The sequence below is a fragment of the Streptomyces sp. NPDC088252 genome (assembly GCF_044740965.1).
In the GTDB taxonomy this organism is placed as follows: Bacteria; Actinomycetota; Actinomycetes; order Streptomycetales; family Streptomycetaceae; genus Streptomyces.
Genome location: NZ_JBIURS010000017.1, coordinates 1 through 176,582, shown reverse-complemented (window position 1 = coordinate 176,582; position 176,582 = coordinate 1). Strand labels below are relative to the sequence as shown.

Below are 176,582 nucleotides of genomic sequence, written 5' to 3'. Positions count from 1 at the left end.
CCACCCCCCAGGCCATCCGTTCGACAGGGGGACACAGTCATACCGGGCCCGGAGGCCGGCGGTCCCGTTGCAGGACCGCGAAAAAGATAACGGGGGGCACGGCGGTCCTCCCGGTAGGCGCCGTGACGGCCTCGTCAGGAGCAGCCGAGCTGGTCTCCCTCGTGGTCGCGCGAAGAGCCCGACCGCGTCGCGCCATTCGCCGTGGCCGTAGTGAACGGCAGCACGAGACGGGAGGGGTGCACGGCGTCGCGGTAGATCTTGTGGGTGACGGGACGGCCCACCGGCAGGTGGAAGGCATCCGGCGGCAGCAGCGCGTTGTGCGCGTCGACCAGCGGCTCGTTGTTCGACAACTCCGCCACCAGACGGTGCCCCGGCTCGAAGGTGGCTGCGAACGGATGGAGTCGCAACACGTACTCCTGCGTCCTCCCGGGCTCCACCGGCACCGCGCGGGTGTGCGGGTGGTGGGGGTTGCCCTCGGCGGTGCGTTCCTCGTCGAGCTCGCGGTGGGAGGCCTTGAGGTATCCGGTGGTGATCAGCTGTCGGCCACCGCCGGGAGCCTCGTCCCACAGGCGCAGGATGAAGTTGGTGTCGTCCTGGTCGATCTCCGCGAACAGGTGCGCCGCGCCGGTGCCGATCAGCTCGGCGGGCTCCTCGAACGGCTCGGTGCTCCAATTCAGCACCTCCACCTTGTCGGTGACGGTGAGCGGCGCCTGGTAGAAGCCGTCGGGGGCCGCGTATTCGGCGCCCATGAACTCGGGCTCGAAGGAGAGCTTGTGCCGCGGGCGCAGATAGAGCGACTTGTACTCGATCTCCTTCGGTGGCCACTGCGTCGCGGTGACCACCTCGCGCGAGCCCTCCACGAAGACGCTCACGGCCGGCTCGTCCATGATGCCGTTGTCGATGCCCTTGAGCCAGTACTCGTACCAGCGGAACATCTTGTCGTGCTCTTCGATCCAGGGGCGCGACTGCATCGGCGGGTAGGAGCCGATGTCCAGCTTCTTGGGTCCCTTCAGGACGTTGAACAGCTCGATGTGGCCGTCCAGGGTCCAACCACGCCCCTGGTCGATCTGCAGGTAGACCGGGATGTCGATGTTCTCGGCCAGCGTGATCGGGTTGCGTTCCTCGTACCAGTCGCCGTCGAGGGGGTTCATCACGATGTCGAACCAGAACTCGCGGTTCTTCGGGTACTTGAGCACGTGCACGAGGTTCGGCCAGGCCGCCACGTCCGGGTCCTTCAGCCGCTCCTCGACGAGCTTCTTCAGCTGCTCGGGGGAATGGACCTCCCGCATGCGGGACTTGACGTCGGTGTGCGCGATGCCGGAGTCGCCGCCGCGTCCCTCGCGGGCGGCACGCGGCATGAACCACATGATGCCGCCGTGGTAGGTGGTCTCGTAGAAGTCGTAGTGACCACCGCTGACGAAGGTCGCCTTGAGGTGCGGCGGCTCCGCGATCTCGGCTTCGCGCTCGGCCCGGTCGTCGTCGGCGCGGTCGCCCTGAGCAAGGCGGGAACGGCGTTCTCGTCGAACCTGGGCGGTGCGGACCTGCCCGCGGACCATCTGGGGGCCGCGCGCGGGATCGCCGCCGAGGGAGGACCGATCGCCGTGAACAGCCTGCCGCCAGGCGCTCCGGGATCGGCAGCGCACGGCCTCGCCCTCGACGCGCTGGGCAGCGGCTTCAGCAACGCCTTCCTCATCTGCGGCATCGCCGCCGCCCTGGCCGCGGTCCTTACCGCCGTCGGCATGGTCGGCGTCCGCCCTCACCGCTCCCCCGCCCGGTCCCCGGCCGAGCCCTCCGCCACCGAGCGGGGCGGCGCGCCGGAGCCCGCCGCGAAGTAACGAGCCAGGCGAGGAGGAGGACAACGCCGTCCACCACTTCGGAGCGGCGTCTGCCAGGGCCCTGCGCACCCCCGGCAGCGCCGCTCTCACGGGTGCGCCGCTGTTCAGTGGCAGCGACGATCACCGCGTGCTCCTTTCCGCGGCACGTTCGCCCCGGTTCCTGGCCCGTGGATGCGGGGCAGGCTGCGTCGCGCACCGTGCCCCTTGCTTCGCACCGGGCATGCCGCCCAACCTGTCTCGTCCGCCACAAGCTCCGTGGGAACATGTCCCTGACCAGGCAATCCAACCCGAGGAGGCAGACCCACACATGTTCGACGCCCTGAAGAACCTCAAGGACAAGGCCGAGGATCTCGCCGAAGCTCACAGCGACAAGATCTCCGAAGGGCTTGAGAAAGTCGGCGACTTCATCGACGACAAGACCGACGGCAAGCACAGCGACAAGATCGACACTGCTGTCGACAAGGCGCAGGACTTCGTCGAGAAGCTGGGCGAGAAGGAGAAGAAGGACTGAGCCGCCCCGCGGGCCGGCAACCGGGGTTTCGACCACATCGCTGACGACTGATCACGATCAGGACCGTCCCGGGTGAGGTGCTCCGGTGAGTGGTTACAGGTGGGTCCCGATCCACCGAGATGCCAGGCCGACGAGAGCACGGGCTCCGCGCAGGCCACTGCTTGACGGGGATCGAGCGCGATCCACTGGCGCACGCGTTGCGCCTGGGTATCGCGCCTGTCCGAAGTGCGCGACTGGCCGCGGGCGCGCCGGGCACGGCGCTCCGTCGCCCAGGCGGTGCGGGCGTCAGTGCCGGGGTCGGACTCGGTCGCCGCGCGACGGGCCTGCCATGTTGTGCGCGGGGTACGCACCCCAGCGCGTAACACGTCGAGCCCGGCCGGACGCTCGTTCAAGCCCTCACCCGCGAGGTCCAGGAGGAAACCGGCCGGCGTCTTCGCCGGATGCTGAGGTCCCTCGCTGACGACGCGTACCTCCCCGCCCGTGGCACCCGATGCGCTCCCACTGCGGAGAGCCCGTACACAAGGCCACGACGGTTCCTGACGAAACACCCCCGAACCTGCAGATCGCCCCGGGCGCGTGATGGCCGAACAGGCCAGGGCCGATCCTGTCACTGATCCCGGAAGGGCCCAGTCAGCGGCCGCGTGCCACAGTCGGCCTTGCGCGGGCGGTCAGATGCGGTGAACCGGCGCAGAGTCCTGTGTCCAGTGCCAGCCGACCGGTCCCCGCCGCTTCTTCCGGGCGGTGCGTTGCCGGGTGTACGTGCGCAGCGCGTCCTCGACCGTGACCGCTGGGCCGGTGAGGTCGTCGAGGGCGGGAACACACGGTGCTGCTTCGTGTGGACCAGTAGCGGTCACCGTCGGGCAATCAGGCTCCGAGGGTGAAGCGGGTCAGCGGCTTCAAGGCCTTGGTCTCGGTGTCCGGTTCGGTGCGGAGCGCCCCTGCCGGTCCGTGTGTCGGCCCACGCGGGTGACGTCCGCCCCGCCGCCGGTAAGCAGCCGCGCCGCCGCAGCGCGCCTGCCACGGCCGGCACCGGTCACGAGTGCGGCCTTGCCCGCGGACTGTTCATTGCGGTCCCCCGGCCTCCTGCGCGAGGGCGACCAGGTCGACCGGGTAGTCCTGGTCGAAGTCGGCCGACCGGCTCACCGGCTCCCACGTGGCCGCCTCTTCCAGCTGGCCGCGCGAGTAGCTCTGCGCCATCTGGACGGCACCGGCCCCGAGGATGAGGTGGGAGGGCAGGCTCGGGTGCTTGACGAGTCGGACCAGGATCTCACCGGCCCGCTCGGGGTCGCCCGGGGCGGACATGCCGCCGAACCTGCGTACCATCTCGCCGACCGTCGGTTCGTACTCCGGTGTGACGTCAGGGATCCGCATCGAGGCTCCGGCCCAGTCCGTGGCGAACCCGCCAGGCTCCACGACCAGGCACTTGATGCCGAATGGCGCGGTCTCGGCCGCGAGCACCCGGGTGAAGCCGTCCACGGCGAACTTGGCCGCCTGATAGGACCCGAGCCCCGGCGTACCGCCGACGCGACCGCCGATGGAGGAGAACTGCACCATCGTGCCGCCTCCCTGCGCCCGCAGGACCGGCAGCGCCGCCGTCGAGACGTTGTAGACGCCCCAGAAATTGGTTTCGAACTGACGACGGAAGTCGTCCTCGGGCGTGGTCTCGATCGCCGAGGCGTTGGCGTATCCGGCATTGTTGACCACCACGTCGACCCTGCCGAACCGGTCGACCGCCGCCTGCAGAGCAGCCACGGCGGCCGACCGGTCGGTGACGTCGAGCGCAACGACGAGAACGCGGTCTCCGTACCGCTGCACGAGATCGTCCAGTTGTTCCGGCTTGCGTGCTGTGGCGACGACGTTGTCGCCGCCTTCGAGAGCGGCGATCGCGAGGTTGCGACCGAAGCCGCGGGACGTTCCGGTGATGAACCAGGTGTGGGTGTGTGCACTCATACTTCTAGCGCAACACAGTTGCATTATTACCGCAACCCCGTTGCGGTAATGCGCTGCCACATCACTACCGCAACACGGTTCCACTATTACCGAAACGCGGTTTCGTTATACTGGCGAGGTGACCAAGGCTGACTTCATGCGCGCCCGCAGCCCCGAGGCCAAGCGCGCCCGCGAAGAGGCAATCCTCGCGGCGGCGGAACGCCTCGCGACCATGGACGGAGTCCGGGAGGTAACCGTGACCGCCATCGCCGACGAGGTCGGCATGCACAAGTCAGCGGTGCTGCGCTATTTCGAGACGCGCGAGGACATCTTCCTACGCCTGGCGGCGAACGGCTGGAAGGACTGGTCAGCCGAGGTGCGCAGCAGCCTTGAGGCCGACACGCCCCGCCCCGCCGTCGACGGGCAGGAGTGGGGTCGGACCGCCCAATCGATCGCCGACACGCTGGCCCACTCGCTGGTGGCCCGCCCACTGTTCTGCGACCTGCTGGCGCACACCCCGCTGAATCTGGAACGCAACGTCTCCACCGACACGGTCAGGGCGTTCAAGCGAGTCGCCGTCGCGGAGGTCGCGGACATCAGCGCCACGCTTCGCGCGGTCGCGCCGCTGGACCTCGAACAGGCACACGGCGTGGTGGTGACCGCCACGTCGATGGCCGGAGCCCTGTGGCAAATGGCCGCACCCGGCACACAGTTGCGCGCCTTCTACGAGACCGATCCCGAGCTGTCCCATTCCATCGTCGACGTCGAACCCAGGCTGGCCGACATCCTGAGCGCTCTGCTCACCGGCTACGCTGCCGGCTTGCCCCGACCGGACCGCAATCGGGGAGTACCGGATGCCGCAGCGTGACCCGCACATCGACCGCCGAGGAGCCTGCCAGGCCCGCGGTCCGCAGGCGATGTCCCGCATGCTGCAGCCCCTGCTCTCCGGGGCTGAGCAGTTCCAGTAGCTGTGCAGTTCCAGTACAGGAGTTGGTTTTCCTGCCACATCGACCCTTCAGAGCGGAACGTGGATCGGTACGCGGACGCGGTGCTTCAGAGTGGCGGCGGTCACGCGGACGCCAGGCCGGATGCTCTCCTGAAGACGCGGGGTATCCGCGGTGATGCTCCGGTCCGAGCGGTGACTCGACCAGCGATCCCACGGTTCACGAGCTCGGGAACAGGGGCCCGCCCGCCATGAGGCCGCCGTCGGCAAGGAGGACGTGCCCGGTGACGTAGCTCGCCTTGTCCGAACCCAGGAACTGGACGGCCTCGGCGATCTCCTCCGGCGTACCCGCCCGGTGCATGGGCAGCACCGAATCGACCGCCGCACGAGCCGTGTCGTCGCCGGTGAACCGCTCGTACATGGCGGTCCGGGTGTAGCCGGGCGCGACCGCGTTGACCCGGATACCGTGAGCGGCACCTTCGAGCGCAGCCGCCTTGGTGATGCCGACGACGGCATGCTTGCTCCCGACGTACAAGGCTGCCCCGGGATAGCCCATCAGGCCGAAGTTGGAGCTGACGTTGACGATGCTGCCGCCGCCCTGTTCCCTCATGACCCGGAACTCATGCTTCAGGCACAGCAGCGTTCCCTTGACGTTGGTATCGAAGGTGGCCTGGTAGGCCTCGTCGGTCACCTCGGTGACAGGGCTGGGCGTTCCCTCGGTGCCGGCGTTGTTGAAAGCGACATCGATCCGCCCGAACCGCACGACCGCACGGTCGACGAGGTCCTTCACGTCGGCGTCGAAGCGGACATCGGCACGCACGAACTCGGCCGGGGCGCCGAGTTCGGCCAGTTCCCTGGCAAGCTGCCCACCCGCGTCCTCGTGGCGGCCGGAGACCACGAGGTTTGCGCCTTGACGGGCGTAGGCGAAGGCGGTGGCGCGGCCGATACCGGTGAGCGCGCCCGTGATGAGGACGACGGAGTCAGGCACGTCGAGAGTCCTTCCTTCAGCCCCCGGGCGAACGACGGACAAGCGGTTCGGAACCCGCACGACACCGGGTTCCTCTTCACACCGGGGCGTATCCCCCGGCACGCCCGCAAGGAAGGTGTCCCAGCCGGACGACAACCGCATCGGACCCGACCGCTGCATCCGTCGAACGGCGGCACTCGACGACCCGTACGGCCCACGGACGCCCACCGGGACAGACGATTCGCAGGCGCTCGCGCGGGCGGGAGGCGAACCACGGTTTCTGACGGAAGCCGCCATGGGTCGCAGATCGGGGACGGTCCGCATGCTGGAGCCCACTTGCGGGGCAATCCTCCGTCTCTCTCGCTCCTCGACACCGCGCGATCCGCTGACGTCTTGCGGAGCGCCGGCCCTCGGCCCGGCCTCGCGATCCGCACGATCACCCCTTCAGACAAGGTTCAGCGCGTCCAGGAAGAAGCTCGCCACCTGGCGGTCGCCGGTCACGTTCACGTGGTCGCGCCAAGGCACTCTGGTCGTGGCCCAGGCTGTGAAGTCGTGCGCCGTCGACTCCACGATGGCAGTCGGCCTCAACCCGTTGCTTGCAGGCGTCACGGTGATCTGCCCCTGACGCGGATCGAGCATCCACGCGCCACCGCCCGGCCCGGTCAGCGTCAGCTGGATGGGCTCGGTGAGGCTGTCGGCGAGGCCCGGCTGCATGTACGGCAGGCCGGTCAGCAGCCACCCCACGGCGGGCCGCAACCGGGTCTCGTCCGGTGATGGCGGCTGGCGCCGCAGAGGGCCTCGGGGAGCCAGAATGTCCCATCGCAGATGGTCATAGAAGTCGAACGCGCACACATCGGCCATGGTGTGCAGGGGATACGTTCCCAAGTCGAGGTACGGCGCCCGCGTGGAGGCATACGGCTCGTTCTGCAACGTGTCGAAAACCGGCAGGGCTTCAGCGGACTGACGTGTGAAGTCAGCGAGCACGTCGTCGGGGGCCCAATCGGCCCTCTCGGTGACGTGCACGTCGTTGAGCCGCTCAATGCCGAGGCCGGTGTCCGGTGCACCCCTGACCGCGGACGTCAGGATGCTCAGCAGATCAGCCATATGAGTGGCGACGTCCTTGACCGACCAGCCGGTGGCGGCGCTCGGGGCAACCCATTCGTCGACGCCCAGAGACAGGAGAACCATCCGGACATCGTCGATGGTCGCCCGCAGGCCGGCCATGCCTTCCGGACTCATCTCATCCACTCCTCGGGCCCGAGCGACACATGCACGCGAACAGCTGCATCCATGCTCCTGCCGAAGCGGTAGGGCTGTGGCATTTGGACAGCCACTGGCCGGACACGCCTGGGGCACGTCGACGGGCCCGCCGACTGCCGGGCGCGGGCAGTGGCGTCGCCGTCGCGCCGCAACCGTCGGCCGGGGCCGACGGGCCGGCCGGTGGTGTCGGACGGCAAGTCATGCCTGCGGTGACAGGCCGTCGTCCACGGGCACGTTCTGGGGGTTCAGTGTGATGCCGGAGTTCCTGGCCTGTTCGAGGATCAGGGCAGCGAAGTCCTCCTCGACGTGCCCTGCCCCGATGGCGCCGGCGACGAGCTGAGCGGTGGTGGCGGCGAGCGGCATCGGGACCCCCAGCTCTCGGGAAGCCGACAATCCCAGGTCGAGGTCCTTGCTCAGCAGCGGCATCGTGAACGTCGGTGTGAAGTCCAGGTTGACCAGCGCGGGCGACTTGTAGCGGGTGTAGACCGAGCCCATCACGGAGTCGTTGAGGAATTGCAGGAAGGCGGCACGGCTGACACCGCCCTTCTCCGCGAGGACCGTGATCTCGGCGAGCGACTGGGTGACGACACCCAGGAAGACGTTGTGCGCGATCTTGACGAGACGGGCGACCTCGTCCTTGCCGACGTAGGTCACCCCGCGCCCGAAGACTGCCAGCAACGGCTCGACCTGGTCGAACACCTCGCGCGAGCCCGAGGCCGCGACCGTCAGCTTTCCTGCGGCGATCACCTTCGGGTTCCCACTCACCGGGGCGGCCAGGAAGTCGGTCCCACGCTTGGCGCATTCGCTCCGGATCAGCGCGGACCCCCGAGTGGACACCGTCGAACTGTCGATCAGCACCCCTGGCGCGGCATCCGGCGAGGTCAGCACGCCGCCGGGGCCCGTGGTCACCGCCTCCAGGTCGGGCGAGGCGGAGACCATGGTGAAGACGACATCCCGGTCCGCCAGGTCGGCCGGCCGGTCGACGATCGTCGCTCCCTGCTCCGCCAGGGGTTCGGCCTTGGTGCGGGTCCTGTTGTGGACGGCTACGTCGTGCCCCGCTTCCAGCAGCCGGGCGGCGAGTTGAAACCCCATGCGGCCGGTACCGATCCATCCGAGGCGCGGACGGTCCTGGGCGACATACGTCATTCCTCTACCTCAATCCTGGAAACGAGTGATGCGGCGCTTCTCGGTCAGAACCAGCCGCCGTCGGCCTGGATGGTCCGACCGGTGATGAACGAGGCATCGTCCGACACCAAGAATGAGACGACCGCGGCGATTTCGGATGGCTGGGCCATGCGCCCGAGCGAACTGGCCGTGCGAATGAGGGTGTGGAATTCTGTGTCGACGTCGGGATGGACGTAGTGCGAAGCCGCGTGAGCGGACATGTCGGTGACGGTTCCACCAGGCGCGATCACGTTGATGGTGATGCCGCGCCGGCCGAGTTCGGGGCTGAGGTTGAGCGCGATGCACTCGACGGCGGCCTTGCTCGACGCATAGAGGGCATGGTAGAAGACCGCCTTGTGGGCACTCTGCGATGACGTCAGTACGACCCGCCCTCCTTCGCCCATGTGGCGCACTGCGTGCTGTACGGCGAAGAACTGGGCTCGTGTATTGATCGCGAAGACACGGTCGAAGTCGGCGGGTGCGACGTCGTCCAGCTTGCCGAAGTGCTCGATTCCGGCGTTGCTGACGAGAATATCGAGCCCACCAAGAGCTTCGGCGGCCTGATCGGCCAGTCGGCGGATCTCCTCCGGATCGCTGACGTCCGCCTTGATCGCGACAGCGCGGCGGCCGTCGGCGGCGATCTCGGCGGCGAGCGCTTCGGCCGCGTCTGCGCCGCTCCGGTAGTTGATGGCCACGTCGGCTCCGTCGGCGGCGAGCCTGCGGACCACAGCCGCACCGATTCCTCGTGCGCCGCCAGTGACCAGGGCCTTCCTGCCTGTCAGCCTTCCGCTCATCGGTCTTCTCCAGTCCACGGGAATCCGGTGGTCATGCCGCATGCGGGCATCGCGAGGACGGAACACCGCCGCGTCAACACCCGCAGGCTCCGAAGCAGGCGCTCTGTAGAGGCGGACCTCCCGCCCGCACGGGCCTCAGAAGCCATATTCATGTACCGGCGGACAGGCCGCAGAACGGCGAGACCACGCCCCACCGCCCATGGCCGCCTCCGCAGGAACCCGCCGGGCCTGACGGCAGCCGCCGAAGTTCAACGCTGCGTAGTCGGCACCAAGTCGGCACGGGACAGGTGATCAGGGGTGCTGACATGCGGTTCCAGGGCAGCACCCAACCAGCACGCAAGACAGTGCCAGGGCGCTGAAGCATGCAGAACGACGCAGATCGGACAGGCGCCCGCCGGCCTGCAACGCGGACCTCGGAGCACTCTCGACGCGCCTTTCACGGTGGCCCCGCGCACACCCGGCCCAAGAACTATGGTGTTCCGCCACATGTACCTCTGACCTGCCCATTCCTACGGTGCGGCGACACGAAACCGTCCCCGCCAACCACCCGGAAGCGGTGCTCATGGCTGCCTCGGCATCCGCCCCTCCGACCACCCGCTCGCTCAAGCGCATCGTCGCCGCACGTCTCATCGGGACCACCGACGTGTGCCTCCCGCGCTCGCCGTCGCAGAGGCGCGGCCCGCAACACCCGACCTCCCCGTCTCTCCGTCTCCCCGGACATCAGCTGTCGATCGCACCGCAGATCGCCAAAATTGCACCTACCCTTGCCCGTTCGGTGATGGCAAGCTCTCGCCCAGGCAGCTCCCACCACTCATCAGGCCGTGTCAGACGCATGACGACCACATGCGGCCAGGCACGGGACGTTACATATCGGGGGAACGAGTGAGAGACGAACTGTTGGAGCCGGAGGGCTTCACCGAGGTGGCGGCGTTCATGGCGGGTCTCCGTCGGTTACGCGCGCTTTCGGGGCTGACGATGCGGGAACTGGCCCACCGGGCCGAAAAGGAGGGTCGTGCCCTGCCCGCCAGTACACTCTCCACCGCCCTGAGCCGGGAGAAGCTGCCGAGGGCCGAACTCGTGGAAGCGCTCGTGCGCGCCTGCGGCTGCCCGCCGGACGTCGTCGCCGCCTGGTTGGCGGCGCGCAGCAGGCTCGCTCATCCCGCAGATCCTGAAGTCACATCGAGCGGTGCGCCGGCAGCGGCCCCTGACCAGGAGGACTCGGCTGATGCGGCGGCGGCAGCACGGCGCGGGCGCCCGGGTCTGCGTCGGCAGGCGGGTGCGTACATCGCTGTGGCGGTCGTCGCCGCCGCTGCCACCTTGGGGCTGGTCCTGTACGAGCAGACCGGTTCCAGGGCCACCGACACCAATCAGGGACCGGCCAATGAGGGACTGGTCGCCGTTCCGGGTGATGCCACCGCACCATCGGCCCGGTCCGGGTCCGTCCCGGAGGGCAGGTACCGTATTCGTGCCGTGCATTCGGGCCTCTGCCTCGCCGAGCGCGTCGGTGAGGGGTCGGGCCAGGTCCACCAGGCGCGATGCACCGATGCCATACCGGACTACGCCCTCGAACGGCTTGCCGACGGTACGTATCAGATCCTCTCCAACCACCCCGAGTTCGGGCCGGGGTGCATGGGTGTGACGGACCGGCGTACCGCCGATCTCGCCCAGGTCGCCGATGACGTGTGCGGACGACGGGGTCCTGCCGAGCGTTTCGCGCTGGAGTCCGCGGACACCGCCGTCGTCAGCCGGCCCGCCACGACCGGCCCCGGCAACTCACCGGATCAGGGTTCGTACAGGCTGCGTCCACGCCATTCCCAGAAGTGTCTGGGTTTCACCTCGTCGGCGAGGTCCGGTGAGCGGGAATGGCAGCCACTGCTTCAGTTGTCGTGCGACCCGGTGGCCGAAGAACAGCTGTTCGCCTTCGATCCGGTGAAGTGACGACGCCGAGGGCGGTGCTGACCGCGACTGTGGTCCCGGCGGGAACGGTGGGCGGCCCGGCCGAGCGGCCGTACGACGACACCCAGCACCTCCTCGGCCGAGTAGTAGCCGAATCGGCGTGAGTCGAAGCTCTGTGCCCGATTGTCCCCGAGCAGCACGAGCCTCCCCGACGGCACAGTGGTCTCGGGTACGTCCGCCAGGGACGGAACGCTGTCACGCGGTATCGGGTCACCCGGCACGGCGGCGACCCGCTTGACGATCCACTCGAAGTACGCAGGTTCCTCGGGGCCCATCACAGCGCGCCCGAGCACCGCGAGTTCCCCGACCGCTCGGACGGGGCCGCGTCGGACGAGGAGGCGGTCCCCGCCGCGGAGCGTGGGCTGCATGCTCGCTCCCCGGACCGTCACGACCACCCATCGGCTGCGCAGCAGGGCACGGCCGACGGCCAGCATCAACCAGGGAACGGGCGCCAGGACGGACAGCCACACCAGTGGTGGCGCGGGCCGGTGCAGCATCGCCAGCGGTACGGCCGTGATCAGCAGGGTCAGCCCGAAAAGCAGCGGGCCGCGCACGGGGCGGGCGGAGTGTTCGCCCCGGCGGGAGGCAGGAAGGGTCATGGTGGAGTTTCCTCAGTCGCGCGCGGCGGCCCGGTAGCCGGATGCCTGGAGTGTGAACAACTGTGCGTAGGTCCCGTCCAGTTCGAGCAGTTCCGCGTGGCTGCCCTCCTCGGCCACGCGGCCGTCTTCCAGTACGACGATCCGGTCGGCGCCCCGTAGTGCGCCGAGGCGGTGCGAGATGAGCAGACTGGTCCGGCCGGTGCGTGTGTGCTGGAGCGAGGCGTGGATCTCGGCCTCGGCCTCGGCGTCGAGACCGGCCGAGGGCTCGTCGAGGATCAGGAGTTCGCTGCCTTCTCGCAACAACGCCCGTGCCAGCGCGAGCCGTTGGAACTGGCCCCCGGACAGCACCACGCCCGTCTCCGGGTCATCCTTGTCCCCTTCCATCATGAACGTCCGGGAGAGCAGGGTCTCGTAGCCGTACGGAAGGCGGCTGAGGACGTCGTGGATGCCTGCCTCGCGTGCGGCGCGGGTGAGGCGCTCGCCATCCCCCAGCGCACTCAGGTCACCCAGGGCGATACTCTCGGCGGCGGTGAGGTCGTAGTTCATGTAGTCCTGGAAGACGACCCCGATCCTGCGGCGCAGTTCTGCGGGATCCACCTCGCGCAGGTCCACGCCGTCCCATCGAATCGCGCCTCTCACCGGGTCGTAGAGTCGGCAGAGGAGTTTCACCAGGGTGGTCTTGCCGGCCCCGTTGAGGCCGACCAGTGCGAGGGAACTCCCGTACGGAACACGGAGGCTGACGCCCCGCAGGATCCACGGATGGTCGGCCGAGTAGCGGAACCACACGTCGTCGAACTCGATCGCCCCGCCCAGGGGCGGCAGGTCGCGCGGCGCCTCGGCGACGGGCAGGTCCTGCGCGGCGGTGGTGACGGCGACGAAGTGGCCGAACATCAGCAGCGACTGGTGGGTTCCGGCGATCGCACCCGCCAGACCCCCAAGCGCGGACTGCACGGCGACGACGGCGGTGAGGAACATCGCCACGTCCCCCAGGGACAACCCGCCCCGGCTCGCCGACGCCACCGCCCAGACCAGGCCGCCGCCCGAGACGAAGGCTCCCAGCATTCCCAGCCCTGCCTGCCAGGTGACCTCCCTGCGGTCCACGGTCCGCCGCGCGGCGTTGGCCGCCCGCCGCTCCGCCAGCATCCGGCCCCGCAGATGGGGGGCGGTTCCGAACAGCCGGATCTCCTTGGCGGCGGCCACGCTCGACAGCAGGTGGCTGTAGAACATCTCCCGGCGTTCGATGGGACCGACCGTGACCGAGACCGCTGCCCGCTGGCGGGACAGCGCCACCTCCGCAAGCAGTGTCGGGATGCCGGCGCAGAGCACCAGGACCGTCATGCCCGGACTCAGGGTCCACAACGACAGCAGAAACCCCATGAGCACGAGCGCCGACTGGCCCAGGCGCAGCAGGCCGTCCACCGCCTGGAGGGGCATCGTCCCACCCGCCTGTTCGGCGAGGCGCAGCCGGTCGAGGAAGGCGGGGTCCTCGAACCGGGCGAGGCCCACGAACCGCTCGACCGCGCGGAACAGGTGGTCCTGTGCCCGCAGGCCGACCGAGCGGTCGAGTTCGGAACGCAGGTACTCGGCACCCTGGGGGCCGATCGCCAGCGCGACCCCCGCCAGGGAGAATCCCACGGCCGACCACACCGGATCCCAGGCGGGGGTGCGGCCCGACAGTCCGTCGAGGATCAGCTTGGTCAGCCAGGCGGCCGCGACCGGCAGGACGCCGCCCACCAGAGTCGTCATCACGTAGAGGCAGAAGGTTCCGGGCGCCGCGGCGAAGGCCAGGCGACAGGCCGTTCGCAGGGTCTGCCGGCCTCCGTTCCCCGGCGGGGCCGGCGGATCTCCGACCTCCCGCCGCAGGGCCGGCGGGCCTCCGTCCCGCGGCGGGCAGGGCGCGTCGGCCATCAGATCAGAGCGCCCATCGGCTGGTCCAGGTCGATGCTGTTGGCACTGACCCGTACCTGACCGAGCTCGTCCCGTGCGACGCGCAACATCGTCGGGAAGGCGGACACCTTGAATGCCCCGGCGACGGGGCCCATGCCATTGGTCACCACGACACGCGCGACCGGAGCCAGCGCCTCAGCGAACTCCCGCTCCTTGCCGTCGTCCTCGGCGACCACCACGAGGGTCTGGTCCCGGCCGCCGGGCAGCTTCCTGGCGTACTCGACGAAGCGCGGCATCTTCTCCCGGCACGGCGAGCAGTCGTGCATGAAGAAGGCCACGACGCAGTCCTCGGCGAGGTCGTCGCGTCCGACTTCCGCACCGTCGAGCGTGACGGCGGCGAACTCGCCGACCTCCAGGCCGACGGGGACGTCCGACTCGTTCAGACCGCCGCGCTCGGCCAGCAGTTCGCTGTGCTCGCGCAACCGCCTGACCACGCCGATGGTCAACAGCAAGTTCAGGCAGCACAGCAACCCCACCACCGGAACGAGAACGAGGAACAGGGCATTCATGGTCCGACTCCGTTTCAGGTACGTGAAAACTTCTGATGCTTCAGGGATGACGAGGGGGCCGCCCCTGGGGCCGACGGCCCCCGGCGAACACGGTCACGGGCAGGGGACTTCGCGGCGGCGCCCGGCCCGAACAGCGAGACGATGTCGTCGAGCACCGTGACCAGACCACCCAGCACGGCTCCGGCACAGACGGCGCCCACCGCCCCGGACCACACCAGCGGCCCGTGCGGCGCGGACGATGCGAAGACACCGGTGGCCGCGGCGGCGACGAGCAGCGCATTGCGCAGCAGGTGGCGCGGCGCGAGCACCGCCGACGAGGCCCCGAAACAGCGGCACGGCCTGTCGCCACCGCGTCGCAGCAGGACCGCGATGGCGCCGGAGAAGACGAGCAGAAGCAGGCCCGCCGTAGCGAAACCCGCGGCGGCGACGAGGTGCGAGGGGGCGGCAAGGCAGGCGACCAGGGCGAGTTCACCCGCCACGACACAGCCGGCGGCCGACGCGGTCAGCCGGTCCGGCAACAGCCTCATGGCACGCAGAGACGCACGGAATTCCCGATGGGACGACGGCCCCAGCTTGCTCAGGGACGAGATCAGGAACACGACGCCGACGAAGCAGCGCAGGCCGAGAGCCAGGTAGTGCATGAAGACATCCACCTCTACTGGAAAGAGCGGCGCCGCGTGGGCGCCGCCCCCGCTTCGGACCCGATCAACAGGACGTCGCACCGCACCAGGTGCTCTTGACGACACAGCCCTGTCCGTCGCAGCAGTACGCCTTGCACTGCTGGTTGCTCGGGCACTGCCAGCACGCCTTGAACCACTTGCAGCCACACTGCGCCGCAGAAGCCTCGATGCCGGGCACGAACCGCTCCAGCAGACCGGCGCCCATGGCCTCCAGTTTCTTCAACAAGGGATTCCCTCTCTTCCAGGTCACCCAGCCCTTCCGTGGGCCGAGCCGGAACCAGATTCATCAACCCCTGAGGTGCTGTGCAATCCACCCGGCGCACCGGCACAGTACGGATCGGTTCCGCACCTGTCCCGCAGTGAACGTGCAGGTCGGAGCAGGTTTCTGAGCCTGTCCTGAACAGGCCGGTACAACCCGGAACGAGGAACCGCGCGGGCCCCGAGCCCAGGAGCGCCCTCTACACGACCACCTTGAACCTGCTGTCCCTGAAGAACGCTGCCCTCTCGGGCCGAGACAATGTTGCCGTCGCCGCCGTTGACGGTGAGGATGTCGCCCTTCGGGGTGATCGCCAACCCGAGCGGGCCGTTGAGGTGCTGGCCGGCGGTGACCACTCGGCCGATACCGGCGCTGGTGCGTCCGAAAGGCCGATCCGCTCGCCGTCCTGCCTCATCGAGCACGTCGTATCGGGTGCGCGCGGCGAAGCCCATTCGGCGCTGTCGCTTGACTTCGGGCATGGTCTCCTCCATAACGTCATCCCATGTCGGACGAGAAGGGCTCGGGCGAGCCCGCAAAGCTGCCGCGCTCGCTGTACGAGCGGGAGCTGTATCGGCTCCAGACCGAGCTCGTGAAGCTCCAGGAGTGGGTACGCGTCGAAGGCGCACGGCTCGTCGTGGTGTTCGAGGGACGTGACGCGGCGGGCAAGGGGAGCACGATCAAACGCGTCACCGAACACCTCAATCCCCGAGTGGCGCGCATCGTCGCCCTGCCGCGACCCACCGAGCGCGAGCGCGGCCAGTGGTATTTCCAGCGCTACGCCGAGCATCTTCCGGCCGCGGGGGAAATGGTTCTGCTGGACCGGAGCTGGTACAACCGCGCGGGCGTCGAGCGCGTCATGGGTTTTTGCACCATGGAGGAATACCAGCGGTTCCTTCGACAGTGCCCGATCTTCGAGCGGATGCTGGTGGAGGACGGCATTCTGTTGCGCAAGTACTGGTTCTCGGTCAGTGACGCGGTGCAGGAGGAGCGGTTCCGGCGTCGGCTGCGGGATCCCACCCGCCGGTGGAAACTCTCGCCGATGGACCTGGAATCGATCACCCGCTGGGAAGCCTATTCGCGGGCGAAGGACGAGATGTTCGTCCATACCGACATCTCGGAGGCTCCGTGGTACGTCGTCGAGAGCGACGACAAACGCCGGGCCCGGCTGAACATGATCGCCCATCTCCTGTCGAGCGTGCCGTACGAGGCAGTCTCTCCGCCGGTGATCGAACTGCCTCGGCGACCTCCGGCCACCGGGTACCAACGGCCGCCGAGGAACCTTCAGACGTACGTCCCCGACCACGCGTCACAACTCAGGAAGTGAGGCGAGAGGTTTCGCACGACCGGGCCGCCGGAGGTACGACGGCCACCGGACAGTCGGAGTGGCGGAGCAGGGCATGAGCGACTCGGCCGAGTTGGAGTCCGACGTGGCTGCGGCGGCGATGCGCCCCGACAACGATCAGGTCCGCAGCGGCCGAGCGCTGGACCAGCACCTTCGCAGCCGTTCCCTCGACCGCCGCCGAGTGCAGCCGGACCGTCGGGTGATCGCGTACGGACTCGGCCACCGCTTCGTCGATCAGCGTCGCCGCACGTGCCTTGCAGGAGAGGTACGGCTCACCGGCAGCACGCGAATGATCGGCGCGATCGTGCGAGGGACGACGCCAGGCATGTACGGCATCCAGGTCACAGCCCCTTGCCCCCGCCTCGTGGAAGGCGAACCGGATCGCCGCCCCTCCCCTCTCCGGTTCCCCGACACACACGAGGATCCGCCCGTGCGCGCCCTCGATTCCGGCCCTGTCACCACGCACGACGATGACGGGGCAAGGGGCCCGGGCGGCCACGACCATGCTGACCGAACCGAGCAGAAGTCCGGTGAGCCCGCCACGCCCTCGCTCCCCGGTGATCAGCGCCCGGGCATTGCGTCCCTCGTCCAGAAGGGCGGTCACCGCGTCCTCGGGCATCACCTCGACCGAGACGTCGACGTCCGGACGGCGGCGGCGGGCACGCTCAGCGGCGCTTTCGGCGATGCTGTCGGCGAGCGCCTGGTCCGAAGGGCGACCCAGGCCGAGTGTCGGCGCGGCGCCCTCGTACTGCTCCCACCCGGACGCGTACACCAGCCGCAGCGGCAGCCCATGAAGAGCCGCCTCGTCGACGGCCCAGTCGACTGCCCGCAGGCTGGTCTCCGATCCGTCCACACCCGAGACCAGGGGCAGCTCCATCATTCCCACCGCCTTCCACTCGACCGAGTGAGAAGCACCTGCCCTCAGAGTTGCACTGGAGCGGGCCCTTCGTGAGGACCGGTTCGGCCCGGACAAGGAACGTTCGACCCCCTTCGCGGTCCGGCCGGTCGGCACGCACGACGTGCTCTTCGGCTGCGGCAGAAGTCACTCGGCGGTGCTGGTTGCCGCCCCGGCGTCCAGCTGGCCCACGAGTCGCGGGCGGCCGATAGTGGAGGGAGGAGTGCAGGGTGGTGCGGCGCGAGCGCGCATGGGACGGGCGGCAGTCCCGGAAGGGATGACGCGACGGGGAGGAAGGTGCCGTCGATGTCGAATGCCACGAGCACCGACCTCTACGAGGTCACGATGGCTCAGTCGTATCTGAGCGAGGGCATGACACGTTCGGCGACGTTCAGTCTGTTCGTGCGCAATCTGCCGCCGGACCGGGGCTTCCTTGTCTGTGCCGGGCTGGAACCGGTCCTCGACTTCCTCTCCGCCTATCGTGTGGACGTGGATGACGTGGACGTCTTCGCCTCGGTGCTGGGACGACAGCCCGAGGATCTGGCACCGCTGCTCGGCCTGGAATTCAGCGGCGACGTCCGAGCAATCCCCGAAGGGCACGTCGTGCTGGCCGGAGAACCCCTCCTGGAAATCACGGCACCCCTCCCGCAGGCCCAGATCGTCGAAACCTACGTACTCAACCAGCTCAACCACCAGACCTCCGTCGCCTCCAAGTGCGCCCGGTGCGTCCTGGCCGCCGACGGACACCCCGTCGTGGACTTCTCCCTGCGTCGCACCCACGGCATCGAAGCCGGACACCAGGCCGCCCGGCTGGGTGCCATGGTCGGCTTCGCCGGAACCAGCAATGTGGCGGCGGCCCACTCCGAGGGCCTGACCGCGGTCGGCACGATGGCCCACTCATATGTCGAGGCCTTCGGTGCCGAGGAGGACGCGTTCCGGGCCTTCGCCCGCTCCCATCCGGGCCCGGTGACATTTCTCGTGGACACCTACGACACCGTGACAGGCGTGGCGACAGCAGCGCGTGTACTACGCGATCTGGGGCTCGGTCCGGGCTGTGCCGTCCGGCTGGACAGCGGTGACCTCGGGGCCCTGGCCGTACAGGCACGGACCATCCTCGATGCCGCCGGCCTCCGGAGGACACGGATCGTGGCGAGCGGTGGTCTCGACGAGTTCGCCGTGGACGGACTGGTCCGCTCCGAAGCGCCCATCGATACGTACGCGGTCGGCACCCGGATCGGCGTCTGTGCAGATGCCCCCTACCTGGATTCCGCATACAAGCTGGTCGAATACGACAGCCGGCCCGTGATGAAGCTGTCCTCGGCCAAAGTGACCGCGCCGGGGCGCAAGCAGGTGTTCCGAAGACCGGGATACGCTGATCTCATAGCTCTCGTCGACGAGCAGCCGCCGCCGGACGGCGTCCCGCTGCTGGAGTCGGTCATGCGAAAGGGGCGACGGGTTTCAGAACGTGCCGAGTTGGACACGGCACGGCAAAGGTTCATGGCCGACCTCGCTGCACTGCCATCCGGGGCCCGCACCACAAGGACGCCCATCGCGCCGGAAGCGAAACTCTCACGACGGCTCAGCTTGCTCACCGCGGATACCCGCCGATACATCGAAAGGAATCTGCTGGGGGGCACTCACGAAGCCGTCTGATCCGAACTCGCGACCGGACGCAAGGAGTGACTCGGCAGGCGGAGCCGCCCGGTGCGCTGTGATCGAAAGGCTTGCCCACCCGGGGCCGGACGGGACCGCGGCAGGGGCCGGTCGGCCCATGTCCGTGAACCGACTGCCCCGTGATGCTGAAACCGGAGGCTACAGAGGAGGCCACCGATGAGCGCTTCTCCCACTCGCATCACCTCAGCCCTGCCTGCCCAGTGCCGGGCCCGCCTGATGGGGATCGGGCACGAGGTCAATTTCGCCCAGGGAACCCGTCTCTTCCAAGAAGGAGATCACGCGGACCGCTTCTGGATCCTGCGCTCGGGCACCGTCACGCTGGACATCCACGTACCGGGCAGCCCCCCGGCAGCGATCGACAGTCTCGGCCCCGGCGAACTGGTCGGCTGGGCCTGGCTTTTCGAGCCCTACGTCTGGCACCTCGGAGCAGAGGCGATGACGCCTGTCCGCACCCATGAGTTCGACGCGGCGACCGTACGGATGATGATGGACGCGGATCCCGTCTTCGGCTCGGCCATCAGCCACTGGGTCGGGCAGGTACTCGCCCACCGGTTGCAGGCCACTCGAATCCGTCTGCTCGATCTCTACGCCCCTCACGGCAGCGGCGGGTTCGTGTGAGCACGCCGCCCTGCCACCAGCCAGGAGTCACGCCCGAGGAGCACCCCATGGCTGCATCCCGGTACACCGTCAGCGACGTCATGACCCGTACAGCCGTGGCCATCGGCCGCGAGGCCTCGTACAAGGAGATCGTCGAGCTGATGCACCAGTGGAAGGTCAGCGCCGTGCCGGTCCTCGAAGGCGAGGGCCGCGTCGTCGGGGTCGTCTCCGAGGCGGACCTGCTGCCGAAGGAGGAGTTCCGGCAGGACGACCCGAAGCTGCCCGGTCAACTGGAGGAGGCTTCCAAAGCCGACGCGGTGCTGGCCGAGGGGCTGATGTCGAGTCCGGCCGTCACCGTCCACCCCGATGCCACGCTCGCCGAGGCCGCCCGCATCATGGCACGCAAGCGAGTGAAACGACTGCCCGTCGTGAACGGTCTCGGCATGCTGGAGGGCGTCGTGAGCCGCAGCGACCTGCTGAAAATGTTCCTGCGCTCGGACGAGGAGATCGACGAGGAGGTCCGATCCGCCGTGGTCGCCGAACTCTCTCCCTCGGACCGGGTGGAATTCTCTGTGCTGGACGGTGTCGTCACCCTGCGGGGCCCTCTCCGGAACCGTTCCGCGGTGCCACTTCTGGCTCGGGCCATTCGCGCGGTGGAAGGCGTCGTGGACGTACGCATGGAACTCGGCTGAGGTTCCCTCCAGGCACTTGCGTCCCACAGCAGCCTGTCCGGCTCCACCGTGCGGGCAGCAGGGACCCACCAGGGATGTCGATGGGGTGAACGGCCTCGCGAATCGTCTCCACCAGGGCCCGCGACCTCGTCGACGAAGCCCGCACACTCACGGTGTTCGGCGAATACGTACCCGTACGCGCCCGCGGTGACCGGCCTCCCACACTGCTCGGCACACGCCGACGCCGACCAGATCATGGACTGACTGCGCGGCGCCCCCGCACCACGCACGACCTATGGGGTCCACGGCGAGGAATCGTCGTGCGATGCCCCGCGGGACCGGATCGACCACGAGCCGGGCCGGACGGTGGTCGTACCCGGACCCGGTGAGGCCGTCCTGGTGCGCCGACCGGCGCCGGGCGGCCGGCGCGCTCTGATGCCACGAGGCTCACTCGCAGTTCGTTCCCCCGTTGCGAGGCTGCGTGTGAGGGACGGGAGGCACACCATGAACTCCATGGAGCCTCCGCTCGTCGCGGATTCGACTCCGTGGCCGCATCGGACCTTCTCACTCCCGCGGCATTAGTAGGCCGCTCGCCCGCACCCATCGAGGAGCCTGCCATGGCCTCTGCCCGGTACACCGTCGACGACGTCATGACGAAGACCGTCGTCACCGTCACCCCCGACGCCGAATTCAAAGAGATCGCTGCCGTCATGGAGCGGTGGAAAGTCACCGCTGTGCCTGTCGTCGAAGGCGGCGGCCACGTCGTCGGCATCGTTTCCGAAGCCGACCTGCTCCCGAAGGAGGAGTTTCACGAGCACGGGCCCGGCATGATCGACCCCGTGCACCGCCTGGCCGACACCGCCAAGGCCGGCTCGGTCCGGGCCGAGGAAATGATGACGAGCCCCACCGTCACGATCGAGCCCGGCGCCTCCCTCCCGCAGGCCGCCCGACTCATGGCCGACGGTCGCATCAAGCGCCTCCCGGTCGTCGACGCCGACGGCAATCTCAAGGGCATCGTCAGTCGCGCCGATCTGCTCAAGATCTTCCTGCGTTCCGACGACGATCTCGCCGCAGAAATTCGCCACGAGGTCGTCGACCGGCTGTTCCCCGCCTCGCACGGCCACGTGAAGGTCAGCGTCACCCGCGGTGTCGCCACACTCACCGGTCGCGTCCGCGACGCCACCCTCATTCCCGTCGCCGCCCGCCTCGCTCAATCCGTGGAAGGCGTCGTCGGCGTGGACTGCCGACTCGAAAGCCAAGCATCCACCCAGTGACCCGAGTCGGAGATGTGTCGTCGGTTCGGTACGAGTCGTCCGGGTCCGAAGCTTTCGCCGTCATCACTTACCGACGCCCGGCGGGCTGTGTCGGAGAGTTGAGCGCGTCGTCGTTCGACGTCCCGATGACGAGCTGGTGATTCATGGAGTACCGGTACTTTTTCGCCTGCTCGGCCACCGTGTGGTCCCGGGTGAAGTCGTCCGACGGGATCATCACTCCGTCCCCATTGCGCCTGGACGATGCGAAGGCGCACCTCACAGGGGAGGATGAGCTGCTCGTTCGCCGGCTCAACGGCGGTCCCGGCACGCGCGAGGGCGTCGAAGCCCACATCCGGCACTGCCGGGAACAGTGGGACACTGCCGGGTCGCTCCGCGCTTTCGGTATCCGGGTAGGTGCCGACGAGACTCTCGCGGGGACGGTCGACTTGCGGTTCGCAGGAGAGGGCCTGGCTCCCGGCCAGGTGAATGTCGCCTATGGTCTCTATCCGCCCTGGAGGGGGCGTGGCCCGGCTACCCGCGCGGTCCTCCTGGCGTCCCAGTACGCGGCCGGTGCGCGCGGGGAAGAGGCGGTGATCCAGGTGGAGCCAGAGAATCCCGCATCCGCCGCCGTCGCGCGGCGGGCAGGGTCCACCCCCGACAAGCGGACCCACGGCAAGAACGGCACCCGGTTCGACAGGTACGTCCGGGACCTACGCACCGCTCCCCAGTGACGATCAGCAGTCAGCGGGACAACCTTCAGCCCGGCCTCGATGGTCCGGCGTCCGCCTGGACAGGAAACGCATGCGGCCCTGCCGAGGGGCCATCCGGATCCGAGCGAGGGACGAACGGCCCATACGGGCAGGGCTGCGATCCGCTTCATGCTGAAGCCATCGACCATTCCCGACTCCCCGGGAGACCTGCGATGCCCACGAGAGCGCTCGACGACACCACACTGACCGACCTCGTCGCCGATGCCACCGCTGCCCCGTCCATGCACAACGCCCAGCCCTGGCAGTTCCGCTACACACGCCACAACCGCACCTTCGCTCTCCGGGCGGACTTCGAGCGCGCGATGCCGGAGGCCGACCCCACCACCCGTGCACTGCACGTGGGCTGCGGCGCGGCCCTGCTGAACCTGCGGGTGTCCGCCGCCCACCACGGCCTGGACGCACTCACCACGCTGCTGCCCGAACCGTCGGACCCGGCCGTACTGGCCACCGTCGGTCTCAACGTCCGCCCCGATGCCCGACGGGAGCCCGCGGATGAAGCCCTCGCCGCTCTCCACCCTGCGATCCGGGACCGGCACACCAGTCGCTGTCCGTTTGACGAACAGGTGATCCCTGAAGACGTCCGTGCGCAGCTCGCCGACGCGGCCCGCATCGACGGCGCGGACTTCGCGTTCCTGGCACCGATCCATCTGGAGACGGTGCTCGAACTGATCCGGGACGCTGAGGGGTACGACCGCGGGGACCCGGCACGGGAGGCGGAGCAGGAACGCTGGACCCGGAACACGAAGGCCGAGGCGCCCGTGGACGGAATCCCCGACTACGCCTTCGGCCCCCGCGACGCCTCCGAACGAGCCACCACTCGCGACTTCGCGGGAACCGGGGTCGTCCCGGGCCGAGCCCGTGTCCTGTTCGAGAACCGACCCCAACTGGCCCTGCTGAGCACCCGGGGAGATCGGCCCACGGACTGGCTGCGCGCCGGTCAGGCCTTGGAACGCGTACTGCTCACCGCCACGCTCCACCAGGTGTCCACCTCGTTCGCGACCCAGCCCCTCGAATGGCCGGACCTGCGATGGCTCCTGCGCGACCCGGTCTACGGCACGGGACACCCACAGATGATCATCCGCCTGGGATACGGGCCGAGCGGGCCACGTACACCGCGACGCCCCCTCGACGAAGTACTGATCATCGAACCGTAGAAGCCCGCACTGTATGCATCGACCTGGGGTCCGTAAGCCTCGCCCTCGCGGGCCGGTCCCACTGCCCGGTTGTCGTGATCCCGGCGGCCACCCCGAGCGCTCAGCCGAAGCCGGGCCGCGTCGTCGTCGGGATCGGCGACGATGCAGGCCCGTCGGCAGCCGCCCACTTCACACTCGCGCAGGCGACATCGCGCCACGGCGAGCTGATCGCCGTACGCGCCTGGCGCTGCTCAGCCCACGAAGCAGCGTGCGGTCTTGCACTATGCGCCCTGCCCCGTCGCCGTCGTCCCCGACAACGCGCGAAGCCTGCGGGCAGGAGCGCGTGCCACCGTCCCGTAAGTCCCGCGCAGCCTGCGGCATGGGCTGAGCGGGTCGCGGGACCGGGCCGGTCGGCCCAAGCGCCATGCGTCCCCTCCGGCACACGATGAAGTGGAAGAAGAGCACGGAAGGAGTGACTGGCCCGGCTGCCGGACCGGACCCCATCAAGGATGTGCGGAACATGGTGCACGGAGAAAGCCACTCATCGGACAGCAAGCCGGACAGAGCCCCGTCGGGAGACCTGGGCCGACGGGTGATGACGCGCCGCGAGCAGCTCGGGCTCAGCCGTGAGGGAGTGGCCGAACGGGCCGGATCGGCGCCCGGTTACATCCAGTACGTCGAAAAGCATCAGGCGACGCCCGGCATCGGGTTCCTGCTGCGACTGGCCCAGGCGCTGGAAACCAGCCTGGCCGAGCTGACCGGCAGCACAACGGAGCTGCCTCCGGGCATCGGCCAGGCCGGTTATCACACCCAGTTGCTCGAACTGGGCCCCCAGGAGTGCCACCGTCTGCTGTCCACCCACGGAGTGGGCCGGATCGGTGTGACGACGGCCGACGGGCCGGCGATCCTGCCGGTCAACTACGTCGTGGATGGTGACCGGATTTCCTATCGCAGTGCTCACCACACGCTGCCCGCCACCGCAGCGGACCACCTCGTGGCCTTCGAAGTGGATCACATCGATGAAGCGCTGAGCCAAGGGTGGAGCGTACTTCTCGTCGGTACGGCAGCAACCGTCACCGATCCCGGAGCCTCGCGAAGGCTGGACGAACTCGCTCACACCACTCCGTGGGCCGGCGGCCCACGGAATGTATGGCTGACCATCACCCCCACCCGTGTGACCGGTCGCCGTATTCGCGTGCTCAAGAGCCACGCCGCGCCGACCGGCGGTGAACCCCGAGATCCCTCGCCATGACGCCGCCGTGGATCTACGGCAAGGCCCAAGCGCACGATGTCGCAGGTTCGGGCCAACGGCATGCGGCGTATGGGCACGGCGTGGATTCCGTTTTGCACCACGCAGCACGACCGAGCGCTCCTCCGAAAGCGCGCATATCGTTCAGAGCGGGCGGGCACACATCGCCGGCCAGGAACGGAGGGTCCATGTCCACGGCCAGGAGTCTGCTCGACGTGATCCCGTCCGAGAGCCGGGCCCGCCTGCTCGACGAAGCGGCCTGTGAAGTGCCTCTGGTCCTCGACACACGGCTCTTCGATGAAGGCAGAAGGGCAGACCGCTTCTGGGTCATCCGCTCCGGACAGGTCGAGGTCGACCTTCATGTGCCCGGCCGTCGTGCGGCGGTCATCGAGACGCTGGGGCGGGACGATCTGCTGGGCTGGTCCTGGCTGTTCCCGCCACACGTGTGGCACCTGGGTGCGCACGTGATCCAGGCGGGACAGGCCGTGGAATTCGACGCCGCAGCCGTCCGCTCGCTGTGCGAGGCCGATGCGCTGTTGGGCCGGGCGGTCTACAAGTACGTCGCCGAGACGGTGGCGGAGCGGCTGTACGGAACGCGGAAGAGGCTGCTGCAGCTGTACGGTCCCCGGGCCGAGGCTCCTGAGGCCTGAACGGTCCGGGGCGGGGGCCTTCCGGCCCTGGTACGTCTCTCCTGTGCGGACCCACGATGGGTAGAAGGTGGGACTGCGCAGCCCGTCGACTAAGAGGAGGGCCACCATGAGCGAAGAGACGGGGTTCTCGGCGCAGAAACCGATCCGCGTGTTCCTGCTGGACGACCACGAGGTCGTCAGGCGCGGCGTGCAGGATCTGCTGGACGCGGAACCCGACATCAGGGTCGTCGGCGATGCGGGCACGGCCGATCACGCACTCTCCCGCGGCCCGGCGCTCCGCCCCGACGTCGCGATTCTCGATGTGCGACTGCCGGACGGCGACGGGATCACGGTCTGCCGTGAGCTGCGCTCACGGATGCCGGAACTGGCCTGTCTCATGCTCACCTCGTTCGACGACGACGAAGCACTGCTCGACGCCATCATGGCGGGCGCGGCCGGCTACGTACTCAAGGAGATCAAGGGGGCAGACCTCGTCACCGCCGTCCGCACACTGGCTTCCGGACGCTCGACCCTCGACCCGTCGACCACGGCACGGCTGATGAACAGCTTGCGCGAGGAGGAACGCGGCACTGCAGCGACGGAAGTCGACGCGCTGTCGGAGCTGTCCCCGAGGGAGAAGGACGTCCTCGCGCTGATCGGTGAAGGACTGACCAACAGCCAGATCGGCAAACGCCTCTACCTGTCCGAGAAAACGGTCAAGAACCACATCTCCCGTCTGCTGGCCAAGCTCGGTGTCGAGCGCCGCATCCAGGCGGCAGTGATCGCCGCTCACGCCTCGGAATCCGCCCCGCCCGGTGCCAGGCACCATCAGAGGTGAGCGTCGGCCCCAGAACCTCAGGACAGTCGCAGTGGCACACGCCAGCACAGCCGGGTCCCGCCCTGCCCCGCCGCCCCCACATTCAGCTCGCCGCCGAGTTTCTCGGCGCGCCGCGCGAGGTTGTCGAGCCCGCTTCGGGAACCACCGTGCTCGGGCATGCCCACACCGTTGTCGGACACGACCAGGTTCAGCGCCCCGTCGCCCACCATCAGCGAAATGTCCACGGCCGTCGCCCTTGCGTGGCGAGCGACGTTGCTCAGTGCCTCGCCGAGGACAGCGATCACCTGGTCGGCGATCTCGGTCGGCACATCCGTATCGATCAGACCGCCCATCCGCAGGGAGGGCTGGAAGCCCAGGGTCCGTGCGGCCTGCTCGGCCGTGGCCGCCGTCCGGGCGCGCAGCCCCTGGCCGGCCCGGCCCGAGTCACGCGCGCGGAGTCCGAAGATGGTGGATCGGATGATCTTGATGGTCTCGTCCAGGTCGTCCACCGCGCGCAGCAACCGCTCGCTCGCCTGTGGCTGTTCCACGAGCCGCACCACGCTCTGCAGCGTCATCCCTGTGGCGAACAGCCGTTGAATGGCCAGGTCGTGCAGATCCCGGGCGATGCGGTCACGTTCCTCCAGCAGGGCGATCTGCTCGGCGGACTCGCGGCGTTCGGTGAGTTCCATCGCCAGGGCGGCCTGTCCGGCGAACATCAGCAGGGGCTTGGTCTCCGCATCGGTGAAGGCGGGACGGTTCCGTACCCGGGCCAGCAGCAGTACTCCACGGGTCCGCTCCCCCGTCACCATCGGAACCGCGACAGCCGGGCCGAGTCCGGGCCACCTCGGGGGGCCTTCGGTGATCCTGGGGTCGTGTGCGACATCCAGGCTGGTAATCGGTTCGCCCGCGTCGAGAGCCGCGCCGACGAACGATCCCTCACGTGGCAGGATCAGACCGCGATGCATCTCGGCGTCCACGCCCGATGCCAGTACCACACGGAGGGACTTTCCCTCGGCGCCGTCGGGAAGTGCCAGGACACCGAGATCCGCGCCGAGAATACGCGAGGAGTGATCGATGATCATGTCCAGGATGTACACTTCGTCCTCTCCGCTCAGGAGGCCCGCGACGATCTCACTGTTGGCTTCCTGCCAGCGTTGACGGTCACGCGTCCGCGCATACAGGCGGGCGTTCTCGATGGCCACCCCCGCCGCCACCGCAAGTGTCGAGAGCACGGTCTCGTCCTCGGCGTCGAATTCGCGGCCGCCCCGTTTCTCGGTGAGATACAGATTGCCGAACACCTCGTCGCGGACCCGGACGGGAACCCCCAGGAACGAGTGCATCGGAGGATGGTTCGGCGGAAACCCGTGGGACGACGGATGCTCGGAGATTTCCGCGAGCCGCAACGGCTCGGGGTGGCGAATCACCCCGCCAAGGATGCCGTGCCCTTCGGGCAGTGGGCCGATGGCCTCACGCCGCTTCCCCGTGATGCCCACCGGCAGGAACTGCGTGAGCCGGGTTCCCTCACCCACGACTCCCAGGGCTCCGTACTCGGCATCGACCACAATGACCGCGGCCTCGACGATACGGTGCAGCACCTGGGACAGGTCGAGCCCTCTGCCCACCGACATCACGGCGTCCAACAGGGCGGCAGTCTCGGCAGGACCGCGCTTCACGGTGTCGAGGCGCCCCTGGAGGTCCTCCGGCAACATGCTCAGCCGACGGCGCTCCTCGCCGCAGTGTTCGGTTCCGTTGTCGCCCACGGCGCCTCCGTCTCGCCCCGCACGTCCCGGGGCCGGCCACACCTCCACGTTAGTGTCCGCGCGCAAGTGGCCGCGCGCCGGGAAGCACCTGGAAGTGACCCGGGCAGGTGCCGTACGCCACCCTGCGCGCCGGGCGGCGAGGCCCGGAACGATGACGCGGACCGCGTGCCTGCCGACGGAGTCGGGACTCCTGCGTCACCCTGTGACAGCATTGAGGTGATCGATCACTTCGGTCACAGTCGTCGATGTTCTTGATCTCCGCGAGGAGCCGCGGGACAGCGGCTTCCACCGTCCGGCCACTGACGTCCACCACGCCGTTGCGTACGGTGATCTCGACGGTGTGCCGCGCGGCCGGAAGGTCTTCGGCGAGGATCCTCGACCGAATCTCCTCGCGAATCCTGCCGTCATCGCGTATCAGCGCGTTGAGCAGTGCGTTCCTGTGCACAACACCGATCAGGCGGCCCTCATGGTCCGTCACCGACAGGCGCTTGAGACGCGACAGGGACGCAAGCCAGGTGGCTTCGGCGACGGTTGAACCCGGGAACACGGTGACGGCCGGAGTGGTCATCAGCGCCTCGGCGGTCTCAGCACGGGCCAGGCGCCGTTCCACCTGCTCCTACGGTAGGCGACGCGCGAGGTCAGCCTCGCTGATCATGCCGACCAGGCGATGGGGCCCGCCCGGATACGGCTGGCCGGACCCGCCCCGGCCCTGGCGTGACCGGCGAGGGACCGAACAGCCCGCGTGGACACCGGAGGGCCCGAAGCACCCGAGAGGCGAGACCAATGGGCACTGGCGCGCTACCGGTACGCGTGCACAGTGGCAAACCCCGACCACGATGCCGGCTCCGGCAGCCCCGACCGCGCGGCACCGGACCACGACCGAGCTTCGAGCTTGTGGCATGTCCTGCCGCCTTGAGACCGGCCGAACCCAACAGCAGTCCCGCGATGCCACCGGGCCCAGGTACCGACGACCACAGGCATCCTCGGCCGCACCGAGGATGCCTCGGCGGACTTACCGCGGATCGGAGCGCCGTCGGGCCTCTGTCGCTGGCCACCTGCCGGTCCGGCGACGGATCGTTGCCGCCGACCACCGCGAAGCCGAGGGCCAGCAGCTATCAAGTTCAGGCGTGATCCACGAGTTGCGCAAAGCCCTTCTGGCGCGCGCAGTGTGCGCAGCAGAAGAACTGTCCGCCCGATTGAAGGCCATGACCGAGGATGCGGCATTGGCAGTTCTCGCAGTTCGGTGCCATCTTCTGGGCGGCACACTCAATGCTGTCGAATGTATGGACGACTCCTGCCGCATGCACCTCGAACGCCATCTCGTAGTCGTTGTTGCAGACCTCACACACGGCCATGAATGACCAGCTCCTCACTGGTACACGGATTCGACCGGCCATTTCGCCGGCCCCTGGGAACGTAGCGAGAAACCCCATCGAACCTGGGGCGGCACGTTCATCCGCATATGGCCGGGCCGGAGGAAATCATTCATATGGGCGCGTGAGGCTCCCGGTGATGCTCGTTCGAGAGGCCAGTCGGCTCTGACGAACTCCAGTAGCTGCGACTGTTGCGCAACCTCAGCCCAACAGGGATGGACACTTCGGCCGGTCAGCGCCGGTCAGCAAGGCGTCGCCCCTTCCAGTAGGGCTCGTCCCGGCCGCCGGGCTCTGGACCACTCGGGCCGCCCGCAACATGACTGCCACCCTCGAACGGCTCCGCGTCTCACCTGCAGCCAGAGTCCGTGAGCCGTACCCGCCGCACATCAACGCCTCCCACGATCCGCCTGCAGACCGCGAGGGCCGACGGAGAGCAGCTGGAGCGGACACGGTCCGGGCCTCCAGCCCTCTCACAGCGGATCTGTCAGATGACGCCAGGACAGCCGTACCGGGTGTCACCTCGGCAGCTCAGAGGTGGCCACTCAGGGCACCGCCGTTCCACGGTAGCCCCGCCTGGGCGGGAGCCCAGGCAACACCGTGGACGAGGCCCGTGCCCGCGTGTCAGCGGGTTCCTTCTGTACCGGACGACCGGCGAGGGCCGCGACGATGCCGGATGCGGTCAGCACCCCGGCGAGACGCCCGTCCTCCTCCAGCACCGGCAGGGCGTCGGCGTCGGCATAGCTCATGATGTCGGCTGCGCGGCGTACGGTCTGCTCGACATGGACGAGCGCCGACCTGTGGGCGGGCAGGAGGTCACCCACGCGCAGACCTGACAGCGAGGCGGCCGGTGCCGCACAGACGACCGCCACGTCAGCCCTGTCCAGCAGGCCGGCACAGCGACCGTCCGGATGCACGGCCGGAAGGTGGCGGGAGCCGGATCGCTCCAGCAACTCCCAGGCCACGAGCACGGTTTCGTCGACATCGATCGTGACGACAGCGGCGTGCATCACAACGGCGACCGTCCGCGCCAGGACCTCCTGCTCACCGTGGACCGCCCCCTGCTCCTGCTCCTGCTCCTGCTCCTGCTCCTGCTCCTGCTCCTGCATGATCGTCTCCTCTTGTTTGCGAGCGCCGCCGCGGCGCAACGGGGAGGGCGTCGGCTTCCCGTTCGCCGCGGTCTGGTGGTCGTCCGACCGCTGTGGCCGCCATGAGCGCGTGCCTTCCGACCCTCCTGGGCTTCATGCTCGTACCCTTCTCCGGATCTCGTGCCCTCTTCCGGGCCCGCGCGGCTCACGTCAGCCTGCGCAGACAGGGATCCCAGGCCCGCCGCGGCAGCAGACGTATCCGTGCGTCGACGACGGTGATGCCTTCGGGCCGGGCGACGACCGGGTTGCATTCCGCTTCGGCGGGTTCGGGAAGGTCGTCCGTCATGGGACACCGGGTTTCATCGCAGCACCTCTCTCACGGATCCGGAGGGCAGCAATCCCACAATGGGACGGCCGAGCGGCCTGGCCACAGGGGCCTTCCGGGGCCACCCCGGGGACCGACCGGTCCCGGGATGACTCAAGTCAAGTCGGTGCTCCGGGAGACTTCCGCCGCTTGTCGCGCGCTTCCGGGATCAGGCGGCAGCGTCGTCGGCACCTACTGGTCGGCGTTCGGGCCGCCTATGTCCGCGCGCCCATGACTGGGAGCACAGGTCCGGTTCGGCTGCGCCCGCAAGATCGACTCTGCCCAGCGGTCTCGGACATGGAGCACGGGCCAGGTGGCCCGGAGGCTGTGGTCGCCTGTGACGGGGCCGGGACGGCGACTACTGGCAGACCGCGGCCTGTCGGCGGCCGCCTTGCGGGTCGAGCCGTCATTCCGAGGACAGCGGTGGGCGAGGGCCGGCGGTGATACGCACGCCCCGTCGGCCAGGGGTGGCGAACTGCTGCTGGTCAAGGGAGGGCGGAAACGGAACCGCTCGGAAGCAGCAGGTGGGCGAATGCGTGACAACGCAACGCCCGCTCCACGGATCGTGGCAGTGCTGTTCTCGACGGCTCCGAGCCGTCGAGAACAGCACTGCGGCGGCCGACCGGGCTGAGCTGATCGATGGTGTGGTCGACGCCATCATCGCCTGGGAGTTCCCGACGAGCTGGTACGGCCTGGTGCCGCCCGCGGACACGAAGCCGGCCGACCACCAGGAGCAGGCGCGCAAGCTCCTCGACCGGGTGATCGACGAGGCACTCGGCCCGGAACAACCGGTCGAGATCCGTCCCCGTTCTGCCCAAGGGCACCCAGCCGCCGTCTTGCTGGATGCCGCCGCCGGGGCACGGCTGCTCGTCGTGGGCAACCGAGGCCACGGTGGATTCACCGAGGCCCTGCTCGGCTCGATCGGCCGGCACTGCGTCCAGCACGCCCCGTGTCCCGTCGTCGTACGCGGTCCCCGCCACCAGGAGAAATGAACTCACCCACCGGCAAACGTCGTTGACGCCGCAGCCCGTGGGCCGGAGCCGACGGCGAGATGGGTGGCCCACTGGTTCCGACCCGAGTTCGTTCCGTCGTTGCCGGTCCGAAGCAGGACGGACGCGCCACGACGGCCGGGTATCTCGCCGCCCGCCTCGCCCCTGCCTCCCGCCACTGCCCCGCTGTCCTGAAGCGCCGGATCACACCCTCGAACTGCTGCCGCAGTCGCCCGGGGTACGGGCCGTACCCACCGACCGGAAGACGACGCTCGATGAACTCCCACTCCGCGTCAGCCAGTTGCACTCGCGTCAGGCATGACGATCTACCTGATCAGACTCCGCCACCAAGCCGAATCCGGCAGATCGATCACAACCCGACACCCGCCCTGGAACGCGGGTGCCGTCATCCGCCGGCGCCGGGCGGCGTCGGCTCCCGGGGATCACGGCGATCGTGACGGGTCCGCCAGGAGCACCGACCGGCTTCGACGGCAGCGCGCCGTTGCAAGCGAAGGGCCAGGAGAAGAAAGCACCTGGCTCTGGGCCGACGTGTCGCCCGGCAATACCCGCCCCGGGCGTCGCGCCGTGGCGGCGCTCGCCGCGGTGGCGAGCAGATCAGTGCTCCTCGCGCATCCCCCACGGAGCCCCGTACGCGCCGAGCAGGTCGAGGAACGGCCGGGGCGGCAGCGCCTCGGGGCCGAGGACGCCGCTTGCCTTCCACGTACCGTTCGCGATCAGTTCGAGGGCGATCACCGGGTTGAGGGCAGTCTGCCAGACCACGGCCTGGGAGCCGTACTCGCGCATCGTCCACTCGTTGTCCACGACGTGGTACAGGTACACCTCACGCGCGACGCCGTCCTTCGTCCCCTTGACCCAGGTGCCCGCGCAGGTCTTTCCCTTCATACGGTCGCCCAGCGTGGCCGGGTCGGGCAGACACGCGGCCACCACGTCCCGCGGGGAGACCTGGACCGGACCGTCCGCGCCCGGGACGGTGACCTTCACCGTGGAGTCGAGCCCAAGGTCGCGGAGGGTCTTCAACTTGGCGATGAAGTCGTCGCCGAGGCCGTACTTGAACGTCACACGGCGCACGTCCAGCCAGCGGGGCATGAGAAGGACCTCCTCGTGCTCGACGTTCACGCACTCCACCGGGCCGATGCCCTCGGGGAACTCGAAGACCTCAGGTTGGCTGAAGGGCGCCGTGGTGAACCAGCCGCGGCCCTTCTCGTAGACGACGGGCGGGTTGAGACACTCCTCGATGGTGGTCCAGATACTGAAGGAGGGCGCAAAGTCGTAGCCCTCGACGGTGAGGTTCGCGCCGTCACGGACGCCGATCTCCTCGATCTCGTCGAAGAGTTCATCGGCCGCGTACCGGGCGAACACGTCCGACAGGCCCGGCTCCACGCCCATGCCGACCAGAGCCAGCCGGTCGGCGCTCCCCCAGGCCTCGGCCAGGGCGAACTGCTCGTCGCCGAGCTTCACCCCGCACTGTTCGCAGGGGGCGGTCGGGTGCGGCACGGACAGCGACATTGCCATGTCGACGTAGTGCGCGCCCGCGGCGAGTGCCGCGTTGAACAGCGGCATCACGAACCGCGGATCGGTCGCGTTCAGCAGCACGTCGCAGCCTTCCTCGACGAGGAGACGACGGACCGCCGCCTCGTCGGAGGCATCCAGCCGGCGCGTGCGGAACCGGCTCTCCTGGTCGTCGAGCGCGGCCACGGCCGCCTCGGCACGGGCCAGGTCGTAATCGACGACGACCATGTGGGTCAGGAAGTCACGCCGGGCCGCGATACGGGTGACGGCGGTTCCGACGCCGCCCGCACCCACGAGAAGTACACGCATGTCACACACCATTTCGTCGAGGCAGTCCCGGCGAACGCCCCGGGACGCCTCGATGCAACACGACCTCGACAGCTAAGGTCTACGGCGTTGGCATAATGGGACTCCAAGGGAGGGCACGATGCCCAAGAAGGTGGTTCCGGAGGCGGAACGACGCAGGCGACGGCCGACCCGCCAGGGCACCGTACTGTCGGAGAAGCTGATCGTGCGCACGGCGCTGCGGATGCTGCGCGAGCACGGGAGTGCCGGACTGACCGCCCGCCGCCTGGGCAGCGCTCTCGGCGCCGATCCGAGCACCCTCTACCGGTACTTCGCCGGCCTGGACGACCTGACGCGGGCCATCGGCGAGGAACTGATAGGGCGCGCCCTGGACAGTTGGACGGCCACCGGGAAATGGCGCGCCGACCTGCGCGCCCTGGGCCTGGCCATCCACGCCTCCTATCTCGCCCACCCCCAGGCCGCCCTGCTGACCGCCAGCCGGGTCACCGGCCGCCCCCGGGAGATCGAAGTGGACGAGACGATCCTCGGCATCCTTCGTGGCGCGGGTTTCGAGGACGCGGACACCGTCGGCATATACCACGCGTTCATCGACCTGACCTTGGCTTTCGCCGCCCTGGACGCAGGTGCACTGGCCATCAAAGATGACGCCAGAGAGGCGGACGAGGAAATGTGGACCTCCACCTATGCCCGGCTGCCCTCCGAAACCCATCCGCACATCGCCGCCACCGCACACCTGCTGGCGGACCGGATGAATCTCAGCGCCTATCCGATCGTGCTGGACACGCTCCTGAGCAGGGCGGAGACACGGCTGGTCGCCACGCGAAACCAGGCCACCGGAACTGAGTGAGACCCGAGGCCCCAGCCACCGGATCGGTGGGCCACCCTCCCGCGAGACGCGCGCGGCACCGGCCTGCCAGGGAAACCGTGGCCGGTCGCGCCTGTCCAGACGGGTCCTGCGGTCGTTGATGGCTGCGTCGAGTCCGGCGGATCTCATCCTCAACGTCCCGCATACCGCCGCCCTGTGGGCCTCGGCCCACATCCGCATGAATCACGGTACGAAGGCCAGCCGCTCGGGGTTCGCCGCTCTGTGCGGGAGTCAGCCGGAGTGGCCGAGTTGAGTGAGGGCACGGTCCAGCATGTCGGCGAAGAAGTCGACCGCGGTGACGTCGATGCACAACGGCGGTTTGATCTTCAGGATGTTGAGGTGATCGCCGGTCGGCTGTACGACCACGCCGAGGTCGAGCATGCGGTCGCAGAGTTCGGCGGTCTCTTCCGTGGCGGGTTCCAACGTACCGCGGTCGCGGACGAGTTCGAGGCCGAGATAGAGGCCCGAGCCGTGGACGGCACCGATGATGCCGTAGCGATCCGTCAGTGATTCGAGTCGCTTCTTGAGGCGATCTCCGACCCGCACCGCGTTGCCCTGCAGGTCCTCGTCACTCAGGGTGTCCAGGACGGTGAGACCCACGACGCTGGAGACCGGACTGCCACCGGTGGAGGAGAAGAAGTAGCCCTGGTCTCGGTACCGTTCGGCCACCGCCTTGGACGTGATGACTGCGCCGAGGGGGTGACCGTTGCCCATGGCCTTGGCCACACAGACGACGTCGGGGACGACCTGCTGCTGCTCGAAGCCCCAGAACCAGTGGCCCAGACGGCCGTAGCCGACCTGCACCTCGTCGGCGACGGCCAGGCCGCCGTGGCGGCGGACCGCCGCGTACACCTCGGCGAGGTAGCCGTCGGGCAGGGCCACTCCCCCGGCGTTGCCGTAGTAGGTCTCGCTGACGAACGCCCCTGCCGGGCGGCCCGAAGCGGCGAGCTCGTCGATCGACGCGACGGCCTCCGGCGCGTAGCGCACCGCGTCAGCCCCGCGGTGTCGGCCGCGGTACGAGTTGGGCGAGTCCACTGTGTGCACCCAGCTCGGGCGGGTGGCGAGGGCGTTCGGGTTGTCCTGGAGCGAGGTGGAGACGGCGTCGGACGCATAGGTCCAGCCGTGGTATGCCTCGCGCAATGCGACGACGTCGTGCTGTCCGGTGGCACCGGTGGCAAGCCGGAGGCCGAGATCCACCGCCTCGGAACCGGAGTTGACCAGGAACACCGTGTCCAGCGGCTCAGGCACAAGGGCGGCGAGGCGTTCGGTGAGCTCCACCACCGAGGCGTAGTGGAAGCGCGAGTTGGTGTTGAGCCGTCGCAGCTGCCGGGAGACGGCCTGCTCGACGCGAGGGTGGGCGTGCCCCAGTGGCGTGACGTTGTTGACGACGTCGAGGTAGGAGCGGCCGTCGGTGGAGAGCAAATGGTGGCGCCAACCACGCTCGATGCGGGGAGGGTTGGCGTAGTAGTGCTCCTGCACTGTCGCAAACACGGCATCACGACGGTCGAGCAGGTCCAGGTGCTCCGCACGGTCGGCGGCTGGGAGACCGAGGAGCGGGGTGGGGTCGGCCGTGAGCGCGAGCCAGCCGGCGGCGTACTCGGGGCGTACCAGGTGCGGGATGACGGGGCTGTCGGCGTGGCGCAGCGCGACGTGGATCGATGTTCCGGAGGGGACATCGGCGAGGTCATCGCCCGTCCGGACCGTCGAGCCGGTGGAGACGACCGGCTCGACCGCGCTGGGGAAGGTCAGCGTCAGCACCTGCGTGCCGAAGTTGATCTCCACACGACCCGGTGACGCGGCAAGGACCTCTCCTGCGGCAGGGGCCTGCGCTACGGCGGCCCGGCCGAGCCACAGATCGACACCGGTGGGCACCGTGGCGGGAGAATCGGCTGACAGTGCCGGAGCCCGAGTGAGTCGTGCGCGCGCGTACCTGGTGGCCACCGCAGCCGCTCCGTCCGCGAGCGCGGCGGCCGCCAGTCGACCCTCGGCGTCGGCTTCAAGCCACGCTCCGTGGTCGGTGGAGTCGGCGCCTGTGGACAGGTCGAGGAGGGTGATGTCGTCGGCGGCGAGATCGCGCAGCAGGGAGCGTCCGGGTGCGTCGGCTCCAGCAGGCGCGTCGGTCATGCCGAGCGCGTCCTTGACGAGGTGGGTCATCACCGGAAGCGGTAGGCGGGTGGCCTGCTCGAATATGCGCCACTCGCGGTCGAGTGCAGCCTTGGCGTAGTCGTTGTCCTCGTCGACGGATGCCTGGTGACGCCCGCTGACAACCAGGGCAGCGGCGCGCAGCACCACGAGCGGCCACAACGCTTCCGCCTCCTCCGCGGAGAGCGGTCGTACGGCGTGGAAGGCCTGGACGGCGGTCAGCACATGGTGGGGTTCGACACCGCTGTGGTGAAGCATCGAGGAGAGTGACACGGCCAGTTCGCCGACGGCCCAACTCGTGGTCAGATCACCGAAGTCGATGACTCCGTCGGGCATCGGCAGGCGACCCTCGGAGGAACGGATCAGGTTGTCGTCCGTGAGGTCGAGGTGAACGGCCTGCGATGGCAGCACGGCAGCGAGATCCTGGACCCGCGCCCAGGCATCGGCGGCCGCGGCGTGAATGGCGGTGCGCCGGTCGGGCTCGTCAATGTGCTCGGCGAGCTTGACGACGACACGGTCGGCGTGGCGCGGGTCCCACTGGAGAACACGCTCCAGGCCCGGGTGCCGGAAGTCGCGCAGGGCGGTGCTGACCCTTGCGACGATCGTCCCCATGGCCGCCATCGTGCTCGGGGACAGGTGTCGTGGGCCCGAGAGCGGGCCTCCGGGCAGATACCGCAACAACCGCACGACGGTCGGCCCGCTCTCGGTGTCCACCATGGTGCACCGCGGGGAGCCGTCGGGTCGGCGCAGCACGGTGGCGATGCGCAGTTCCCGGTGCGCCGCGGCTATCAGGTCGGCGGCGGCGTCCTGGGCTTCGATCTCCACGGGACCGAAGGCGGGGTTGGCGATCTTCAGGACCGCGAGGGCCGTCCCGTCGTCGGCGCGCAGCAGGAAGTTGGCGTCCTGCTGGCTTCCCAGTGGCTCCGCACGAGCGGAGAGCCCAAGGTGCCCGGCGGCTATGCGCTCTGCCTGAATGCATGTCACCTGTGGTGCTGGCAGGGAAACTTGAGCGAAGAAGTCGATGGTGCGGTGCGCGTCGTGCGGCATGCGCGGGTCCCTCCTCTTGGCGGGTGGAGCGTGGGGTGGGCGGACAAGGCGGATGTTCGGGTGCCTCTAGTCGACTTCCCACATGAAGCGGTGGGTGTGAATCGCGAAATAGGGGAAGCTCTCCACGGATGCGACTCCCTCGACGGCCCGTACGACGTCGTTGATGAAGTCCAGAAGGTCACGGGGGCTGCTGCACACAACTTCGGCGAACAGGTCGTAGCGGCCAGAGGTCAGGACGGTGTAGACGACTTCGTCGTGCCGGGACAGTTCATCGGCGACCGCTCTGGAATCTCCTCCGATGCGCAGGCCCAGGAGCGCCACCGTCTGCTGGCCCATGGTCATCGGGTCGGTCACCCCCACGACCTGGACCACCTTGGTGTCGATCAGTCGCTGCAGCCGGAGCCTTGCGGCCGAGGGCGACAGGCCCACCTTCGGTCCCAACTCGGCGTAGGGAATGCGACCGTCGATCTGCAGCTCCCGCAGGATGGCCCGGTCGATGTCGTCCATGAAGCACCTCTCTCCTCTGCGTGAACGGCATGCCGCACATTCGTTTCAAGCACAATGAAGGATCTACACGCTCGAATCAAGTGTTGCGACGATGGAATCGAGCGTCGCCGAAGGCACTTGCCGGTCTGCCACCGGCTCGATCTGCTGCTGGGCGTCCACCGGAGGGGCTGCGGCTGTTCGGCCCACTCGCGGCATGGGGGCCGGACAACAGGGACGAGTCGGCCAGCCAGCTGCGGCTGGACACCAACACGGCGACGCAACTCCGACAGGCACCCGTAGCCCGCTCAGCGAGCGGCAACGGAGCCCAGGCCGCCGTCTCATGGTGCCCGTGCGCAGCAGCCTCACGAACGGGCTGTGTCGCCCAGACGCGGGACGGCTCCGCCTGGTAGGCCGTGATGGCTTGCTGGAGGCTGGCGGCCTTGAAGCCGAGCATGCGCGGTTGGCAGGCTTGGTCCGGACCAGGACCTTGTCGGGCCGGGTGACGCCGACGCGGGTCAGGAGCCTGATCGGCCATGTCGGAGCCGTCGCGGAAGACCGGCCTCTGCCGCTGCAGGGCGGCGAACAGCGCCCGGCTGGAGACTACTTCCGTCGTAGGCCGCCATCGCGCTGCCCCAGGACGGGGCAGCCGACATCGGCAACCCCGGGCCGCACGGCCTCACCGAGCTGATCTACACCTACACCAGCAACACCCACGCCAATGGCAGCTCGATGGCCGGCCCGGCCCTGAGCCGCACATTCCCCTCGTCCCGGCTGAGCACCCGCCTGTGACCTGAGCACGCGTTCAGGCTCAGGCCGCCCCATGAGAAACCGGGGCCATGTGGTCGGCGAACCAGTCACGGGCCAGATCGGTGACCTGCTCCAGGGCACCGGGTTCCTCGAAGAGGTGAGTGGCGCCGGGGACGACCGCGAGCCGATTCTCGCAGCGCAACCGGGCTTGTGCCTCGCAATTGAGGTCGAGCACCAGCTGGTCGTGGCCCCCGACGATCAGCAGCGTGGGCGCCGTCACCGCCGGCAGTCGTGGCCCCGCCAGGTCGGGCCTGCCGCCCCGCGAGACGACCGCGGCGATCCGCGCACCTGGCTCGGCGGCTGCCCACAACGCGGCTGCCGCGCCGGTGCTGGCGCCGAAGTACCCGACAGCGAGCCCTTCGGTCTCCGGCTGTCCTGGCAACCAGCCGGTGGCGTCCGCCAGTCGCCGGGCCAGCAGGCCGGTGTCGAACACGTTGGCCCGATCGATCTCTTCCTCCTCGGTGAGCAGGTCGAACAGCAGGGTGCCCAGCCCGGCCCGATTCAGTCCGGCGGCCACGAACCGGTTGCGCGGGCTGTGCCGACTGCTGCCACTGCCGTGCGCGAACACCACGATCCCGCTCGCGCTCTCGGGCACCGTCAACTGTCCGCGCAGCACCACCGCGCCAGCCCGCACGTCCACTTCCCGATCCTCGAGCACGGCGTGACGCGACTCAGTCCGGGTGCCCACCGGGCGGGCGGCCGCCTCTTCCAGACAGGCGACAACCTCGTCGTCGTCGACCTGGGAGAAGTCGATTGTGTAGAACTGTCCGACCGCAAAGAAGTTCCGCGGGGTGTGCAGGCATATCAGTTCGTCGGCTTCCTCGCCGAGCCGTGCGGTCCAGTCGTGAGGTGCCACGGGGACGGCGAGCATGATCCGTGCAGCCCCGCGGGCGCGTGCGATCCGGCAGGCCGCGCGCGCTGTGGACCCCGTGGCCACCCCGTCATCGACCATCAGCACCGTACGGCCTTCCAGCCCGATCGGTTCCCGCCCGCCCCGGTACCGCTGAGCACGGCTCTCCAGCACCTCCCGCTCACGGGCCTCGACCTCAGCCAGCTCGTCCCGGGTGATGTGCGCCGTGCGGACCACGTCATCGTTGATCACGCGTACCCCGCCCTCGCCGATCGCTCCCATTCCCAGCTCCGGCTGGAAGGGCACGCCCAGCTTCCGCACCAGGCAGACATCCAGCGGCGCGCCCAGCGCCTCGGCCACCTCCGCAGCGACCGGAACCCCTCCACGGGGCAGGCCGAGCACCACCACCTCGGCCCCCTTGAGGTGCGCCAGCCGGGCGGCCAGTTGCCGGCCGGCATCACGACGATCCATGAAGAACACGATCCGACCTCCTCGTCCCTGGGAAACCCATGGGCGACGTGTGCGCCCCGTACCTCCATCCTCGCCCCTTCGCTGGTGCCTGTTACGCGGGCGGGCACGCGTGAGGCCGTGCTCGACGGGACCTGTCCGGGGTCCACGAGCACTTCGAGGTGGTGGGCTGCGCTTCTCTCACCTCTCACCGAGGAACTGTGTACCGGCGACGTCACGGCAGTCGGCTCGAACGAGTGTGGCGGCCCACGTTCCGGCCTCGGGACCGGATCGCTCCGGCGGCCTTCGTGCGACACATCGGTTCTTGCCCGATTCGCGAGGCGACAGGCAGCCACGCAGCATGGAGGTGTACCCGAATCGTCATTTTGCGGAGGTGAACCGCGATGGGTCTTCCCGTCGTACACCGCAGGCCCGGCCGTCTCCTGGAACGGCCGTTCCCCTCGCTGGGCTGGAGCGAGCCGACCGCCGCCGAGTTCGATGACCTCTTCGAGCGGATGAACCGCTTCCTGGGAGCCGTCGGCACCGAGCCCTCCGCCGGGGCATGGTCGCCCCTGACCGACCTGCACGAGACAGACGACGCCTACGTGGTCGAGGCGGAGCTGCCCGGGATCGAGCGTCAGGACATCGACATCGAGATCAGCGACCGGGAACTGTGCATCACAGGGGAGTACAAAGAATGTGAGCGTGAGGGCGCCCTGCGCCACAGTACGCGGCGCGCCGGGCATTTCGAGTACCGGACGCTGCTGCCGACGGACCTCAAAGCCGAAAGGGTCACGGCGACGCTGGCCGACGGGGTACTGACCGTCACCGTGCCCAAGGCGCAAGCGGCCAAGCCGCACCATGTCGAGATCGCTCAGGCCTGAGGCATGCATGGCGGTGGGGGCGGTTCCCAGCACCCACCGCCATGAAAGGGACCCTCCGTTCCCAGGAGAACTCGGTGGCACCGGGCTCTGGCATCATCGACAACCGGTGTCGACTCCCACGCACAAAGCCAGGCGAAAATGCGTTCGACTCTTCGGCTGATGGCCGCCGACCGCAACCTCACGCTCCGCGCCGGTCTCCGGCAGTGAGTGACCGGACGCGCGCAGCAGCCTGCCCCCGTCCAGACGTGCGGCGGGCACCGCGTTGAAGACCGCGAGCAGCACATCGATGCCTGCCAGCCACGCCACCATCTCCACCACGATCCCGTACACGGACGCCAGGTGGAGCAGCCACGCCCCGAGTGTGAACAGCCCACCCAGAAGGAGGCTGACGAGCGGGCCGACGCCGGCGATCCTCAGCTCCGCGCCGGGGCTGTACGCCTCGCCCTTGGGCCGGGCCGCTCCGCCCAGCAGCCACAGGACCCCGGCGGATCCGCCCCAGAACGTCGCCCGCACAGCTCTCTCCCCTGCTCAAACCGCATCCGACGCGCAGCGTCCCGCTTCGACCACCGCCCGCCTCGTACCGTCGGGACGAGGCGGGCGCACAGATCCCGATCCCCGTGGCAATGCCGGGTGGGCGCGCACCACCGCCACCTGTGGGGACACCCTCCGGGGCACGGGCCTCGACCCGGCCGGCTGATCGGGAGTGATACGCGGTGTGCGCACCACGTCATCGTTGGTCACGCGTACGCCTCAGACGTCGCTGCGCGGATCCTCCTGACTTCCAGTACGCCCTCGGGCCCATGGCTTCGCGCGTTGGAGGGGCCTAAAGGCACGTCGAGGTGCGACGCCCTCCTTCGGGTCGCAGTGCCGCCGGGCACATGCCCTCAACTGGCATGTCGGACGGGTCGGTTCCTAGACTGTGAGACGTGGTCCGGCCCAACGAGGAGGTCGAGGCACTCCTTCAGGAGTACGCGGACCTCATCGCCATCACCGGAGGCGACGCGTTCAAAGCGCGCGCCTACGAAAAGGCCGCCCGCGCGATCGGCGGCTACCCCGCCGATGTCTCCCACCTCGACATCAAGGGACTGAAGGAGATTCCGGGTGTGGGTAGGTCGATCGCCGAGAAGGTCATCGAGTACTTCCGCACCGGCAAGGTCACAGTGGTCGAGGAGAGGCGGGCCCGGATTCCCTCAGGGGTACGGCAGCTCATCACCATCCCCACCCTCGGCCCCAAGAAGGCGATGGCACTCTACGAGGATCTGCACATCTCCACGGTCGGCGAGCTGGCGGACGCCATCAAGGCGGAGAGGCTGCGCGACCTGAAGGGCTTCGGGGAGAAGACCGAGAGCAACATCCTGCACGGCATCGCCCTCATGCAGCAGGCCGGAGAGCGGATCCTGCTGAGCACCGCCATGGAGCCCGCCGAGGACATCGTCACGGAGCTCTCCCGGATCAGCGGCTGTGAAAGCTGTGCGTACGCCGGATCGCTGCGCCGCATGAAGGAAACCATCGGCGACATCGACATCCTCGTCGCCGCCGACCGGTCTGCCCCCTTCATGGACGCACTCACCGAACTGCGCTCCACCGCCGAGGTCATCGCACGCGGCCAGAAGAAGACCTCGATCCGTACAGTCAAGGGCATCCAGGTCGACCTGCGCGTGGTGCGACCGGAATCGTGGGGCGCCGGCCTGCAGTACTTCACCGGCTCGAAGGCACACAACATCCGCACCCGGACGATCGCCGTCCACCTGGGGCTGAAGCTCTCCGAGTACGGAGTGTTCGAAGCCGAGGGTGGAAAGCGGGTCGCCTCCAGCTCCGAGGACGAGGTGTACGCCAGGCTCGGCCTGCCCTGGATCCCGCCCACGCTGCGCGAGGACCGAGGAGAGATCGAAGCCGGCCTGCGCGGCGAGCTGCCCGACGTAGTGACCGAACAGGACATCCGCGGAGACCTGCACACCCACACAGACCTCACCGACGGCCTCGCGCCGCTGGAGGAGATGGTGGCAGCGGCCGCCGAGCGAGGCTACGCGTACTACGCGGTCACCGACCACGCACCGAACCTGTACATGCAGCGCATGACCGACGAGAAGGTCCTTGCCCAGCGCGAGCTCGTGCGGTCACTGAACGGCCGGCAGCACGGGATGCGGCTGTTGCACGGCATCGAGCTCAACATCGGCCCGGACGGGGAAGTGGACTGGCCCGGCGAGTTCCTCCAAGGCTTCGACATCTGCGTGGCCTCGGTGCACTCCCACTTCAACCTCGGCCGGGAGGCGATGACCCGCCGGATCGTACGCGCCTGCGAGAACCCCCACATCAACATCATCGGCCACCCCACCACCCGTCTGATCGGCAAACGGCCAGGCATCGACGCCGACCTCGACGAGGTGTTCGCCGCCTGCGCCCGCACAGGCACCGCACTGGAGATCAACGCCCAGCCCGACCGCCTCGACCTGGGCGACGAGGACATCCTCCGGGCCAGGAGTCACGGGGCGAAGTTCGCCGTCGACACCGATGCCCACTCCGTCCTCCACCTCGCGTACCTCCGCTACGGACTCGGCGCGGCACAACGTGGATGGCTCACTTCGGAAGATGTGATCAACACATGGCCATTGCGGCGGTTGCGCCCGTTCCTGCGAAAAGACCGGGCGGACTGATGCACACAGGTGTCCCCACAGGCATCGCGTAGTGGTCGTGGCCGGTGCTCACACGTCGAGCGTCACCGGGCACGTCCAGCCCTCCGGCCCGGGTAAAGGCCGGTTCGTGCAGCGTGACCGCCTTCGGCGCGGCCCCCGTCATTGGAGGCGACCCGGCATCAGCCATCTGGCAGACCAACCGTCCCAGCATCACTCTGGCCGTGCCCTGCTGCAATTCCCTGCCTGCGGGGTTACCCATCCGCGCCACCCGAGGCACGACACACCAACCGGTCGGTTCCCAGTCCTCGGCGAGCGGCAGGAGTAACCCGCTCCCGCGCGTAGTGGACTTCGGGGGGGCGGGTCTTGTCGGCCTTCCTCGCTGGGGTGATCGCCTGACCGGGGTGGTCACGCCTGAGGTCGGGGTATCCGTCGCCCATGAGCACCTCCTCGTCGTCCCAGCGGCGGGGGCTCACTTCACCTCCCGAGCGAAAGGGCGGCTGCCCGCCGCAGGATCGCGCTCCGGCTGCCACTCCTTCTCCGCCTTCGGTAGTCGTGCGTTCTCCGCCCGCAACCGAGCCAGTTCCTCAGCCCGACTCGCGGCGCTCGGGGGCGGTGCCTGCGACTCGTTTTCCTTGCGGCCCCACGTCCGCAGCGACTCGGCGGTGATACCCAGGTCCGCCGCCACCGCTGTGTATGTGCGCCAGCCGCCGCCCGCGGCGCGGTGGAGCACGACCGCGTCCTTCCCGAACTCCTCCGGATACGGACGGTCGCGTCCCACCTGGACATCCTCCCTGGACCATCAAGATTCATTGCCAGGGTGTCCGCTCCAAAGGACCAGCCTCTTGTGACATCTGATCCAGGTCGTCGTCCGCGCATCGCGTCACATTCCCGGGGGGTGTGTCGTCCTACTGCGGAGAAACCGTACTGCTGAGACACCGTCCAGCGCGCGGCGAAGGAACAGACCAGAGGAGATACCGCATGTCGACAGCCTGGGCAACAAGCAACGCAGCGACGCTCAACCGCTTCCACTCCGCCGTGAACAGCGGCGACCTGGAGATCATCTCGAAGGCCATCGACGAGTTCGTCGCACCGGACATGCTCTTCCACGCGCCGGTTCCGATGGACGCGACGGGAGCGGAAGCCCTGAGGCGGGTGTGGGAGGTACTCCTGCGCGCGTTCCCCGACATCCACGTTGCCGTCGAGGAGACGATCGCGGAGGGCGACAAGGTCGTCTCCAGGAACACGGTGACCGGGACCCACCGGGGCGAGTACCAGGGCCTGCCGCCCACCGGAAAGACCGTCACCTACAACGAGATCTTCATCTTCCGCTTCGTCGCCGGGCGGATCGCCGAGATCCGGGGCGTCGTCGACGTCCTCGCGCAACTGCGCCAGCTCGGGGCTTTTCGTCCTGACGAGGGCCGCGGGACCCCGGGGCCGCCACGGTGAGTGGAGTGGCGGCGCACAACGGCATCGCCGGACCTCTTGACGCAGCTGAGTTTCGACACCGTAACTGCTACCGAGAGGTCCTGGTCGTTCGTGTCACTTCAGCGGTTCCCGCCCGGATCTGGCGATCAGTTCGTTCACGGGCTCCGGGGTACGCGGAAAGCCCCGTCGCGGCCGGCGACGGGGCTGATGAGCAGGTGTCGGGCTGCTGCCAGGGCCCACGGTCGGCGGCCGCAGGCCCCATGCCTACGGGAACCTGTCTGACGGCAGGCGCCGGTCAGATCAAGGTGAACCATTGGGCGGGTGCGTCCAGGTCGCACCTGTGCCGGACGATCGGCGCGCCGTCCTCGGGGCTTCCCTTCGAGCCGAACGTCATGGTGCCCGGGCAGTGGACGCTGATGACTTCGATGCCGGTCCGGCCGAGCTGACGCATTCGCATAACAGTGTTCACTTGCCATATGTACCGACGGTCGTCGGCGTCACTGATGCCGAAAAGTGAGCGGGGCGGGTGCCCACAGGGTGCCCGCCCCCGGGTGGGTCAGCCGTTGTAGGGGGCAGTGACGTCCAGGACCCAGGTCACACCGAAGCGGTCGGTGAGCATGCCGTACAGCGGCGCCCACGCCGCGGGCTCCAGCGGACGCAGCACGTTCGAGCCGCCGGCCAGACGCTGCCACAGGGCGCTGATCTCATCGGCGTCCTCGCCGCGCACGGACACGAAGAACGGGTTGGTGCCCTGTTCGTACGGCATCGCCGAGGGCACGTCGTAGGCCATGACGTGGAAGCCGTTGTCGGCGACCACCTCGCCCCACATGACCCAGTCCGCCTCGCTCTCGTTCTGGACGTTGCCGGCGTCCTTGTAGGTCACGGCGACGGTGCGCCCGCCGAAGACGGACTGGTAGAAGTCCAGCGCTTCGCGGGCAGCGCCACGGAAGTTGAGATGCGTGGTGGTGGTGACGGACATGGCCTGCTCCTAGCCTGATATGTGCCGATTAACACGATCACAGCCACGATGGGGCGAAATGCCCTGATCCGTGATCTGGGATCCACCGTGCCACCCATAGAGGACAGCTTGTGTCCTCTACTTCGGTCACCATGAGGACATGCAGAAAACTTCCTCGCGGCTCCTCACACTGCTCTCCCTGCTCCAGACCCGCCGGGAACGGAGCGGAGAGGACCTGGCCGAGCGGCTGGAGGTGACCGTGCGCACCATTCGCCGCGACGTCGACCGGCTACGCTCTCTGGGCTACCCCATCGCAGCGGCCAAGGGGCCCGCCGGCGGATACCGCCTGCAGCCCGGAACGCATCTGCCTCCGCTGCTCTTCGACGACGAACAGGTCATCGCTCTGGCCGTCGCCCTGCAGGGCACCGCCCACCCCGCGATCGCAGAGGACGCCGACCGCGCACTCGCAACGATCCGTCACGTACTGCCCCCGCGCCTACGGCAACGCATCGACGGACTCCGAGTCACCACCCTCCGCCCACCCGAACAGGAGACCTCGGCCACCAAGGCCCTTGACCTGCTCACCACCTTGAGCACCGCGATCCAGAGCCGCGAAGAACTGCGCCTGGACTACACCCCGCACCTCGACGCCGCACCGCAGCAACGCCGGGTGCAGCCACACCACCTCGTGGCCTGGCGCACCCACTGGTACCTGCTGGCCTGGGACCTCGACCGCGACGACTGGCGAACCTTCCGCACCGACCGCACGACCCCACGTACTCCAACGGGCCCGCGCTTCACCCCACGCCAGGTGCCGGGCCAAGACATCGCTTCGTTCGTCACCGGCCGTTTCCGCGGTTCCGACGGCACCGACGCCACCTGGCCCTGCCAAGGCGAGGTAACCCTGGACCTCCCCGCCACAGAGGTCATCCCCTACACCTCCGACGGCATAGTCGAGCCCCTCGGCCTCACACGATGCCGCCTCATCACCGGATCCTGGTCCTGGACTGCACTCGCCGCCGGCCTGGGCCGCTTCGACGCGGACATGCACGCCATCAGCCCGCCAGCCCTCCGCCAAGCCTGCTCCACACTCGCCCAGCGCTACGCCAACGCCGCAGCCCCGGGTGCGGAGCGAACGCAAGGCGCCTGATTGAAGCACCACGAGAGCTCTCACCCGGGCGCACCGGCCACGAACTCTTCGCGAACCACGGATGAACAGCGCCCGGTCGTCGGCGTCGTCAACTACGTGGCACGGCGCTTGCCGACCACTGACCCCCGCGCTTCGCTGTCAGGGCCCGCACGCAATCAACGGAATGAGTGGCCGAGGAGTCGTGTACAGCCACCTTCGAGTGTTCACGTGCGCCAGTCGACCATGACACCGAGCTCTACAAGGAACAAAAATGCCGTCGAAGGCACGATCAACAGGATGAAGGCATGGCGAGGCATCGCCACCCGCTATGACAAGACCCCCGGGAGCCACCTCGCCGGCCTCCACCTCCGCGCCTCGATGATCTGGATCAAGGACCTCACACGAGCCGCCCCTTGATCACAACCAATACGCTCCCTAGCCGGCCGGCCGGGCGAGACTGGACAGTCCCCATAGCTCGGCGATGAGGCCGTGCTGAACTCGGAAGATCTCCATCATGGTGGGTGCAGGCTCCGCGCCGTTCAACACGGAGTTCGAAAGCCCGCGCAGCACGGAACGGACGGCGACCCGGTCGCGGTCCACAAGCATGTCCTCGACGGAGAGCTGAATGTCGGGATGGGATGCGAACATCCTGGCCCATGCATCCGCGACAGCCCCGATTCCAGCCGCTCTCAGCGGGTGACTCACGAAGTCCGGTGCGAGGATCGTCTCCAGGGCGGCCAGGTCCCCCGGCCATTGAATGCCTCGTACATGCGCAGGCCGACGGCCCTTGCTTCATTCGCTTCGCCTGTCATCGACCGACTTCCAACTCGTAGTCGAACCAGATCCGATGCGTTCCATCAGCGTCGACGGCAATTCCTCCAGCACCGGAGATCCCGGCCAGCTCTTCCGTGCCGCTCGCGGGCACGATGGTGAAGAACTCCGCAGTGCGACCGCGGCCGGACGTCGTCGCCGAGTGCACGAAGTTGAAGGCGCCGGCCCGGCCGCGCAGCGAGCCTTCGAACGATTCCATGGCCACATAGGTGCCCAGGCCGGTCGTCTGGTCGAAGGCAGCGGTGAACAGGGTCGCCGAGCGACCGGCAACCGCGCCTTCGAAGTGCTTCTCCATCGTTGCGACACCCACCGGAAGCCCGGTGGACACAGCCGGGTCCGGTTTCAGCTCAGTCGGTACGAACGCTTTGACAGTGAACGTTCCTGTAGCTCTCATGGCATGACCGTATCGGCGCGGTCTGACACCGCTCTCCCTCTGGATGGCGAAAGCTGAAGCGCCTGGCCCGCAGCGCGGACGGCTGGTCGGGATCTACCGTCTCACCTCCGCTGCCAACCGCAATCCGCGGTTGATCACGACTCGATACGCGCCCTGAGGCGTTCTTCGAAAGTGCTGGTCACAGCCATTCGTAGCGAAAGCCACTGGTGCCGGCGCACCGATTTGGACAAGCTGCGACACATGGACTGGACGCCCCTGCTCTCCACACTGACCGGTGCCGTCATCGGCATCGCAGCCACTCTGATCGCCGACCGCAACCGTTGGCGGCGGGAGGAAGCCAGGCATGCTCTGGAAGTACGGCGCGAGGTTTACACGGAGTATGTCTCCGCCCTCAAAGCCGCGGGTGAGGAGATACGGGCCGTCGCCCTGGGCGACCACATGTCCGAGTCGGCACGTGACGCGGCGGTGCGGGAGGCCGTGCGCGGCACCGGCATCTACACGGCGAGCGAACGCCTCTGGCTCGTGGGCCCGCCGCAGGTCGTGGCGGCGGGGAACGAGGCGTTCCACTGCCTGCGCGCGATCCGCGACGCCTATGCCCGTGGAGTGGCTGTCGGCTGCGCCGACGACGCGCCCCTGATAGAGCGGCGACGCAAGGCCATGGCGCAGATGCGTCGCCTCATGCGTGAGGACCTGGGCATCGGACCCCTCGGAATCGAGTGAAGCGCGGTTCGAGCGGGAGCCGTACGCCTTGTCGGCCCGGACCTTGTCCGGCCGGGTGCGCGGACGGCCCGGCCCGAACCCCCACGTACACCACCACGAGGCAAGAACGACTCCGGCCGATCCCGCTGAGTAAGCCCGGGGCGCGGTGCCGAGATTGCTCACGGCCCGTTTCCCCGGACTTCTCGCCGAACCCGCCGTGCGCCTCTCAACGCAACGGGCTCTCCACGGCTTTTGCCGTCAGGATTCTCGCAAGTGCCAAGGGCAGGGGATCGACTTGCTGCGGTAGCGATACCGAGTTACCGGGATCGCACTAATCTTCCGCAGCTCGATCTCGCCCGCCGTGATTGGCAGCCAACGCCCGGAGGCGGTGACGAACCGGCGGCGGACTTCCGACCACGTCCAGTGATGCCGCTCGCGCAACATGCGGATGATCCTCCACCACGTGAAGTTGTCCACCATGCTGAATGTGTTCTTCGCGACGGCATGCCGGAAGTAGTTGGCCCATCCGCGCATAACCATGTTCAAGCTGGTCAGCACGTATCCCAGGTCCTGCTGTGACGTCTTGCGGGTCAGCGCACGAATCTTCGCCTTCACCGACCGTAGAGGTCGCTGAGCGACGAAGGTGTAGACGTACCACTTATTCGTTCCTCGCTTGCGGCGCCACTGGACGTGGAACCCCAGGAAGTCGAAACCCTCGCTCATGTTCACGACACGGGTCTTCTCTGATGAAAGCCGGAGACCCATCGGCCGTAGGACGTGAGCTATCTCCTGGCGCAGCATCTCAGTATCCTGCTCAGTCCCGTGGACCAGAACAACGAAGTCGTCTGCGTAGCGGACAACTCGCCAGTTCGGCAGGCTCTTGATACGCCGTCTTTCTCTCCGTCGCTGTGTCGACATCACGCCACCTGGTTCCCACCCCGCGTGCAGGTGCTCGTCGAGCACTGACAAGGCGATGTTGGCCAGGAGGGGCGAGATGACGCCTCCCTGCGGTGTCCCGGTATGCGTGTCCTGAAGTTCCCCGAGTTCCGTGAGGACCCCGGCTTTCAAGAACGCCCTCACCAGGGCAAGGACCCGTTTGTCCTTGATCCTCTCCCGAACACGGGCCATCAGCGGGGTGTGTTCGATCTCGTCGAAACACGCCCTGATGTCCGCGTCCAGAACCCACCGGTATCCGCGGGTTCCGAAGAAGTGGATCTCAGCCATGGCGTCCTGGGCCCGCCGGTTGGGCCGGAACCCGTAAGAGACCGGCTTGAAGTCGGCCTCGAAAATCGGTTCCAGCACCAGCTTTAGGGCAGCCTGAACGACCCGATCAGCAACGACAGGAATTCCCAGTCGCCTGACCTTCCCTGACCCTCCTGGCTTGGGAATCTTCTTCTCCCGCACCGGAAGGGCTCGGAATGTACCCGCCTTGAGTTGGGTGCGCAGGTCGTCCAGGAATCCAGGGACTCCGATCCGCTCTTCCACGTCATGGACCGTGAGGTCGTCGACGCCTGCGGTTCGGGCTCCCCGGTTGCCGGCCACCCGGTCGAACGCAACAAGTAGCGTCGCCGGGTCGTGCACAAGGTTGAACAAGTCGTCGAACCGGCGACTGGAGTCAGTCGCCGCCCAACGGTGAAGTTTGGTCTGCATCTCCGATACCCGCTGACGAGGCCCCGGCGGGGATTGTTCCAGCAGGGCACCGATGTTCATCGGTGCATCTTTCGGCATTGCAGCCTCCTCCCCTCTCAAACCGCTGCCGCCCTTCCCCATGTGCCGGGCTTTCCCCGGCTCGGAGTACTACGCCGACTCCGCCCCGGCCATCCCGTTCGGCAGTCGATGCGCCTATCCCGGCTTGTGGGCTGGAGGCCCACCGACCGGGAACCGAAATGGCCGGTTCCCGTGTTCACTGTGATCCGCTCGGTGAAGGAGGAGCCCGGCTGTATCCCAGCGGCATCGCCATGAGTACGCCGCAGACATTCCTCATGGCCTCCCGGGCGCAAAGAATAAGACGCCCCAGAAGTTCCGGCCGCCCAACAGCGACCGTGCGCACCGCACCCGACCCATATCCGCCAGATTTGAGCCGGTGACGAAGTTAGGACGTAACGATGCCGGTTCCTCTCGTACTCCTCTCCACCACGCTTACCGGACCCGCACCATCTGGCAGTACTGGCACGTCCCGACGTTGTCAGGGCTGCTCCCGCCCTCCCCGGCATCACCCGGGTCAGGCTGCCCTCAGCTCCACCGCCCTGCTGCGACAGGGTCGGCGACGGAGGTCTCTCACCTCCGCTCGGACCAACAGCGCCTCACGGCGCAAACTCCGCATTCGTCAGATCCCCACGGCCCATGCAGCCAGCCCGCCCCAACACCCCACTCACGTCGGGAGATCCGGGAAACAGCGCCCGGGTCACCCGCCGCCCGCCCACTCCTCGGGGGTCTTGTCCAGCAGCGCCGCGAGGCGGGCGCGGTCCGGCAGCGGGCCGTGGTCGCCGGTCACACGCAACGCGGCGCCCGCCGTGAGATGCCCCAGCCGCAGTGCCCGTACGGCGTCCTCGCCGCGCAGCAGCCCGGCGAGGAACCCGGCCGCGAACGCGTCACCGGCGCCCACCGGTTCGACGACCTCGACCCTGGGCGCGGGCACGGTGTGGACCTCGGGGCCGTCGAAGGCGGTGGCCGCCCGCGCTCCGTCCTTGACGACGAGGATGCGCGGTTCCGGCAGCAGGTCCCGCACGGCGAAGGCGTCGCCCAGTCCGTCTCCCCACAGGGCCTGTGCCTCGTCGAGGCCGACGAACGTGATGTCTGCCCGTCGGGCGAGCCAGAGCAGGACGACGGCCGCCGTCCCGTCCGGCCACAGAGCGGCCCGGTGGTTGACGTCGAAGCTGACGGGGCAGGGGCGTTCACCGGTGGCGGGCTCCAGCAGTGCGGTGACCAGGTCCCGGCAGTCTGGCGAGAGCGCCGGGGTCACGCCACTCAGGTGGACGAGCCCGGCGGAGCGCACGGCCTCGTCGTCCAGGAGGTCCGGGGTCAGAGCCGAGGCGGCCGAGCCGCGGCGGTAGTAGTGGACCCGAGTGCCGTCGGTGCCGGGGTCCTTGACGAGGACTCCGGTCGGCCGGTGGCGATCGGTTCGTACGCCGCTGATGTCAACGCCCGACGCGGCCACTTCGGCACGGATCCGGCGTCCGAAGGGGTCGTCGCCCAGCGCGGAGACCCAGCGGGCGGGTACCCCGTGGTCGGCGAGGTACATTGCCACGTTGGACTCGGCGCCCGCGATCCGCACCCCGAGCAGACCGGCCCCGTCCAGTGGGGCGGCGGGCTCCGGGACCAGCGCGGCCATGGTCTCACCGATGCAGGTCACTGGTCCCGGGGCGGGCCGCCAGCCGGCTTCGCGGGACGCGTGGATCGCCGTCACTGGGCGCCCCCCGGCCGGTAGGCGGACGCAGGCGGGCCGGGAACCTCGACCCGCACGGCGAAGACCGCGCCGTCCAGCGGTCCGGGTGCGGCGAGACCGTGCCGGGCGCTGGTGACGTACAGGGTGTCCCCGTCGAGGCACACTCCGGCGGGCTGCACCGCGGGAAGCCGGATCTGCCGGTCCAGGGTGCCGTCGGCGCGGTAGCGGCGGACGGTGCCGGTGCCCCAGACCGCGGTCCACAGGGCGCCCTCGGCGTCGACCGTCATGCCGTCCGGGCTGCCCCGGTCGAGCACGGCGAAGGTGTCCGGCGCGCCCGGCAGCCCGCTGTCCGGGTCGACGGGGTAGCGGCGGATGACGCCCTTCGCGCTGTCGGCGAGGTACATCACGGTGCCGTCCGCACCGAACGCAGGGCCATTGGGCACGGTGAGGCCGTCCAGCACCCGGACCACCGCTCCGTCGTGGCCGACCCGGTAGAGGGAGCCCGCGCCCTCCACGGCGTCGTACGCCATGCTGCCCGCCCAGAACCGGCCCTGTGGATCGGCGGTGGCGTCGTTCATCCGCATCGGCGTGGCAGCCCCGTCCTCGGGGCGGCCGAGCCACTCGGGGCGGCCGTCCGGGGTGATCAGGCAGATGCCGGTCCCGGCGGCCGCGATCCAGTGGCCGGGGTACCCGTGGACGGGGGCGACCGCGCCCAACGTCTCGGTGATCCGGGCCAGTTCGGTCAGCGGGGCCGTACGGTCGGCGGGGCCGGTCAGCAGCCGTCCGGTGAGGATGTCGACGAGGACGATGCCGCAGTCGACCGCGCGGATCCCCTCGCCGAGCCCGAGCCGGTCCTGCCACTGGACGGCCGGTGCGCCGGCGCTCATCGCCCGGCGTCCGCGGGAAGGCGTACGACATCGAGGAAGGCGCGGGTGCGTTCGCGCAGCGCGTCGAGGCTGCCCCCGTCGGCCGCGTCGCCGACCAGTGGGGAGCCGACGCCCACGGCGGTCGCGCCCCGGGCGAGATAGCTACGGGCCAGTTCGGCGTCCACTCCCCCGACCGGCACGAACGGCGCGTCCGGGAACGGCCCGCGCAGCGCCTTCAGATAGCCGGGGCCACCGGCCTGCTCGGCGGGGAAGATCTTGTACGCGTCGGCGCCGAGCCGTTGCGCGGCGACGATGTCGGCCGGGGTCATCACTCCGGCCAGTACGGGCAGCCCGAGGCGCTTGGCCTCGGTGACGCCCTCGCAGACGGCCGGGGTGACGACGAAGTCTGCTCCCGCGTCGCGTACCGCCTGTGCGTCCTCGGCGGACAGGACGGTGCCCGCGCCGAGCGGCGCTGTCGGGCCGAGGGCGGCGCGGGCCCGGCGGATGACGTCGAGCGTGTCCTTTCCGCTGAGGGAGACCTCGATGAGGGCAAGGCCCTGTTCGGCCAGGGTGAGTACGGTCCTGAGCGCGGCATCCGCGTCGGCGCCGCGCACGATGGCGACGATCCGGTGGGTGCGCAGCGCGGTCAGCAGATCCATGTGCGGGTTCCCTTTCCCTTCTGAACTGGTGTTGCTGTCCCTGTCTGCATTTCCGCCTCCGCCGTCACGGTGAGGCTCCAGCGGACCTCGCCGCTGTCCGGGACGCGGGCGGCGTCCCCGTCCCCCGCGGCCGCCAGGTCGAAGACCCGGCCGAGCATCGGCTCGACCCCGATGGAGCGGTACGGCACCTGCTCGGGAAAGCCCCCGAGGTTGCGCCACAGCGCGACGGAGACCGGCTGGCCCTCGGCCTCGACGGCCAGCCGCAGAGTGGCCGCGCCGTCGTGGACGTACACCTGCGCGGCGTCGACGATCGCACCGACGGCCGTCCCGTCGTCCGGACCGAGCCGGTCGAGCCCGCCGTCCCGGCCGGGCTGCGAGGGCCAGGAGCAAGGGGTCCAGTCCGCGCCACCGTCCGGGTAGAAACGGGTCGGCGCGCCGTTCCGGATCGCGATGCGGGCACCCGGCGCGAGGTCGAGCAGGGCATGGGCGGCCCACAGGAAGCGGTAGCCGGGGTCCGCCGTGAGCCGGTAGTCGACCACCACCCCGTCCCCGCCGGCATGGACCAGACGGCTGAGTCCGAAGTCGGGGCAGTCGACGGACTCGGTGCCGTCGGCGGCCCGTTGCCAGGGCCGGGCCCAGGCGTCGCCGTGGTCGGGAGTGCCGCGCACCGTCGGTACGCACTCCTCCAGTCCACCGGCGTCGGCGAAGGCGTCGCCCGGACGGACGCCGGAACGGCGCGGCTCCTCCCGATGCCAGAGCCATTCGCGTCCGGCCGCCCGCAGGGACGTCCACCGTCCGCCGTGCGCCGGGTCGGTCCCGATCCGCGGCGGGGTCGTGGCGCTCACCACTCGGCGAAGGCGCCGTCGTCGTGCCGCCACACCGGATTGCGCCAGGCGTGTCCGGCGCGGTCGGCCGCGCGGACGGCGGTCTCGTCGACGGTGATGCCGAGCCCCGGCAGGTCCGTCCGCCGGGCCTGTCCGTCGTCGAAGCGGAACGGTTCGGTGTCGACGACGTACGAGAGCAGGTCGGCGTCCTTGTTGTAGTGAATGCCCCGACTCTGCTCCTGGATGAGGAAGTTCGGGGTGGCGAAGGCGATCTGGAGGCTGGCCGCGAGGGCGATGGGGCCGAGCGGACAGTGCGGGGCGAGTTGCACCCCGTAGGTCTCGGCGAGCGAGCCGATGCGGTGGACCTCGGAGATGCCCCCGGCGTGCGAGAGATCCGGCTGGGCGACCGCGATCCCGGCCGTCAGGGCGGGCAGGAACTCGGCGCGCCCGTAGAGCCGTTCGCCGGTGGCTATGGGGACGGCGGTGGCTCCGACGAGGGCGGGCAGCAGATGCCCCTGCTCGGGCAGGAGGGGTTCCTCCACGAACAGCGGGTGCAGCGGCTCGATGGCGTGCAGCACCCGGCGCGCCCCGGCAGGACCGAATCTTCCGTGCATGTCGATGGCGACGTCGCGGCCGGGACCGAGCACCTCGCGGGCGGCGGCCACCCGTTCGACGACGGCGGCGGTCTCGGCGGGGGTGACCAGTGGTGAGGTGCGGCCCGCCGCGTTCATCTTGACGGCGGTGAAGCCGGCCTCGACCTGGGCGGTGATCTCGTCGGCGAGCCGGGCGGGTTCGTCGCCGCCCACCCAGGCGTAGACCCGGACCCGGTCGCGCACGGGGCCGCCGAGCAGTGCGTGCACGGGGGCACCGTAGGTTTTTCCCGCGATGTCCCACAGGGCCTGGTCGATTCCGGCGACGGCGCTGGAGAGTATCGGGCCGCCCCGGTAGAAGCCGCCCTTGCTGAGCACCTGCCAGTGGTCCTGGATGCGCAGCGGGTCCTGTCCGATCAGATATTCGGCGAGGACGTCGACGGCGGCCCGGACCACCTCGGCCCGGCCCTCGACCACGGGTTCACCCCACCCGACCACTCCGTCGTCGGTCTCGATCCGGCAGAACAGCCAGCGGGGCGGGACGAGAAAGGTCTCGATGCGTGTGATCTTCACCGGGTCCCGGTCCCCTCGTCGGTGGCCGCGCCGGTGCCGTGGACCCGGTCGAGGTCGCGTATGGCCTGGTCGAGCAGGGTATGCATGGCGCGTTCGGCGGCGGCCGGGTCCTGCGCCCGCACGGCGTCCAGAACGGCACGGTGACTGGGTACGGGGTCCTCGCCGTGCAGCGAGCTGTGCACGATCTCGTCGCGGTGCGCGAGGCCGGACTCGATGACCATCTCCATGCGTTCCAGCAGTTCGTTGTGGGTGGCCGCGAGGAGCGCGCGGTGGAAGGCGAGGTCCGCCTCGACCGCGTGGGCCGCGCCGCCCTCCTGCTCACCCATCGCGGTGAGGGCCGCTTCGAGTGCGTCGAGGTCGGTATCGGTGCGGCGTTCGGCGGCCAGCCGGACGGCGGCCGGCTCGATGATGCCGCGAACCTCGCCGAGGTTGCGCAGCAGCGCCAGGTCGGCGCCGGATTCGGGGCCGCCCGCGAACTGCCAGCGCAGCACGTCCGCATCGAGCAGATTCCAGTCGGAGCGGGCTCTGACGAAGGTGCCGCGCTTCTGGCGCGCGTCGACCATCCCCTTGGCCGCGAGAACCTTCAGGGACTCCCGCAGGGCGGTCAGGCTGACGTCGAGTTCGCCCTGGAGCGCCACGAGGTCGAGTGTCGCCCCTTCGGGGATCTCGCCGCTCAGGATCCGGCGCGCAAGAGTCTCCACGGTCTGGCCGTGCACTCCGCGGCGCGCGTATGGCGTCATGTCTGTGTGCCTCTCTGCTGTGCGATGAGTACGGCGGCGCTCAGGCCGAAGCCTTGACGACGGACCAGCCGCCGTCCACGACCAGGCTCGTTCCGGTGATGTAGGACGCTTCGTCGGCGGCGAGGAACGCGATGGCCGCCGCCGCCTCCTGCGGGGTGCCGAACCGGCCCGCGGCGGTCTCGGTGACGCTCCTTCGGCGGTCCTCCTCCGCGACCCGGTCCCAGGCCGCGGTGAGGATGGGTCCGGGCAGCACGGCGTTGACCCGTACCTCGGGTCCGTACTCCGCCGCCAGCTGTCCGCACAGGGAGAGCAGCGCGCCCTTGGACGCCGCGTAGGCGGGGTGTCCGGGGATGCCCTTGTGGGCGTGGACCGAGGAGGTCAGCACCGCGGCACCGCGGTGTTCGCGCAGGTCGCGCAGGACCGCCCGGAAGCCGAGGAAGCTTCCGGTGAGGTTCACCGCGAGCTGGCGCTCCCAGGAGGCGACGGTCATCTCGTGGGCGGGGGCGACGTCGACCGTGTAGGCGTTGCTCACCAGGACGCCGACGGGGCCGAAGGTGTGCGCCGCGGCCACGGCCCGCTGCCAGTCGGCCTCGTCGGAGACGTCCGTACGGACGAAGCGGGCCCGGCCGCCCCGGGCGCGGATGTCCTCGGCGACGCTCTCTCCGGCGCCTTGCGCGATGTCCGCGAGGATCACCGCGGCACCCTCAGCGGCGAGCCGTTCGGCGGTGGCCGCGCCGATGCCCGACGCGGCTCCGGTGACGACGGCCACCTTGTCTGCGAAGCGGGGGTTCTGGTTCATGGGGCGGGTCGACTCCTCGGGGGTTGCTACGTGTTGCCGGCGTGCCGGCGACTCTGGTGACGGCATGTCAGGCGGGTGGCCACTGGTCTGTGGCTACTGCCTGATCAGGACGACGAGTTCCGCGTCGTACTGCGCGGTCCAGGCGAACGGCAGTCCGTAGTGCAGCAGATGGGCGCCGCTGTGGACAGCCCCGGTCTGCTGATCGGTGTAGCGGGCGGCCGGGTCCAGGCCGCGCAGCCGCAGCCGGGCGGCGCGGCCGGGGACGAGCGGCGCCCCGTCCAGGCGTCCGGTGTTCCAGGCGGTGACGGCGATGCGTGTGCCGCTCTCCTCCTCGTACTGGATGCCGCAGGTGGCGTCGGCCGGGGTGCCCAGCAGCCGGACCTCGCCGTTGTGGAGGAGGTCGCGGATCTCCTTGTAGCGGCTCACCCACGCGGCCGCTTCGGTGCGCTGTCCGGCGGACCAGGTACGGATGTCGGCGCCGATGCCCAGGACCCCGGCCATGGCGGTGACGAAGCGGAAGCCGAGGGAGCGGGGTCGGGGGTCGAAGACGCCGGGCGAGTCGGTGACCCAGGAGCTCATGGTGTGCGGGGCGTGTGCGTGCAGATAGCCGTACTGGATGGCGAGGCGGTCCAGCGGGGCGGTGTTGTCGCTGGGCCACACCACGTCCGTACGGGCGAGGGTGGCGTGCTCGATGCGGCCGCCGCCCCCGGCACAGCCCTCGACGGTGACGTGCGGATGGCGGTCGCGCAGATGGTCGAGCACGCGCAGGTATCCGGCGACGTGGGCGGCGTCCAGGTCCTGTTCCTCGACGGGACCGCCGCCCGGCCGGCCGCGTTCGGTGGGCGGGCGGTTCATGTCCCACTTGAGGTAGCTGACGGCGTGGTCGCCGAGGAGCCGGTCGAGGGTGGCGATGACGAAGTCCTGGACGTCCGCGCGGCCGAGGTCGAGGAGCAGCTGCTCGCGCACCAGCGTGGCGGGGCGGCCGTCGATCCGGTAGACCCACTCCGGGTGTTCGGCGTACAGCCGGGACGCCGGGCTGATCGCTTCGGGTTCGACCCACAGGCCGAAGTCCATGCCGGTGGCGCGGACCTCGTCGATGAAGTGGTCGAAGCCGTCGGGGAAGTTCGCCGGGTCGGGGTGCCAGTCGCCGAGGCCGCCGGTCTCGGCGTGCCGGCCGGTGAACCAGCCGTCGTCGACGACGAAGAGTTCGGCGCCCATGTCCGCTGCGATCCGGGCGAGTTCGAGCTGGCCGGCGGCGTCGACGTCGAAGCCGGTCGCCTCCCAGGAGTTGTAGAGGACCTTGCGGGTCCGGTTCATCCGCTCGCCGCTGAGCCGGCGCTCGAAGCGGTGCCAGACCCTGGCCAGGCCGTCGAGGCCCTCCGGGCTGAACGCGCAGGCCAGCCGGGGGGTGGTGAGGGTGGCCCCGGGGGCGAGCCGGACGGCGCCCTCGTGGGGCACCCGGCCGGCCGCGACCCGTACCGCGCCACCGGGTTCGGCGTCGGCCGTCAGGTGCCAGTTGCCCGACCACTCCAGTGCGACGCCGTACGTCGGGGTGTCGCCCCCGTCCGGGGCTGCGGCGTCCTGGACGGCGAGCCAGGGCGCGTAGGCGTGGCCGGGGACGCCCTGCGTGGAGGCCATCTCGAAGCGGCCGCGGGTGAGTTCGAGCTGGGTGCGGGTGAATTCCTGGGACCACTGGCCGGTGAGGCAGGTGAGCCGGGCGCCGTCCGTGACGGGGACGGTGACGGCCGCGGAGTCGATGCGTTCCAGCCGCAGTTCCTCCTCGCCGGTGCAGCTCAGCTCCGTCCAGCGCAGGATCACATCGGTGCCGGGCACGGTCTCGTAGCAGAGGGTCGCGCGCAGTCCCTGCAACTCGTCGGTGAAGTCGAGGCGGAGCGCCCGGTCGCCTTCCCGGTCGGCGGAGTCGAAGGTCCACCAGGTGCCGCGCTCCTGCCCCGGGCGCCGGGCGACGAGTTCGGCTCCGGTGAAGGGGCGCAGCCCGTACGGGAGGTACTCGGCGGGGGCGGCGTCGGCGGGGGTGATGAAGTGGGTACGGTGCGGCCCGCCGAAGGGGGACTCGCCCGTCTCGACGCCGTGCGGGCCCCAGGCGACGAGTTCGGCCCAGCGGCCCCCGCCCGCGATCCGTACCGCGTAGGTGGTGTTCTCGGTGCGCAACAGCCACCGGTCGTGCGGGCTCACTTCACTGCTCCCAGATTGAGTCCGGCCACGAAGTGGCGCTGGAATTTGAGGAATACGACGACGGTCGGGGCCGCGGCGATCACGGAACCGGCCGCGATGACGTTCCACATGGAGACGTACTGGCCCTGGAGTCCGATGAGCGAGGCGGTGATGGGCATCTGGCTGTCGGTGCGCAGGACGGTGATGGCCCACAGCAGATCGTTGAAGATCCAGGTGAACGACAGGGCGCTGAGCGCGGCCATGGCCGGCTTGGCGAGCGGCAGGATGATCCGGGTGTAGATCTGCCAGGGTCCGGCGCCGTCGATGACCGCGGCCTGCTGGATCTCCGGCGGGACGGACCGCATGAAGCCGTGCAGCACGAAGACGTAGAAGCCGATACCGAAGCCGACCTGGACGCCGATGAGGGCGTACAGCGAGTCGTACAGGCCCAGCAGTTCGCTGAGTTTGGAGACGGGGACCAGCAGGATCTGCGGGGGCAGCAGGTTCCCGCCGAGCATCAGCAGCAGCAGGGTGCGGCGCAGCGGCACATCGTAGCGGCTGAGCGCGAAGGCGGCCGTCGAGGCGAGCAGCAGCGACAGCAGCACCGTCGGTACGGTGACCAGGAGGCTGTTGATCAGGGCGCGCTGCTGTCCGCCGTCGACCCAGGCCTGGCGGAAGCCGTCCAGGGTGAAGGAGTGCGGCAGGCTGCCGACTCCGTGGGCGGCGACGTCGTCGAAGGACCGGACGCTGGTGACCAGGACCAGCGCGATGGGCAGCAGCCACAGCGCGGAGAGCAGCCCGGCGCCGATGTGGAATCCGGCGGTGCCCCAGATCCGGCGTCGTTCGCGCGGTACGGCAGGGGCGGTGCCCTGCGGGTCCGTGCGCGGTGTCGGGGCGTGGGTGGCGGTCATGCGTCGGCCTCCCGGAAGGCGCGGACGAGGTAGGACGCGATCACGCCGAAGGCGAGTACGAAGATCACGACCGCGAGGGCGGAGCCGTAGCCCAGTCGCAGCGACTGGAAGGCGGTGGAGTACATGTAGGTGCTGAGGAGTTCGGAGGAGTGGTACGGGCCGCCGCGGGTGAGTGCCCACACGACGTCGAAGGAGCGCAGCGAGTCGATGACGATCACCGACAGGACGACGGCGTTGACGCTGCTGAGCTGCGGCAGGGTGATGTGGCGGAACTGCTGCAGGCGGGTGGCGCCGTCCACCTTCGCCGCTTCGTAGAGCACCGGGTCGATGCCCTTGAGCCCGGCCAGGTACAGCACCATGACATAGCCGATCTGGCGCCACAGCGCGGGCACGATCACGGCGTACAGGGCGGTGTTCTGGTCGGCGAGCCAGGCGTGGGTGAGGCCGGGGAGCCCGACCGCTTCGAGGGTCTTGTTGATCAGCCCGTCCGGCTGGTACATCGCCTGCCAGACCAGCGCGGTGGCGACGAGCGAGAACACCACGGGCAGGAAGAGCGCGGCCCGGTAGAAGCCGACGCCCCGGCGCTCCTGCTGGAGCAGGAGCGCCGCGCCGAGGCCGAGGGCGGCCGAGAGACCGCCGAAGAGCAGCAGCCAGATGACGGTGTCCAGCGCGGCGGTCCGGAAGACGGCGTCGCCGAACATCTCGCGGAAGTTGGCCAGTCCGACGAACTCCGGGGCGGAGACCCCGTCCCACTTGGTGAACGAGAGGTAGAAGCCCTGGAGCGCCGGCCAGAACACCCAGAACGCCTCGGCGAGCAGCGGCACCAGGACGAATGCCAGGACGACGGGCGGAACCCGGGTCGCCCGCTTGCGGGTCGGAGGCAGGCCCGCGGTGTGCTCCCGGGTCTCCTTCCGTGCTGCGGTGAGTACCGCCATGTCACTGGCTCCAGATCTTCTGCGCGTCCCGCTGCCAGGTGGTGAGGATCGAACCGATCTCCTTGGGCTTGGCCAGGAAGCGGGTGAGCGCGGTGTCGGCGGTGGGGGCGAGGGCGTCGCTGGAGTCGCGGTTGAAGAACTGGGTGATGTCCGCGGCGCCCTCGATCAGCTTGCGGCCCTTGATGACCAGCGGGGTTCCGCTGTCCTTCGCGTCCGGGTGGGTGGGCAGCGAGGTGCCGGAGGATCCCTTGAGGTAGATCTCCTGGGCCTCGGCGGTGGCGAGGTAGCGCAGCAGTTCCCTGGTCTCGTCCTTGCGGCCGGTCCGGGCGCTGGCGAAGTAGCCGTCGGTCGGGGCCTCTTCGGCGAGCGGTACCTTCGGGTCGATGACGGGGAACCGGAAGAAGTCGATGTCGCCGAGCTGGTCCTTGGGGGCGGCATCGGCGAAGAAGGTGCCGATGAGCATCATGCCGGTGCGGCCCTGGAGCAGTGCGGTGGTCGCGTCCTGGAAGGGCAGTGCGGTCCCGTTGGGGTCGAAGTAGGGCAGTGCCTCGCTCCACCGGTCGAAGACCTTGCGGACCTCGGGGTCGTCGAAGCGGTGCTTTCCGGCCAGCAGGTCGCGGTGGTAGGCGGCCCCGTTGATACGGATGTTGAGGTAGTCGAACCAGGAGGAGGCCACCCAGGGGGTGTTGCCGCCTGCGCCGAGGCCGATGGGAGCGACGCCCTTGCTCTTGAGCTTGTCGCACAGGTCGAGGAACTCGTCCCAGGTGCCGGGCTCCTTGACGCCCCACTTGGCGAAGTTGGACTTGCGGTAGAAGACGCCCCACCAGTAGTAGGTGGTCGGGACGAAGACCTTCTTGCCCGCGGAGTCGGTGCACAGCTTCTTCAGCGCGTCCGAGTAGTCGACGAGTTCGGGCTTCTCCCAGATGTCGCTGACATCGAGCAGCAGGTTCTTCCTGGCGTACGACTCCGCCACCGATCCCGGGTACCAGGTGTAGAGGTCCGGCGGGTTGGCCGAGGTGAGGTAGGTCGGCAGCTGTGTACGGAAGGTCTCCGAGGCGACGGTGTTGAGCGAGCCGCGTGCTCCGCCCCTCTTGTTGAAGGCGTCGATGACCTCCTGCATCGCCGACTTGGCCTGCGGTGAGGAGAGGTTGGACTGCAGGGTGACCGCTCCGCCCGAGCTCCCCTTTCCGCCGCTCGACGACGAGGCCACGCAGCCGCTGGTCAACGCGGTGGCGCCGACGGCCGCGGCACCGGCAAGGAAGGTGCGGCGACTCTGTGCTGTGGTGTTCATGGGTCTCCCTGTGCGCCCACGGAACGGGGCCCGGCCCCCTGACGGCCGGGCCCTCGTTCGGCTGATACAGCCTGACGGGGCGGGTGAGCCACCGTCAAGATTAATTACTAATTTATTTTTTCTTGCTTGGGCCGGGCCTGCATCGGGTCGCGCCCTCGCTCAGATCGCGCCCTGACGGATGAGCCCCGCGACACCGCGGAAGGCCGTCAGCACTCTGCCGTCGGGCCCTGCCACGGCGCCCAGTTCCCCGTCGAAGGCCCCGCTGACGAAGGTGTTCTGCCGGGACCAGTCACCCCAGCCGCCGGCGGTGGCATAAGTGCGCTGCCACAGGGTGTAGTCACCGGAGCGGGCATAGAGCCGCACCTGGTCCCCGGTCGCGACGAGCGTGGGGCTGCCGCTCACGGTGCCGCCCAGCGAGGTCCAGTCCGACCAGGTGCCGGACGCCTCCCGCACCCGGGTGCGCACCGAGTCGTCGTCGGCGCGGACAGCCAGATGCGTACGCCCCGCCGCGTCGGTGACGGCCGAGGGCCGCCCGTACAGCGCCGAGCCCTCCGGGCCCTGGAACGCGGTCCAGCCGGTCGCAGCCCCGCGGGTGTGGATCCGCCCGTCCGCGCCCCGGGCGAAGAGGGTCCAGTGACCCGAACTGTCGTACGCGGCGGCCGGGGTGTCGGCGAGCACGCCGCCGAGCTTCTGCCACCGGCCCCAGCGGCCGTCGGCGTAGGAGATCCGGTAGGCGGCGTCATCGGCGCCCCGGGCGAAGACGTCGATCCGGCCGGGCCCGGCCGAGTACGCGGCGGGCGCCCCCGCGATCCTGCCGTGCGTCGGCCCGCCGAGGACGGTGGTCCCCGCGTTCCAGTGCCCGTCGCGCCCGCTGCGCTGCCGCAGCGAACCGTCCGCACCCCGGGTGAACACACTCAGCCGGTCGCCGTCGCGCACCAGTGCGGGGCTCTCGTCGGACCGGGTGCCCAGCGAGGTGCCCGGGGCTTCGTCCCGGCCGCTCAGCGCGAGGAAGGCGGTGCCATGAGCGGGCACCTCCACGGTGTACGAACCGGTGTGCGTGCCGCGGCCCTTCCTGGCCCGCAGGTCCCGCACCCCGACCGGGCCGCCCAGTCCGGTGTCGGCGAAGCTCACGGTGCGCTCGCCGGCCCGGTCGGAGCGGTTGAGGAGCACCACCGCCCGCTTGCCGGAGCCCTTCAGCACCTTGCTGTAGACATCGCCGGTGGCGTCGGTCGCGACGCGCACGCCCTGGATCGCCAGGGGGTCCTGGTCGACCGCGATGATCTCCGGGTTGCGCAAGGTGTCGATCATCCGCCGGGGCAGGGTGCGCGGGTCGGAGCCGATGACCAGCGGGGAGCCCATCTCGGCCCACATCACCAGTTGGGTGGTGGACTCCTCGGCAGTCAGCTCGTAGGCACCGTCCGCCAGCTTGCGCATCGGGATCAGGTAGTCGGGATCGTTGTAGTGGCCCGGCCCCTGCGCCTCCGGGTGCCAGGCGTTGGCGTCCATGTTGCGCAGGATGTTGGGCCACTGACCGGCGGTCGGGGTGCCCCAGGCGATGTCGGTGCCGGTACGCCAGGAGTCACCGGTCGTCGGACCGTACACATAGGCGTTGTGGGCATCCTGCGCCGGTGTGTGCGGCAGGCCCCAGTCGTCGGTCAGCGGGTTGCAGAGATTGAGCAGCATGCGTCGGCCGGACTTGGCGACGGCATCGCTGAACTCCTTGAACGCGGGCCCCGGATCGGTCTTCTCGGTGATCCCGCAGAGGAAGTCGACCTTGATCGCGTCGACCTTCCAGCCAGCGAACTGCTCGGCGTCCTGCCGGTAGTGGCCGCGGCTGCCGAGGCCGCACGTCTTGCCGCCGTCGTAGGTCCCGGCGTCGGTGTAGATACCGGCCCGCAGTCCGCGCTGGTGCAGATGGTCCACCAGGGCGGGGATACCGGAGGGGAAGCGGTCGTGGTGTGCGACCAGCCGTCCCTGATCGTCCCGCGGATCGTCGGCCTGCCATTCGCCGTCCAGCCAGACGATGTCGTAACCGCTGCTCTTGAGACCGCTGCTGACCAGGAAGTCGGCAACTCCCTTGACCTGCGCCTCCGTCGGGGCGCCCAGGCCGTAGTAGGTGTTCCAGCCCATGTACGGGGTCGGGGCGAGGCCGCTGTCGTAGTACAGCGGAGCACCCTGGGCGGGCCGCTGGTCGGCGTGTGCGGCCGGCGCCGACACGGCGACCAGTACGGCCGCACCCAGAGCCGCCGCGGCGCGCCGGGCAGGCCTCATCCTTGCACCTTGCGAAATCAACTGATTCTCCCAGAAGTTGGGGATATCCGGCGCCCGGCCTCCGGAGATCACGGGGCAGCGCCACGGCCAAGACTGTGACGGCTCACCCCACCCCCCGTCAATATTTATTACTAATTAAGTGAAACTTGCGCTCCCGTCAGGGCGTCCGGATCAGAGGTACCGCCGTACTCGCCCGGTCCCCGGGCGGCAATCGGGGCCGGATACCGTTCTCCCGGAGCACGGTCGCGGAGTGGATCGCGCCGGTGCGGGAGTCTCGGTAGCGGGCGACCGGATCCAGCCCCGTCGGCGGTTCAGCGGGGCGGGGTCGCCCGGCCGGGAGGTACGCTTCCAAGCGAGCAGCAGGGCCTCGCCGCGTTCGGCTGCGGTGTCTTGCAGGGCCGCTGGGCCCTCGCCGTCGGGAACCCACAACCGGTCCGGTTCGCCGTGCTGGACGAGGTGATGGACCCGCTTGTACTCGGCCACCAGAACGGCACCCTCGACCGGTTCGGCCTCGGACCACCTGAACAGGTCGCCGCCGATGCCCAGCACTCCGGCCATCGCCACATGGAAGCGGGGCGCGGCGGCACCGGGCGACCGGTGAACTGGTTGGGCACATCGGTCACCCGGTGCCGAGCCGGTGCACCTCCTGGACCAGAGGTTTCAGTCCGGCGGGGAGGCGGTCCGTGGACGGTGTCCAGTCGCCGAGACCGGCCTCCTCGGCGCGGCGGCCCCGAACCAGCCGTCGTCCATGACGAAGAGCACCACGCCGAGCGCACCGCTCGCGCGGCCGGTTCGCGCTGGGCCGATCTTCAGGAGCTCGACCAGAGCGCGTCGAGGCCCGCTGCGGCGGCGGTCTGTTCCACCTCCGCCGACAGGGCGATGAGGGCCTTGTAGGCGACCGGGTGCCTTGCCGATGTCGACACGCCGCGTGGTGGTCATGGTTACTTCGATGTTCGTGTGGCCTGCGCCGCGGGCGCGTCCTGGGGCCGGTGCCTATCGTCGGGGGTCGTCGACCTTGAGCCTGTCTCCGGTGTCGGAGACGAAAATGACCAGGAGCTCGGCCCGTTCGGTCCGGCTGGTGTTCTCCGTGAGGACGTGGTGGGCGCCCGGCCGCTCGACCCAGTTCTCGCCTTGGTGGTAGGTGCGCACAGGCGTGCCGTCGAGCTTGCTGCGCACGGTGCCTTCGAGAACGTAGGCGTAGACGAAAGCCGCCCCGTGCCGGTGCGGCATCGCGCGTGCACCGGGCGGAAAGTCGACGATCGCCGAGGTGAACGTCTTGCCCCTCACGTTCGGCAGGGCTTGCCGGAACAGGGGGGCCAGGGATTCGGTGGGGTGCTTCGGTACCGCGGTCGCGGTCGGCGCCTCGGCTTGGGCGGTGTGGGCCGAGGCGGTACAGCCGGTGGCCCCGGCCAGCTCGGCGACGGCCAGCAGGCCACCGGCGATCGGCATGGTGATCACGAGGGGCCTCCTTTCAGTCCTCGGTGACGCGGATGATCGTCTTCCCGGGGATGCGCGTGGCGGGGGCGAATGCGGCGGGTGCTTCGGCGAGTGGCCGCACGGCACCGACGACCGGCTTGAGCCGGCCGTCCCTCAGCCGCTGGGCGAGGTCGGCGAGCCGGGCGCGGTCGGGTTCGACCACGAAGAAGACCGCCCGCCCGTCCTTGGGCTGGACCTTGGGCGGCATGGCGATGGTGACGAGCGTGCCACCGGCGCGCACCAGGGTGGCCGACCGGTCGAGGATGTCCCCGCCGATCATGTCGAGCACGACGTCGACCGCGCCGACGTCCTCCAGCTTCTCCGTCTGCAGGTCCAGGAAGGTGTCGACGCCCAGGGCGAGCGCCCGGTCCCGGTCGGCGGACCGGCCGGAGCCGATGACGCGGGCCCCGGCCTCGCGGGCGAGCTGCACCGCAATCGAGCCGACCCCGCCGGCGGCGCCGTGGATCAGGACGGTCTGGCCCGTGGTGAGGCGGCCGTGGTCGAACAGGCCCTGCCAGGCGGTCAGCCCGGAGATGGGCAGCGCGGCGGCCACCGTGTGGTCGATATCCGCCGGCAACGGAGCGAGGTTGCGGGCTTCCACCGCGGTGTACTCGGCGAGCGTGCCGTTGCGGGTCCAGTCGGCCAGGCCGAACACCCGCTGGCCGGCGCTCAGGCCGGTGGTGCCGTACCCCAGCTCTTCGACGACGCCCGACAACTCGTGTCCGGGCACGGTCGGCGTCCGGTCGCGGCCCGCGCGATCGGTCCAGGTGCCCGGCCAGTCCAGCTCTCCGGGGGTGAAGCCCGCGGCGTGCACCCGCACGATGACGTCGTTCTCGGCCGCGTGGGGGTAGGGCATGTCCGACAGGGACAGCCCGGCGAGACCGGCGTCACGATCCCGAGCAGTGACGGCTTGCATGACAGTCCTTACTGGGAGTGAGGTTCCCGCTGCGCGGGAGGTGCTGACAGGCTGGTCAGAGAGGGTTGACGAGGTTTCAGGTGCACTGATTCGGCCGCTGCCTGGTTGGCGTAGTACATCTCCCCGAACTCGATGGGACTGGGGCAGCCGAGCCGTTTCTGGATGCGGCGGGGGTCATGAAAGCCGTCGATGCGTTCAGAGAGCGCGAGGTTGGCCTCGGCCCTGGTGGCCAAGACGCGGCCGCGGATGCACTCAGTCTTGACCAGAATCCCAAGGTTCTCCGCCAGGGCGTTGTCGAACGATTCCCCGACCGAGCCCATGGACGCCTGGATTCCGGCCCTGACCAGGGGTGTTGTGAGTTTGATGGACGTGCATCGGCAACCGTGGTCGGCGTGGTGGATGAGCCGGCCGGTGGCGACCTCGCGGCTGGCGCGAGCGTGTCCCAGCGAGGTCAGGACCAGGTCGGCGTCCGCGCGGGCGGAGGTCGCCCGGGCCACCACCCGACGGGAGAACGCGTCCCGGGTCGCCGACAGCCACAGAGGCCCCTCACCGGTGGGGATCACGGTCAGGTCGGTCACCCACAGCCGGTTCGGCTCGTTGGCGGTGAAGTCGCGTGGTACGGGGTCAGGGGCGAGGTCGGCGTCCAGGTCGCGGCGACGACCCTCACCCGCGAGGCAGGTCGAAGCCGCCTGCGGCGACGTCCGCCGGGTGATCGTCCGGCACATGGCAGCGCAGGCCGCTTCCCGGGCCCCGCGGCGTCGGCCGTCGGCCGACGGATGCACCATCCACCCCACCAATCCCACATCCAGTACCGAGGCCGTTGTCCGCCTGGCCCGAGGAGTGGGGTTGCTGGAACTGCGGCGCCATCAACATCACGCCGGACCCGCCCCAGGGCGTCCTCCAGAGTGCTGCGGGCCTGTCGATCGCTCTGGTGGCCTTCTTGAGGTTGCGTGCCGGCGCAGCCTCCGGGCCCGTCCGCGGTGTCGACGTGGACGTTGTCGCGCTCGACGCCGGCCCGCAGCAGGGCGTCGATCTGATGATCGGGCTTCTGGTCGGCGGTCGAGACCGGTGCGTAGCCGATGAACATGTGCCGGAACCCGTCGGCCGCACCGTTCAACGACGTTCATGTCCGACCTGAGTTCCCGACACTGCCGACCTGTGGGTTCAGCCTCCGTTGCCCCTGGAGGGCGGCTGACGGGGTGTCGGGTGCACTGTCGCGGGAAGCGAGCGCGCTCCGCATGACATGCCCGTGAACGTCCGTGCGTGTCCGGATCGATCAGGAATCGAGAAGCGCGGCTCACGGGGTCGCCTCTAGCCTGCTCGTCATGGACATCACCATTCACGCGACTTCTCTTCCGCACGACGACCCGGACGCGTCGCTCGCCTTCTACCGAGACGTCCTCGGCTTCGAGGTCCGCGGCGATGTCGGGCAGGGCAGGATGCGCTGGATCACGGTCGGCCCGGCCGGTCAACCGGGCACATCGATCCTTCTGGCGCCGCCTGCCGCCGATCCCGGCATCACCGAGGACGAGCGCCGCACGATCACCGAGATGATGGCCAAGGGCACCCACGGCTGGATCCTGCTGGCCACCCCGGACCTCGACGCCACGTTCGAGAAGGTGCAGGCCGGTGATACCGAGGTCGTCCAGGAGCCGACCGAGCAGCCCTACGGCGTCCGCGACTGCGCGTTCCGTGACCCCGCAGGCAACCTGGTCCGCATCCAGGAGCTGCGCTGAGCTGTGTGGGTGTCGATGCGGCCGTGCGGGCCGACATCGCGACCACCCACAAGGAACGCGGCGGCGCACCGGAGCGGAAGAGCCTGCCCTGCCCGTCGCCCGCCGGGGCCGCGTCCGGGTCATGCGTTGAACCGGTCATGAGCCCGGACTCCGTCCCGCTGCTGTCCGGCAGTTGCTCGACCGGCTGATCGAGCCCGGCGGGCCGGTCCGCGCCACCGAGCGTCTGGGGGTGCCCTCCGAGGCGGGGCACCCCCAGACGCTCGAAGACGTCGATGGAAATGGAAGACGAAAGACAAAGGGGAGGGCTCTCATGTGTATGCCTGAATGGCGGCGTGCACGCGTCCAGGCGCAGCGCCTGGCTGATCTCGCGCGGCTGCGCCGCGTCCGCGACCGGATCGACAGGGAATACGCGCAGCCGCTGAACGTGGAGGCGCTCGCCCGTGATGTGAACATGTGCGCCGGGCACCTGAGTCGGCAGTTCCGGGGCGCCTACGGTGAGTCGCCGTACGCGTACCTGATGACGCGTCGCATCGAGCGGGCGACAGCGCTGCTGCGGCGGGGCGATCTCAGCGTCACCGAGGTCTGCTTCGCGGTCGGCTGCGCGTCGCTGGGCACGTTCACCACCCGCTTCACCGAGTTGGTCGGCATGCCGCCCGGGACCTTCCGGCGCCAGGCGGCGGGTGTGGCGGCCGACCATGCCGATGTTGCGGGTACGGCCCGCGAGGCGGGGTCGGCGATCAAGGTGGAGGGGATGCCGGCGTGCGTGGCGAAGCACGTCTCAAGACCGGTCAGGAATCGAGAAGCCCCGGCGACCGCTCAGCCCCTAGCGTGATGGTCATGGCAACCACCACTTCCACCGCAGCCAACACGTCCCTCGCGTCCATCACCCTTGAGGTGGCCGACCCCGAGGCCGCCCGCCGCTTCTACAGCGCCTTCGGCGTGGACACGTACATACGCCTGCAGGCGTCCAAGGCGCACTCCACCGGATTCCGCGGCTTCACCCTGGCGCTCACGGTGTCCGGGCCGGCCACCGTCGACGGCTTCGTCGGCGCCGCCGTGGACGCCGGCGCCACGGTGCTGAAGCCCGCCGCGAAGTCGCTGTGGGGCTACGGCGGCGCCGTCCAGGCCCCGGACGGGACGATCTGGAAGATCGCGACCTCGGCGAAGAAGGACACCGGCCGCGCCACCCGCGAGATCGACGAGGTCGTCCTGCTGCTCGGCGTCGCGGACGTGAAGGCCACCAAGCAGTTCTACGTCGGCCGGGGCCTGACCGTCGCCAAGAGCTTCGGTGGCAAGTACACCGAGTTCGCCCCCGGTCAGTCCAGCCCCGTCAAGCTGGCGCTGTACAAGCGCCGTGCCCTTGCCAAGGACCTCGGCGTCCCCGCCGACGGCACCGGCTCGCACCGCATCGTCCTCGGCAGCACCGCCGACACCTTCACCGACCCGGACGGTTTCGCCTGGGAGGCTGCCGCGCCGCTCGCCCACACGCCGTCCTGACTCCCGGCCCCCACAGTCCCGCCCAGCCTGATCCTGTACGAGAGGAAACCTGCCATGCCGTCCACGAAGTCGCCCGCCGAGGACTCCGGCACGACCACCGAGAAGTACAACGGATTCACCGCCGAGGAGCGGGCCGCCATGAAGGAGCACGCACGCGAGGAGAAGAAGGCGGCGGCGCGGCGCGGTTCGTCCCGGGCGGAGAAGGAGGCGGGGGCGGAGCGGGACGTGCTCGCGAAGATCGCCGAGATGCCGGAGGCGGACCGCGTCCTCGCCGAGCGGATCCACGAGATCATCAAGACTGCCGCTCCGGACCTCGCGCCCAAGCTCTGGTACGGGATGCCCGCGTACGCCAGAGACGGCAAGGTCGTCTGCCATTTCCAGAGTGCGGAGAAGTTCAAGTCGAGGTATGCCATGCTCGGCTTCAGCGACCAGGCGGCACTCGACGACGGCGCCATGTGGTCGACCGCCTACGCCGTGAGGGAGCTGACCGCGGCCGAAGAAGAGCGCATCAGCGCGCTTGTCGAGAAGGCGGTGGGCTGAGACCGGCCGGGGAAGAACCGGCGACGAAAGAGACCGAGCCGTGGAACCGTGAAAAATGTTCGCACGCTTGGCACAAAGGTCGCCACGGCCCGGCTGGTTCCGCAGGAAGGCGAACCGCAACGCGTCAGTTCTGCCCCGCACCGACGCGCTCAGCCCGGCAATGCTGAGGCGGACTCCGGGAGCCTGGCCTGCGACACACTGACCGAAAGCCCCAGGTCGAGTCGCTTGTCCATGCCGAGCCGGAGTGTTCCGTACGGGTTGATGTTCGACCAGAACGGCGCGGTCAGCCCGTGCCGGTTCTCATTGCTCGGCTTCTTCGCCCAGGCCGGTTCGGCGAGCGCCGGCTGGAGCAGCAGGGTGCTGATGTGCACGAGACTGCTCTGGAGCAGGTGCAGGGCGAGCATCGAGGTCTCGGCGTGCTTCTTGTCCGGGCCGGTCAGGGCGCCGCCCTTGCCATGCCGGTCCTCCACCAGCTCGACCGGGCACACCTCCGCGGCCGGCCACGCCGTCAGCTGTTTCTCGTCCTCCGGCGTCGCCGGCCGGAACCCCAGAGCCTCCCGGACCTGCGCGCGGTGGTACTCGGTAGTCCGGCCGGTCAGTGAGCACTTCGCGAAGTCGGCAGCCGGCTTCCCCCGGGCCGGCGACCTACTCCACGGCGGCGGCCAGTATCTCCTCCAGCAGATCGGGAACCGGCCCTCGATCTCGAAGAACTTCAGCATCAGGCAGAGGCCGAGCCGGGTTCCCCGGTCTTGTTGGCCACCAGCGGGCGTGCTCATCGGGGCATTGCGCGAGGCGCCCTGCAACTACATAGACGTCCGGGACATCGCCGACGTCCACGCACGCGGCCGGGACACCGCAGCCGGCGACATCAACGCGGATGACGACGACGCCGTCCTGGAACAGCGCCTCGTCCAGATCTGGGCCGCACCCTGGGCAGCGGAGATCCGGCACCGGCTCACCGACCAGTTCGGTCGGCGAAGCCGCACTGTCGGCCTTGCTGAATACGCAGAAACGAAAGCCGGAGAAACAGCACACGGGGCACAAGTACCCGCACCTGACCAGCACCAGCACAACCGCCCTCTGCGCACCGAACTACGCGGCCGCCCTCCCCTGGCGCATTTCGTCACCTCCAGTCCGTGGAGCCCGGCCCAACTGCGGGCCCGGCCGGCACGGCGGATGTACGTCAAGACGCTCCGCGGACCTCTCGGCTCAGCAGACGGCAGAGCCAACGGAAGCGGGTCCGGCGGGCGTCTCGGGAGACTTCGGCGTGCGGCGCCAATTGGTCGAAGCCGTGGAAGCCGCCTGACCATACGTGCAGTTCAGCATCTCCGCCGGCTTGCCAGATGCGCGTCGCGTACTGGACGCATTCGTCACGAAAGGTCTCTGCGGCACCGGCGTCGACATAGGCGGGCGGCAACTGGGACAGGTCCGCCGCGCGGGCGGCCGCGGCATAGTACGAGACCTGCGAGCTTTCCCTGTCCTTGCCGAGAAGAGCCGTCCAGCCCAGGCTGTTGGCACGGCGGTCCCACACGCCCAGTCCGGTCATCTGGTGTGCTGAGGGACTGTCGTTGCGGTCGTCGAGCATGGGACACATCAGCAACTGGCCAAGAATGCCGGGACCCTTTCGGTCGCGGGCCATCAGGGCCAGAGCAGCCGCGAGGCCTCCGCCGGCGCTGCCGCCGACGGCGATGACACGTCGGCGGTCCACGCCGAGTGTGCCGGCATGGCGGGCGAGCCACAACAACCCGGCGTAGCAGTCCTCGATCGCCGCCGGGTACGGGTGTTCAGGTGCCAGCCGATAGCCGACGGATACGACCGCCAGCTCAAGGGGCTCAGCCCACTCGTGGAGGATCGTCTGCATTCCGGTGCGGTTGGATCCACCGATCATGCCTCCGCCGTGCATGTGGTAGATGACCGGCGCTTGTTGGCATAGGCCGGTGGGGCGTGCGAAGAGGAGTGAGACGTCCGGTGCTCCGTCCGGGCCGGGGGCGAGGAACTCTTGGATCTCGAACCTGCCGTGGTCGCGCAGTTCCTTGAGTGAAGGGTCTGTCGTGGTGAGTTGCGCACGCCACCGGGGGATGTCATCAGCCGACGTCGGCGCGTTCTCCTGGGGCGCACCCAGGTTCTCCAACTCCGCGTTGAGTTCGGGGGCGAAGGGCACGGGCGGGGCCGTGAGCTGCGTCTGGTTTCGGTTGCTGCTCATACGTCTTTCATCCTCTCGATGTGTTCGCCGAAGATCTTGGAACAGAGCGGACAATGCCGTGAGCCGGGTACGACGTCGTGGCTGAAGAGCGGTCGATCGGTTGGTTGCCGCAGAGGGTGTTGATGCCGAGCACCGCCAGGTCACCCGGCCGTATCCGACACTCACCGAAGTCGCTGCGGAAGATTGGCGGAGCCCCGCAGATGAAGACGCGGCGCGCCCGGCCGTACACCACGGGCGCCACGGCGCCGGTGAGCGTGTGATGGCGCGCATGGGTCGGCGCGTGGACAGCGGCGTGCGAAGGAGGAGGCGGGTCAACCATGTGAGGACCCGCCTCCTGGCTCGCTTGTCGTAATGGCTGATCCAAGACGGTCAGATGCCCAGCTCTCGGCGCTGATGCATCCGTCCGTTTCTGTCGAGCTCGATGACGGTGTCGACGCCGATCCGTTCGAGGAACGCGAAGTCGTGGCTGACGATGAGGAGCGCGCCGTGGTACGCGTCGAGGGCTTCGGCGAGTTGGTCGACGCTGGCGATGTCGAGATTGTTCGTCGGCTCGTCCAGGATCAGCATCTGGGCAGGCGGCGCGGCCAGGAGGAGCCGGGCGAGCGAGACCCGGAATCGCTCCCCGCCGGAGAGTGTGCGGACGGGGCGGTCCACGCTGTCACCGCGAAGGAGCAGCCGGGCGAGCTGATTGCGGATGGTGCCGGCCGGCGTTCCTGGGGCGACAGCCTGCACGTTCTCCATCGCGCTCGCGTCGTCATCGAGCCCATCGAGGCGTTGCGGGAGGAAACCGATGAGTTCGGTGACAAGGCGGCCGTGCGGTCGCCCCGGAGTCGGCTCGACACGCTGAACGAGCTGCTCGATCAGGGTCGACTTCCCGGCACCGTTCGCGCCGACGAGCGCCACCCGTTCCGGGCCCTGTATCACGACGGTTCGGCCCTCATCCTCCAGTTCCGCCAGCCGTCGTCCGCGTGGGACGTCCGGATCGGGCAGGACGAGATGGATGTGCTCCTCGTCGCGGACGCGTGCGTCCGCGACGTCGACGGCGGCCTGTGCGGCCTGGACCTTGCTGTCGAGAGTGGAGCGCAGTGATCCCGCGGATGCCTGAGCCCTGCTGGCGCGGTTGCCGGCGAGGATCTTCGGGATGCCGCCGTCCTTCTGGGTCTTCTTCCCTGTCCGCTCACGGCGCGCCAGCTTCGTCTCCGCCTCGATGCGTTGCCGCTTCTCGACCTTGAGTGCCTGCTGAGCCGAACGTGCGGCCTGCGCCGCTGCCGCCTGCTCCTGTTCCTGGTGCTCCTTCCATGCGCTGTACGGGCCGCCGAACGTGTCCAGGGTGCCGCCGTAGAGCTCGGTGGTGTTGTCCATGTGCTCCAGCAGTTCGAGGTCGTGGCTCACGACGACGAGTGTCCCGGGCCACTGGCCGACGAACTCGGCAAGCTTGGCGCGCGTGGCGCGGTCGAGGTTGTTGGTGGGCTCGTCGAGCAGCGTGATCGGGGTGCGACGGATGCGCAGCCCGGTGATCGCGATGAGCATTCCCTCTCCACCGGAGACCTCGGCCACGCGGCGGCCGAGGTCTGCGGCGGAGAACCCGATCTGATGCAGCGCTTCGTCGGCACGGGACTCGATGTCCCAGTCGTCACCGATCACATCGAAGTGGCGTTGGTCGACATCGCCGGACTCGATCGCCTTCATCGCGTCGAGGATCCCGTGGATGCCGAGCAGCTCGGCGATAACGGTGTCCTGCCGCAGTGTGAGCGTCTGCGGCAGGTAGCCGACCTCGCCCACGGTGTCGATCTGCCCGGCAGTCGGCCGCAGGTCACCGGCGATGAGCCGGAACAAGGTGGATTTGCCGGCGCCGTTGCGGCCGATCAGCCCGGTTCTACCGGCAGTGAAGGTGCCGTTGACACCGGCGAGCGCGACGGTGCCGTCGGGCCACTCGAAGGTCAGATCGCGCAGCGTGATGGCGGACTTCGTGGACATGGGCAGTGCTTCTTCCTTCTCTCGCCCGTCAGCCAACGGGCGTGACGGGGATCAGTTCTGTGTCGACCGGGGCAGCCCCCGGTGAAGGCGTGGCGAAGTACCTCGCGTGCAATTGCCCGCAGGCGGCGTCGATGCCCGTGCCGAACTGGCCCCGTCTGGTCGCGTGCACACCGCGCGCGGTGAGCCCGCGCACGAACTCGTCCACGCGGGTCGAGGACGGTGCGCGATACTCCGGCGCTGCGCCGGCCGCCTCGTTGTAGCGGATGACGCTGACGTGGAACAGCTCGGGCCTGGAGCGCTGGTGGACCAGCTCGGCAAGGGCAGCGCGGTGGTCGTCGCTGTCGTTGACGCCGGCAATGAGCAGATGGGCCAGGTAGACCTTGCGACGACTCGTGGCAGCGTGCCGGTCGAGAATGTCGAGGCTCTGTGCGAGCGGGAACGTCTCCTCGAGCGGGATGATCCGCGCCCGCTCCTGCGGAAACGGCGAGTGCACCGAGAGCGTGACCGTCACCTGCGGGTGCTCATCCACGAGGCGTGCGAGATTCGGTGCGAACCCGACCGTAGAGACCGTGACCCGTCGCGCGGACATGCCGGCGTAGGCGGCGTCGGTCAGCAGCGTCAGCGCGTCGAACACATGCGGGTTGGCAAGCGCCTCGCCCATGCCCATGAACGCGACGCTGGCCGGCCTCTGCAGGCCCGAGCGCGTCCAACGTGGATGCATCACCTGTGCGACGATCTCGTCCGCCGTGAGGTTGCGGATCAGGCCGACCGCCCCAGTGGCGCAGAAGGTGCAGCCCAGACCGCATCCGGCCTGCGACGAGATGCACATGGAGTCCCATCCGGCTCGATAGTGCGAGACGACGGTCTCGATCCGCGCTCCGCTGTCCGATGCGAACAGCACCTTCTCGACCTGCTCGTCCCGTTGCACCTCCAGCGGAGTCAGCGGGTGCAGCCGCGGCCCGAACCGCTCCGCGAGCTCGCCGCGAAGGAGCGCCGGGAGGGCGTGGACGTCGGCGAAGGTCTCGGCCGTCGAACTCTGCCACGCGGTGATGAGCTGGTGAAACCGGAACGCGGGCATGCCCGTCTGCGCGAGGTGATCGCGAATGCGCATCCAACGGCTCCTTGCGGTCAGGACGGTGCTCATGCGTCACCACCCGTAGGAGGCAGGACCTCACGCCCCCGGTAGAAGCCGCAGTGCTGGCAGGCGCGATGCGGAGGCGTGTCCTTGCCGCAGGCGGGATTCGTGCAGGTGGTGGGGGCCGGAGCGCCGGTCTTCCAGTGCGCCCGGCGTTGACGAGTGCGGGAACGAGAGGTGCGATGTTGCATGGCAATGCCCTTCGTGAACGAGTTGTATGAGCCAGCGGAACTGGCCTGACAACCGACCACGGGGCCGTGTGTCGATGCGGCGAGAGGTGCGAGTGGAACTGGCAGAGAGCCACGCTCCTGCGGCATGGGAGCCGCTCCCGAATGCCGGGCAGGAGGAGGTTGCATGTCTAGCAGGTCGTAGTCGCGCGTTCGCAGTCATGCACCCGGGACCGAGGTCGGTGCGATGCGAACGTGCCGGCGAGATTCACGCGGCGGTGTCAACGCCCGGGAAGGGCGGACTCACGCACGTGCATTGAGAAATGATCGTTCACCGATGTGGACGATGCCCACACGAGTGAAAGCCACCGGCAGTTCGGTGGCTAGACTCTGTCTACCTCAATCAGTCCCATGCCTGCCATCCTATCAGCCTCGCGTTGCCGGTCAGTACGCAGCCGTATCCGTCAGTGGCTTGTGCAGCAGCCAGCGGTCCGGGCATGCCTCAACTCCTCATCAGTACACGCTCGATGGTCGTGCCGTACCCTCACGCCAGCCGCTCTCCGCGCTGGTCGGGGCCCACAGCAGGCTCAACATCTCTCGCTGAGCATTTCGCCCTGTTTCATAGTGAGTGATGGCGATTCAGTAGTCCTGGTATTACGGAACGGGAGGGGCGGTCGAGCCGAGAGTGCTCGCTGTGACGGCTGAGGGCCGTTTCGTTCCGGCATCTCCCGCCTCCCCCACCACTCCCCCGGCAACAGCCCTTGCCCCCTGGTCGTGTCGGGCGCCGCGCGGTACATCGGAAACACGACCTCGCACGACGGGTATCCCAGCGACCTGTCGGACGAACGGCTGCGCAGGCGAGAACAGCGAAACTCACCTACAAAGCCAGACAGCCACCAGCCGGACGTGATGGCGGACTTGTTCACCCCGGACGCCCTCTTCCAGGGCTTCGGGCCGACGGTCGTCGCCGGTCGCGACGGCGTGCGGGAGCACTGCGCGGCAGTCCCGGACGCTCGGCACGCGGTCAGTGGAACACATCGAACCGTGTCGCCTCAGCACGCGGAACTTGACAGGGGAAACCCGTCGGCGAGCGCATCTGTCACGCCACCGCTACCGCCGGCACACCTGTCGAGATGGTGCACACCCTCCTCGACGCGCTGGTTTCCGATTCCGGCGCAGCGGTCGACTTGGACGACGGCGTGAGCGAACAGGTCATCGCACGCGCCACGGGCCCCCCAATTACAGACTCGGGCTGCACCACCCACACACCGGCCCGCACCAGCACCGCCCGCCGGCCCGCGCCGCACACTCCGACCAACCCGCTGCGGCCACCGCAGCGCACAGTCAGGAGGGCCGACGATGTACAGCGGGCCTTGTGCGCCGATGGCGAGAGCGGCGTGCCGCAGCCGCGGGTCGGGCAGGACGCTTTACCGCTGGGCACGAAGCCCTGCCTCCAAGGGCGGGGTGGTCAGCGGTGCAGGGGGCTCGGCGGCTTGACCGCCGACCCCGGTGGACCGATTACCGGCACCGGCGTGGTGGAGGGCAGTTTTCCAATCAAGGGCGGCCATATGGTTCCGCCGAACGGATGCGGTGAGGTGGCATTCACCATGAAACTCACCCTCGACGGCGACTGGAACGCGACGGTGACGGGCGATCCACTGCGCATCACCCCGCGCTTCTGTGCCTTGAGCACTCGTGCGCTGATCACGGAGCACATGGATTCGCCGCCGGAGCGGGGGCGGAGCACGATGTGCAGCATGTGGTCGGTGATCGCAGGGGGGCGGCCGCTGTGCGGAGCGTTGGTGCCCCCGGTCTTGAGGTGACCGGCGTCGCCACACCTCGCGGCCGGGGGCGCGGCACTGACATCCAGCACCGGGGCGACGATGGCCTGCTGCGCGCCCAGCCCGCAAGCACGCGCCTCATATCCACGCGTGCGACTGATGCTCCGAATGTGACATATATGGCGTGAGTGGAAATATGGGATGCGTGGTAGTTGGTGCTGGCGAGAACTTCTTTACTGAACCCTCTACTGGGAGGGCTCAGGCAGGCGAGAGGAGCGCATCATGATCGCCAAGCTGCTCGGCAAGCTGTCCTTCACCCGCCACTACGGTGCCTACGGGGAACACGACTGGGGTGCGTAAGGCGGCGACGACCGGGTCTGACCGCACTGCCGGCGGGGCCCCCGGGCGCCCGCCGGCTCCTGGCCACCGACGATTTCGACCTGGCCAGGTACGAGAGTCAGAAGCGATCCCATGGGCCGAATGAATGAGCCGCCGCGGTTGCCCGAAGGCAGCTTCGCGGCCTGGAGCCGCGACCGGCTGGCATTGGCGCGCCGTGGCGCCGCCGAGTGCGGGGACGTCTGGCAACTGGAGCCGGGGGTCTACGTAGCCGCTACGGCCGGGCCGTGTGAAGCAGTCCTGCACCGCGCGCAGGACTTCCCCAAGCCACCCTCGCCTCTCTTCCCGCCGTTGAAGCGGTCGAGCGCAGCACCCGCGCCTGAGGAGCGTGCGCACGCTCACGCCGCCCGCATGCGCGGACTACGCCCGCAGGCGGTTGCAGCCCGGATCGGTGAGATAGCGCCCAGGACCGCTCAATTTGCTGACCAGTGGCCCACGGGCCAGGACGTCGAGATTCTGCCCCCGGTCCGACACGCCCTGGCACAGATCGGCGTGCGCTACCTCTTCTCCGAAGACGCTCCCACCCTGCTGCCCTTTGCCTCACAGCTCTTCCTGGCCCGGGAGGTGCTCGTACGCCCCTCGCGCTGGGTATGGCCGCGCTGGGTCCCCACACCGGCACGGCGGTTCCGCACACGGCAGCAAGTCGCCTTCGTTGACGCTTTGCGGCCCATCGTCCGCCGGCGCCGTTCGTCGGGCCGGCTCGGTGACGACGTGCTGGGACAGATGCTCCGGCCCTCCTCCCACTATGGCCTACTGCCGGAAGAGGCCATCCTCGACCCTCTCCCCGGAATCACCCTCGCCACCTTCGAGACACCTTCCCGGGCAGCCGGATGGATTCTGCTCCACCTGGCCCGGTACCCCCAGGCAGCGGGCCGCGTCGCGGCCGAAGCCGCCTTGCTGCCCGCGGACCCGGCCGCGACGACCAGCACCCACCTCGACAGCCTGCAATACACCCAGGCACTGGTACGCGAGGTACTCCGACTGCACCCCCCGAGCTGGCTGCTGACCCGGCGCGCCACGCGGCAGACTCAGCTCGCCGACTACACCATCAATGCCGGGTCCACCGTTCTTGTCTGCCCCTACACCGCCCACCGCGACGCACGGGAACACCCCGAGCCGGACCGGTTCCGGCCCGAGCGCTGGCTCGATGATTCGGGCTCGCCGGCGAAACCCGGGGTCTTCCTCTCCTTCGGTACCGGGCCGCATGGCTGCGAAGGAGCCGCTCTGGCCATGGCGATGCTGACGCTCCTGACTGCGCAGACCGCCCGCCGTTACCACTTGAGCGAGCCGCCCGGACCAGAACCCAGCTACCAGCTCGCCACCTTCGAAGGTCTCGCAACGGTCGGCTTGCGCCTGCGTGCCACCTTGCGCAGCTGAGGGCAGTCCCGCTTTCGGTGACAGTCCGCCTCCACGGCGAACTCGCCGCCTCGACGGATGGTCTGGGGTCCGCGCCGGGCGTTGCGCCCGTCACGATGACGGACATTCCGGCATCGGCCAGCCGCTTGGCGACCCCACGTCCCGGGTGAAGCCGGGGGACATGCGTGCGACCGAACGCCTGACGACTCATCACGTATGCCTCTGTCTACCAAAACGTCTGGTGACACAACGGCCTCCGGAGCCGTGTGCACTGGTACCGACCTTCATTCCGATGAGGCCCGGCGTCCTTCCATATCGCGAGCGAGCTGTCGAGCCGCGAAGCAAACCTTCCGAGCGGGGGCCGGACCCACCCAGGTCCCGTGGTAGCCGTCACCCGGTCAGCAAGCCGGGGCCCCTCCGCGCCCAATGCCGGCCATTTGCTGACCCGGACGGCCCCATCACTCCTCTGACCTGCACAGATGACCAAGCGATAGATCTTGCTTGAGCATCGTGCGCAGCATTCTGCACTCCCGGAAGAGGGCTCCCTGTCGGTTTTCTGCAGGTCCAGGGCGCTCTTCACGACGGCACAACCGCCTGAACATTGATCAGATGCCCTCGGTCGTCACGGACATCGACGTCCGGGGTCGAGCGGGACCAGCAGCGCGAGGGGCAGGCCCTGTCTGAATACGCGGTCTGACAGAATGGGCTCCGGAACTCAGGCGACGCGCGTCAGGAAACCGGTGTGAATCCGGTACGGTCCCGCCACTGTGACCGGGCTGCATCAGCCCGGAAGCCAGATACTGACCGCGCCGCCTTCTCGTACAACCCAGGGGACGAGGACATCCCCCGGAAAGGCTCGGCCATGCCCCGGATCCGCCGTGTACCACTCGCGCTCATACCGCTGCTTCTGCTGCCGCTCACCGGCTGCGGCTCCGGCACGGGCGGTGAGGGCAAGGCAGAGACCGCACCGGCCGCCGACGGTTATCCCTACACGGTCACCAACTGCGGTACGAAGACGACCTTCGACGCCCCGCCGAAGCGGGTCGTCACCATGAACCAGCACGTCACCGAAATCATGCTGGCCCTTGGGCTCCAGGACCGGCTGGCCGGGACGGCCTACCTGGACGACAGCATCCTGCCGAAGTACCGGTCCGCGTACGCCAGCACCAAGGTGCTCGCGAAGGAGTACCCCTCCAAGGAGGTGCTGCTCGGCGCCAACCCCGACTTCGTCTACGGCGGGTACAGCAGCGCGTTCGACAAGACCAAGGGCCAGGACCGGGTGGGGCTCCGGAAGGACGGCATCAACACCCGGCTGAACATCGAGAACTGCACCAAGGGCAAGGTCGGCATCGATCAGCTCGCCACCGAGATCACCCAAGTCGCCAGGACCTTCGGCGTACCGGAGCGCGGCAAGAAGCTGCTTGCCGAGGAGCGACAGAAGATCGCGGCGGTCGAGGCAGACCTCAAGGGCTCCTCGCGTCCCTCGGTGTTCGTGTACGACTCCGGCGACAGCTCCGCGTTCACCGCCGGCGGTAAGGGCATCGGCAACGAGATCGTCCGGCTCGCCGGGGGCAGGAACGTCTTCGCGGACCTCGACGCCACCTTCGGCGACGTGTCCTGGGAGCAGGTCATCAAGCGCAAGCCCGAGGTGGTCGTGATCTACGACTACGGAGGCACCACGGTGGCGGCCAAGAAAAAGCGGCTGCTGAACGATCCGGCACTCGCGGACGTGCCGGCGATCAAGGACAGGAAGTTCGCGGTACTCCCGCTGTCCTCGGCCGTGCTCGGTGTCCGGGTCGCCGACGCCGTGCGGGACCTGGCCGGGCAGCTGCACCCCGGCACTCCGTGAGCGCGGAGTCCGCCCGCCCCGGTCCGAAGTCCGTCCTCCGCTCGACCCCCGTCGTGATCGGCGTTCTCACGGTGCTGCTGCTCGCGGCGGCGGTGGCCGGTCTGGCGCTCGGCCCGGTACGGATTCCGCCGGGCCAGGTACTGAGTACGGTCCTGGGTGGTGAACGCACTGGTGCGTACCCGACGATCGTGTGGGAGGTACGACTGCCCAGGGTGCTGCTCGGGGCCGTCGTCGGCGCCGGGCTGGCGCTGTCGGGAACGGTGCTCCAGGCGCTGGTGCGTAACCCGTTGGCCGATCCGTTTCTGCTGGGCGCCTCGTCCGGGGCATCAGCGGGCGCTGCCGTGGTCGTCGTGCTGGGGGTCGGCGCCGGGGCGGCCACCGACGTGGCCCTGCCCATTGCCGCGTTCGCCGGGTCCATGGCGGCGCTGGTCGCCGTCTACGCGATGGCCCGGCGCGGCGGCACCATGACAACGGGCCGGCTGATCCTGGCCGGGGTGGCGATCCAGTACGTACTGTCCGCGTTCACCAGCCTGATCCTGGTCCTCTCCTCCCGGGCCGAGCATGTGCGGGCGATCCTGTTCTGGACGCTGGGCGGCCTGGGTGGCGCCCGTTGGGACCAACTGGCGCTGCCTGCGTCGGTATTGGGCGTCGGGGCCGTGCTCCTGATCAGCCTGGCCCGTCCACTGGATCTGCTGCTGACCGGGGAGGAAGGGGCACGCAGCCTCGGCCTGGACCCCGGGCGCTTCCGGGGCGGGGTCTTCGTGCTGGTGTCACTGATCATCGGGGTGCTGGTCGCCTACAGCGGGGCGATCGGCTTCGTCGGCCTGATGATTCCGCACGCCGCCCGGATGATCGTCGGCGCGTCCCACCGCAGACTGCTGCCGGTGGCCGCGCTCGGCGGGGCCGCCTTCCTGCTGCTGGCCGATCTGCTGGCGCGGACCGTGGCAGCCCCCGAAGAGATTCCCGCCGGAGTGATCACTGCTCTGGTGGGCGGCCCGTTCTTCCTCTGGCTGCTGCGCCGCTCCAGCCGTACCGAAGGGATCACGGGATGAGCCCGGCACCGTCCCCGACGGCGCTCGCCGCCGACGGGATCAGCTACGAGGTGGCCGGCCGTACCCTGCTCGACGCGGTCACGCTGGACGCCGCCCCCGGCGAGACGGTCGGCCTGGTCGGGCCGAACGGCAGCGGCAAGACCACCTTCCTGCGCTGTGTCTACGGCGCCCTGCGCCCCGCAGCGGGTCGGGTCCTGCTGGACGGAGCGGACGCCGCGGCCCTCGGTGTGAAGGAACGGGCCCGCCGCGTCGCCGTCGTACCGCAGGACAGCCCCGGCACCTTCGGCCTGACCGTACGCCAGGTCGTGGCGATGGGCCGAAGCCCACACAAGCGGTTCTGGGAGCAGGACGACGCCGACGACGCCCGCCGCATCGACCGGGCGCTGCGGCGCGTCGGCACGGCGCCCCTGGCCGACCGGCGGTTCGAAGAGCTGTCCGGCGGGGAACGGCAACGGGCCTTGATCGCACGCGCGTTGGTCCAGGAACCGGGGCTGCTGGCGCTCGACGAACCCACGAACCATCTGGACATCCGATACCAGCTGGAGATCCTCGGCCTGGTGAGAACGCTGGGCACCACCAATCTTCTGGTGCTGCACGACCTCAACCTGGCCGCTTCCTACTGCGACCGGCTGTTCGTGCTCAGCGCCGGACGACTGGTGGCATCCGGCTCCCCGCACGCGGTACTGACGGAGGAACTGCTGGCCGAGGTCTACGGGATACGAACCCGGATCGGCGTCCACCCGGTCACCGGCTCCCCCAACGTCGTCTACCTCCCGCTGTCATGAGCGACGACACTTCCCCCGTCTGGACGCCCTTGCCGCACGGGCCACGCTGGCAGGTCACCGAAGGCGAACCGTCCGCGAGCGAAGCAGGGCAGTGGCTGGCAGCCGACCGACTGGCCGACCCGGCGGGCGTGGAGCTGTCCAATCTGCTGGAGCGCGAGCGCACCGGCAGCGACCACCGCACCGGTCATGCGACCGCGCTGACCCTGATGGCGGTGTACGCGGGCCGGGTCACCGCCGCCGCCGTGCTCCATTGGGCGCTGTACGACGAGGTCCCGGACATGCGGTCCGGCAATGTCCTGGTGCGCCCCGCCACGCACGGGATCGGCGGAGTCCGGGTGCGCAGGGCCCGGCTGCTGCTGCCCCGGACCGGGGAGGACTCCGTACGGCTGCTGCATCGCACCGTGCTCGACGGGCATCTGCTGCCCATCGCCGATGCGCTGCACCGTCGTACCCGCGCCGGAGCCAGACAGTTGAGCGGAGGGATCGCCCATGGCTGCGCCACGGCGCTGTGCGCGTACGGCGTCCGGGTGGATCTGCTGGCCGCCCGCTGGCGGCAATTCGTGGACACCGCACCCGGCGGACTCGAAACGCTGGGCGAGGTGGCCAGGGTCCGACGGGCGCCGGACGGCCCGGAACGGCTGGTCTATCTGCGCAACACCTGCTGTCTGTACTACACGAGTGCGGAGGCGGTGCGCTGTATGAGCTGTTGTCTGACGAGCCGCCAGGAGCGACTACGGGCTTACACGAGGCCGAAGTAGAAGCAGCGGGCTCCGGGGAGCCGGGACGTCGGTACCGGCGAAAAGCTGACCCGGCCCCGAATCCCGGCAGGCGGCGCCGGTCGCGGTACGGGTCGTCCCGCAGATGTGACGCGAGTGATTCGTCGAAAGGCCGTCATGCCCTCCTTCTGGTCGGCGGTGGCGAAGACGGCGTGGAAGAGGCGGCGCTCGAAGCGGATCCCTTCGGGAAGGGTGGTCTCGAAGGCGCGGTTCACAGCCTCTTTCGCCATCATCGCGACCCGTGCGGACATGGCGGTACCGCCCGCGCGCCGCGGCCACGTTTTCGGCTACGGCCAGCGCCTCGGTGAGGCGCTGTTCCCCGTCTGGCGCCACCACCCCTTCTTCACCCACCAGCCCGCCCAACCGGAACCGAACCCGTGGAAGAGCTGGGCAGACCAGCAGAAACAACCTGGAGCGGGAAGGCCATGGACCGGAGCGGTTGGCCTTCCACGAGTTCAAGAAGATCTGGGACACCGCTCGCCGAGAGATCGCCGCCCGGCCGTCATGACCCCAGAAGTGGGCATGACGCATCGCCCCCGTCGTGAGACACGAGCACCCGGCCGCTGGATGAGACAGCCCAAGCACCCACGGGTCAGTGCGCCCTGTGTCGCGAGCCGCGAGTCCCTACGAGCCAGGAAGCGCACCAGGACGCCGGGAAAGGGCTCGGCCGCGGCGCGACCATTCGGTTGTGGTCGGGAGCGCAGGGTTCGAGCGGGGAGCGTCGGTCCAGGACTTCCGTCCCTTGGTGCAGGACTACGAAGCCGGTGGTATCGGCCTGTGCGCCGGTCCCTACCCGAGCACGATCACCACGTCGGGATCAATGCCTGCTCTCCAGCAGGTCCTTGAGCTTCTCCAGGTCGGTCCGGACTGTGTCCTCGATCGCATGGACCTGGGCGAATCCCTTCGGGCCGCCGAAGGTCGCCCGCACGGTGTCCGGGTCGTACTCCAGCCGGACTTGTAGCTGGGTATGTGTGTCGTCCAGCGGGTTCACGGCGAAGGCTGCCTTCAGGTCTGGGCTGTCCACCGTCCAATCCATCACCTGGCCCTTACCGCGATCGGCAATGCGAGTCTCGAAAGCCTGCTCGTCGTCCCCGATCCGGACGTCGAGATGGGCTCGGCTGCTGCCTTGCGCGGCGGCGCTCTTCACGCCCTCCATGAACATCGGGTACTCATCGATGCGGTGCAGTTGCGCCCAGACCTCCTGCGCGGGGACATCGACGTCGACCTGTTCTTCGAGCCTGCTCATCGGGAGCCTCGCTTTCCGGCCCGGCCGCCCGGGCCATCGATACCTCCAGCCTGCTCTGCTGCCCGCTCTCCGGCCACCCAGCCCGGTTCTGTCTTCCATACGCGCGATCCGGTCACGCTCCGTGGGTACATGTATCCGTTCGTCGTTGTTCTAGGTCAGGGAACGGAAATACGCTTCGGCCTCCTTCGCCGAAGTCTGCCGCCGACACGACATCCGTCGCAGCATGCCTCCGCCGGGCCGCACCGATTCGCGGCATGAATTGCCCCCGTCCCCACCCCGCGCACAGCCCCGCCTGGGCGGCGTCGGCCCTGGACCGTGCACGCCTGCGCCAGCGTCTCGGCGTCAGACCTCCGGTCCGCTGCGCGGCGGCGTCGGGGTCGATCGAGGGCGGCAGCCGATGAGACGGTGAGGCGGTGACCATCGTCGTCTCCATCCGTGTGGGTGAATGCTGCTGCCGGTCATGTCAGCCCTCCTGGGTCGGCCCACTATTGGCCGCCTCAGGAGGAGGGCCGGTGCCGGGGAGGAGGGCCCGGCACCGGCCCGCGGAGCGTGCCTGCGGCTCCAGTGGACCGCCGACACCCGTTCGGCGGCCGGGCCACCACCGATGACGGAGGTCCGGTACCAGCGAACCGAGAGGGAGGGCCGGGCCCCGTCACCACAGCGGCGCTCCGCGTATCCGCAACGAAACCCTAACCGCGATGGTAATCATTTCCAACTAGCAGGGAAGAGCCGCCTTGCCCCGGCGGCCACGAGTTTCCCTCGTCCGCGCACCCAATCGCCGCCCCAACCGGCCGCCCCGGACGGGACGAACGCTCCGCTCCCGACCTTCAATCACGCCGGGGCAGCCGCCAGATCTCGTCGACAGCATCATCGGTCAACACCTCCCCGGGAGCCCCCTCCCTCCACAGCAACCCCTCCTGGAGCAGCAGGAGATGACCCGCGGACCTGGCCACTTCGAGGTCATGGGTCGCCTGCACGACCGTCACCCCCTCCTCCGTCACCTCGGCCAGCGCTTCGGCGATAAGCCGCTGAGCCGTCGCGTCGAGGCCGGTGGCGGGCTCATCGAGCAGGAGCAGATCCGCCTCCTGCGCCAGCCCCTGCGCGACGAGGGCGCGCTGGCGCTGGCCACCCGAGAGCTCCCCCAACCGCCGATGGGCGAGGGAGCTGATACCGAGCCGGCTCATGCTCGCCTCCACGACGTCCCGGTCCCGTCGCGACAGCCGCCGCCACAGCCCGCGGCGCCCCCACCTGCCCATCGTCACGGCGTCACGCACCGTCAGTGGCAGCACGTCGGCCACCCTGCTGCGCTGCGTCACGAACGCCGCGCGCCTGCCGGTCCGATGCTCAACCTCGCCCGCCGTCACCTGGATCACACCGGCGATCACCCCCAGCAGCGTGGACTTGCCCGAGCCGTTCGGCCCGACCACGGCAGTGGTGGTGAACGCCGGTACACGCAAAGTGAGTTGATCCAGTACCGCACGGTTCGCATAACCGGCCGACACGCCGTCGAGCCTTACCTGCCACTGCATGCCCCGAGCCTCTTCCCGCTACGCTTCTTTGTAGTGATAATCGTTTTCATTGTAAGGTCCTGCCGCATGGAATGGTTGATGGGCCCCTTCGAGGTGACCTTTGTCCAACGGGCCCTGTGGGGCGGCGTACTCGTGTCACTGATCTGCGCCCTGGCCGGTACGTGGGTCGTTCTGCGCGGTATGGCGTTCTTCGGGGACGCGATGTCGCACGGCATGCTTCCCGGAATCGCGCTCGCCTCACTGCTGGGAGGCAACCTGCTCATCGGCGCCGCCGTGAGCGCTGCCGTCATGGCGCTCGGCGTCAACGTCGTCGGCCGGTCACCCCGCCTGTCGCAGGACACCAGCATCGGCCTGCTCTTCGTGGGGATGCTGTCGCTGGGCGTGATCACCGTCTCGCGTTCGCAGTCGTTCGCGGTCGACCTGACCGGCTTCCTCTTCGGCGATGTGCTCGCCGTGCGTTCGGCCGACCTGGCCTACCTCGGGGGCGCGCTGGTCATCGCGCTGGTGATCTCCGTACTCGGCTACCGGCCGTTCGTCGCGCTGGCGTTCGACGAGCGCAAGGCGCACACACTGGGGCTCCGGCCGCGCCTCGCGCACGCGGCTCTGCTGGCCCTGCTCACGCTGGCCATCGTCGCGTCGTTCCACGTGGTGGGCACTCTGCTGGTCTTCGGCCTGCTGATCGCGCCGCCCGCAGCCGTGCTGCCGTGGGCCCGGCGCATCCCGGTGATCATGATCGGCGCCGCCTGCCTGGGAGCGAGCGCGACGTTCATCGGCCTGCTGCTCTCGTGGCACCTCCACACGGCTGCCGGGGCGAGCATCGCGGCGACGGCAGTCGCCCAGTTCCTGCTCTCCACCACGGCCTCCGGCCTCCACGACCGGTGGGTACGGCCCACTCCCCCCACCTCCACGACCGACCGCCCGCACATGGAATACGGACGTCCCTCATGACACTCAGGAAGACGCGAACCGCCACAGCACTCTCCTGCGCGGCCCTTGTCGGCTCCGGGCTGCTCGTCGGCTGCCAGAGCGGCAGCGACGCGAAGGCACCCTCGAAGGCCTCGGCCTCGGCGAAACCTCACGGGTACGTGGAGGGAGCCGAAGAAGCCTCCGAACAGCAGTCCCGGCTCGTACTCGCCGACGCGGGCACGGGGGCGGTCAAGGTCCTGGACCTGATCACCGAGGACATCACGTCACTCAAGGCCCGTGACGACGTACAGGGTCTGCGCACCGACGGCCGGTTCGCCTACCTGAGCACCGCCGGCGGCACACACGTCGTCGACACCGGTGCCTGGACGGTGGATCACGGCGATCACGTCCACCACTACCGCGCCGCGATTCGCGATGTAGGGCCCATGGCGGGGACGAAGGCCGCCTACATCCACAGCGATCAGGCCGTCACCGCGGTCTCCTTCTCTCAGGGCGGCACCCAACTGCTCGACCGCAAGAAGCTAGAGGACGGGACCGTCCCCCGTGGCAGCGCGGTGACCGGCGCGGGCAGCGGGGCGGTCGTCCCCTACAAGGAGCATCTGCTGGTCACAGCGGCGGGCGCCGGGAAGGACACCTTCGAGGTCCGCGACCGGGAGGGCACACGGGTCACCGCACTGAAGGAGCCGTGTGCCCAGGCGCGCGGCGAGGCCGTCACCCGCCGGGGCGTGGTGTTCGGATGTGCTGACGGCGCGCTGCTGGTCAGCGAGGACAAGGGCACGTTCGACGCCGAGAAGATCCCGTACAGCACAGCGGTGACGACCTCGGACCGGGCCGTCGACTTCCACCACCGGGCGGGCAGCACCACGCTCGCGGCCAGGTCCGGCGATGACGCCGTCTGGGTCCTCGATGTCACCGACCGCGCCTGGACGCGCATCGCAACCGGCCCGGTGGTGGCTGCCAACACCGCCGGAGAGGGTTCTCCGCTGCTCGCGCTCGGCAAGGACGGTGTGCTCACCGCCTACGACATCGCCACCAAGAAGAGCGTCGCCCGTAAGGAACTCCTCCCGAAGGGGGCCGAGTCCGCCGCCATCGAGGTCGACACCACCCGCGCGTACGTCAACGACGCCGCGGCGCGGAAGGTCTACGAGATCGACTACAACGACCGGCTTCGGCTCGCCCGGACCTTCCCGCTCGACTTCGCCCCGACGTACATGGTGGAGGCCGGCCGATGAGCACCGATTCCGCGACTGTGCGCAGGCGTTGGGTACCTGAGCGTCTCCTTCTCGCTTCCCTGGCCGGCGTATTGCTCCTGGGGGTGAGCGGTTGCGCGGGAAGCGAGCAAGGCCACCCCTCCGTGGTCGTCACCACGAACATCCTCGGTGACATCACCCGCAACATCGTCGGCGACGAGGCCGAGGTGACCGTGCTGATGCGGGCCGACGCCGATCCGCACTCCTTCGGTGTCTCGGCTCCGCAGGCGGCGTCCATCGAGCAGGCCGATCTGGTCGTGTACAACGGTCTCGGCCTGGAGCAGAACATTTTGCGTCATGTGGAGGCCGCCGAGGAGGCCGGCGTCTCCACCCTGGCGGTCGGGGACGCCGTCGATCCGATCACCTATACGGCCGGCGATTCCACCGACGAGCCCGATCCTCACTTCTGGACCGACCCAGAGCGGGTCCGCAAGGCCGTCGGGCTCATAGCGGAGCAGGTCACCGAGCATGTGAAGGGCGTCGACGAGACCGTCGTCGAGAAGAACGCCTCCGCCTATGGAGCACAGGTCACCGAACTCACCGCGTGGATGCGGAAGCAGTTCGACGAAATCCCCCCCGATCAGCGTCAGTTGGTGACCAACCATCACGTCTTCGGATATCTGGCTCAGCGTTTCGGATTCCGGATCGTGGGTGCGGTGATCCCGAGCGGGACCACCCTCGCGTCGCCGAGCGCCTCGGACCTCAAGTCCCTTGCCACCGCCATCGAGACGGCGGGCGTGAAGGCGATTTTCGCGGACTCGTCGCAACCCCACCGACTGGCCCGGGTACTGAAACGCGAGAGCGACATCAAGGTCGACGTCGTGCCGCTGTTCTCCGAATCCCTCACCACAAAGGGAAAGGGGGCGGCCACCTACCTGGAAATGATGCGCGCCAATACCAGGTCCATATCCACAGGTCTGGGCACCGAATAGCCGCGTTGTCGCCGGTCATGAGCGACAGCCATGGAGAGGAAATCCACGTTATGAAGCATGTAGCACCCCCGAGGGCAGCGGCTGCCGTCGGCGCCCTGCTCGCGGCTTCCGTCGTGCTCGCCGCCTGCGGGGGCGACAACAAGGAGTCCGCCGCCAAGACGACGGACCGGGCGTCGGGCTCACCGGCCGCCCAGGTCGTGGACCCGATCGTCACCACATACGACGGGGGCCTGTACGTACTGGACGGAAGGACGCTGAAACTTGCCGAAGACATACCTCTTGAGGGGTTCAACCGGGTCAACCCCGCGGGCAGCGACCGCCACGTGATGGTCTCGACCGCGACCGGTTTCCAGGTGCTGGACGCAGCGGGACGAAAGCTCACCGATGTCGAGTTCGAAGGCAGCAAGCCCGGCCACGTCGTACGTCACGCGGGCAAGACCATCCTCTTCGCCGACGGTACCGGCGTGGTCACGGTCTTCGACCCGAAGGACCTCGGTGACACGAAGCCGAAGACCGAGACGTACACCTCCGCCGCCCCGCACCACGGTGTCGCCATCCAACTCGCCGACGGCAAGCTGGTGACCACCCTCGGTACGGAGGAGAAGCGCGTCGGCATCGCCGTACTGGACACGGACCGTAAGGAGATCACCCGCAGCGAGGAGTGCCCGGGCGTCCACGGGGAGGCGACCGCGCAGGGCGAGGCGGTCGTCATCGGCTGCGAGGACGGCGTCCTGATCTACAAGGACGGCGCCGTCAAGAAGGTGGAGAGCCCCACGGAGTACGGCCGGATCGGCAACCAGGCAGGGTCCGACGAGTCCCCCATCGTCCTCGGCGACTTCAAGAAGGACAAGGACGCCGAGCTGGAACGCCCGGAGCAGGTGTCGCTCATCGACACCGAGACGGGCAAGATGCGGCTCGTCGACATCGGTGCGAGCTACACCTTCCGTTCGCTGGCACGCGGTCCGCACGGTGAGGCGCTCGTCCTGGGCACCGACGGCAGTATCCATGTCATCGACCCCGTCACGGGCAAGGTGACCAAGAAGATCTGCGCCCTCGGTTCGTGGCAGGAGCCGCTGGACTGGCAGCAGTCCCGCCCGGCGCTGTTCGTGCGCGACCACACGGCGTACGTCTCGGACCCGTCGAACAAGAAGCTGCTGGCCATCGACATCGAGTCGGGCAAGCAACTGGCCTCGACGGAGCTGCCGAAAGCCCCCAACGAGCTGAGTGGCGTCAAGCAGCACTGACTCACTCCCGAGGCACGAGGAGCGCGCTCCCGCCGGGCGGGAGCGCGCTCCTCCTGATGCCCCTGCAGGAGCCGTCCGACGACGAGGCGGCGCCCCGCGCTCCGGCGAGGGAGCGCGAGTCGTCAGCAATAGCGGCCACAGACCCCGGGGCTGCGGCCGAAGGGCGCAATGGTCAGTGCTTGAAGGCGTCCTTGATCTTCGCCGCAGCCTGTTTGACGTTGCCCTTGATCTGGTCGCCGCGCCCTTCCGCCTGCAGACGTCGGCTACCTGTTCCGCGGCCGACAGCCTTTTTGGTGCCGCCCTTGACCGCTTCGGCTTTGTGCGCGATCTTCTTCGCGATGCTCATGGTCTGCCGTCCTTGGTGAGTGATCTGCCAGTGCATTGGGAGGGGCGAGTCAGCGGTCGTCTGCGGGGACCTGGCGGCGGCAGGGTTGGTCAGGTGCTGAGCAGGCGGTTGAAGAACGATCGGTACTGCTGGAGCGCAAGGCGCAGATCTTCGGTCGCCACCTGCTCGCCGCGCTGCCACTGGCCTTCGAGGCCGCGCTTGTGCTCGGAGAAGGTCGTGGCCAGCGCCTGCATCGTCTCGGCGACCAGCTGGTCGGCCGCGTTGACGGCGTTCTTGGGGTCGTCGACGAATTCGCCCTGGATCTTCTGCCACCTGGCGCGGAATCCCTCCTGCTCATTCCCGAGCAGGGGTTCGTTCTCCTCGGCCGGTTCCGCTGCGCGGCGTTCACCGGCGGATGCCCGGCCGCCACCTTCCTCCCGGCCCTCATCGTCGGTGGTCGTGGCCTCCTCGGGGTACTCCGGTGGCACGTCAGCCAAGCCCGGCGCTTCATCTCCGGGGCCCTGCCGGGCACCGGTAAGGTCCTCCGTGGACGGAACGCCCTCGTCCCTCTGGGGTGTGTCCTGGTTGCGCATCGCTTCACTTCCGTCCGTCACCTGCTCCGGTCGGGCGCCGACTGAGCCAGCTCGTCGTCCTCAAGCGTTGGCCGCGGACTCACGCCTGGCTCCCGCGTGGCCGGTCGCCGTTGTGGAGCAGTTCTTCGAACAGCGCGCGGTAGTGCACCATCGCGCCGCGCAGCTCCTCCGTGGTCGCCTGATGGCGGCTGCTGCGGTTGTTGACCTCGTGGGCGGCGCGGTAGTGCTCCAGCGTGCGCCCGTGTTCGACCGACAGGTCCTTCAGCTGCTGCTCGTACCCCTTGGTCGGGTACCCGCGTTCGCTCATGAGCGTGGTTACGAGCCGGTCCGCCTCGTGGACCGCGTCGTCGGGCCGGTCGACGAATCCTTCCTGCACCCGGGTCCACTCCTGGGTGTAGCGGTCGCGGACAGGTGCGGGTAGTGGCTTGATGTCCAGCGCGTCGTGGCGTTCCTCGCGCTCGCGCAGCTCACGCTCGCCCGCCCGGCGGCCGTGCTTGGCTTCCACGGCCCGCTCGTACTCCGGGCCGAACTGCTCCCGCAGCTTCCGGCGGCGCGTGGTAACCATCCACGCTGCCACCGTGCACAAGAGAAGCACCAGCACGACGGCGATGATGATCACGACAATAGGAGACATTGGGTCCTCCGCTCGTTAGCCGAGTGAACCCCCGTGCAATGCGGCCGCCCCTGCCACGCCTCGAACAGGCCGGTTCACGCGCTGGCGGTTGTCGTACAGCGGGGCGCGGTCGCGTCCGCCAGTAATGCCGTCGTCCGACCGCGTGGCCCAGACTTCCCAGCAGGAACAGGGTCGCCCCGATCACGATCAGGATGATCCCGACCGTCCACAGAATGCTGATCCCGGCCAGGAACGCCACGCTCAGCAGAACGACTCCGATGACGATCACGGATTCCTCCGATCACGCATGAGGCCCTGCCCCTCAGCAATCGTCCTCCCTGCCTGCCTCACTGACAAATTGACCAGCAGGGTCAGCAGGGCCGCTGTACCGCAGGCCGAACGCGTGCTCACCTGTGCAGCCGCGCAGCACCCCTGTCGTCTCCACTCGGCTCCCGGGCGCCACCAGGTCGCACGCCGAGCGCGCCCTTCTCGGGAGTGGCACGGACGGGCACCGGAAGACGAGCTGTACGGCGGTGTCGACCCCACCGTCCGCCAGGGGCCCCTGCCGGGCCCGACGACTACGCACCCCGCCCTGGCGCCGGGTGAAAGGCGACGTCGGCCCAGGTGTCCAGGGCGGGACGGGGCGCCATATCGAGTGTGACGGCGATGCTGCAGCCTTGGGCCAACGGTGACAGGTGAGGGCGAGCGATGCAGTGTCGACGCGCCCTGCTGTGGGCTGATCGAGCCATCACTCCTGATCAGGCGATGAGTCTGATCACCGAGGACGCAGTGCTGGCCCGGACCTGACGTCATGGATCCGACGCTCGTGCTTGGACTCAGTCTGGATATACGCCGCACTTCCCGGAGCACGCCATGATTCTCATCCTGGGGCTCATCATCCTGATCGCTGCGGTTGTCGTCGCCGTGGCCGGCGTCGCGAGCGTGTACAACTTCGCGGCGGAGACCAGCATGCCCCGGCCTCGCTCCTCGTGCTGCGCCTGGGCGGCGGGCGGAGTGGCGGTGGTGGCGACGGCCGCCCCGCTCAGCAGGCCGCAGCAGATCGCTGCCACTTTGAGACCGCCGCGGAACCGGGTTTCGCTGCGCGCCGATGTTGAGGCGGAGATGGCCATGGGTTTCCCCAAGTGCGGCTCGACGAAGGCCCGTTCAGTGCGGCTTCGTCAGCTGCACGGCGCATCGGCCTGTCCCGGCTCGGCCGTCGGAGCCCCGGGTGCGTCCCGCCGGGATCCGTCAGGACATGTTTGCCGGGTGCGGGTTGCCGAGGTACGGGAAACGGTCCAGGGTGTCGGTGTGCGGCGTCAGACCGGTGGGCGGCGCCTCGTTCTTGGTGAGCAACGCGACGCGGATGTCGATGACGTCTTCCGTGAATGTCCGGCCATTCGGGTACTCGGCAGGCTTGGACGGGTCGAAGTGCAGCACGTCCGGCAGGAGGCCGTGCTCGTCGAGCGCGGTGATCGCCTCCTCACGCGAGTATCCGCCGGTGTGGCCCAATAGGTGGACGAACTGGTCCGTCCACCTGGCCCGGTCGTCAACCGGCTCGCCGGCGTTGTACTCCTCCTTCGTGTCGTCGGTGTTGAAGAAGCTGCTCATTGACGGGTGCCCGGCCCGGTCCGCGTGGACGAGTTCGCCGTCGCGTTGGACGCTGCACCGGCCCCAGATGTGCAGCTCGGGCTTGGGGGCCAGCTCCGCGGTCGGCAGTTCGATGGCCATGGAGAAGACGTTGGCCGTGCTGTTGGAGTCAACGCCGGTCCACGGGGACCTTCCGCCCAGATGCGGCGCGGTGAAATTCCGATTGCCGCTGGTGTCGAACAGATTCTTGATTCCGTCGAAGTCGAAGAAAAAGGCATCGCTGCGGCTACCGGCGGCCACCTTGTAGTCGCCGCTGCTGACCACGTTGGCCTGGGGGCCGAAGGAGACGGCGGCGTCTGAAACGATCTTGGTGCCGACCGCCTCGGGCCTGCGGGATTCCGCACCGGTGGCCATGAAGACGCTGTAGGTCTGCGAGCCGTCGGATGCCGGCGGGCTGAAGACCCAGCTGAAGGCGCCGTCGGTCAGGTAATCGCCGTCGTTGTCGATGTTCAGGCGGTATACGGCGTCGGGGTGCATGGCATCTGCGTTGGGATTGGCGTTGAGGATGAGAACGGTCCTGCTTGGATCGCCGGGCGCCCCGAAAGCATAAAGGTCGCACAGATCGAGACGCTGGTCGCCGAGTGGTGGCCCAAGACTGAGGCCGGTGAAGTGGTTGGACATGTCAGGCCCTTCCGTTGCTCGCCCGTCAGAAGACCGCCGAGACGCTCGAACGGTCGTTCAGGGGCGCGTGAGGTACACCCATACCTGGGCGGTGCATCCACGCTAGCCGCCACAGCATTCCGACCATCGAGGGCGAAGGCACGGCCGTCAAACAACGCTCGAATGGGTCACCGACAGGCGGGAGGCGATGATCTCTCGATCCGAGAGCAAGCCTTCAGGGGGTCGCCGATCGGGTGATACGCCGCCGCGAACTGTCGGATTCCGAGCGGCAGTTCGTCCGGTCGCTGCTGCTCGAGTCCTTGCGGGGCCAAAAGACAATGAACGACCGCAACGCGCTCGATGGGGTCGCCAGGAAGTCCGGACCGGGGCACCCTGGCGGGACGTGCCCGAGTGATACGGCCGTGGGCCACGCTGCACACCCGTTTCCACCGCTTGGCCAAGGACGGCTTCGAGCGGATGCTCCGGCCAGTCCAGAAAGAAGGAGATGGGGTCGGCCCCAGCGTCAACAACGCTCGTGATCAATACAGTTAGGCCGCGGTTTCTGCGATGAGGACGGTGACGGTGACCAGCCCCCCGGTGTCACTGGTGGCTGCGTCGGCCACCGCCGCCCGGACGGCGCGGGCCACCTCCAGTGGATGGTACCCGGGGGCGACCGCTAGCTGTACCTCGACGTGCTGGCCTGATGGACAGTCATGTCGCTCCACTTTGACCGGGCGGCTTCCCAGCACGGCGGTGAGGCGGGCCACGCCCGGAACAGCCGCCGCGACGTCGGCCAGCTCCCCGCCGGGGCCCCGCATGGATCCCGTTCGTGTGGTTGGGAGCGAGCTTCGCGCGGCTGCGGCCTCCGGCGGGGGCCCCATGGCGCTCTCCGTGGTTCGCGACCTGACGTCTCTCTCCGGGCCCTCATGGAGATCCGTGACGCGCAGGTCAACTGCCACGGCGGCCAGGCCGAGCCGTTCAGCGGCCACGTTGAGCAGTGCGCTCCTCAACTGCTCCGCTGTCCGGGGCAGTGGCTGCCTCATGAATGCGTTGAATGCGGCCTCGATCCTGAGCGGGCCAGGCGGTAGCGCGCCGGCCGGCGGACGGACGGACGGCTCGGACACGGGCCCGAGCGGTGCCGGTCCGATGCGCAGGCTCTCCAGCCAAACGCCGGGAATCTCAGCGGCCGTGCGCCCGAGGGCCCGGACGGCCGCTTGCTCGGTGATCCACGTCCCGTCGTCAGGCCCTCCGAGCGGGAGCAGCCGCCCCAGGTCGAGCTGGCGCCGTACTGCCTGCATCCACGCCTCAGTTTTCACCGGCCTCTCGCCCTCTTCCATGGCCGCAGTTCTCTTCCTCCCCCACCACACCCCGACTCCGCAGGAGCTACGGGCAGGGCACTTCGCACCACTCGTTGAACCACCCAGTATCACGGTCCACACTTCTGATAAAACCTACTAAAACGAATATAATCCGACCAAAGAGTGCTAGGTGATCTCCTTCAGGGAGGAATAGCCCGATGACTGAGAACACCGGCGTAAAGCACGGCGGTGTGCCCGGCTCTCGCGGTCGGACAACCATCGCCGACGTGGTGGTAGAGAAGATCGCTGGGATGGCGGCACGCGATGTGCCCGGCGTCCATGCCCTGGGCAGTGGATTCGCGCGCTCGATGGGATCCATGCGGGAGCGGATGCCTGGCGCCGGTAGTGGCAAATCCGTCACGCGCGGGGTCAGTGTCGAGGTGGGAGAGGTGCAGGCGGCCATCGATCTGGAGATCGTCGTCGACTACGGCGTCTCCATCACGGACGTGGCCAGTGACGTACGCGAGAACGTGATCGCCGCAGTGGAGCGGATGGCGGGCTTGGAAGTGGTGGAAGTCGATATCGCGGTCAGCGATGTGAAGCTGCCCGACGAGGAGGACGAAGAGGAACAGCGGCAGCGGGTTCAGTAGCCAAGGGGGGCGCAGCCCGCTTGAGCGAAGGAGCGCGTGATGAGCAAGGCTGTGGTCGGCTTGCTTGCCGGAATGGCACTGGGCTTCGCCGGGTACTTCGGTGGCTTCTGGGCCTTCCTGCTCGTGCTGGTACTGGGCGCCGTCGGACTTGTCGCCGGGCGCTTGATGGAAGGTGATCTCGAACCGGGTGACTTCATCCGCCGCCGTGACGGCCACCAGCGGATGCGCGAGGACCGGCGGCAGGCTCGGGGAGACTGGCGGCAGTGACCAGCGACGTCGATCGTCGTCCGGGCACTCCTCGCGGGGAGCGGGGTGCGACCACCGTCTCCGACCGGGTCGTTGGGAAGATCGCTTCCCACGCGGCCCGCGAGGCGCTGAGCCGGTTCACCGAGTCGGCCGGCCATGTACCGCCCGGCCGCCGGACACCACGCGTGACGGCGTCTGTGCGGCAGGCACCGGAGCGAGACGAGGCAGGACGGGGCCGCGTTCCTGCCCATAGCCGCCCGGCCGTGCTCGGCGGAGTACGGATGCGCATCGCCGTGGAGTTGGGCTATCCGTCCGACATCGGGGCTCAGTGCGCTGCGGTGCGCCGCGAGGTCATCGAACGGCTCAGGACGTGGGCCGGTATGGACGTGTCCGAGCTCACGGTGTCGGTCGAGAGGCTGCACTCGGTGCACTCGCGGCATACGAACCGGGAGAGAGTGAGATGAGCGCGAACACCTGGCGACAGCCGACCGGCGATGGCGACATTCCCCCTGGTGCGGGACAGGCAACCACGTCCGCGGACAATCCCCGAGGCAAGGGCACGACGGCAGCGGTCCATAGAGCCGGCCGGCCGGCGCGCCGCTTCTGGTCCGCACGGCGGATCCCGGCAGTCATTGTGGCGCTGCTGTCCGCCGCAGCCATCGGGCTGCTCCTGTACGACGTGATCTCGGTACGGGCAGACCGGCCCGGGATGAGCTGGCGACGGCGGCTCGCCGAGGAACTGGCCACGCGACCACTGCACGACATCTGGATGACCGTCGGGGCGGCAGTGGCGATGGCCCTTGGCCTGTGGCTTTTCCTGCTGGCGGTGACGCCGGGACTACGCAGACTGCTACCCATGCGGCAGCCCACCGGAATCCCCAGAGCCCAGGAGGTCCGCGCCGGGCTCGACCGCCACGCAGCCGCCCTGATTCTGCGCGACCGAGCCGTACGGGTGTCCGGTGTGCAATCGGCACGGGTCGATGTCGGCCGCCGCAAGGTCAGAGCCCGGGCACAGGCACATTTCCGCGATCTCAACGAGGTTCACGCGGATTTGGACGCCGCGTTGGGCGAAGCCGTACCGAACTTGGGGCTCGCCCGGCAGCCCACGCTGCACGTGCGCGTCCGGCGTCCGAAGAAGGGGTGAGGTGTCCCATGCTCAGGGCTGTGAACCGGGTGCTGCTGGGGCTGCTCGGCCTTGGACTGTTCGCCCTGGGTGGTGGCGTGCTGCTGGGTGGGCTGGATCTGCAGCGCCGCTGGGGGTTCGACGTGCCGGGCTGGTGGCCCTTCCGAGGTCCGAACGATGTCGTGCTGGGCACCGAGGGACGCACCCGGTGGCGGGAAGAGTACTGGTGGTGGCCGGCCGTCATTGCCGTGCTCGCCGTGCTTCTCGCGCTGCTGCTGTGGTGGCTTCTGGCGCAACTGCGCAGACACCGGCTGGGCCAGGTCCTCGTCGAGAGCGAAGACAACTCGACGGCCCGACTCAACGGCCGCGCGCTGGAGGACGCAATCGAGGAAGAGGCGCAAGACCTGGACGGGATCTCGCGGGCTCATGTGCGGCTGACGGGTCGGCGTGCTGCTCCGGCCGCACGAGTACGGCTGTTGCTGAAGCCTCATGCGGAACCGGCGCGGACTCTGGAGCAACTGAGCCGGGAAACGCTCGCACACGCACGGGACTCGGCAGGCCTGGACCGCCTCCCGTCGGAGGTCCGACTCCGGGAAGTCCGCCACCGCGCCCGCCGCGTCGCCTAGGTGTTCTGTCCGCGGAGATGGGTGACGGTTATCGCACGGTGTGGTGATCTTGAACGAGTGAGGGTCTACTGCTGGTCGGTGTGGATTGCGACATCTCCATCGACCAGCAGAAGGCCCTCATGCGGGTCCTGCCCTGTTGGTGGGTTGCACGGGCCGTCGTAAGGTCCAGAGGCAAGACCCACGACCACTGCGTGCTCCTGGGAGCCGAGGGCGAGCGGCGGTTGTCGCGGCGCGTGTTGAACAACGAACCGGAATTGCTGGCCCTGCTCGCTGACGTGCTGGCCATCGACGAGGACGTGGTCGGGGCGGTCGACGTCGCCGACGGCATGGCCACCCTGTGGATCAATGTGTTACTCAACCATGGTCAGCACCTCGTCTACATACCGGAACTCGCGGTCGATCGGGCCCCGGTCGGCCACCGAGGTATGCGCACCGACGCCAAGACACGACTGGTCTGGTGGACGATCGCCTCGCGCGGTCTGCATCGCCGTGTGTATGTGTGAGGCGCATACTGAAAAGACCTGGGAGAACGGAGGACGCCATGATGATCCTCGGCCTCATTCTGCTGGTCATCGGTCTTGTGGCCGGCATATCGATCCTGTGGACCATCGGTATCGTGCTCGTCGCGATCGGCATCGTTCTTTGGATCCTGGGTGCCGCCGGGCGTGCGGTGGGCGGTCGACGGCATTACTGGTAGGGCTGCTTGTTCCGGTTCCCCGTGCGGCCGATGTGATGTCCCGCGACGGCTGTGATCTCGGCGTGCTCGGGTGCCGCATGCTCGATGCAGCTGTTGATGCCGGCCCGCAGATCGCCGCCGGGAGCGGGAATTCAGCGTCCCGGATGGGAGCACACATGGCTGTACGTCATCAGCTCATCGCCCGGGAACCGTCCGTACTCTGGGCGGTTCTGGAGGACGAGAGCCGTTACACGGACTGGGTGGTGGGGACCTTCGACTCCGGCCCTGGCGTCGGGCGTTGGCCGGAAGTCGGATCGTCGATCAAATACACGGTGCGTGTGGGACCGAAGGAGTTCCGTGGACGCACGACGGTCCGTCGCCTCGACGCGCCGCGCGCGCTGGAACTCGAAGCGCACGGAGGGCCGTTGGGTACGGCACGGATCGCCTTCGACGTCCGGCCGTGGGGCGACAAGACCCTGGTCATTCTCGACGAGCATCCGCTGCGCGGACTGGGAGGGAGTCTCCACAACACAGTTCTCGACGCCTTTGCGCAGATCCGGCACCGCAGCATGCTGCGGCGACTTGCGGAAGTCGTCGAAGAAATGCCCGAGGACACGGGGCGAGCGGCTGGACGAGAGGACCAGCCCTGACAGTTCGTCTTCCCACCGATGCCCGGTGGCCGGCGGATTCGAGGGGTCGTCGCAACACTGCTGGTCAGCCGACTGAGTCCAGTGGCTTTGGCGAGATGCTTCGGCTGGGGCTTCCCAGCTTTCGTGGTCGGCCGCTGAGTTCGGCGGCCACCACCTCCAAGCCCTGGTCCCAGGTCAGGGAAAGCCACAGGTGCGGCGGAAGGGAGGGGATGGTCGCGGCGAGAACGTTGCGGGCGGCCAGGGCGCCGTGGCCGCGCGGCGGATGTACGAGCATCAGATTGCGGAGGGGGAGCAATCGACCGCCGGGTGGCGACGAGTTCCTGGCTGCAACGTCTCGCGCCGCAGTTACTCGGAATGTCTCGCCCTTGCCCGGCGTGGACTCGCGCACGCCGGGACCACAGCCGTGGCACGGCCCTTCGTGCACCTGGCCGGCAGCGTGAACGTACGACCGGCACCTGGACCCCGCAGCCATGAAAAGGATGGGCGCGTGCACCGTCGTCCGCTATGCCGCCAGAGCATCGATCACCAAGGGTCGCCCATCTCGGCTGGTGCGCCCGACATCCTCTCAAGGTGCGAGGTGCCCGATACCGATCAGACTTGGATGCATGGCAGAAGAACGTCGGCCGCGCGGCGGGAAGACTTCGACGGCAGCCACGTGGCGAAAGCGACGACTTCCGAAGCGCGGCGGAGCGATTCGGAAGCGCGCACCTCGAACACATCGAGTTGCGTCTTGCGGGCGCGCTGCCCTGTTGCAACATCGTCGCCGCTGTGGGCACTCACGTGCAGGCCGTCGGAGTCTGACAGGGACTGATCACGGGACTGCTCACGCTCCCCCCAACACACCGTTCCGCGGAGTGATCTGGGTGGCGGAGAAGCTCAACGACGCCGCCGAGCGCGAGCTGCACGACCCAGGAGTGCTCCGTGCCCAGCTGGCTGTACTGAACCGGGAGTTTGAAGACGGAGATATGAGCCCGGAGGAGTTCGAACCGGGAAGGGAAAGGATGTTCGACCGGCTGCATGCTGCGCAGGTCGGCCCCGCACCGAACGATCGAAGGTGAAGCACCCATGGATGACACAGCCAAGGTGACCCTCGCGGCCGCAGTAGTGGGCGGCTATGTGCTGGGCCGGACGAAGAAGGGCCGGCTGGCGCTGACAATTGCGACGTATCTGGCAGGGAGACGATTCGGCCTTGAACCCCGCCAGCTTGCCGCCGAAGGGATGCGCAGACTCGGAGAGATTCCCCAGTTCGCCGAGCTCCAGGAGCAACTGAAAGGGGAAGTCTTCGACGCAGGCCGTAAGGCGGTGGCTGCTGCCGCCGACCGGGGCATGAGTTCGCTGGCTGACGCCCTCAGCGACCGCACGGCGCGGCTCGGCGAGAAGCAGGATGAGGGGGAGGAAGAGGGGGATGAGGAGGAGTACGAGCCGGAAGAGGGAGGCGCGGAGAGCGAGGAAGAGGAGGAACCCGAAGAGGAAGAGGAAGAGCCGGAGGCCGAGTACGAAGAGGGCCAGGCTGAGGAAGAGGAGGAACAGCCGGAAGAGGAATACGAGGAGGAGGAAGAGCCGGAAGAGAGGCAGCCGAAGCGGCGCCGCAGTTCTCGCCAATCAGCCCAGCCCAGAGGGGGCGCGGCACGCAAGAAAGCCGCTCCCGCCCACGAAGAGAAGCCTCGGACGGCCAAGAAGTCTGCCGCCCGGAAGACGGCCCCGCCAAAGAAGGCGGCTGCGAAGAAAACTGCTCCCGCCAAGAAGTCCGCCGCCCGGAAGAAGGCCCCGCCAAAGAAAACGGCTGCGAAGAAAACTGCTCCCGCCAAGAAGTCCGCCGCCCGAAAGACGACGTCGTCGAAGCAAGCAGCGTCCAAGCGCGCCGATCGTCGGAGGTAGCCAGCCATGACCAGGACGGAAACAGACCAGCCCACGGCACAAAAGTCGGGCGCGGACCGGCTTCGCGAAGAAGCGTCCAACTTCCTCACTGCGCAGGTGGAGAGACTCGCCGAGAAAGCAGGCGACAAACTGACCGATGTCACTGGGCAGCTCACTGATGTGGCCGAGAGTGGATCACTTCCCGCGATCGGTTCCCGCATTCTTCAGGGCGACTCCCCACTGAAGGCATTCGTCGGGGAGAAAGCCAAGGGCTTCAAGGACAAAGTCGTGGGGAAGGTCAAGGAAGCGTTCGGCGGCGGAAAGGGGAAACGCAAGTCGAGCGGCGGAAAGGTCATGAACATCATCGAGGTTCTCGATGTGGGAGTGCCCCTGCGTGTCGCGTACGACCACTGGACGCTGTACGACCAGTTCAGCAGCTTCGCGAAGGGTGTTCGCGACGTTTCGAAGAGCGATGAGATGTCCAGCGACTGGAAGGTCAAAGTCGGCCCTTCCTCGCGCAGCTTCAAAGCGACTGTCCAGGAACAGGTTCCCGATGACCGCATCGTTTGGACGTCCGAGGGAGCCAAGGGAACTACCCGTGGTGCGGTCAGCTTCCATGAGCTGGCGCCCAGCCTGACTCGAATCGTCCTGGTCGTGGAGTACTACCCGTCCGGGTTCTTCGAGAAGACGGGCAACCTGTGGCGCGCCCAAGGGCGCCGAATGCGACTCGACTTCAAGCACTTTCAGCGATACGTCACCCTCTCCCAGGAAGAGCCCGAGGGCTGGCGCGGTGAAATCCGGGACGGTGAAGTCGTCGTGTCCCACGAAGACGCCATGGAAGAAGAAGAGGCCGCCGAGCAGGAGGGCGCACAAAGCGAGGAGTCCGAGGACGAGGACTACGAGGACGAGCCCGAGGACGAGGACTACGAGGAGGAGCCTGAGGAGGACGAACCCGAGGACGAAGACGAATACGAGGAGGAGCCTGAGGACGAAGACGAATACGAAGACGAGGACGAATACGAGGAAGGAGGAGGGGAAGAGGACGTGACGCCCGCCAGGAAGCAAAGGCAACAGAGGTGACGCCGTGACTGACGTCGACTTCAGGCAGGGGATCTACCCCGTTTCGGGGCCGCAGACCCCCAAAGGGCTGTCCCGCAATCCCTGGCGGGCGCACGGCGTCAGCTACGGCAGCTCGCCGCGTTGTCGGAACGCCCGAGGTGTGTGCAGCGCGTCGAGAGCGCGCTGGCGTGCCCCAACTCGTCGCGGTACACCGCCCACCGTTTTTTTCCTGCAGTGGCACGACGGCTCCGCTACTGGGCGAGATGTCGTTCACCGAGTCGACGTGGCTGGTGCGCAAGCGGTCGCCGACGAAGTGTTTGACGACAGCGGCCTGGAACTCCACGAGTTACCCCGCGTCGCGTGCCGACGGAAGCCTCCGCGGGTCGTACAGGTCGGTACAGGCCGGTCGGGCCCACCCGCGATCTGCGCGGCAAGCAGCCGGCCAGCCATCACCCCGCCGAAGCCCTTGGCCACAAAGACGTGCTGAGTGCCAGGGTGGGCGTGTTCGACGTACGGCAGGTGATCGCTCGAATCGTTGTCCTGCGCTGCCCAGCGAGAGGCGGTATCCGCCTCCGCGAACCCCGGCATTCGCTCCCCGGCCCGGGCGTCGAGGCGCGCGAACCTCTCCCGTACCTTTCCTGCCCCCGGTTCGAACGATTCGCCAGTGACGATGAGCAGCCGACGACCTTCTCGTAGGGCGCACTGCGCATCGCACGAACGCCGTCGTCTGGTGTGATGTACATGCCTGCGGGAGCGTCTCCAGGCCTTGCCGGTGCCCCGATCACCAGTTCCATCCTCGGCTTGAGCCGAGTGAACAGCAGCGTGCGGTCGAAGACGGGGTAGCGCGTCCCGACAACGGCATCGCGTGCCTCAACCGTGATGCCGCCCTCGACGGCGAGCCGGCAGCGGGAGCCGTCGTGTAGTTCGGTGGCCCGGGTGCGCTCGTTGATCCGCCCCCTGCGGTGACGACCTTCTCAGCCAGAGACAGCAGGAACTTCCGCGAATGGAACTGCCCCGCCACGCGCACTGCACCGGCCACCTCGAAGCGCAGTTCCGCGTCGGTCACGAAGGACGCGTCGAGCCCTGCCCGCCGTGCGGCCTCTGCCTCATCCCTGACCTCATCGAGGTGCTGCGGATCCCGTGTGTAGGTGTAGGCGGGTGCGTGCTCCAGGTCGGCGTCCGATGTTCAGTTCGGCGCAGAGAGCGGCTGTCCGGCCGAGTCCGTCCTGTTGTGATGGAGCGTACAGCCGGGCGTTGCTGGCGCCGTGCTTTGCTTCCAACTGTGCGTATACCAAGCCATGCACCACAGCCGTCAGTTTGGCCGTGGTGCATCCGGTCGCACCCGCGGCGATCCGGTCCGCCTCAGGACAACAACGTCCAGAACCGCCCGGACCAGTGCCCATGAGGTGCAGAGGCCAGCGATGCCGCCGCCGATGACTGGGACGTCTGCGGTCAGGTCGTGCTGGGGGGGCCAGTACGACTCGTCGACAGTCCGGCGTTCAGTAGCGGTTGACATACACGTCGTCGAAGTCGGCCTCCCCATGGGCGCGGACCGCCCGCACATGCTCATCCACGTCGTCTCCGCAGACGACGTGGTCACGGCCTGTGCCTTCGGTGACCAGTTCGGAGGCTGGCTCGAAGTGTTGCAGGGTCGGCAGTACCTGAAAACTGCGGCGGCCTCCAACCAAAGGCCAGAAAACACCTCCACGATTCGCTGAGTGGCGAGACTCGGCCGGGCTACCAGTAGTGCCTTCGACCAGCGACCGCATGCCCCAGCGACCCCAAGATCCACAAGACGACCCCGATTACCGCGAGAACAATCCCGATTGTCCACAGTATGGAGATCCCGGTCACGAACCCGACGACCAGCAAAATGATTCCGAGAATGATCACGACGTGCTCCGATCTCGCACACATCTCTCTTTCTTACTGTGATCCCTGCACACCGCAAGGGCAACTGCTCAAGGAATGGACACATGCGCCTGCCATGGCCTGTCCTCCGACGGTGGGCCGTCGGAGGACAGATCAACAAGAGTGAACACCGGCGTTCCACCACTTGCGAAACGCCCATGCACGCGGTTAAGAGGTTGTGCCCCGCCACTGGATTATCGAGATGCGGTCAGCCCAGGCCGTATATCATGGAACGGCGTCTTGTGAAGGTGACGCGGGCATCATGTCGTCTCCGATTCCGGAGCGGGAACATGGCCGTAGGCGAAGAGGACGAGACAGGGCGGGTCCGGCGTCCGTCCAGCAAGAAGCCTGTCAAGAAGACCGCCAGGAAAACCAGCGCTGGACAGGCCAGCAGCCGAACGAGTGAAACGAAGCGTGCGGCCCGTCGGGTTTCGGCCCCGCGGGCCATGCGCTATGCGGCTGAACAGCTCCAAGAGCTTTTGGGGCGAGCACCCGAATCCGTGTCGGCGGTGAAGCCGACGGAGGGCGGCTGGCAGGCGGACGTGGAAGTCTTGGAGCTGGAGCGTATCCCCGGCACTACCAGCGTGATGGCGAGTTACCGGGTGACGCTGGACGAGGAAGGCGAACTGCTGGCGTACGAGCGCACCCGCCGCTACACCCGAGCCCAGATCGACCCGCGTGGCTAGGGCCGGAATACCACTGCTGCACCGCTCGCCGGACAAACAAACGGAAACAGCGTCGTCCGGAGCCACGTGTGAGCTGCTGAAAGGAGGCACCATGACTATGGTGCCGCAGGGCGGAGGAACCGTTTCCAGGGCCGGCGGAGGAGGGTCGGGGAACCTCTACGACATCCTTGAGCTGATTCTGGACCGCGGCTTGGTGATCGATGTCTTTGTACGTGTGTCCTTGGTGGGCATCGAGATCCTCAAGATCGATGCGCGCATCGTCGTGGCGAGCGTGGACACCTACCTGCGCTTCGCGGAGGCCTGCAACCGCCTCGACCTGGAGGAGGGCCGCAAGGCTCCGTCTCAGCTGACCGACCTGGTCGGCGAGGTGACCGAGGGCGGAGCGCATGGCAAAGCCAAAGGTGCGCTGAGCGGGGCCGCTGACGTGCTGACCAATGCCCTGAAGGGAGGACATGACGACGACGAGGCCGAGCAGTCGGAGAAGAGGCGCAAGGAGCCCGAGGAGAGGCGGGAGCGACCGCGGCGTCGGCCTGCCGCCCGACGCCGCGAGGAGTGAACCATGGCCGTGTACGTCTATTCCATTGTCAGCGCCACCCATCCACAGCGCTTGGACGACCTCCACGGCGTGGGGGACCCGCCTGCGACGCTCCGGACGGTGCGCACAGAATCGCTGTCTGCGGTCGTCAGCGACGCGCCCGAGGAGCTGCGTCCCAAACGCCGAGACCTCAGCGCACACCAGTCCGTCCAGGAACAGCTGATGGCGGACGGCACCGTTCTGCCGCTGCAGTTCGGCTTCACCACCACGGACGACGACGCTGTACGAGCGGTCCTGGAGGACCGTACGGATGAGTTCAGCGAACGCTTGCGGGCGCTGGAGGGCTGCGTGGAATACCACCTGAAGGCCGCCCAGGACGAGGATGCGCTGTTGCGCCAGATCCTTCAGGAGTCCGACGAGGCGCGCGAACTCAACGAGGAGATCAGAAGCGGCCGCGGCAGCCCGGATCTGCCGCTCGCCCTCGGAGAACTGGTCTCCCAGGAAGTGCAGGCGCGGCAGGATCAGCTCGCCACCGGAGTGCTCGACGCGCTGCGCGGATTCGCGCGGGAGGAACGCTCGTCGCAGCCGACCGGGAACGACTTCCTGAACGTGTCCTTCCTTGTGGAGCGGGACAACGAGAAGAGCTTCCTCGGCGCCGAACAGGATGTCGCCAAGGAACTGGGCGAGGACTTCGACCTGCGGCTGGTCGGCCCACTACCCGCCTACAGCTTCGTCTAGGGGGTCCTCATGGGACTGCTGACCCAACTCGCGACTCTTCCGCTGGCGCCGGTGCGCTGCACGGCCTGGGTCATGGAGCGTGTCGTCGAGGCCGCGGAGAACGAGTACTACGACCCAGCACCCGTCGAACGGGAACTCGCCGCACTTGAGCGAGCACTCGTGGCGGGAGAAATCGACGAGGAAACTTTCGACCGGCGCGAGGACGAGTTGCTGGACCGGCTGGACGAGATCAGGGCCCATTTCCAGGGCATCGATACCTGATCGCGGCAGCCGGTGGAACGGGCGCATTGCCACGCGCTCCCGTCGAAGCTCCGGGACACCAGGGAATTGAGGTGCAGCGGCCGTGACCGAACCCGTCGCCAGGAGGCTGGGCGACCTCCCGTCCAGGTCCACCCCGTACGGCCAGGGCTCCTCGGCCAATCTCGCCGACATTCTGGAGCGCGTCCTGGACAAAGGCATCGTCATCGCAGGCGATATCCAGATCAACCTTCTGGACATCGAACTGCTCACCATCAAGCTGCGTCTGCTGGTCGCTTCGGTGGACAAAGCGAAGGAAATGGGCATTGACTGGTGGGAGCACGATCCCTCACTCTCGTCACGCGCGAATGACGGCTACAGCTCACTCGCCGAGGAGAACAAGCGGCTGCAGGCTGAAATCACGGCGCTGCGCGAGGACCGTGAGTTGCCACGGGCCGAGGACGGGGAGAGCCGCGCTACGGCTCCCCGGCGCACCTCACGCACTTCACGCACCAAACGAGTAGAGCCCAGCCCGCGCAGCGAGAGGCGGGACGAGCCATGACCGAGGCCATCATCTATGCGTACGCCGTAGCACGGGACGCCGACGGATCGCTGGAGGGAGCCCTGTCCGGGCTCTCTGGAGTGGCGGATGCGCCGGTGCATCTCGTGCGTGTAGGACACAGCGACGATGTGGTGGTCGCCGTGAGCCCGGTACCCGAGCGGGACTTCCACGAAGCCGCGCTGCGAACGCATCTGGAGGACCTGGACTGGCTGGAGTCAGTCGCCCGCGCCCATCACCGGGTGATTGAGGCCTTGGCCGCCCGCACCGCCGTCCTGCCACTGCGTCTGGCGACGGTATACCTCGACGACGAGCGGGTGCGACTCATGCTCCGGGCCCGCCAGGAGGCGTTTGCCGGCAGACTGACCGACCTGGCGGCGCAGGTGGAGTGGGGCGTCAAGATCTATGTCGAAGCGCCTGCGGCCACCGAGCGTCCGGAAGGACCACCTACAGATGCGGGCCTGAGCCCCGGGCGGGCCTACCTCAGCCGACGCAGAGCACAGCGGCACGCCCGCGAAGACGCCTATCGGGACGCCGAACAGGCAGCCGAGCGGGTCGAGGCCGCCGCCCGCGCGTACGCGGTCGAGCGCGTCCAGCACCGGCCGCAGCAAGGCGAACTCGCCCGAGGGCCGGGAGAGAACGTCATCAACGATGCCTACCTCGTGCCGCTGCGGCATGCCGAAGACTTCCGCGCCGATGTCACGCGGGCGGCAGAAGGACTCCCCGGGGTGCGCGTCGAAGTCACAGGGCCGTGGGCCCCGTACTCCTTCGCCACCCCCACTGAAGCCGAACCGCTGAAGAAGGCCACGCCGTGAGGGCGGCGGGCAGGCCGGAGGTCACGCCGAAGGAGCCGCTGCCGGAACGGCAGATCGCACTGATCGACCTGCTGGACCGGTTGCTCAGCGGAGGCGTGGTCCTCACCGGTGACGTCGTGCTCTCCATAGCCGATATCGACCTCGTGCGCATATCGCTGCGCGCGCTGATCGTCTCCATCAGCGAACAGAATCCTTCCCCCTGGCATGCCATCTCAGCACCCATAGGAGACGACCATGACAGGTGAGGACCGTCCGCCGGGAAGCCGCCTCGACGAGATCGCCGATGCCGCAGCCCGTGCCTTCCGCATGCTGCCGGCAGTGCCGCAGGACATCCTGCCCCGGGGCGGCGCGGAGGCGCGAAGGCCGGCCCACCGGATCACCACTGCCCCGGACACGGTGGAACGGGACCTGATCAAACTCGTGCTCACCCTCGTCGAGCTGCTACGACAACTCATGGAACGCCAGGCCCTTCAGCGCGTCGACGCAGGAGACCTCACTGAGGAACAGGAGGAGCGCCTCGGAGCGACTTTGATGATTCTGCACAGTCGTATGATTGAACTCTGCTCTCGATACGACCTTTCCATGCAAGATCTCAACTTGGATCTCGGACCTCTCGGAACTCTGCTGCCACCACCCGAATAACCCCAGGGAGAACGAAATGGGTATCGGGAAGAAGTCCAAGAACATTGGCAAAATCGCAGAGGGGAAAACCAAGGAAACGGTCGGGCGGGCCGCGGGTAACGAAAGGCTGGAGGGAAAGGGGAGGGCCCAAAAAATGAAGGGCAAAGTAAAGCAGGCAGTGGAGAAGGGCAAGGACACCTTCAGGCACTGAAAGTAAGGCATTCAGCACTGACCCGCTGCCGCACTTCGAACAAAGGCGGGCTGGCGCCCAGCGGAGCCAGTGCCGGCTCGCTGCAATCGACGCAACTGGCGGCGGGACAGTGCACGGAGCCTTTTCCAATCTCACGCTGACGCGTGATGAAGGACGAGAACGGCCTGGACGATCGCGGTGATGCGGTTGGTGCTGCAGCGGAGCTTCCGCAGGAGGCGCCGGCCCTTCAAAGTGGCCATGGCCTGCTCGCCGAGGCAGGCGGGTCTCGGCATGCGTGCTGTTGTGCCGACGCTGCCACCGCTTGAGGCGACGGCCGCGGAAGGGCACCCGGATGGAACCGCCGGCGCCCTGATACGCCTTGTCGGCCCAGCACTTGAGGCCGGCCTCGGTGAGCGCGTCGACGATGCCGTGGGTGCGGGCGGCGGTCAGGTCGTGAGTGGAACCGGGCAGCGCGGGCGAGGCCCGCAGCAGCCGCCCGAAGGGATCGGTGAGGACCTGGACGTTCATGCCGTGACGTCTATGTTTGCCCGAGTAGCACGGGGTGTCAGCGGCGATCCGGTCGATCGGCGGCAGGGTGCCGTCCAGGATCACGAACGCCTTGGTCCGCGCAATGTGCATCGCCTCGGCCAGGGTGGGCGCGAGGCCGGCCAATACCTCGACGGCCTCGTGTATGTAGCGGTATACGGTCGCGATGCCGATACCGAACCCCGCGGCGAGCTGGGCGTACGTGTCACCGCACCGCAGATGGGCCAGGGCGAGGAGAGCCTGACGACCCGCGGTCAAACGCCGCCATCGGGTCCCGATCGCCCCTCGCCGCACAGCGAGCCGTCCGGTCAGCACCGCAGGGTACGACCGGACAGGTCGATCGACGTGGTTGACCCGGCCTACGGTCGCGGCTCGGCGAAGTCCGCCGCGAGCAACGAGCGTTCTCGCAGTAGAGCCGCCGCACCGTCACCTTGATCAGTACCGGCCGTCCCCGACCGCCGTGTCGGCAAGACATCTCCCGTACGTGCCGTGCACCCAACTGGAGAGCACCGCACAACCAGGACACGCCACCTCGGTCTCCCGGGATCTCGCCACCAGCCGCGCCGCGCCGCACTCGAAGAACACTCGCTCCACCAGCAACTCGCTGAGGTCGGAAACGGGTCACCGACCAGGTCGTCACACCGCATCACGGTCCCAGATGACGTTGCGTCACCGCGGTCGAACCCCGTAGATCGTCCTCACGGAATCTGTGCCTGGTCCGGGCTTAGTCAACGTATTGTCGTGCTGCTCGTGACCCACGGGGGGCGGTGTCGTTGTCTGGTTGATCTGATCTCTGACTGACCCGGAGCGTGCTTCATGTCTTTTACCGCAGCTACCCGACTTGCCGCAGTGTCCTCCGCTGCGATCGCCGCCGTGTCGGTGTGCCTGGGCGCAGCCTCGGCTGCCGAGGCCGCCGAGCCCGCGCAGGTGCGGGCAGTGGAGCAGAGCAAGGCCCCGGCCGACGACCCCCAGGGCACAGCCCACTGGGTTCCGTTGGGCACGCTGCTGTTCTCCGACCGGGCCGTAAAGACCAGCGTGAGCCCGGTGCGATGGGATCGCTGACCGAACGCCTCCACCGCGCCCGGACCGCCGGCATTAGGGCCTACCGGGCGCGCCTGCACCCTGACACGCCCAATCCCGCCGGAATTACGTCCACAGCGTCCAAGGAATCAGTCGCCGAGGCGGGTGACGGCGTGAACGGGTTCGATGTCCTGGCCTCGGTGGTCGGCCTACCGGTGAGCACATGGCGGTACCGGTGGGAGGACGACGAAGTGCGCCACCTGGGGCCGATGGCACAGGACTGGCGGGCCCACTTCAGCTTGGGAGCCGACGACAAGACGATCTGCTGCACCGATGCCAACGGCGTCGCGATCGTGGCGATTCAGGCACTTCACCGGCAACTCACCGACCTTCAGGCTGAGGTCAGGGAACTCCGGGCGCAGAAGGTCGAACCGGCAGCACACGCACCTGGTGCGGAGACCCCGCGGGTCTGACCATCTCAGCCGCTGCGCCTTGCTGTGGCTGGGTGCAGCGGCTGCGGATGGAATGACGTGGGTACGCCCCGCCGTGACAGCGAACCTTCACCGACTGACGGCGAAGTCTGGTCACTCCGAGGCGAATGACCGTGAGGGGCCTGCCGGTGCGGGACTACGCGCCACCGCCCGTGGTCACCTCCGCAGAATCGCGCCAGGCCCGACCGCAGTCGCGCGGAAGGGCAGAACACAACCCGTCCGATCCGTCCCTATGCCGATGTTCAACGCTGCGTAGTCAGCACCAAGTCAGCACGGGACAGGTGATCAGGGGTGCTGACATGCGGTGTTAGTCAGCACCAAACCAGCACGGGAGTCAGCACCAGGGCACTGAAGCATGCCGAACAACGCAACTCGGACAGACGCCTGTAGGCCTTCAACACGGTCCTCGAAGCAGTCTCAACATGCCTGTCATGGCGGCCCCGCGCATACCCGACCCGGGAACTATGGTGTCCCGCCACATGTGCCTCTGACCTGCCCATTCCTACGGTGTGGCGACACGAAACCGTCCCCGCCAACCGCCCGGAAGTGGTGTTCATGGCTGCCTCGGCATCCGCCCCGCCGACCACCCGATCGCTCAAGCGCATCGTCGCCGCAAGTCTCATCGGGACCACCATCGAGTGGTACGACTTCTTCCTGTACGGGTCAGCCGCCGCGCTGGTCTTCAACAAGCTGTTCTTCCCCGAGTCCGACCCGCTCGTCGGCACGCTTCTCTCGTTCCTGACCTACGCGGTCGGCTTCGCCGCCCGGCCGCTCGGCGCCCTGGTGTTCGGGCATTACGGCGACCGGCTCGGCCGGAAGAAGCTGCTGGTGCTCAGTCTGTTGATGATGGGCGGAGCGACGTTCGCCATCGGGCTGTTGCCGACGCATGCCACGGTCGGGGCCGCCGCCCCCGTGCTCCTCACCGTCCTGCGCCTGGTGCAGGGCTTCGCCCTCGGTGGTGAATGGGGTGGGGCCGTGCTGCTGGTGTCGGAGCACGGGGACCCCGAGCGGCGCGGGTTCTGGGCCTCCTGGCCGCAGACCGGGGCTCCTGCCGGGCAGTTGCTCGCCACCGGGGTGCTCTCCGCTCTCACCGCGCTGATGTCGGACTCCGCCTTCGGGGCATGGGGGTGGCGCATCCCCTTCCTGCTCTCCGGGGTACTGGTGCTTCTCGGCCTGTGGATTCGTCTCTCGGTCGACGAGTCGCCGGTGTTCAAGGCAGCGCTGGCGCAGGCCGAGGAGCGCAAGTCTGCCGCTGGCGCGACGGAGAAGATGCCGCTGGTCGCCGTACTGCGGCACCACTGGCGCGACGTGCTGATCGCCATGGGGGCCCGGATGGCGGAGAACATCAGCTACTACGTCATCACGGCGTTCATCCTCGTCTACGCGACCACCGCGGCAGATCTGGGCAAGCAGACGGCGCTCAACGCGGTACTCATCGCCTCGGCCATCCACTTCGCGGTCATTCCGGCCTGGGGCGCGCTGTCGGACCGGATCGGGCGCAAGCCCGTCTATCTAGTCGGCGCCATCGGCGTGGGGCTGTGGATGTTCCCGTTCTTCGCGCTGATCGACACCCGTAGCTTCGGGAGTCTGCTGCTCGCCGTCACTGTCGGGCTCATCTTCCACGGCGCGATGTACGCGCCTCAGGCGGCCTTCTTCTCGGAGATGTTCGCCACCCGTATGCGTTACTCGGGCGCGTCGATCGGGGCGCAGTTCTCATCGGTCGCGGCCGGTGCCCCCGCTCCGCTCATCGCCACCGCTCTGCTGGCGGACTTCGACAGCTCGACACCCATCTCGCTGTACGTCATAGCCGCGGCGCTCATCACCGTACTGGCGGTCGGTTGTGCCAAGGAGACCAGGAACCGGGATCTCACGGACATCGAGGGGGCTGCCGCCCCGGAGCCGGACGCGCCCGCGGCGCTGCCGGCCGACGCCCGAGGCGTCTGAGCCGTGCCGTCGGACGGGCCGGAGAACCGGGCCCGTCCGACGGCACCGTCGTCACTTCTGAGCGGTGGGCTCGAACCAGGTGGGTTCGTCGGTCAGCGACTGCTTGATCCTGAAGAGCCCGAACTCGTTCAACGGCGGCAGCGCGTCCACCGGGAACCAGCCCACCTCCAGCGACTCGTCGTCGTTGACGCGTGCCTCGCCCCCGGTCGCCCGGCAGCGGAAGGTGACGTCCAGGTACTGGCAGCGGTCGCCGTTGGCGTACTGCACCGGTTCCAGGGCCTGTGTGAGCACCACCCGCTCCGCCACACAGCGCACAGCGGTCTCTTCGTACACCTCGCGCTCCGCCGTCGCCGCCGGCTGCTCACCCGGCTCACAGATACCGCCGATGACCGACCACTTGCCGGTGTCGGAACGGCGTCCGAGGAGCACGCGACCCTCGTCGTCGAAGACCACGGCGGTGACGCCCGGCAGCAGGAGCAGCTGTTGGCCCGCGGTGGCGCGGATCTCGCGGATGAAATCAGGAGTAGCCATGGGCCCGACCCTACGTGGCGGACGGGGTGGTCAGCGGCTGCGCCGCAGCCGTACCGAACGGACGGTGACCCAGCCGAGCCCCGCGACGGCGATCAGTGCGAGGACTCCTTCGGGGAGGGTACCCATCCTGGTCGCGGGCGTGAGCGAGGACCTCAACGGCACCTTGTCCACCAGCGCGTCTGCGGTGAACAGCTTCGTCTGCCGGACGATCGTCCCGTCGGGACGGATGACCGCGCTGACCCCGCTGGTGACGGGGACGACGACGGACCTGCTGTGCTCGACCGCCCGCACCCTGGACATGGCCAGCTGCTGATAGGTCATCTCGCTGCGCCCGAAGGTGGCGTTGTTGCTGGGTACGGCGATCAGTTGGCTGCCGTGCTCGACCGTGTCCCGTACGGCGTCGTCGAACGCCGCCTCGTAACAGGTCACCAGTCCCACGTTCGTACCCGCCAGGTCGAAGACACCGACCTGCTTTCCGGGACCGAAGTCCCGCCGTACACGGTCCACGTCGGAACTGAAGAGGCGCACGAAGGAGCGCATCGGGATGTATTCGCCGAACGGCTGGATGTGCCGCTTGTCGTATGTGCTGACGGGCCCCTTCTTCGGGTCCCACTGGATGAGGGTGTTGCGCAGCTTGCCGGTGTCGGGCTCGACCACCGCGCCGATCACGGTGGGTACGCCGATCGCCTTCACCGCGTCGTCGATCACGATCCGGGCGTCGGCGTTCCGGTAGGGGTCGAGGTCGGAGGAGTTCTCCGGCCACAGGACGAAGTCGGGCTGGGGAACCTTGCCCGCCTTGACATCCTGGGCGAGCTGTTCCGTGCGGCGCACATGGTTGTCGAGGACGGCGCGGCGCTGGGCGTTGAAGTCGAGTCCGAGCTGCGGCACGTTGCCCTGGATCGCGGCGACGGTCGCGGTGCCGTCCTCGGGCGAGTCGTCCACGAGCGGCAGGGCGGCGAAGGCGGCGGCGACGGGGACCAGGACGGTCGCGGCGGCTGCGGCGACGGCGGCCCGGGGCACCTCGCCCGTGCTGCGGTGGGTACGGAACCGGCGTACCGCTTCACAGAGGCCGAAGCCGCACAGGACGACCGCGAAGGAGAGCAGCGGTGTGCCGCCCACGGCCGCGAGCGGCAGGAACACGCTGTCCGCCTGCCCGAAGGCGATCTTCCCCCAGGGAAAGCCGCCGAACGGCACCCTGGCCCGGATCCCCTCGTCGAGCGCCCAGACCGCGGCGGCCCACACCGGCCACCAGGCGAGCCGGGAGACGGCGGCGATCCCGATGCAGCCGACGGCGATGAACAGCGCCTCGGCCGTGGCGAGCGCCAGCCACGGCACCGGACCGACCTCCTCGCCCGTCCAGTGCAGCAGCGGCAGCATGAAACCGAGCCCGGCGAGAAGGCCGAGGCCGAATCCGGCGCGCAGTCTGCGTTCGTGCAGCACCCAGCCGAGCAGGGCGAAGCCGGGCAGAACCAGCCACCACAGGGGCCGGGGCGGGAAGCTCAGATACAGCAGCACTCCCGAAATCACGGCGGCTGCAGGCCGTACGAGCCGCGGCATCACGCGTCTCCCCCTGGACGTGGGGGTGGATGCGGGCCGCTGCGGGTCGTCGACTGGGGTGATGGTGGCGCTCACCCGGCGGAGTCTACGGTGGTCGGCCGTGTGCCAGGCAGCCCCGCTCGCGTGATGGAACCCCTCGCGCCGGATCGTTTCGCCACTTTCCCGCACAGATCCGGGCCGTCGGCATTAGCGTGTGCGCCAGCCCCCACCGATCGGCCGTGTCCGGCCGATCGCGAACGGGACGGTCACAGGTCGGGGGCGAACGTGACGATTGCACCAGCGGGACGAGGCCGAGCGCGGGAACGCGGCAGCACTTCCGACGGAGCCGGGGCCGTGATCCTCGCCGGCTGCGCGATCTGGTCGTTGATCAGCGCCGCCGGACGGGAGACCGGCCCGGAAGGTGTCCTGCTGGCTCTGCTCGCCGTCGCCGCGGGCTTCGCCTGCGGACGGATCTGCGGAACGCTGCTGCCGGTGGCGACGGCCACGGTGGCCGCCGTGGCGGCGCTCCTTCTGGGCCTCCTCTCGCGTCATGGCGTGCCGGGCGCCACGGCTACGACGGACACGGCGCCCGGTCACGCCGGGGCTGCCGCCGCACTGCTGGTGCTCGCCGCGGGCGCCGCCTGCTGCGCGGCGGCGGCGTCCCGGCAGGTACCACTGCGGTTCGCCCTGCGGCTGCTCGCGCTCGGCACCGCCTGCGCCGCGCTGGCGCTGCGCTCGGTGGCCGGGTTCGCCGCGGCACTCGGGGTGCTGCTGTGCTCGCTGGCCGCCGCCAGGATGCGGCAACGGCTGCTCGGCCTCGCCGGGCTCGCCCTGGCCACCGGTCTCGTCGTCGCCACGTCCTGGGCGATCGCCGCGGACGCGCTGCCCCAGGGCCTCAAGGTGTGCCTGGAAGGTCCGCTCACCGCGCACCGGGTGCAGCTGTGGCAGGACGCGTTGGAGCTGGCGGGCGAACATCCGGTGCTGGGCATCGGCCCGGGACGGTTCGCCGAGCTGAGCCCCACCGTGGAGCAGACCGTCCACTCCGACGGCAAACCGCACTCGGCGCCCCTCCAGCAGGCGGCCGAGCAAGGTGTGACGGGAGTGGTGCTGCTGGGTTCGTCCTTCGGGTGGCTGCTGTACGTGCTGTGGCGCTCGCCCCGCAGCACGGCCGTCGTCCTGACCGCGGGCACCACGCTCACCGCACTCGCGGTGCTGGCGAGTGTCGGCAACGCGCTGAGCTTGACGCCGGTGACCGCGGGGGCGGGGCTGCTCGCGGGGCTCGCGTCGGCCCGCAGCCCCATCGGCGAGGGCACGGCGGGCGCGGGCGGCACGGCTGACGACGGGGAGGACCGTACGCACGGGACACCTGAACCGGACGGGGTCGGCACCGGCCGGTGATCCGGACGGGGCGGACGATGCGGCGTACGGCCCCGGCGTTGCGGCCGGAACGGCCTGCGGTCCGCGGTACGGGCGACACGGCGTACGACCTCTCGGTCACGAATCGTCGTGCCCGGCCGGCCCGTCGCACCCCGCTCCGAGCCGTTGCCGGGGCCCCGGGGACCGCGGACGGTGCCGCGGGTCAGGCTCCGGCTGGCGCGCCGGTCGCCCGCAGGTGCAGGCGCTCGCGGATGAACCGTACGCCCGCTTCCGCGTCGTCGACCGTGATGGTGAACGTCCGGCCGTCACCGAGCCTGAGCACCAGCCCCTCGCCCCTGCGGACCACCACGGCCGTGCCCTGCTCGGGGCGCCAGCGGTAGCCCCAGCCGCCCCACTGACGCGGGGTGACCCGAGGTGCGAATTCCGCGCCCACCACTTGGGTGAGCAGGATCCGGCGGCGCGGCAGGCCCATGTGGCCGCAGCGCACCTCCAGCGCGTCCCCGTCGACCCTGACGGCCACGTTCACGAAGGCGAGAGTGCCGAACAGCATGAGCAGTCCGGCGGCGACGCAGCCGATCACGGACATCAGCAGCGGGGCGATACCGGAGGTCCAGTTCGAGGTCACGGCCAGTTGGACGCCGAGCGCCACACAGGCCGCTCCTGCGGCGGCGAGCACCCACTGGGCCCGGTTGGTGGCCCGGCCGATCCAGACCTCGGAGTGGGGGTCGGCTCCGGTGTGCCTCGGGGTTCGGCGGTGGTCCCTCATGTCAAGCAGCGTACTCAAGAACCCGCACGCCGGGGATGGGCCCGATGGCCCGCGCCGGGTCAGCGGGCGGGGCTGACGGCCCCCAGCAGCTGCCCCTCGGCATAGGCCAGAGCGGCTTCCGGCAGGTCGGCGGTGCGCCCGTTGAGAAGCACGGTGAGGCCTCCGGCCGATTCGGCCGACGGAGCGGGTCCGACGCCGATCCGGCGCAGTGCCTGGGCGGCGACGGCGTCGGCGGAGCCGTGGAGCGCGACGGGAGGCAGACCGGGCTGCCGGACGGCGGCACGGATGCGCTCGGCGACCAGTTCGTAATGCGTGCACCCGAGGACCACGGCCCGCACATCACGCGGGGTGAGCGCGGCGGCTGCGGCGACGGCCCGGTCGATCGCCGCCTCGTCCGCGTGCTCCACGGCGTCGGCGAGACCCGGGCACGGAACTTCGGTGACGGCGACGGAGCCGGCGAATTCGCGGATGAGTCCGCGCTGGTACGGGCTGCCCGTGGTGGCGGGCGTGGCCCAGATCGCGACGGGGACGCCGTCGGCGACGGACGGCTTGATGGCGGGAACGGTACCGATGACCGGCAGTCCGGGTTCGAGTTCGGCGCGGAGCGTCGACAGGGCGTGCACGGAGGCCGTGTTGCAGGCGACGATCAGTGCGTCGGGCCGGTGGGCCGCAGCCGCTCGGGCCACGTCCAGCGCGCGGACGGTCACGTCCTCGGGGGTACGCGGCCCCCACGGCATGCTGTCCGGGTCCGAGGAGAGCACCAGATCGGCGTCGGGCCTCAGGCGGCGTACCGCGGCGGCGGCCGCGAGCAGGCCGATTCCGGAGTCCATGAGCGCGATCTTCACCCGGTCACCTTAGTCGACCGCCCTTGCGGTTCCGTCACAGTGGGGCAGACTGCGGCAAATGAGTGCCGTTGCCTGGATCGCCGTGGGTTCGCTGGCCGCGTGGTTGTGGCTGCTGCTGGGACAGGGTTTCTTCTGGCGCACCGACCAGCGGCTGCCGCCCAGGGAGGCCCCGGAGCACTGGCCGTCCGTCGCGATCGTCGTGCCCGCGCGTGACGAGGCGGACATACTGCCGGTGAGCCTGCCGTCCCTGCTGGCGCAGGACTATCCGGGGGTCGCGGAGATCTTCCTCGTCGACGACGGCAGCGAGGACGGCACCGGCGATGCCGCCCGCGCGCTGTCCGTGCGGTACGGGGGACTGCCGGTGACGGTGGCGTCGCCGGGTGAGCCGGAGCCGGGCTGGACGGGCAAGCTGTGGGCCGTGCGGCACGGGATCTCGCTGGCGCGGGCCCGACAGCCGGAGTATCTGCTGCTGACGGACGCCGACATCGCGCATGAGCCGGACAGCCTGCGGGAGCTCGTCGCCGCCGCCGTCTCGGGCGGGTTCGACCTGGTCTCGCAGATGGCCCGGCTGCGGGTGTCGAGCGTCTGGGAGCGGATGGTCGTCCCGGCCTTCGTGTACTTCTTCTCGCAGCTCTATCCGTTCCGGTGGGTGAACCGGGCGGATGCCCGGACGGCCGCGGCGGCCGGCGGGTGTGTGCTGCTGCGGACCGGAGCGGCGGAGCGGGCCCGCGTGCCGGAGTCGATCCGGCAGGCGGTGATCGACGACGTATCGCTGGCGCGGGCCGTGCGGCGCGGCGGCGGGCGGATCTGGCTGGGGCTGGCGGAACGGGTGGACAGCGTGCGGCCCTATCCGTGCCTGGCGGATCTGTGGCGGATGGTGTCGCGGAGCGCGTACGCCCAGCTGAGGCACAGTCCGCCGTTGCTCCTGGGGACGGTACTGGGGCTCGCGCTGGTCTATCTCGCGCCGCCGGTCACACTCGTCGCCGGGCTGCTCGACGGGGCTCCGGTGGCGGCGTGGGCGGGCGGGGCGGCGTGGGCGGTGATGACCGGCACGTACATGCCCATGCTCGGCTACTACCGGCAGTCGCTCTGGCTGGCGCCGCTGCTGCCGTTCACCGCCGCGCTCTATCTGCTGATGACGGTCGATTCGGCGGTGCAGCACCACCGGGGGCGCGGCGCGGCCTGGAAGGGGCGTACGTACGCCCGTCCCGAGGCCGCGCCGGACCGGTGAGCGGAGTCGGCCGTGGGCCGATGACCGCAGTGCCGACCGGACCCCCGGGGGGTCATTTACGGCCGGGCGTCCAGTTCATGCCCCACCCGTAGGCGTAGTCGATGGTGCGCTGCGGGCTCACTCCGCGCTCGGGTACGAGATAGCGGGCCTCGCGCTGCACCGTGAGGTCTCCCCCATTGTTGGTGAGGAGCGCGAGCGCGCAGACGGTGGACGGGACGGTGCATTCGTCGAGCGAGAAGTCGATCGGGGCGCCGTGCTGGGGCCGGAGGGTGACCGTCGCATGGAGATCGGCAAAACTCCGGGCGCCTTCATAGACGGTGACGAAGATCAGGACGCGGCGGAACTTGTCCTTCTGGTCGAGGTTGACGGTGAGGTTCTCACCGGTGGCGACGGCGCCGGTGCGGTCGTCTCCGTCGAGATGGATATAAGGGGGCTGCCTGAGTGCGCCGAACGCGTTTCCGAGTGCCTGTACGACTCCCTTGCGGCCGTCGGTGAGTTCGTAGAGGGCGCAGAGGTCGAGATCGAGGTCCGCGTGATCGGCAACCGCTCTGCCGAGTTTGCTCGCCCAGCCCTTGAACTGTTTGCGCACTTGCCAGTTGAGATTGACCTGCAGGACTCCCGTGGTACCGCCCTGTTCGGCCAGGGAGACCGAGGGCGTCTCCTTGGTGAGCGTCACCTTCGACAGGCGGACGGGCGGGACGGCAGGAGGTACGGGGGGCGCCGTCGGCGGCGCGGGCGGGAGAACCGGCGGCGGCAGGGGCAGATCGGCAACCCGGGGACCCCCCTGGGTCTGTTGAGGCGCTCGGGGTTGTTGATACGGCTGGGGCCGCTGCGGTTCATCGACGGAAATACCGAAGTCCGTCGCGAGACCCTCGAGACCGCTGCTGTAACCCTGACCGACGGCACGGAACTTCCAGGCGCCCTGGCGCCGGTAGAGTTCGCCGAGAATGAAGGCGGTCTCGACCGTCGCGTCGGCACTGTCGAAGCGTGCGATCTCCGAGCCGTTCGACGCGTCCATGACCCGCACGTGAAGCCCCGTCACCTGACCGAAGGTGCCGCCGTCCGCGGAGGCCGCCAGGACGACGGTCTCGACGGCCGGCTCGACGCGTGCCAGATCGACGGCGAGGCTGTCCGTCACCCCGTCGGCGGTGGTGCGCTTGCCCTCGTGACGAACCGCGCCGGATGTGTGGGACGGCTGGTTGTAGAAGACGAAGTCGGCGTCGTCGCGCACCTTTCCCGACACGAGAAGGAGTGCCGAGCCGTCCACGTCCGGTGTCCCTGGAAGGGCACGCCACCCCAATTCGACCCGCACGGCCCGAGCCGCCACCGGAACATTGGCGCCTTTTAGCATGGTCATGCTCGCCCCCATCGCGAGTCCGGCTGCCCGAAGGCTTTTCTCCGACAACCTAATCCCCTGCGCGCCACGGGGCCCACAGCAGTGCGTCCACCGCCCGGCGATCCGCCGGTAACTCCCCGGGAACTCACAGGAACGGGTCCAGCGGCGATGAAGCGGCGGATCGGTTCTGGGCAGGCGGGTATTCGGCTGTGCGCCTTGCGCGGTGTGGCGGCCGAACTCAACCGCGTGCTCCGCGCGGCTTCGATGTTCGGCGCACGCCTCACGCGTGCGCGATGAGTTCGGGCGGCGGATCGAGAGTCCGCCCTGGTATGACTCGAATCACTGCTGACATCTCGGTTTCCCTCGACGGCTTCGTCACCGGGCCCGGCCCCGGCCTGGACAACGGTCTGGGCACCGGCGGCGAGACCCTGCACCCCTGGGCGTTCTCCGAACGGCCGCGACGACCGCCGAGTCCTGCGCGAAGCGACAGCCCGCTCAGGTGCCGTCGTCCTCGGCCGTCGGCTCTTCGACGTGGTCGACGGGCCGAACGGCTGGGACGACGAAACCGGCTACGTTGCTGGAGAGGCCGACGAGCCGGCGTTCCTCGTCGTGACGAGCTCGCCACCGGAGTCGGTGCGGCTCATCCATCTTGCCTGGACGTTCGTCACCACCGGGCTGCCCGACGCCGTCACCGCCGCGCGCGAGCGTGCCGAGGCGGCGTCGTCGGACAGCGGAAAGGAGTGCCCATTCCGCCGGAGCCTGAACGCCCCTGCTCACCCTGCTCCCCTGCCGGGACCATGGCGATGCCCCTGCCGGCCGCCAGGAGCGTCCGGGGGTGTGGGGCCCGCAGGATCGACCCTGTGGAGTTCCCGATCAAGGTGACGCCGGCCCGCGCGGTTCCGACACTGCCCGACGAACAGTGGTCGTCGTCCGGCCCAGCCGCTCGGCCTGATCGGCGACTCCGTCACTTCGAGCCGTAGTACAGCCGGAGGAACTCCTCCATCGCCGCGTCGACGCCGACGCGGTCACCGGTGGCGAGCAGGTCGAGCAGCAGACCGCGGACGGTGGCGAGTCCCAGCCTGGCGCGGTTCCGGGCCACGGCAGGGTCCGCACCTGCGGCGACCTCGGCGGCCATGAGCGGCTCCAGCCAGTCGTTCACGAGCCCTTCGAGGACCGGGACGGCCTCGGGGCGGCCCCGCAGCGCGTGCCCGCAGATTTCGAAGAAGAGCCGCTCCTGACCGGCCAGTCGAGGGTCCGTCAGCTGCCGCCAGAGGAGCCGCGCAGTATCGGAGGGCGAGAGACCGGGATCCAGGCGGAACCGGGACAGCAGATCACGCTGGCGCTGCTCCGACGTCCGGACGATCTCGACGAGCAGCTGTTCCTTGGAGCCGAAATAGTGGATCAACATGCGGTGACTGACGCCGATCGCGGCGCCCAGGCCGCGCAGGCTCAGGTCTGCGAAGCCGTGTGCCGCGACGTAGTCGACGGCCGCGTTCACCAATTGAGAGCGCCGGCCCCCGTCCGTGCCGGGCGCGGCCTTGCCCTCAGGATGCGAGCCGTCCGTATTCACCACCTCGCTAGTGTACCAATTGGTACATGTCCTATGTACCGTGTGGTACATGAAGTCTGTCACCGTGTTGATCGACGTACCGCAGACGCCCGAGCAGGTCTACGACTTCCTCGATGTCATGGCTCACCACGAGCGATTCACCAACCACTACCTGACCGACTGGCACTACAGTGGCCCCGGCCGCGGCATCGGATCGTGCGCCACGGTCACAGCCGCGCTGGGCGGCACGAAGACCGACGTCACCATCGAGGTCGTCGAGGCCGACCCGCCGCGGCGCATTGTCGAACGGAACGTCAGCGCGGCCGGCCGACGCCTGGCCCACGGCACCTACACCATCGAACCGCTGCGCACCGGCGGAAGTCACGTGTCGTTCACGTATGCCTGGGCACGCGTCCCGCTCGCCGACTGCCTGCTGGCGCCCGTCATCCGTGCCACGATGCGGCGCGCCAACCGTACGGTCATGCGACGCCTGGCCACCGAGTTGGTTCGCCACGTGTCCACTGCCGGATCCTGACGCGTCGGAACGTGTCGGCTCTTCTGCCCGACACAGGACCCGCCCCGCGTAATTGCCACATGTAGGAGGCGGCGACCAGGTGCGGCAGTTCGCCGGGGCCCACCGGACCCAAGGCGGCGAGGGAATCCAGGGCGACGCCCGCTCCGCCAGGGTCGTGCCGTCCCGATGCGCTGGTCCGGGTGGCCAAGGCCAGGACGAGCAGCCGGTGTCCGTCTCCATGGCCCGTACCCGTCCTCACCGCGACGGACGGGGCGCGTCTTCGGACTCAACTGCTCCGGCCCCGGTGCGGCTGATGGTGCCAGGACTCATGGTGTTCCGTTCGTAGCAGTACGGGTGGTGCGGAGTCTTGTCGCGGCGTCGGGTTCGACAGGCCATCGTCGTTGGGCGCACGACAGTCAGGGCGTGTGGAGCGTGTGCCCGGCGCGCGGGTGGGCGTCGTTGATGGTGGGCGCCAGGGCCGAGGCGTTCAGAGTGTTCAGAGTGGTGTTGCCGGTGAAGGCGAGGGCTGTTGCCGTCTCGTCGCGCAGGATGTCGAGCACGGCGGCGACGCCGGCTTCGCCCGAGTGGACCAGTCCGTAGACGGCCGGCCGGCCGATCAGGCCGGCGGTCGCGCCGAGGGCCCGCATCTTGACAAGATCACTGCCGCGCCGGATGCCGCTGTCGACCAGCACTTCGGCCTGGCCGTCCACGGCCTGAGCGATCTCGGCGAGTGCGCTGACCGTTGAGGGCTGTGCGTCGAACTGCCGACCGCCGTGGTTGGATACGAAGATCGCGTCCGCGCCGGCGTCGACTGCCCGGCGTGCGTCCTGCGCGCTCATCACACCCTTCACGGCGAGTCTTCCGCGCCAGCGCTTGCGGATCCGTATCACGTCGTCCCAGGTCACTGCGTCATTGTCGTCATGCATGAACTCGCCCATTTCGCGCAGGTTCATCGCCCGGCCGTCGATGCTCTGATCGCCAAACGTGATCTTCGGGCCGAACAGGAAGTTGGCGACCCATCGCGGCTTCGTCGCGGCGTTCAGGACACCCCGTGGCGAGGGGCGCGCCTGCATCGTGAAGCCGTTGCGGAGGTCGCGTTCGCGCTTGCTGGACACGGCGACGTCGCCGGCGAGGACGAGGACCGGGATGTCGGCCTCCTCGGCGCGGTCGAGATGCTTGTCGACCAGTCGCTGGTCCGGCCAGATGGCGGCCTGGCACCAGACGGAGCCTGGAGCTGCAGCCGCCACCTTCTTCAACGGCGTGCCGGACCAGGCGCTGTGCACGAAGACGGTTCCCGCGTTACGGGCCGCTCTCGCGAGCGCGATGTCGGCGTCGCGGCGGAAGAGCGACAGCAGGCCCATGGGTGAGATCAGTACCGGCGTCCTCAGGGTCTGTCCCAGGACGGTCGTGCTGAGGTCGATGCCGGAGACATCGCTCATGATGGACTGGCGCAGGTGCAGCGCGGCGAGGTCGGTGATGTTGCTCCGCAGCGTGATCTCGTCGAGTGCGCCGCCTTCGAGGTAGTCGAAGACGATCCGCGGCAGGCGGCGCCGGGCGACGCGGCGGAAGTCGTTGATGTTGACGGGTGCGCTCATGATGTGGTGCTCCTGTCGTCGGAACCGATGGATGTGGTGGTGTCCTGGGAGTTCAGGGATGCCTTGACGTGGCTCATGAAGGTGGCGACCAGCGGATGTGTCGAGGTCAGCCATTCCTGTGGGCGGGCGTCGTAGGCGACGGTGCCGCTGTCCATGAGCACGATGCGGTCGGAGACGTCGAGGGCGAACCGCACCTCGTGGGTGACGATCACCATCGTCATGCCGCTGTCGGCGAGCCGGCGGATCACACGGAGGACTTCGCCGACCAGGTGGGGGTCGAGGGCCGAGGTGGGCTCGTCGAAGAGCATGAGCTTGGGGTGCATGGCCATGGCCCGGGCGATCGCTACGCGCTGTTGCTGCCCGCCGGAGAGCTGGCGTGGGTAGGAGCCCGCGTGCTCGGCGAGGCCGACCTGCGCGAGTAGGTCCCGTGCTTCTCTCTCGACTTCGGCGCGTGCCCTTCCGAGGACTTTGCGCGGGCCGAGGGTCACGTTGTCCAGGGCGGTCAGGTGGCCGAAGAGGTTGAAGTGCTGGAACACCATGCCGATGTCCCGGCGCTGTCGGCACAGGGTCGACTCCTTGACCTCGTGCAGGTGGTTGCCTCGCCGGTCGTAGCCGACGAGTTGACCGTCGACGCTGATGGTTCCGGCATCCACCGGTTCGAGATGGTTCACGCAGCGCATCAGGGTCGATTTGCCAGCTCCGGAGGAGCCCAGGATGCTGACGACCTCGCCGCGCCGGACGTCGAGTGAGGCACCGCGCAGGACGGCGGCCGGGCCGTAGTTCTTCTTGACGTTCCGTATCTCGAGCATGACTGTCATGACTTACCGTCCGAGGTGGGGTTGGCGGTGGACCACAGGGAGGCGAGGTGATTCGCGGCGCGTGTGATCCATGGCTGCTGCCGGACCCGGAGTACGACTTGCAGGCGGCGTTCCAGGTGGGCCTGCGCGAGGGAGGCAACGGTCGACAGGGCCAGGTACCAGACACTGGCGACGATGAGCAGCTCGATGACCAGGTAGTTGACCCCGTATATCTGTTGGGATGCGGTCAGTAGTTCGCGGACGGCGATGACGCTGACGAGCGAGGTGTTCTTGAGCATGTTGATCAGTTCGTTGCCGGTCGGCGGAACGATCGTGCGGAGGGCCTGCGGGAGGATCACGTAGCGCATGGCCTGGCCTCCGGTCATGCCGATGGTGGCTGCCGCCTCGCTCTGTCCTTGTTCGACGGAGATGAGGCCGCCTCGCACGATCTCGGCCATGTACGAGGCCTCGTTGAGGCCGAGCGCGATGACGGCCGCGGCCACCGGCGTGATGAGTGAGTTGGTCGCGACGCTGAAGCCGATCGACGTGAAAGGAATGTGCAGTGCGACGGCGGGGAAGATCAGAGCGAGGTTGTACCAGAAGATGATCTGGATGAGCACCGGTGTCCCGCGGAAGATCCACAGGTAGAGTCCGCTGGTCATCCTGAGGACGGGATTGCTCGACCTTCGCATGACGGCGAGGATGATGCCGCCGACGATACCGATGCCCTGCGCCACGAGCGTGAGCAGGATGGTGAGGCCGATGCCGTCGATGACGGATCGGGCGGTCAGGTAGGAGCCGACCTCGTTCCATTGCAGGTTGGGTGAGCTTGCGAAGGCCCACACGATCGCGGTGCCGGCCGCCAGGACGAGGAGCGCCGAGATCCAGCGCCAGGGGTGGCGTCGTGCGATGGTGCGCAGCTCGTCCTGATGGGTTGTCAGTTCCGTGAGGGTGGAGTTGATCACTGCTTGCCTCCGTTGATGGTGGCTCTGGTGATCAGGGTGCTGCCGGTGATCCCGTACTTCGCGCAGATCTCGGCGTAGGTGCCGTCGGCGATGAGGAAGTCGAGTGCCTTGGCGATTGCCTGAGCCAGTGCCGGGTTGTTCTTGTTGACCGCGAAGCCGTAGAGGAAGTCCGGCGAGATGTCGTCGAGGACTTCGGCGTAGTGCCGGGGTTGGCTGCCGGCCAGGTGCTGTGCCACGACGCGGTCGACCAGGGCCACGTCCACACGCCCGCTCCGGATCGCGACCGCGGCTTCCCTGTCGGTGGGAAAGACCTGCGCGGAGACGGCCTTGCTGCCGTCCTTCACACACGTCGCCGAGATGGTCTTCGCCACGGCCACGGTTGCCGAGCCGTTCGCGACGCCGACCGTCTTGCCGCACAACGCGGAGGACTGAGAGTACTGAGACGTGTCGGCGGCCCGCACGATACCGGCGATGCCGCCCTTGAGCATGTCGACGAAGATGACCTGCTTCCGACGCTCGGGGAAATCGCCGAACGACGACGCCAGCATGTCGTGGCGTCCGGCGTTCAGCGCGGGGATCAAGCCGTCCCAGGAGGCGTTGGAGAAGCTCGCCTTGAGCCCGAGACGCCCTGCCACTGCTGCGGCCAGGTCGATGTCGATGCCCGAGAGGGTCGCCCCGTCCGGTGCGTAGAACTCCATCGGCACAAACGGCACGTTGGTGCCGACGCGCAGCACCCCGGCCTGCTTGACCAAGCTCGACGCGGCGCCGCTCGCGACTGTCGGCGGCTTGCTCGCGTCGGCCGGCTGGTAGCCGCACGCCGTGAGGAGGGTGGCTGACGTCGCGACGAGGACGGCGGCGACGTACCGCAGGGAAACAGGCGTCATCGTGGGCTCCTACGCCGGGGGACAGTGGTCGCCAGGCCCCGGTCGAAGGGGGCGGCGTGGGATCAGCGTAGGAGGGCGAACCACCCACCGATATGGAGCGATCTACAAAGGATTCAGCTTCCTACTGATAAAATCTCCAAGCATGGCAAGCGGAACCCCGGACCTGACCGCGCCGGCCGTCGATGGCTTCCGACCGGCGGCCCTCTCGGAAGTGCTCGTGAACGTCGGAGCGGACCTGTGGCTGGTGCACCAGGGCGACGACCCGCTCGTGCAGTCGATTGTGCTTCGCGAACCGACCGACGATGAGGAGTACATCCCGCCGGGCGCGGTGCTCCTCGCGGTCGGCTTCCCCGCGCAGGGGCCCGCCTTCACCGAGCTGCTGGTCCGAGCCGGCGAGGCCCGGGTCGCCGCATTGATCGCCAAGCCCGCCACGATCGATCCCGAGTCCCTGCGCGCGCTGGGCGAACTGCACAAGGTCAACACTGTTCTGGCGCGCCAGTCCAGCGATTGGCTGCAGCTGGCGACGCTCCTCAGGACCAGCGTGTCCATCTCCGCGGCCGACGGTGTCGCGGGGGCACGGCTTGGCGACCTGTTCACCTTCGCCAACGCTGTGGCCACCATGGCCGGCGGTGCCACCAGCATCGTCGACCCTGCAGGCCGGGTGCTCGGCTTCTCCAACCTCGCCGATCAGCCCGTCGACGAGCAGCGCCGCAAGGTCACCCTCCTGATGAGCGAGGTCGATTCACCCTCGACCGACCCCGACTACCGCCTCACCTACGCCAGCACTGGGTGCGTCTTCGTCCCCGGTGACGACGAGACCTACGGACGTGTCGCCGCCGCCGTCCGCAGCGACGGCGAAGTGCTCGGCACCGTCTGGGTCATCGTGACCGACCCGCAGCAATGCCACCACGTCATACGAGCCCTGGATGAGCTGCTGGACGCAGCCTCTCTCCACCTCCACCACGCCCGCTCCTACGTCGACGTCAAACGGCGGCGAGAAGCCGACCTGCTCTCCAACCTCCTGCGCGACCCTCAGCAGGCATCCGCGTGCGCATTCGCGTTGGAGATCGCCGACAAGCAGTGGTACCGCCTTGCCACACTCACCTCGACCAACCCGCCCACACGCGCCACTGAAGTCGCCTCTCACCGACTCATCCAACGTGTCTCGACCTGGCTGCACCTCATCCAGCCGAACGCGATCGTGGCGGAAGTCGACTCCCAACTCGTCATGCTCTTCAGTGGCCGGCACGGCCAGGAGTGGACGACCCTCCAACACAACCTCGACGACTTCCTCCGCCGCGTCGAGCTCACCGCACCGTCACTGGCGGTCGTGGTGGGCCGTGAACTCCACGACACCCACGAGCTCAGCAATGACTACACCTACCTGCGCACCCTGGTCCGGCTGACCGCACTCGGACTCGTGACCCACCGTCCCGGCGGTGCCGTCGTCCTCATGGACGAGCACCTTCCCCAGCTCGACCTGGCCATGATCGCCGACTGGCACCGATCGACGAGTCAACTGCGCGTCCCTGTCCTCGAACGGATGAGGGAGATGGACCGTGAACGCGGCTCCGCGTACCTCGAAACCCTCAAGACTTACGTCGAAAGCAACAAGAACATTCCCGCCACAGCGGCTGCCTTGAACGTCCACGTGAACTCGGTCCGCTACCGCGTCGACAAGCTACAGACGATCTTCGATCTCGACCTCAACGACATCGACGTCTTCGCCTGGCTCCTCCTGCAATTTCGCTTCGCCGAATTCACCGCGCATACAAACCGCCCTTGCGCGGGCTGACCTCGCGCTTCCCTGAAGCGGACTGTCCGCCGCGCGGCCAGGTAAGCCCAAAGCGCCTCTGACAGCAAGAACGAGGATTGTCAAGGTTCTTGTTCCACCCGCCGTCGGAGGCACGGATGCGGGCCGCGCAGGCCGAGGCACGCAAGCACGTCTGGAGGTACACCGGGCTCACGGTTGAGCCGGTGGATTCCCGACCCGGCCTGCCCCAGCACTGGCGATCGGTGCTGCCGCTCCGCGCCGGCGACCACGGTTCTACGCCGACGGCCGTCGGCCGACGAGGTCCGCCGCGACCCCGGCCGCCTGCGGCCAGTTACTGGTTCAGTGCCGCGTTGGTCTCCCTGAGCCGGTGGTTCTCGATCTCCGGCACCAACTCACCGGCGCCGCGATCAGCCTCGCCCGAATCGGCACCCACCTCACCGAAACGCCCCGGGCCCGCACCCGCACCAGCCACTTCGCGCGACTTGGCCCCGCCGGACAGATCCGGCGGGGCGAAGTCGCAGGGCTCGAACTGGCCAATGGCGTCCGGAGGGAGTCGGCGGGGCCCTCTGGGTTTCTCACATGGGCGGAAGTCTGAAGAGCGCCGTGCTTGTCACTGCCGGCGCGTCAGACGACCGGCTTCTGAACGGAGGTCGGCCTGGTGGCGAGCAGTGCGGTGATCTCATCGGCGAGCTGCGGGCCGAGCTCGCCCCAGCCGTCCTTGTAGCCGTAGACGCCGGCCAGGGTGCGGGCCTCGTAGTCGCCGTTCATGATCTCGATGTCGTCGGGTGTGATGAGTGCCGGGTGGGCGACGCCGACGGCCGCCGACACCTTCATCAGCTCCTTGCGCAGGGTGCGCAGGTAGACAGCGGCTCTGGTGGCCTTCGAGGCCGGGTCGAGGCCGCGGGCCAGCCACGGGTTCTGGGTGGCGATGCCGGTGGGGCACTTGTCGGTGTGGCACTTCTGCGACTGGATGCAGCCGATCGACAGCATCGCCTCACGGGCCACGTTGATCATGTCGGCACCCAGAGCGAACGCGACCGCTGCGTTCTCGGGCAGGCCGAGCTTGCCGGAGCCGATGAAGGTCAGGTCATCGGTCAGCCCCCGCTCAGCGAAAGTACCGTAGACCCGGGAGAAGCCCATCCGGAACGGCAGTGACACCGAGTCGGTGAAGATCAGCGGCGCCGCCCCGGTGCCGCCCTCGCCGCCGTCGATCGTCACGAAGTCGACACCACGGTCGCCACGCGCCATCAGCGTGGCCAGATCCTGCCAGAAGCCCATCTCCCCCACCGCGCTCTTGACCCCGACCGGCAGACCGGTCTCGGTGGCGAGCAGCTCGACGAAGTCGAGCATCGAGTCGACGTCGCTGAACGCGGTGTGCCGCGACGGGGAGGCGCAGTCCTCGCCGACCGGAATGCCGCGGATTCCGGCGATCTCCGGAGTCACCTTGGCACCCGGCAGCATCCCGCCCAGCCCTGGCTTGGCTCCCTGGGAGAGCTTGATCTCTATCGCCTTGACCGGGGCGCCGCCGACCACATCCTTGAGCTTGTCCAGGTTGAAGCTGCCGTCCTCGTTGCGGCAGCCGAAGTACGCCGTACCGAGCTGGAGGACGAGGTCGCCGCCGTTGCGGTGGTACGGCGACAGGCCGCCCTCGCCCGTATTCTGCATCGTGCCCGCCAGCGCCGCCCCCTTGTTGAGCGCCGTGACGGCCGCGCCGGAGAGCGATCCGAAACTCATCGCCGAGATGTTCACCACGCTCGCCGGTCGGAACGCCTTGGCGCGGCCACGCGGCCCACCCAGCACCTTGGCTGAGGGCAGTGAGGCCTGCGGGTCGTGCACGTCGGGCAGAGTGTCGGCGAACGTGCGCTGCTTCAGGTAGGCGTGCCCCTGCACGTGCTCGACATCCACGTCGGTTCCGAACCCGAAGTAGTTGTTCTCCTCCTTCGCCGACGCATAGATCCAGGTGCGCTGGTCACGACTGAAAGGACGCTCTTCCTCGTTGGAGGTCACGATGTACTGCCGCAGCTCCGGCCCGATCGTCTCCAACAGGTACCGGGCGTGTCCGATCACCGGGAAGTTCCGGAGCAGTGCGTGCCTCTTCTGGACAAGATCGCGGGCGGCCACCAGCGCCAATGCTGTTGCGGCGACCGCGCCGATCCTCCGGGCGTGCATGAACGTTCCTCCTCGATGAGCGGCTCCATCGCTGTGCGGTGGACGTCGCGGTGTCGTGTGGGGCGTCAGGCGACGGGCGCTGCCAGTCGGGCATCAACGTCCGCCAAAGAAACCGAAATGATATTAACCTCGCGCTTTCGTGAGCAGCCGTCCGACAGGTGATCGGACAGACGCCGGGGCGCGGGCACAGGCGTAGACGGATCGCCCTGGTGGAACGCCCCCAGGAACAGAGAGATGCCTTGTGAACTGGATGCCGGGGCTTTCCAGGACTCCGTCCGGCAAGAACAGCAAGGCATCTCGTAAGTGCGATCTCCTCATGCCCCGGCGGCGGCCTGGACCGCGTTCGACGAGCAGAACCTGTTGCCGGTGCGGTCGCGGGCCACCACCGCACGCGGGATCCGCCTCCACCACCACGCCTACGACCACGACCTGCTGGGCCCCTGTGTTCAGTGCGGCGAAGGCGGCTGCCCAGTCGGGGGCGCCCTCGCCGGCGATGGTGGCACCGATGATGTCGTCCCCGCTGCCCTCCGCCGCGGCGACGCCGTTGCAACATGAGTAGAAGGCCGTCGCACTGCTGGGCTTCTTGCATGTAATGGGTGGTGACCAGGACGGCGGCGCCCAGCAGCCGGTGGGCGCCAGGGGCGTCGGCGCCGAAGGCGGTTACGGCGAAGGCGGTTGCGGCGAAGGCCGGCCTCCCGGGCCGTCAGCGTCTCCCACAGCCTCAGCCCCTGGGGTACGTGGCCGAGGCGCTGTCGGGTGGTGCGGCTGGGGGCGTGCCGAACATGCTGACCTGAGCGCGACCGCGGGCCGGGGCACGCACAGCGCCTCGTAGGCGACCACCGAGCCCAGCGAGTGCCCCATGACCACCCGGGTGTCCGGCGTGATCAGCTCCGCAGTCCGAGCCCGTACGGCTTCTCGCAGCTTGGGCACCGTGAAGCAGCGACGCACCTGCTCGAAGGTCGGGATGAGTAGCCGGCCGGAGACGGCGCCGAGGAATCGAGTGCGGGTGAGAGCGTGCAGGGGCGCGGCGAAATGGGATCTCGGCGCAGGGCGATTCCGGCTCCACCGCGCAGTGCCGGCTCAACTTCCGCCAACAGGGTCTCAGGGGTGTCGAGTTGCCGCCGCCTCCATCCTGGGGAGTGCCACGCGGGCGTCGCCCCTGCAGCCCATCCACCACTTCCCGTTAGCCTCGCGCTTTCGTGAGCGCTGCTGTCCGAAGCTTGATCAAATACGCGAGGAGTGCCGCCGACCTCGGGTGATGGGACTTGTTCAGGGTTCTCTTCGTCGTAGGGAAAGCCGCACTCCCCGGGTGAAGGAATGCATCGGGTCTGTGTGTCCGTGTCGAGAGCGACGGTCGTGGCGTGGTGACGCAGGCCAGTGCCGTGCTGCCCGGCGCTGGGGTGTGGGCGACGATGCGCACGTCCCGTTTCAGCATCGGGCCCAACCCGTCTCGGCGGCCCCGCCGGTCAGGCACCCGATCCAGTACCTCAACGAGAGCCGGCAGGCCGTCGGCCCCGCACAGCACCGGCACCGACACGTCTGCTTCGAACACGTCCTCGCAGCGCGAGAAGGGCATCGAAGAAGGAGGATGGCATGCGAGTGCGACCCCGGTTCGTGATCGATTGATCTCAGCGACCTTGATCATCGGATGTCGCTCATTCGTCACCGACCCGCCTTCCCTGGTGAGCCGACGCCGCCGCAGGTCCCTCGCCGGTCGCCGATGAGTTTCACGGTCATAGGAAGTCGACAGGGGTGATAGCCGACAAGTAGAAGGGGCCCGCGATGGGCAAAGTGTTCACTCACATGACGATGTCGCTGGATGGGTTCGTTGCGGATCCAAATGACCAGGTCGGGGAACTGTTCGACTGGTACGAGGCGGGGGAGGTGACCGTGCCGAACCCGAACGAGACCGTTTCGTTCCAGGTCGACGACGCCAGTGCGCGGGCGCTACGAGAGTTGACCGGCAACTGCGGTGCACTCGTCGCCGGCCGACGCCTGTTCGACATCGCCCATGGATGGGGTGACAAACACCCGGCAGGCGCCCCCGTCGTCGTGGTCACTCATCGCGCGCCTGAGGACGCCGCCACAAAGTGGCCCACGACGACGTTCGTCGATGGAGTCGAAGCCGCGATCGCCCGGGCCAGACAGATCGCCGGCGATCAGGACGTCACTCTCGCGAGCGCGACGATCATCCGGCAGGCACTCGATCTCGGTCTGGTGGATGAGGTACGTGTCAGTCTCGTGCCGGTGCTGTTCGGCGAAGGGATCTCCTGCTTCACGAAGCTGGAGCGGGGCCACCAACTCCTCGACGACCCGATCGTCGTCCAGGGACGCCGTGCCCTTCACCTGCGGTACCCAGTCCGACGTTAGCCTCGCGCTGTCGTGAGCGGTGCTGTCCGAGGGTTGATCAAATGAGCGAGGAGTGCCGCTGACCTGGGATGATGGGATTCGTCCAGGATCCGTTCGTCGTCAGGAGAGCTGTACTCCTCAGATGAAGAAGCGTATCGGGTCTCATCCCTGTGTCCGCGTCGAGGGCGGTGGCCGCGGGGTGGTCTCGCAGGGCGGGGCCGTGCTGCTGGCCGAGACGGTCCGCAAGTTCGGCCTGGACACCGCGATATCGACGGCGTTGGCGCCGTGGCGCAAGCCGCGGGCGGTGCACGATCCGGGCAGGGTCTTGCTGGATGTCGCACTCGCGACGGCTCTGGGCGGGGACTGCCTCGCCGATGTCGCCATGCTGCGGGCCGAGCCTGACGTGTTCGGCCCGGTGGCATCCGACCCGACGGTCTCACGGCTCGTCGACGCCCTTGCCGCAGCCGGGCCGAAGGCGCTCACCGCGATCCGGTCGACGCGGGCCGAAGTACGCTCGCGGGCCTGGGAACTGGCCGGGGCGAACGGTCCGGCGCCTGGGTCGCGGAGATCACCGACATGCCCGACCTGACAACGTGGCCCAAAGGCATGCGGCTGATCGTCCGCAAGGAACGCCCGCATCCCGGCGCACAGTTGCGCTTCACCGACCTCGACGGACTACGGCTCACCTGCTTCGCGACCAACACCAAAGGCGGCCAGCTCGCCGACCTCGAACCGCGTCACCGCCGCCGGGCACGCTGCGAGGACCGCATCCGAAACGGGGAAAGCGGAACCCGGCGCCCACCCGACGCGACAGCCGGGCCGCCAACCTGCCCCAACCCCGAAAAGACCGCACCTCGCAAGCACGACGCCCCCGTCAGCGAACCGACGAGGACTCATGAACGATCGAGGTTGAGGGCTGTCCCGCCATCCCTGGCGGGCGCGCGACGACAGCCACGGCACCTCGCCGCGTTGTCGGAACGTCCGCATACATCCAGTATGCGGACGTCCCTCCGCCTTGCGATGCACCGCATCCGACGCGCGCACTGATCCACCACGGATTACGGGACAACCCATAGTCATGGGCCCTTCAACGGAATTGCCCCCGCTGTTATCGGAAGCCTTAACGCTGGTTTAGCAGGTCAGGCGGACAGAACCAGCGTAAAACGGATGACCCCAAGATTGGGACTCCCCAACCAGCACATCGTGGGCTTAACTTAGGTGTCATGACCTCCCCTCGCTCCACCTACGGCGGCGGCTACTACGCCGCCCCGTCGTTCCCCGACACTCCGATCTACGACTCCCTGGTCGCGGAGCGGGGCACCCCTCAGATCGCTCCGATCCGAGTGCCTGCCGCCTATGACACCGGCAACAGCTATCTGCCGGCTCTCCCGGCGGCGCTGCCGGCTCTTCCCGCGGCCCCTTCCCAGCCCAACCCCTCGTACGGCCACCCGCAGCCTGCGCAGCAGGGTTACGCGCCGATGCAGCCCGCGCAGCTGCAGCACGCCCCGGCCCCGTACATCCCGCAGCAGCCGACCGCGGCCCGCGGCGGGTACCAGGCGCCCTATCCGCCGCCGCAGCAGCAGCGGTCCGCGCCCGGCACCGGGTACGAGGCCATGCGCCCGGCGTCACCGCGGCCCGCCCCGGCCCCCTCTCCCTACGAGGACCCGTACAACCGCCCGTACCAGGGCCGGGGGTACTGAGCCGGTCATCACGGACGGTCGCACCGAGGTCGTCGTCGAGCCATGGGGACTCGCCGGCGACCTCGATGTACCCGCACCGGGCCGAACGGCCCTTCTCGCCGCACGCACGCCCCGGACGGACCGTCAGCCCCGACGGTCGGCGGGGAACTCACGGGGGTGGTCCGTGCGTTGGGCGGGGTGATGTTGCTCTCTCTTCGTCGCTTCATCGTGCGAAGCGTGCCGTATCGGGTTAAGAGGGATACGGAAGGGGGTGCGGGACTGTGCGAGCGGTTACGGGAGTGTGGCGCTGGCGGCGCAATCCTCTGCGCCGCGCCACCGACCGGCGCGAGGCGTGGGTGGCTCTTGCAGCGCTGCTGCTCATGGTGCTGGTGGCGCCGGCGCTGGGCTGGGTGTGCGGATCGCTCACCGACGACGCCCTGCAGGAATCGGTGCGCACCCAGCAGGCACAGCGTCACGCCACGACAGCGGTCGTGGTGCGCCGGGCACCGGACCCGCCGCATTTCGTCTCCGATCCCGAGGTGTCCTCGGAGCACGCCCCGCAGACCCTGGTGGTCGCGCGATGGAAGGCTCCGGACGGCACGAACCGGCACGGTACGGTGAGCACGCTCTCCCGGAAGACCCGTCCCGGTGCCGTCGTGGAGATCTGGACCGACCTCGACGGCCGCCCCGCGCTGCGCCCCATGGACGCGCCCACGGCTCGAACGCATGCGGCGCTGGCCGGGTTCGGGGTGGCGCTGCTCGCCGCCGGACTGGTCGAGGGAGGCCGGCGTCTGATCGTCTGGCGCATGGTGCGGAAGCGGTACAACCGGATCGACCGGGCCTGGGCAGCTGCCGGTCCCGACTGGGGCAGAACCGGGACCGGCAGCTGATCGGGTCAACTCCCGCCCGTCGCGCGCGCTACGGTGGACCGGCCCGCCCCCTTCCTCGGCGGGCGGGCCCGGGGTTCGCCGCTGCCTGAAGGCCGGTGACCGGGCATCACACACGCACGAGGCGGGGACACAACAGCGCCATGGCACAGGGCACGGTCCAGGTGACGCACACCGGCACATCGCGGTGGCGGCGCCGCACAGGCGAATACGCCTCCCTCACCGCAGCCCTGGAGGCCGCGGCGGACGGTGACGTCCTCACCGTCGCTCCGGGCACCTACCGGGAGAATCTGGTCCTGCACCGCGCGGTGACCCTGCGCGGTCCCGAGGGGTCGGTCGGCTCCGTGCGGATCGCTCCGGTCGACGGCGTGCCGTTGACCGTCCGCGCCTCCGCGGTCGTCTCGGACCTGCATGTGGAAGGGCAGGACTCGACTGCTCCGGCGCTGCTCGTCGAGGACGGCGCCCCGGAGCTCGCGGATCTGCGGATCGTGACACGTTCGGCCGCCGGGATCGAGGTGCGCGGTGCGGCCCGGCCGACCGTGCGCCGCTGCACGGTCGACAACCCGGCCGGCGCCGGCATCGCCGTACTCGACGGTGCGGGCGGCGTGTTCGAGCAGTGCGAGGTCGTATCGGCCGGCCAGGCCGGCGTCTCGGTGCGTGACGGTGCGCATCCGCGGCTGGAGCGGTGCCGGGTCCACCACGCGTCCGGCGCGGGGCTGAGCATCACCGGCGAGGGCAGTGGCCTGGAGGCCGTCGGCTGCGAGGTGTACGAGATCAAGGGCAGCGGAATACAGGTGACCGCCCGCGGAGCCGCCCACCTCACCGACTGCACGGTGCACCGCACTTCGGCGGACGGCGTCACCCTCGACACCGACGCCGTGCTGACGCTCGCCGACTGCGACATCCACGACATCCCGGAGAACGCGGTGGACCTGCGTTCCCGCTCGGTCCTCACCCTCACCCGCTCCACGGTCCGCCGGTTCGGCCGCAACGGTCTCTCCGTCTGGGATCCCGGCACCCGTGTCGACGCCAACCAGTGCGAGATCCACGACAGTACGGGCGACTACCCGGCGGTCTGGGTGAGCGACGGGGCGACCGTGATACTGGACTCCTGCCGGGTCCACGACGTACCCGACGCCATCTTCGTGCTCGACCGGGGATCGCGCGCCGACGTGGTGGACAGCGATCTCTCCCAGATCCGCAACACCGCCGTGTCGGTGAGCGACGGGGCGACCGCCCAGCTCGACGACTGCCGCATCCGCGAGGCGTCCACCGGAGCCTGGTTCCGCGATCACGGCAGCGGCGGCACGCTGAACAACTGCACCGTCGACGCGGCACAGACCGGAGTGATCGTCACCAAGGGCGCCGACCCGACGATCGAGCGCTGCACGGTCACCTCGCCCGCCGAGGCCGGTTTCTACGTCTCCGCCGAGGGACGCGGCACCTTCCACAGCTGCCGGGTCACCGGCAGCGAGGGCTACGGCTTCCACGTGATGGACGGCTGCCGTACGACGCTGACCCGCTGCCGTACCGAGCGGTGCGCCCGTGGTGGCTACGAGTTCGCCGAGGGCGGCGACGGTCAGGGATCGGGACCCGTCGTGGAGGACTGCACGAGCGACGAGAGCGCGCTGCGTGCCCCCGCTCCGCCCGCCCCCGCCGTACTGACGGCGACCCAGTCGCCCCCCGGGCTGCTCGGCGCGGTCCCGGGGCCGCGCGCCGTCGAGCCCTCCCCCGCCGAGGTGCCCGCCGCCGAGCCGGTACGTGCCTCGGACGCCGTCCTCGGGGAGCTGGACGCGCTGGTGGGCCTGGACAGCGTCAAGCGGGAGGTGCGTGCCCTCACCGACATGATCGAGGTCGGCCGCCGGCGTCAGGAGGCGGGGCTCAAGGCCGCTTCGGTCCGGCGCCATCTCGTCTTCACCGGCTCCCCCGGCACCGGCAAGACCACCGTGGCCCGGCTGTACGGCGAGATCCTCGCCTCGCTCGGGGTGCTGGAGCGAGGCCATCTCATCGAGGTGTCCCGCGTCGATCTGGTCGGTGAGCACATCGGATCGACCGCGATCCGTACCCAGGAGGCCTTCGACCGGGCGCGCGGCGGGGTGTTGTTCGTCGACGAGGCGTATGCCCTCTCGCCCGAGGACTCCGGCCGGGACTTCGGCCGGGAGGCGATCGACACGCTCGTGAAGCTGATGGAGGACCACCGCGACGCGGTGGTCGTCATCGTCGCCGGGTACACCCATGAGATGGAGCGGTTCCTCACCATCAACCCCGGTGTGGCGTCCCGTTTCTCACGGACGATCACCTTCAGCGACTACGAGCCCGCCGAACTGCTGCGGATCGTCGGGCAGCAGGCCGACGAGCACGAGTACAGCCTGGCCCCCGGGACCGGGGAGGCGCTGCTGAAGTACTTCAACGAGTTGCCCAAGGGCCCGGCGTTCGGCAATGGCCGCACGGCCCGGCAGACCTTCGAATCGATGGTGGAGCGACACGCGGGCCGGGTCGCCCAGCTCGCCGAGCCGAGCACGGACGACCTCAGCCTGCTCTACCCGGAGGATCTGCCGGAACTCCCCTGAGGCCGGGGGCCTTCGGGGCCTGTGCCCCGTCGGCCTGGCGGGGCAGGACCGGTGCGAGCCGGTCCAGCAGCGCTGCGCGTTCCTCCGCGAAGACCGGGTCCGCCTGGTAGTCCGAGTGCCCCAGAACGGGTTCGGGCAGTGGATGTTCGGGGGTCCGGCCGTAGACCAGCGGGTCCTTCAGCGGCCCCCGGTCCACCGCGGGCCCCGGTCCCTCGTCGAGCCTGACCATGCCGCCGATCGGGTCGGTGGCCCGCCACAGGTTGCGCCAGCAGTTCACGGACCGGTGGAGTCCGTGCAGCGGTCCGGGACCGAAGTAGGCCGGGAACCAGCGCCCGTACAACCGCTCGATCGGCGATCCGTAGGTGAGCAGCGCGACCCGGCTCCGGGTTTCGGCGGGCAGTTGCCAGACCGCGGAGGCGGCGAGGACGCTGCCCTGTGAGTGGCCGGAGATGACGAGCCTGCCACGGGTCAGTCCGGTCCAGCCGGACATCCGTGACGCCAGATCGGGGACGGCACGCTCGGCGTAGCAGGGCGGGGCGAAGGGGTGTGCGGCGCGCGGCCAGAACGTGCCGACGTCCCAGAGGATGCCGATGGTGCGCCGTGCGGAGGCGTCACGGTAGGCGCGCCGCCCCCAGGTCACGAAGAGTATGAACCCGAATCCGATCATCCAGGAGCCGGTGGACTGGGCCGCTTCGGCCACGGCCTCGACGAACGGGCCGCTGCCCTTGAGCGCCAGACCGGGCACCTCACCGCTCACCCAGGCCCCGCCGACCGCCGCCGCGCCGAGCAGCAGCGTGGCTGCCGAGACCGGGCCGAGGATCCAGGGCGCGGAGTCGGTCAGGGCCGCCGTGGCCCGGATCCGGGCGATCTGCCGGGTCCTGGCGGGATCCGGCCGCTCCTGCCCGTATTCCCGGTCGACATCGGGTTCCAGGGCGCGGGCGGCGAGCCAGGTGCGCGCCAGCAGCAGGAGGGCGGGAATCGCCAGGAGCACGAGGAGCACGGGAATCACCGAGGCCTGCCAGCTGAGCAGTACCGGTGGCCCCTCGATGGCGGAACCCCTGCCCATGCCCGGGGTACCGGATCCGTCGAGCCAGTCGGCGACGCGCTGGGCGACCCCGCCGGTCATGACGCCGCCGAGGGCGCACGCGAGCATGGCGACGACCGGTCCGCCGAGTCCGTTCATGACGGTGCGGGGTTCGGGGGTGCGGCGGTACAGGCTCAGTGAGACCACCGCGAGGACGACGACGAGCACTCCTTGGCCGAGGGTGACGACGCTGAAGGCGACGTCACCCGGCAGGGCGCCCGCCGACACCCAGGCGGGGCGCGACCACGACGCGTACGCCGCGGCGAGGCCGAGCAGGGCGAGCGCTGCGCCGGGCAGATAGGTGATAAGAGCCTGGTCGAGCCGGTTGTCGAGGCGCCGTTCGCTCCGGCCGCGGCGGCAGACGACCCAGAGCACCACGAGCGCGCACAGGAGCAGTGCCGCCTCGATCAGCCGACCGAGGATCCCGGGCACGGGGCCGCTGACGGCGCGGTCGTGGCGGGCCGCGGCGCCCGCAACCGATGCGGCGACGGTCAGGAACCCGGCGGCGGTGTGGGCGGCGCGCAGCCGGGCGACCAGACGGCGGCCGTACCAGAATCCGGGCCGGCCGAGGGCCGGCCGCCCAGCGGGGGCGGTGCCGGGCGTGCTCAGGTCGTGTCCGGTCTCCGGGTCGACGTCGTCCGGTTCGGACCCGGTGAGCGGGCGCTGTGACTCGTACGCGCTCCAGGTCCGGTTCGACAGGAACCAGAGCAGCCCCACCACGGCCGTCGGCACCAGCGAGGCGAGGGCGAGCCGCCGGCCCGGCTGGGACCACCAGCCGCCCTGGGCGGTCGACAGGAAGCCCAGCCAGGACCGCTGGTTCGAGCAGTCCGGCACGCCCGCGCACTGCCAGGCCGTCAGATCGAGCGCGACCTCGCAGGCCGCCGCGGTCAGCAGGACCGTGAGGCTGAGCGCGACGAGCCGGACGACGACGCCGTACAGGCGTACCGCGCGGGTTCGGGCGCGGGCGGTGGGGCGCATCCAGTGGGCGAGGTTGACGACCATGAACGGGAGCAGCAGCAGCCACAGGGCGCGGGACCCGTTGCCGGACGTGAGGTTGGACCAGCAGTAGGCCTCGGCGATGGGCCGGTCGCGGTACCGCTCCGGGTGTTGCTCGGCGTCCATGTCCTCGGCCCGCCGATAGATGGCGGCGGTCGCGTCGCCGGTGATCCGGACCGTACGCGGGTCGTCGAGCATCTCCTGAGGGGTGGCACCGCCCACGCCGTGGACCAGAAGTTCCAGCGCGGGCCCCGGACTCTGCGGGGCCTGGGTGTCAGGTGGCACTGGAATGACTCGCTCTCTCGGTCGTGGGGGGGTGTGCTGAGGCACGGTCACCAGAATCACGGAAGCGGACCGGTGCACGCATCGCTCTCACGGAATCTCCCCAGTGCGACGGCCCACGACACCGCGTGGCAGGATGACCCCGTCCGAAGAGAGCCTGCCGCACGGCCAGAGGGAAGGACCGTACCGGCGTTGAGCGAGAATCAGAACCTGCTCGCGGAGCAGCGGCGTGCCCTGATCCTCGACGAGGTGCGCAGGCGTGGCGGGGTACGGGTCAATGAGCTGACCCGCAAGCTGAGCGTCTCCGACATGACCGTCCGCCGGGATCTGGACGCGCTGGCCCGCCAAGGGCTGATCGAGAAGGTCCACGGCGGGGCCGTTCCGGTGGTCGAGGCCAGTACGCACGAGCCCGGCTTCGAGGCCAAGTCGGCTCTGGAGCTGACCGCCAAGGAGGACATCGCGCGGGCGGCCGCGGCGATGGCCGTGCCCGGCAGCGCCATCGCGCTCTCCGGCGGTACGACGACGTACGCGCTCGCCCAACAGTTGCTGGACGTACCGGATCTGACCGTGGTGACCAACTCGGTGCGGGTCGCGGATGTGTTCCACTCCGCGCAGCGTTCCGGGGCCGCGGGCGGATTGCGGACCGGAGCCGCCACGGTGGTGCTCACCGGCGGGGTACGGACTCCGTCGGACTCGCTCGTCGGTCCGGTCGCCGATCAGGCGATCGCCTCGCTCCACTTCGATGTGCTGTTCCTCGGGGTGCACGGGATCTCGGTGGAGGCGGGGCTTTCGACGCCGAATCTGGCGGAGGCCGAGACCAACCGCCGTTTCGTGCGGTCGGCGCGTCGTGTGGTGGTGGTCGCCGACCACACCAAATGGGGCACGGTGGGACTGAGTTCGTTCGCCACCCTGGCCCAGGTGGACACGTTCGTGACGGACGCGGGTCTGTCGGCCGCTGCCCGCGAGGAGATCGAGGAGCATCTGCCGGGCCTGCTCGTGACGGGCGGGATCGAGCCCGGCGCCTCCTGAGGCGCCGGGCGGTGTGTCGCTTCCGTACATCCTGGACCGGGCGGCGCACGGCCTGAGGGCTGTCCCGTCATCCCTGGTGGATCGGAGAGCGGCGTCGGATGCGGTGCTTCGCAAGGCGGAGGGCTTCCGCGTACTGGATGTATTCGGATGTTCCGGCCAACGCATGTTCCGACCAACGCGGCGAGGTGCCGTAGCTGTCGTCGTGCGCCCGCCGGGGGTTGCAGGACAGCCCTTAGGATCGTGCTGTGGCCGTCTTCCGGATCGAGCGCTTCACGCATCTTCCCACGGCCGAGGCCTGGCGTCGGGTGACGGACTGGGAACGGCACGCGGCTCACGTCCCGCTGACCACGATCACCGTCCGCACGGGGCCGCCGACCGGGACGGGGACCGTCTTCGTGGCGCGTACGGGTGTGGGTGCGCTCGGGTTCGACGACCCGATGGAAGTGGTGCGGTGGACGCCGCCCGTCGCCGGGCGGGCGGGGCTGTGCCGGCTGGCGAAGCGCGGTTCGCTGGTTCTGGGGCGGGCATCGATCGACGTGTGTCCGACGGACTCCGGGTCCCATGTGGTGTGGGTGGAGGAGCTGAGCGTCCGGCTGCTGCCGCGGTGGGTCGATCCGTTGATCGCCGCGGCGGGCCGCCGGATCTTCGGCCGGGTGCTCGACGGCATGCTGGAGCGTCCGGCCGAACCGTTTCCGCGGCCCGGCATGGTCGGGTGACCGTGTGCCACCGTTCGGAGTGATCCACCGGGCCCCGTGCGGCGATCCGGTGGAAGACTCGGCCGGGTGAGCGAATCCTCCGGTGACACGCCGCTGCGTTGCCTGGTGACCGGTGCCTCCGGGTACATCGGCGGCCGGCTGGTGCCCGCACTCCTGGACGCCGGCCACCGGGTGCGCGCGCTGGCCAGGACCCCTCGGAAGCTCCGTGACCACCCGTGGGCGGACAGGGTCGAGGTGACCGAGGGGGATGTCTTCGACGCCGCCTCGGTGCGCGCGGCGATGCGGGACATGGACGTGGCCTACTACCTGGTGCACGCGCTCGGCTCCGGGCCGGGGTTCGAGGAGAAGGACCGGGAGGCGGCCCGCATCTTCGGTGAGCAGGCGCGGGCCGCGGGGATCGGCCGGATCGTGTACCTAGGCGGACTCACCCCGGCCGGGGTGCCCGAGCGGGAACTGTCACCGCATCTGCGGTCGCGGGCCGAGGTGGGGCGCATCCTGCTGGATTCCGGGGTGCCGACGGCCGTGCTGCGGGCCGCGGTCGTCATCGGATCGGGCTCGGCCTCGTTCGAGATTCTGCGCCATCTCACCGAACGGCTGCCGGTGATGATCACCCCGAGCTGGGTGCGCACGTCGATCCAGCCGATCGCGGTACGGGACGTCGTGCGGTATCTCGTCGGCTGCGCGAGCCTGCCGGCCGAGGTGAACCGCACGTTCGACATCGGCGGCCCGGACGTCATGACCTACCGGGACATGATGCGGCGGTACGCCGAGGTCGCCGGTCTGCCGCATCGGGTGATCCTTCCCGTACCGGTGCTCACGCCGGGACTCTCCAGTCTCTGGATCGGTCTGGTGACACCGGTACCGCCCTCCCTCGCCCGGCCGCTCGCGGAGTCGCTGCGTCACGAGGTGGTCTGTCGCGAGCACGACATCGTCCGATATGTGCCCGACCCGCCCGGTGGATCCATCGGCTTCGAGCGGGCGCTGCGGCTGGCGCTCCAACGGATCAAGGACGCCCGGGTCGACACCCGCTGGTCGTCCGCTGCGGTGCCCGGTGCGCCCAGTGACCCCTTGCCCACCGACCCCGACTGGTCCGGCGGCAGTCTCTACCGCGACGAACGGGAACTGACCGTGCCGGTGGCGCCGGACGCGCTCTGGCGGGTGATCGAGGGGATCGGCGGCGAGAACGGCTGGTACTCCTTCCCGCTCGCCTGGGCCGTGCGGGGCTGGCTCGACCGGATCGTCGGCGGTGTCGGGCTGCGGCGCGGGCGGCGGGACGCACAGCGGCTGCGGGTGGGCGACTCCTTGGACTTCTGGCGCGTGGAGGAGATCGTTCCCGGTGAGCTGCTGCGGCTGCGCGCGGAGATGCGGCTGCCCGGTCCCGCCTGGCTCGAACTGTCGGTGGACCGCAACGAACAGGGGCGGACGGTCTACCGGCAGCGGGCTCTGTTCCATCCGCGCGGACTGCTCGGCCACGCCTACTGGTGGAGCGTATGGCCGTTCCACTCGGTGGTGTTCGGCGGGATGGCCCGCAACATCACCGCGGCCGCGCGTGCGGTCCGGTAGCGATGACCCACGCAACTCGCCTACAAGCAAAGACATCTGACGATATGCCAGCTATGGTGTGCGCGAACCGTCCGCCGCCGACCGCACGGGAGGTGCGTTCCGTGTTCCGTCGACTCCGCTCCGTGGAACTCGACTTCGTCGAGTCCGCTCCACTGCGACTGGTCTTCGCCGCCGAGGTCTCCGCGTCGCCGCAGGAGGTCTACCGTGCGCTCGCGGACGATGTGGCGGGCTGGCCGAACTGGTTCACCTCGGTGACGGCGGCCCGGCCCACCCGGGCGGGCACGGGGCGCGAGGTCCGCCTCAAGGGGGGCACGGTCCTGCGCGAGACGATCCTCGCGACGGAGCCGGGAGAGCGGTACGCCTACCGGGTCGACGAGTCCAACGCGCCTGGTCCGCGGGCGCTGCTGGAGGAGTGGCGGCTCACCCCCGCCGGGGCCGGGACGCGGGTGCGGTGGACGTTCGCCGCGGACGGTTCCGCACTCTTCCGGTTCGCGCTGCGGCTGGGCCGGTCGGGGGTGGGGCGGGCCTTCCGGGACGCGGTGCGCATGCTCGACGGACGGCTGACCGGGCCCACGGCCTGAAAGCGGCCGTGGACCGCGCGGACCCCGTTCCGTCGGCTATCCGGGCCAGTCACCGCTGCGCAGGAAGGAGTCGATGGTCTCCGTGTACGGGGCGATGTCCAGGCCCTGTGCGGCGAGCCAGCTGTCGGAGTAGTACTTGTCGAGGTAGCGGTCGCCGGGGTCGCAGATCAGGGTGACGATGCTGCCGGTGGCACCCTCCCCCACCATTTCCGCGACCAGTTTGAACGCACTCCACAGCCCGGTGCCGGTGGAGCCGCCCGCCTTCCGGCCGATGGCCTTCTCCAGGGCACGTACGGCGGCGACACTGGCCGCGTCGGGCACCTTCATCATCCGGTCGATGGCCCCGGGCACGAAACTCGGCTCCATCCGGGGCCTGCCGATGCCCTCGATCCGGGAGCCGCAGTCGCTGGTGGCGAGGGGGTCGTGGTGGGTCCACCCGTCGAAGAAACAGGAGTTCTCCGGGTCGGGCACACAGATCCTGGTGTCGAACTGCATGTAGTGCACATAGCGGGCGATGGTCGCCGAGGTGCCCCCGGTTCCGGCCGTGGCCACGATCCACGTCGGTTCCGGGTACCGCTCCAGTCTCAACTGCTGGTAGATCGACTCGGCGATGTTGTTGTTGCCGCGCCAGTCGGTGGCCCGTTCGGCGTAGGTGAACTGGTCCATGTAGTGGCCGCCGGTGTCGGCGGCCAGCGTCGCCGACTCCTCGTACAGCCTTCGCGAATCGTCGACGAAGTGGCAGCGGCCGCCGTGGAATTCGATCAGCCGGCATTTCTCGGGGCTGGTGGTGCGGGGCATCACGGCGATGAACGGCACACCGATCAGCTTGGCGAAGTACGCCTCCGAGACGGCCGTCGATCCGCTGGACGCCTCGATCACCGGCTTGCCGGGCCGGATCCAGCCGTTGCAGAGCCCGTAGAGGAAGAGCGAGCGGGCCAGCCTGTGCTTGAGGCTGCCGGTGGGGTGCGTCGACTCGTCCTTGAGGTAGAGGTCGATGCCCCACGCCTCGGGGAGCGGGAATCGCAGCAGATGGGTGTCCGCGGAGCGGTTGGCGTCGGCCTGGACCTTGCGTACGGCCTCATTGAGCCAGGCCCGGTACTCGGGGTCGGAACGGTCGATGTCGATGGTCGCCGCGGCCCGGCCGTCATGTGTGTGCTCACTGGTGCCCATCAGCGCGTTCCTCCTCGTGTCACCGGACTCTGCCCGTCAACGATATTCCCCCTACCTGCAGAAACGTTCACTTTGATGTCCCATAGCCCCGCCTTGGCCTCGACGGACCGGGCGGCCGTGACATTGCGCCGCGACGCGGCCTGGCGCGTCGCTCCCGGGTTGTGCAGACTGCCCATCAGAGACACCACGAAGGGGGCGAAGCGGCCATGCCGGAAACGGAGTTCAGCGCGACGGGGGTACGGATCGAGCGGTGGGCCCGCTCGCTCACCACGGCCGGGCAGGTGATCGTCAAGGACGGCAGGCTGGCCCTGCTGACCAGCTACGGGCGGGAGATCGACAGCGCCCCGGTGGTGGCGGTCAGCGCGGGCAGGCCGTGGTTCGCCGGGGCCGGTGCGGCCGTGGCACGTCTCAACGGGACGCGGTACCGGCTGACGATGGGGCAGCGCAATCACGGTCCGGACACGGCGGGGCCCACGCGCAGGTTCCTCGAAACGCTGCGCAGTGCGGGCGGTCGGATGATCTGACGGGGCGGCGCCGCCGGGAGGGGGCAACGCGAGTTGCGGACCCGTGACCCCTGAGCGACATTGGTCACACGTCACTCATGGTTTACCGGCGGTGACACTCGGATCCGCACCGTCGGGCCGGACTCAGCGGCTGGATGTCTGCTGGCTCCGTTCCTCCGTCCTCTTCCGGACCTATTTCGGGGAGTCGCAGCCGTGATCAGCGAGCCAAGCAGGCACTGCACGGTGGAGCTCCAGGCCCTGCCGTCGCGGATCGGTCAGGTCCGCAGAATCGTTTCGGCGCAGCTGCGCTACTGGCATCTCGATCCTTTGATCGACCCTGCGGCGCTCGGCGTCACCGAATTGCTGACCAATGTCCACCGGCACGCCCAGCCGGACAAGTCATGCACCGTCGAGATCGAGTTGCTGCTCGAACGGCTGACGGTGTCCGTCCACGATCACGACCCCCGCCTGCCGACCGTGCGCGAGGCCACCGCGTCCAGTACGTCGGGGCGTGGGCTCGCCCTGATCGCCGCGGTCAGCGAGAGCTGGGGGGTGCGCCCGAGGGGCGGGGCCGGGAAGGTCGTCTGGTTCACGCTTCCGGCACCTCCCCTGTTCGCCGCTCAGCCGCCCCACCTGGTGTACGGGGCGACGACTGACGGGCCGTTCGAGCCGGGCGCCGTCGTGTACCTGGAGACCGCCACGCCGTCCGCCGCCCGGTCGGCGGTGGTCGGGTAGCGGACGCAAGGAGGAGCGGGGTGTCGGCCGACGCCCCGCTCCTCCTGCCGCCGTGCCGCTCCCGCGGCAAATTCCGCTGTGCGCTACTCGGCGGCGACCGCTCGGAGCACGTCCAGCCGGGCTGCCCGGCGGGCCGGCCGTCGGCCCGCCAGCACCCCGGCCGTGATCCCGACCAGGGCGACCGCCAGGAGCCGTAGCGGCGGGAGCGCGAAGGCGAGGGAAGTGCCGCCCGTGGACGCGGACGCCTCGACCAGCACCCAGCCGAGGAAGCCGCCCAGCAGCAGACCGCCCGCCGTGCCGAACGCCGCGACCAGGACGGACTCCCAGCGGACCATGGACCGCAGTTGGCTCCGGGTCTGCCCGACGGCCCGCAACAGGCCCAGTTCCCTGGTGCGTTCGTGCAGCGCCAGGGTGAGTGTGTTGGCGATGCCCAGCAGGGCGATCAGTACGGCGAGCGCCAGCAGGGCGTAGACCAGGGTGAGCATCATGTCGATGCCGCCCGCCGAGGACTGCGCGTACTCGCCGCGGGTCTGTACGTCCGGGTTGCCGTACGCCGCCGCGGTCCTGGCGACCGCCGCCTTGCCGTCGGCGGTGGACACACCGGGCTCGAAGGAGACGGCGATCAGCGAGTCGGAGTCCTGCACGCGGTGCGGGGCCCAGGCCTGACGGGTGATGAGGTAGTCGCCCGCGAGTTCCGACCGTGCGTAGACGGCGCGGACCGTGAAGTTCCGCTGCGTGCCGTCGGGGAAGGCGAGCCGTGCGGTGGAGCCGGTGCGCAGTCCGCGCTCGGCGGCCTCGGTGCCGGACACGGCGATCCCGTTCGCGCCCAGGTCCTTCAGCGACCCGTCGACCGCTCCGAGGTCGAAGACCCTGCCGAGCGCGGCCGGGTCGGTGACGGTCAGGGCGCGTCCCGCGCCGTCGACCTCGGCGACCCCTTTGCCGAGGCCGACAGCGGTCGCGACCTGCGGCAGCCGGGCGACCGCCGGGGCGAGCCGGGGGCTGAGGCCGCTGCCGCCCGCGCCGAAGGCGGGGGCGCTGATGGCGACGTCGCCCGCGAAGGACCGGTCCACCGTCCGGTTCATGGTCGCCTTCAGCGAGGCGCCGAAGACGGTGAAGAGACAGACCACGGCGACGCCGATCATCAGCGCGGTCGCGGTGGAGGCGGTCCGCCGGGGGTTGCGCAGGGCGTTGCGCACGGCCAGTCGGCCCGTGACGCCGCGCAGCCGGTCGAGCGGGGCGCCGAGGAACCGTACGGCGTACGAGGAGGCGACGGGTCCGAGCACCACGAACGCGGCGACTGCCAGCACCGCGCCGATGGCCGTCGGCCGGACGGACGGATCGCCCCACACACCGGTCAGGATGGTGCCGACGGAAGTCAGCAGGAGCACGGACCCCGCGATGGCGCGCGTCCGGGAGGCCGCGGAGTCGTCGACGGCGCTCTCGCGCAGGGCGGCGAGCGGGGCGGTGCGTCCGGCCCGGACGGCGGGCAGGAGAGCGGAGCCGAGACAGACGAAGGCGCCGACGGCGAGGGGCAGCAGCAGGGACACCGCGCCGATCACCAGCGCGCCCTCGGGGAACGGGAATCCGACGGCGGGAAAGAGCGCCCGCAGTCCGGCGGCGATGCCGATGCCACCGGCCAGACCGGCCGCGGAGGCGATCACGCCGACCACTGTCGCCTCGACGAGTGTCGCGCCCACGACCTGCCGACGGGCAGCCCCGAGGGCGCGCAACAGCGCGTTCTCGCGGGTCCGCTGGGCGACGACGATCGCGAAGGTGTTGTGGATGGAGAAGGTGGCGACGAGTAGCACGATCCCGGAGAACACCAGCAGCAGCGTGGTGAACACGCCGAGGAACGCCCCGGAGATCAGGTCCCGGTTCTCGGCGGCCGAGGCCTGGCCGGTGATGGCCTCGACTCCCCCGGGCAGTACGGGGCGCAGCGCGTCGACGAGTTCCTGCTGGCTGGTGCCCGGGGTCGCGCGCACCTGGATGGCCGATGCCTCGCCGGGCTTCGGCGTGAGGTACTTCTCCGCATCGGCCTGCGTCAGCGCGGTGTAGGTGACCTGCCCCATGCCGTCCTGGCCGCCGAAGGTGGCCAGACCGACGATCCTGACGTGCACGGGGTCGGGGGTGCGCAGCACGGTCGTGTCGCCGATCCTGAGCCCGCCCCGGACGGCGGCGCCGCGGTTGACCACGGCTTCACCGGGCGCGGACGGGGCGCGCCCGGCGGCGAGGCGGTACGGGTTGAGCTTCGGGTCGTCGATCCAGTTGCCGGCCAGGGTGGGCGGCCCCTGGCCTCCGACGGGTGTGCCGTCGGAGCCGATGAGCTGACCGGCGCCCTGGATGTCGGGCGCCGCCGCGGCGACCCCGGGGATCCGCTCGATCCTCTGCACGAGTGCGGTGTTCACCGGTTGCCGGGTGCCCTGGGACTCACCGGCGACGGTGACGACATTGGAGCCGCGCACCACGGCGTCGGTACCGGCGGTCGCGTTGCCGAACATGGTGTCGAAGCTCGCGCGCAGGGTGTCGCCCATGACGAGCGTCCCGGTGAGGAACGCGACGCCGAGCAGGACGGCCACGAATGTGCCCGCGAACCGGCGCTTGTGGGCACGGAGCGAGGAGATGCTCAGGCGTATGGAGGTACGGGTGCCGGTCATGTCGTCACCGCCTGTGGGTGGGGCGGGGCGAAAGACTTGAACCGGTCGAGCACGCGCTCCGCCGTGGGGTCGGGCATTCGGTCGACGAGCCTGCCGTCGGCGAGGAAGACGACCTCGTCGGCATGGGCCGCGGCGACCGGGTCATGGGTCACCATGACGACGGTGCGGGCGGTCTGCCGGACGGTGCGGCCGAGCAGCCGGAGCACCTCCTGGCCGGAGCGGGAGTCGAGGTTGCCGGTCGGTTCGTCGGCGAAGACGACGTCGGGGCTGCCCGCGAAGGCCCGCGCGACCGCCACGCGTTGCTGCTGTCCGCCGGAGAGTTCGCCGGGCCGGTGGTGCAGCCGGTCCCGCAGTCCGACGGTGTCGACGAGCGCGTCGAGCCACTCCGGGTCGGGCCGCTCCCCCGCGAGGTCCAGGGGGAGGGTGATGTTCTCGGCGACGGTGAGCGTCGGCAGGAGGTTGAAGGACTGGAAGACGAAACCGATGCGTCGGCGGCGCAACAGGGTGAGCCTGCGGTCGTCGAGGGTGCTGAGATCGGTGTCGCCGATGAAGGCCGAGCCGGAGGTGAGGGTGTCGAGTCCGGCCGCGCAGTGCATCAGGGTGGATTTGCCGGAGCCGGAGGGGCCCATGATGGCGGTGAAGCGGCCCGCCGGGAAGTCGACGCTCACCCCGTCCAGGGCCCTGACCCGGGTGTCGCCGCTGCCGTAGAGCTTCACGGCGTCTACGACCCGGGCCGCGGCGTCGGCGGTGGGGGTGGATGCGGAGGTGGGGACGGTGGTGGTCATGCCGGTCCTCCCTTGCTGCCGCGGCCGAACTGTTCGTCGAGGACGGAGATCCTGCGCCAGTACTCGTCCTCCTCGATCTCTCCGGCCGCGAAGCGGCGGCCGAGCAGGGCGATCGGGGACGGTTCGGCGGGGCCTCCCTGGGCGGCACGGGCCTGCCAGGGGCCTCGGTGGCCGCGCCGGGCCGTGCGGCGCAGGAGAGTGATGCCCCCGACGACGACGGCCGCCCAGAAGAGCGGGAGGAGTGGGAAGAGCGGGATCCAGGGCCCGGGTCCACCGCTGTGCGCCAGAACGTTCATCTCGGTCGTCTCCCTGGGTTCGGAGGTCGCGTTCAGGTTTTCCTGACCCTGAAGAGCCTGGCCCCGGGAGGGGGTCCGAGTCGTCGTACGGCCAGCGGCCGTGCGCGTACCACCCCGGGAGTACGCGACGGGTCCGCGGCTGCTCCCGTCGGCCGACCGAAGATCGCCGCATTCTGTACCTACCGGTTCGTGCAGTCGCTGCACGAGTGCTCCGGAACGCCCGATCGAGGCCGCCCGGGAGCTTCTGTGGGGGCGCGGTCATGTGGGCACCGGCGCCAAGGCCGCCCAGCGGCAGGCGGGCGCGGGCCGGCGCAGCATGTACCACCACGTCGCGGGGCGAACCCGCCCCCCGCCGAATACGACAGGGGGATCATCCACGACCTCGTCGCGACCAAGGGGCACCTGCTGCACGCCTTCCGCGGCCCCATCCGCGAACGGCGCGAGTGCTGCGCCCATCGCCGTCCGCCTGGAGCCGGGGACGGCGACGCTCGACGTACTGGACCTGTTCCGCGGGGAGTCGGCAGTCGCGCCGCAGCGGGTGCTCGGTCATGCGGGCCGGTCTCCGGACGCAGCCGTACGGCGTGACGCGGCGCGGACGGGAGCGTTCTTGGCGTTCGACGACCTGTCACGGGCCCATCACGCGACGGACCGGCGGCCGGCGGAGCAGCCGACTGTCCGCCGACGCGGGCTTCGGCGGGCAGTCGGTCCCGGGCGGCACGAGGTGCCCGGTACCCCGAACCTGCCGCAGCCGCCGCGGCGGCTGCGTCGTCGCCTCGAACAGAGCCTGGACAAACGGGCGTTGGCAGGAAGCCTGGTGGACGACGCGGCACGGGCCCTCGCGTGGAGGACCTCTTCGGGCCCCTCCGAAGGATGAGGGCGGTGCGGCCGTCCCCCACGTCGTCACGCGGGCACGGCCGCCCCCGTCACGCGAGCGCGGCCAGCGGATCGTCCAGCACCGGCTGCCAGGCCAGTTCCGCCGCACCCACCAGGCTGTTGTGGTCGAGCGTGCACGGCAGGATCGGCACACTGCCGCTGCGCCCCCACAGGCTGCGGTCGGCCACCACCGCGCGCAGCCGTTCCGGATCCGCGTCGAGCAGGGCTCGGTGCAGACCGCCGAGGATGATGCGGTCGGGGTTGAGGATGTTGACCAGTCCCGCGAGTCCGAGGCCGAGCCGGTCGATCAGCTCCTCGGCCGCGCCGCGCACCGCCGCGTCCTCGTACTCCGTGCGCAGCAGATCGCCGGCCTGCTTGAGCAGCGACTCCTCCGGACCGGGTTCGCGGCGGGCGGCGACGAGGAAGGCCAGCGGGTCGGTCTCGACGTCCAGACAGCCCCGGCCACCGCAGTGGCACGGGCGGCCCTCCGGGTTCACCGTGAGATGGCCGACCTCCAGCGCCAGTCCCGAACTCCCGGTGTGCAGACGGCCGTCGAGGACCAGAGCACCGCCCACTCCCCGGTGCCCGGTGGCCACACAGAGCAGATGCTGGGCACCGCGCCCGGCACCGTGCCGGTGTTCGGCGAGCGCGGCGAGATTGACGTCGTTCCCGGTGAACGCCGGTCCGGGGATGCCCGCTTCCCGTACGCAGGCGGCGAAGATCTCACGCACCGGTGCCCCCGCCGGCCAGGCGATGTGCAGCGGGTTGAGCGCGGTACCCTCCGGCTCGGCGACCGCGGACGGCACCGCGAGGCCCGCCCCGACGCAGCGCAGCCCGCTGTCCCGGAGCAGCCGGGCGCAGTCGTCGACCACTTCGCCGATGACCTGCGCCGGGTCCGCCGTGACGGTGACGCAGCCGGGGGCGGTGGCGACGAGCCGTCCGCCGAGCCCGACGAGCGCGGCCCGGAACCCGTCGGCGTGCACCTGCGCGGCGATCGCGACGGGCCCCGACTCATGGATGGCCAGCCGGTGCGAGGGGCGACCCTGCGATCCGGCGGCGGAGCCCGGCCGGGAGTCGACCCGGATCAGGCCGAGCGCCTCCAGTTCCGCGGCGACCGCACCGGCCGTCGCCCGGGTGACGCCGAGTTCGGAGGTGAGCACGGCGCGGGTGGGCGCGCGTCCGGTGTGGACCAGTTCCAGCGCGGGTCCGAGGGCGCTGCGGCCCCTCTCCAATTTTGTCCGGGTGGTGGTCACCTTGCCGTTCATGGGGGCGAGTCTCCCATGATCCGGAGGTGTCGCCGACGCCCCGGTGGCTCAGTTGTGCCCCTTGCGGCCGCCGCGGGCGGCCGTCTTGCGCCCGTTGTCCGGACGCCCCTATGCTGAGTTTGTGCCGCAACTAAACAAACTGCGGACGGCCCTGCCGGGGGGACCGGGCGGAGACACCGCCCCACCTTCGACGACCAGCCTCCGTACCGCGCTGACCGTGTTCTTCGCCCTCGACGGCTTCCTCTTCGCCGGCTGGGTGGTCCGCATCCCGGCGATCAAGCACCAGACCGGCGCTTCGGCCTCCACCCTGGGGCTCGCTCTGCTCGGCGTATCCGCCGGGGCCGTGGTGACCATGATGCTCACCGGCCGGCTGTGCCGTCGCTTCGGCAGCCACCCGGTCACCGTGGCCTGCGGCGTCCTCCTCTCCCTGAGCATCGCCCTGCCCGCACAGACGCATTCGGCCCTCGCGCTCGGCTCGGTGCTGTTGGTCTTCGGGGCCGCGTACGGCGGGATGAACGTGGCGATGAACAGCGCGGCGGTCGATCTGGTGGCCGCGCTGCGGCGCCCGGTGATGCCGAGCTTCCACGCCGCGTTCAGCCTCGGCGGAATGGTCGGTGCCGGGCTCGGAGCACTGGTCGCGGGCGGCCTCTCCCCCGCCGCGCACCTCTTGGCCCTCACCGGGGTCGGACTCCTCGTCACCGCGACGGCCGGACCGGCACTGCTGCGCCACCCGGCACCGAAATCCGCACCCGCATACGGCGGGGCGCGAAAGCCGCGGCGACTGGACGGGCGGGCCCGGCGCCTGGTGCTCCTCTTCGGCGTGATCGCGCTGTGCACCGCATACGGCGAAGGGGCGCTGGCCGACTGGGGCGCCCTCCATCTGGAACAGGATCTGGACGCCCACCCGGGCACCGCCGCCGCCGGGTACTCCCTGTTCGCACTGGCCATGACGGCCGGCCGGCTCAGCGGCACAGCACTGCTCGAACGGCTCGGCCAGACCCGCACCCTGGTCGTGGGCGGTGCCACGGCCGCCGCCGGAATGCTGCTCGGCTCACTGGCCCCGACCGTCTGGCCGGCGCTCATCGGTTTCGCCGTCACGGGCCTCGGTCTGGCCAACATCTTTCCCGTCGCGGTCGGCCGGGCCGGCGAGCTGGCCGGGCCGGGTGGAGTGGCCGCCGCGTCGACGCTCGGCTACGGAGGAATGCTGCTCGGACCGCCCGCGATCGGCTTCCTGGCCGACTGGGCCTCCCTCCCGGCGGCCCTCACCACGGTGGCGCTGCTGGCCACCGCGGCGGCCGCGCTGGGGTACGGAGCGCGCAACGCCGCACTCGCCTGAGAGACCGGCCGCATCGCGCGCGACGGCCGGAGCCACCCCTCCGGGCAGGCCGGACCACTGGCACAATCGAAGCCATGGAGATCACGGACCACATCGAGTCCCTGGCCGACGAGGGACGGATGCTGGCGACCGCCGCACAGGAGGCGGGCACGGGGACACCGGTGCCCACCTGTCCGGGCTGGCAGGTGCGTGATCTGCTCCGGCACACGGGGATGGTGCATCGCTGGGCGACCGCTCTCGTCGTCGAGGAACACACCTCCTACCGACCCGCCGGCGGGGAACCCGATCTGGACGGGCCCGAGTTGCTCGGCTGGTTCCGCGAGGGCCACCGCCTCCTGGTCGACACACTGCGGGCCGCACCCGCCGGACTGGAGTGCTGGACCTTCATGCCCGCACCGTCGCCACTGGCCTTCTGGGCGCGACGGCAGGCGCACGAGACCACGATCCACCGGGTGGACGCGGAATCGGCGCGCGGCGGGCGGCTGTCGTCGGTGACGGCCGATCACGCGGTGGACGGGATCGACGAGTTGCTGTGCGGATTCCATGCGCGTGCGAAGAGCAGAGTGCGCACCCGCACACCTCGTACCCTGCGGGTCCGGGCCACCGACGCGGGCACCACGTGGACCGTACGGCTCTCACCGGAACCGCCTCAGACCGTACGGCATGAAGCGGCTCCCGAAGAGGGCTCGGCGGACTGCGAGTTGAGCGCGACGGCCGGTGAGCTCTACCTGACGCTCTGGAACCGGCTGCCACTCACCGCGATCACGGTGACGGGCGACCGCGAGCCGGCCCGGATCTGGTGCGGGAACTCCGGGGTGACCTGGTCCTGAGCGCGCCGCGGGTCAAGGCGGTGTCCGGCAGCCCCTGCCCCGGCCGGGCCCGCGGCGAGGCGGTCAGTCCCCCGCGCCGTCCAGCATCCGGGCGAGCACCGACCTCTGCAGCGGCTTGACCTCCGCGTGCCGTGCCCGGCCCTTCGCCGTCAGTTCGACCCTGACACCCCGCCGGTCCTCGCGGCACATCCCCCGGCACACGAGGTCGTCCCTCTCCAGTCGGGCGATCAAGCGGGACAGCGCGCTCTGACTGAGGTGGACCCGGGAGGCCAGCTCCTGCACACGATAGGCGGGGCCGCCGTCCTCCGCCGCGCCCTCCGCGAGGACGTCGAGCACCTCGAAATCGCTGGCACCGAGGCCGTGTCGGTGCAGCTCGCGGTCGAGCTCACAGAGCGTCCTGGCGTGCAGGGCGAGGATGTCCCGCCACGCGTCGACGAGCATTCGCTCCGACTTGTTCGCTGCCATGACCGCACGTTAGCAGAGATGTGGCCGTTTGTTGCATCGGAATTAAATGCACTTGCATTCAATGCATGTGCATGTACTGTGCTGCTCATGACCTCTCCGCTCAACGTCCCCGATTCCCATGAGCGTTGGAGCCCGCGCCTGTGGGGCACCCTGCTCGTGCTCTGCGCCGCGATGTTCCTGGACGCTCTCGACGTCTCCATGGTCGGCGTCGCACTGCCCTCCATCGCGGACGATCTCGGGCTGACCACCTCGACCCTGCAGTGGATCGTCAGCGGCTACATCCTCGGATACGGCGGCCTGCTGCTCCTCGGCGGCCGTGCGGCCGATCTGCTGGGCAGGCGCCGGGTCTTCCTGATCGCGCTCGGCGTCTTCGCCCTCGCCTCGCTGCTCGGCGGATTCGTCGACTCCGGACCGCTGCTGATCGCCAGCCGCTTCATCAAGGGGCTGAGCGCCGCCTTCACCGCACCGGCCGGGCTCTCCATCATCACCACGACGTTCAAGGAGGGCCCGCAGCGCAACCGGGCCCTCTCCATCTACACCACCTGCGCCGCCACCGGCTTCTCCATGGGCCTGGTCCTCTCGGGCCTCCTCACCCAGCTGTCCTGGCGGTGGACGATGCTGCTGCCCGCTCCCATCGCGCTGATCGCCCTGCTGGCCGGCCTGAAGCTGATCCCGCACAGCGAACGCGAGGACACCCACCGCGGCTACGACCTGCCGGGCGCCGTCACCGGCACGGCCTCCATGCTGCTGCTGGTGTTCACGGTCGTGCAGGCCCCCGAGGCGGGCTGGGCCTCCGCCCGCACACTCCTGTCGTTCCTCGCCGTCGCCGTACTGCTCACCCTCTTCGTCACCATCGAGCGGCGCACCGCGAACCCGCTGATCCGACTCGGGGTGCTGCGCTCCGGCGGCCAGGTCAGGGCGCAGCTGGGGGCCGCCGCGTTCTTCGGCAGTTACGTGGGCTTCCAGTTCCTGGTCACCCAGTACATGCAGTCGCTGCTCGGCTGGTCCGCACTGCAGACCGCGCTGGCCTTCCTGCCCGCAGGCGTGCTGGTCGCCCTCTCCTCGACGAAGATCGGCGATGTGGTGGACCGGTTCGGCACCCCACGTGTCATCGCGACCGGCTTCACGTCCCTCGTCATCGGCTACGCGCTGTTCCTCCGCATCACGCTCACCCCGTCGTACGCGGCGGTGATCCTGCCCTCCATGCTGCTGCTCGGCGCGGCGTGCGCGCTGACGTTCCCCTCGCTCAACATCCAGGCGACCAACGGGGTGGACGACGACGAACAGGGCATGGTGTCGGGTCTGCTGAACACCTCGATCCAGGTGGGCGGGGCGGTCTTCCTGGCGATCGTGACCGCGGTGATCACGGCGCACGGCAGCGGAGACGGATCCCGCCAGGCGGTCCTGGACAGCTATCGGCCCGGTCTGGTCGTGGTGACCGCGGTCGCGCTGGCCGGGCTGCTGGTCACGCTGACCGGGCTGCGGCGCAACCGGCCCGTGCAGCGCACCGTACTGGTCGCCTCGTCCGAAACGGACCGGGCCGCCGCGGTCGAGGCGGCAGCAGCCGGCAAGGTGTCCGTGCGGGACTGACCGTCCCGCGAGGGGGAACGTGCGGTGGCCGACGGGGATTCGCCCTGTCGGCCACCGCGCATCCGACGCTTCTCAGCGAAATGTCAGCCGAGCCAGCCGGGGCGCACGAGACCCGACTCGTAGGCGAGCACGACGAGTTGGGCCCGATCGCGGGCGCCGAGCTTCACCATCGTCCGGCTGACATGGGTCTTGGCGGTGAGCGGGCTGACGACCAGCCGTCTGGCGATCTCCTCGTTGGAGAGCCCGATGCCGACGAGCGCCATCACCTCCCTTTCCCGTTCGGTCAGTTCGCTCAGCCCGGTCGCCGCGGCGGGCTCCTTGGAACGGGCCGCGAACTCGGCGATCAGACGGCGGGTGACCCCCGGCGAGAGCAGGGCGTCGCCCCCGACCACGGCGCGCACCGCGCGCAGCAGCTCATCCGGTTCGGTGTCCTTGACGAGAAAGCCGGAGGCCCCGGAGCGGATCGCCTCGAAGACGTACTCGTCGAGCTCGAAGGTGGTGAGCATGACCACCTTGACGTCGCCCAGTGCGGGGTCCTCGGTGATGGCGCGGGTCGCGGCGAGGCCGTCGAGACGCGGCATCCGGATGTCCATCAGCACGGTGTCCGGCCGCAGTTCGCGTACCAGGCGTACGGCCTCCTCGCCGTCGGCCGCCTCCCCCGCCACCTCGATGTCGGGCTGGGCGTCCAGCAGGGCCCGGAAACCGGCCCGGACCAGCAACTGGTCGTCGGCGAGCAGTACGCGGATCACGTCGTCTCCTCCTTGCGCGCCGTCGCGCCAGATGTGTCGGAAGGCAGCGGAAGCTCGGCCCGCACCCGGAAGCCGCCGTCGGTCCGGGGCCCCGCCTCGATCGTGCCACCCAGTGCGGCGGCCCGCTCCCGCATGCCCGCCAGCCCGTTGCCGCTGCCTCCGGCATCGTTGCCGGTGGCGGGTCCCCCGTCGTCGATCCGGAGCCGGATCCGGCCGGGCTCGTAGCCGATCCGGACCTGCGCGGTGCGCGATCCGGAATGCCGGACCACATTCGTCAGCGCCTCCTGCACGATCCGGAAGGCGGCGAGGTCCGCCCCGGGCGGGACTGCGCCGCGCACCCCCTCGGTCTCGACGGTGACGGTGAGTCCGGTGCTCGCCGCCTGTTCGACGAGCTCGGGAAGCCGGTCCAGTCCGGGGGCCGGGGTCCTGGGGGCGTCTCCGGGGGTGCGCAGGGTGTCCAGGACCTGGCGGACCTCGCCCAGCGCCTCCTTGCTGGCGGCCTTGATGGTGGTGAGGGCGGTGCGGGCCTGCTCGGGGTCGGAGTCCAGCAGTGCGAGTCCGACGCTCGACTGAACGTTGATCACGGAGATGCTGTGGGCCAGGACGTCATGGAGCTCGCGGGCCATCCGCAGCCGCTCCTCGTCGGCCCTGCGCTGTTCCGCGGCCTCCCGCTCCGCGCGCCGGTCCGCCCACTGCTCACGGCGTACGCGGACGAACTCGGCGGCGGCGATGATGGCCACCACCCAGGCGGCGACGCCCAGTTCCTGCCCCCAGGGAGGAACGTGGTCCTCGGAGGGCGGCAGCCAGCGGTAGAGCCAGTGGGCCACCAGGACATGCCCCAGCCACACCATCGCGACGGCCGACCAGGCGGCCCGCCGGTGTCCGGCGACGACCGCGCTGAAGCAGCCCACGGCGACGGCCAGGAAGACCGGTCCGTACGGATAGCCGGCCGCCAGGTAGACCATCGCGGCGGTCGAACTCCCGAAGACGGCCACCACGGGGTGGCGGTGGCGCAGCAGAAGCACGGCGACGGCCAGGAAGAGCAGCAGCCGCGCGAAGACGTCCAGCGGCGCCCGCTCGTCCATCTGTCCACGGGCCGCGACGGTCGAACCGATCATGACGACGGCGCCGAGCACGATCGTCGACGGCCAGGGCAGCCGGGAGGAGTACTCCCCCGGTGTCTCCGTCAGCCATCGCGGCGGCTCGCCGTGCAGCCGGTGTGGGTGTCGCTCTTCCATGTCCGCCACGCTAGACCGCGGGCCGTGGCGCGGTCGTCAGCCGTGCGCGGTGATCACCCGTACTCCCTCGGGAGTACGTCGTACCGGGCGTGCGGCGGGCGAGAAGTGCCGTGCCCCGGGACAGTCCGGACCACGCGACACGGGTCCGCCCGGGGGATCCTGTCTCCGACCTCCTCGCGCACGGCTCACGGCCGGGCCCGCCGGCTGCGACCGCGTACGAGGTCGTCAGCTGTTGTGCCCGAGGTCGTCAGCTGCTTCGGGGGCCTAGCAGACCGACCGTGCGGGCCAGTTCGGTGACGGCCTCCCGGAAGAAGATCTCCCGGGCCTCCACCACTCGCTGGAACTGGCCGAAGATCTCGAAGGAGATCAGCCCGAACAGCTGCGACCAGGCGGCGATCAGCGGGGCGACCACTCCGGGAGGCAGGCCGGGGGCGAATTCGGCGACCATCCGCTCGGCCTCGGTGCGCAGCTCGTCGGCGAGCGGCGGCACGGCGAGACCGTCGGTGCGAAAGGCCTCGCCGACGACGGCGATCAGGACGAGGCCGACGCGGGACGCGGGGCCGATCGTCGCCTGCGGCGCGTTGTAGCCGGGCACCGGCGAGCCGTAGATCAGAGCGTACTCATGCGGGTGGGCGAGGGCCCAGTCGCGAACGGCGTGGGCGACCGCCGTCCAGCGCGCGAGGTGGGGGGCGGCGTCGGCACGGGCGGCCCGGTGGGCGACCTCGGCGCTCTCGCCGACGGAGTCGTACGCATCGATGATCAGGGCCGTGAGCAGTTCGTCCCGGCTGGGGAAGTAGCGGTAGAGCGCGGAGGACGCCATCCCGAGTTCCCGGGCGACCGCACGCAGCGAGAGCTTCGCGGCACCCTCGGCCGCGAGCTGCTTCCTCGCCTCCTCCTTGATGGCGGCAGTGATCTCGATACGGGCCCGTTCCCTGGCTCCTCGGACAGCACTCATGTTTCTCAGTCTGCCATGCAGAAGAGCACCGACCAACAACGAGAGCGCTGCTCTTGCTCTGGAGCACCAGTTCCGTGCACACTGATCTCAAGCGAGAGCACTGCTCTCAATATACGAGGGGGTCACCATGTCTCAGCCGTACTACCTTCAGGGCAACGCCTTCACCGTCCGGATGAACAGCGTCATCGGCTGGCTCGCCCGGCACGGAGTCAGCCTGCTCGGCTCGGCCGAGCTGTCGGTGCGCGGTCGCAGGAGCGGACAACTGCAGCGCATCCCGGTGAACACCCACACCTACGACGGCGCGCAGTATCTGGTCTCCGCGCGGGGCCACTCCCAGTGGGTACGCAACATGCGGGTCGCCGGTGGCGGCGAGCTGAGGGTGGGCCGGAGGATCCGCGCCTTCACGGCCGTGGAGATCGCGGACGACGAGCAGAAGGTGCGGGTCGTCCGCGCCTATCTGGAGCGGTGGGGCTGGGAGGTCAACCAGTACTTCCAGGGCATCACCGCGAAGTCCACGGACTCCGAACTCCTGGCCGCCTGCCCCGACCACCCCGTCTTCCGCATCACCGTCGAGGGCTGACCGTGCGGCCCGGCCCGCCCTCGGCGTCACCACCTGCCGCCCCGACCGGGGGGTTCACCGGCTCGCGGCGTCCGGCACGGCGCCTCGACGCGTTGCCGCGTCACCCGAGTGCGCCCGGCACGAGGGCGATCCTCCGCGCCCTGCGCCGGACCGCGCCGGACGCCGCACGGCCCGGCCTCCGGCCGAACGACGCCGGTTCGAAGAAACGTCCCAGGGTCTTCCGTTCGGATCAGACCCGATCCGAACGAGAGGCCCTAGCGGTCCATCGCGGACAGGGCCCGCTGCGCCAGCGGATGCGTGCGGACCAGTTCGGCCAGGGAAGTCGTTCCGCGGGTGACCCCGGCGAACGCGTTCCAGGCCGGACGGAACCCCGTCAGCACCGCGTGCAGCACCCCCGGGCGGCGCTCGAACAGCTTGAGCATGCGCCGCCCGACACCCATCTCGACACCCAGGCCCGCCTTGATGGCGAAGGCGTAGTTCAGCGCCTGGCGCCGGGCGTCCACCGCGTCGTGCGACTCCGCGATCCGGACCGCCCACTCACCGGCGAGCCGCCCCGAGCGCAACGCGAAGGAGATGCCTTCGCGGGTCCACGGCTCCAGCAGCCCCGCCGCGTCGCCACACACCAGCACCCGCCCGCGCGACAACGGCGAGTCGTCACTGCGGCAGCGCGTCAGATGCCCGGAGGAGATCTTCGGCTCGAAGCCGGCCAGACCGAGCCGGGCGATGAAGTCCTCCAAGTACCGCTTGGTCCCCGCTCCGTCGCCCCGCGCCGAGATCACACCGACGGTGAGGGTGTCCCCCTTGGGGAACACCCAGCCGTAACTGCCGGGCATGGGGCCCCAGTCGATCAACACCCGACCGGCCCAGTCCTCCGCCACCGTCTGCGGAACCGGGATCTCCGCCTCCAGGCCGAGGTCCACCTGGTCGAGTTTCACCCCGACATGGGCTCCTATCCGCCCCGCACTGCCGTCCGCGCCGACGACCGCGCGGGCCAGGACCGTCTCGCCCCCGGAGAGCACCACGGCGACCGTGCGCCGGTCCGGCACCGCGGCACCGTGCTGCTCGACCCTCGTCACCGTCGCTCCGGTACGGAGTTCGGCGCCCGCCTTCTGGGCCTCCTCGACCAGCCCCGCGTCGAACTCGGGGCGGTTGATGAGCCCGAAGAGCATCCGCTTGGAGCGGCGGGTTCGCGCCAGCCTGCCGTTGAGCGAGAACGTGACCGCGTGGATCCTGTCCCGCAGGGGCAGTTCGAATCCGGGCGGCAACGAATCACGCGAAAAACCGATGATGCCGCCACCGCACGTCTTGTAGCGGGGCAGCTCCGCCTTCTCCAGGAGCAGTACCCGTCGGCCGGCCACCGCCGCCGCGTATGCCGCGGAGGCTCCGGCCGGTCCGCCGCCCACTACGACGACGTCCCACACGGACGACTCTTCGTGCTCATGCCCGGCGTCTGCGTTCTCGCTGCTCACGATGTGCTTCTGCTCCCGATCCCACCAGTGGCCCATGCTGCTCACGGCATCCTACGGCGCGCCCGGCCCGGCCCCCTCTGTGGGAGGATCGACCGTACGTTCATCCTCCATGCAACGCCGCTCACTCGGTATGCATGTGCCCGGATACGTACCCATAACGTCGCACCCACGAGGAGCGTGCCCATGACCGCCCGTCCGATCTCCGAGACCATTGCCTCGCTGATGCCCCGTGCCAAGGCGGAGCTGACCGAGCTGGTGGCCTTCCAGTCGGTGGCGGCTCCCGCGCAGTTCCCGAGGAGCGAGTGCGAGGCGGCCGCCGACTGGGTCGCCGACGCACTGCGCGCCGAGGACTTCCAGGACGTCGCCCTTCTCGACACCCCCGACGGGACCCGGTCGGTGTACGGCTTCCTGCCGGGCCCGGCAGGCGCCCCGACCGTGCTGCTCTACGCGCATTACGACGTGCAGCCGCCGCTCGACGAGTCCGCCTGGCTCTCCCCGCCGTTCGAGCTGACGGAGCGGGACGGCCGCTGGTTCGGCCGCGGCGCGGCGGACTGCAAGGGCGGCTTCATCATGCACCTCCTCGCCCTGCGTGCGCTCAAGGCGCACGGCGGTGTCCCGGTCTCCGTCAAGGTGATCGCCGAGGGTTCCGAGGAGCAGGGCACCGGGGGTCTGGAGCGGTACGCCGAGGCGCACCCCGAGCTGCTGACCGCCGACACGATCGTCATCGGCGACACCGGCAACTTCCGGGTCGGGCTGCCGACGGTCACCGCGACGCTGCGCGGTATGACGATGCTGCGGGTCACTCTCGACACCCTCGAAGGGAACCTGCACTCCGGCCAGTTCGGCGGCGCCGCCCCGGACGCGCTCGCCGCGATGATCCAGCTGCTGGCCTCGCTGCGCGCCGAGGACGGCACCACGACCGTCGACGGACTCGCCACGGACGCCGACTGGGACGGACTGCAGTACCCGGAGGCCGACTTCCGCAAGGACGCGAAGGTTCTCGACGGTGTCGGACTCATCGGAACGGGTACGGTCGCCGACCGGATCTGGGCCCGGCCCGCCGTCACCGTCATCGGCATCGACTGCCCGCCCGTGGTCGGCGCGACTCCCTCGCTCCAGGCGAGCGCACGGGCTCAGATCAGCCTGCGGGTACCGCCGGGCCAGGACGCCGCCGCGGCGACGGAGCTGCTGACCACCCACCTGAAGGCGCACGCCCCCTGGGGAGCCAGGGTGTCGGTGGAACAGGTGGGCCAGGGCCAGCCGTTCCGCGCGGACACCTCCAGCCCGGCGTACACGTCGATGGCGCAGGCGATGGAGGCCGCGTACCCCGGCGAGAAGATGCAGACGTCCGGGATGGGCGGCTCGATCCCGCTCTGCAACACGCTCGCCGCCCTCTACCCGGAGGCCGAGATCCTGCTGATCGGCCTGAGCGAGCCGGAGGCGCAGATCCACGCGGTGAACGAGAGCGTGTCGCCCGAGGAACTGGAGCGGCTGTCGCTCGCCGAGGCCCTGTTCCTGCGGAACTACGCCGAATCCAAGCGAATCTGAGCACACGCCACCCACGTCCGGCCCCGCGGACCTACGGCACACGGCCGGCCCACGGGGTGCCGGGTCGGCCGCGCGGCCGGATCTACGCGCTGAGCGAAGCTCGCCCAGCGCGTAGATCCGGTCGCCGAGCGGGCAGGGCCACGTACGTTCGACGTATGGATCTCGTCGAGGTACTTCCTCAACTGCACATGTTCCGCTTCCCGATCGGCCAGGCGTATCTGTGGCGCGACGGCGCGGACCTGACGCTGATCGACGCGGGCGACATCGATGCCGCGCCCACGATCGAGGACGCGGTGCGCGGCCTCGGCCTGGACCCGGGCCGCATCGGCCGGATCGTCGTCACCCACGGGCATCGCGACCATTACGGCGCGGCCCAGGAGCTCGCCGACCGCCACGGCGCCGAGATCCTGGCCCATCGGCTGGACGCGCCGGTGATCCGCGGCGAGGCGGAGATCGCCGACCCCGTCCTGCTGGACTGGGAACGTCCGCTGTACGAGCACGCGCTGACCGTTCCTCCGGCGCCGCCGACCCGCGTGGACCGCGAACTGGCCGACGGCGACGAGATCGCGTTCGGTTCGGGGGCCCGGGTGGTCCACGCCCCCGGTCACACCCCCGGCTCCATCGGGATCCATCTGCCGCACCACGGTGTGCTGTTCACCGGGGACTGCGTGGCCGGGGTCGGCCAGGTGATACTGGGCGTCTTCAACATCGACCGTGCGCGGGCCGTGACCTCGTTCCGGCGGCTGGCCGCGCTGGAAGCGGCCACGGTCTGTTTCGGGCACGGCGATCCGCTCACCGTCGACGCCGCCGCGGTGCTGCGTGCGTCAGCCGACCGGGACTCCGGCCTCCAGGTTGAGCACGGTTGACCGCTCCCGGGCGCGCAGCGCCCAGCGCAGCCGTTCGTACCGGGTGGGGGGCAGCATGGTGGCCGCCTCCGACTCGGTGACGAAGCGCCAGCCGCGCAGTTCGGAACCGGGCAGCAGCAGCCGTTCGGCGTCGGCACGGGGCAGCGGGCCGCCGTCGAAGAGCATGCGCAGCCCCCCGTAGCCGGGGGGTTCGGGTGCCTCCCAGTCGACGACGAGCAGTTTCGGCACCCGGTCGAGATGGATGCCGATCTCCTCGGCCACTTCACGGATTCCGGCCTGCGCCGGTGCCTCGCCGGCCTCGACCACTCCGCCGGGGAACTCCCAGCCGGGCTTGTACGTCGGGTCGACGAGCAGGACCCGGTCGTGCTCGTCGAAGAGCAGTACGCCGGCCGCGACGGTCTCCGCGGTCGGCTCGGGGGTCTGCACGATCTCGCATGCGGCGGCCGTTCCGGTGCGGACCGCCTCGGCTATGTGCTCGGCCGTCTCGTACGGGGAGAGATCGCTGGTGTCGATGGTGTGGGCGTCCCCGGTGAGCCAGCCGAGCGCCGCCCGATAGGGCTCGATGTGTTCGTGGGCCCACTGCCGGATCCGTTCGCTGTGCTCCGGGTCGTCGGCGAACTCCACCCGGCCGGCGATCCGTTTGCGCAGGATCGTTTCCTCAGGTGAGAGCAGGACATGGCGCACCGGAATGCGCCGGGAGGCGAGCCCCCCGAAGATCTCATCGCGATACTCCTGTCGCAGCAGCGTCATCGGCACCACCAGAACCCCGGGCATCTCGGCGAGCAGGGCCGCCGCGGTGTCCACCACCAGTCGCCGCCAGATCGGCAGGTCCTGGAAGTCCGTCACCTCGGCAAGTCGCTTCTGGGGCAGCAGGTACCGCAGCCCCGCGCCGATCAGCTCGGGGTCGTAGAAGGTGCTGTTCGGGATCAGATCGACAAGCTCGCGCGCGGCGCTCGTCTTGCCCGCGCCGAACGCACCGTTGATCCAGACGATCACGGTTCCCCCTCTTCCGTAGCCCCCTGTGGCTTGCCCGCAACACCCTGCCGCGAAAACCCGGCTGTCGCGATGCTGTTACCGAAAGGGACCCTCGGACGGCCTTGGACCGCGTCCCGCACAGTCCTCGGTCGGCCTCCGCACCAGGTTCCCCGTCCCGGGTCGGCGGTGTCCCTCCGTACGCGTCCGGTTGTCGGCGGACCGGGACCGCCGACAACCGGACTACCCCTTGCTCGAACCCAGCGTGAGGCCCGCGATGAAGTGGCGCTGAAGCAGAAGGAAGACCACGAGCGTCGGCAGGGCGACGATGACCGAGCCGGCGGCGAGCAGGTTGTAGTCCGTAAAGAATTGGCCGCGGAGATTGTTGAGCGCCGAGGTGATGGGGAGCTTGTCGCCGTCGGACATGAAGACCAGGGCCCACAGGAAGTCGTTGTACATCCAGGTGAACTGGAGAGTGCCGAGAGCGGCCAGGGCCGGGCGGCACAGCGGCAGGGTGATCCGCCAGTACCGGGTCCAGACGCCCGCGCCGTCGACGACCGCGGCCTCCAGGATCTCCCGTGGCAGGGTACGCATGAAGTTGGCCAGCACGAAGACGCAGAAGCCGATCTGGAAACCGACCTGGACGGTGACGACGGCCCAGTACGAATCGAACATCGTCATCGAGTCGGACATCCAGTAGGGCAACGGGATGCGGTTGAACACGACGTAGAGGGGTGTGACGATCACCTGCTGCGGCAGCAGGTTCCCGGCGGTGAAGAGCATGAGCAGGACGAGCCCGCCGCGCACCTTCAGGCGAGCCAGCGCGAAGGCCACGAAGGAGGCGAGGAAGAGGGTGACGAGTACTCCCGGAACCGCGATGATCATGGTGTTGACGAAGTACTTCGTCATCCCGGAGTCGGAGAACGCCTGGCGGTAGTAGTCCAGGGAGAGATGGCGAGGCAGCGAGAAGTAGCCGTGCGCCGAGGTCTCGTCGTACGGCCGCAGCGAGGCGTACACCGCGAGCAGCAACGGGGCGAGGAAGGCGAGGGAGACCGCCATCAGGAAGGCGTGGACGCCGATCCTGCCGGGGCGGACACGGCGCCGGACGGCCGGGGCCGATGACGCCGACGGGGCGCCGGGACGCGCGGGGGCGGTGTGTACGGTCAACGGTTCTTCTCCCCTCGGAGTTCCTGGACCAGGTACGTCACGACGAATCCCAGGGAGACGGCCAGCAGGACGACGGCGATGGCGGAGCCGAAACCGATACGGCTGGCCTCACCGATGATGTTGTCGGTGACGAGCACGGAGAGGAGTTCGAGTCCGTTGCGGCCGTGGTTCACGGCGTACACGATGTCGAAGGCGCGCAGGGACTCGATGACCGTGATGACGCCGACGATGACATTGACGGGGCGCAACGTGGGGAAGACGACGCGGAAGAAGGTCTGGGCCTCGCCCGCCCCGTCGATCGCCGCGGCCTCCTTCAGCGAGGGGTCGACGGCCTTGAGTCCGGCAAGGTAGAGAATCATCACATAGCCGGTGTGCCGCCAGGCAGCGGCCAGCAGGACCATCCAGATGTTGAGGTCCGGATCGCCGAGCCAGTCGGTCGGCGAGCTCGTGTCCCCGATGACCGCGTTGAGGGCACCCTGGTCACGGGAGAAGACCAGTTGGGCGATGAAACCGACCACGGCGAGGGACAGCACGACGGGCATGTAGAGGGTCGACTGGTAGAAACGGCTGAAACGCACGCCCCTGTCGATGAGTACGGCGAGCAGCAGTCCGAACGGCGCGGCCACCAGACCGAGGAAGCCGAGCCAGAGCAGATTGTGCCGGGCGGCTGGCCAGAACTGCGGGTAGTTGGTGAAGAGGTTCGCGTAGTTCCGCGTACCGACCCACTTGATCTCACCGATGCCGTCCCAGCTGGTGAAGGAGAGCACGACGGAGGCGAGGGTCGGCCCCCACACGACGGCGATGTCGAGCAGGACGGGTATGCCGAGCAGCACACCGAGTACGACGAGGTCGCGGTTGGTGAACCGCCGCGTGACCCGCCGTCCGGTGCGCCGCGCCGAGATGAACGACACGGTCGGTACTCCAGGTTCGGTCGGATTCCATCGGGGACGTCCTCGGTCAGTCGGCGGCGAAGATGGTCTTCTTCTGGCGCTCGATGTCGTTGACCAGACCGTCTACGTCGTTCGGGTCGCTGATGAACCTCTGGATCGCCGGGATCATGACTGTGGAGGAGAAGTCCGGCCGGGTGTCCCGGTCCAGGAACTGGGAGATCTGCTTCGCCCCGGAGACCAGTTCCACGGCCTTCTTCTGGAGCGGTGAGTACGCGGAGATGTCCGCCTGGTCGCTGACCGCGATGTTGTTCGGGTCGCTCTTCAGGTAGATGTCCTCGGCCTTCCCGGTGGCCAGCCACTTGACCAGGTCCTTGGCGCTCTCCAGGGACTTCTTGTTCTTCAGGTTCTTCGACTTCTTCGCCAGCAGGAATCCGTCGATGGGTGCCTCGACCGCCTCCTGCCCGTGTTCCGGGTTGATGACGGGGAAGGGGAAGAAGTCGATGTCGCCCTGTTCGCCCTTGGGGAACTGTGCGCCGGGGTGCGGCAGGCCGAACACGGCCATGCCGGCCTCCTTCTTCTGGAGGCCGGTGGCGGCTTCCTGCCAGGTACGGCCGTTGGCCCCCTGCTGGCAGTACGGCAGGAGCCTGCGCCAGGTGTCGAAGACCTCCTTGACCCGCTTGTCGGTCCAGGCGACCTCGCCCGCCATCAGGCTCTTGTGGAACTCATAGCCGTTGGTCCGCATGTCGATGTAGTCGAAGGTGCCCATGGCGGGCCAGCCGTCCTTGTCGCAGAAGGCGATGGGGTCGAGCTTGTCCTTCTTCATCTGCTTGGCGAGCGCCACGTACTCGTCGAGCGTCTTCGGGGCTTGATAGCCGCGGTCGGCGAACAGGCTCTTGCGGTGGAAGACGGCCCACGGATAGTAGTAGTAGGGCGTGAGGTACTGCTTGCCGTCCGCACCGGTGGACTGGGCTTTCAGCGCGTCCGAGAAGCCCTTGTAGTCCTGCCAGTTGTCGCTGATGTCGTGCAGCAGGCCTTTCTCGGCGAAGAACTCCATCCGGTTACCGGCGAACCACATGAAGACATCGTCCGGCTTGCCCTGCAGATACCGGTTGATGTTCTCCTGAAAGGTGTTGTGGTCGACGGTGTTGACCTTCACCTTCCGCCCGCCCGACTGTGCCTCGTACGCCGCGAAAGCGTCAGCGAAGGCCTTCTTCGGAATCGGGTCGGACGAATTCGAACCCAGGGTGATCGTCTTTCCGTCACCACCGGGGCCGCTCCCGCAGGCGGTGAGCAGCGAGGGAAGGGCGACGGCTCCCGCGCCCACCGCAGCACCACGCAACAGACTTCGTCGGGACATCCGATGTCCTGCGACGCTGCCCGGCACACTTGACCTGTCGTAATCAGACTGCGTCATGCCCAACTCCCCTGGGATGCAACCCAACACAACCGAACGTGCGATTGGATCTCACCCCCAAGTGATGGTGCAGTCAAGGGTTTTGACGAGATACCGAACAACCGGCACCCTCGCCCTTCCAACAGACTTCAACACGCCCTAACGTAATCGCACGTATTGGCGTGCACATGCCGTCATCCGATCATGCACGAGTATGGAGGAACGTAACGATGCGTCATCTTCCAACCCGTACAACCCGAATCAGCCATCGCAAAGTCATCGGAGCGCTGCTGGCCGGACTGCTCTGCGCTGCGGGGGCCACCGTCCCCGCCGCCGCCGACTCGTCAGCTCCCGTGCCCGCACCGGCTCCGCAGGCCGACAACGGGCTCGCGCTCACACCTCCGATGGGGTTCAACAATTGGAACTCGACGCACTGCCGCGCCGAGTTCAACGAGTCGATGGTCAAGGGCATCGCCGACATCTTTGTCGAGAAGGGCCTCAAGGACGCCGGCTATCAGTACGTCAATCTCGACGACTGCTGGGCGAAGCCGCAGCGCAATGCGGACGGCGAACTGGAGGCCGATCCGCAGCGCTTTCCGAACGGCATCAAGGCCGTCGCCGACTATGTCCACTCCAAGGGCCTGAAAATCGGCATCTACACCAGCGCCGGTACCAAGACCTGCGACAGCGTGGGGCTTCCGGGTGCGCTCGGCCATGAGTACAGCGATGCGCGGCAGTTCGCGGATTGGGGCATCGACTACCTCAAGTACGACAACTGCAACAATCAGGGAGTCGACGCGAAGAAGCGCTATACGACGATGCGTGACGCGCTGGCGGCGACCGGCCGCCCCATCGTCTACAGCATCTGCGAATGGGGCGAGAACAAGCCCTGGGAGTGGGCCGGTGAACTCGGCAACCTCTGGCGCACGACCGGCGACATCAATGACAGCTGGGGCAGCATGCTGTCGATCATGAAGCAGAACCTGCCCCTCGCCGCCGCCGCGGGCCCGGGCCACTGGAACGACCCCGACATGCTGGAGGTCGGCAACGGTGGCATGACGGACACGGAGTACCGCACCCACTTCTCCATGTGGTCCGTGATGGCGGCCCCGCTGCTCATCGGGTCCGATCTGCGCAAGGCGGGCCCGGAGACCTTCGAGATCCTCTCCAACCGCGAGGTCGTCGCAGTCGATCAGGACCCGCTGGGCAAGCAGGGCACCGTGCTCTCCTCCACCGCCGGGCGCTGGGTCGTCACCAAGGAGATGCAGGACGGCAGCCGCGTCGTGGCTCTCTTCAACGAGACCGGCGGCGCGCAGCGCATCTCGACGACGGCCGAGGCCGTGGGACTTCCGAGGGCGACCGCGTACACGATGCGCGATCTGTGGGAGCACACGACGTACAACACCGCGGGCGACGTCTCGGCGACCGTCCCGGCACACGGCACCGTGCTGCTGCGTATCGCCGCCGACCGCAAGTGGGCCGCGCACCCGCCCGCCGTGGAACTCGGCGTCGACGCCGCCCCGTTGATCGAGGCCGGCCGCACCTCCGCACTCACGACGACGGTGACGGATCTCGGCCGCACCACCGCCACGAAGGTGTCCACGGCCCTCACCGGCCCCTCGGGCTGGCAGGTGAGGGCGGTTTCGCCGACCGGTTCGCCGGCCCTGCCCACCGGCCGGTCCCTGACCACCCGCTGGCAGTTGACGGCGCCCGCGGGCACGGCCTCCGGGACGTACGACCTGACGCTCACCGCCCGATACCGCTCACCGGCCGGGACACCTGTGACGTCCGCGGTCCCGTTCCAGGCACACGTGGTGGTCGCACCACCGTCGGGTGTCAGCCATATGAGCGATCTGCCCATGCTCTCCGCCACCAACGGCTGGGGGCCGGTCGAGAGGGACACCAGCAACGGTGAGAACAAGGCCGGCGACGGGAATCCGCTCACCATCGGCGGCACGGTCTTCGCCAAGGGCCTCGGTGTGCACGCCGACAGCGTCGTCGAGTTCTACACCGGTGGGGCGTGCAGCGCCGTGACGGCGCAGGTCGGGGTCGACGACGAGAAGGGCGCCGAGGGCACGGTCGCCTTCGAGGTGTGGGCCGACGGTACGAAGGCGGCGTCGACCGGTGTGCTGACCAACGCGATGCCCGCGCAGCCGCTCTCGGCGGATGTGAGCGGCGCGCAGGTCGTACGTCTGGTGGTCACCGATGGCGGGGACGGCATCGATTCCGACCACGCGGACTGGGCGGATCTGCGGATCGCTTGCTGACGACGGAGAGGTGACCGGGGGTCGGGGGCGCGGGTCGCGCGCCCCCGATCGCCGATCGGGCATGAGGGCGTCGCCGGCGCGTCCGGTGCGGCCGAGGCACCTCGTCGGGCGCGTCCGGCGTACGAGGGTCTCCCGTCCGGATCACGCCGGGCTCGCGGGGCCCGGCACCGGGCCCCGCTCGCTGATCCTGCCTGATCCGGACGGCAGGCCCCGGACCGTCACCGCTCCACCTCTGCCCACGCGGATCGCGGCGGCCGCCGCGCCCACCAGTCCCGCGTCGGTGCCCATCACCGCCGGGGCCACCGTGAGCTGCCGGACGAAGGAGAGCGCGGCGTACCGGCTCAGGGCATGGCGCAGCGGAGTGAAGAGGATGTCGCCCGCTCCGGCCACTCCCCCGCCGATCACCGCGATATCGATCTCGACGAGCGTGGCGGTGGCGGCGATGCCGGCGGCCAGCGCCTGCGCGGCGCGCTCGAACGAGGCGAGGGCGATCCGGTCCCCGGCGCGCGCGGCGGCGGCCACGGCAGCGGCCGTGGCGTCGCCTTCCGGTCCGGGCCGCCAGCCGGCCTCCAGCGCCCGGCGCGCGATGTTCGGTCCGCTGGCGATGCGTTCGACACAGCCGCGCGAACCGCACGGGCACGGATCGCCGTCCAGATCCACGCTGACGTGACCGATGTGCCCTGCGTTGCCCGTGGGACCGGGGTGCAGCCTGCCGCCGAGGACGAGTCCGCCGCCGACGCCGGTCGACACGACCATGCACAGCGCGTTGTCGTAGCCCCGGGCCGCGCCCAGCCAGTGTTCGGCCGCCGTCATCGCGACCCCGTCGCCGACCAGTTCGACCGGCAGACCACCGACCGCCTCGCGGACCCGCGCGACCAGCGGGAAATCACGCCAGCCGGGAACGTTGACGGGGCTCACCGTGCCGGCCGAGGCGTCCACCGGGCCCGCGCTGCCGATCCCGACGGCCCTCGCCCGTCCCCACAGCGGTGATCCGGACAGCTCTGCCAGCACCTCCGCCACGGCCTCCATCACCGTCTCGGCGCTCTCCCGGGCGGGCGTCGGCCGCTGCGCCCGAACGAGGAGCGCGCCGCCGCCGTCCACCAGCGCGGCGGCGATCTTGGTGCCGCCGATGTCCAGCGCGGCGACGAGGTCGGTAAGCATCGGTGCGGCTCCGTGAGTAGGTGGCGGGGACCTGCGGCTTCGGTAAACAGTCTCCCCAGTCTCCATTCAGCTGACAACGTTGTCCAGGGCCTATGCTCGACGGCACAGTCCCCGGCCTCCCCGCGGCATCGCTCGCGGGACCGCCGGACCGCCCGCCGACGACAGGACAGCGCACCGTGGCCGAGACCGCCCGTCACCCCGAGACCCGTTACGGCAACCGGCCGACCATGAAGGATGTGGCCGCCCGTGCCGGAGTGGGCCTCAAGACGGTCTCTCGTGTGGTCAACAGCGAGCCGGGGGTCACGCCCGACACCGAACGCCGGGTCCAGGAAGCCATCGAGGCACTCGGCTTCCGCCGGAACGACAGCGCACGGGTCCTGCGCAAGGGCCGCACCGCCTCGATCGGCCTGGTCCTGGAAGATCTCGCCGACCCCTTCTACGGGCCCCTGAGCCGCGCCGTGGAGGAGGTCGCCCGTGCCCACGGCGCGCTGCTCATCAACGGTTCGAGCGCCGAGGACCCGGAGCGTGAGCAGGAGTTGGTGCTCGCCCTGTGCGCGCGCCGGGTGGACGGGCTCATCGTGATTCCTGCGGGCGACGACCACCGGTATCTGGAGCCGGAGATAAGGGCCGGCATCGCCACCGTCTTCGTGGACCGGCCGGCCGGCCGGATCGATGCCGACGTGGTCCTCTCCGACAGCTTCGGCGGCGCCCGCGAGGGCGTCGCCCATCTGATCGCGCACGGCCACCGCAGGATCGGCTTCATCGGTGACCAGCCGCGCATCCAGACCGCGACCGAGCGGCTGCGCGGCTATCACGCGGCCATGGCGGACGCCGGGACAGCGGTCGAGGACTCCTGGGTCTCCCTCGGCTCGACCGACCCCGGCCGGGTCCGCGCCGCCGTCGAGGAGATGCTCTCCGGTCCCGAACCCGTCACCGCGCTCTTCGCGGGCAACAACCGGGTCACGGTGACGGCAGTGCGTGTCCTCGCCGAGCAGGAACGCCGGATTGCCCTGGTCGGCTTCGACGACATCGAACTGGCCGACCTGCTCGGCATCACCGTCATCTCGCAGGACGCCGCCGCGGTCGGCCGCACCGCCGCCGAGCACCTCTTCCGCCGCCTGGACGGCGCGGTCCACGCCCCGGCCCGCGTCGAGATCCCCACCACGCTCATCCCCCGCGGCTCGGGCGAACTGCCGCCTGCCTGAGCGTCCGGGCAGCACCGCCGCGCGACCGGTCCGGCCGGATCCGGGCCCTCGCGTCGGGCGGCCGTCCGGTCGCCGGCGCGGCCGGTGTGCGCTCCGCCGTTACGGCGCGGTCACCGTGAGCCCGCCCCGGCGCGGCGACGCGAACGCGTCGAGGTCCGCGCGCGTCAGCCCGGTCAGACGGGCGACCTCGGCGGTGTCCAGGGCACCGCAGTCGATGCCGCGCAGGAGGTACCCGCTGAGCGCCTTGGCAGTGGCGGGTTCGTCCATGACGTCGCCACCGGCCTTGGCCACGTACGCCGCAAGGCGCGCGGCGGCCTGCTCCAGGCCCTCGCGGTAGAAGGTGTACACGGCCGCGTAACGCGGGGGCAGGTGACCCGGGTGCATGTCCCAGCCCTGGTAGTAGGCGCGGGCCAGGGCGCGGCGGGTGAGGCCGTAGTGAAGCCGCCAGGCCTCGTGGACCTGGTGGGTGGGGCCGACAGGGAGGACGTTGGTGGAGCCGTCGGAGACCCGTACGCCGGTGCCCGCGGCGGCGACCTGCATGACGGCTTTGGCATGGTCGGCGGCCGGGTGGTCGCTGGCCTGATGGGCCGCGCTGACGCCGACGCAGGCGCTGTAGTCGAAGGTGCCGTAGTGCAGACCGGTGGCGCGCCCCTGCGCGGCGTCGATCATGCGGGCGACGGCGGCGGTGCCGTCGGCGGCGAGGATGGACTGGCTGGTCTCGATCTGGATCTCGAAGCCGAGCCGGCCGGCCAGCAGCCCGTGCGCGCTCTCGAACGCTTCGAGAAGACGGACGAAGGCGGTGACCTGCTCGGGGTACGTCACCTTGGGCAGGGTCAGGACCAGACCGTCGGGCAGACCGCCCGCCTGCATCAGACCGGTGAGGAAGACGTCCGTGGTGCGGATGCCGCGGTCGCGCACGGCCGCCTCCATGCACTTCATCCGGATGCCCATGTACGGGGCCGCCGTACCGTCCCGGTACGCCTCCGAGACGAGCCGGGCGGCGCGAGCCGCGTCCTCGTCCTCCTCGGCGTCGGGGCGGGGACCGTAACCGTCCTCGAAGTCGATGCGCAGGTCCTCGACGGGCTCGCGCTCCAGCTTGGCGCGCACCCGGTCGCGGACGGGCGCGGCGAGTTCGTCCGGGATACCGAGGGCCGCGGCGAACGCTCCCGCGTCGGGGGCGTGCTCGTCGAGGGCCTGCAGCGCCTGGTCGCCCCACGAACGAATGGTGCCGGAGGTGAACGTGTCGCCGGGGACATAGACCGTGTGGACCGGCTGGCGCGTCCCCGGGTCCCCGGGATAGCGACGGGCGAGCTCGGCGTCGACCGCGGTGAGGGAGGCGCTGATCTCCTCGCTGACCGCACCGGCGAGGCTCCTTGCCACCTTCTCCTGCTGACCCATCTCCACACCCTCCACAGTCACGTCGTTTCCGCTTCCCGGAATCAACAATCCGTATAGTGAAGTTATAAGGCCGTCGGATCTGCGTCAATGGCGCTCGAAAGCGGTCCGGGGCCGTGTGGTGAGTACACACCACACGGCCCCGGACCGTCGGGACAGCGTCGGGGACGCAGGGGTCAGCCCTTGCGGGA

Annotated in this window: 168 protein-coding genes, 9 pseudogenes and 1 riboswitch; of the genes and pseudogenes, 88 read left to right on the top strand and 89 right to left on the bottom strand. The window is 69.3% G+C overall.

From position 1 onward, the window contains the following. Positions 1–134: 134 nt before the first annotated feature. Positions 135–1,358, bottom strand: a complete 1,224-nt coding sequence (locus tag ACIOHC_RS29895) for a CocE/NonD family hydrolase C-terminal non-catalytic domain-containing protein (protein WP_401844715.1) — start codon at positions 1,356–1,358, stop codon at positions 135–137. Between the two features lie 45 nt (positions 1,359–1,403). On the opposite strand from ACIOHC_RS29895, the gene ACIOHC_RS29890 reads away from it, so the two are divergent. From ACIOHC_RS29890 to ACIOHC_RS29880, 3 genes and pseudogenes are all read left to right on the top strand, one after another. Then, positions 1,404–1,835: a hypothetical protein gene (locus ACIOHC_RS29890; RefSeq protein WP_351085311.1), complete on the top strand. Its 432-nt coding sequence runs from the start codon at positions 1,404–1,406 to the stop codon at positions 1,833–1,835. Positions 1,836–2,142: 307 nt separating this feature from the next. After that, positions 2,143–2,346, top strand: a complete 204-nt coding sequence (locus tag ACIOHC_RS29885; protein WP_351085309.1) for an antitoxin — start codon at positions 2,143–2,145, stop codon at positions 2,344–2,346. Positions 2,347–2,720: 374 nt separating this feature from the next. Then, positions 2,721–2,960 (top strand): annotated as a pseudogene (locus ACIOHC_RS29880) (hypothetical protein); the annotation flags it as partial. A 448-nt stretch (positions 2,961–3,408) separates the two neighbouring features. Here the strand turns inward: ACIOHC_RS29880 and ACIOHC_RS29875 are convergent. Then, a complete protein-coding gene (locus ACIOHC_RS29875) occupies positions 3,409–4,296 on the bottom strand; it encodes an SDR family NAD(P)-dependent oxidoreductase (RefSeq protein ID WP_351085307.1) in 888 nt (295 codons plus the stop codon). A gap of 118 nt (positions 4,297–4,414) precedes the next feature. On the opposite strand from ACIOHC_RS29875, the gene ACIOHC_RS29870 reads away from it, so the two are divergent. Beyond that, entirely contained in the window at positions 4,415–5,143 is a 729-nt protein-coding gene (locus ACIOHC_RS29870) for a TetR family transcriptional regulator (RefSeq protein WP_401844710.1), read from the top strand. A gap of 295 nt (positions 5,144–5,438) precedes the next feature. Here the strand turns inward: ACIOHC_RS29870 and ACIOHC_RS29865 are convergent, their stop codons facing one another. The 4 genes from ACIOHC_RS29865 to ACIOHC_RS29850 form a co-directional block, all read right to left on the bottom strand. Further along, on the bottom strand, positions 5,439–6,206 hold the full coding sequence (locus ACIOHC_RS29865; protein WP_351085303.1) for a glucose 1-dehydrogenase: 768 nt from the start codon (positions 6,204–6,206) through the stop codon (positions 5,439–5,441). A gap of 423 nt (positions 6,207–6,629) precedes the next feature. After that, positions 6,630–7,424: a maleylpyruvate isomerase N-terminal domain-containing protein gene (locus tag ACIOHC_RS29860; RefSeq protein WP_401844707.1), complete on the bottom strand. Its 795-nt coding sequence runs from the start codon at positions 7,422–7,424 to the stop codon at positions 6,630–6,632. Between the two features lie 219 nt (positions 7,425–7,643). Beyond that, the gene (locus tag ACIOHC_RS29855; protein ID WP_401844705.1) at positions 7,644–8,591 is read right to left on the bottom strand and encodes an NAD(P)-dependent oxidoreductase; all 948 of its coding nucleotides are present in this window, start codon (positions 8,589–8,591) and stop codon (positions 7,644–7,646) included. A 44-nt stretch (positions 8,592–8,635) separates the two neighbouring features. After that, positions 8,636–9,403, bottom strand: a complete 768-nt coding sequence (locus ACIOHC_RS29850) for an SDR family NAD(P)-dependent oxidoreductase (protein ID WP_389637104.1) — start codon at positions 9,401–9,403, stop codon at positions 8,636–8,638. An 882-nt stretch (positions 9,404–10,285) separates the two neighbouring features. On the opposite strand from ACIOHC_RS29850, the gene ACIOHC_RS29845 reads away from it, so the two are divergent. After that, positions 10,286–11,341 carry a helix-turn-helix domain-containing protein gene (locus tag ACIOHC_RS29845; protein ID WP_365689947.1) on the top strand — a complete coding sequence of 352 codons (1,056 nt, stop codon included), beginning with the start codon at positions 10,286–10,288 and terminating at the stop codon, positions 11,339–11,341. Here the strand turns inward: ACIOHC_RS29845 and ACIOHC_RS29840 are convergent. The 5 genes from ACIOHC_RS29840 to ACIOHC_RS29820 all read right to left on the bottom strand — a co-directional run bounded on the left by ACIOHC_RS29840 (position 11,281) and on the right by ACIOHC_RS29820 (position 15,344). Continuing rightward, complete coding sequence (locus tag ACIOHC_RS29840) at positions 11,281–11,958, bottom strand: S26 family signal peptidase (protein ID WP_365689948.1); 678 nt, start codon at positions 11,956–11,958, stop codon at positions 11,281–11,283. The two genes, ACIOHC_RS29845 and ACIOHC_RS29840, sit on opposite strands and share 61 nt — an antisense overlap. 12 nt (positions 11,959–11,970) lie before the next feature. After that, positions 11,971–13,704 carry an ABC transporter ATP-binding protein gene (locus tag ACIOHC_RS29835; RefSeq protein WP_365689949.1) on the bottom strand — a complete coding sequence of 578 codons (1,734 nt, stop codon included), beginning with the start codon at positions 13,702–13,704 and terminating at the stop codon, positions 11,971–11,973. Between the two features lie 161 nt (positions 13,705–13,865). After that, a complete protein-coding gene (locus ACIOHC_RS29830; RefSeq protein WP_351085292.1) occupies positions 13,866–14,414 on the bottom strand; it encodes a hypothetical protein in 549 nt (182 codons plus the stop codon). A 14-nt stretch (positions 14,415–14,428) separates the two neighbouring features. Further along, entirely contained in the window at positions 14,429–15,055 is a 627-nt protein-coding gene (locus ACIOHC_RS29825) for a MauE/DoxX family redox-associated membrane protein (protein WP_365689950.1), read from the bottom strand. Positions 15,056–15,119: 64 nt separating this feature from the next. Continuing rightward, positions 15,120–15,344: a hypothetical protein gene (locus ACIOHC_RS29820; protein WP_351085288.1), complete on the bottom strand. Its 225-nt coding sequence runs from the start codon at positions 15,342–15,344 to the stop codon at positions 15,120–15,122. Between the two features lie 508 nt (positions 15,345–15,852). Between ACIOHC_RS29820 and ppk2 the strand changes: the two genes are divergently transcribed. Next, on the top strand, positions 15,853–16,674 hold the full coding sequence (gene ppk2 / locus ACIOHC_RS29815) for a polyphosphate kinase 2 (protein ID WP_351085286.1): 822 nt from the start codon (positions 15,853–15,855) through the stop codon (positions 16,672–16,674). Here the strand turns inward: ppk2 and ACIOHC_RS29810 are convergent. Continuing rightward, a complete protein-coding gene (locus tag ACIOHC_RS29810) occupies positions 16,664–17,569 on the bottom strand; it encodes a universal stress protein (RefSeq protein ID WP_351085315.1) in 906 nt (301 codons plus the stop codon). The two genes, ppk2 and ACIOHC_RS29810, sit on opposite strands and share 11 nt — an antisense overlap. A gap of 324 nt (positions 17,570–17,893) precedes the next feature. On the opposite strand from ACIOHC_RS29810, the gene ACIOHC_RS29805 reads away from it, so the two are divergent. From ACIOHC_RS29805 to ACIOHC_RS29765, 9 genes are all read left to right on the top strand, one after another. Continuing rightward, entirely contained in the window at positions 17,894–19,240 is a 1,347-nt protein-coding gene (locus tag ACIOHC_RS29805) for a nicotinate phosphoribosyltransferase (protein ID WP_351085284.1), read from the top strand. A 177-nt stretch (positions 19,241–19,417) separates the two neighbouring features. Beyond that, on the top strand, positions 19,418–19,879 hold the full coding sequence (locus ACIOHC_RS29800) for a cyclic nucleotide-binding domain-containing protein (RefSeq protein WP_351085282.1): 462 nt from the start codon (positions 19,418–19,420) through the stop codon (positions 19,877–19,879). A 47-nt stretch (positions 19,880–19,926) separates the two neighbouring features. Then, complete coding sequence (locus ACIOHC_RS29795; protein ID WP_365689951.1) at positions 19,927–20,550, top strand: CBS domain-containing protein; 624 nt, start codon at positions 19,927–19,929, stop codon at positions 20,548–20,550. A gap of 596 nt (positions 20,551–21,146) precedes the next feature. After that, a complete protein-coding gene (locus ACIOHC_RS29790; RefSeq protein ID WP_351085278.1) occupies positions 21,147–21,803 on the top strand; it encodes a CBS domain-containing protein in 657 nt (218 codons plus the stop codon). Between the two features lie 143 nt (positions 21,804–21,946). Beyond that, positions 21,947–22,513, top strand: coding sequence for a GNAT family N-acetyltransferase (locus tag ACIOHC_RS29785; RefSeq protein WP_389637111.1), 567 nt, complete (start codon positions 21,947–21,949; stop codon positions 22,511–22,513). A 191-nt stretch (positions 22,514–22,704) separates the two neighbouring features. Continuing rightward, a complete protein-coding gene (locus ACIOHC_RS29780; RefSeq protein ID WP_351085274.1) occupies positions 22,705–23,706 on the top strand; it encodes an Acg family FMN-binding oxidoreductase in 1,002 nt (333 codons plus the stop codon). Positions 23,707–24,109: 403 nt separating this feature from the next. Next, the gene (locus ACIOHC_RS29775) at positions 24,110–24,937 is read left to right on the top strand and encodes a helix-turn-helix domain-containing protein (RefSeq protein ID WP_401844698.1); all 828 of its coding nucleotides are present in this window, start codon (positions 24,110–24,112) and stop codon (positions 24,935–24,937) included. A gap of 185 nt (positions 24,938–25,122) precedes the next feature. Further along, positions 25,123–25,584 carry a cyclic nucleotide-binding domain-containing protein gene (locus ACIOHC_RS29770; protein ID WP_365689954.1) on the top strand — a complete coding sequence of 154 codons (462 nt, stop codon included), beginning with the start codon at positions 25,123–25,125 and terminating at the stop codon, positions 25,582–25,584. Positions 25,585–25,690: 106 nt separating this feature from the next. After that, the gene (locus tag ACIOHC_RS29765; protein ID WP_365689955.1) at positions 25,691–26,401 is read left to right on the top strand and encodes a response regulator transcription factor; all 711 of its coding nucleotides are present in this window, start codon (positions 25,691–25,693) and stop codon (positions 26,399–26,401) included. 17 nt (positions 26,402–26,418) lie between these two features. Here the strand turns inward: ACIOHC_RS29765 and ACIOHC_RS29760 are convergent, their stop codons facing one another. The 5 genes from ACIOHC_RS29760 to ACIOHC_RS29740 all read right to left on the bottom strand — a co-directional run bounded on the left by ACIOHC_RS29760 (position 26,419) and on the right by ACIOHC_RS29740 (position 30,944). Beyond that, complete coding sequence (locus ACIOHC_RS29760; RefSeq protein ID WP_365689993.1) at positions 26,419–28,089, bottom strand: GAF domain-containing protein; 1,671 nt, start codon at positions 28,087–28,089, stop codon at positions 26,419–26,421. A gap of 100 nt (positions 28,090–28,189) precedes the next feature. Then, positions 28,190–28,750, bottom strand: coding sequence for a CBS domain-containing protein (locus ACIOHC_RS29755; protein ID WP_401844695.1), 561 nt, complete (start codon positions 28,748–28,750; stop codon positions 28,190–28,192). A 511-nt stretch (positions 28,751–29,261) separates the two neighbouring features. After that, positions 29,262–29,495 (bottom strand): hypothetical protein, encoded by a 234-nt coding sequence (locus ACIOHC_RS29750; RefSeq protein ID WP_365689956.1) that lies wholly within the window; start codon positions 29,493–29,495, stop codon positions 29,262–29,264. A 560-nt stretch (positions 29,496–30,055) separates the two neighbouring features. Then, positions 30,056–30,619 (bottom strand): HPP family protein, encoded by a 564-nt coding sequence (locus ACIOHC_RS29745; RefSeq protein WP_401844693.1) that lies wholly within the window; start codon positions 30,617–30,619, stop codon positions 30,056–30,058. Positions 30,620–30,803: 184 nt separating this feature from the next. Further along, positions 30,804–30,944, bottom strand: coding sequence for a hypothetical protein (locus tag ACIOHC_RS29740; protein WP_351085265.1), 141 nt, complete (start codon positions 30,942–30,944; stop codon positions 30,804–30,806). Between the two features lie 554 nt (positions 30,945–31,498). Between ACIOHC_RS29740 and ACIOHC_RS29735 the strand changes: the two genes are divergently transcribed. Further along, positions 31,499–31,954, top strand: coding sequence for a universal stress protein (locus ACIOHC_RS29735; protein WP_365689958.1), 456 nt, complete (start codon positions 31,499–31,501; stop codon positions 31,952–31,954). 612 nt (positions 31,955–32,566) lie between these two features. Here ACIOHC_RS29735 and ACIOHC_RS29730 read toward each other — a convergent pair. Then, entirely contained in the window at positions 32,567–33,790 is a 1,224-nt protein-coding gene (locus tag ACIOHC_RS29730) for a saccharopine dehydrogenase C-terminal domain-containing protein (protein WP_365689959.1), read from the bottom strand. Positions 33,791–33,908: 118 nt separating this feature from the next. On the opposite strand from ACIOHC_RS29730, the gene ACIOHC_RS29725 reads away from it, so the two are divergent. Next, complete coding sequence (locus tag ACIOHC_RS29725; RefSeq protein WP_351086250.1) at positions 33,909–34,634, top strand: TetR/AcrR family transcriptional regulator C-terminal domain-containing protein; 726 nt, start codon at positions 33,909–33,911, stop codon at positions 34,632–34,634. 249 nt (positions 34,635–34,883) lie between these two features. Here the strand turns inward: ACIOHC_RS29725 and ACIOHC_RS29720 are convergent, their stop codons facing one another. Beyond that, positions 34,884–37,841, bottom strand: a complete 2,958-nt coding sequence (locus tag ACIOHC_RS29720; protein WP_365689960.1) for an aminotransferase — start codon at positions 37,839–37,841, stop codon at positions 34,884–34,886. A 66-nt stretch (positions 37,842–37,907) separates the two neighbouring features. Then, positions 37,908–38,348 (bottom strand): Lrp/AsnC family transcriptional regulator, encoded by a 441-nt coding sequence (locus ACIOHC_RS29715; RefSeq protein WP_351086246.1) that lies wholly within the window; start codon positions 38,346–38,348, stop codon positions 37,908–37,910. A 600-nt stretch (positions 38,349–38,948) separates the two neighbouring features. Between ACIOHC_RS29715 and ACIOHC_RS29710 the strand changes: the two genes are divergently transcribed. Beyond that, positions 38,949–39,116, top strand: coding sequence for a potassium-transporting ATPase subunit KdpA (locus tag ACIOHC_RS29710; protein ID WP_351086255.1), 168 nt, complete (start codon positions 38,949–38,951; stop codon positions 39,114–39,116). Between the two features lie 19 nt (positions 39,117–39,135). Here the strand turns inward: ACIOHC_RS29710 and ACIOHC_RS29705 are convergent, their stop codons facing one another. Further along, the gene (locus tag ACIOHC_RS29705) at positions 39,136–40,464 is read right to left on the bottom strand and encodes a phosphoribosyltransferase family protein (protein WP_365689961.1); all 1,329 of its coding nucleotides are present in this window, start codon (positions 40,462–40,464) and stop codon (positions 39,136–39,138) included. Positions 40,465–40,835: 371 nt separating this feature from the next. Between ACIOHC_RS29705 and ACIOHC_RS29700 the strand changes: the two genes are divergently transcribed. Then, positions 40,836–41,315, top strand: coding sequence for an Hsp20/alpha crystallin family protein (locus tag ACIOHC_RS29700; protein WP_365689962.1), 480 nt, complete (start codon positions 40,836–40,838; stop codon positions 41,313–41,315). A gap of 93 nt (positions 41,316–41,408) precedes the next feature. Here ACIOHC_RS29700 and ACIOHC_RS29695 read toward each other — a convergent pair whose 3' ends face one another. Next, the gene (locus ACIOHC_RS29695; protein WP_365689963.1) at positions 41,409–41,828 is read right to left on the bottom strand and encodes a site-2 protease family protein; all 420 of its coding nucleotides are present in this window, start codon (positions 41,826–41,828) and stop codon (positions 41,409–41,411) included. A gap of 413 nt (positions 41,829–42,241) precedes the next feature. Here ACIOHC_RS29695 and polX point away from each other — a divergent pair, with 413 nt between their 5' ends. Next, entirely contained in the window at positions 42,242–43,969 is a 1,728-nt protein-coding gene (gene polX / locus ACIOHC_RS29690) for a DNA polymerase/3'-5' exonuclease PolX (RefSeq protein WP_365689964.1), read from the top strand. A 431-nt stretch (positions 43,970–44,400) separates the two neighbouring features. On the opposite strand, the pseudogene ACIOHC_RS29685 reads toward polX, so the two are convergent. Further along, positions 44,401–44,726 (bottom strand): annotated as a pseudogene (locus ACIOHC_RS29685) (transposase); the annotation flags it as partial. 200 nt (positions 44,727–44,926) lie between these two features. Between ACIOHC_RS29685 and ACIOHC_RS29680 the strand changes: the two are divergent. Continuing rightward, on the top strand, positions 44,927–45,394 hold the full coding sequence (locus ACIOHC_RS29680) for an ester cyclase (RefSeq protein WP_365689965.1): 468 nt from the start codon (positions 44,927–44,929) through the stop codon (positions 45,392–45,394). A gap of 274 nt (positions 45,395–45,668) precedes the next feature. Here the strand turns inward: ACIOHC_RS29680 and ACIOHC_RS29675 are convergent, their stop codons facing one another. Together ACIOHC_RS29675 and ACIOHC_RS29670 are read right to left on the bottom strand one after the other, a co-directional pair. Further along, a complete protein-coding gene (locus ACIOHC_RS29675) occupies positions 45,669–45,824 on the bottom strand; it encodes a hypothetical protein (protein ID WP_365689966.1) in 156 nt (51 codons plus the stop codon). A 105-nt stretch (positions 45,825–45,929) separates the two neighbouring features. Further along, on the bottom strand, positions 45,930–46,352 hold the full coding sequence (locus ACIOHC_RS29670; RefSeq protein ID WP_365689968.1) for a VOC family protein: 423 nt from the start codon (positions 46,350–46,352) through the stop codon (positions 45,930–45,932). Positions 46,353–46,491: 139 nt separating this feature from the next. Between ACIOHC_RS29670 and ACIOHC_RS29665 the strand changes: the two genes are divergently transcribed. Then, complete coding sequence (locus tag ACIOHC_RS29665) at positions 46,492–47,481, top strand: WYL domain-containing protein (protein ID WP_351086230.1); 990 nt, start codon at positions 46,492–46,494, stop codon at positions 47,479–47,481. A 212-nt stretch (positions 47,482–47,693) separates the two neighbouring features. Beyond that, positions 47,694–47,877 (top strand): annotated as a pseudogene (locus tag ACIOHC_RS29660) (IS5/IS1182 family transposase); the annotation flags it as partial. An 18-nt stretch (positions 47,878–47,895) separates the two neighbouring features. Here the strand turns inward: ACIOHC_RS29660 and ACIOHC_RS29655 are convergent. After that, positions 47,896–48,201 carry an ester cyclase gene (locus ACIOHC_RS29655; protein ID WP_401844726.1) on the bottom strand — a complete coding sequence of 102 codons (306 nt, stop codon included), beginning with the start codon at positions 48,199–48,201 and terminating at the stop codon, positions 47,896–47,898. Positions 48,202–48,268: 67 nt separating this feature from the next. After that, the gene (locus tag ACIOHC_RS29650; protein ID WP_365689970.1) at positions 48,269–48,685 is read right to left on the bottom strand and encodes a DUF3224 domain-containing protein; all 417 of its coding nucleotides are present in this window, start codon (positions 48,683–48,685) and stop codon (positions 48,269–48,271) included. A gap of 240 nt (positions 48,686–48,925) precedes the next feature. Between ACIOHC_RS29650 and ACIOHC_RS29645 the strand changes: the two genes are divergently transcribed. Then, entirely contained in the window at positions 48,926–49,405 is a 480-nt protein-coding gene (locus ACIOHC_RS29645; protein WP_351086224.1) for a hypothetical protein, read from the top strand. Between the two features lie 237 nt (positions 49,406–49,642). On the opposite strand, the gene ltrA is transcribed toward ACIOHC_RS29645, so the two are convergent. From ltrA to ACIOHC_RS29565, 16 genes are all read right to left on the bottom strand, one after another. Further along, positions 49,643–51,094 (bottom strand): group II intron reverse transcriptase/maturase, encoded by a 1,452-nt coding sequence (ltrA, locus tag ACIOHC_RS29640; protein ID WP_365689971.1) that lies wholly within the window; start codon positions 51,092–51,094, stop codon positions 49,643–49,645. A gap of 694 nt (positions 51,095–51,788) precedes the next feature. Next, positions 51,789–52,781: a sugar kinase gene (locus ACIOHC_RS29635; RefSeq protein ID WP_389637147.1), complete on the bottom strand. Its 993-nt coding sequence runs from the start codon at positions 52,779–52,781 to the stop codon at positions 51,789–51,791. 5 nt (positions 52,782–52,786) lie between these two features. Beyond that, on the bottom strand, positions 52,787–53,656 hold the full coding sequence (locus ACIOHC_RS29630) for an SMP-30/gluconolactonase/LRE family protein (RefSeq protein ID WP_389637129.1): 870 nt from the start codon (positions 53,654–53,656) through the stop codon (positions 52,787–52,789). Next, positions 53,653–54,294, bottom strand: a complete 642-nt coding sequence (locus ACIOHC_RS29625; RefSeq protein ID WP_401844683.1) for a bifunctional 4-hydroxy-2-oxoglutarate aldolase/2-dehydro-3-deoxy-phosphogluconate aldolase — start codon at positions 54,292–54,294, stop codon at positions 53,653–53,655. Before ACIOHC_RS29625 ends, ACIOHC_RS29630 begins: the two co-directional genes overlap by 4 nt. Continuing rightward, a complete protein-coding gene (locus ACIOHC_RS29620) occupies positions 54,282–55,139 on the bottom strand; it encodes a hypothetical protein (RefSeq protein ID WP_401844681.1) in 858 nt (285 codons plus the stop codon). Before ACIOHC_RS29620 ends, ACIOHC_RS29625 begins: the two co-directional genes overlap by 13 nt. Further along, complete coding sequence (gene dgoD / locus ACIOHC_RS29615) at positions 55,136–56,281, bottom strand: galactonate dehydratase (protein WP_351082350.1); 1,146 nt, start codon at positions 56,279–56,281, stop codon at positions 55,136–55,138. The genes ACIOHC_RS29620 and dgoD overlap by 4 nt, the downstream gene beginning before the upstream one ends. Next, positions 56,278–57,021 carry a FadR/GntR family transcriptional regulator gene (locus tag ACIOHC_RS29610; protein WP_351082348.1) on the bottom strand — a complete coding sequence of 248 codons (744 nt, stop codon included), beginning with the start codon at positions 57,019–57,021 and terminating at the stop codon, positions 56,278–56,280. The genes dgoD and ACIOHC_RS29610 overlap by 4 nt, the downstream gene beginning before the upstream one ends. A gap of 40 nt (positions 57,022–57,061) precedes the next feature. After that, positions 57,062–57,820 carry an SDR family NAD(P)-dependent oxidoreductase gene (locus ACIOHC_RS29605; RefSeq protein WP_401844677.1) on the bottom strand — a complete coding sequence of 253 codons (759 nt, stop codon included), beginning with the start codon at positions 57,818–57,820 and terminating at the stop codon, positions 57,062–57,064. 93 nt (positions 57,821–57,913) lie between these two features. After that, positions 57,914–60,016: an alpha-galactosidase gene (locus ACIOHC_RS29600; protein ID WP_401844676.1), complete on the bottom strand. Its 2,103-nt coding sequence runs from the start codon at positions 60,014–60,016 to the stop codon at positions 57,914–57,916. Beyond that, on the bottom strand, positions 60,013–60,906 hold the full coding sequence (locus ACIOHC_RS29595) for a carbohydrate ABC transporter permease (RefSeq protein ID WP_351082343.1): 894 nt from the start codon (positions 60,904–60,906) through the stop codon (positions 60,013–60,015). Before ACIOHC_RS29595 ends, ACIOHC_RS29600 begins: the two co-directional genes overlap by 4 nt. Beyond that, positions 60,903–61,841, bottom strand: coding sequence for a sugar ABC transporter permease (locus tag ACIOHC_RS29590; RefSeq protein ID WP_351082341.1), 939 nt, complete (start codon positions 61,839–61,841; stop codon positions 60,903–60,905). The genes ACIOHC_RS29595 and ACIOHC_RS29590 overlap by 4 nt, the downstream gene beginning before the upstream one ends. A gap of 1 nt (position 61,842) precedes the next feature. Beyond that, positions 61,843–63,132, bottom strand: a complete 1,290-nt coding sequence (locus tag ACIOHC_RS29585) for an ABC transporter substrate-binding protein (protein ID WP_389637134.1) — start codon at positions 63,130–63,132, stop codon at positions 61,843–61,845. A 159-nt stretch (positions 63,133–63,291) separates the two neighbouring features. Next, entirely contained in the window at positions 63,292–65,403 is a 2,112-nt protein-coding gene (locus tag ACIOHC_RS29580) for a glycoside hydrolase family 27 protein (RefSeq protein ID WP_365689977.1), read from the bottom strand. 993 nt (positions 65,404–66,396) lie between these two features. Continuing rightward, the gene (locus ACIOHC_RS29575) at positions 66,397–66,852 is read right to left on the bottom strand and encodes a cupin domain-containing protein (protein WP_401844723.1); all 456 of its coding nucleotides are present in this window, start codon (positions 66,850–66,852) and stop codon (positions 66,397–66,399) included. Between the two features lie 22 nt (positions 66,853–66,874). After that, entirely contained in the window at positions 66,875–67,795 is a 921-nt protein-coding gene (locus ACIOHC_RS29570; RefSeq protein ID WP_401844674.1) for an NADP-dependent oxidoreductase, read from the bottom strand. Positions 67,796–67,803: 8 nt separating this feature from the next. Next, on the bottom strand, positions 67,804–68,580 hold the full coding sequence (locus ACIOHC_RS29565; protein ID WP_401844671.1) for a transposase: 777 nt from the start codon (positions 68,578–68,580) through the stop codon (positions 67,804–67,806). A 35-nt stretch (positions 68,581–68,615) separates the two neighbouring features. Between ACIOHC_RS29565 and ACIOHC_RS29560 the strand changes: the two genes are divergently transcribed. The 6 genes from ACIOHC_RS29560 (at position 68,616) to ACIOHC_RS29535 (ending at position 71,568) form a co-directional block, all read left to right on the top strand. Further along, the gene (locus tag ACIOHC_RS29560) at positions 68,616–68,933 is read left to right on the top strand and encodes a hypothetical protein (protein ID WP_401844669.1); all 318 of its coding nucleotides are present in this window, start codon (positions 68,616–68,618) and stop codon (positions 68,931–68,933) included. A 187-nt stretch (positions 68,934–69,120) separates the two neighbouring features. Continuing rightward, positions 69,121–69,531 carry a VOC family protein gene (locus ACIOHC_RS29555; RefSeq protein ID WP_401844667.1) on the top strand — a complete coding sequence of 137 codons (411 nt, stop codon included), beginning with the start codon at positions 69,121–69,123 and terminating at the stop codon, positions 69,529–69,531. Between the two features lie 5 nt (positions 69,532–69,536). Further along, positions 69,537–69,719 (top strand): hypothetical protein, encoded by a 183-nt coding sequence (locus ACIOHC_RS29550; protein WP_401844665.1) that lies wholly within the window; start codon positions 69,537–69,539, stop codon positions 69,717–69,719. Positions 69,720–69,841: 122 nt separating this feature from the next. Continuing rightward, on the top strand, positions 69,842–70,363 hold the full coding sequence (locus ACIOHC_RS29545) for a helix-turn-helix transcriptional regulator (RefSeq protein WP_401844662.1): 522 nt from the start codon (positions 69,842–69,844) through the stop codon (positions 70,361–70,363). Beyond that, positions 70,363–71,028 (top strand): glyoxalase, encoded by a 666-nt coding sequence (locus tag ACIOHC_RS29540; RefSeq protein ID WP_351082325.1) that lies wholly within the window; start codon positions 70,363–70,365, stop codon positions 71,026–71,028. The genes ACIOHC_RS29545 and ACIOHC_RS29540 overlap by 1 nt, the downstream gene beginning before the upstream one ends. Before the next feature lie 54 nt (positions 71,029–71,082). Then, positions 71,083–71,568: an iron chaperone gene (locus ACIOHC_RS29535; RefSeq protein WP_401844660.1), complete on the top strand. Its 486-nt coding sequence runs from the start codon at positions 71,083–71,085 to the stop codon at positions 71,566–71,568. Between the two features lie 149 nt (positions 71,569–71,717). Here ACIOHC_RS29535 and ACIOHC_RS29530 read toward each other — a convergent pair whose 3' ends face one another. The 5 genes from ACIOHC_RS29530 to rpmF form a co-directional block, all read right to left on the bottom strand. After that, complete coding sequence (locus ACIOHC_RS29530) at positions 71,718–72,344, bottom strand: Tn3 family transposase (RefSeq protein ID WP_401844657.1); 627 nt, start codon at positions 72,342–72,344, stop codon at positions 71,718–71,720. A gap of 407 nt (positions 72,345–72,751) precedes the next feature. After that, positions 72,752–73,771, bottom strand: a complete 1,020-nt coding sequence (locus ACIOHC_RS29525) for an alpha/beta hydrolase fold domain-containing protein (RefSeq protein WP_351082318.1) — start codon at positions 73,769–73,771, stop codon at positions 72,752–72,754. A gap of 369 nt (positions 73,772–74,140) precedes the next feature. Next, positions 74,141–75,748, bottom strand: coding sequence for an ABC-F family ATP-binding cassette domain-containing protein (locus ACIOHC_RS29520; RefSeq protein ID WP_351082316.1), 1,608 nt, complete (start codon positions 75,746–75,748; stop codon positions 74,141–74,143). A gap of 28 nt (positions 75,749–75,776) precedes the next feature. Continuing rightward, positions 75,777–76,859, bottom strand: coding sequence for a radical SAM protein (locus tag ACIOHC_RS29515; RefSeq protein ID WP_365689986.1), 1,083 nt, complete (start codon positions 76,857–76,859; stop codon positions 75,777–75,779). A gap of 29 nt (positions 76,860–76,888) precedes the next feature. Further along, a complete protein-coding gene (gene rpmF / locus ACIOHC_RS29510) occupies positions 76,889–77,074 on the bottom strand; it encodes a 50S ribosomal protein L32 (RefSeq protein ID WP_401844653.1) in 186 nt (61 codons plus the stop codon). 1,109 nt (positions 77,075–78,183) lie between these two features. Here rpmF and ACIOHC_RS29505 point away from each other — a divergent pair. The 6 genes from ACIOHC_RS29505 (at position 78,184) to ACIOHC_RS29480 (ending at position 85,027) form a co-directional block, all read left to right on the top strand. Then, a complete protein-coding gene (locus ACIOHC_RS29505; protein ID WP_401844651.1) occupies positions 78,184–78,873 on the top strand; it encodes a hypothetical protein in 690 nt (229 codons plus the stop codon). A 705-nt stretch (positions 78,874–79,578) separates the two neighbouring features. Continuing rightward, positions 79,579–80,604, top strand: coding sequence for a cytochrome P450 (locus ACIOHC_RS29500; protein ID WP_401844648.1), 1,026 nt, complete (start codon positions 79,579–79,581; stop codon positions 80,602–80,604). A 671-nt stretch (positions 80,605–81,275) separates the two neighbouring features. Further along, positions 81,276–81,407, top strand: a riboswitch (cobalamin riboswitch). Between the two features lie 38 nt (positions 81,408–81,445). Then, entirely contained in the window at positions 81,446–82,432 is a 987-nt protein-coding gene (locus ACIOHC_RS29495; protein WP_351082306.1) for an ABC transporter substrate-binding protein, read from the top strand. After that, positions 82,429–83,484, top strand: a complete 1,056-nt coding sequence (locus ACIOHC_RS29490; protein ID WP_351082304.1) for an iron ABC transporter permease — start codon at positions 82,429–82,431, stop codon at positions 83,482–83,484. The genes ACIOHC_RS29495 and ACIOHC_RS29490 overlap by 4 nt, the downstream gene beginning before the upstream one ends. After that, positions 83,481–84,269: an ABC transporter ATP-binding protein gene (locus ACIOHC_RS29485; protein ID WP_351082302.1), complete on the top strand. Its 789-nt coding sequence runs from the start codon at positions 83,481–83,483 to the stop codon at positions 84,267–84,269. The genes ACIOHC_RS29490 and ACIOHC_RS29485 overlap by 4 nt, the downstream gene beginning before the upstream one ends. Then, entirely contained in the window at positions 84,266–85,027 is a 762-nt protein-coding gene (locus ACIOHC_RS29480; RefSeq protein WP_401844644.1) for a hypothetical protein, read from the top strand. The genes ACIOHC_RS29485 and ACIOHC_RS29480 overlap by 4 nt, the downstream gene beginning before the upstream one ends. 125 nt (positions 85,028–85,152) lie before the next feature. On the opposite strand, the pseudogene ACIOHC_RS29475 reads toward ACIOHC_RS29480, so the two are convergent. The 3 genes and pseudogenes from ACIOHC_RS29475 to aztA all read right to left on the bottom strand — a co-directional run. Continuing rightward, positions 85,153–85,302, bottom strand: a pseudogene (locus ACIOHC_RS29475) (enoyl-CoA hydratase-related protein); the annotation flags it as partial. Between the two features lie 560 nt (positions 85,303–85,862). After that, positions 85,863–86,291 carry an SRPBCC family protein gene (locus ACIOHC_RS29470; protein ID WP_351082299.1) on the bottom strand — a complete coding sequence of 143 codons (429 nt, stop codon included), beginning with the start codon at positions 86,289–86,291 and terminating at the stop codon, positions 85,863–85,865. Positions 86,292–87,118: 827 nt separating this feature from the next. Continuing rightward, positions 87,119–87,820: a zinc ABC transporter ATP-binding protein AztA gene (aztA, locus tag ACIOHC_RS29465; RefSeq protein WP_401844641.1), complete on the bottom strand. Its 702-nt coding sequence runs from the start codon at positions 87,818–87,820 to the stop codon at positions 87,119–87,121. Between the two features lie 66 nt (positions 87,821–87,886). Here aztA and aztB point away from each other — a divergent pair, with 66 nt between their 5' ends. The 4 genes from aztB to aztD are packed head-to-tail and all read left to right on the top strand — an operon-like array spanning position 87,887 to position 92,173. Next, positions 87,887–88,768: a zinc ABC transporter permease AztB gene (gene aztB / locus ACIOHC_RS29460; RefSeq protein WP_351082295.1), complete on the top strand. Its 882-nt coding sequence runs from the start codon at positions 87,887–87,889 to the stop codon at positions 88,766–88,768. Then, positions 88,765–89,979: a hypothetical protein gene (locus ACIOHC_RS29455; protein WP_351082293.1), complete on the top strand. Its 1,215-nt coding sequence runs from the start codon at positions 88,765–88,767 to the stop codon at positions 89,977–89,979. The genes aztB and ACIOHC_RS29455 overlap by 4 nt, the downstream gene beginning before the upstream one ends. After that, positions 89,976–90,929 carry a zinc ABC transporter substrate-binding protein AztC gene (gene aztC, locus ACIOHC_RS29450; protein ID WP_365689992.1) on the top strand — a complete coding sequence of 318 codons (954 nt, stop codon included), beginning with the start codon at positions 89,976–89,978 and terminating at the stop codon, positions 90,927–90,929. Before ACIOHC_RS29455 ends, aztC begins: the two co-directional genes overlap by 4 nt. Positions 90,930–90,979: 50 nt before the next feature. Next, entirely contained in the window at positions 90,980–92,173 is a 1,194-nt protein-coding gene (gene aztD, locus ACIOHC_RS29445) for a zinc metallochaperone AztD (RefSeq protein ID WP_351082291.1), read from the top strand. A gap of 172 nt (positions 92,174–92,345) precedes the next feature. On the opposite strand, the gene ACIOHC_RS29440 is transcribed toward aztD, so the two are convergent. From ACIOHC_RS29440 to ACIOHC_RS29410, 7 genes and pseudogenes are all read right to left on the bottom strand, one after another. Further along, the gene (locus ACIOHC_RS29440) at positions 92,346–92,519 is read right to left on the bottom strand and encodes a CsbD family protein (RefSeq protein WP_401844636.1); all 174 of its coding nucleotides are present in this window, start codon (positions 92,517–92,519) and stop codon (positions 92,346–92,348) included. Between the two features lie 89 nt (positions 92,520–92,608). Then, the gene (locus ACIOHC_RS29435) at positions 92,609–92,986 is read right to left on the bottom strand and encodes a hypothetical protein (RefSeq protein WP_351082358.1); all 378 of its coding nucleotides are present in this window, start codon (positions 92,984–92,986) and stop codon (positions 92,609–92,611) included. Between the two features lie 184 nt (positions 92,987–93,170). After that, a complete protein-coding gene (locus ACIOHC_RS29430; RefSeq protein WP_351082288.1) occupies positions 93,171–93,725 on the bottom strand; it encodes a hypothetical protein in 555 nt (184 codons plus the stop codon). A 118-nt stretch (positions 93,726–93,843) separates the two neighbouring features. Further along, positions 93,844–93,993: pseudogene (locus ACIOHC_RS29425) on the bottom strand (DUF6131 family protein); the annotation flags it as partial. 547 nt (positions 93,994–94,540) lie between these two features. After that, positions 94,541–94,834 carry a hypothetical protein gene (locus tag ACIOHC_RS29420; protein WP_365692246.1) on the bottom strand — a complete coding sequence of 98 codons (294 nt, stop codon included), beginning with the start codon at positions 94,832–94,834 and terminating at the stop codon, positions 94,541–94,543. A 118-nt stretch (positions 94,835–94,952) separates the two neighbouring features. Further along, positions 94,953–95,972: a DUF4331 family protein gene (locus ACIOHC_RS29415; protein WP_351082284.1), complete on the bottom strand. Its 1,020-nt coding sequence runs from the start codon at positions 95,970–95,972 to the stop codon at positions 94,953–94,955. A gap of 527 nt (positions 95,973–96,499) precedes the next feature. Next, on the bottom strand, positions 96,500–97,288 hold the full coding sequence (locus ACIOHC_RS29410) for a hypothetical protein (protein WP_401844634.1): 789 nt from the start codon (positions 97,286–97,288) through the stop codon (positions 96,500–96,502). A 179-nt stretch (positions 97,289–97,467) separates the two neighbouring features. Between ACIOHC_RS29410 and ACIOHC_RS29405 the strand changes: the two genes are divergently transcribed. The 8 genes from ACIOHC_RS29405 to ACIOHC_RS29370 all read left to right on the top strand — a co-directional run bounded on the left by ACIOHC_RS29405 (position 97,468) and on the right by ACIOHC_RS29370 (position 101,220). Then, positions 97,468–97,899, top strand: a complete 432-nt coding sequence (locus ACIOHC_RS29405) for an Asp23/Gls24 family envelope stress response protein (RefSeq protein WP_351082281.1) — start codon at positions 97,468–97,470, stop codon at positions 97,897–97,899. Positions 97,900–97,938: 39 nt separating this feature from the next. After that, entirely contained in the window at positions 97,939–98,166 is a 228-nt protein-coding gene (locus ACIOHC_RS29400; protein WP_351082279.1) for a hypothetical protein, read from the top strand. Between the two features lie 260 nt (positions 98,167–98,426). Next, positions 98,427–98,609, top strand: coding sequence for a hypothetical protein (locus tag ACIOHC_RS29395; RefSeq protein ID WP_351082277.1), 183 nt, complete (start codon positions 98,427–98,429; stop codon positions 98,607–98,609). After that, a complete protein-coding gene (locus tag ACIOHC_RS29390; RefSeq protein ID WP_365692248.1) occupies positions 98,606–99,289 on the top strand; it encodes a DUF6286 domain-containing protein in 684 nt (227 codons plus the stop codon). Before ACIOHC_RS29395 ends, ACIOHC_RS29390 begins: the two co-directional genes overlap by 4 nt. An 8-nt stretch (positions 99,290–99,297) precedes the next feature. Next, entirely contained in the window at positions 99,298–99,894 is a 597-nt protein-coding gene (gene amaP, locus ACIOHC_RS29385; RefSeq protein ID WP_401844630.1) for an alkaline shock response membrane anchor protein AmaP, read from the top strand. Positions 99,895–100,013: 119 nt separating this feature from the next. After that, positions 100,014–100,397, top strand: a complete 384-nt coding sequence (locus ACIOHC_RS29380) for a transposase (protein WP_401844721.1) — start codon at positions 100,014–100,016, stop codon at positions 100,395–100,397. A gap of 38 nt (positions 100,398–100,435) precedes the next feature. Then, a complete protein-coding gene (locus ACIOHC_RS29375; RefSeq protein ID WP_401844627.1) occupies positions 100,436–100,591 on the top strand; it encodes a hypothetical protein in 156 nt (51 codons plus the stop codon). A gap of 35 nt (positions 100,592–100,626) precedes the next feature. Continuing rightward, positions 100,627–101,220, top strand: a complete 594-nt coding sequence (locus ACIOHC_RS29370) for an SRPBCC family protein (protein ID WP_351082270.1) — start codon at positions 100,627–100,629, stop codon at positions 101,218–101,220. Positions 101,221–101,811: 591 nt separating this feature from the next. Here ACIOHC_RS29370 and ACIOHC_RS29365 read toward each other — a convergent pair. Then, a complete protein-coding gene (locus tag ACIOHC_RS29365; protein ID WP_365692252.1) occupies positions 101,812–102,000 on the bottom strand; it encodes a hypothetical protein in 189 nt (62 codons plus the stop codon). 83 nt (positions 102,001–102,083) lie between these two features. Between ACIOHC_RS29365 and ACIOHC_RS29360 the strand changes: the two genes are divergently transcribed. From ACIOHC_RS29360 to ACIOHC_RS29345, 4 genes are all read left to right on the top strand, one after another. Then, the gene (locus tag ACIOHC_RS29360) at positions 102,084–102,278 is read left to right on the top strand and encodes a gas vesicle protein GvpG (RefSeq protein WP_389637787.1); all 195 of its coding nucleotides are present in this window, start codon (positions 102,084–102,086) and stop codon (positions 102,276–102,278) included. Positions 102,279–102,285: 7 nt separating this feature from the next. Then, the gene (locus tag ACIOHC_RS29355; protein ID WP_365692253.1) at positions 102,286–103,098 is read left to right on the top strand and encodes a histone protein; all 813 of its coding nucleotides are present in this window, start codon (positions 102,286–102,288) and stop codon (positions 103,096–103,098) included. Positions 103,099–103,104: 6 nt separating this feature from the next. Then, positions 103,105–104,157, top strand: coding sequence for an SRPBCC family protein (locus tag ACIOHC_RS29350; RefSeq protein ID WP_365692254.1), 1,053 nt, complete (start codon positions 103,105–103,107; stop codon positions 104,155–104,157). Between the two features lie 1,541 nt (positions 104,158–105,698). Beyond that, entirely contained in the window at positions 105,699–105,854 is a 156-nt protein-coding gene (locus tag ACIOHC_RS29345) for a hypothetical protein (RefSeq protein WP_401844625.1), read from the top strand. Between the two features lie 19 nt (positions 105,855–105,873). On the opposite strand, the gene ACIOHC_RS29340 is transcribed toward ACIOHC_RS29345, so the two are convergent. Further along, positions 105,874–106,029 (bottom strand): DUF6131 family protein, encoded by a 156-nt coding sequence (locus ACIOHC_RS29340; RefSeq protein WP_229846355.1) that lies wholly within the window; start codon positions 106,027–106,029, stop codon positions 105,874–105,876. Positions 106,030–106,337: 308 nt separating this feature from the next. Here ACIOHC_RS29340 and ACIOHC_RS29335 point away from each other — a divergent pair, with 308 nt between their 5' ends. The 9 genes from ACIOHC_RS29335 to ACIOHC_RS29295 all read left to right on the top strand — a co-directional run bounded on the left by ACIOHC_RS29335 (position 106,338) and on the right by ACIOHC_RS29295 (position 110,449). Next, a complete protein-coding gene (locus ACIOHC_RS29335; protein ID WP_351086692.1) occupies positions 106,338–106,733 on the top strand; it encodes a gas vesicle protein in 396 nt (131 codons plus the stop codon). Between the two features lie 91 nt (positions 106,734–106,824). Then, positions 106,825–107,289: a gas vesicle structural protein GvpA gene (locus ACIOHC_RS29330; RefSeq protein ID WP_351086690.1), complete on the top strand. Its 465-nt coding sequence runs from the start codon at positions 106,825–106,827 to the stop codon at positions 107,287–107,289. A 3-nt stretch (positions 107,290–107,292) separates the two neighbouring features. After that, complete coding sequence (locus ACIOHC_RS29325) at positions 107,293–108,006, top strand: GvpL/GvpF family gas vesicle protein (protein WP_351086689.1); 714 nt, start codon at positions 107,293–107,295, stop codon at positions 108,004–108,006. Between the two features lie 9 nt (positions 108,007–108,015). Beyond that, positions 108,016–108,267: a gas vesicle protein GvpG gene (locus ACIOHC_RS29320; protein WP_351086687.1), complete on the top strand. Its 252-nt coding sequence runs from the start codon at positions 108,016–108,018 to the stop codon at positions 108,265–108,267. An 82-nt stretch (positions 108,268–108,349) separates the two neighbouring features. Next, on the top strand, positions 108,350–108,805 hold the full coding sequence (locus tag ACIOHC_RS29315; RefSeq protein ID WP_351086685.1) for a gas vesicle protein: 456 nt from the start codon (positions 108,350–108,352) through the stop codon (positions 108,803–108,805). Next, on the top strand, positions 108,802–109,617 hold the full coding sequence (locus tag ACIOHC_RS29310; protein WP_365692256.1) for a GvpL/GvpF family gas vesicle protein: 816 nt from the start codon (positions 108,802–108,804) through the stop codon (positions 109,615–109,617). Before ACIOHC_RS29315 ends, ACIOHC_RS29310 begins: the two co-directional genes overlap by 4 nt. After that, positions 109,614–109,862: a gas vesicle protein gene (locus ACIOHC_RS29305; protein ID WP_351086682.1), complete on the top strand. Its 249-nt coding sequence runs from the start codon at positions 109,614–109,616 to the stop codon at positions 109,860–109,862. Before ACIOHC_RS29310 ends, ACIOHC_RS29305 begins: the two co-directional genes overlap by 4 nt. Continuing rightward, positions 109,852–110,259, top strand: a complete 408-nt coding sequence (locus ACIOHC_RS29300) for a gas vesicle protein K (RefSeq protein WP_351086680.1) — start codon at positions 109,852–109,854, stop codon at positions 110,257–110,259. The genes ACIOHC_RS29305 and ACIOHC_RS29300 overlap by 11 nt, the downstream gene beginning before the upstream one ends. Before the next feature lie 16 nt (positions 110,260–110,275). Beyond that, complete coding sequence (locus ACIOHC_RS29295) at positions 110,276–110,449, top strand: CsbD family protein (RefSeq protein ID WP_365692257.1); 174 nt, start codon at positions 110,276–110,278, stop codon at positions 110,447–110,449. A gap of 131 nt (positions 110,450–110,580) precedes the next feature. On the opposite strand, the pseudogene ACIOHC_RS29290 reads toward ACIOHC_RS29295, so the two are convergent. Then, positions 110,581–111,315 (bottom strand): annotated as a pseudogene (locus ACIOHC_RS29290) (transposase family protein). 508 nt (positions 111,316–111,823) lie between these two features. On the opposite strand from ACIOHC_RS29290, the gene ACIOHC_RS29285 reads away from it, so the two are divergent. The 3 genes from ACIOHC_RS29285 to ACIOHC_RS29275 all read left to right on the top strand — a co-directional run bounded on the left by ACIOHC_RS29285 (position 111,824) and on the right by ACIOHC_RS29275 (position 114,429). Further along, a complete protein-coding gene (locus ACIOHC_RS29285) occupies positions 111,824–112,036 on the top strand; it encodes a hypothetical protein (protein WP_351086676.1) in 213 nt (70 codons plus the stop codon). Next, on the top strand, positions 112,024–112,467 hold the full coding sequence (locus ACIOHC_RS29280) for a tail fiber domain-containing protein (protein ID WP_401844620.1): 444 nt from the start codon (positions 112,024–112,026) through the stop codon (positions 112,465–112,467). The genes ACIOHC_RS29285 and ACIOHC_RS29280 overlap by 13 nt, the downstream gene beginning before the upstream one ends. 573 nt (positions 112,468–113,040) lie before the next feature. Further along, positions 113,041–114,429, top strand: coding sequence for an MFS transporter (locus tag ACIOHC_RS29275; RefSeq protein ID WP_351086672.1), 1,389 nt, complete (start codon positions 113,041–113,043; stop codon positions 114,427–114,429). A 51-nt stretch (positions 114,430–114,480) separates the two neighbouring features. On the opposite strand, the gene ACIOHC_RS29270 is transcribed toward ACIOHC_RS29275, so the two are convergent. Both ACIOHC_RS29270 and lnt read right to left on the bottom strand, forming a co-directional pair. After that, entirely contained in the window at positions 114,481–114,960 is a 480-nt protein-coding gene (locus ACIOHC_RS29270) for an NUDIX domain-containing protein (protein ID WP_351081140.1), read from the bottom strand. Between the two features lie 30 nt (positions 114,961–114,990). Then, entirely contained in the window at positions 114,991–116,592 is a 1,602-nt protein-coding gene (gene lnt, locus ACIOHC_RS29265; protein ID WP_351081142.1) for an apolipoprotein N-acyltransferase, read from the bottom strand. A 195-nt stretch (positions 116,593–116,787) separates the two neighbouring features. Between lnt and ACIOHC_RS29260 the strand changes: the two genes are divergently transcribed. Continuing rightward, on the top strand, positions 116,788–117,894 hold the full coding sequence (locus tag ACIOHC_RS29260; RefSeq protein WP_351081228.1) for an O-antigen ligase family protein: 1,107 nt from the start codon (positions 116,788–116,790) through the stop codon (positions 117,892–117,894). A gap of 181 nt (positions 117,895–118,075) precedes the next feature. Here ACIOHC_RS29260 and ACIOHC_RS29255 read toward each other — a convergent pair whose 3' ends face one another. Both ACIOHC_RS29255 and ACIOHC_RS29250 read right to left on the bottom strand, forming a co-directional pair. After that, entirely contained in the window at positions 118,076–118,639 is a 564-nt protein-coding gene (locus ACIOHC_RS29255) for a hypothetical protein (protein WP_351081144.1), read from the bottom strand. Between the two features lie 59 nt (positions 118,640–118,698). Further along, complete coding sequence (locus tag ACIOHC_RS29250) at positions 118,699–119,484, bottom strand: aspartate/glutamate racemase family protein (protein WP_365692259.1); 786 nt, start codon at positions 119,482–119,484, stop codon at positions 118,699–118,701. 58 nt (positions 119,485–119,542) lie between these two features. On the opposite strand from ACIOHC_RS29250, the gene ACIOHC_RS29245 reads away from it, so the two are divergent. Further along, the gene (locus ACIOHC_RS29245; protein ID WP_365692261.1) at positions 119,543–120,715 is read left to right on the top strand and encodes a glycosyltransferase; all 1,173 of its coding nucleotides are present in this window, start codon (positions 119,543–119,545) and stop codon (positions 120,713–120,715) included. A gap of 52 nt (positions 120,716–120,767) precedes the next feature. On the opposite strand, the gene ACIOHC_RS29240 is transcribed toward ACIOHC_RS29245, so the two are convergent. Beyond that, on the bottom strand, positions 120,768–122,084 hold the full coding sequence (locus ACIOHC_RS29240) for a TerD family protein (protein ID WP_365692296.1): 1,317 nt from the start codon (positions 122,082–122,084) through the stop codon (positions 120,768–120,770). A 296-nt stretch (positions 122,085–122,380) separates the two neighbouring features. Here ACIOHC_RS29240 and ACIOHC_RS29235 point away from each other — a divergent pair. Then, positions 122,381–122,792 (top strand): annotated as a pseudogene (locus tag ACIOHC_RS29235) (dihydrofolate reductase); the annotation flags it as partial. Positions 122,793–123,015: 223 nt separating this feature from the next. Here the strand turns inward: ACIOHC_RS29235 and ACIOHC_RS29230 are convergent. Beyond that, entirely contained in the window at positions 123,016–123,624 is a 609-nt protein-coding gene (locus tag ACIOHC_RS29230) for a TetR/AcrR family transcriptional regulator (RefSeq protein WP_365692263.1), read from the bottom strand. Between the two features lie 46 nt (positions 123,625–123,670). On the opposite strand from ACIOHC_RS29230, the gene ACIOHC_RS29225 reads away from it, so the two are divergent. Next, positions 123,671–124,135, top strand: a complete 465-nt coding sequence (locus tag ACIOHC_RS29225; RefSeq protein WP_351081152.1) for an SRPBCC family protein — start codon at positions 123,671–123,673, stop codon at positions 124,133–124,135. Between the two features lie 395 nt (positions 124,136–124,530). On the opposite strand, the gene ACIOHC_RS29220 is transcribed toward ACIOHC_RS29225, so the two are convergent. The 4 genes from ACIOHC_RS29220 to ACIOHC_RS29205 are packed head-to-tail and all read right to left on the bottom strand — an operon-like array spanning position 124,531 to position 128,355. Beyond that, positions 124,531–125,709 carry an alpha-hydroxy acid oxidase gene (locus ACIOHC_RS29220; protein ID WP_365692265.1) on the bottom strand — a complete coding sequence of 393 codons (1,179 nt, stop codon included), beginning with the start codon at positions 125,707–125,709 and terminating at the stop codon, positions 124,531–124,533. Beyond that, positions 125,706–126,527: an amino acid ABC transporter ATP-binding protein gene (locus tag ACIOHC_RS29215; RefSeq protein ID WP_401844617.1), complete on the bottom strand. Its 822-nt coding sequence runs from the start codon at positions 126,525–126,527 to the stop codon at positions 125,706–125,708. The genes ACIOHC_RS29220 and ACIOHC_RS29215 overlap by 4 nt, the downstream gene beginning before the upstream one ends. Beyond that, positions 126,524–127,471, bottom strand: coding sequence for an amino acid ABC transporter permease (locus ACIOHC_RS29210; protein ID WP_365692269.1), 948 nt, complete (start codon positions 127,469–127,471; stop codon positions 126,524–126,526). Before ACIOHC_RS29210 ends, ACIOHC_RS29215 begins: the two co-directional genes overlap by 4 nt. Further along, a complete protein-coding gene (locus ACIOHC_RS29205) occupies positions 127,468–128,355 on the bottom strand; it encodes an ABC transporter substrate-binding protein (protein ID WP_365692271.1) in 888 nt (295 codons plus the stop codon). Before ACIOHC_RS29205 ends, ACIOHC_RS29210 begins: the two co-directional genes overlap by 4 nt. A 142-nt stretch (positions 128,356–128,497) precedes the next feature. Here ACIOHC_RS29205 and ACIOHC_RS29200 point away from each other — a divergent pair, with 142 nt between their 5' ends. Beyond that, the gene (locus ACIOHC_RS29200; RefSeq protein ID WP_365692273.1) at positions 128,498–130,150 is read left to right on the top strand and encodes a helix-turn-helix domain-containing protein; all 1,653 of its coding nucleotides are present in this window, start codon (positions 128,498–128,500) and stop codon (positions 130,148–130,150) included. Between the two features lie 603 nt (positions 130,151–130,753). On the opposite strand, the gene ACIOHC_RS29195 is transcribed toward ACIOHC_RS29200, so the two are convergent. Continuing rightward, entirely contained in the window at positions 130,754–132,298 is a 1,545-nt protein-coding gene (locus ACIOHC_RS29195; RefSeq protein ID WP_351081163.1) for an FMN-binding glutamate synthase family protein, read from the bottom strand. A gap of 1,782 nt (positions 132,299–134,080) precedes the next feature. Here ACIOHC_RS29195 and ACIOHC_RS29190 point away from each other — a divergent pair. The 5 genes and pseudogenes from ACIOHC_RS29190 to ACIOHC_RS29170 all read left to right on the top strand — a co-directional run bounded on the left by ACIOHC_RS29190 (position 134,081) and on the right by ACIOHC_RS29170 (position 139,783). After that, the gene (locus ACIOHC_RS29190) at positions 134,081–134,668 is read left to right on the top strand and encodes a dihydrofolate reductase family protein (RefSeq protein WP_365692275.1); all 588 of its coding nucleotides are present in this window, start codon (positions 134,081–134,083) and stop codon (positions 134,666–134,668) included. Positions 134,669–134,789: 121 nt separating this feature from the next. Next, positions 134,790–135,723: pseudogene (locus ACIOHC_RS29185) on the top strand (transposase). A 147-nt stretch (positions 135,724–135,870) separates the two neighbouring features. Beyond that, positions 135,871–136,347: a DUF6643 family protein gene (locus ACIOHC_RS29180; RefSeq protein WP_351081167.1), complete on the top strand. Its 477-nt coding sequence runs from the start codon at positions 135,871–135,873 to the stop codon at positions 136,345–136,347. A 260-nt stretch (positions 136,348–136,607) separates the two neighbouring features. Further along, complete coding sequence (locus ACIOHC_RS29175) at positions 136,608–137,216, top strand: hypothetical protein (protein WP_351081168.1); 609 nt, start codon at positions 136,608–136,610, stop codon at positions 137,214–137,216. A gap of 140 nt (positions 137,217–137,356) precedes the next feature. Further along, entirely contained in the window at positions 137,357–139,783 is a 2,427-nt protein-coding gene (locus ACIOHC_RS29170; protein ID WP_351081170.1) for a right-handed parallel beta-helix repeat-containing protein, read from the top strand. On the opposite strand, the pseudogene ACIOHC_RS29165 reads toward ACIOHC_RS29170, so the two are convergent. Further along, positions 139,753–142,148: pseudogene (locus tag ACIOHC_RS29165) on the bottom strand (hypothetical protein). The gene ACIOHC_RS29170 and the pseudogene ACIOHC_RS29165 overlap by 31 nt on opposite strands. Positions 142,149–142,337: 189 nt before the next feature. On the opposite strand from ACIOHC_RS29165, the gene ACIOHC_RS29160 reads away from it, so the two are divergent. From ACIOHC_RS29160 to ACIOHC_RS29145, 4 genes are all read left to right on the top strand, one after another. Further along, positions 142,338–143,174, top strand: coding sequence for a DeoR/GlpR family DNA-binding transcription regulator (locus ACIOHC_RS29160; RefSeq protein WP_351081172.1), 837 nt, complete (start codon positions 142,338–142,340; stop codon positions 143,172–143,174). Between the two features lie 245 nt (positions 143,175–143,419). After that, complete coding sequence (locus tag ACIOHC_RS29155; RefSeq protein WP_351081174.1) at positions 143,420–143,890, top strand: SRPBCC family protein; 471 nt, start codon at positions 143,420–143,422, stop codon at positions 143,888–143,890. 66 nt (positions 143,891–143,956) lie between these two features. Further along, positions 143,957–145,453 carry an SDR family oxidoreductase gene (locus ACIOHC_RS29150; protein WP_401844610.1) on the top strand — a complete coding sequence of 499 codons (1,497 nt, stop codon included), beginning with the start codon at positions 143,957–143,959 and terminating at the stop codon, positions 145,451–145,453. Between the two features lie 101 nt (positions 145,454–145,554). Beyond that, positions 145,555–146,034 (top strand): SRPBCC family protein, encoded by a 480-nt coding sequence (locus tag ACIOHC_RS29145; RefSeq protein ID WP_351081177.1) that lies wholly within the window; start codon positions 145,555–145,557, stop codon positions 146,032–146,034. 36 nt (positions 146,035–146,070) lie between these two features. Here ACIOHC_RS29145 and ACIOHC_RS29140 read toward each other — a convergent pair whose 3' ends face one another. Further along, positions 146,071–147,204: a PLP-dependent cysteine synthase family protein gene (locus ACIOHC_RS29140; protein WP_351081179.1), complete on the bottom strand. Its 1,134-nt coding sequence runs from the start codon at positions 147,202–147,204 to the stop codon at positions 146,071–146,073. A 206-nt stretch (positions 147,205–147,410) separates the two neighbouring features. Between ACIOHC_RS29140 and ACIOHC_RS29135 the strand changes: the two genes are divergently transcribed. Together ACIOHC_RS29135 and ACIOHC_RS29130 are read left to right on the top strand one after the other, a co-directional pair. Then, complete coding sequence (locus ACIOHC_RS29135; protein ID WP_351081181.1) at positions 147,411–147,728, top strand: hypothetical protein; 318 nt, start codon at positions 147,411–147,413, stop codon at positions 147,726–147,728. Positions 147,729–147,920: 192 nt separating this feature from the next. Next, positions 147,921–148,442, top strand: coding sequence for an ATP-binding protein (locus ACIOHC_RS29130; protein ID WP_351081183.1), 522 nt, complete (start codon positions 147,921–147,923; stop codon positions 148,440–148,442). A gap of 83 nt (positions 148,443–148,525) precedes the next feature. Here ACIOHC_RS29130 and ACIOHC_RS29125 read toward each other — a convergent pair whose 3' ends face one another. From ACIOHC_RS29125 to ACIOHC_RS29110, 4 genes are all read right to left on the bottom strand, one after another. Continuing rightward, a complete protein-coding gene (locus ACIOHC_RS29125; RefSeq protein ID WP_401844609.1) occupies positions 148,526–151,096 on the bottom strand; it encodes an ABC transporter permease in 2,571 nt (856 codons plus the stop codon). Beyond that, positions 151,093–151,881, bottom strand: a complete 789-nt coding sequence (locus tag ACIOHC_RS29120; protein ID WP_365692280.1) for an ABC transporter ATP-binding protein — start codon at positions 151,879–151,881, stop codon at positions 151,093–151,095. Before ACIOHC_RS29120 ends, ACIOHC_RS29125 begins: the two co-directional genes overlap by 4 nt. Further along, positions 151,878–152,177, bottom strand: a complete 300-nt coding sequence (locus ACIOHC_RS29115; protein ID WP_401844607.1) for an SHOCT domain-containing protein — start codon at positions 152,175–152,177, stop codon at positions 151,878–151,880. The genes ACIOHC_RS29120 and ACIOHC_RS29115 overlap by 4 nt, the downstream gene beginning before the upstream one ends. A 923-nt stretch (positions 152,178–153,100) precedes the next feature. Then, positions 153,101–154,315 carry an ROK family protein gene (locus tag ACIOHC_RS29110; protein ID WP_351081190.1) on the bottom strand — a complete coding sequence of 405 codons (1,215 nt, stop codon included), beginning with the start codon at positions 154,313–154,315 and terminating at the stop codon, positions 153,101–153,103. Between the two features lie 121 nt (positions 154,316–154,436). Here ACIOHC_RS29110 and ACIOHC_RS29105 point away from each other — a divergent pair, with 121 nt between their 5' ends. Both ACIOHC_RS29105 and ACIOHC_RS29100 read left to right on the top strand, forming a co-directional pair. Further along, on the top strand, positions 154,437–155,651 hold the full coding sequence (locus ACIOHC_RS29105) for an MFS transporter (protein WP_351081192.1): 1,215 nt from the start codon (positions 154,437–154,439) through the stop codon (positions 155,649–155,651). Positions 155,652–155,725: 74 nt separating this feature from the next. Further along, entirely contained in the window at positions 155,726–156,481 is a 756-nt protein-coding gene (locus ACIOHC_RS29100; protein WP_351081194.1) for a maleylpyruvate isomerase family mycothiol-dependent enzyme, read from the top strand. Between the two features lie 63 nt (positions 156,482–156,544). On the opposite strand, the gene ACIOHC_RS29095 is transcribed toward ACIOHC_RS29100, so the two are convergent. Beyond that, a complete protein-coding gene (locus ACIOHC_RS29095) occupies positions 156,545–156,946 on the bottom strand; it encodes a MarR family transcriptional regulator (RefSeq protein WP_351081196.1) in 402 nt (133 codons plus the stop codon). An 87-nt stretch (positions 156,947–157,033) separates the two neighbouring features. On the opposite strand from ACIOHC_RS29095, the gene ACIOHC_RS29090 reads away from it, so the two are divergent. After that, the gene (locus tag ACIOHC_RS29090) at positions 157,034–158,536 is read left to right on the top strand and encodes an MFS transporter (RefSeq protein WP_401844605.1); all 1,503 of its coding nucleotides are present in this window, start codon (positions 157,034–157,036) and stop codon (positions 158,534–158,536) included. A gap of 83 nt (positions 158,537–158,619) precedes the next feature. Here the strand turns inward: ACIOHC_RS29090 and ACIOHC_RS29085 are convergent, their stop codons facing one another. From ACIOHC_RS29085 to ACIOHC_RS29075, 3 genes are all read right to left on the bottom strand, one after another. Then, positions 158,620–159,285, bottom strand: a complete 666-nt coding sequence (locus ACIOHC_RS29085) for a response regulator transcription factor (RefSeq protein ID WP_351081200.1) — start codon at positions 159,283–159,285, stop codon at positions 158,620–158,622. Next, entirely contained in the window at positions 159,282–160,523 is a 1,242-nt protein-coding gene (locus ACIOHC_RS29080; RefSeq protein ID WP_401844604.1) for a sensor histidine kinase, read from the bottom strand. The genes ACIOHC_RS29085 and ACIOHC_RS29080 overlap by 4 nt, the downstream gene beginning before the upstream one ends. 247 nt (positions 160,524–160,770) lie before the next feature. Continuing rightward, positions 160,771–161,478: a TetR/AcrR family transcriptional regulator gene (locus ACIOHC_RS29075; RefSeq protein WP_401844603.1), complete on the bottom strand. Its 708-nt coding sequence runs from the start codon at positions 161,476–161,478 to the stop codon at positions 160,771–160,773. Positions 161,479–161,605: 127 nt separating this feature from the next. On the opposite strand from ACIOHC_RS29075, the gene ACIOHC_RS29070 reads away from it, so the two are divergent. Beyond that, positions 161,606–162,058, top strand: coding sequence for a nitroreductase/quinone reductase family protein (locus ACIOHC_RS29070; RefSeq protein WP_401844601.1), 453 nt, complete (start codon positions 161,606–161,608; stop codon positions 162,056–162,058). A 254-nt stretch (positions 162,059–162,312) separates the two neighbouring features. Here the strand turns inward: ACIOHC_RS29070 and ACIOHC_RS29065 are convergent, their stop codons facing one another. Continuing rightward, entirely contained in the window at positions 162,313–163,563 is a 1,251-nt protein-coding gene (locus tag ACIOHC_RS29065) for a geranylgeranyl reductase family protein (protein WP_365692298.1), read from the bottom strand. 147 nt (positions 163,564–163,710) lie between these two features. Between ACIOHC_RS29065 and ACIOHC_RS29060 the strand changes: the two genes are divergently transcribed. Both ACIOHC_RS29060 and ACIOHC_RS29055 read left to right on the top strand, forming a co-directional pair. Continuing rightward, on the top strand, positions 163,711–165,075 hold the full coding sequence (locus tag ACIOHC_RS29060) for a dipeptidase (protein WP_401844599.1): 1,365 nt from the start codon (positions 163,711–163,713) through the stop codon (positions 165,073–165,075). Between the two features lie 155 nt (positions 165,076–165,230). Then, positions 165,231–165,941 (top strand): MBL fold metallo-hydrolase, encoded by a 711-nt coding sequence (locus ACIOHC_RS29055; protein WP_351081212.1) that lies wholly within the window; start codon positions 165,231–165,233, stop codon positions 165,939–165,941. On the opposite strand, the gene ACIOHC_RS29050 is transcribed toward ACIOHC_RS29055, so the two are convergent. The 4 genes from ACIOHC_RS29050 to ACIOHC_RS29035 form a co-directional block, all read right to left on the bottom strand. Continuing rightward, positions 165,900–166,937 carry an NUDIX domain-containing protein gene (locus ACIOHC_RS29050; protein ID WP_351081214.1) on the bottom strand — a complete coding sequence of 346 codons (1,038 nt, stop codon included), beginning with the start codon at positions 166,935–166,937 and terminating at the stop codon, positions 165,900–165,902. The two genes, ACIOHC_RS29055 and ACIOHC_RS29050, sit on opposite strands and share 42 nt — an antisense overlap. A 219-nt stretch (positions 166,938–167,156) precedes the next feature. Beyond that, positions 167,157–168,080: a carbohydrate ABC transporter permease gene (locus ACIOHC_RS29045; protein ID WP_351081216.1), complete on the bottom strand. Its 924-nt coding sequence runs from the start codon at positions 168,078–168,080 to the stop codon at positions 167,157–167,159. Continuing rightward, positions 168,077–168,991: a sugar ABC transporter permease gene (locus ACIOHC_RS29040; RefSeq protein ID WP_351081218.1), complete on the bottom strand. Its 915-nt coding sequence runs from the start codon at positions 168,989–168,991 to the stop codon at positions 168,077–168,079. The genes ACIOHC_RS29045 and ACIOHC_RS29040 overlap by 4 nt, the downstream gene beginning before the upstream one ends. Before the next feature lie 46 nt (positions 168,992–169,037). Beyond that, a complete protein-coding gene (locus ACIOHC_RS29035; RefSeq protein ID WP_351081219.1) occupies positions 169,038–170,327 on the bottom strand; it encodes an ABC transporter substrate-binding protein in 1,290 nt (429 codons plus the stop codon). Between the two features lie 266 nt (positions 170,328–170,593). Here ACIOHC_RS29035 and ACIOHC_RS29030 point away from each other — a divergent pair, with 266 nt between their 5' ends. Further along, entirely contained in the window at positions 170,594–172,630 is a 2,037-nt protein-coding gene (locus ACIOHC_RS29030) for an NPCBM/NEW2 domain-containing protein (RefSeq protein ID WP_351081222.1), read from the top strand. A gap of 141 nt (positions 172,631–172,771) precedes the next feature. On the opposite strand, the gene ACIOHC_RS29025 is transcribed toward ACIOHC_RS29030, so the two are convergent. Beyond that, the gene (locus ACIOHC_RS29025) at positions 172,772–173,791 is read right to left on the bottom strand and encodes an ROK family protein (RefSeq protein WP_351081224.1); all 1,020 of its coding nucleotides are present in this window, start codon (positions 173,789–173,791) and stop codon (positions 172,772–172,774) included. A 176-nt stretch (positions 173,792–173,967) separates the two neighbouring features. Here ACIOHC_RS29025 and ACIOHC_RS29020 point away from each other — a divergent pair, with 176 nt between their 5' ends. Further along, positions 173,968–174,996 carry a LacI family DNA-binding transcriptional regulator gene (locus ACIOHC_RS29020; RefSeq protein WP_365692294.1) on the top strand — a complete coding sequence of 343 codons (1,029 nt, stop codon included), beginning with the start codon at positions 173,968–173,970 and terminating at the stop codon, positions 174,994–174,996. Between the two features lie 99 nt (positions 174,997–175,095). On the opposite strand, the gene ACIOHC_RS29015 is transcribed toward ACIOHC_RS29020, so the two are convergent. Continuing rightward, positions 175,096–176,394: a DUF6986 family protein gene (locus ACIOHC_RS29015; RefSeq protein ID WP_401844717.1), complete on the bottom strand. Its 1,299-nt coding sequence runs from the start codon at positions 176,392–176,394 to the stop codon at positions 175,096–175,098. Positions 176,395–176,582 lie beyond the last annotated feature (188 nt).

Coding starts and splice junctions, on each gene's coding strand:
- ACIOHC_RS29895 (WP_401844715.1), bottom strand. CDS start 1,358: ATGCCGCGTGCCGCCCGCGAGGGACGCGGCGGCGACTCCGGCATCGCG.
- ACIOHC_RS29885 (WP_351085309.1), top strand. CDS start 2,143: ATGTTCGACGCCCTGAAGAACCTCAAGGACAAGGCCGAGGATCTCGCC.
- ACIOHC_RS29875 (WP_351085307.1), bottom strand. CDS start 4,296: ATGAGTGCACACACCCACACCTGGTTCATCACCGGAACGTCCCGCGGC.
- ACIOHC_RS29860 (WP_401844707.1), bottom strand. CDS start 7,424: ATGAGTCCGGAAGGCATGGCCGGCCTGCGGGCGACCATCGACGATGTC.
- ACIOHC_RS29855 (WP_401844705.1), bottom strand. CDS start 8,591: ATGACGTATGTCGCCCAGGACCGTCCGCGCCTCGGATGGATCGGTACC.
- ACIOHC_RS29850 (WP_389637104.1), bottom strand. CDS start 9,403: ATGAGCGGAAGGCTGACAGGCAGGAAGGCCCTGGTCACTGGCGGCGCA.
- ACIOHC_RS29840 (WP_365689948.1), bottom strand. CDS start 11,958: ATGACCCTTCCTGCCTCCCGCCGGGGCGAACACTCCGCCCGCCCCGTG.
- ACIOHC_RS29835 (WP_365689949.1), bottom strand. CDS start 13,704: ATGACGACTCTGGTGGGCGGCGTCCTGCCGGTCGCGGCCGCCTGGCTG.
- ACIOHC_RS29830 (WP_351085292.1), bottom strand. CDS start 14,414: ATGAATGCCCTGTTCCTCGTTCTCGTTCCGGTGGTGGGGTTGCTGTGC.
- ACIOHC_RS29825 (WP_365689950.1), bottom strand. CDS start 15,055: ATGCACTACCTGGCTCTCGGCCTGCGCTGCTTCGTCGGCGTCGTGTTC.
- ppk2 (WP_351085286.1), top strand. CDS start 15,853: ATGTCGGACGAGAAGGGCTCGGGCGAGCCCGCAAAGCTGCCGCGCTCG.
- ACIOHC_RS29810 (WP_351085315.1), bottom strand. CDS start 17,569: ATGGAGCTGCCCCTGGTCTCGGGTGTGGACGGATCGGAGACCAGCCTG.
- ACIOHC_RS29805 (WP_351085284.1), top strand. CDS start 17,894: ATGTCGAATGCCACGAGCACCGACCTCTACGAGGTCACGATGGCTCAG.
- ACIOHC_RS29800 (WP_351085282.1), top strand. CDS start 19,418: ATGAGCGCTTCTCCCACTCGCATCACCTCAGCCCTGCCTGCCCAGTGC.
- ACIOHC_RS29795 (WP_365689951.1), top strand. CDS start 19,927: ATGGCTGCATCCCGGTACACCGTCAGCGACGTCATGACCCGTACAGCC.
- ACIOHC_RS29790 (WP_351085278.1), top strand. CDS start 21,147: ATGGCCTCTGCCCGGTACACCGTCGACGACGTCATGACGAAGACCGTC.
- ACIOHC_RS29785 (WP_389637111.1), top strand. CDS start 21,947: ATGGAGTACCGGTACTTTTTCGCCTGCTCGGCCACCGTGTGGTCCCGG.
- ACIOHC_RS29780 (WP_351085274.1), top strand. CDS start 22,705: ATGCCCACGAGAGCGCTCGACGACACCACACTGACCGACCTCGTCGCC.
- ACIOHC_RS29775 (WP_401844698.1), top strand. CDS start 24,110: ATGCGTCCCCTCCGGCACACGATGAAGTGGAAGAAGAGCACGGAAGGA.
- ACIOHC_RS29770 (WP_365689954.1), top strand. CDS start 25,123: ATGTCCACGGCCAGGAGTCTGCTCGACGTGATCCCGTCCGAGAGCCGG.
- ACIOHC_RS29765 (WP_365689955.1), top strand. CDS start 25,691: ATGAGCGAAGAGACGGGGTTCTCGGCGCAGAAACCGATCCGCGTGTTC.
- ACIOHC_RS29760 (WP_365689993.1), bottom strand. CDS start 28,089: ATGTTGCCGGAGGACCTCCAGGGGCGCCTCGACACCGTGAAGCGCGGT.
- ACIOHC_RS29750 (WP_365689956.1), bottom strand. CDS start 29,495: ATGGCCGTGTGTGAGGTCTGCAACAACGACTACGAGATGGCGTTCGAG.
- ACIOHC_RS29745 (WP_401844693.1), bottom strand. CDS start 30,619: ATGCAGGAGCAGGAGCAGGAGCAGGAGCAGGAGCAGGAGCAGGAGCAG.
- ACIOHC_RS29740 (WP_351085265.1), bottom strand. CDS start 30,944: ATGACGGACGACCTTCCCGAACCCGCCGAAGCGGAATGCAACCCGGTC.
- ACIOHC_RS29730 (WP_365689959.1), bottom strand. CDS start 33,790: ATGCGTGTACTTCTCGTGGGTGCGGGCGGCGTCGGAACCGCCGTCACC.
- ACIOHC_RS29725 (WP_351086250.1), top strand. CDS start 33,909: ATGCCCAAGAAGGTGGTTCCGGAGGCGGAACGACGCAGGCGACGGCCG.
- ACIOHC_RS29720 (WP_365689960.1), bottom strand. CDS start 37,841: ATGCCGCACGACGCGCACCGCACCATCGACTTCTTCGCTCAAGTTTCC.
- ACIOHC_RS29715 (WP_351086246.1), bottom strand. CDS start 38,348: ATGGACGACATCGACCGGGCCATCCTGCGGGAGCTGCAGATCGACGGT.
- ACIOHC_RS29700 (WP_365689962.1), top strand. CDS start 40,836: ATGGGTCTTCCCGTCGTACACCGCAGGCCCGGCCGTCTCCTGGAACGG.
- ACIOHC_RS29680 (WP_365689965.1), top strand. CDS start 44,927: ATGTCGACAGCCTGGGCAACAAGCAACGCAGCGACGCTCAACCGCTTC.
- ACIOHC_RS29675 (WP_365689966.1), bottom strand. CDS start 45,824: ATGCGTCAGCTCGGCCGGACCGGCATCGAAGTCATCAGCGTCCACTGC.
- ACIOHC_RS29670 (WP_365689968.1), bottom strand. CDS start 46,352: ATGTCCGTCACCACCACCACGCATCTCAACTTCCGTGGCGCTGCCCGC.
- ACIOHC_RS29665 (WP_351086230.1), top strand. CDS start 46,492: ATGCAGAAAACTTCCTCGCGGCTCCTCACACTGCTCTCCCTGCTCCAG.
- ACIOHC_RS29650 (WP_365689970.1), bottom strand. CDS start 48,685: ATGAGAGCTACAGGAACGTTCACTGTCAAAGCGTTCGTACCGACTGAG.
- ACIOHC_RS29645 (WP_351086224.1), top strand. CDS start 48,926: ATGGACTGGACGCCCCTGCTCTCCACACTGACCGGTGCCGTCATCGGC.
- ltrA (WP_365689971.1), bottom strand. CDS start 51,094: ATGAACATCGGTGCCCTGCTGGAACAATCCCCGCCGGGGCCTCGTCAG.
- ACIOHC_RS29630 (WP_389637129.1), bottom strand. CDS start 53,656: ATGAGCGCCGGCGCACCGGCCGTCCAGTGGCAGGACCGGCTCGGGCTC.
- ACIOHC_RS29625 (WP_401844683.1), bottom strand. CDS start 54,294: ATGGATCTGCTGACCGCGCTGCGCACCCACCGGATCGTCGCCATCGTG.
- ACIOHC_RS29610 (WP_351082348.1), bottom strand. CDS start 57,021: ATGACGCCATACGCGCGCCGCGGAGTGCACGGCCAGACCGTGGAGACT.
- ACIOHC_RS29605 (WP_401844677.1), bottom strand. CDS start 57,820: ATGAACCAGAACCCCCGCTTCGCAGACAAGGTGGCCGTCGTCACCGGA.
- ACIOHC_RS29595 (WP_351082343.1), bottom strand. CDS start 60,906: ATGACCGCCACCCACGCCCCGACACCGCGCACGGACCCGCAGGGCACC.
- ACIOHC_RS29590 (WP_351082341.1), bottom strand. CDS start 61,841: ATGGCGGTACTCACCGCAGCACGGAAGGAGACCCGGGAGCACACCGCG.
- ACIOHC_RS29585 (WP_389637134.1), bottom strand. CDS start 63,132: ATGAACACCACAGCACAGAGTCGCCGCACCTTCCTTGCCGGTGCCGCG.
- ACIOHC_RS29580 (WP_365689977.1), bottom strand. CDS start 65,403: ATGAGGCCTGCCCGGCGCGCCGCGGCGGCTCTGGGTGCGGCCGTACTG.
- ACIOHC_RS29575 (WP_401844723.1), bottom strand. CDS start 66,852: ATGCCGATCGCCGGTGGCCTGCTGGCCGTCGCCGAGCTGGCCGGGGCC.
- ACIOHC_RS29570 (WP_401844674.1), bottom strand. CDS start 67,795: ATGCAAGCCGTCACTGCTCGGGATCGTGACGCCGGTCTCGCCGGGCTG.
- ACIOHC_RS29565 (WP_401844671.1), bottom strand. CDS start 68,580: ATGGTGCATCCGTCGGCCGACGGCCGACGCCGCGGGGCCCGGGAAGCG.
- ACIOHC_RS29555 (WP_401844667.1), top strand. CDS start 69,121: ATGGACATCACCATTCACGCGACTTCTCTTCCGCACGACGACCCGGAC.
- ACIOHC_RS29545 (WP_401844662.1), top strand. CDS start 69,842: ATGTGTATGCCTGAATGGCGGCGTGCACGCGTCCAGGCGCAGCGCCTG.
- ACIOHC_RS29540 (WP_351082325.1), top strand. CDS start 70,363: ATGGTCATGGCAACCACCACTTCCACCGCAGCCAACACGTCCCTCGCG.
- ACIOHC_RS29535 (WP_401844660.1), top strand. CDS start 71,083: ATGCCGTCCACGAAGTCGCCCGCCGAGGACTCCGGCACGACCACCGAG.
- ACIOHC_RS29530 (WP_401844657.1), bottom strand. CDS start 72,344: ATGAGCACGCCCGCTGGTGGCCAACAAGACCGGGGAACCCGGCTCGGC.
- ACIOHC_RS29525 (WP_351082318.1), bottom strand. CDS start 73,771: ATGAGCAGCAACCGAAACCAGACGCAGCTCACGGCCCCGCCCGTGCCC.
- ACIOHC_RS29520 (WP_351082316.1), bottom strand. CDS start 75,748: ATGTCCACGAAGTCCGCCATCACGCTGCGCGATCTGACCTTCGAGTGG.
- ACIOHC_RS29515 (WP_365689986.1), bottom strand. CDS start 76,859: ATGCGCATTCGCGATCACCTCGCGCAGACGGGCATGCCCGCGTTCCGG.
- rpmF (WP_401844653.1), bottom strand. CDS start 77,074: ATGCAACATCGCACCTCTCGTTCCCGCACTCGTCAACGCCGGGCGCAC.
- ACIOHC_RS29505 (WP_401844651.1), top strand. CDS start 78,184: ATGGTGCACACCCTCCTCGACGCGCTGGTTTCCGATTCCGGCGCAGCG.
- ACIOHC_RS29500 (WP_401844648.1), top strand. CDS start 79,579: ATGCGCGGACTACGCCCGCAGGCGGTTGCAGCCCGGATCGGTGAGATA.
- ACIOHC_RS29495 (WP_351082306.1), top strand. CDS start 81,446: ATGCCCCGGATCCGCCGTGTACCACTCGCGCTCATACCGCTGCTTCTG.
- ACIOHC_RS29485 (WP_351082302.1), top strand. CDS start 83,481: ATGAGCCCGGCACCGTCCCCGACGGCGCTCGCCGCCGACGGGATCAGC.
- ACIOHC_RS29480 (WP_401844644.1), top strand. CDS start 84,266: ATGAGCGACGACACTTCCCCCGTCTGGACGCCCTTGCCGCACGGGCCA.
- ACIOHC_RS29470 (WP_351082299.1), bottom strand. CDS start 86,291: ATGAGCAGGCTCGAAGAACAGGTCGACGTCGATGTCCCCGCGCAGGAG.
- aztA (WP_401844641.1), bottom strand. CDS start 87,820: ATGCAGTGGCAGGTAAGGCTCGACGGCGTGTCGGCCGGTTATGCGAAC.
- aztB (WP_351082295.1), top strand. CDS start 87,887: ATGGAATGGTTGATGGGCCCCTTCGAGGTGACCTTTGTCCAACGGGCC.
- ACIOHC_RS29455 (WP_351082293.1), top strand. CDS start 88,765: ATGACACTCAGGAAGACGCGAACCGCCACAGCACTCTCCTGCGCGGCC.
- aztC (WP_365689992.1), top strand. CDS start 89,976: ATGAGCACCGATTCCGCGACTGTGCGCAGGCGTTGGGTACCTGAGCGT.
- aztD (WP_351082291.1), top strand. CDS start 90,980: ATGAAGCATGTAGCACCCCCGAGGGCAGCGGCTGCCGTCGGCGCCCTG.
- ACIOHC_RS29440 (WP_401844636.1), bottom strand. CDS start 92,519: ATGAGCATCGCGAAGAAGATCGCGCACAAAGCCGAAGCGGTCAAGGGC.
- ACIOHC_RS29430 (WP_351082288.1), bottom strand. CDS start 93,725: ATGTCTCCTATTGTCGTGATCATCATCGCCGTCGTGCTGGTGCTTCTC.
- ACIOHC_RS29420 (WP_365692246.1), bottom strand. CDS start 94,834: ATGGCCATCTCCGCCTCAACATCGGCGCGCAGCGAAACCCGGTTCCGC.
- ACIOHC_RS29415 (WP_351082284.1), bottom strand. CDS start 95,972: ATGTCCAACCACTTCACCGGCCTCAGTCTTGGGCCACCACTCGGCGAC.
- ACIOHC_RS29410 (WP_401844634.1), bottom strand. CDS start 97,288: ATGGAAGAGGGCGAGAGGCCGGTGAAAACTGAGGCGTGGATGCAGGCA.
- ACIOHC_RS29405 (WP_351082281.1), top strand. CDS start 97,468: ATGACTGAGAACACCGGCGTAAAGCACGGCGGTGTGCCCGGCTCTCGC.
- ACIOHC_RS29400 (WP_351082279.1), top strand. CDS start 97,939: ATGAGCAAGGCTGTGGTCGGCTTGCTTGCCGGAATGGCACTGGGCTTC.
- ACIOHC_RS29395 (WP_351082277.1), top strand. CDS start 98,427: ATGCGCATCGCCGTGGAGTTGGGCTATCCGTCCGACATCGGGGCTCAG.
- ACIOHC_RS29390 (WP_365692248.1), top strand. CDS start 98,606: ATGAGCGCGAACACCTGGCGACAGCCGACCGGCGATGGCGACATTCCC.
- amaP (WP_401844630.1), top strand. CDS start 99,298: ATGCTCAGGGCTGTGAACCGGGTGCTGCTGGGGCTGCTCGGCCTTGGA.
- ACIOHC_RS29380 (WP_401844721.1), top strand. CDS start 100,014: ATGCGGGTCCTGCCCTGTTGGTGGGTTGCACGGGCCGTCGTAAGGTCC.
- ACIOHC_RS29375 (WP_401844627.1), top strand. CDS start 100,436: ATGATGATCCTCGGCCTCATTCTGCTGGTCATCGGTCTTGTGGCCGGC.
- ACIOHC_RS29370 (WP_351082270.1), top strand. CDS start 100,627: ATGTCCCGCGACGGCTGTGATCTCGGCGTGCTCGGGTGCCGCATGCTC.
- ACIOHC_RS29355 (WP_365692253.1), top strand. CDS start 102,286: ATGGATGACACAGCCAAGGTGACCCTCGCGGCCGCAGTAGTGGGCGGC.
- ACIOHC_RS29350 (WP_365692254.1), top strand. CDS start 103,105: ATGACCAGGACGGAAACAGACCAGCCCACGGCACAAAAGTCGGGCGCG.
- ACIOHC_RS29345 (WP_401844625.1), top strand. CDS start 105,699: ATGCTCATCCACGTCGTCTCCGCAGACGACGTGGTCACGGCCTGTGCC.
- ACIOHC_RS29335 (WP_351086692.1), top strand. CDS start 106,338: ATGGCCGTAGGCGAAGAGGACGAGACAGGGCGGGTCCGGCGTCCGTCC.
- ACIOHC_RS29330 (WP_351086690.1), top strand. CDS start 106,825: ATGACTATGGTGCCGCAGGGCGGAGGAACCGTTTCCAGGGCCGGCGGA.
- ACIOHC_RS29325 (WP_351086689.1), top strand. CDS start 107,293: ATGGCCGTGTACGTCTATTCCATTGTCAGCGCCACCCATCCACAGCGC.
- ACIOHC_RS29320 (WP_351086687.1), top strand. CDS start 108,016: ATGGGACTGCTGACCCAACTCGCGACTCTTCCGCTGGCGCCGGTGCGC.
- ACIOHC_RS29310 (WP_365692256.1), top strand. CDS start 108,802: ATGACCGAGGCCATCATCTATGCGTACGCCGTAGCACGGGACGCCGAC.
- ACIOHC_RS29300 (WP_351086680.1), top strand. CDS start 109,852: ATGACAGGTGAGGACCGTCCGCCGGGAAGCCGCCTCGACGAGATCGCC.
- ACIOHC_RS29295 (WP_365692257.1), top strand. CDS start 110,276: ATGGGTATCGGGAAGAAGTCCAAGAACATTGGCAAAATCGCAGAGGGG.
- ACIOHC_RS29280 (WP_401844620.1), top strand. CDS start 112,024: ATGGGATCGCTGACCGAACGCCTCCACCGCGCCCGGACCGCCGGCATT.
- ACIOHC_RS29275 (WP_351086672.1), top strand. CDS start 113,041: ATGGCTGCCTCGGCATCCGCCCCGCCGACCACCCGATCGCTCAAGCGC.
- ACIOHC_RS29270 (WP_351081140.1), bottom strand. CDS start 114,960: ATGGCTACTCCTGATTTCATCCGCGAGATCCGCGCCACCGCGGGCCAA.
- ACIOHC_RS29255 (WP_351081144.1), bottom strand. CDS start 118,639: ATGAGGGACCACCGCCGAACCCCGAGGCACACCGGAGCCGACCCCCAC.
- ACIOHC_RS29245 (WP_365692261.1), top strand. CDS start 119,543: ATGAGTGCCGTTGCCTGGATCGCCGTGGGTTCGCTGGCCGCGTGGTTG.
- ACIOHC_RS29240 (WP_365692296.1), bottom strand. CDS start 122,084: ATGGGGGCGAGCATGACCATGCTAAAAGGCGCCAATGTTCCGGTGGCG.
- ACIOHC_RS29225 (WP_351081152.1), top strand. CDS start 123,671: ATGAAGTCTGTCACCGTGTTGATCGACGTACCGCAGACGCCCGAGCAG.
- ACIOHC_RS29220 (WP_365692265.1), bottom strand. CDS start 125,709: ATGAGCGCACCCGTCAACATCAACGACTTCCGCCGCGTCGCCCGGCGC.
- ACIOHC_RS29215 (WP_401844617.1), bottom strand. CDS start 126,527: ATGACAGTCATGCTCGAGATACGGAACGTCAAGAAGAACTACGGCCCG.
- ACIOHC_RS29205 (WP_365692271.1), bottom strand. CDS start 128,355: ATGACGCCTGTTTCCCTGCGGTACGTCGCCGCCGTCCTCGTCGCGACG.
- ACIOHC_RS29200 (WP_365692273.1), top strand. CDS start 128,498: ATGGCAAGCGGAACCCCGGACCTGACCGCGCCGGCCGTCGATGGCTTC.
- ACIOHC_RS29195 (WP_351081163.1), bottom strand. CDS start 132,298: ATGCACGCCCGGAGGATCGGCGCGGTCGCCGCAACAGCATTGGCGCTG.
- ACIOHC_RS29190 (WP_365692275.1), top strand. CDS start 134,081: ATGGGCAAAGTGTTCACTCACATGACGATGTCGCTGGATGGGTTCGTT.
- ACIOHC_RS29180 (WP_351081167.1), top strand. CDS start 135,871: ATGACCTCCCCTCGCTCCACCTACGGCGGCGGCTACTACGCCGCCCCG.
- ACIOHC_RS29170 (WP_351081170.1), top strand. CDS start 137,357: ATGGCACAGGGCACGGTCCAGGTGACGCACACCGGCACATCGCGGTGG.
- ACIOHC_RS29140 (WP_351081179.1), bottom strand. CDS start 147,204: ATGGGCACCAGTGAGCACACACATGACGGCCGGGCCGCGGCGACCATC.
- ACIOHC_RS29135 (WP_351081181.1), top strand. CDS start 147,411: ATGCCGGAAACGGAGTTCAGCGCGACGGGGGTACGGATCGAGCGGTGG.
- ACIOHC_RS29125 (WP_401844609.1), bottom strand. CDS start 151,096: ATGACCGGCACCCGTACCTCCATACGCCTGAGCATCTCCTCGCTCCGT.
- ACIOHC_RS29120 (WP_365692280.1), bottom strand. CDS start 151,881: ATGACCACCACCGTCCCCACCTCCGCATCCACCCCCACCGCCGACGCC.
- ACIOHC_RS29115 (WP_401844607.1), bottom strand. CDS start 152,177: ATGAACGTTCTGGCGCACAGCGGTGGACCCGGGCCCTGGATCCCGCTC.
- ACIOHC_RS29110 (WP_351081190.1), bottom strand. CDS start 154,315: ATGAACGGCAAGGTGACCACCACCCGGACAAAATTGGAGAGGGGCCGC.
- ACIOHC_RS29100 (WP_351081194.1), top strand. CDS start 155,726: ATGGAGATCACGGACCACATCGAGTCCCTGGCCGACGAGGGACGGATG.
- ACIOHC_RS29095 (WP_351081196.1), bottom strand. CDS start 156,946: ATGGCAGCGAACAAGTCGGAGCGAATGCTCGTCGACGCGTGGCGGGAC.
- ACIOHC_RS29090 (WP_401844605.1), top strand. CDS start 157,034: ATGACCTCTCCGCTCAACGTCCCCGATTCCCATGAGCGTTGGAGCCCG.
- ACIOHC_RS29080 (WP_401844604.1), bottom strand. CDS start 160,523: ATGGAAGAGCGACACCCACACCGGCTGCACGGCGAGCCGCCGCGATGG.
- ACIOHC_RS29075 (WP_401844603.1), bottom strand. CDS start 161,478: ATGAGTGCTGTCCGAGGAGCCAGGGAACGGGCCCGTATCGAGATCACT.
- ACIOHC_RS29070 (WP_401844601.1), top strand. CDS start 161,606: ATGTCTCAGCCGTACTACCTTCAGGGCAACGCCTTCACCGTCCGGATG.
- ACIOHC_RS29065 (WP_365692298.1), bottom strand. CDS start 163,563: ATGGGCCACTGGTGGGATCGGGAGCAGAAGCACATCGTGAGCAGCGAG.
- ACIOHC_RS29060 (WP_401844599.1), top strand. CDS start 163,711: ATGACCGCCCGTCCGATCTCCGAGACCATTGCCTCGCTGATGCCCCGT.
- ACIOHC_RS29055 (WP_351081212.1), top strand. CDS start 165,231: ATGGATCTCGTCGAGGTACTTCCTCAACTGCACATGTTCCGCTTCCCG.
- ACIOHC_RS29035 (WP_351081219.1), bottom strand. CDS start 170,327: ATGTCCCGACGAAGTCTGTTGCGTGGTGCTGCGGTGGGCGCGGGAGCC.
- ACIOHC_RS29030 (WP_351081222.1), top strand. CDS start 170,594: ATGCGTCATCTTCCAACCCGTACAACCCGAATCAGCCATCGCAAAGTC.
- ACIOHC_RS29025 (WP_351081224.1), bottom strand. CDS start 173,791: ATGCTTACCGACCTCGTCGCCGCGCTGGACATCGGCGGCACCAAGATC.
- ACIOHC_RS29015 (WP_401844717.1), bottom strand. CDS start 176,394: ATGGGTCAGCAGGAGAAGGTGGCAAGGAGCCTCGCCGGTGCGGTCAGC.